The organism is Tessaracoccus sp. ZS01, from assembly GCF_022342445.1.
Taxonomy (GTDB): domain Bacteria; phylum Actinomycetota; class Actinomycetes; order Propionibacteriales; family Propionibacteriaceae; genus Arachnia.
The window spans coordinates 341,330-570,472 of record NZ_PQFE01000001.1; the positions used below are offsets into that span (position 1 = coordinate 341,330).

Below are 229,143 nucleotides of genomic sequence, written 5' to 3' on the forward strand. Positions count from 1 at the left end.
GCCCCGAGGCCCGGGCGGCCGAGTTGCTGGTGCGCGAGCGCGATGCAGCGCAGCGCCACCACCTCGTGGCGCGTGCGGCACCCCACCTCGTCGAGCTTGGCCAGCACCGTGGTGGCCATGCCGATCGAGGCGGCGGCCCCGCCCTCCGCGAGTTCGACGACGGCTGCCTCGGCCGCGACCGCCACAGCTCCCATCCCCATGGGGTGCCGGGCCGACAACTCCAACATCTCGTCGACGTTGACCCGCGCCTGTGCCACCCGGCCCAGGCGGACGAGGGGCTCCACCAGCCGCCCCAGCGCCGCGACCAGATCCTGGGGGTCCCCGTGGCCTCGGAGCTCGGCGACGCTCCGGAAGCCGAGGTCGACGGCGTGCTCAGTGTCACCTGCCGCGTCGGCGGCGGCCGCGGAGCAGCCCAGCGCCAGGGCGCGCAGCACCGGGTCGTGGCCGGCCGCCGTGGTCGCCTCCTGCGCGCACCGCGTCACCTCCTCCGGCCGGAGGGCGGCGGCGTGGAGGCACCCGACGCTGCACCAGCCCTCGACGACGAGCCGGCTGTGGTACCAGGGCGTGGTTTCCGCCGCACGGAGGGACGCCTCCAAGGCGTCGGGGTCGCCTTCACCGGTCAGGACCACCAACAGCCCCAGCGCGACCTGCAGGGCCACCCTGTCGTCGGGATGCGCGCTCTCCAGCGCACCATTCAGGACGCGGATGCCCTCGCGCACGCGGGCGGTGGCGAGCCAGAACGGTTCGAGCCACGGCAGCAGGACCCCCGGGTGCCCCGCCTCGCAGGAGAGCGTCACGGCCCGCAACACGGCGGACTGGTCGTCCAGGAGCGCCCGGACCGAGGGCTGCGACCCGTCCGGGGGCCGCACCAGGTCCGTCACGGCGTCGAGCAGCGCGTCCCGGGTGGGGCCGTCGGAGTCGCCGAGGGCCTGCGCCACCGGGGGCAGGACGAGGAAATGGTCCGAATCCGTGGGTCCGGTGACGAGGCCCGCGTCCACGAGTTCCATCAGCGCCTGGGGGCTGCGACTCAGCGAGTCGACGAGGTGCCCACTGACGAGTCCAGCCGCCTCGGCCATGGCGCGCAGCAGCATCCGCGCCTCCGGCGAGCAGCCGTTGGCCGCCCACTCGACGACGGCGGGGATGCTGCGCCGGGGATCGCGGTCCGTCGTCAGGGCTGCGAGCGCCTCAGGGGACCGGTGCAACTGCTCGACCAGCCGCGCGGGGGACGACACCCTGATCCGCGCGGCGAGGAGCTCGATCGCCAGCGGCAGGCCACCGCTCAGCCGGCACAATTCGCGGATGTCGGCCGCGGAATCTTCCATATCGATGCCGGGCCTGGCGCGGCGGCAATGCCGGACGAACAACTCCTCGGCTGCCGACGGGCCGCTGGGATCCGACGGGAGCGGGGGCACGACGATCGCCGCCTCCGGGCCGATGCCGACCGCCTGACGGGCGGTCACGAGCACCGTGGCCTCAGGCGCGGCAGACAGCAGGGCGAGCGCGAGATCTGCGAAACCGTCGAACTGCTCCGCGTTGTCGGCAACGAGGACGCACGGCCCGGCCCTCGCGATCGTCTGCGTCGGATCCCCGTCCCCGATCGGCAACTGGAGGGCTCGGCACCAGGATTCCAGCGCGTCCCTGGGCGTGGACACCTGCATGAACTCCGTCGTGGCCACCCGGCGGCCCGCCGCCTTCAGCCTGTCCACCACGGCGATGCAGAGGGCGGACTTGCCCACCCCTCCGAGGCCGTGGAGCGTCACGAGCCGGTGCGAGCCCACCGCCGAAAGCACGCGCTCGACGAGGTCGCCGCGCCCGACGAGGTCGGCCGTCGGCAGCGAGGCTCCCTGCAACGTCGGCGGAGTGACCGGGGACGGCAGCTTGTGGTTGAGGATGTCGCGCTGCAGCGCCGTGAGCTCGGGTGACGGCTCCACGCCGAGCTCGTCGAGCAGCGTGCGGCGGGCCTGGTGGAACGTCTCCAGTGCGGCACCGGGCTGGCCCGCGTGGTACTGGGCGGCCATCAGTCGAGACCAGGACGCCTCGTCGAGGGGATCGTCGGCCACCAGCGACCGCGCTTCCTCCACCGCGCGCTCCGCACGGCCGCTGCGGAAGAGGGCGATGACGTGGTCGCGGCGGGCGGCGACGTGCCGCTCGGCGATCGCCCGGCGGGTCTGCTCCAACCAGGCCGTCAGGTCCAGCCCCGCCAGCAGCGGGCCCGAGGCGAGCGTGAAGGCCCGTTCCAACACCTCCAGCGCCTGGTCCGGCGCGGCGCTACGGAGGAGGGACTGCGCGCGGGTGACGAGGGCTTCGAACATGGCCACGTCGACGTCGGAGATCCCGCAGGCCAGGGTGTAGGTGGCCCCGTCCCGGACGATGGGGAAACCGAGCGGTTCGACAACCTTGCGTAGCCCGGAGATATGGACCTGGAGGGCGTTGTGCACGCTGTCCGGGGGCTCGTCGCCCCAGAGTGCGGAGACCAGGTCTGGCACGGGGACCGGGCGGCCCGGCCTCAGGGCGAGCGCAGCCAGCAGGACCCGCTGCCGCGTGCCGCTCATCATCACAGGGCCGGCGCCGTCGGCACCCAGCACCCGGGCGGGGCCGAGAAGGCGAATCCGGCAAGCCTTCTCCATCGACACATGGTTGCACGCCCGAGGGGTTCCCAAAGCCCATCCGGTAAGGAAGTTTTAAGAATCCCTTAAGCCGCGGGACGAAGATATGGCTCAGGTCACCGTTGATTTCAGGGGGGACAACATGACGATCACGTCGGTAGGCGACATAGCGGCAAGGACCTTTGCCATCGACGCGGCCCGCGCGGGGGATGAGCGGGCGTTCGGGACGCTACTCGAGCCGCACCGTCACACGCTGTGGTCCGTCTGCCTGAGGATCACCAACGACCCGCGCGACGCGATGGATGCACTGGCGCACACGTTCGGCAATGCGAGGAGGGCGATCACTGACTACAGCGGGCTGGTGGCGTTCGGCCACTGGCTGAGCCTCGTGGCGGCGGGGACTTCTCGAGCCGTCGCCTGGCACCGGCAACGGAGCCCTGAGCCGCCCCGACAGGCGGCACTTCCGGTGCCCGTGTGCACGGATCCCGTCGAGCTGCGGCTGCGGGGGGTGCTGGAGTCTCTGCCTGTGGTCATCAGGGAGGCGTTGGTGCTGCGCGACATCTGTGGATTGACCTACGAGCAGATCGCGGTGCACCAGGTGGTGGGCATCCACACGGTCAAGGCCCGGCTGAGCAGGGGCGGCGGGATTCGACCGCTCCAGGGGGCGCCGGCTCTGGACCGTACCCGTTTCGACCAGTTGCTGCGCGCCGTGCTCGTGAGGCACCGGTTGGCAGTGGCGGGGGCGCTTCAGCCCAGCGTGTCGAGGTAGCCCAGGGGGACGCCGAGCAGGTGGGGGCGGTAGCGCGACTCGTAGGTCGCCTCGTAACCCGCCTTGTCGATCTCGTAGGCGGCCAGCAGGGACGCGTCGATGTCGTCCTGCCCGTAGCCGTGCAGGAAGGCGGACCGGGATTCGGTCAGCCAGGCGTCGTCGGCCCCGCCCGCCGCGGCGGCGTAGGCGAAGGAACGCAGCATGCCGGCGACGTCGCGCAACGGCGAATCCGGCAGGCGGCGCTCCTCGATCGACTTCAGGGGTTCACCCTCGAAGTCGACGTAGATCCACCGGCCCTCGCTGAGGAGGACCTGGCCGAGGTGGCAGTCGCCGTGCACGCGTTGCGTGGGCACCTGGTGGTCCGCGACCTGGGCGAACACGGCCTCGGCGGCGGGCTGATACGGCTCGACGGCGCCCACCTCTGCCACGACGGTGCGGAAACGCCGCCTGAAGTCGTCCGCCAGCCGGGTGCCGTCGGTGGTCGACATCGGGAAATGGGCCGCGAGGCGGTGGTGCACGGTGGCCAGCGCGACGCCCAGCGCCTCCGCGTGGCCGGCGAACCCACGGCCCTCGGAAGCGAATTCGCAGGCCAGCACGTAGCCGTCCTGCGGGGCCTTCAGCGCCTCCAGGAAAACGGCGTAGTCAGTGCCGTCGACCCGCCAAGAGCCATAGAGTTCGGCCACCACGCCGCTGCCGGCCAGCGCCCGGTGCACCTCCACATCCGCGTTGACGCCAGGCTCGAGGCGGCGGAACACCTTCGCCAGTAGCTGCGTGCCGTAGAAGATGCTCGTATTGGACTGCTCGCCCGTGTAGCGGTGGGCGGGTAGGCCCTCGGGCACGTCGCGCAGCCGTTCAAAGCCAGGGGCCTCGGTGCGGAGCAGGTCCAGCAGGACCGCGCCGTCGTCGCAGGCGTCAACGGGGTCCTCCCCGCCGCGGTACAGCAGCGGAATGAGGAAGCGTTCCCGGCGTCCGCCGTCGAACTCGACGACGAGCACCGCGGGCCGGAGACGGACCTCGGCGTCTTCCGAGGGGAGCCAATCGCCGTACTCGACGTCGACGGGGCGCCCCTCGCGCCCGGAGAACCACCGCTGCGTGAGCGCGAGGTTCCAGAGAGCGTCCGTGCCGGTCATTCGGCCGTCACATGGAAGATGTGGGCGGGCTTGCCGGGGTAGAGCCGGACGAAGGACTCCCGGCCCCACTGGTATTCCTCGCCGGTCAGCAGGTCGTGCACCTTGACCGTGGCGCGGTTCGGGAAGCCGAGCGCGTCGAAGTCGAGCATGACGGGCGACTCCACCGTGGCGTGCTGGTCCAGGGAGCACACGACCAGGATCACGTCGTCGGCATCGTGCTTGGAGTAGACGATGACCTGATCGTGCGCGGCATGGTGGAGGTGGATGTCGCGCAACTGCTGCAGCGAGGGGTGCTGCTCGCGGATCTCGTTGAGCCGGCCCAACAGGAGGTTGAGGTTGGGCTGCGAATTGTAGTCACGGGGCCGGTACTCGTACTTCTCCGAGTTGAGGTATTCCTCACGGCCTTCTGCCAGCGGCTCATGCTCGAAGAGTTCGAAGCCGGAGTAGACGCCCCAGGTGGGGGACATGGTGGCGGCCAGGATCGCGCGGATCGAGAAGGCGGCCGGGTTTCCCGACTGCAGGTAGAGCGGGTTGATGTCCGGGGTGTTGACGAAGAAGTTGGGCCGGTAGAAGGAGGCCATCTCCGACGACAGTTCGGTGAGGTACTCCTCGAGTTCCCACTTCGCGTTGCGCCAGGTGAAGTAGGTGTAGCTCTGGTGGAAGCCCACCTTCCCGAGCGCGGCCATCATCTGGGGCTTGGTGAACGCCTCTGCGAGGAAGATCACCTCGGGGTTCGTCTCGTAGACCCGGCTCATGAGCCAGTCCCAGAACTCGACGGGTTTGGTGTGCGGGTTGTCGACGCGGAAGATGCTCACGCCGCGGTCGATCCAGAACCGCACGATCCGCAGCACCTCGTGGTAGATGCCCACCGGGTCGAGGTCGAAGTTGACGGGGTAGATGTCCTGGTACTTCTTCGGGGGATTCTCGGCGTAGGCGATGGTGCCGTCCAGCCGGGTGGTGAACCATTCCGGGTGGTCCTGCACCCAGGGGTGGTCCGGCGAGGCCTGCAGCGCCAGGTCGAGCGCCACCTCGAGGCCCAACGAACGGGCCTTCGCGACGAACCTGTCGAAGTCCTCGAAGTCGCCGAGATCCGGGTGGATCGCGTCGTGCCCGCCGTCCGGGGAGCCGATCGCCCAAGGGGAACCGGGATCCTGCGGGCTGGGGTCCAGGGAGTTGTTCTTCCCCTTGCGGAAGGCGGTGCCGATGGGGTGGATGGGCGGCAGGTAGACCACGTGGAAGCCCATGGCGGCGGCAGCCTCCAGGCGCTCGTACGAGGAATCGAACGTGCCCGAGTGCCAGGTGCCGTGCTCGTCCACATGGGCGCCCTGCGAGCGGGGGAAGAACTCGTACCAGGACGAGTACAGCGCGCGTCGACGCTCGACCCGGATGGGGAAGTCAGGCGTGGGGGAGACCATGTCGCGAGGCCCGAAGCGGGCCATGGCCCGCTGGATGGGCCCGGAAGTGACCAGCTCGAGGATCTCCTCGATGTCCGTCTCCGGCGTGATCGTCTCGGCCGCGCCGCGCAGGAGGTGGGCGGCGCCGGCGACCCGCAGCTGGTCCGCGTGCTGGGCGGCCCGCTCTAGGAGGCCACGGCCCTCCATGCAGACCAGCTCGACGTCGACCCCGACCGGGAGCTTCTTCTCCGCGGCGTGGCGCCAGGTGCCCCAGGGATCTGACCAGCCCTCGATGCGGTAGGTCCAGTCTCCCTCCGCGGCCATGCGCACGTGCGCCTGCCAGATGTCGAGGCCCATCGGCTCGACCTGCTTCATGTCGACGCGGCGCTGGGTGCCGCCGGGGGAGGTGAGGATGACCGATGCGTTGACCGCGTCGTGGCCCTCACGGAAGACGGAGGCCTGGATCAGGATGCGTTCATGGACCACGGCCTTGACGGGGTAGGCCCCGCCCTCGATGACGGGAGTGACGCCGGTGACGGGGATGCGGCCGAAGCCTCCGTCTGTCCGGACGATGCGCTTGCTGATACGGGGCGAGATGTCCTCAGTCACGCCGCCAGCCTAGCTGTTGGACGTGCCGCCCGGAATGAGGTCGTACGACGAGGGCTCCGACTCGGCCTGGAGCGCGAGCAGTTCCTTGGAGGTGAGCGGCACTCTGACCCGCATGAGGGCGACGGTGCGACCGGGGATGTCGAATTCGCCGAGCGCGGGCAGCTCACCCTCCGGCAGTTCGCCGTCGTCGCCGGAATGCCAGATGACCTCGTAGGCGTGGCCCCAGGGCATGGTGGGCAACACGATGCGCTGCGGTTCCGGGTCCGAGTTGAACCAGGTGAGGAAGCCCTCGTGGTCGTTGGAGACATACATCCCCAGCAGGCGGCGGGCGCCGTCGTGCCAGGCGTCCTGGCTCATCTCGCCGTAGCGGCCGTCCATCCAGGTGAGGTCGACGCGCTGCAGGTTCTCGCCGTGCTGGTTGATGATCTCGGTGTGGTAGGCGTAATCAACCGGCCGGAACGCGCAGTGCCGCTGCCGGATGGCGATGAGGTCACGGATGCGGTCGCGCACGGCCTGCCATTCGGGGGCGATGTCCCAGTTCACCCAGGACGTGGGGGAGTCCTGGCAGTAGGCGTTGTTGTTGCCCTTCTGCGTGCGGCCGAATTCGTCTCCGGCCGTCAGCATGGGCGTGCCGGCGGCCAGCAGCTGGGTGGCCATCAAGTTGAGCACCTGGCGGCGACGCAGCGCGTTGATCTCGGGGTCAGGCGTCTCTCCCTCCCAGCCGTGGTTCCAGGAGCGGTTGTTGTCGCTGCCGTCGCGGTTGGCCTCGCCGTTGTCCAGGTTGTGCTTGACGTCGTAGCTGACCAGATCCAGCATCGTGAAGCCGTCGTGCGCGGTGACGAAGTTGATGCTCGCCTGGGGGTTGCGGCCGGGCTGGTCGAAGATGTCCGGCGAACCGGCCAGCCGGGTGGCCAGCTCCTGGACCCCGTGTACGGCGCCGCGCCAGTAGTCGCGCACGTGGTCGCGGAACCGGTCGTTCCACTCGTACCAGCCGGGACCGTACGCGCCCACCTGGTAGCCGTAGGGGCCGACGTCCCACGGTTCGGCGATCATCTTGATGCCGTCGAAGGTGGGGTCCGCCGCCACGAGTTGCTTGAAGGCGTGGTTCTGGTCGACGTGGTGCTGGGCGTCGCGGATCATGGTGGTGGCCAGATCGAAGCGGAAGCCGTCGACGCCCATCTCCGTGACCCAGTAGCGCATCGAATCCATCACCAGTTGCAGGGCCATGGGGTGGGCGGTGTTGACGGAATTGCCGGTGCCCGTGACGTCGTAGTCGTCGCGGCGGTCGTTGGTGAGGCGGTAGTACGCGTCGTGGTCGATGCCCCGCATGGACAGGGTGGGGCCCTGGTGGCCACCCTCTCCGGTGTGGTTGTAGACCACGTCGAGCAGCACCTCGATGTCGGCCTCGTGCAGAGCGGAGACCATGGCCTTGAACTGGGACACCTGGTCGCCGACGGTGCCGCGCGGCGCGTAGAAGGCGTGCGGGGCGAAGAAGCCGAGCGTGTTGTAGCCCCAGTAGTTGCGCAGGCCCTTGGCCACGATGAACGGCTCGGAGACGAAGTGGTGCAGCGGGAGGAACTCGACCGCGGTGACGCCCAGGTCCTTGAGGTAGGCGATGACCGCCGGGTCCGCCATGCCGAGGTAGGAACCGCGCAGGTGCTCCGGCACGCTGGGGTGCATCTTGGTGAAGCCCCGCAGGTGCGTCTCGTAGATGATCGTCTCCGACATCGGCCGGCGCTTCTCGATGGCCTTGGGTGGCGGGGTGTCGCGCACCACCACCGACAGCGGCACGGCTCCGAAGGAATCCCAGGTGGAGATGGTGAAGGGGTCGCCCGGCACGTGGTCGAGGATGGGGCCACGGAAGTCGACGCCGCCGCTGATGGCGCGGGCGTAGGGGTCCAGCAGGAGGCGGGCCGGATTGAAGCGGCTGCCCGCACTCGGGTCCCACGGGCCGTGCACCCGGTAGCCGTAAGCCTGGCCGGCGCCGATGCCCGGGATCTCGACGGTCCAGATCCCCTGGTCATCGGCAGCCATGTGGTGGTTGAACTGATGGTTGGTCTGATCCACCAGCACCAGCTCGACTGCCGTCGCGCGGGGTGCCCACAACCCGAAGCGAACTCCGGCGTCAGTGATGTGGGCTCCGAGGAAGCGGCTGTCAGGTGCCGGTTGGGGGATCATGCTGTCTTTCATCAGAGGATGGAACGGCGGTTCATTCTGCCACCGGGGCCGGGTTTGGGCTAATTGGTCTGCGCGCCGCGCCTCTAGGCTGAGGTTATGTCGGTCTACCTCGATCACGCCGCTTCGTCCCCCATGCGCGGGGACAGTATAACGGTGTTCACGGAGCTCGCTTCCCTCGTGGGGAACCCCTCCTCACTGCACCGGCCGGGCCAGCGGGCGCGCGCGATCCTGGAGGAGGCGCGCGAGGAACTGGCGGTGGCAGTGGGCGCCCATCCGACAGAGGTCGTCTTCACGTCGGGGGGTTCCGAGGCGGACAGCATCGCCGTGCTCGGGGGGTGGGCGAAGCGACGCGACGAGGGACGGGACCGATGCCTGGTGTCCGCCGTCGAGCATCCGGCCGTCCTGGGCGCCGTCCAGTGGGGCGCGGAAACCATCCCGGTCACGTCGGAGGGGTGGGTGGACGTCGCGGAGGCTGCACACTTGATCGACGAGCGGGCCGGCGTCGTCTCGGTGATGGCGGCCAACAATGAAACGGGGATCGTGCAGCCGGTCGACGACATCCGCGGCCTGGCCGAGCGGGTGGGCGCGTGGCTGCACGTGGACGCGGTGCAGGCGCTCGGGCACCTGCCCGTCGACTTCGCGGCCAGCGGCGCGGACCTGATGTCGCTGTCCGCCCACAAGATCGGCGGGCCGGTGGGCATCGGTGCGCTCCTCGCCAGGCGCGAGGTGGTGCCGCGGGCCACCGGCCTGGGCGGCGGCCAGGAGCGGGAGGTGCGCTCGGGGACGGTGCCGGTGATCCTGGCGGCGGCCTTCGCGCGGGCCGCGAGCACCGCCGTCGGGTCGCTGCCTGTGGAGGCTGGACGGCTGTGCGGCCTCAGCCGACGGATCGCAGCGGCGGCGGTTGGCGCCGGTGGCCGGCTCAACAGCCGTGACGACGGCGCACCGCACATCGTCAACGTGACCTTCGACGGCATCAGGGCCGACGACCTCCTGTTCCTGCTGGACCAGCGAGGTGTGCACGCCTCCGTCGGGTCTGCCTGCAGGGCCGGGGTGCACCAGCCCAGCGACGTGTTGCTGGCGATGGGCCGTACCCCCGACGAGGCGACCCAGTCGCTGCGGTTCTCGGTGGGCTGGTCGACGACGGATGCCGACATCGACGGCTTGTGCCAGGTGCTCCCTGAGGCGCTGCAGCAGGCGCGGGCGGCGTTCTAGGCCAGGACCAGGGCGCCGGCGAGCCCGATCGAGGTGATGATGCCGGTGGCGATGGTGGCAAGGATGAACGGCTTGCCGCCCACCTTCAGCATGGACTTCACGTGCACCCCCAGCCCGAGCGCGAACATCGCGGCGGCGAGGAGCAGCTTCTGCCCCACCGCGATCGCGCCCAGCGGGGGCCCCGGCAGGATGCCGACGGTGCGCACGAGCATGGCGATGACGAAGCCGGCGATGAACAGCGGCACGATCGGCGGCAGCGCGGAGGTGGCGTCGGCGGTCGCGCGGCGGCGGCGCCCCATGGCCAGCAGGGCGACCATGGGTGCGAGGCACAGGACGCGGGCCAGCTTCACCGTGACCGCCACGGGCAGCGCCTCTTGGCCGATCAGGCCGGCGGCGGCCACCACCTGCGCCACCTCGTGCGTCGAGGCGCCCACCCACATGCCGCCCGCCTGGGCGCCGAGGTTCAGGGCAGCCACCGCGAGGGGCAGCAGCGGGATCAGGAGGGTGCCGAACACCACCACCAGGGCGACGGCGGTGGCAGTGTCGTTCTCGTCGGCGTCGGTGACCGGCTCGACCCCCACCACGGCGGCGGCACCGCAGATCGAGAAGCCGGCGGCGATCAGGGTGCTCTGCGCCATGGACAACCCGAGCCGCCTGCCCAGGAGTCGCGTCGTGAAGAAGGTGACGCCGACGGCGGCCACCACCAGCAGGAGCGTGCCGGCGCCGAGCCCGAACACTTCGACGAGCGATACCTGGAAGCCCAGCAGCACGATGCCGATCCGCAGCACGCGCTTGCCCGCGACGGCGACACCCGGTGCCCATGAGGCCGGTTGCCCGGCGAGGTTCCGCCAGAGGACGCCGAGGATGATCGCCACCAGCAGCGGGCTGAGGGTGGGGACCACCTGGGCGATGGCGACGGCGAGCAGGGCTGCGGCGAAGGCTGCGGCGAGCCCTGGCAGGACGGAGGCGCTCGTTCTGGCGGCTGTTGCTGTGGTCACAGGAAGAGTGTGGGGAATGCCGGGCCGGGCGCGGTAACCCGCTTCGGACATGAGGGCATATGCTCCTGATATGTCTCTGCCCCATGAGCCCGGCGTCGCCGCCCTGCGCCTGTTGATTGCGGTCGCCGACGAGGGCGGTCTGGGTGCCGGTGCCCGGGCTGTGGGGATGGCCCAGTCGAACGCCAGCCGGACCCTGGCCGGCCTGGAGCAGCGGCTCGGGCTCACGCTGGTCACCCGGAGTGCCGCCGGTTCCACGTTGACCGCCGACGGGGAGCTCACCGTCGAATGGGCGCGCAGCGTGGTGGTGGCGATGGACCGCCTGCTGCAGGGGGTCGCCGCGCTGCAGTACGAGGGCCGCGACCTGGTGGTCTCCGCCAGCATGACGATCGCCGAGTACCTCGCGCCCAGTTGGCTGGCCGCCATGCGGCGCGACCATCCCGGGGTCGCGGCCAGCATGGTGATCCACAACTCGGCCGACGTGGTCGACGACGTGCGCCGCGGACGGGTGGGCCTCGGGTTCGTGGAGGGCCCGGAAGTGCCCGGCGACCTGCAGCGGGTCCGCGTCGGCACCGACCGGCTCGTCGTGGTGGTCGCTCCGGAGCATCCCTGGGGGGACAGGCGAGGGGGCGTCACCGTCGAGGAACTGGCCCTCACGGCACTGGTGGAACGGGAACGCGGCTCGGGCACCAGGTCGTTCCTGGATCAGGCGGTACCCGGCCGCCGGGCGGCCCCCCTCGTGGAGCTCCCGAGCAACGGCGCGGTGGTCGCTGCCGTGGCGGCCGGGCTGGGGCCCGCCGTCCTCTCCATCCACGCGGTCCTCAGCGGGTTGGTCGCCGGCAGGCTGTTGGCGGTGCCGATCGTCGGCGGCAACATCGAGCGTGACCTGCACGCCGTCTGGCTGGGGCCGTCCGAACCCACGGGCCCCGCCGCCCTTTTTCTGGCCACGGCGATGGGCGCCTAGACTTGGGTGCCGATCACCCAAGGAGGGCCATGCGGGTTCTGGTTGCCATGTCAGGCGGAGTGGACTCCGCCGTCGCCGCCGCGCGCCTCGTGGCCGAGGGCCACGATGTGACGGGCGTGCACCTGGCGCTCTCGAAGAACCCCGCGTCGTACCGCTCCGGAGCCCGCGGCTGTTGCTCGCTGGAGGACTCGCACGACGCCCGCCGCGTGGCCGACAAGCTGGACATCCCCTTCTACGTGTGGGACTTTGCTGAGGAGTTCCACGAGGCGGTCGTCGAGGACTTCATCGCCGAGTACCAGGCCGGCCGCACCCCCAACCCCTGTCTGCGGTGCAACGAGAAGATCAAGTTCGCCGCCGTGCTCGACAGGGGTGTTGCGCTGGGCTTCGACGCCGTCGCCACGGGGCATTACGCGGACCTGCAGCGCCACGACGACGGGTCGGTGTCACTGCACCGCGCTGCTGACGCCGCCAAAGACCAGTCCTACGTGCTGGGCATGTTGAACCAGGAGCAGTTGAGCCGCTGCCTGTTCCCGCTGCACGACGTGGAGAAGCCCGTGGTGCGCCAGGAGGCGGCCGCGCTCGGTTTCGGCGTGGCGAAGAAGCCCGACAGCCACGACATCTGTTTCATCGCCGACGGCGACACCCAGGGCTTCCTCTCGCGCTACCTCGACGACAGGCCGGGCCCGATCATCGACGCCGACGGGCAGGTGCTCGGCGAACACCAGGGCCACCACCGCTACACCGTCGGCCAGCGCAAGGGCCTCGACCTGCGCGTCCCCGCCCCCACGGGCGAACCACGCTACGTGCTGAGCATCGAGCCGGTGAGCAACACCGTCGTCGTGGGTGCCCGCGAGGATCTCGCGGTGCGTTCCCTGCGCGGCATCCGTCCCACCTGGACGGAGTCGCCCATCGAGGGTCGCTGGCGCGGTCACGCCCAGTACCGGGCGCACGGCATCCCGCAGGACGCCACGATCTCCCTTCTCGACGGCGACCTGGTGGTGGCGCTCGACGAGCCCGCCTCCGGAGTGGCCCCAGGCCAGACCGTCGTCGTCTACGACGGCAGCCGCGTGGTGGGCTCGGCCGTCATCGCCGAGGCGCGTTGATGCGGATCACCGCTGCCGGGTCGCTGCCCGGCACGGATTTCCGTGGCGCCCTCTCCTCGATGGCAGAGGCGCTGCCCGACGTGCTGCCGCTGCCGGAATTGCCCGCCAGGGGAGTGGCCTCGGCGATGATCGGGCGCACGCTGGGCCTCATCGGCGGGCTTGCGTTCGACCTGCAGCCCGCCGGGTGGCGGCTCACCCACCACCCGGACGCCGAACATCGGCGCGCGAGGGCACAGTGGCGCCACGACCTGGACGATGCGGAAGAACTCCTGCAGGGTTTCGCGGGCACCCTGAAGGTCGCCGTCACAGGGCCGTGGACGCTGGCCTCGTCTGTCGAGCGTCCCACCGGCGACCGGCTGCTGGCAGATCACGGGGCGCGTCGGGAGTTGGCTGAGGCCCTCGTCGAGGCGGTGGCCGTGCTCCGGGGTGAGTTCGGCCGGCGCCTGCCCGACGCGACCGTGCTGGTGCAGGTGGACGAACCGGCGCTCGGCGCCGTCGTCGGGGGCGACATCCCCACCGCTAGCGGTTTCAGCAGGCACCGGAGTGTCTCGGAGGCTGATGCGGTCGAGGCCCTGAAGCCCTTCGCCGACGGTGCCCTCCTGCACAACTGCGCGCCCGGCCGCTGGCTGGAACTGGCCCGGCGCGCCGGGTTCGCCGGGGCCGCCGTCGATTCCCGCCTGGCGGATCTGGATGAGTTGGCGCAGTGGGCCGACGAACGCCGCACCCTGGTGCTGGGCGTCGTCGACACTGGCCTGGGGCAACCGCAGGGGGTGGATGCCCTGGTGAACGAAGCCCTGCGCGTGCTCCGGGCGATCCAGGCAGAGGGCGGCGACCACCTGCTGCTCGGCACTGCCTGCGGGCTGGCCGGGTGGCGGCAGACGGACGTCGTGCCGCAGTTCGACGCCCTCGCCCGCGCTGCCTCCCTCACCGAGGAACTCCTCGGCCAGGGCTGAGGGGATGGGCAGTGCGCCGCCAGCGCCTAAGCTGGGCAGGTGCGCATGTTCTCCAACCTGAACCTCGACGGCCAGACGCCCACCCGGGTGCAGCCGGCCCGTGGCTCGTGGGGCGCCCGTGGCGTCCCCGGCACGCGGTGGAAGAAGTTCCAGCGCATCATCGTGCCGGTTATCACCTTGGCCATCGCCACCGGGCTGTTCTTCCTGGGGCGCATGTTCTACCTCATCCTCACCGGGGGATGACCCCCGCCGTCTACCCCTAAGATGGGGCAGGCCGCATCCTGCGGCACCGCACCAACCGAGGGAGTATCGACGTGGGTCTCACCGCCGACGACGTGGCCCGGCTGGGCGCTCTGGCCCGCATCCAGCTCACCGAGCAGGAGTGCGCGGAGCTTGCCCCCGAGCTGGACGTCATCCTGGAATCCGTCCGCAGCGTGTCGGAGGTCGCGGGCCCCGACGTGCCGACGGCAACCCACGCCCTCCCTGTCAGCAACGTGTTCCGCGACGACGTGGTCACCCCCGGCCTCACGCAGGAGCAGGCACTCTCCGGCGCGCCGGACCACGAGGACGGCCGCTTCCGCGTGCCCCAGATCCTGAGCGAGGACTGAGCCAGATGATCACGAAGTCCGCCGCTGAACTGGGCCGGCTGATGGCCGCCCGGGAACTGACCTCCGAGGAACTCACCCGCGCCTGCCTCGAGCAGATCGAGGCGCTCAACCCCGCCCTGAACGCGTTCCTGGCCGTCGACGCTGAGCACGCGCTCGAGCAGGCACGCGCCGTGGACCAACGCCGCGCAGCCGGCGAGGAACTGGGTCCACTGGCCGGCGTGCCCGTGGGGGTCAAGGACAACTACTGCACCACCGACTTCCCGACGACGTGCGGCTCCCGCATGCTCGAAGGCTGGGTGCCGCCCTACGACGCCACCGTCGTGGCTCGCCTGCGCGATGCCGGCCTGGTCATCATCGGCAAGACCAACATGGACGAATTCGCGATGGGCTCCTCGACGGAGACCTCCGCTTTCGGCCCCAGCCGCAACCCGTGGGACACCGACAGGGTGCCCGGCGGTTCCGGCGGCGGTTCGGCAGCGGCCGTCGCGGCGTTCATGGTGCCGTTGGCGATCGGCTCCGACACCGGCGGCTCGATCCGCCAGCCGGGTGCCGTCACCGGCACCGTCGGGGTGAAGGCCACCTACGGAGGCTCGTCGCGCTTCGGGCTGGTGGCCATGGCCTCCAGCCTCGACCAGCCCGGGCCCTGCGCCCGCACCGCCGAGGACGCGGCCCTGCTGCAGGAGATCATCAGCGGCCACGACCCGAAGGACTCCGCGTCGCTCGACCAGCCCGTACCCCAACTCGTGGCGGCGGCGCAGGCCACCGACCTCAAGGGCATGAAGGTGGGCATCGTCACCGAGTTCAGGGGCGACGGCTACGAGGAGGGCGTGCTCGAGCGCTTCCACGAGGCGGTGGAACTGCTGCGTCAGGCCGGGGCCGAGGTGGTCGAGGTGTCCTGCCCGGCATTCACCTACGCGCTGCCCGCGTACTACCTCATCCAGCCGGCGGAGCTCAGCTCGAACCTGGCCCGCTTCGACGGCATGCGCTACGGCCTGCGCGCCGGCGACGACGGCTCCCGCTCCGCGGAAGAGGTCATGAACCTCACCCGCGAGGCCGGCTTCGGCCGCGAGGGCAAGCGCCGCATCATCATCGGCACCTACGCACTCTCCGCGGGCTACTACGACGCCTACTACGGCTCGGCGCAGAAGGTCCGCTCGCTCATCCAGGCGGATTTCGACCGCGCCTTCGAGGTGGTCGACGTGCTGGTCTCGCCCACCACGCCCACCACCGCGTTCAAGGTGGGGGAACGGATGACAGACCCCATGAGCATGTACATGGCAGACCTCTGCACCATCCCGTCGAACATGGCGGGCAACGCCTCCGGCTCGTTCCCATCGGGCCTCAGCGACGGCCTGCCCACCGGCCTGCAGGTCATGGCCCCGCCCATGGAGGACGCCCGCGTCTACCGGGTCGGTGCAGTGCTGGAGCGGGCGCTGGAAGCGCAGTGGGGCGGCCCGATGTGGCGCGAAATGACTCAGCTCGAGGGATCGAAGGCGGTTTACTGATGACTGAACTGGTCGATTACGACGATCTCCTCACCCGGTATGAGCCTGCGCTGGGTCTCGAGACCCACGTCGAACTGAACACCAACACCAAGATGTTCTGCGGTTGCGCCAACGAATTCGGCGGCGACCCGAACACCCACGTGTGCCCCGTGTGCCTGGGCCTGCCCGGCTCGCTCCCGGTGATCAACGGCAAGGCCGTCGAGTCCGCCATCCGCATCGGTCTGGCCCTGAACTGCCAGATCGCCGAGTGGTGCCGCATGGCCCGGAAGAACTACTTCTACCCGGACATGACCAAGAACTTCCAGACCTCCCAGTACGACGAACCCATCGCCTTCGACGGCTGGGTCGAGGTCGAGGTCGACGGCGAGACCTACCGCGTTGAGATCGAGCGCGCGCACATGGAGGAGGACGCAGGCAAGGCGACGCACGTGGGCGGCTCCGGCCGCATCCAGGGGGCGGACTATTCGCTCATCGACTACAACCGTGCAGGCGTGCCCCTCATCGAGATCGTCACCCGGCCCATCCTGGGCGCCGGTGACAAGGCGCCCCAGGTGGCACGCGCCTACGTGGCGCAGCTGCGAGACCTGCTCAAGGCCCTCGGCGTGTCCGACGTGCGGATGGAGCAGGGCTCGCTGCGCTGCGACGCGAACGTGTCCATCGCCCCCGTCGGGAGCGACAAGCTCGGCACCCGCACCGAGACGAAGAACGTCAACTCCCTGCGCTCCATCGAGCGCGCGGTGCGCTACGAGATGACCCGGCAGGCTGCCATCCTCGACGCCGGTGGCTCGATCGTGCAGGAGACCCGCCACTGGCATGAGGCCGACGGCACCACCTCGGCCGGCCGCGTGAAGTCCGACGCGGAGGACTACCGCTACTTCGCGGAGCCGGACCTGATGCCGATCGCGCCGTCGCGCGCCTGGGTGGAGGAACTGCGCGCCACACTGCCGGAACCGCCGACGGAACACCGTCGCCGCCTCCAGGGCGAGTGGGGCTTCAACGACACCGACTTCAGCGGCATCGTCAACGCCGGTGCCCTGGCGCTGGTGGAGGACACCGTCGCCGCAGGTGCCTCGCCGGCCGCCGCCCGTAAGTGGTGGGTCTCAGACCTCTCCCGCAGGGCCAACGAAACCGGAATCGAGCTGGAGGACCTCGCCATCACTCCCGTTCAGGTGGCTGCGGTGCAGGCGCTGGTGGACGAGGGCAAGGTCAACGACCAGCTCGCCCGTCAGGTCATCGACGGGGTGCTCGCCGGCGAAGGGGAACCCGCCGTGGTCCTCGAGAAGCGTGGCCTCGCCGTCGTCTCCGATGAAGGCGCCCTGGGTGCCGCCGTCGACGAGGCGATCGCCGCCAACCCGGACATCGCCGAGCGTATCCGCGGCGGCAAGGTCCAGGCGGCCGGTGCGCTGATCGGTCAGATCATGAAGGCCATGCGCGGCCAGGCCGATGCAGCCAAGGTGCGCGAACTGATCCTCGCGAAGCTCACAACGGACTGATCGCGGTACGCCACGCGTCGATGGCGGCCGTCTCGCCCGTGAGCGTGACGTCGCCCTCGCGCTGGCTCAGGTGCAGGAGCAGTTCCGACGGCAGCCCGGCGAGGTGCACGGTGCGGTCCCCCTGACCGATCTGGTGTTCGTAGCCTGTGTCCGTGCGGGTCATGAGCAGCCGCCCGCCGAACCGCATCTGGGCACGCCTGGCCAGGACCTTCGCCAACGGCCACAGGTGCTCCTGCTCCTCGGCGGTGAGCGTCTGCGAGCGGCCGTTGGCCCGCAGGACATCCTCGTGGTGGATGAAGAACTCTGAGGAGTTCACCAGCTGATCCAGCGGCCGCATGATCCAGCCGGGCCTGCGGACGGCCTCCACCAGCGGCAGGAACCCGCGGCGGTGCAGCTCGAGGTTCTGGACCCGCTCGGTGTGGCCGGCGAAACGCTCGGAGCCGATGCCGGGCAGGGCGTCCAGGCGGTGTTCACGTACGTACAGGTGGGCGGCCAGGTCCTGGGTCTGCCAGCCCTCACACATGGTGGGGGCGAACGGCCCCAGTTCTTCGAGCAGGTCTGCAAGGGCGGCGCGCTGGCGGTGGACGAACTTCATGTGGGCAGTCTAGGAGGCGGTTCGCACAGGTGCGGCACAATGATGCTCATGCCGACTGTGACCTACAACTCCGACGGGCTGGTGCCCGCCATCGCCCAGGACGCAGAGACCCGCGAGGTCCTGATGATGGCCTGGATGAATGAGGAGGCGCTGCGCCGCACCCTCACCACCGGCAAGGCCACCTACTGGTCGAGGTCCAGGCAGGAATTCTGGGTCAAGGGGGAGACCTCCGGCCACCACCAGGCCATCGAGAGCGTGAGCGTCGACTGCGACGGCGACACCATCCTGCTCAGGGTGCGCCAGACCGGCGCCGCCTGCCACACCGGCAACCGCACCTGCTTCTTCACCCCTCTGACCGCTCAGGACACTGCCCAGTGATCGTCTCTCCCACGCTCGACGAGTTCGTCGAACTCGCCAACCATCGTCGCGTCATCAGCGTGCACGCCAAGCTGCTCGCAGACGACCTCACCCCCGTCGCGCTCTATCAGGCGCTGTGCGGCGCCCGGGAGGGAACGTTCCTGTTCGAATCCGCAGACGCTGGTGTCTGGTCGCGCTACTCCTTCGTGGGCGTGCGTTCCGCAGCCATGCTCACCGAGCGCGACGGCCAGGCGGCCTGGATCGGCCGCGAGCTGGTGGGCATCCCCGCCGACGGCGACCCGCTCGTCGTCCTCCGCGAAACCCTGGCGGAGCTGGCCACCCCGGCGACCCCCGGCCTGCCGCCGTTCCACGCGGGCATGGTGGGCTACCTGGGCTACGACGTGGTGCGCCGGCTCGAGAAGCTGCCCGAGACCACCGTCGACGAACTTGAACTGCCGGAGCTGGTCATGATGCTCAGCTCCGAACTGGCCGTGCTGGACCACCACCGCGGCGAACTCTGGCTCATCGCCAACGCCATCAACTACGACGGCACGCCGGAGGGCGCGGAGCGCGCCTACTACGACGCCGTGGCCGCCGTCGAGACCATGGCGGAGCAGGTGCGCCAGCCCCGCGTCGCGCTGGTGTGCCAGGAGGGTGAGCCCCGCACGCCCGAGGTCAATCGCCAGCGCACGCCGGAGGAGTTCCGCTCGATGGTGGACGAGGTCAAGGGCGAGATCCGTGCGGGCGAGGCCTTCCAGATCGTCGTGTCGCAGCGCTTCGACATCCCCACCACCGCCGATGCTTTCGAGGTGTACCGCGCGCTGCGCCTCACCAACCCCAGCCCTTACCTGTATCTGATGCGCCTGCCGGGCTTCGACATCGTCGGCTCCAGCCCGGAGGCACTCGTCACGGTGCAGGACGGCGTGGCCACCACGCGGCCAATCGCCGGTTCGCGGCCCCGGGGCCGGACACCGGAGGAGGACCGCCTGATGGCGGAGGAGCTGCTGGCGGACCCCAAGGAGAAGGCGGAGCACCTGATGCTCGTGGACCTGGGCCGCAACGACCTGGGTCGCATCTGCGAAGCCGGTTCGGTCACCGTCCACGAGTTCATGAACGTGCGCCGCTACAGCCACATCATGCACCTGGAGGCCGCGGTTTCCGGCCGGGTCGAGGCTGGCCGCACCGCCCTCGACGCGACGCTGGCCTGCTTCCCGGCCGGCACGTTGTCGGGCGCGCCCAAGGTGCGGGCCATGGAGATCATCGACCGGCTGGAGGTCTCGCGGCGGGGCCTGTACGGGGGAGTGGTGGGCTACTTCGACTTCGCCGGCAACTCGGACGTGGCCATCGCCATCCGTACCGCGGTGCTGGCCGACGGTGTCGCCTATGTCCAGGCCGGCGCCGGCGTCGTGGCGGATTCGGTACCGGAGACGGAGGACGCCGAGTGCTCCCACAAGGCGCGCGCCGTCATCGCGGCGATCGGGCGAGCAGAGGCCATGGCGACGGCATGACCGAGGTCATCTGGCCCATCCTCGGGGTGCTGGCCTCGGGCGCGCTGCTCTTCTGGTTCTGGAAGCCCCGGCGCCGCCCGAAAGTGCAGTCGCCGGAGCAGCCGGAGGACCTCTGGAAGGCGATGGACGACGGTGCCGACCCGACTGATAGAGGGTAGGCTCGGGGGCTGAACCCCCCTCGTTCAGAGAAAGGTCGCGCACATGGCACGTACCCCGAAGTACTACCACCACGGCCGGAGCCCTGCCGCCTGGACCGGATCGGTGCTGACCGCTGTCGGTTTCACCATCGCCTGCGTGGCCGCCATGCTGGGCCCGGCGTGGCTCTGGGTCATCGTCGGTGCAGCCGTGATTCTCGTCGGGGCACTGACCACCATGATCATGAAGGCCATGGGTCTGGGTCAGCCGTGACCGTCCTCGACGACATCATCGCCGGAGTCCGGCGAGACCTCGAGGAACGCAAGGCCCGCACCTCCATCGACGAGATCATTCGCGCCGCCCAGCAGGCAGCGCCGGCACTCGACCCGATGCCCCGCTTCCGCGCGCCGGAACTCGCCGTGATCTCCGAGGTCAAGCGCAAGTCGCCGTCCAAGGGCGACCTCGCCGTGATCACGGATCCCGCCGCGCTCGCCGCCTCCTACGAGGCGGGCGGCGCCGCTGCCATCTCCGTGCTCACGGAGAAGCACCGGTTCAACGGTTCGCTGGCAGATCTCGACGCCGTGCGTGAGCGCGTGCGCATCCCGGTGCTGCGCAAAGACTTCATGGTGGAGGAGTACCAGTTCCACGAGGCCCGCGCGCACGGTGCAGACCTGGTGCTGCTGATCGTCGCGTCGCTCACCGACGAGGAACTCACCCGCTTCCTGGGGCTGACCGCAGAGCTCGGCATGACCGCGCTGGTCGAAACCCACACCGCCGAGGAGGTGGACCGGGCGCTCGCCGTCGGGGCCGGCCTCATCGGCGTCAACAACCGGAACCTGAAGACCCTCGATGTCGACCTGGCCACCTTCGGCGGCCTGGCTGAACGCATCGGCGATGCCGCCGTGAAGGTGGCGGAGTCGGGGATCCTGTCCGCCGACGACGTCGCTCGCGTCGCGGCCGAGGGGGCCGACGTCATCCTCGTGGGCGAGGCGCTCGTCAAGCACGGCGACCCCACCCACGCCATCGGCGGCTTCATGGCCGCTGCAGAAAGGGCAATGCACTGATGAGCCTTCCCGATTCCCGGGGACACTTCGGCCGCTTCGGTGGCCGTTTCGTGCCCGAAGCACTCCAAGCGGCGCTGAACGAACTGATCGTCGCGTTCGACGAGGCCTGGGCGGACCCGACGTTCCACGCCGAACTGGCCAGGTTGCAGCGCGACTACGCCGGCCGGCCCACGCCGATCACGGTCGCCGACGAGTTCTCGAAGCACGCGGGCAACGCCCGCATCCTGCTCAAGCGCGAGGACCTGAACCACACCGGCGCCCACAAGATCAACAACGTCCTGGGGCAGGCGCTGCTGACCAAGCGCATGGGCAAGACCCGCGTGATCGCAGAGACGGGCGCAGGCCAGCACGGGGTGGCCACCGCCACCGCGGCGGCGCTGCTGGGGCTCGAGTGCCGCGTCTACATGGGTGAGGTGGACACGCAGCGCCAGGCGCTGAACGTGGCCCGCATGCAGCTGCTCGGTGCCGAGGTCTACGCGGTCGCGGCGGGCTCGCGCACGCTCAAGGACGCGATGAATGAGGCCATGCGCGACTGGGTGACGACGGTGGACCACACGCACTACCTCATCGGCACCGTCGGCGGTCCGCACCCGTTCCCGTACCTGGTGCGTGAACTGCAGCGCATCATCTCCGTCGAGGCACGCCAGCAGATGCTCGACGACCACGGCGGCCTGCCGGACTACGTGGCGGCCTGCGTCGGTGGCGGCTCCAACGCCATCGGCATGTTCTACGAGTTCATCGGCGACGAGGGCGTCGGCCTGTACGGCTTCGAGGCAGAGGGCGACGGCATCGAGACCGGACGTCACGCCGCAACCATCACCGCCGGCACCCCCGGAGTGCTGCATGGTGCACGCACCTTCCTGCTTCAGGACGGGGACGGGCAGACCATCGAGTCGCACTCGATCTCCGCAGGCCTCGACTACCCGGGTGTCGGCCCCGAGCACGCCCACCTGGCAGACACGGGCCGCGCCGTTTACCAGCCGGTCACCGACGCGGAGGCCATGGAAGCCTTCAAGTTGCTGACCCGCACGGAGGGCATCATCCCGGCCATCGAGTCGGCGCACGCCCTGGCCGGGGCGCTGCGGCTGGGCCGGCAGTTGGCGCAGCAGGATCCGTCCGCGACGCCGTCGATCCTCGTGTGCCTTTCCGGGCGCGGCGACAAGGATGTGGCCACCGCGTTCGAGTATTTCGGCCTGTCCGGTAAGCCGGATGTCACGGTGGGAGCGTTCGAATGAGCCAGTTCACAGACCCCAAACGCCTCGGTAAATCCGGTGCCACCGTCGCCCGTTGTCTCGATGAGGGACGCCCAGCGCTGGTGGGCTACTACCCGGTGGGCTACCCCACGGTGCCGGATTCGTTGTCGGTGGTGAAGGCCATCGTCGAGGGGACGCAGGGCCGTGGCGCCGACATCGTCGAGATCGGCATCCCGTACTCGGATCCGTTGATGGACGGGCTGGTCATCCAGCACGCCACCACCAAGGCCCGCGCGCGCGGCGTCCGCACCAGGGACGCCTTCCTCGCCGTCGAAGCCGTGGCATCGGCCGGCGCCACGCCGATGGTCATGACCTACTGGAACCTCGTTGAGGCCTATGGGGTGGACGCGTTCGCCCGGGACCTGTCGGCGGCCGGCGGAGCGGGCGTCATCACGCCGGACCTGCCGCCGGACGACTGCCCGGAGTGGTTCGAGGCCTCGGACGCGCACGACGTCGACAGGGTCTTCCTGATCGCCCCCTCATCCACCGACGAGCGGATCGCGCTCACCATGGAGTCCTGCCGCGGCTGGGTCTACGCGTCGTCCGTCATGGGCGTGACCGGCGTGCGGAGCCAGACCTCCGACGCAGCCCCGGTGATCGTCGAGCGCGCCCGCGCCGTTGATCCGTCGCTGCCCATCGGCATCGGCCTGGGCGTCAGCGATGGGGACCAGGCGGCCGAGATCGGCAGCTTCGCGGATCTGGTGATCGTCGGTTCGGCACTGGTGAAGTGCATGTCGTCGGACGGGCTGGACATGCACGGGGACCTGCAGAAGCTCCGGGCGCTGGCCGACGACCTGGCGGCGGGCGTCGAGCGGGCTCGCCGGTGATAGGACGGCGTCTCTTCCTCGGCGCCGGTGCCACTGCCCTGCTGGCCGCCTGTAGCCCCGGTGCGAACGGGCCTGCGGCCGAGATCGACGGGGCGGGCGAGTGGCACGGCACGCACCTGTCCGGCGGGGGCAACCCCGTTCCTGACGTGACCCTGACGGACCAGGACGGCAACCCGTTCAACCTGGCCACGGACGTCACCACCAAGGCCCTGGCCCTCTTCTTCGGGTACACCAACTGCCCCGACGTGTGCCCCGGCATCATGGCGGACATGGCCACGGCCAAGCGCCGGCTCCCGCCTGAGATAGTCGATGACATCACGCTCATCGTCGTGACGACGGACCCGGCCCGTGACACCCCCGAGGCGCTGAAGGAGTACCTGCGCCGGGTGGACGAGTCCTTCATCGGGCTCACCGGCAGCCTCGACCTGATCAAGCCTGCCGCGCTGAGCCTCGGCATCGACATCGCTGAGGGCAAGCAGTTGCCGTCCGGTGGCTATGAGGTGGATCACGGCAGCTACATCCTCGGCTTCGGCGAGGACCGCAAGCTGGCCGTCGTATGGAACGAGGTTCCGCCCGGCGAGATGCGCGAGGACTACGAACGCCTCATCGGGGGCTGACCCAGGAGATGCCGAGGAATCGGCGCAGGGCCTGGCCGCCGTCGTAGCTGATCGGCTCCTCCGGCCTGGTCAGCTGCTCCCGGGTGAGCTTGTAGCGCACCTCGGTGGCGGCCTCTCCCAAGCGGTTGACGCGGGCGCGATCGAACTCCCGGTAGCCGGTCTTCTGGCTCACCCTGTTCGATGCCGGGTTGTCGGCATAGGCCTCGGTGCGCATCTCGATGGCGCCCAGTTCGTCGAAGGCGAAGGCGCAGATCATCTGACGCATGCGGGTGCCGATGCCGCTGCCATGGAACTCCCGGCCCAGCCAGGACCCGGTGAAGCCCGTCCGGCGCACCGCGAAGTCGGCCGCCCGCAGGTCCTGGGCGCCCAGCACCCTGTCTCCCTGACGCGCCACCATGAGGAGCTCGAAACGCTCGGGGCGGGCGGCGCTCCAGCTCGAGAAGTAGAACTGCGTGGAGCTCAGCTCCCGCTGGTCCTTCGGGAGCAGCGCCCAGTCGGTGAGGAACGGGTAGCCGGAACCGTCCGGCACGATGCCGCGGCCCGCGACGGCGAGCAGCGCCGAGACGTCGTCGGGCGTCATCGCGCTGAGCGTGAGGTCACCGCAGCGGATGGACACACCCATGAAGGGGAAGATGTCTGACCAGGCCATGGTGGACAGGCTAGCGGCCGGGCCGGGTGGCTCACCTGGCGATGGCAGCGAAGGTGGCCGCGGTGAGGCGCGCCAGGTCAGCAGGGGCGAGTTCGACGTCGAGGCCGCGTCGTCCGCCGCTGACCAGCACCGTCGGCCTGTCCTGCATCGACGCGTCGAGCACCGTGGGCAGCGGCTTGCGCTGACCGATGGGGGAGATGCCCCCGACCACCATCCCGCTGGAGCGTTCGGCCGCGGGAGGAGCGGCCATGGTGAGGCGCTTGACCCCCAGGGCGCCCGCGAGCGCCTTCAGGTCCAGTTGCAGATGGACCGGGACCACTCCGACGGCGAGCCCCGCGCCGGTATCGACGAGCAGCGTCTTGAACACTTCCTCCGCAGGCCTGCCCAGCGCCTCCGCTGCTTCGAGACCGTAGGAGGGTGAGGCGGGATCGTGGTCGTAGGTGTGGATGGTGTAGGGCACTTTCGATTGGTCCAGGGCGCTGGTGGCGGGCGTGCCCGTGCCGCCGTGCTGCTTCTTGGCCATGGCACGAAGCCTAAGGGAGGTCGGCAGAGATAGTGGGGTGAGGGCCGCAGCAACCGACCTCGTCAACAAAGAACGGCCCCTCCAATGGAGCTTGGAAGGGCCGTTCAGCTTGTCAGAGCTTGTTTGCTCTAGCTCCCCGGACTGGACTCGAACCAGTAACCCTCTGATTAACAGTCAGATGCTCTGCCAATTGAGCTACCAGGGACCGGTGGTCAGTGGATGACCACGCGATGAAGAACGTTAGCAGATGATTCTGCCGGATGGCGAATCGGAGGTGCTGGGGGTAGCTTTAGCCAGTCGATTTTTCGTGACAGGAGCAGCCCATGTCCGCCGCCACGCTGGAGCGCCGCGTTCACCCCGTTGACCAGGTACCGCCGGTGCCCAAGCTGACCGTCCTCGGGCTGCAGCACGTCCTGGCCTTCTATGCCGGCGCCGTGATCGTCCCCATCGTGATCGCGGGCGCGCTGGACCTGTCCACCCAGGACCTCATCCACCTGATCAACGCCGACCTGTTCACGTGTGGCATCGCGACGATCATCCAGTCCGTCGGCTTCTGGAAGGTGGGCGTACGACTGCCCCTCATCCAGGGTGTGACGTTCACCGCAGTGTCGCCGATCATCGCCATCGGCCTGGCGGCAGGCGGTGGCAGGGAGGGCCTGCCGGAGATCTACGGCTCGATCATCGTCGCGGGTCTGGCCACGTTCTTCGTCGCCCCCTACTTCTCCAAGCTCATCCGCTTCTTCCCGCCGGTGGTCACCGGGACCCTCCTCACGGTGATGGGCGCGACGCTGATCGGTGTGGCGGCCAGCGACATCGTCCGCGGCGCCGGCGGCGAGAACGCCGCGGGTGCGGAACTGACGCGGAACCTTGCGTACGCGCTGGCGACGCTCGGCGTGATCGTGCTGATGCAGCGCTTCTTCAAGGGCTTCATGGCCACCGTCGCCGTCCTCATGGGACTGGTCCTGGGCACGGCCGTCGCCGTCATCCTGGGCGACACCTCATTCACCCACGTGGCCGACGCCTCCTGGGTGGGCGTGACCACCCCGTTCTGGTTCGGGATGCCCAAGTTCACCTTCGCCGCGATCGTGTCCATGCTGATCGTGATGGCCATCACGGCCGTCGAGACCACCGGCGACGTCTTCGCCACCGGTGAGGTGGTCGGCAAGCGCATCACTCCGAAGCACATTGCCGGGGCGCTGCGCGCTGACGGGCTCTCCACCGCCCTCGGCGGCGTGCTCAACTCCTTCCCCTACACGTGCTTCGCGCAGAACGTGGGCCTCGTCCGGCTCACGCGGGTCAAGTCACGTTGGGTGGTGGCCATGGCGGGCGCGTTCATGATCATCCTCGGGCTCCTTCCCAAGGCCGGCGCCATCGTCGCGGCGATCCCCGGACCGGTCCTGGGCGGCGCCTCCCTGGCCATGTTCGCCAACGTGGCCTTCGTCGGCATCCAGACGCTCGGCAAGGCCGACTTGCACGACAACCGCAACCAGGTCATCGTCTCCACGTCGCTGGCGCTGGCGATGCTCGTCACGCTGCAGCCCTCCATCGCCCAGGCGGTGCCCGGCTGGCTCCAGATCTTCTTCGGTTCCGGCGTCACCATCGGCGCCATCACCGCGATCATCCTCAACCTGCTGTTCTTCCACGTCGGTCGCCGTCGTGGGCCGGATGTGGCGACGTCGGGGCGGGACCCGCTCAACCTCGAACAGATCAACGCCATGGACGAGGACAGCTTCGTGGAGACCTTCCGCGCCCTCTACCCGGAGGAGACCTGGCCCATCCGCGCAGCCTTCCAGTCGCGGCCCTTCCACTCGACGGCCGAACTGCGGGCGGCTTTCCAGAACTCGCTGATGAGCGGCACCTCGGATGAGCAGCACACGCTGATCCACAGGTACCGCGACATCGCCGACCTGCTCCTCGACGAGGATCCCGGTCACACGCCGTCGGACATCGCCGCGTTCACCGAGACCGGGTCGCTGGCGGCCGACCGGATGGACGACCACGACCGCGAGAACCTCATGGCCGTGTCGCGCGCGTACCAGGACAAGTTCGGCTTCCCGCTCGTGGTGTCGCTGAACGCGACCACCACGCTCGACTCCGTGGTGGAGGAGAGCTGGGTGCGCGTGGAGGCCTCACCGGAACGCGAACTGCACAAGACCGTGGGCGAGGTGGCCAACATCGCCGACCGCCGCTTCGACGCCCTCGTGGCCGACGCGAACCCGATCCGCTCCGCCTGGTCACGCAAGTTCGAGGCGCTGAACTGACCCGCTTCAGCCGTCGGTGTTCTGGAGGTCACCCAGGAAATTGTCGGCCCAGTGCTCGATGGTGTTGCCGCGCACCTGCTTTTTGAGCGCCCGCATGCGGCGCTGGCGTTCCCGGGCCGGGTCCGTCGCCGCCTGCATGACGACCTCCTTCATCGCGTTGAGGTCGTACGGATTGACCAGGTAGGCCTGCTTGAGCTCCTGCGCCGCGCCGGCGAACTCGCTGAGGACCAAAGCGCCGTTGGTGTCGGGGCGGCATGCCACGTACTCCTTGGCCACCAAGTTCATGCCGTCGCGCAGCGGGGTGACGACCATGACGTCGGCGATGCGGTACATCGCCGCCATCGTCGTCCGCGGGAAGCCGGCGTGCAGATACGAGATGGCCGGGCGGCCGACCCCACCCACCTCCGAGTTGATCCGCCCCACCAGGAGGTCGATGTCGTCCCGCAGCCGCTTGTATTCCTCGACGCGCTCGCGCGACGGGGTGGCCACCTGGAGGAACACCGTGTCTGCCGGGTCGAGTTGGCCCTCCTCGAAGAGTTCGCCCATGGCGCGGATGCGCTGCCGCAGACCCTTCGTGTAGTCGAGCCGGTCCACGCCGAGGAAGATGCGCTTGGGATGTCCCAGTTCCTCCAGCAGGGCCTCGGATTCGGCGATGACCTCAGGCGTCTGGGCCAGGGCCTCGAAGCCCTCTGTGTCGATGGAGATCGGGTAGGCGCGGGCGGTGCACACGTGCGATCCCGAGACGCGCACCCGGTCGCGTTCCACACGGTGGGTGGTGCGCTGGCGCACGAGCCGCAGGAAGTTCTGGGCGCCGCCCGGCACCTGGAAGCCCACCAGGTCGGCACCGAGCAGACCCTCGAGGATCTCGCTGCGCCACGGCAGCTGCTGGAACAGTTCGGTGGGAGGGAACGGGATGTGGAGGAAGAAGCCGATCCGCAGATCCGGGCGCAGCTCGCGCAGCATCTTCGGCACCAGCTGGAGCTGGTAGTCCTGCACCCACACGGTGGCACCCTCGTCGGCCACCTCTGCGGTCGCCTCGGCGAAGCGACGGTTGACCGTGACGTAGGCGTCCCACCACTCGCGGTGGTACTCGGGGAAGGCGACGGTGTCGTGGTACAGCGGCCAGAGGGTGGCGTTGGAGAAGCCCTCGTAGTACTCCTCGTACTCCTCGGCGCTCAGCGGCACCGGCACGACGGAGTAGCCCTCGTGTTCGAACGGCGCGACGCTCTCACCTGATGCGCCGTGCCAGCCCACCCATGCGCCGCCCATGCGGCGCATCACGGGCTCGAGAGCGGTGACCAGGCCACCGGGTGAAGTGCGCCAGTCGACGCTCCCGTCATCTGCAGTGATGCGGTCGACGGGAAGCCGGTTGGCGACAACGACAAAGCGTGCGCGCTCGGACATTTTTCCTCCTAGGTCGTCTATCACCTTAGCGAGTGAGCTTGTCATGTGAGGTCGGACGACCTGAGAACGCAGGCATGGCATGGTAGGGGACATGAGCTGGAACGCAGTGACCAACCATGCCCAGGGCTTCCTTTCCGCGGCCGTGGCAGACCCGTCCCGGGTGCTGCTCGCCCTCGACTTCGACGGCACGCTGGCCCCCATCGTCGACGACCCGGAGGACTCCCGGATGCACGACGGCGCGGCCGGGGCCCTCGCCCGGCTCGGCGGCGTGCTCGGGCACGTGGCGATCATCACCGGGCGCGGGGTCGCGGTGGTGCGGCGCCTGGGTCGGCTGGCGGAGCGGGAAGGGCTGGGCAACCTGGTGGTCCTGGGCCAGTACGGCGCGGAGCGCTGGGATGCGGCCACGGGCGAGGAGACCGCGCCGTCGGTGCCGGAGAATGTCGCCGCTGCCCGCCCCGAGGTGGAGGAGATCATCGCAAGCTGCACCATCGACGGTGTGGTGCTGGAGGACAAAGGCCGCGCGCTCGGCGTCCACACGCGTCGCAGCACAGACCCCGACTTGGCGTTCCGGGCCTTGGAGCCGCAGTTGGCTGCGGTTGCCGAGCGCCACGGGCTGATCCTGGAGCCCGGCCGAAACGTCCTTGAGTTGCGCGCCTCGGCGATGACGAAGGGCGACGCGCTCCGGGCCCTCGTCGACGAGACCGGCGCCACCGTCGTGGCGATGTGCGGCGACGACCTGGGGGACCTGCCGGCCTTCGAACTGCTCCGGGAACTGCGCGACGGGGGCCTCATCACCTGCGCCGTCATCAGCGGGTCCGCGGAACAGCCGGCGATGGCGGCCCAGGCCGATGTACTCGCAGAGGGCCCCGACGGTGTCGCGGCCTGGCTGCGGGACCTGGCTGAAGCGCTGGCCTGACGGTGGGGCATGCGGGGCTTGAACCCGCGACGGGCGGATTATGAGTCCGCTGCTCTAACCGGCTGAGCTAATGCCCCTCGGGGAAGAAGGATACTCAGTTACGCCTGTCCCTGCCCAACGCGTGGGGTTCCGGCCGCGCCGTCCGGGGCAGGAACACCATGACCACCCGCCGCATCATGGCGGCGAACACGACCGCCCACACAGCCAGCGCGACGTACAGGAACACGGTGCCGATGGCCTCCACCAACGGCAGCCGGTCGACCCGACCCACGTTGATCGAAGCGACGGCGAACATGCCGACGGGGAAGACGATCGACCAGAAGGTGGGCACGTAGACCAGCGGCACCCGGTGCACGAAGTGCCGCCAGAAGCCGGCGCCGACCAGGATCGGGATGAGCCACAGGCAGAAGCTCCAGAAGATGGCGATGGTGCCGGCGATCAGCGTCCGGGTCGCGTCGACCATGGGCGTCGAATCCATGGCGACGATGTTGCTGCCCGCGACGACCGCGATCGCCATTGCGCCCATGGCCACCCAGTAGGGCGGCTCGAACTCGCGCGGCGTGATGCCGAAGTGGACGATGCGCAGGAGCACGAGGATGGAGATGCCCGCATACAGCGCCACACCGACCGACCAGGACAGCACGGCGAGAATCCCGATCCACGCCTGCCCGTTCGGGAAGAACGGCATGATGCGGGTCATGCCGATGGCCAGTGACTGGCTGGCGACCGCCCAGATGAACCAGGTTCCGTTGGTCCTGGCCAGGATGGGCTTCCCGTCGCGGGTCATCAACACCTGCCACGGCAACACGTACCCGAACACGAACCAGAGCACCGCGCCCAGGAAGATCAGCGGCAGCGCGATGGTGACATAACCGGCGGCCATGAGCCGGACGGCGAGCACGTCCGTGCCCGCGACCACGGTGAAGTAGGCGAACGCCATCTCGGGCCCGCGCAGGTCATGCAGCATCGCGGCCCGATGGGCGACGGCGCGCCACACGTAGAGCACCCAGAGCACGACATAGGAGATGGCGGCGATCACCAGCAGGGCCATCGACAGCGGCTCCACACCGATCTCGTGTAGGCCGATCGAGACGATGCCGGTCCCCATCACGAGCGCGAAGTAGCCAGGCGACAGGTGCTCGAGGGCCTCTGAGAAGGCGGAGGGCCGGCTCAGGCCCGGCGCTTCAGAGCTTCGGGTTGACACTCGGGCCGCCGGGGCCGGAGTCCCCGTCGCTGGGGACCTCCATGGAGGGCGAGTCGCTGTACGGCCCACCGTCGCTGCCCGGCGACGGGCTGGACGGCTCGCCGCTCTGCGGCTCTCCCGACTGGGGGGAGGCCGACGCCGGACTGGGCGAGCCCGACCCGTCACCGGAGCCCTCCGCCGGCGACGGGATGGGCGGGGGAGCGTCGACGGGGGGCTGGTTCTGGAAGGCGAGGATCGCCATCAGGAGAGCCAGGGCCGAGAGTAGCGCCATCACCAGGAACGACACGAGGATGGTGATCCAGGAGGCGCGGTCGCGACGACCTGGCCAGGCCAGCGGCCAGAGCCGGGTGGCGCCGTGGCCGGTCTTGTCGATCCAGTGCAACCGGTAGTCGGGGCCCGCCGGCTGGCTCAGCGGCGGCGCCATCGAGAGGTCGACGGCGCGCAGCACCCTGTCCGCCTCCTCGACGGCTGCGAGCGATCCGTCGAACGCCAGCGCAGCCCACGGCGCCAGGGGCAGCAGATGGGCCAGGTGCGGATCGTCGTCCTCGCTGCGGTACCGGACGGCGGTGCGGCCCTCGTCCTGGTCCTCGCCGCCGCGGGCGACGACGGTGTCGATGTGCATGGCGTTGATCTCACCGGAGAACCGGGCCCTGGCCGCGGCGTCGCGCGCCGCGCCCTCTGAGAGCAGGAGGAGCATGACGGAGTCGCCGCCGTCCTCGTGCGCGACGAAGGTGGTGCCCGCCGGGGTGGCGGTCAGCCTGGCGTCGAGCCAGAAGTCGCCCACCTTGGGCGGGTCTTCCTCCCGGAGTGGATGGTGCGCGGCGAGCACCATCTCTTCCTCCGCGCGTTCCTCGGGCGGAGGGGGAGGGGGACCCTGCACCGGGCCGGCGTCGTCGTGCTCGCTCATCGTGACCATCGAACCACATTCAGACAAGCAACAGCGTCGACGGCCGTGCCTGGTCTGCGTAGAGTTGGTGCTTCCCCCGGGGCGCTATCGTTGAGCGCGGATCCCCGTCCAGAAGGAGTCACGCGTGAGCGAGCCGACCGCAGTCACCCAGTTGCCCGAGACGGTCGCTGACGCGGCCAGGGTGCTGGGCCAGGCGATCAGTCAGGTGCAGCGGGTCATCGTCGGCCAGGAGCACATGGTGCAGCAGCTGATGGTCGCCCTGTTGGCCAAGGGGCACTGCCTCCTGGAGGGCGTGCCGGGCGTGGCCAAGACCCTCGCGGTGCGCTCGTTCGCCACCGTCGTGGGCGGCGACTTCGCCCGTGTGCAGTTCACGCCGGACCTGGTGCCGTCCGACATCGTCGGCACGCGCATCTATTCAGCCAAGGCGGAGAGCTTCGAGATCGAACTCGGCCCCGTCTTCGTCAACTTCGTCCTCGCCGACGAGATCAACCGCGCGCCGGCGAAGGTGCAGTCGGCGATGCTCGAGCTCATGGCCGAGAAGCAGGTCTCGATCGGCGGCGTCACCTACCCGGCCCCGAAGCCGTTCATCGTGATCGCCACTCAGAACCCCATCGAATCCGAGGGTGTCTACCCGCTGCCCGAAGCGCAGCGCGACCGCTTCCTGGTCAAGGTCGACGTGCCCTACCCGCGCGGCAATGAGGAACTCGAGATCCTGCGCCGGATGAGCGTCAGCCCACCCGTCGCGGAGCGAGTCCTCAACCCTGACCTGGTGCGTCATCTCCAGGACATGGCCTCCAACGTGTTCGTGCACAACCTCGTCGCCGAGTACATCGTGCGGCTGGTGCTGGCCTCACGTACCCCCGCAGATTTCAACATGCCGGACCTCGAGGGGGTCATCCAGATCGGTTGCTCGCCGCGCGCGACGCTGGGCCTGGTCGCCGCCGCCCGCGCGCTGGCCCTCATCAACGGTCGCGACTACGTGCTGCCCACCGACGTCCAGGCAGTGGCCAAGGACGTCATGGCCCACCGCATCGTGCTCGGCTTCGACGCCGTGGCGGACAACGTCAGCACCGCAGAGGTGGTGGACCGCATCCTCGCCATGGTGCCCGCGCCCACCCCGGTGTGGAACGAACAGCAGCGGCAGGCCAGCCACCAGGCGCACGCCCACCAGCCCGGCCGGAGCTGAGCCTTGGCGCAACCGGGCTTCACCTACGACGGCCCCCAGAAGGGGCCGTCACTGGCTGCCCCCAGCACTGAGGCCGCCGAATACTCGGTGCTGCGCGCGCCCACCGGCCCGACGGTGCCCCTGAACAAGTTGGCGCCCGAGGCAGCCCTGCGTCGTCTCGAACTCACGATCGTGCGCCGCCTCGAGGGGTTCCTCCAGGGCGACCACCTGGGTCTCCTCCCCGGGCCGGGCACCGACACCAACGACGCCCGGATCTACCATCCCGGGCAGGACGACGTGCGCAAGATGGACTGGGCCGTGACCGCCCGCACCACGGTGCCGCACGTGCGCGACACGATGGCGGACCGCGAGCTTGAGGTCTGGGCCCTGCTGGACGTCACGCCGTCGATGAACTGGGGCACCGAGGGGATCACCAAGCGCGACCTCGGCATCGCGGCGATCGCGACCATCGGGTTCCTCTCGCAGAAGATGGGCGACCGCTTCGGCGGGATGATGATGCTGCCGGACCAGGTCAAGCGGCTGCCCGCCCGCTCCGGCCGCACGGCGCTCTATGGGCTGCTGCGCAAGCTCCTCACGGAGCCGATCGTGCCGGACAACGCGCCGGGCACCATCGAGCTGGAGGACGGCATCGAGCAGCTCACCCGCTCGCAGCGACGTCGCGGCATGCGCGTGGTGGTCTCGGATTTCCTCACGCCGGGCGACTCCGAGCTCGACCCCAACGTGCCGCCCCCGTGGGAGCGCGCCATCCGCCGGCTGGCCGTGCGCAACCAGGTGCTCTGCATCGAGGTCATCGACAGGCACGAGTTGGAGTTCCCGGACGTGGGCGAAATGCTCATCCGTGACCCGGAGACCTCGTTCGCACGCTACGTCAACACCTCCGACGACGCGGCCAAGCGCCGCATGGACGCAGCCACGCGCGCCCAGCGCGAGCGCATCAAGATCGCGCTGCGCCGGGCCGGCGCCGGCCACATCCAGCTGCGCACCGATCGCGACTGGGTCACCGACATCGCCCGCTTCGTGCTGCACTACCGCAAGGTGGCAGGCATGCTCCACCAGCCCCCGCAGGGGGTGAGCAAGTGAGCTGGCTCTGGTCCTGGTTCCCGGAGTTCGCGAACCCGGGACGACTCTGGACCCTGGCGCTGCTGCCGGTGCTGGTCCTCGTGTACCTGATCCTGCTGCGGGTGAAGGGCCGGGTTGCGCTGCGCTTCACGAACACCGGCATGCTGGGCCGCGTCGTCGGCTCGCAGCGTCGGTGGACGCGGCACGTGTTCGTGGCCATGTCGCTGTGCTCCCTGGTGGCCCTCGGTCTGGCGTACGCCAACCCCCTGGGTACGGAGAAGGTGCCGCGCGAGCGCGCCACCGTCGTGATGATCGTCGACGTGTCTCTCTCCATGTCGGCTGAGGACGTGGAGCCGAACAGGCTGGACGCTGCCAAGCAGGCCGCCGTGGACTTCGTCCGCGACCTGCCGGACTCCTTCAATGTCGCCGTGGTGGCGATGTCGGGTCGGCCCACCATCGCCATCCCGCCGACGACGGACCGGGGCGCCACCGAGCGTGCCATCACCGCACTGGAACTGGCCGACGGCACCGCCATCGGCGACTCGATCACCACCGCCCTGCGCGCGGTGGACCTCGCCCCACCCGGCGGCGACGGCGAAGAGCCCGCCCCGGCCATGATCGTGATGCTGTCAGATGGCACCAACACCGAGGGCCCCACGCCTGACGAGCCGGCCAAGCGCGCCAAGAACGAGGAGATCCCGATCTTCACCATCGCGTACGGCACCCAGAACGGGTTCGTCGACATCGACGGCCAGCGCGAGAACGTCGCGCCGGACACGGCCACGCTCGAACAGATCGCAGACATCACCGGCGCCCGTGCCGTGGGCGCCGACGACAGGGAAGCGCTGGCCACGGCCTATCGCGACGTCGGTTCGGTCATCGGGTACGAGGACGTGGCCAAGCCCATCACCGCCACCTATGCGTTCATCGCGCTCGGCTTCGCCGTCGTGGCGGCGCTCGGCGCGGTCTTCATGGCCGCGAGGTGGCCGCGATGACGCCGTTGATGATGGAGTTCATGGCCCCGTACCGGTTGTGGGCGCTCGTGATCATCCCCCTGATCGCCGTCCTGTACGTGGTGCTGTCGGCCCGCACGTCCAAGCCGCGCCCGATGAGTTCCCGGCTCCGCTTCGTGGTGCCGAAGGACGCCGCCTGGAAGCGGCACGGCGCCGTGCTCCTCGGGCTGCTGTCGCTCGCCGCGTTGATCGTGGCCTGGGCGATCCCGAAGGACTATGTCGACAAGCCGCGCGACCGCGCCACCGTCGTGGTCTCCATCGACGTGTCCTGGTCCATGGAGGCGCAGGACGTCGAGCCGGACAGGCTGCAGGCGGCGCAGGATTCGGCCAAGGCCTTCGTGGATTCCCTGCCGGAACGCTTCAACGTGGCCCTCGTCTCGTTCGCGGGCACGGCAGACCTCATCGTGCCGCCCACCATTGACCGGGGCGTGGTGCAACGCGCCATCGACTCCCTGATGCTCGCGCCCTCCACGGCGGTGGGCGAGGGCGTCTACAAGAGCCTCGACGCGCTGAAGCTCGTGCCGCCGGACCCGTCGGATCCCGACGCGGTGGCCCCCGCCGCCGTCGTGCTGCTCTCCGACGGTGCCACCAACATCGGACGCAGTTCGGCCGGCGCCGCCGAGAAGGCCAAGGAACAGAACGTGCCGGTCTACACCATCGCGTTCGGCACCGACAACGGCTTCGTGGAGCAGGACGGGCAGCGTCAGCGCGTGGCCGTCGACCACTGGGAGCTCAGTGAGATCGCCAGGCTCTCGGGCGGCAAGAAGTACGCGGCCGAATCCGCCGGGCAGTTGGACGAGGTCTACGACGCCATCCGGCAGTCCGTCGGCACCGAGCGGGTGCCCGCAGAGGTGACCGACCGCTACGCCGGCCTCGCGATCATCTTCGCGGTGCTGGCGGCAATGGGTGTCATCTCGCTGGGAGCCAGGTGGCCGTGACCATCGCGGAGAACCTGCAGCGGATCCGCGCCGAGGTCGACGAGGCGGCGGTAGCCGCAGGCCGCGACCCGGCGTCGGTGCGGATCATGCCCGTGTCGAAGTACCACAGCGCGGACCAGATCCGCGAGGCGCACGCCGCCGGCTACACCCTGTTCGGGGAGAACCGGGTGCAGGAGATGGTGGGCAAGCACGCCGAGCTGGCAGACGAGGGCATCGGGTTCGCCATCATCGGGAACGTGCAGTCCAACAAGGCCAAGCCGGTGGCGGAGCTCGCCGCAGAACTCCAGTCGCTCGACTCGTTGAGCCTCGCGGAGAACCTCAACCGCCGCTGCGCCGCGCTCGGAAGGCGGCTCCCGGTGCTGGTGCAGGTCAACACCTCGGGGGAGGCGCAGAAGTCCGGCATCGCGCCTGAGGAGGCCGTCGGGTTCGCGCGGAAGGTGCAGCCCCTCGAGGCGCTGGACGTCCGCGGGCTGATGACGATGGCGGTCTTCAGCGACGACGACGCCGAGGTCGCCGCCTGCTTCCGCCGCCTCCTCGACGTGCAGGCCAGGATCCGCGACGCCCTGGGCGGTGGCTACGACGAACTCAGCATGGGCATGTCGGGCGACTTCAAGCTCGCCGTCGCCCACGGCTCGACGTGCGTGCGCATCGGCACGGCCATCTTCGGGCCGCGCTTGACGGCCTGAGCCGGGGGATCACCCCTCGGCCACGTCCTCGGTGAGGTCGAGCCCTGACGCGGTGCCGTCGTCCGGCACGAGCCTCAGTTGCGGCGCGGGGCGCGGCGCAGTGGAGGCACCGGCGTCGTTGTCCTTCCACTTGTCGGCCAACGCCACCATCCCGGCGGCCCTGTCGTTGATGACCTCCCGCTCGGCGGCGCTCGGCCGGTAGGACGGCAGCGGAGCCGTTGCGCCCGGCCCGGCCAACTCGCTGTACGGGGTGCCTCCGGAGGAGGTGTCGTGGTAGTTGCGCTCCAGCGCGACCAGCCATCGACCGAGCCCGCCCGCAGCCGTCCGGAACCGGATCCACCGGTGGTTGTCCCAGCCCTTGGCCGGCACGACGCCCGGCTGCGGCCCGGCGAAGGTGCGCACCAGCTTCTCGGCACCGAGCCGTCCCCGTTCGGCGAGGTCGGACACCACCCGGGGCGGCATCGACAGGTTCATGCCACCCTCGGACTCGTCGTGGTGCACGGTGACGATGCGGTCGCGGTAACCAGGCATCACCATCTGGGCCCCGTCCACCCATTCGCGGGCGGTGTGGACCATGAGCGCGCCGAAGGACAGCCACGCCCCCATCCCGGCGGTGGGCAGCGGGAACCAGGGCCTCTGCAGCCCGCCGACGTTGCTCGTCGGCAGGTAGCTGTTGTGCTCCTGCTCGGGTGACTTCTCGCGGCCCGGGGGGAACGGGCCCAGGTTGAAGGCGAACGTGGGGTGCCGCGGCAGCGGCGTGTCGAAGAAGTGGACGGGGAGGTTGGCGCAGAGACCCCCGTCGGTGAACCAGACGCTCGACGCGGTCCTCTGCTCGCGGGGAGCCTCCTGGTTCGCGGGCTCCGTGTAGTCCACGGCCCAGAGCCGTACCGCGGTGATCAGCACGGGGAAGCTCAGCGACATCCTGGTGGCGACGATCACGGGGAGGTCGTCCTCGGCCGGCCACGGCCGGAGATGCTCCTGGGCGACGGGGGTGACCCCCGGCGCGGGGTGCGCGACCATCCAGTCGACGACCTCAGCAGGAAAGAGGCCGCGGAACTCCTCCGGGTCGAAGAAGAACTCCCTGGTGCTCCAGGGCATCGCCATGGGCTGGTGTCTGGTGAGGTTCGTGGTCATCGTGCGGAGCGTCACCCCGGCGCGTCGCAGGTCGCCGAAGGTCACCGGGGGAGCGGCGGGGTCGCGGCCGGCCAACGACTGGATCTTGGCGTGCAGCCAGGGGGTGAGCGCGGCGCCCTGACCCGCGTCGTCACCGGGCATCCCGGTGCACATCCCGTAGCCGTCCGCGGCCACGCGCCCGAACCGTCGCAGCACCGCCCAGCCGACGGCGGCCGCCACACCGACGAGCAGGACGAGCACGCCACCGACGATCGCGGCCCCGGCGCCGACGCCGTCGCCCAGCCATCCCAGGGCGATGAGCACCAACCCGGGCAGCGCCCCCAGGATGGCCGCAGCGGGGAAGTGGCGCAGGAGCCCGCTGATGATGGCCCGCGTCTTGTTGCCGGTGGCCTCCGCAGCCCCGAAGAGGACGTGGAACAGCGGCGCGGCGGTGCGCGTCGGCTGGAAGAAGGTCGCCAACGTGGACCTTCCCCCCTGGCCTGGTTCCGCGAGCTCGGCGGGCATCCGGTCGAGCTCCTCGAAGCCGCCGGTGTGCCGCCCCAGCTCGGCGGCCGCTGCGGCCGCTGCGGCGATGGCGCCGGCGGAGGCGCCGCCCACCTGGCTCAGGCGGTAGGTGCGGGCGAGTTCAGCCACCGCGCGGGGATAGATCACGCCGCTGGTGATGCCGCCTTTCATCACGATGTCGCACGTGAGGCGGGGGTTCCCGTAGCCGTTGGTCATGGTGCTCCTGTCGTCACATGGTGAGTTGATGCTCGAAGAAGTCGTCGACCACTTCACGGCACATGGCCGCATACGGTGCGTCGTCGTTGGTGAACTGCCTGATGTCGCTGATCCGTCGGCGCAACTGTTCCACGAGGGCCTCGTCGTCCGGGTGACGTTGGACGTTTCGCTGGGCGTCCAGTGCGCTGCGCAGATGCGCCTGGAGCAGGTCCAGCCGTTCGCGCCGGGCACGACGGAGGCCGCGACGCTGCAGGGCGCAGACCTCGATGGTCGCGGCGCCCTTCCTGCTTCCCCGCCGTGGCCCGACCCAGCCGTCCTCGACGGTGCCGGTGCCCCAGGTGAACGTCAGGTGCCTCTCCGGAAAGTCGAGGTAGGGGTGCAGTACCAGCCGCTTCTCGCGGCGCTCCTCGCCGGGGGCGGTGGCACGGGTGGTCTCCGACGCGAGCGGGAACGCGTTGGCCTTCCCCACGGTGCGCGTTTCGGCACCGGGGAGTTCCTGCCTGCGGCCGCTGTTGCAGTCGGTGCACGACGGCAGCAGGTTGGTCCATTCGCTGGCGAGCCAGTAGTAGCCGGGCGGCACCAGGGTGCCGTTGATGGTGACGGCACCCTTGGGCCGGTAGTGCTCGATGGCCATCTGCTGGCTGGAGGCGTAGTAGGTCTCGCAATAGGCGCACTTCCCGAAGAACGCCTCGGTCAGCGTGGGCCTGATGTCATCGGCCTTGTAGGCGCGGAACCCGGTGGTCGCGTAGGGCGTCCTGCCGTCCCACCGCTGGTAATAGCTCAGAATCTTCTCGCGCTCCCGGAGCGTCTCCACGCTCGACGAACTCTTGGGCGGCTTCGGACGTTTGACCCGCCTCATCGCCAACTCCGGGGGAGGTGTTCATCCCAGAGCGCCGTCAGGCGGGCGGTGACCTCAGCCGTGGTGGGTGCCTCCGCGTCGCCGCTCTGGCGGCGGGAGGCGATGTAGTCGTCCGCCGAGGCCAGGAGCAGCCGCTCACGTTCGGTGGTGCCCAACTGCTCCAGGGCGTCGAGCCGGGAGCGGACGTGCTCGAGCCGCACCGCCTCCTCGTCGGTGGGCTTCGTCAGGGCCTTCAGCCTGTAGTACTGCTCCCACAGTTCCGCGACCTCGGGGTCATCGGTGCTGCCAAGGCCGAAATGTTCAGAGGTGAGCAACTGTTCGATGCTCATGCCGGTCACCGGCGGGAGGTCGGTCAGTGTGATGACGTCGCCGTCGTTGTTGCGCCGCACCACGACCACCTCCCCGTCGACGATGCCACGGAGGCAGAGGGGGTCGTGCGTGGTCACGACGAACTGCACGCGGGGCAGCAGGTCACGGAGAGCGCCGACGATGCGCAGTCGCCAGCGGGGGTGCAGGTGCGCGCCGATCTCGTCGAGCAGGACGATGCCCTCTGCCAGCGAGGCGTGGCTCCACAGCCGCAGGACGCTGCGGAGGATGTCGCAGGCCATTACCACCATGGACTGGTAGCCGTCGCTGAGGGAGGCGAGGTCGGAGATCGAGCTACCCTGCCGCAGGATGATCCGCCCATGCCGACGCTCCAGGCCGGATGACGGGTCCAGCGCGAGCATCCCGTGGATGCCACGGGAGACATCACCGAACGTCGCGTCGTCGAGGGTCAGGAGCCAGGCTGTGGGGTCCGTGAGGGGGAGCAGTGGGTCGAAGAGGTTGTCGACCCGCACCACCCGGTCGTCCGGGCCCGGTGGCGCTCCCCGCGGCAGGAGCCTCGTGGCGCCGTACCCCAACAGCAGGGCGGGGACGGGTTCGGGGCCGGTGAACTCCGTGTCACCTTTCGCCCAGGCGAGTTCGAGCGGTTCGGTGCGGCCGGAGAGGTAGACCTGCACCAAGCCCTTGCGCGCCCCGTGCCGCAGGTACGCTCGGGCGTCGATGCTCAGGGCGCGCCGCTGGTCGCCGCCCATCAGCGTGAGAGCGAGGGCGTGGAGCACCGAACTCTTCCCGGAACCGTTCTCGCCGAGCAGCACCGTCCAGGGCCCCCGGCCGCTGGTGGACCTGGAGAAGTCGAGGTCCAGGTCGCGGATGGGCCGGAAGTTCCTGATGACCACGCGCTCGATCCACTGCGCCGTTCCGAAGTACTGCTCCTGACCCGCGACGGCGGAGCTCAGGTCGTATCCCTGGCTCGGCGTCGGTGGCAACTCGGGGCCGACGGGCGGCGCTTCCGCCATCGCGAGCCGCATCGTGCTCCGGCCCGTCTGTCGACGCAGCGTGCGGAACGACTCGTCGTCGGCGTCCCACTCTCCTTCGCCCACCGCGTGCCTGGCGCGGACGAGCGCCTCTCGGTTGAGCGCCAGGAGGTCGATGGTGACCCGGCCCCGCTCCGTGAGGGGCTGCACGGTGCCGTCCGGTGCGTGCCGCAGATGCAGGACCGGATCGTCGAGGAGCGGATCCAGCAGGAGGGCTTCCTCGTCGACCAGTTCTTCGAACGTCGTGGCACGGGTCCCCACCACCGGGAAGCGGGTGCCGCGCATGCGGATGCAGTCCGGGCAGGCGGGGAACAGGTTCTCCCAGCTGTAGGCGAGCCAGCCGTAGGCAGCGAGGTCGGCCGAACCGTCCACACCGACGGCGCCCCATGCCGGGCGGTGCTGCGTGGTGGTCGCCGCATCGCTGCCGTGCGCCTCCACGGGCCGTTCGCAGTAGGCGCAGGTTCCCCGGGTCATCTCCAGGAGCGTGGCCAGGACCTCAGGGTCCCGCAGCACCTCGTGCAGTGGGGGCGCGCCGCCCGCCTGCTGCGCGACGACGGCGTCGTGCGTGCCGGCGAGCTCCTGCCTGACTGCCGCCAGGACGCGTGGTTCCTCCGGACGTTGCAGCATGTTCCCCCCTGCCCCTTGTGGGGATTATCCACGCCCCACGGGGAGAAGGGAAGGCATTGCCGAGCCGACAAGGACAGGGTCAGTCGAGGTTCTCGATCTCCAGCACCGGCACGTCGCTGCTGTGGCGCATGCCGAAGACCTGCTCCAGGAAGGAGACCTGAGCTTCGAGAGCCGCACGCCGCGCGGCCATGCCCCGGAAGCCGTGGCCCTCGCCGTCGAACATCACGAGCGCCAGCGGAAGGCCCTTGGCCCGCACGGCGTCGGCGAGCTGCTCCGCCTGGGCGGGCGGCACCACCTTGTCGTCGCGGCCCTGGAGCACCAGCATGGGGGTGCTCAGGTTGTCGAGGTGGTTGATGGGGGACCGTTCCTCGTAGCGGTCGCGGCCTTCCGGCCACGGGGCGATCAGGCCGTCGAGGTAGCGCGACTCCGCCTTGTGGGTGTCGGTGGCCAGCGTGGGCAGGTACCCGATGCCGTACCGGCTGACGCCCGCGGCGTAGACGTCGGTGGTGGTCAGCGAGCGCAGCGTCGTGAAGCCGCCGGCGCTGCCGCCGGTGATCGCGACGCGGGCGGGGTCTGCCAGCCCCTGGCCGGTGACCTCGCGGACGGCGGCGGCCACGTCGTCGACGTCGAGGTCGCCCCAGCGCCCGCGCAGGCGGTTGCGGTACTCCCGGCCGAACCCCGTGGAGCCGGAGTAGTTCACATCCAGCACCGCGAACCCGCGCGACACCCAGAACTGGGTGGCGGCGTTGTAGGAGGCGGTGGCCATCGACGTCGGGCCGCCATGTGTGAGCACGATCATGGGCGGGTTGGTGAGCTCGGGGCGGTACAGCCAGGAGTGCACCGGACCGGCCGGTCCCTCCGCCCAGATGGCGGAGGAGGCGGCCACGAACTCCTCCGCGATGCCCGAAGGCCCCGCGAGCGCGAGGTTGCCGCCACCGGAGCGCAACTCGACGAGCGTGGCAGGCCGGTCAGCCCATTCGGCCACGACATAGAGGCAGTCGCCGTACGCGGCGATGGATTCGATGTCGGTGGTGCCCACCAGCGGCTCGGTCACCTCGCCGGTCTCGACGTTCCAGAGGGCGAGAGTGCCCTTGCCGTCGATGTACTGGACCGTTGCCAGCGTGTTGTCGCGCGTGACGGCCGCGACGGGCCGGTTGAGCACCCAGGTGGGGCCGGCGCAGTCGCGGTCCACCCGCCACTCGTTGCCGTGGTGCACGCGCCAGTTCCAGAATCCGGACTCGTCGGTGACGTAGGCGCACGCCTCCAGTTCGGGGAGCCCGACGGGGTACTGGGCGGACACGCCGTCGCGGCCGTAGAGCAGGTCCGCGTCCCACCAGTCGCCGATGGGCGCCCGCCACACCTCCGCGGTGTCCCAGCTCATCGCCGGGTGGTTCCACTGGTACCAGGCGACGAAGTGCCCGGCCACCGTCGGCCCCGCGTAGAAGTCGGCACCCGTGGCGATGACCCGCCCGGCGTCCGGCTCGTCGTCGTCCAAGCTGAGGGTGACGATCTCGGTGCGGGGCTCGGGTTCAGCAGAGTGGTCCTCGCGTACGGCGAGGACGAAACCGTTGGCCACGCTGAGGTGCAGGCCCCCGTAGACGTACTGGGAATCCGCCAGCGTGAGGGGCCGCCGCGTGCCGTCGGCGTCGAGCAGCCAGACGCGGCGGGTGCGGTCGTCGCAGTAGACGAGGAGTTCACGGTTGGCCGAGTAGGCACCGCCGCCGTACTCCATGGTGCGGGAGCGGACGTTGGCCTCCGGGGTCAGATCCCTGACCGCGCCGTCGTGACTGCGCTGCCGCACGGTGACGCGGCCGTCCTCAGCGGCGATCGTGGCGAGCCACAGCACACCGTTCCTGGTGGCCTGCACCTGGGAGATGGCGTCCGGGTAGTTCAGTACGGATTCGAGGCTCGCACGCATGGGTCTTGTCTATCGCATTGCGTGTCGCTTGGAAACCTGGGCACAATGGGGGCACACCGCCTGGCTGGGCTCGATCGCAGGGGAAGGCAATCCAGCCCAACCAGGAGGTACAACCGAGATGAACGCTCGTCACACGGGTAGCCAGGCGCAGGGGATGATCCTCATTCATTCCGCGTCTGCCGCGCTGTGCCCGCACATCGAATGGGCCCTCGGGTCGGCGCTCGGCCGCCGCATTGAACTCTCCTGGACGCAGCAGCCTGCAGAGGCGGGCGCGCGTCGCTCCGAATACTCCTGGGCGGGCAACGTCGGCTCCAGCGCCGTGCTGTCGTCGACCCTGGCGCAGATCGGACACCTGCGCTTCGAGGTGACCGAGGAACCGACGGCGGGCTCGGACGGCCAGCGGTACTGCTTCACCCCCTCGCTCGGAGCCTTCACGGCCCAGGTGGGTGTGCACGGCGACATCCTCGTGCCCGAGGACCGCCTGCGCCACGCCCTAGCGAACGACGCCCTGGGTGGCGAACCGATCCACCACGCGCTCGACAGGCTGCTGGGCGTGCCGTGGGACGAGGAACTCGACGTGTTCCGCTACGCCGCCGAAGATTCCCCCGTGCGCTGGCTGCACCAGGTCGTCTGACCCTGGACAGCGAACAGTTCGGGCCTGTGCAGCATTCGCCGCACAGGCCCGAACTGGTTCAGCAGGAGGTCAGTCAGTGATGTTCTCGTTGCTCACCACGACGGCCACGTTGTGGCCGCCGAAGCCGAACGAGTTGTTCACGGCGGCGAGGTCACCCTCGGGCAGCGTGCGGTTCTCCGTGGCCACGTCGATCCCCAGATCGGGCTCGATGTTGTCGACGTTGATGGTGCCCGGCACGATGCGGTTCTTCAGCGACAGCACCGTGGCCAGGGTCTCGAGCGCGCCCGCGCCACCGAGGAGGTGGCCGGTCATCGACTTGGTGGAGTTCACCACGACATGGTCGACGTGGCTGCCCAGCGCCTTGCGGATCGAGCCCGCTTCCGTCACGTCGCCCTGAGGGGTCGAGGTGCCGTGGGCGTTGATGTGCACGATCTCGGCCGGCGTCAGGCCGGCTTCCTGGAGGCCACGGGCCATGGCGAGGGACTGGCCGTAGCCGTCCGGGTCCGGCTGCACCAGGTCGTGGCCGTCGGCGGACATGCCCGCACCGCGCACGGTGCCGTAGATCTTCGCCCCACGGGCCTTGGCCGCATCGAGGCGCTCCAGCACCATGATGGCGGCACCTTCGGCGAGCACGAACCCGTCGCGGTCCACGTCCCAGGGACGCGACGCGCGCGTGGGCTCGTCGTTGCGGCGCGAGAGCGCCTGCATCTTGGCGAACGCTCCCAGCGGCAGCGGATGGATCACGGCCTCGCCGCCGCCCACCACGACGATGTCGGCCCGGCCCAGGCGGAGCATGTCCATGCCCCAGGCGATCGCCTCGTTGGACGACGCGCAGGCGGACACAGGGGTGTGGATGCCGGCGCGGGCGCCGAGCTTCAGGCCGAGGTTGGCGGCCGGGGCGTTGGCCATCAGCATGGGGATGGTGAAGGGGGACACGCCGCGCAGACCCTTGTCGCGCATGCCGTCCCAGTTGCCGAGCAGCGACTGGAGACCGCCGATGCCGGTGGCGCAGACGACGCCCAACCGGTCGCGGTCCACCGGGTTGTCCTCGCCCAGACCGAAGCCGGCGTCGGCCCAGGCCGCGAGGCCGGCGACGAGGACGAGCTGCGTGGAGCGGTCGAGTTTGCGGGCCTCAACCCGCTCGATGACCTCGCTCGGGTCGACGGCGACCTTGGCGGCGATGCGGGAGGGGAGGTCCTGCGCCCATTCCTCATCGAGGGCGGTGACGCCCGACCGGCCTGCCAGGAGGCCTTCCCAGGTGCTGGCGACGTCGCCGCCCAGCGGCGTGGTGGCGCCGATGCCGGTGATCACAATCGCGTCGGACATGTTTCTCCTCAGAGGCGTGGGATGAGTTGGGGTGAGAGGGGAGCGGGGTCCGCGCCGGCGTCTCATGGGACACCCGGCACCCGGTTGGTGGACCCCGTGAGAAACCGGGAACCGGCCTCTCACGGGGTTCTACGTCGTCAGTTGGCGCCGCGCTCGATGTAGGCGACAGCGTCACCCACGGTCTTGAGGTTCTTGGCGTCCTCGTCGGGGATCTCCATGTCGAACTTGTCCTGGAGGTCGTTGATGATCTCGAGCATCGAGAGGGAGTCGACACCGAGGTCGTCGACGAACGACTTGTCCTGGGTCACGTCCTCGACTGCGTTGCCGTTGATGTCGTTGACGACCTCGGCGATACCGGCGCGGATCTCTTCAGTGCTGGCCATGATGGCTCCTTACTTTCTGGTGGGGGGAATGGGTTGAGTGTAGGGGTCAGGGCAGGATGACGGTCTGGCCTGCGAACACGAGGCCCGCGCCGAAACCGATGATCAGAGCGCTGTCCCCACTCTTGGCCTGCCCGGACTCGAGCAGTGCCTCCATCGCCAGCGGAACCGAAGCCGCAGACGAATTGCCCATGCGGATGATGTCGCGGCCGACCACGACGTCCTCGGGCAGCTTGAGGTGACGCAACATCGAATCGGTGATCCGGTTGTTGGCCTGGTGGGGGATGAAGCAGTCGAGCTCTTCGGGCGTCAGGCCCGAGGCTTCGAGGGTCTCCACGGCCTTCTCGACGATGGAGCCGGTGGCCCACTTGAAGACCTCACGGCCGTCCATGTGGATGTGGGGGGTGGTGCCGGCCTCGAGGGTGCGCCAGTCGTCGATCTCGATGACGTCGTGCGCTTCGGGCTTCGAGCCCCAGACGGTGGGGCCGATGGCCGGTTCGTCCGAGGGGCCGATGACCACGGCGCCCGCGCCGTCGGAGAAGAGGAACGCGGTGGAGCGGTCGTCGATGTCGGTGTAGCGCGAGAGCACCTCGACGCCCAGCACGAGGACATGCTTGGCAGTGCCTGCCCGGACCAGGCCTTCGGCGACACCGACGCCGTAGCAGAAGCCGGCGCACGCAGCGGAGATGTCGAAGGCTGCGGGGGCGGTCATGCCCAACTTCGCGGCCAGGATCGCAGCCAGCGAGGGGGTCTGCATGAAATGGGAAACCGTCGACACGATGATGGCGTCGATGTCGGCGGGCTGGAGCCCGGCGCGCTCGATGGCCTTGGCTGCGGCCTCCACGCCCAGCGTCTCGGCGTCCTCACCGTCGGCGGCCCAGCGACGCTCGGTCATGCCGGTGCGCTGCTGGATCCACTCCGGGGTGGAGTCGATCATCGTGCACATTTCTTCGTTGGTCACGACGCGGCTGCCACGTGCGCCGCCCACTGCCAGGATTCGCGCGTACTGCGCGCCGGTTGCGGTCTTCAGTGCCACTGGGTCACTCCGATTCGGTGTGGTTCTGGACGAAGCTGCGGGCCTCGTCGAGTTGGTCTGGGGTATTGAGGTTGAACAGTTCGACGCCCTTGAGGTTGCGCTTGGCGATGCCTGTGAGGGTGCCGGCAGGGGTGAGTTCGAGCAGCCCGGTGACGCCGCGCCCGGCCATGGCCTCCATGCAGAGGTCCCAGCGCACGGGGTTGGCCACCTGGTTGACCATCCGCTGCAGCGCGTCGGCGCCCGAGCCGACGACGGCCCCGTCCCGGTTCGACAGCAGGGCTGTCACGGGCTCGCCGGGCGTCACGCCCGCGGCCACTGAGGTGAGGTGGGCGACGGCGGGCTCCATGTGCACGGTGTGGAAGGCGCCCGCCACGCTCAGGGGGAACAACCGGGCCCGCTTCGGGGCGTTGGCGGCGAGTTCCTCGAGTTGTTCGACGGTGCCCGCGGCCACGATCTGGCCGGAACCGTTGTTGTTCGCGGGGGTGAGGCCCGCGGCCTCGATGGCGGCCAGCACCTCGTCGCGGTCGCCGCCGATGACGGCGGTCATGGAGGTGGGCCGCGCGGCGGAGGCCTCCGCCATGGCCCTGCCCCGCTCGCGCACCAGCACGAGAGCGTCCTCGTCGGTGATGGCACCGGCCAGCGCCATGGCGGCCAGTTCGCCGACGGAGTGCCCGGCGAGCATGCCCACCGTGGCCGCGTCGTCGCCGAGCAGCGCCCGGCCGCTCAGCAGCGCCGAGGCCACCAGGAGGGGCTGGGCGATGGCGGTGTCGCGGATGGTGTCGGCGTCGGCCTCTGTCCCGTAGTGGGCGAGGTCGATGCCGCTCACCTCGGACAGCCGCGCCAACTGCTCAGCGAGCGCGGGGTCGGCAATCCAGGGGGCGAGGAATCCGGGGGTCTGGGCACCCTGTCCGGGCGCGACGATCACAAGCACATGACCAACCCTGCCTGCTCGCCGTCCGGGAGGCGGGATCGAATGTCACGAAAATCCCCCTGCCGCCGTTGTCACTTCCCGACAACACCATGTCGGCCCGCACGCGCGGTGGCGAGGGGAAGCGTTGTCGGTAGCGGTGAATTGCGCGGCGGTGATTCAGCCGTGGAGGCGGCCGAGGGTGATGGCCAGCCGCAGCACGTAGGCCTCGCGCGGATCCGCAGGGTTGTAGCCGGTCACGTCCTGGATGCGCTTGAGGCGGTACCGCACGGTGTTGGGGTGCACGAAGAGCGCACGGGCCGTGGCTTCCATCGATGAGCCGCAGTCGAGGAACCCGACGCACGTCTCGAGGAGTTCCTTGCTGGCCGCCAGCGACGGGTAGATCTCGCCGGACAGGATGCGGCGGGCGTGGCCGTCGCCGGCCAGCGCACGCTCGGGGAGCAGGTCCTCGGACAGCAGAGTGGTGGGGCCCTCCGGCCAGGCCTTGGCGGCGCGGTACCCGGAGGCTGCTGCGCGGGCCGACTTGGGCGCACCGGCGAGGTTGTCGACGGTGGGGCCGACGACGACGGGGCCAGGCGCGAAATGCTCCTGCAACTGGCTGATCCGCTCGCAGGCCTCCACCGGGTCGCTGACCCGGTCGCCGCCGAAGATGCATACGAGGCGGTCGCCCTGCGGCGCGGCCAGCACTTCCAGCGAGAGCTTCGCCGCGGCGCGACGCAGGCCGTCGAGCACGTCGGTCTCCGGCGCGCCACCGATGGCGACGGCGACCTTCGAATCCGTGTCCCAGCCCAGCGTCGAGGCGCGCGACATGACGGATTCGTCGGTCTCGGCCCGCACGACGGCGTCGACGATGGTGGCCTCGATGCGGGAATCCCAGGCGCCGCGGGCCTCGGCGGCGCGCGCGTAGATGGCGGCGGCCGCGAAGGCGATCTCCCGCGAGTAGTGCACGATGCCGAACTGGAGCGGCTGGCGGTCACCGCGGGGGAGGAGGTGCTGGATCTGCTCCTCCACCACCTCCGTCGTGGTGCGGACGAGGTCCACCGTCTGCTGCAGCGAGATGCGTCGGGCCATGGCGCGGGGTGCGGCGTCGAAGACGGATTCGGGCACGAAGGGTTCGCCCGAGAACCACGTCACGAACCCGTCGATGCCGGAGCGGGCGAGGACACCGATCCAGGAGCGCGACTCCGCGTCCAGCTGTCCGAACCACTCGTGGCGTGCCACCAGGGCGGTCAGTGTCGCCGTGTTCATCTCGGACGTGGCGCCGGCGAGCCGTTTCAGCAACCCTGAGCGTGCACGTGCAGACGAGATGAGCGCAGGGGCGGTGCCGGGACGGGGATCCATCCGGCCAGCCTAGTGGTGTCGCTAGGGTGGTCCCCGTGAGTCACGAGGTATTGGTCATCGGCATGGGGCCCGGCGGTTTCGGCCAGCTGACGCTGGACGCCGTCGAGGCGATGAACCGCGTCGATGCCTTCGTGGTGGCGGATCACCGGGAGGACCGCTCGGATCTGGTCTGGCGCCGCAGCGAACTGATCCGCCGGCACGTGCGGCACGCGCACCGCATCATCACGGTGCTCGACCCCGCCCACCAGTACCCCGACGACGACCTCGACGCCGCACGGCTGGCCACCTACGTGCAGATCCTCAGCGGCCTGCCGGACGGCACGGTCGTCGGCTTCCTCGCCTGGGGGGACCCGGCGCTGTACGACTCGATCCTGCGCGTGATCGACGCGCTGCGCGCCTCCATGTCGCTGCAGGTGAAGGTCATCCCGGGGGTGAGCGCCCTCCAGGTGCTCGCCGCGGCCCACCAACTGGCGCTGCACGGTGCGCCCGTGCACCTCACCACCGGTGAGCGCCTGCTGGCCGAATACCGCCCGGACCTGGGTGACGTCGTGGTGTTCGAGGACCCGGCGCTGGCCTGCCGTGGACTCGTCGCGGAGTTCCCGGACCTGGAGATCTACTGGGGGGCCTACCTCGGTTCGGATGACGAAGTGCTCGCCAACGGGCCATTGGCGAAGGTCATCGACGAGATCTCGGCGCTGCGCGCCCAACTCCAGCAGCATCACGGGTGGGTGCACGACACCTACCTACTCCGCCTGCCTGCCTGAAGACGCTGCGCGACACGACGGTGAATTCGCCCCCGGGCGGGCCCGCAGGTTGCTAGCTTGTCTCCGTCAACGGTGAAAGCGCACACGGAGGGACCCACCATGGATCGTCTGCAGGAGATTCTGGACGCCGTCGCGGGGTTCGTATGGGGACCCTGGCTCCTCATCCCGTTGCTGCTGCTCACCGGCCTCTGGCTGACGATCAAGCTGCGCGGCATCCAGTTCCGCACGCTGGGCTCCGCCCTGCGGCTCGCGCTGCTGGAGCGGCACGACAAGGACGCCGAGGACGGCGACATCTCGCAATACCAGGCGCTCACCACGGCGCTGGCCGCCACGGTCGGCGTCGGCAACATCGTGGGCGTCGCCACGGCCATCGCGATCGGCGGCCCCGGCGCCCTGTTCTGGATGTGGGTCACCGGCCTGGTCGGGATGGCGTCGAAGTACTCCGAAGCGTTCCTCGCGGTGCGCTTCCGCACGGTCGACGCTAAGGGCGAGTCGTCCGGCGGCCCGCAGTACTACCTCAAGAAGGCGCTGCCCGGTGGCTGGGGTGTGGCGCTCAGCATCGTCTTCGCCGTCTTCGCGGTGCTGGCCAGCTTCGGCATCGGCAACATGACCCAGGGCAACGCGGTCGCCGCCAACCTGCACGACGCGTTCGGCGTGCCCGTCACCATCTCCGCCATCGTGATGGCGGTCCTCGTGGGGCTCGTGATCCTCGGCGGCATCCGTGTCATCGGCACCGTCACAGCGGCGCTGGTCCCGGTCATGATCGTGTTCTACGTACTCGGGGCGCTCTACATCCTGGTGGTGAACTTCGCGGAGCTCCCCACCGCGCTCGGCCTCATCTTCGGGCAGGCGTTCACCGGCAGCGGTATCGCCGGCGGAACGTTCGGCTCGTTGATGCTGGCGGTCCAGATGGGTGTGGCCCGCGGCATCTTCTCCAACGAGTCCGGCATGGGATCGGCGGCCATCGCCGCGGCCGCGGCCAAGACCACGCACCCGGTGCGCCAGGGCCTCGTCTCGATGACCCAGACCTTCATCGACACGCTCATCGTCGTGTCCTGCACCGGCCTGGTCCTGGTCACCACCGGTGTGTGGGACGCCGACGCGAGCCCCGCCGTCCTCACCTCCATGGCCTTCAGCCACGGGCTACCCGGCCAGTGGGGCGGCTACGTCGTGGCCATCGGCGTGATCCTGTTCGCGTTCTCCACCATCATCGGCTGGTCCTACTACGGCGACCGCTGCGTGGAGCGCCTCTTCGGGGCGAGGATGACGATCGTCTACCGCATCGCGTTCACCGTCGTGGTCTACATCGGCGCCACCGTCCCGCTGGGCATCGTCTGGTCGTTCTCCGACATCATGAACGGCCTCATGGCGCTGCCGAACCTCATCGGCCTCCTCGTCCTCTCGGGCCTGATCGCCCGGGAGACGGCCCACTATCTGAAGCACGACCCCAAGTTGCGGGCCACGAAGGCCGACGTGGACGCCTTCATGGGAGACCAGGTCAAAGCCTGAGGCGTCGCCGCACTAGGCTGTGCGCCCATGAACGAAACGAGCACCGGCCACGTCACACTGCTCGGCGGTGGCCCTGGCGATCCTGACCTCATCACCGTCGCCGGGTTGAAAGCCCTCCAACGTGCCGATGTGATCGTCTACGACCGCCTCGTCCCGCTACAACTGCTCGATGAGGCCAAGGCCGGCGCCGAACTCATCGAGGTGGGAAAGGTGCCGCGCGGGCCGTTCACGCCGCAGGAGCGGATCAACGAGATCCTGATCGAACAGGCCTCCGCGGGGCGCGACGTGGTGCGGTTCAAGGGAGGCGACTCCTTCGTGTTCGGCCGCGGGGGAGAGGAGTGGCTGGCGCTCCAGGAGGCCGGTATCACCGTCTCGATCATCCCCGGCATCTCCTCGTCCATCGCCGCCGCGGAACTGGCCGGCATCCCCGTGACCCACCGCGGCGTCGCAACCGGCTTCACCGTCGTGGCGGGCCACGTCGGCCCGAATGACGAACGCAACGACGTGGCGTGGGACAAGCTCGCCACGGCGGGCAACACCATCGTCATCCTCATGGGGGTGAAGAACCTGCCGGAGATCACCGCCACCCTCATCGCGGCCGGCCTGCCCGCGGACACGCCCGCCGCCGTGGTGGCCGATGCGGGCCTGCCCACCATGCAGGTGGTGCGCGGCGATGCGACCGGCATTGCGGCGCTCGCCGCGGAGGCGGGCATCCGGCCCCCGGCCGTCACCGTGCTCGGTAGCGTCGCGGGCCTCGGCATCGGGGTGTGAGCGGGATGGAACTGCGCGGCGACCTCCACACCCACACCACCTGGTCCGACGGCGGGGCCGGCCTCGCGGAGATGACCGCAGTCGCGGAGGCGCTGGGCCATGAGTATCTGGCCATCACGGACCATTCGCCGCGCCTCAAGGTGGCCCGTGGGCTGAGCCGCGAGCGCCTGCTGGCCCAGTGGGACGAGATCGACGAGATCCAGGAGCAGCGCGAGATCCGGATCCTCAAGGGCATCGAGGTCGACGTGCTCTCTGACGGCGCCCTGGACCAGGGGCCGGACCTCCTCGCCCGGCTGGACGTGGTCGTCGCCTCCGTCCACTCCAGGCTCGACGACGACGAAGCCACGATGACCAGGCGCATGATCGCCGCCGTCGCCAACCCGCACACCACCGTGCTGGGCCACTGCACCGGCCGGAAACGCCGCTCCGACGGTTCCTGGCGGGGCGAGTCACGCTTCGACGCCGACCTGGTGTTCGCCGCCTGCGAAATGTTCGGCGTCGCCATCGAGATCAACTCGCGGCCGGACCGGGCCGATCCCCGACTCGAACTACTGGAGCTCGCCAACGACATCGGCTGCCTGTTCGCCATCAGTACCGACGCGCACGCGCCGGACCAGTTGGGCTACCTGCCCCTGGGGGCCACCCGGGCAACCGAAGCCGGCATCCACCCGGACCGCATCATCACGACCTGGCCTGCGGAGGAACTCCTGAGGCACTCCAACCGGCACCGTTGACGTCGGTCGGCAGCGGCAGGGTCAACCGGTGGATAGGGTGAATATCACAACCGCCGCTGCGCGGTAATGTTGAGCCATCGCGCCTCTGGCGCTTGACCTGCCGACATCGAGAGGAATACTTCGTGAGTCAGAACGAGGCCGGACCCATTCTCAATGGGCTGCCCACCAATCTGCCCGATATCGACCCCGCGGAGACCGCCGAATGGCTGGAGTCCCTCGACGGTGTGATCGACGCGGGCGGCCGCAACCGCGCCCGCTACGTGATGCTGAAGCTGTTGGAACGCGCGCGTGAGCGCCACATCGGCGTGCCGTCGTTGACCGGTACGGATTACGTCAACACCATCCCCGCCAGCCGCGAGCCCGCCTTCCCCGGCGACGAGAAGCTCGAGCGCGGCATCCGTCGTCTGCTCCGCTGGAACGCAGCCATCATGGTGCACCGCGCCCAGCGCCCGGGCGTGGGCGTCGGCGGCCACATCGCCTCCTACGCCTCGTCCGCCACCCTCTACGAAGTGGGCTTCAACCACTTCTTCCGCGGCAAGGACCACCCCGGCGGCGGCGACCAGATCTTCTTCCAGGGTCACGCATCGCCGGGCATGTACGCCCGCGCGTTCCTGGAGGGCCGTCTCGACGAGGACGACCTCGACGGCTTCCGCCAGGAGAAGAGCCACTTCGTCGACGGCGACCTGCGCGCCCTCCCCAGCTACCCTCACCCGCACCAGCTGCCGGACTTCTGGGAGTTCCCGACGGTGTCGATGGGCATCGGGCCCATCAACGCCATCTACCAGGCGCAGTTCAACCGCTACCTGCACAACCGCGGCATCAAGGACACCTCGGACCAGCGGGTCTGGGCGTTCCTCGGCGACGGCGAGATGGACGAGCCCGAATCGCGTGGCGCCCTCCAGATCGCTGCCAACGAGGAGCTCGACAACCTCACGTTCGTGGTCAACTGCAACCTGCAGCGACTCGACGGCCCGGTGCGCGGCAACGGCAAGATCGTCCAGGAACTCGAGGCCTTCTTCCGCGGCGCCGGCTGGAACGTCATCAAACTCGTGTGGGGCCGCGGCTGGGACCCGCTGCTGGCCAACGACTCCGAGGGTGCGCTCGTCAACCTGATGAACGCCACCACCGACGGTGACTTCCAGACCTTCAAGGCCAACGACGGAGCCTACGTCCGCAAGCACTTCTTCGAGCGTGACCCGCGCACCGCGGCCATGGTCAAGGACTGGAGCGACGACGAGATCTGGCGCCTCTCGCGCGGTGGCCACGATTACACCAAGGTGTATTCCGCCTACAAGGCCGCCACCGAGTTCACCGGGGCACCGACGGTCATCCTCGCCCACACCATCAAGGGCTACTTCCTCGGCAAGCACTTCGCCGGCCGCAACGCGACGCACCAGATGAAGAAGCTCGCGCTCGACGACCTCAAGGGCTTCCGCGACCGCGTCGACGCCCCCATCACCGACGCGCAGCTCGAGGAGGACCCGTACCGTCCTCCGTACCTGCACCCCGGTCAGGACGACCCGCGCATCCAGTACCTCCAGGCCCGCCGTCGGGAACTGGGCGGGTACCTGCCCGAGCGTCGTGGCGACCGCAAGTTCATTTCGCTGCCGCCGGACAAGAGCTACGAATCGTCCCGCAAGGGTTCCGGCAACCAGCAGGTGGCCACCACCATGGCGTTCGTCCGTCTGCTGAAGGACCTCATGCGCGACAAGGAGTTCGCTCCCCGCGTTGTCCCGATCATTCCTGACGAGGCGCGCACCTTCGGCATGGACGCGTTCTTCCCGACCATCAAGATCTACAACCCACACGGCCAGAACTACACGCCCGTCGACAACGAGCTGTTCCTGAGCTACCGCGAGGCCAAGAACGGCCAGATCCTGCACACGGGCATCAACGAGGCCGGCTCGGTCGCCGCCTTCACCGCCGCAGGGTCGTCCTACTCGACCCACGGCGAGCCCATGGTCCCGATCTACGTCTTCTACTCGATGTTCGGTTTCCAGCGCACCGGCGATGCCATCTGGGCAGCCGCTGACCAGTTGGCGCGCGGCTTCATGATCGGCGCCACCGCCGGGCGCACCACGCTGACCGGCGAGGGCACCCAGCACATGGACGGTCACTCGCCGGTCCTGGCCTCCACCAACACCTCGGTGGTCAGCTACGACCCGGCCTACGGCTACGAGATCGCCCACATCGTCAAGGACGGCCTGCGTCGCATGTACGGCGAGCAGCCGGAAGACGTCATGTACTATCTCACGGTGTACAACGAGCCCCTCGTGCAGCCCGCCGAGCCTGAGGGGGTCGAGGTGGAGGGCATCCTCCGCGGTATGTACCTCCTCAAGCCCGGCGACTTCGACGGCGTGGGCGAAGACGCACGTCGCGCTCAGATCCTCGCCTCGGGCGTCGGCGTGCCGTGGGCCCTCGAGGCCCAGCAACTCCTCAAAAAGGACTACGGGATCGTCGCCGACGTCTGGTCGGTCACCTCCTGGGGTGAGCTGCGTCGCGAGGGCCTCGAGTCCGAGGCGAAGAAGTTCACGGAACCGTTCGCCGAGCACGAGAAGATCTGGGTCGAGCAGAAGCTCGAAGGCCGCCCCGGCCCCGTCGTGGCGGTCAGCGACTACATGCGCGCCGTGCCGGATCAGATCCGCCAGTGGGTACCGGGCAGCTACACCACGCTCGGAGCCGACGGGTTCGGGTTCTCCGACACGCGCGCGGCCGCCCGTCGTTTCTTCCACATCGACGGCCCGTCGGTCGCCGTGGCCGTCCTGCAGCAGCTCGCCCACCAGGGCGACATCCCGCAGGAATGGGCGAGCGAGGCGTACGACAAGTACCGCCTGGACGACGTCACCGCGGGCACCTCCGGCAACGCCGGTGGCGACTCCTGAGGTTGCCTGAGTAGCCGCAGAAAGGCGGGGCCGGTCGATCAGACCGGTCCCGCCTTTGCATCGCAACTGAGCCCCAAGTGAAATCCCGCGCCGCATCTGGCAGGCTTGGGGCGTGGATATCGCACAAGACAAGGACCCCACGCACGAAGGGATGGCTGGAGCAGACCTACTCGGGCTCGAACCCGGGATGGTCGTTCAGGAACTCGGCTGGGACGAGGACGTCGACGCCGACCTGCGTGACGACATCATGGACACCATTGATGCGGAGATGGTCGAAGACCCCCTCGAGGCAGTGGACGTCGCCATCCTGTGGTGGCGCGACGAGGACGGAGACGTGGCTGACGGCCTCGTCGACGCCATGACGGACCTCGGCGACGAGGGCTACATCTGGTTGCTCACCCCCAAGGTCGGACGCTCCGGCTTCATCGACGCGGCCTCCGTGGCCGAAGGAGTCACCATCGCCGGGCTCTCCCTCACCCGTACGGCGAACGTCGCATCTGATTGGCAGGCCACCAAGGTCGTGCGCCCCAAGGGCGGACGTCGATGACGGCCCGCATCGGCGTCATGACATCTGGCGGCGATGCGCAGGGCATGAATGCCGCAGTCCGCGCCATTGTGCGGGCGGGCATCCACGAAGAAGCTGAAGTCTTCGCGATCAAGGAGGGCTGGCAGGGCGCCATCGCAGGTGGCGCCCACATCACCCAGATGAGCTGGAGCGACGTCTCCGGCATCCTCCCGAAGGGCGGCACCGTCATCGGCACCGCCCGCTCCGTGGAGTTCAAGACCCGCGAGGGCCAGTTGAAGGCCGTCGAGAACCTGATCGAGCGGGGCATCGACAGGCTCATCGTCATCGGCGGCGACGGGTCGCTGACCGGCAGCCGGGCGCTGTGCCTGGCGTGGCCCGAATACATCGAGGAGTTGCGGGCCGCCGGGCGCATCAGCGCCGAACAGGCGATGTCCCACCCACGGTTGCGGATCGCCGGCCTCGTCGGCTCGATCGACAACGACATGGTGGGCACCGACATGACGATCGGTACCGATTCCGCGATGCACCGCATCACGGAGGCGATCGACGCCATCAGTTCCACCGCGGAGTCGCACCGTCGCACCTTCGTCGTGGAAGTGATGGGCAGGCACTGCGGCTACCTGGCGCTCATGACCGCCATCGCCGGCGGCGCCGATTACACGTTCCTCCCAGAATCCCCGCCGCGTGCCGGGTGGGAGGACCGGATGACGGAGGTATTGGCCCGGGGCCGCGAAGCCGGCCGGCGCGACTCGATCATCGTCGTCGCCGAGGGCGCCGCAGACCGTGACGGTGTACGGATCACCGCGGAACGCGTCCAGGAAGTGCTGCGCGAGCGCACCGGCGAGGAGGCCCGCATCACCATCCTGGGCCACGTCCAGCGCGGCGGCACGCCGTCAGCGTACGACCGCTGGATGGCCACCGCGTGTGGCGTCGAGGCGGTCCGCCAGGTACTGCTGGCCGACGAGGACACCGAGCCGGTGCTCGTCGGCGTGCACCGTGACAGGGTGATCGCCGTCCCGCTGCTCAAGGCGGTGGAGGACACGCACCGGATCGGGGCGTTCATCGAGGCCGGGGAGTACGACTCCGCGGTCCGTTCCCGCGGCGTCGGGTTCACCACGATGATCGAGATCTACCGGGTGCTGACAGAGGCCCGGCCCACCGTCGAGATGGCGCCTGACGCCAAGCGCATCGCGATCATGCACGCCGGCGCGCTCGCACCGGGAATGAACCAGCTGGCCAGGGTGGCGGTCCGCTCCGGCCTGGACCGTGGCTACCACATGCTCGCCGTCCAGGGCGGGGTCCCGGGCCTGGTCGGCGGCGACCTGCACGAGGTGTACTGGCACGACGTGGAGGGCATGGCCAACACCGGTGGCGCCGCCTTCGGAACGCGCCGCTACGTACCCACAGAGACGGACCTGTACGCCATGGCCCGTTCCCTGGAGGAGTTCCGCGTCGACGCCCTGCTGGTCATGGGCGGTTTCCACGCCTACGCCACCGTCGACATGATGGAACGCGAACGCAAGCGCTATCCCGCGTTCAACATCCCCATTGCGCTGTTGCCGGCCAGCATCGACAACAACCTGCCCTCCTGGCCCATGGCGGTGGGCGCCGACACCGCGCTCAACACTGTCGTCGACTCCATCGACATGGTGCGCATGTCGGCATCCGCCAGCAAGCGCGCGTTCGTCGTCGAGACGATGGGCCGGGGTTGTGGCTTCCTGCCCCTCGTGGGCGGCATCGCCGGGGGCGCTGAGAAGGCGTACCTGCCCGAAACGGGCCTGACGCTGGAGCAGCTGGCCACCGACGTGGAGGCGCTCGTCGACGCGTTCGAGTCCGGACGCTCGTTCTACCTCGCCGTGATGGGCGAGGAAGCCAGCGAGCACTACACCTCAGATGTCGTGGCTCGGCTCTTCGAGGCCGAAGGCAAGGGGCTCTACTCCGTGCGGCAGGCGGTCATCGGGCACGTGCAGCAGGGCGGTAGCCCGACGCCGTTCGACAGGATCAACGCCACGCGGCTGGCCTATACAGCGGTGTCCAACGTCGACGAGCAACTCAGGGCCGGCCAGGCGAACTATGTCGCGGCGTCGAGCTCGGCCCCGGGGCTGTTGGCCCCGCTGCGCACCGTGACCGATGGGATGGACTGGGACGCTCAGCGCCCGCGGGAGCAGTGGTGGATGGCTTTGCGGCCGGTCTTCGACCAGCTCAGCCGTCGGCCTGGCCAGGAGTGAGCGCGCACTGATTCACCGAGATCCCGAAGCTCTCAGCGGCCGCACACTCCATGGTGACCAGCTGCGAGAGCGCGGGCGAATCCTCCGGGACGGTGGAGGGGATGGTGTCGCGGAACACGAGCGTGGTGCCGTCGTCGAGTTGCAACATGGTGAACTCCACCCGGTTGGGCACCCCGTCGCTGGCGCGGGTGCCGGTGAAGTTGCAGGAGACGCCCTGGCCCTGGCCGGTCAGGGGGACGGTGACCGGTAGGCCCTCGGCGACGCCGGTGAACAGCTGCCGGTGGTCGCTGATGAGCTCCAGGCAGGCCTCGTCGAGCGCTCCGGTGACATTGGTGAGGCTGACGGCCTGGATCCGCACGTCGGTGGCCAGTTCACGGATGCGGACGAGCCGCCGCTCGTCCTGCACCACTTCGTCCGCGTAGAGCTGCCAGCCGGGGGGCATGTCGAGGACCGTGCCGTTGAGTTCGAGCCGGACGCCCCCTGGGGTCGACGACACCGGGCTGGGCTCCTCCTCCGGCCCCGTCGGCAGTTGGGGGCTCTCCGCCGGTGCGGGGGCGGCCGTGGTCGTGTCAGCGGCCGGTGTGGGGCTGGGCTCGCCCTCAGCGGGTGTCTGTGGGGCTTCGTTGGGCGCCACCGAAGGTTCCTCCGACGGCGTGGCGCTGGGGGTGCGCTGCTCGGAGTTCTGCGTGACCGGGGCGGGCACGGCGGTGGTACCGCCGTCGCCACGCTCGCCGAAGACGAGCCACAGCACGCCGACGACCGCGGCGATCACCAGCGGGAGGATGGCGACGGTGAACCACGCCCGTCGCGTGTCGCCGTCGCGGCCGTCATCCTGGGGCGCGATCCCGCGGCGGGGGCTGCCCGGCCTGGGGGACGGCCGCGGGGGCGGCGATGGTTGCTGTGGTGGTGCGGGGACCGCCTCTTCGGGAGGAAGGCCACGACGTCCATACGGGTTGGCCATGCCACCTCCTCAAGTCCAGCGCGGGCTCCAATGTACTTCGTTGACCGCGTCCGTCGGACAACTGGCCCACTCCAACTGGTGGGAACTGGATCTGGACTGGGCCAGCTCCGGAGCGCGACGATTGCCACCATGACCGAAAACCTGACCACCGAAGACCGCGCCGTCGTCAACAAGGGCCTCGCCGAAATGCTGAAGGGCGGCGTCATCATGGATGTCGTCACCCCGGAGCAGGCGCGCATCGCGGAAGACGCCGGCGCCGTCGCCGTCATGGCGCTGGAGCGCGTACCCGCCGACATCCGCGCGCAGGGGGGCGTGGCCCGTATGAGCGACCCGGACCTCATCTCCGGCATCATCGACGCCGTGTCCATCCCCGTGATGGCCAAGGCCCGCATCGGGCACTTCGTGGAGGCCCAGGTGCTGCAGAGCCTCGGTGTCGACTACATCGACGAGTCAGAGGTGCTCTCGCCGGCTGACTACGTGCACCACATCGACAAGTCGCGCTTCGCCGTGCCGTTCGTCTGTGGCGCCACCAACCTGGGGGAGGCGCTGCGTCGGATCACCGAGGGTGCCTCGATGATCCGTAGCAAGGGCGAGGCCGGCACCGGCGACGTCTCTGAGGCCATGAAGCACCTGCGCACCATCAAGGGCCAGATCCGGGAGCTCGGCGCCAAGTCCGAGGATGAGCTGTTCGTCGCCGCCAAGGAACTGGCAGCACCGTTCGAGCTGGTCCGCAGCGTGGCGCGCGCCGGCAAGCTGCCCGTCGTGCTGTTCGTCGCCGGTGGGGTGGCCACTCCGGCGGACGCCGCCATGATGATGCAGCTGGGCGCCGACGGTGTGTTCGTCGGCTCCGGCATCTTCAAGTCCGGCAACCCTGAGAAGCGGGCCCAGGCCATCGTCGCCGCCACGGCGAACTTCGACGATCCCGCGGCCATCGCGGAAGCCTCCCGGGGGCTGGGTGAGGCCATGGTCGGCATCAACGTTTCCGACCTCGCCGCGCCGCACCGCCTCGCGGAGCGCGGCTGGTGATCGTCGGTGTCGTCGCCCTTCAAGGCGCAGTGCGGGAGCACGTCGAGCTGATCGAACGGCTCGGCGCCTCCGCCGTGCGCGTGCGCACGCTGTCGGATCTGGACACCGTCGGGGCGCTGGTCCTGCCCGGGGGAGAGTCGACAGCCATGGCGCGGCTGGCCCGTCCCTCGGGGCTGCTCAGCGCCATCAGGCGACGCGTCGACGACGGCCTGCCCGTCCTCGGAACGTGCGCCGGACTGATCCTCCTGGCGGACCGGGTGGCAGATCCCGAAGCCCTGGCAGGGTTGCCGACGGTGGGTGGCCTGGACGTGACGGTCCGACGCAACGCCTACGGTGCCCAACTTGCCTCAGGCGTGGCGGACCTGGATCTCCGGGGCGGTGCCACGGCGCGCGGGGTGTTCATCCGCGCGCCGCGCATCGAGGAGACCGGGCCCGACGTTGAGGTGGTCGCCGCCAGGGACGGCGAGCCGGTCGCGGTGCGTCAAGGCACCATCATCGCCGCGACCTATCACCCGGAACTGGCGGGGGACACCTTCCTCCACGCCCTGCTCCTCGGCGCGATGGCCACCCCGAGCAGCCACAGGACGGCCAATGAGGTCACCACGAGGTCGAGCGGACCGGCCAGCCACGAGGCCGGGGTGGTCCCCCTGCGCACGGGGAGGCTCTCCACCCCGTAGGCGGCGCCCGGGCCGGTCTCCCGTGATGTCACCCGGCCATAGGGGTCGATCACCCCTGAGACGCCACTGGTGGTGACCACCAGCACCTCGCGCCTCAACTCAGCCGCCCGGGCCCGCGTGATCGCGAACTGCTGCTCGATCTGGGCCGTGCCCTGGTACATCGCGTTGCTGCTCTGCACCACGAGGAGATCTGCGCCGGCCAGGTCGTGGGCCACGTCGTCGAACGCGACGTCGAAGCACACGAGCACCCCCAGGGTCACCGTCGTGCCGTCCGCAAGGCGGACGTCCAGCAGCCCTGGTTCCGCCCCCGCCACGGACTGCCTACCGACGTAGCGGAGGTCGGGGATGAGGGGGAGGAGCACGTCGCGGAAGGGGATCCATTCACCGAACGGGACGATGGACCGCTTGACGTAGGTGGGGCCGACCTCCCCGTCGGGGGTCGTCCAGAGGCTCGCGGTGCGCCGCTGGTCGGCGCCCGGCCCGTCGAGGATCGCGCCCACGAGGATGGGCTTCCCGACGGTGGCGAGCGCGGTCTCGACCAGCCTGCCGGTCTCGGGGTCAGTGCCCGGATCGAGGTCGGTGGAGTTCTCGGGCCACACGATGAAATCCGGCCGGCTCTCGCTGCCTGCCGCGATCGCGGCGGCGAGGTCCGTCGTGGCCTCGACATGGTTGCTCGTGGTGCTCCTCAGCGGACCCAACCCGTACACGCCACCCCCAGGGGCGCCGCCCTGCACCCAACCGACCTCGGCAATGCGATCGGCGGGTGCCGGTGGCACCGCGCCGCCCAGTGCCGCCGCAGTCGCGACGAGCGCGACTCCCACCACGACGGGGACGAGGCGGCGCCAGGATCGTCCGACCACGAGCCAGGCGGCGAGGTTGGCGAGCAGAGCGGCGGCAAGGCTCGTTCCCGCGACGCCGACGACGGGGAGCAGACCCGCCAGTGGCGAGTCGATCATCGCGTAGCCCAGCCGCAGCCAGCCGAAGCCGCCGAACGGGAAGTGGGCGGCCCCATACTCCACGGCGAGCCAAGCGCCCGAGGCGAGCAGCGGCCACCACCGGCTGCGGTTGGCGACGTGGAGCAGGGCGCCGAGGCCGCTGTACCAGGAGGCCGTGAGCAGGACGAGCCCGACGGCGGCCGCGTCGCTGATGACGGACATCCAGGCGAGGGCCGGTCCGGCCAGGCCGAACCCGAAAGCGGATCCCACCACCATGGCCTGCGGGAAGGTGCGGGCCCGACGCACCGTGACACCGAGCACGAACACTCCCAGGATGGACAGCGGCCACCACCCGAGCGGCTCAAAGCCTGCTCCGGTGGTGACTCCCGCCACCCCCGCGATGGCGGCGAGGAGGGCGGCCCGGCCTGGGAATCTCCGCGTCATCAGGTGATGTCTTCTGGTCCCGTTTGGTAGACGTCGGGCACGCCGTCGCGGTCCGCGTCCCTCTGGTCGCGGGCCTGGATCCTCTTGTACCGGCCGTTGCGCACGCTGAGAAGGATAGAGGCCAGAATCGCGGCGATGACGGAGGCGCCGAGGACGGCCACCTTGGCGGTGTCGTGTTCGACGGTGCCCGCCTCGAAACTCAGCTCCGCGACCAACAGGGACACGGTGAAACCGATGCCGGCCAGCAACCCCACCCCGATCAGGTCGGTCCATCGGAGCGCCGGGTCCAGGTTGGTCCGCGTGGCCCGCGTGATGAGCCAGGTCGTCGTCACGATGCCGATGGGCTTGCCCAACACCAGGGCGGCCGCAACTCCGAGCGTCAGCGGGTGCATGGCGGCCTCCCTGATGCCGTCCCAGCCGCCGAGCGCCACCCCTGCCGAGAAGAACGCGAACACGGGCACCGCGAAGCCTGCGGACAGGGGGCGGAAGCGGTGTTCGAACTCCTCGGCGAGGCCGGCGCGCGATTGCACCTCGGGCGGTGCGCTGCTGCGGTGCAGCACCGGGATGGTGAAGCCGAGCAGGACGCCGGCGATGGTCGCGTGGATGCCGGAGGCATGCATCAGTGCCCAGGCGACGGCTCCGATGGGCAGCAGGACGAACCAGGCAGCGGCTGGTCGCAGCCCGAAGAACCCCCGGTAGCGCTGCGCGACCAACCCGTAGACAGCGATGGCGAGCAGCGCGAGCAGCAGCGGCACGAAGTGGACGCTGTCGGTGTAGAAGATCGCGATGATGCTGATGGCCAGGAGGTCGTCGACCACTGCGAGCGTCAGGAGGAAGATCCGCAGGGCAGAGGGCAGGTGCGATCCGATGATCGCCAGCACCGCCACAGCGAACGCGATGTCCGTTGCCGTGGGGATGGCCCAACCGTGGTGGAGCCCCGGATAAGGACGCACGATCGCCGCGTAGATGAGTGCCGGCACAACCACGCCGCCGACAGCCGCCGCGATCGGCACCATGGCCGTACGGACGCTGCGCAGGTCGCCGGCCACGAACTCGCGTTTCAACTCGAGCCCGACCAGGAAGAAGAAGATGGCCAGCAGCCCGTCGGCGGCCCACGCGCCGATGCTGAGGCGCAGGTGCCAGGGTTCGTAGCCGATCTCCAAGTCACGCAGCGCGAAGTAATACTCCGCGGCGGGCGAGTTGGCCCAGATGATGGCAAGGGCGGCGCCTGCAACGAGCAGGATGCCGCCGACGGTCTCCTTGCGGAGGACCGCGCCGATGCGCAGCGCCTCGGTGAAGGAGCCGTAACGGGGGAAGAAGCGTCGGGTGTTGTCCATGGGGGTGTCTCTCGGTCGGATCGCCAGGAAAGCATCGCCCGACCGGCCCGCAAGGGGCGATCGGGACTAGGGGGCGGCCACTTGAGTCACGCCGGAGAGCATGGGTCCCCAGGACGAGACATAGCCGTTCGTGCCGGAATGCCGCATCGTCCACCGGGTGATGGAGAAGTCTGTGGCATTCATCGCTCAACCTCGTCTCGGTGTCGGGGATGGTGGGCGCAGAGGGACTCGAACCCCCGACTCCCTGCTTGTAAGGCAGGTGCTCTAACCAACTGAGCTATGCGCCCGAAACGCCGAACGGCGACCCCTATTGTGACAGGCGATCGCGTTCGGCGCACACCGGGTTCACGACGCGCAGAACGCGAGGTGCTTGGTGACCAGGTCCTGCGGGGCGCCGTTGTCGCGGGCCCACTGGCAGATCTGCCAGTTCGCGCTGCTGCGCACGGCCAGCCGCCAGGTGCTGCCGGAGAGCCGGTAGAACGCGGTGGACATGAAGCGGTAGCCGTCGGGCAACACCACGGGGAAGTCCACGGCCGCCCAGGTGGCGTTCTGTGCAGACTTCGTGCAGCCCTGCAGCACGGTGGTGGGGATCTTCACATCGGCCCGCAGCTGGGCCTGGGAGACCACGCACGGCACCGGGGTGACGTGCACGATGTTGTTGAACACATACTTGTTGACCGTCTGGTACTGCCCGGTGGAGCCCTTCTCGATCACGGTGGCCATGAGCTGGGAGCGGCAGCCCCCGGAACCCGTCCAGGCGGTGTCGCACTCGGTGCGCCACCGTCGGCCGTTGACCGTGTGGTCGCCGGGGGTGACCAGTGGGTTCATGAAGGACCACGAGGCCCGCGGGCTGGATTTGTAGGTGAGGTTGTTGAACACCCATCCCCGCTGCTCGACGTAGCGGCTCCCGCTGAACGTCACGGTCGTGGCCTGGATCTCCGTGCGGCACCGCTCGACGGTGGTGGAGTACATGGAGCAGTCCGTGCGCCACAGGCGGCCGTTGACGTTGTGCGTCCCCTCCGTCGTGTACACGTCGACGTCGGCCGCGGCGGGAGTGGGAACCACGACGCCCAGCAACGCGACGACGGCGGCCACCAGAATGGTGCCGAGGCGCCGCATCACTTCGCCGGCTTCGCGAGTTCGTCGAGCATCTCGAGTTCCTCGTAGGGCAGACCGGTGAACTGGTCGACGAGCGGGTACTCGTAGGCCTCGTCGATGACGCTCTCGATGCTCATGGTGCTCGTGCCCACCCTGGAAGTGGTGGTGGTGGGCTTGGGCACCGTGTGGTGCACGGAGGGCGCCATGGGCGCCCAGCGCTGGGCGTACTCGAGCAGGTACCCGTGCTGCGGGAAGGCGCGGTAGAGCGCCATCAGTTCACCGACGTGGGTCTCGTGGTAGCCGAGGTGGATGTTGCGGCCGGTGAACCGCTCCGGGATCACGATGTCGACGCGCTCCGCAGTCAGGTCGACCGTGGCGAAATCCTGCCAGCGACCGTTGTAGTGGGCCTGGACCGTGGCCCTGCCCGAACCAGTCAGCGACAGGATGTTCTCCGGCGTGCGGTAGACCTTCAGGTCGTAGGCGGGCTTCAGGGACGAGCCGATGGTCTGCTGCGAGCTGAGCTGCACGTCGTCGAGGAGGAAGACGGTGTCGTCGCGGTTGTAGGGGCTCACCATGAACTGCACCCGCAGATTGCAGCCGGCCTTGGGGGCGTTGAAGCCGAAGGTGTAGTCGGCCCACTGCCCGCTGCCGCGCAGCACGTTCTCGTAGTGGAGCTTCACGTCCGCGCCGCACTGCTCGTACAGCGCGATGCGACCTGAGGCCCCGGCCTTGCCGCTGGGGTAGGAGATGGAGGCGCGCATGGTCAGCGTCATGGGCTTGCCGGCGACGTCCTGCAGCCAGCTCGAGGGAATGCCCTTGTCCGGGTTCTCGGCCCAACCGAACTCCAGGCCCTGCCAGGCGTTGCCGCCCGAGCGGATGCGGTAGTAGCCGCCCGTGGGCCCTGAGTAGGTGGAACTTCCGAGCCTTGTCCAGCCCTCGGGCATGCCGTCCTTCACCGTGGCGAAGGTGCCGTTGACGAGGTAGGCGTCGCGGTCCCAGGTGTCCGAGGTGCGGGGGAGCGTGACCGCCTTGTTATTCAGGGCGGCGGAGGTCACCTTCAACGTCGACGGGCCATTGACCCGCAGCGGTGCGGCGGGATAGCCCCGCACGGCGTCGTAACTGGTCAGCGTGCCGCCGTCGATGTCCACCTCGTGCACGTTGAGCATGGGCTCCAACGTGCTGAGGGCCTCGTCGACGAGGGCCTTGATCTCAGCCGGCTGGCTGACGGGGGTGCGGCCGGCGGACTGCTCGGCGACCATGCGCCGGTGCCACAGGTTGAGCCCGATGAGGGCCTCCAAATGGCCGTTGAGCACGGTGGTGGGCAGCGGCTGGCCGTTCTTGGTGGTGGGGTATTCCTCGAACCAGAGGAAACCGTGCTCGGTGTCGCGGTTGAGGATGCCGCCGGGTTCCGACACCGGCACCTCGAAGCTGCGGAACGTCTCCGCGCCGCGGGTGAGCCACGAGCGGTCACCGGTCAGGTCGGTCAGCAGGGTGAACGTGGTGAGGACGCCACCCTGCGCGAGGCCGGAATGCCACGGCGCCGTCAGGTCGTCCGTGGTGGGGTTGGCGCTGAAGCGGAACATGTACGGGAACCAGCGCACGATCTCACCGGCGGCGTTCCTGGTGGTTTCCGATCCGTTCATGAGGTGACCCGCAGCGAGCAGCGCCAGGCACTTCTGGTCCTCGCGCGCCTTGGCCGTCGTCGCGTCGTTGCTGGCTCTGGAGGTGTTCCTGATGAAGTTGCTGATCGAGGTCGGGTTGTACATGTCGACGGGGGTGTAGGGCGCCTTGATGACGTAGGGGCGACCCGTGTCCGTAAGCGCGAAACCGGCCGGCAGCGGGGCGGCGTTGCAGAAGGTGGGCTTGGGCGGCACGGTCGGCGGGGGCGCGACGCTGAAGCGCACGATGTTGTTGAACACCCATTGGTTGGACTGCTCGTAGGTGCGCGGGGTCATGGTCTTGACCCCGTAGACGGTGGTCAGGATGTAGCTGCGGCACGCGTTGTTGCCGGTCTGTGCGGTGTCGCACTCCGTGCGCCACTGCCGCCCGTCGATGACGTAGTCGCCGGCTTCCCCGAGCGGGTTGCCCTTCCAATTGGAGCGGGGGCTGGGCTTGTACGTGAGGTTGTTGAAGGCCCAGTCGGTGACCTCCACGAACTGGCCGGCCTCGACCTTCACCACCGTCGCCTTGATCTCGGCTCGGCAGCGGTCAACCGTCGAGGAGTAGGGCTCGCAGCTGGTGCGCCATTCGCGTCCGTTGAGGAGGTGGATGCCGGGCGTGGTGTAGACATCCACCTCTGCGGCCGCCTCGGTCTGTGGCAGTGCCACGATGCCCAACGTCGCCGTCAGCAACGCCGCAAGTCCTGCGCCGATCCGTTTCATCAAGTCTCGTCCTTCATCGTGTTGTCACTGTCAGGCCGTCGGCTGCGACAATAACCGCTGGTCAGGGGCGTGCCCAAACATTGCCTCCAGTCTTACCTGAGCTTGGGCCGGCTCCCGGCAAACACGCTGGACAGCGCGAAACCAGCGCCGCGGGGTAGAATGATCGATTGTGGCTAATGATGATCTCTCCTCCCGCCTTGCCGACCTCGGCCATTCCCTCGATTCCATCGAGGCCGTCGCGGACCTTGACAAGGTCCGCGCCGAGATCGCCGAACTCGAGGAGCAGGTGGCGGCCCCAGACCTCTGGGACAACCAGGAGAACGCACAGCGGGTGACCAGCCAGCTCTCCGCGAAGCAGGGCGAGGTGGACCGGCTCGTCGGTCTCCGCTCGCGTCTCGACGACGCGGAACTGATGCTCGAGTTGGCCGAGGCGGAGGACGACGCCGACACCACCGCAGAGGTCCTCCGCGAACTGGACAAGCTCGGCAAGGACATCGAGGCCCTCGAGGTCCGCACCCTGCTCTCTGGAGACTACGACCCGCGTGACGCCCTGATCACCATCCGTGCCGAGGCCGGTGGCGTCGACGCCGCAGACTTCGCCGAGATGCTCATGCGGATGTACCTGCGCTGGGCGGATCGCCACGGGTACCCCACCGAGATCTACGACACGTCCTACGCCGAGGAGGCGGGGCTCAAGTCGGCCACCTTCGCCATCAAGGCGCCCTTCGCCTACGGCACGCTGTCGGTCGAACAGGGCACCCACCGGCTCGTGCGCATCTCACCCTTCGACAACCAGGGCCGCCGCCAGACCTCCTTCGCCGGCGTAGAGGTGCTCCCCGTCACGGAGGAGACCGACTCGATCGACATTCCCGAGGCGGATCTGCGCATCGACGTCTTCCGCTCGTCGGGCCCCGGTGGGCAGTCGGTCAACACCACGGACTCCGCCGTCCGCATCACGCACCTCCCCACGGGGATCGTCGTGAGCTGCCAGAACGAGAAGTCGCAGCTGCAGAACAAGGCCGCCGCGTTGCGGGTCCTCCAGTCACGCCTCCTGGAGCGGGTGCGTCAGGAGCGCGAGAAGGAGATGAACGCGCTCAAGGGCGACGGCGGCAACTCCTGGGGTGCGCAGATGCGTTCCTACGTCATGAACCCGTACCAGATGGTCAAGGACCTGCGCACGGAGCACGAAGTGGGCAACCCGGAGGCAGTCTTCGACGGCGACATCGACGGCTTCATCGACGCCGGCATCCGCTGGCGCAAGCAGGCCGAGACGGGCGCCTGACCCACGGCGTGTCGCTGGGCAGTGGGGAGCCCAGCTCACCTAGACTCGTTCGCGCTGAGAGTTTCTCAGCTTCTTCCCCAACCGCCGGAGTGCCCCTGTGATCACGTTCGAGGACGTCACGAAGTTCTATCCAGGACAGCAACGTGCTGCCCTGAGGAACGTCAACCTCGAGATCGCCCGGGGAGAGTTCGTTTTCCTCGTCGGGCAGTCGGGTTCGGGCAAGTCGACCTTCCTGCGACTCATCCTCCGCGAGTACCGCCCGACGAAGGGCACCCTGTACGTCGCGGGGAAGAACCTCAGCACGCTCGCACAGTGGAAGGTCCCCGGGCTCCGTCGCCAGATCGGCACGGTCTTCCAGGACTTCCGGCTGCTCCCCGGCAAGACCGTCTATGAAAACGTGGCGTTCGCGCTGCAGGTCATCGGGCGCCCCGGCCGGGAGATCCGCCGCGTCGTCCCGGACACCCTCGAGATGGTCGGCCTCGCCGGCAAGGAGGACCGGCCCTGCGAGGAACTCTCCGGTGGCGAGCAGCAGCGCGTCGCCATCGCCCGCGCCTTTGTGAACCGCCCGAAGATCCTCATCGCCGACGAACCCACGGGCAACCTCGATCCCGAAACCTCGGTGGGCATCATGAAACTGCTCGATCGGATCAACCGAGTCGACACCACCGTCATCATGGCCACCCACGATTCGTCCATCGTCGACCAGATGCGTCGCCGGGTCCTGGAACTGCGCGACGGGGAACTCGTCCGCGACCAGGCCAAGGGCATCTACGGCTCGGCGTAGGGGAGAGTTCACACATCATGCGGCATTCACTTCGCGAAACCTGGTCCGGTCTCAAGCGCAACATCGCCATGACGATCGCGGTTGTCGTCACCATGTCCGTCTCACTGGCACTCCTCGGGGCGGGCCTCCTGACGTCGATGGAAGTCGACCTCACCAAGCGCACCCTCTACGACAAGATCACCGTCCAGGTGTTCCTCTGCACCCCGGACACCCAGGGCGGCCGCTGCGAGCCCGGCAAGGGCGCCACCGACGCGCAGCGCGACTCCATCCAGCAGACGCTGGAGGCCAACCCGGAGGTTTCCGAGGTGGTCTACGAGTCCAAGGAAGTGGCGCTGGCTGAGTTCCAGCGCGTCTTCAGGGACTCGCCGGCCGTCAACTCGCGCACCGTGGAGGACATGCAGGACTCCTTCCGCGTCAAGCTCAGCAACCCGGAGAACTATGCCGGCGTGTCCAGCGAGGCCCGCGGCCTCCAGGGCGTGCAGGCGGTGCAGGACCAGAACTCCATCCTGGAGCCCATCTTCAAGTGGTTCGGCGCCCTGCAGTGGGCCACGATCACCATGAGTCTGCTGCTCCTGCTGGCGGCTGCGTTGCAGATCGTCAACACCATCCGCATGGCCGCGTTCTCGCGGCGGCGCGAGATGGGCATCATGCGCCTGGTCGGCGCGTCGAACATCTACATCCTCCTGCCGTTCCTCCTGGAGGCGCTGGTCGCCGCCCTCATCGGTGTCGTCATCGCCGCGGCAACCCTCACGCTGGGGTACTGGTTCATCATCGACCAGAACGCCAGAACCTCAATCGCCGCTTTACCCTGGATTGGCTGGGGAGAGCTGGCGGCTGCCATTGTGTCCATTGCAGCGGTAGGTGTTGGCCTCGCCATCATCCCGACGCTGCTCGCAACCAGAAGATATCTGCGTATCTGATAAGGAGACGAGCGTGAACCGGGACCTTCCCCCCCAGCCCGCAGTTCGCACATGGATCTCAGGTCTGTCCCGTGGCATCGTCGCCGGCGTGCTGGCCGTCCTCCTGGGATTCGCGAGTTGGTCACCAGCCCAGGCTGATGATCTGACCGACCGCAAGGCCGACCTCCAACGCGAGATCGCGCGCCAGGCATCCGTCATCGACGACGCTGAAGCCGCGCGGGACTCCGCCGTCGAGGACGCGCGGGTGGCCCGCGCACAGCTGGCCGACGCAGGCGCCAAGTTGGCCAAGGCCGAGGCAGAACTCCGCGCCGCGGAGGATCTCGACGAGCAGCGCGCCGACGAGCTCGCCACCGCCGAACAGGAACTGGACGTCGCCACCGAGAAGCTCGAAGTGGCCAATCATGAACTCGACCAGGCCAAGGCCGACGTCGCAGCGGCCCAGGCTGCCCTCGAGTCGGTCAACCGCCGGCTCAACGAAGAGATCCTGGTCACCACCCAGCACAGCACCGGCCTGGTCAACCTCGCACTGATCTTCACCGACGTCAACGCGTCGAACCTCAACCAGCGTGCGCAACTGGCCCAGAACCTCATGACCTCCTCGGCGGTGCAACTCGACGAGCTGGAGATGCGCCGCCTTTCCCTCGAGGACGCGGAATCGCGCGCCGATGCTGCCCAGCAGGCTGCCGACGAGGCCCGCCAGGTCGCCGACGCCGCCCGCGATGTCGCCGACGAGGCCCGGCAGGCCGCCGCTCGTCAGCTCGATGAGAAGCAGTCGGTGCAGGAGCAGGCCGAGGCGCTGCGGGCCCAGGTCGCCGACCTGGTGGTCGCAAGGGACAAGGCCGAAGAGAGCGCCCGTCAGCAGGTCGTTGCCGAGGAGACGCGTCAGCGTGAACTCGTGGCCGAGAACGCCGACGTCGAGAAGCGCATCCAGCAGCGGATCGAAGCTCAGAAGAAGGCAGCTGCAGAGAAGGCAGCTGCAGAGAAGGCTGCTCGCGAGAAGGCTGCCCGCGACAAGGCGGCCCGTGACGCTGCCGCACAGACAGCCGCAGCCAAGGCGGCGGCCGCCAAGAAGCCGGCCCCCAAACCGCAGGCCGCGGCAGCCGTTTCAGCGCCGAAGAAGTCATCCAGTTCCTCTCGCAACAATTCCGTCTTCATCCGCCCCGTCGAGGGTCGCCTGACCTCCAGGTACGGCATGCGCCTGCATCCCGTGCTGGGCTACCGCAAGCTGCACGATGGCACCGACTTCGGCGCGGCGTGCGGCGCCCCCCTCCGTGCGCCCGCGGACGGCGTCGTGACGGAGCGCTACTTCAACCGTGGTTACGGGAACCGCCTGATGATCGACCACGGCTATGTCCGCGGGTCCTATGTCACGACCGGCTTCAACCACGCCACCAACTACATCGTGGGCGTGGGCACCCGGGTGAAGCAGGGCCAGGTCATCGGCTACGTCGGATCCACGGGCTACTCCACCGGTTGCCACCTGCACCTCATGGTGTGGCAGAACGGCCGGGTCGTGGACCCGCTGTCCGGCTGGTTCAACTGAGGCGTGGTTTAATTACCGGATGCCCAGGGAGACCGGAAAGAAGCTCGTCGCACAGAACAGGAAGGCCAGGCACGATTACCACATCGGTGACGTGTTCGAGGCCGGCCTTGTTCTGACGGGTACCGAGGTCAAGACGCTGCGCGCCGGCCGCGCCACCATCGCGGAGGCGTACGCCACCGTCGATGAGCAGGGCGAGGCCTGGCTGATCAACGCCAACATCCCGGAGTACGAGTTCGGTACCTGGCGCAACCATTCGGCCCGGCGTACCCGGAAACTGCTGTTGCACCGCAAGGAGATCGAGAAACTCTCCCGCGCCACCGACGACTCCGGCCGCACGCTCATCCCGTTGTCCCTGTACTTCAAGGACGGCTACGCGAAGGTCGAGATCGCCGTCGCCACCGGTAAGAAGGATTGGGACAAGCGCCACGCCATCGCCGAGCGCGATGCCCAGCGCGAGATGCAGCGGGCCCTGGCGCACCGCAACAAGTACAACAACCGCTGAGACCCTCACCCGGGCCCGTCCAGGGTCGTTTTCAGGGTGCTTCCCGGTACTGCCGAGGCGACCCTCCGACGACAATGGATACATGAGCGAGTACCAGCAGTTCCCCGGAGTGACCGACCAGCAGCGAGACCGTGCAGTGGACCACCTGCAGGCCTGCTACGCGGACCGCTCCATCGATGAGGCGGAACTGGATCGGCGTCTGGACCTCGCGTTGAACGCCCGCGACCGCGTGGAGTTGAACCGGTCCCTGGTGGGACTGGCCCGCATCGCTCCCGCTGTGCTCACCAGGCCGAGGCCCGGTCAGCCCGCCCCCGCAGAGAACCTCGGAGCGGGCCTGACCCAGCTGTCCGGGCTCTTCACCTGGTTCCTCGGTCCGGTCGTCGTCAAGGCTGTGGCCACGCCGGGTAGCCGGGTCTGGTGGGAGGCGAGCCGGGCCCTGAGTCTGCAAGTGACGGCTGCTGCCGTGGCCGCAGCAGCGTTCCTGTTGGGGATTGTGTTCGGGGCTGAGGGCTTCATGTTCCTGGCGTGGCTGGCCTGGTTCGGCGGCACGATCTGGGCGTCCGTCCGTGCGTTCAACGGACAGTCCGGCACCGGCCGGCTCGAGCCGTTCCTGCTCGCCAGGACGCGGCGGCCGAAGCAGGCGATTCGCTGACATGCGCTAGAATGGTGTGAACAACTCAACAGGGGGTGACTGGTTTCGACTCGGGACGGTAGTCCCAGGAGAAGCGGGCCGAGGATCCACGTTTATCTCGTAAACGCTGCGTGGAAACCAATAAGTGCCAACAACAACAGCACTGACTTCGCTCTCGCTGCCTGATCAGCGACCGAAGGGTCAGCCCGGACGAGCCTTCGGTCCGGTACCTGGCCTCATTTAGAAGGCTTGCTGAGTAGCTTGCGTATCAGGGGCTACTCGGGACTTAACTGATGCTGGGTCTGTCTGCGACTTGCCGACGAAGAGTGCAGGGACCGAGAAAACGACAATGTCGGCTGCGCCCGGAGAAGTCCTGGAACATCTCTTGAGGACGCGGGTTCAATTCCCGCCACCTCCACCCCTGTGCCTCGTGCCCACCCGCTGACCAGCGGGTGGGCACGAGGTTTTTTGCCGCCCTTGTCACGCGGGCCCATTAGGGTGGTGGGCATGCATACCGGTGCGATCGCCGTGGGTCAGTTGCTCGTCGCCACCCAGCCTGGGCGCGGCGGCTACTTCGACCGCGCGGTCGTCCTCATCGTCGAACACCACCTTGAAGGCACCGTAGGCGTCTGCCTCAACCTAGTGTCTGACATGCCGCCGGAGGCCGCCGCAGCCCACTTCGCTCCGCTTCTCAGCCCGCCCGGGGTGCTCTTCGAAGGCGGTCCGGTCAACAGTGAGGTGGTGCTGGCCCTGGGCAAGCCGGCCGCCGCAGGTGGGGAGCCGCCCGGCTGGGAACGACTGGCCGGCGATGTGGGGCTGGTGGACCTCCGTTTCCCGAGTGAACTGCTCGAATCCTCCTTCGTCGGTCTGCGGCTCTTCGTCGGTCTCTCCTCGTGGTCTCCCGGGCAACTCGAGGGGGAGTTGATCCGCGGCTCCTGGTTCCGCACGGAGGTGCGTGCAGACGACGTGTTCGGCAACCCGGACGGTCTCTGGCGACGCGTGCTGCGGCGCATGGGCGGCCTCCCCGGAAGATGGTCCACCTGGACGGAAGAACCCGCACTGAACTGACCTTTGCGGGTCACAGAGGTGACCCCTCCGCATGTAAGACTTCGGGGGTATGCCGCTACCGAGGAGGGCCGTTCGTGACCGACGACGACTTCGACGACGAGATCCTGGCTCCTCCAGCAGACGTTGTCGCTGAGGCAGCCGCCGTCGCCGACGACTCGCACGAGTGGCACCCCTCGCACGGTTTCGCGGATGCCCGGCTCGCGGTGCGGATCTGGATCGACGAGGGTGTCCGGCAACTCACGAAGGTGCACGTCTCACCGCGTTGGCGCGAGATCCTCGGGCCCAACCGCACACTTGAGGACGCCTTCGAAGAGGCCTTCTTCGCCGCTTCGGTACGGTCCGCCGGTGCTTCTGATCCGCTGGACTTCAGCGCCCTGCCGGAGCCAACCCCGGATCCGGAGTCGCCCCTCACCTGGAATGACTTCGACGCCGTGCAGGAGCGCATCGTTGCGTTGAGCGAGCGGCAGGCAGCGCTCAGGGAGAAGCCTGACCACGAGATCAGGTGGGCGGACATCGACGGTGAGAAGACGGTGGCCCAGCGTGGTCCCGTCTCCGTGTCGCTCACCTGGTCGGGACTGACCGAGGCCGTCCGGTTCGACCGGAGCTGGTTGCGCACCGCCACCCCCGACCACATCTCCGCCGCCGTCCTGCAGACGGCGCGCAGTGCGTACGCGAACTACCACCCGCCCCACTTCGTGCCCGGCGAACACGACGAACTGGCCCGCGAGTTCTTCCAGGCACAACGAGACCTGCTCACCATCATGGCGAAGGGAACCCGATGACGGACCACCACGAGGGCGACGAAGTGCGCTTCGATTCACCCCAACTGCACGCCCGGATCGACGGCTCCCTGGCGCCGGATCCCTGGGGCGCGCTGGACGAGGACGGATACGCCGTTCCCGGCGAAGTCACGGGTGCTGAGACGGACGAGAACCGCGAGGAGCGCCGTCGGAGGAAGGCCGCCGCGATGGCACTGCGCGGTTCCGGCACGCGTGGACGGAAGGGTGGCGGGGCGGGAGCGATGCCTCCTGCGATGATGCCGCCAAACGCCACCGTGGGTGGCGTGGGCGCCGCCCCGGGTGGAGCCGGCGCCATGCAGCCCATGATGTCGGCCGGCTCCGGCGCCGCGGGTGGTGGCATGCCCACCATGCTGCAGGGGGCACAGGCGGGCAGGCTCGCCGGCCCGTCGCTGTTCGGCCCGTCGGGTTCCGGTGCGTCCGGGGGGATGTTCGGCCCTGGCGGTGTCCCGGTGCCCGGTGGCGGCCTGATGGCGGCCGGTACAGAGGACGCCCTGGACGCAGAACAGCTCCGGGAGGCCCTCCGCCGCAGCGGTCTGGACCAGTTGGTCTCGCTGGACGGTGACGGTCGCATCATCGAGGACCCGCTCGTCGACACCGACGGCGACGGCGTCCCGGACACCCCACTGAGCAAGGTCCGCCAGCGGGATGGCAGGAACACCGCTCCCACAGCAGCCGTCCAGGTCACCAGCCTGCAGCCGGTCTACCAACAGGGTCCCGGCGCCGGTCTGCAGCCGGGCGGCGGCTCCTACGCCCCGGGCACCACGGCACCCGGCACGACTGCTCCAGGCACGACGCTGCCCGGTACCACCGGGCCGGGGGGGCACCCAGACCCCGTCGACCGGTTACTACCAGGGCGGTCCGGTGGCCGCAGGTGGGGAGACCAGCGGTTCGGAGACTGACACCAGCACCAGCTCGCCGGACTCGCAGACTGGCGGCGGTTTCGAGTACGACGGCGGAAACCAGACGGGCGTACGTCCCCAGGACGGCACCACGTACACCTCGACGAGCCCCACCTACACCAGCTCGGGCAGCCAGTCGGGCACCCGCCCCTCTGGCAGCACCTCCTTCACGCAGCCCACCTCCTCGTACAGCTCCACCGGTGGCACGGACTACTCGGTGAACACCGATCTACTGCGCAGGGAATCCACCAACTGGAGCGACCTCGCGGACCGGTCGAAGCCCATGCAGGACACGATCATGTCCACGCCGGAGCCCGGAGCCATGTTCGGCGTGATGACAGAGGCGGTGCCGCCCTACCGAACCGCAGTGGAGAGCAGCGTGCAGGCAGCCTCAGACGCTGGGCTCGAGGCCGAAGCGCAGGCGATGGCGCTGGACGCCGCCTCCGAGAACTACGACCAGAACGAAACGCAGGCCACTGACAGCCTCGGAGGGATGAACTCGTGAGCAGCCCACGCTATGACGCGATCAGCAACTCGTTGACCTCCGCGCGCAGCCTCGCCTGGACGGCGATGCGCAACGACGTCGTGGAGAACTTCCTCGTCCTCAGTCGCCTCGAGAACCTGGGCCAGACCATCCGGGCGCCCTGGATCGCCGCGGAGGCGGTGGGTCTCTGGATCCGCATCAACTCCCGGTTGACGGCCATCAGCGCCCACCACGCCTGGCTGGGTGCGAGCAGGCGTTCCCCTGACCTCCTCGGTGAGGCGGCGGGGCAGTGGAGCAACGTCGTGCAGCAGCAGGAACAGATCGTGGCAACGGTCCGGGCGAACAAGGGCCGGATCCAGAACAGCGAATGGACCGGCGACGGGCAGGACAGCCACGTGGCGGACGTGACGCGCAAGGAGCGCAAGGAACTGGCCTTCGCCGAGAGCGTCGAGCGCATCGTCACGGGCTGCAACCAGGCCAGGATGGTGACCAACATGCTGCTGGAGCGGGCGGTGACCGTGTGCGCCACCACAGAGCTGCAGTGCGCCGTCGCCAGGACAGGGCCATCAGCCACGTCGCCCCGCCCCCGCAACTGGCGGATGCGTAAAGTTGAGGCCACTCTGGGCCAGCTGGAAACCCGCTACGCTGCGTTGCACCGCGGTGATGGGTGGAAAGACGCTTCGCGCAGGATCGCGACCATTTTCGACGAGAACGCCGAGACGTTGCGGATGCTCCACACCATGCCGGGAGGCCCGCTGCGGATGACTGCAGTGTGACGTCTCCGGCCCCTCGCTACCATTGACGGCAGAGCAAGGAGGCTGGGGTGACCGAGGCCAAGGGCAAAGCCCGCATACTGGTGGTGGACGATGACGCGGCGCTCTCAGAGATGCTGCAGATCGTCCTGCGCCAGGAGGGGTTCGAGACCGTCCGGTGCGGGACGGGCAACGAGGCGTTGCAGGAGTTCCGGCAGTCCCGTCCTGACCTCGTCCTTCTCGACCTGATGCTGCCGGGGCGCGACGGGGTCTCCGTGTGCCGCGACATCCGCGCCGAATCCGGCGTACCGATCGTGATGCTGACCGCCAAGTCGGACACCTCGGACGTGGTGGCCGGGCTCGAGGCTGGGGCCGACGACTACGTCGCCAAACCCTTCAAGGCCAAGGAACTGATCGCCCGGATCCGCACGCGCCTGCGCCGCACCAGCGGGGAAGTGGGCTCGGACATCCTGACCATCGGTGACCTGGCGATCTCGGTCTCGTCCCACCTCGTGAAGCGGGGTGAGGAGCACCTGCCCCTCACCCCACTGGAGTTCGAACTGTTGCTGGCGCTGGCACGCCGCCCGGCCCACGTCTTCACCCGCGAGGCCCTGCTCGACGAGGTGTGGGGCTATCGCAACTCGGCAGACACCCGCCTGGTCAACGTGCATGTGCAGCGGCTGCGGGCCAAGATCGAGAAGGACCCGGAACACCCCGAAATCGTGATCACGGTCCGCGGCATTGGATACCGCGCCGGTGAAACGCAGAACTGACAGCACCCGGGCCCGTCCCGCGCGAGGGCTCAAGGCACTGTGGTGGGGCTCCCTGCCGTTGCGGGTGCTGATCTCGACGCTCGGCCTCTCGATGGTGCTCATGACGCTGGCCGGGGTCGTCCTGATGCGTCAGGCCACGGCGGGGGTCGTCGAGACGAAGCGACAGGCGGCGCTGAACGAGGCGTCTGGCGTCTACGCGTTCATGCAGGAGCAGTTGCGCACGCCAGAGGCGCGCGGCGCGGCCATCCATGAGTCGCTCAGCCGGCTGGCGGACCTCGCCGACGCTCAGGCGGCGCAATACCGGGTGGTGATCCAGGGGCCGGTCTCCAGCCTCACCTCCACAGGTATCCGCGCGGAGTCGGTACCGCTCGGGTTGCGTGACCGGGTGGAGCAGGACCAGGGCATGTTCATCACCCCGACGCGGGTGGTCTTCACCGACCCCACCATGCAGCCGGAGCCCGGCTGGGCCATCGGTGCCGCGCTGATCGGCGAGACCGGGGAGCGCTACCCGGTGTTCTACATCTTTCCCATGACCACCGAGCTGCAGACCCTGAGCGCCCTGCAGGGAGCCGTCATCGCGGCCGGCGTGGCGCTGGTGGCAGCACTCGGTCTGATCTCCTACCTCGTCACGGTGCAGGTGGTGAGGCCGGTGCGTAAGGCCAGCACCACCGCGCTGCAACTGGCCTCCGGCCAGCTGGGGGAGCGCATGCTGGTGCGTGGTACCGACGACCTGGCACTGCTGGCCACCTCCATGAACCGGATGGCCGCTGAGCTCCAGCAGCGGATCCGTGAGCTGGAGACGCTGTCCACGCTGCAGCAACGCTTCGTCAGCGACGTGTCCCACGAGCTGCGCACCCCGATGACCACCATCAAGATGGCCGCGGATGTGCTGCACGATGCGCGTAGCAACTTCGACCCCATCACTGCGCGTTCGGCGGAACTGATGAGCCTCGAGATCGACCGGTTCGACCTCATGCTGGCGGATCTCCTGGAGATCTCGCGGTTCGATGCGGGTGCGGCAGTCCTGGCCCTCGACGAGACCGACGTCGCGTCGCTGGTCGCCGCAGAGGTGGCAGGCAGCCGGTCGATGGCCGGGGCCCTGGGCGTCGAGCTCCGGTTCGAACAGGTGGACCAGGACACCACCGCCGAGGTCGACACACGTCGGGTCAGGCGGATCCTGCGCAACCTGATCACCAATGCCATCGAGCACAGCGAGGGCAGGCCGGTGGTGATCAGGGTGGCTTCGGACCACGACGCGGTGGCGGTGACGGTGCGCGACTACGGCGTCGGTTTCAAGGCGGAGGACGCGGCCCGCGTCTTCGACCGCTTCTGGCGCGCAGATCCCAGCCGCACCCGGCTGGTGGGTGGCACGGGATTGGGGCTTGCGATCGCGATGGAGGACGCCCGGTTGCACCGCGGGTGGTTGACGGCCTGGGGCCGGCCGGGGCGCGGTGCCCAATTCCGGTTGACGCTGCCGCGGGAGTCGGGGCACGAGCTGACCAGCTCGCCGCTGGCGGTCGTGCCGGCCGATGACAAGGAGGTGAGCGCATGAGACGCGCTGTGGCCGCTCTGACGGCGCTCCTCCTGTCGCTGACCGGTTGCACCACCATTGCGACGTCCGGGCCCGTCGAACAGGTGCCTCTGGCCGCGCAGCCGCGGGGCATCGACATCGCCCCGGAGCCGCCGAGCGCGGACATGACGCCCGTGCGTCTCGTCGAGGGCTTCCTCCAGGCCATGGCAGACCCCGACGGCGAGTACGCCATCGCCCGGCAGTACCTCACGAGCGAGGCCGCGTCGGGCTGGGCCCCCGTCGATGCGATCGTGTTCGATGGCGAAGTCACCGGCGGGATCGATGCCGCAGTGGCCACCGGCACGGCCATCGGACACCTGGACGAGACCCATCGCTACACCGCGCACACCGAACCGTTCGTGCATGATTTCGGGCTAGTCGAGCAGGAGGGCCAGTGGCGGATCAGCGCACCGCCGGCCGGGCTCCTGCTGACCCGCTACAACTTCGAGCGCTACTACTCGCGCGTGACGCTCTACTTCATGAGCCGCGTCGGAGCGCACGTGGTGCCAGACCCCATCCACCTGCCCGAATCGCTCCTCACCCCCAGCAACGTGCTGCAGGCCCTGTTCCAGGGGCCGGCTGAGGAGATCAGCCGCTCGGTCATCGACGCGCTGCCGCGGGGGGTCAGGCTCGGGGACGGCGGCGCCACCATCGACCAGAGCGGCGTGGTGACCGTGGACCTCGCCCGGCTGCCCGTGGTCCTGGGAGACGACGACCTGCGCCGGCTGGGCGCCCAGCTGCTGTGGACGCTCACGTCCATCCCGCGCGTCACGGGCATGATCGTCACGAGGGAGGGCGGCCGGACGGTACCCATCCCGGGCGCTTCGGCCAATGGCGTGCTCGAACTGGCCACGCAACAGGGCTACCAGGTGCTGTCCCGCGCGGCGGCCACGGACCTGTTCGGCGTGCGTCGCTCACGAGTGGGTCGCATCACCGGCCAAGACGAATTCGAGATCATGCCGGAGATCGGCTTCCGGGTGGCGGACGTGGCTGTCTCCGTCGACGGGGGCAGCATGGCCGTCATCAACGAGGACCGCACCGAATTGTCCACAGGTGGGCTGGGTGGCCCCGTCTCGAAGGTGGACCTCCCGCTGAGCAACCTGCGCTCTCCTCAGTTCGTGCTGGGCACGCTGTGGCTCCTGGGCGACGACATGGGCGGGACCCCCCGCATGGCCATCATCGACCGTGAGGGCCAGGCGCAACTGGTCAGCGCGGAGGTGGGAGTGGGCCGGATCAGAGACTTCTCCGTGTCTCCCTCCCGCGCACGGGTCCTGATCGTGGCAGACGTCGGAGGGGTGCCGACGCTCGGCGTCGCTTCCCTCCTGGGGGCCAACCCGGTCACCGCCACCCAGTGGCGGCCGTTGGAGATCGTCGCGCCGGCCGGTGATGCACTGACGGACCCGGTGGCGCCCACGTGGCAGGCGGAGACCTCCCTGGCGGTGGCCGCCACCAGCGCGGGGGTGCGCTCGATCTTCACCGCGCAGCTGGACGGCTCGGTGGTGCAGGACCTGGGCGCGATCACCGGCGGAATCGTTGACATCGCGTCGAACGTGCGGCTGGGGGGCGGACCCATCGCGGTCACGACCGACCTGGACGTGACCTGGCGCTACGAGGCACGCACCCGGTGGACCCGCCTGGCGGACGAGGTGACCGCGGTGGCCTATCCGGGCTGATCTGTGGACAACGGTGGAGCGGCCCCCGCGTTGGCCACAGTGGGGGTGTGCTGACCTTCTTCCACGCCGCCGCTGACCTGCTCCTCGGAGCATCGTGCCCCGGCTGCCAGGCCCCGGGTTGGGGGTTGTGTTCCGGTTGCCGCGGACTGCTCTCGGACCCGCCGGAACTGATCGAACGCGGGCTCGACGTGCCGCTGGTGGCGGCATGCCAGTACCGCCCTGTGCTCGAACACGTGATTCCCCGGTACAAGGATGATGGCGCCCTGCACCTGGGCGCGGCGCTGGGTGACCTCCTGGCCCGGGCCGTGGCGGGGCTCGATCCCCCGTCTCACGCGGTCCTGGTGCCCGTGCCGTCGCGACCCTCGGCAGTGCGGGAACGGGGATTCGACCATGCACGGCGGCTCGCCGCCCGGGCCGCCGGGCGCTGTGGGCTGCCATGGAGGCCGCTGCTGTCGCGGTCACGCTCGGGGGAGGACCAGTCAGGGTTGGGGAAGCTCCAGCGCAGCAGCAACCTGGCGCACTCTATGGTGGCGCTGGCAGACGGGGCGCCGGCCGTCGTGGTCGACGACGTCGCCACCTCGGGTGCCTCGCTCCGGGAATCGGTCCGCGCGCTGCGGGCGGCGGGCGTACCGGTGTGGGGAGGCGCCGTGATCGCCCAGGCGGAGAAACTTCCGGGACACACCCCCAAACGCGTGACGCACCCTTGAGGGTGAGGGTAGCGTTGGTCCATGGACACGCCGCAGGCCCAGCTCGCTGGGCGACCTGCGGCGTTGTGCATACCGACCGGGATCCCTCCCTGTCGTGTAGCAAGTCGTCAGTGGGCATAAGCCCTGATAGACGGAGGATAAAATGGACATCGTCGTCACAGGTCGTCAATGCACGATCAGCCCCGAAGTCAAGGAGCTCGTCAGCGAGCGCTTGGCCACCATTGAACGGTTGCGTGACCGGGTCATTCGGGTTGAAGTCGAATTCCAGGCATCCGAGGGGACGAAGAATCCGTCCGACGCGACCACGGTCCAGTTGACTCTGCGGAGCAGGGGACCCGTGATCCGTGCCGAAGCCAATGCCGAAGACAAGACCGCTGCATTTGAGATCGCCCTCGACCGACTGAAGTCCCAGCTTCGTCGGGCGGCAGACCGGCGCAAGACCCACCGTGGCCTGCGCGCCGGCGCCGTTCCCGAGTTCGCTCCCGCACCGGAGCCGACCGAGGAGAAGGAGCAGGGCGTGCCCGTCACGAACGTCGCCGGGCTCGTGGTGACCGGCGACGGCCCGCTCGTCGTGCGCGAGAAGGTCTTCGAAACTGCGCCCCTGACGTTGGCGCAGGCGCTGGATGAGATGGAACTGGTCGGCCACGACTTCTTCCTGTACCAGGATGCGGAATCCGGCCGTCCCTCTGTGGTCTACCGCCGCAAGGCCTACAACTACGGCGTGATCCAGCTCGATGTGAGCTGAGCCCCACGGCCCCACAGCGCTCGCCCCGACCGAAAAGTCGGGGCGAGCGCTGTTCTGCGCCCCTTGGCGAGTGGGGTTAGGATGGCTGGCGGTAGTCGGCACCGGCCCGGCACGCAACGCGACACGAAGGATGCGCCCCGTGGGAATCATGGACTTTCTGAGCGGCCTCGGCTCGGGAGCACAGCTCCGAAAGCTGCGGAAGGTGGCCGACCAGGTCAATTCCATCGAAGAAGAGTTCCAGGCGATGTCAGACGCAGAGCTTCGCGAAGAGACGCAGAAGTTCCGTGAGCGGATCGCGGACGGGGAGTCCCTGGACCGCATCATGCCGGAAGCCTTCGCCGCCGTCCGCGAGGCGTCGGTCCGCGTGTTCGACAAGCGTCACTTCGACGTGCAGCTCATGGGCGGCGCGGCCCTCCACTGGGGAAACATCGCCGAGATGAAGACCGGTGAGGGCAAGACCCTCGTCGGCACCCTCCCGTCCTATCTGAATGCACTCAGCGGCAAGGGTGTGCACGTCGTCACCACGAACGACTACCTCGCCAAGTACCAGTCTGAGCAGATGGGCCGCCTCCACCACTTCCTCGGCATGGAGGTGGGCGCCATCCTGACGTCGATGACCCCCGAACAGCGCCGTGCCGCCTACAACTGCGACATCACCTACGGCACGAACAACGAGTTCGGCTTCGACTACCTCCGCGACAACATGGCCCTGCGCAAGGCCGACATGGTTCAGCGCGGCCACCACTACGCGGTCGTGGATGAGGTCGACTCCATCCTGATCGACGAGGCCCGCACGCCGCTGATCATCTCCGGCCCCGCGGAGGACAACCACGAGTGGTACCCGGTCTTCGCCAAGATGGCCCTGACGCTGCGCCGCGACGTGGACTACGAGGTGGACGAGAAGAAGCGCACCATCGCCGTGCTGGCCCCGGGCATCGAGAAGGTCGAGGACCGTCTCGGTATCGAGAACCTCTACGAGTCGGCCAACACCCCGCTGATCTCCTACCTGAACAACTCCATCAAGGCCAAGGAACTGTTCAAGCGCGACAAGGACTACGTCCTCGCGGGCGACGAGGTCCTCATCGTCGACGAGCACACCGGCCGCACGCTGGCCGGCCGTCGCTACAACGAGGGTCTGCACCAGGCGCTGGAGGCGAAGGAGGGCGTCAAGATCAAGGACGAGTACCAGACGCTGGCCACCATCACGCTGCAGAACTACTTCCGCATGTACGAGAAGCTGGCCGGCATGACCGGTACCGCGAAGACGGAAGAGGGCGAGTTCCAGAAGATCTACGGTCTGGGCGTCATCCCCATCCCGACCAACCGGCCCATGGTACGCGTCGACCAGGCGGATCTGATCTACCGTACGCAGGAGGCCAAGTACGAGGCCATCGTCCGCGACATCGCGGAGCGGCACGCCAAGGGCCAGCCTGTTCTCATCGGTACGGCCTCCGTCGAGAAGTCCGAGGTGCTCTCGGCGCTGCTGAAGAAGGCCAACGTCCCGCACAAGGTCCTCAACGCCAAGCACCATGAGAGCGAAGCCGCCATCGTCGCGGAGGCCGGCCGCAAGGGTGCGGTCACGGTCTCGACGAACATGGCCGGCCGAGGCACCGACATCATGCTGGGCGGCAACCCCGAGTTCCTCGCGGACCTCCAGCTGCGCAAGGAGGGCCTGGACCCCCAGGAGACGCCCGAGGAGTACGAAGCCCGATGGAACGAGACGCTCAAGGCGCTCGAGGACCAGGTGAAGGTGGAGCACGAAGAGGTCGTTGAGCTCGGCGGTCTGTACGTCGTCGGCTCAGAGCGTCACGAGTCCCGGCGCATCGACAACCAGCTGCGTGGCCGTTCCGGTCGCCAGGGCGACCCGGGCGAATCGCGGTTCTACCTGTCGCTCAGTGACGACCTCATGCGCCTGTTCCGTCCCGAACTGCTCGAGCGCGCGCTGCTCATGATGAAGGTCCCCGACGACGTGCCGATCGACATGAAGTCGGTGTCGAAGTCGATCGAGGGCGCGCAGAAGCAGGTCGAGGGTCAGAACTTCGAAATGCGCAAGAACGTCCTCAAATACGACGACGTGATGAACCGCCAGCGCCACGCCATCTACGGCGACCGCCGCCAGGTGCTGGACGGCGCCGACGTCTCAGCCCAGCTGAAGGCCGCCACCGAGCGCGTCGTCAGCGACGTGGTGCGTCAGCACACCGTCGGCATCCCGGAGGACTGGGACATCGAGACGATGTTCACCGAACTCAAGACGCTGTACCCGGTGACCATCGACATGGACGACATCGCCGACGACCTGCCCGAGCAGGGCGAACTGGTCGAGATGTTCCTCGAGGACGCGGACGCCGCCTACAAGAAGCGCGAGGAGCAGTTGGGTGAGGACACCATGCGCGAGTTGGAGCGCCAGGTCCTCCTGACGGTCCTCGACCGCAAGTGGCGTGAGCACCTCTACGAGATGGACTACCTCCGCGAGGGCATCGGCCTGCGTGCAATGGCACAGCGCGACCCGCTGGTCGAGTACCAGCGCGAGGGTGGCGACATGTTCAACGCCATGATGGACGCCTTCATGGAAGAGGTCGTGGGGTACCTGTTCAACCTCGAGGTGGCTGCGCCGGCGGCCGAGCCCCAGTTGAACGTGGGGCTGGTCACCGACGGCGACGGGTCTGCGGTCGGTGTCGATTCCCTCACCGAGAGCCTGCCCTCCAAGACGGCCCACAAGGTCAAGACCCCGAAGATCCAGGTCCCGGCTGAGGAACCCCAGCAGGAACTCCCGGCCGCACTGGCCAGGGGCCTTGAGCGCAAGAGCGACAGGAACCTCTCCTACTCTGCGCCGGACGAGACCGGTGAGGCCACGCGCACCGGGGTGACCGTGACGAAGTCGGAGCCGAAGGTGGGCCGCAACCAGCCCTGCCCCTGCGGTTCCGGCAAGAAGTACAAGGTCTGCCACGGCAGGCCCGCCGGAGCGGTCTGAGGCATCCTCAGGCCGCCATCATGGCGGCTGGGCGCAGCACGGCGAGTTCCGTGCAGACCCACCGGTCCCGGTGCACGTCCAGGCGGATCGCGCAGCTGATGACGCGCGAGGCACAGAGGAGTGACACCGTCGCCTCCACCGCGCGGGGCGTGGGCATCTGGGTCTTGAGCGGGCCGATGGCCATCCGGCGGAAGAGCCCCGCGTCGGCGTAGGAAGCCAGCCGGATGAACGACGTGGCGGACAGCAACGGCCGCACCTGATGGAGGGCTCTCCGGCCTGCCATCGCTTCGAGGAGCACGTGGATCAGGCGGACGGCCTGGGGCGGTGTCTGCTGGGCGGCGGGGGACGGACGCAGGGGCGTGATGCTGGAGGAGTTCATGCCGGAGACGCTAGATGGCGGCCCTCTCCCGGGTCACGCCTTTCAGTGCAACGGACAACACCGCACTGGCAACGGACAACACCCGGCTGGATCCGGACAACACCTCGGGCCCGTCGGACAACACCCTGTGAAGCTCAGCCGCCGAACATCAGCAGCAGTCCGCCCACCGTGAAGACCACCATCATGGTGAGCAGGGGCAGGTGGATCCTCAGTTGGGCCGGGGCGCTCCGCAACGCGATGTCGTGCGTCACCAGCACGCCGAGCGCGTGCCCGCCGACGATGAGCAGCACCTGCGCCACGGCGATGAACGTCGGGTACATGAACAACGCAGTGTCCGGTGCGGCTTCGATGGTGCCGAAGAGGTTCCAGCCACGGCCCAACGGGTCACTGAACCGGATGAGGGTGCGCTGGCCCTCGAGGTAGAGCATGGTGCCGTAGTGCGAGAGCGCATAGCCCACCACCAGCGGGACGAGCCCGGGAGCGAGCGCATCCATCGAGAGCCCCCGGTACGGCCGGGTACCCAGCCAGAACAGCCCGTAGATGAGCGTTACGGCGGCCAGGAGCGCCAGCGTGCTGACAGGCCAGAGCCATCCGTCCAGCTCCTGGGTGCCGCGGACCCAGAGGCCGGTGTTGGAGAGTGCGTCGAAAAGGGTGCCGCCCAGCAGCACGGAGGCCAAGAGCGCCAAGTGCCGGGGGGCGCGCCAGGACGCAAGATTCCGCACCGGATTGGTCCAGAGGATGACGCCGCGCGCGTTGCGGGCCCACGGCGACATGTGGGCGACCGTCGTCGCATAGGCCTCGAAGGGTTCTGCCTGCTGGATCCAGCGCTGGCCCCGCAGCAGCACGCCTGCAGTGACCCAGACGAGCCATCCGACGGCGAACCAGCGGAGCACGGGCACCGTCGCGCCACCGGGCTGGACCAGTTCGAGGTAGAGGAAGGCCAACAGCGCGAGGGCCGCGGGAAGAACCGATGCCGCGGACTGGAAGGGCGCCGGGGCCGTGGCACCCCTGAAGCGGAGGAGGAGCCGCAGCGGGTTCGTGCGACGGTGGACCTGGCCGAGCAGCAGCGCCAGCGGGACCAACCCCACCCACACCATGACGTAGACGAAGCCCAACACGGGGTTGTCGATGCGGTCGACGCCGAAGAACAGGGCCGCGGCCATCAGCATCCAGACGAGGGCGACGACCACCCTGAGCGTGCGGGAGACGACGGGGGAGTCGACGAGTCGGGTGAGTCGGGGCAGTTCGCGCCCCTGCTGTTCCTGGAACCGGGGCCGCTTCCACGCAAAGATGGCGACCCAGAACGTGATGATCAGCACGACGGCCCCGCCGGCCACGACCAGACCGAACGGGAGGGGCAGGTCTGAGCGTGAGGCGATCCCGTGCAGCGGGATCACGACACCACCACGTCTGCCCAGATGCTGTCGGTGGTGTGCGACTCCAGTTCGTAGCTGCCTGCCATGTCGGCGGTGAACGTCCACTCGATGGTCTGTCCCGGCTCCGTGAACTCCTCCAGTTCATAGCCGTGCAGGTGGGCGTGGTCCGCGATGGCCGTCGTGATGCGCATCGTGACCTCAGCGCCGAGCGCCACCTCGATGCGTCGGGTGGCGGCGGGAGGGTCCGTGATCTCCAGCTCGATGGTCTGCGGGGGAGCGGAGGGCGCGCCGCAGGCGACCAGCGTGACGGCGGTGAGGAACGCGACGACGAGGCGTGACAAGAGCTTCATGGCACCTCGAACCTACCCCGAAATCCGGGGCCCGCGCAGCAGACCCCTCCGCTGTGTCACAGTGCGGGACTAGGGTGGGGTCCGTGAAGCGTCAACTGGTGTTCATCCCCATCGCGTCGGACGAGCTCGGCATGCTCCTGGGCGAGCCCGCCGTCGAGAACCGGACGGCCTACACCGTCACGCCGGAACTGTTGGCGGAGCTGGAGTACGGTGATGATGAGTCCGAAGCGGCCGAACACGCCGCCATGGTTCTCGCGTCGGTGGCGGGTCTGGCGCAGCACGGGGAGCGCACCATCGTCGTGGCAGAGGTCGATGAGGCGGCGGTGCTGCCCGGCGAGGACACGGCCAACGGTCAGGTCATGCTTGCCCAGTGCCCGGCACGCGCCATGATCGCCTGGTTCTCCGAGGAACCGGGGGTGGACGTGGCTGACGCCGCAGCCATCTCCAAGGGGCTCACCATCGATCAGGCATGGGGACAGCCGCAGGTGCAGGAACTCCTCGAGAACCACGAACTACTCTGGAATGACAAGGTCGAATACCAGGGAGGTAGCTGACATGCCACGCTCAATCTGGAAAGGCTCGGTGTCTTTCGGGCTGGTCTCCATCCCTGTGAAGCTCTACGGGGCCACGGAGGACAAGGATGTCAGCTTCCGGCAGGTGCATTCCACCGACGGGGGCCGCATCCGCTACCAGCGCGTCTGTGAGAAGTGCGGCGAGGTGGTCCAGTTCGCGGACATCGCCAAGGGCTATGAGGCCGCAGACGGGCGCCTCGCCATCTTGACGGATGAGGATTTCGAGAACCTCCCGCTGAGCACGCTCAGGAGCGTCGACGTGGTGCAGTTCGTGGACGAGCACGAGGTTGATCCCACGTTCTTCCAGCGCACGTACTTCCTCGAGGCTGAGGCAGCCGGGCAGAAACCCTACGTGCTGCTGCGCGAGGCGCTCGCCAAGGAGAACAAGGTCGCCGTGGTCAAGGTCGCGTTGCGCAGCCGGGAATCGCTGGCGCTCATCCGCGCACAGGGCGACCTGCTGCTGATGCACACCATGTACTGGCCGGATGAACTGCGCAACGGCGAGTTCGCCGCGCCGTCGCAGGAGGTCAAGATCTCGGATGCGGAGATCGAGATGGCCAAGCTCCTCATCGCGCAGTTGGAGGGGGAGTTCGACCCGGAGGCGTACACAGATTCCTATCGCGCCGCGCTTCTCGAGGTCGTCGAGGCGAAGCTTGCGGGCGCTGAGGTGCCGGAGCAGACGGACCGGTCTGCACCGACGGGCGACGTCATCGACCTGATGTCTGCGCTCAAGGCCTCAGTCGAGGCTGCGAAGAAGCGGCGCGAGGAGGCTGCAGCCAGCAAGGCCGGCTGAGGCCGCCGTCTCACGTCAGCGGCTGAGCCAATCAGCCGCGCGGCGCTCCAGACCGGCGAAGGCGTCACGGATGTACGGCTCGACCTGCGCCTCGACCTTCTTGCCCACCAGGGGGATCTTCACCTTCAGGTCACCCGTATAGCGGCCCTGCGTGGTGCCGTCACCCTGGGGGAGCATCTCGGCGTCGGCCGTCACGTCCACGGGCATTCCGGGGACGTCCACGTCCACGGTGCCGCGGACGCTGCCGTCTGCAGCCACGTCGCCGAAGCGGAACACCTGCTTGAGCTTCATGGAGGAACCGATGAACTTGGCGATGGAGGCGGGGACCGGCAGCGACATGATCAGCGTCGTCGCGTCCGGGGTGATGTCCACGCTGTGCTCGGTGGCACCGGCGTGCACAGCGACATCGGCGATGAAGTCCTCATTGCGGAGGAGACCGACGACGCGCTCGGGGTCTGCGGCATAAGTGTGGGTGTAGTCCAGATCCATGACCCCAGACTACTTGCCCGTGAGACTTATCCACGGCCAGCCAAAAGCGGGTTCGCCAGTCCCTAGGATGAGGGCCATGAGAATCGACCTGCACACTCATTCGCGCGTCTCGGACGGCACCGACACGCCGACAACGCTGGTGATGAAGGCGTTCCAGGCGGGGCTCGACGCCATCGCGCTGACAGACCACGACACGTTCGGCGGAGTTCTCGAGGCGCAGGAGGCGGGCAAGCGCATCGGCTTGAAGGTCCTGTGCGGGATCGAGATGTCCACGGAGGTGGAGGGTCGCGCGGTGCACCTGCTGGGGTACGGCTGCGACATCTACGACCGTGACCTGGGCGAGGAACTGGCGCGGATCCGGCACGGCCGCAGCCACCGCCTGCCCATGATGATCGAGAAGCTGAACGCCGCAGGTCTGGAACTGACCATCGACGACGTCAACCGGGTGGCGATGGGCGCGCCGGCCATCGGCCGTCCCCACGTGGCGGATGCGATGGTGGCCAAGGGATACATCGCGGACCGCGACGAGGCCTTCAAGGTGTGGCTCGACGAGGACCGGCCCGGCTACGTCAAGCGGTATGCGGCGTCGCTCGAGCGGGCGATCGAACTGATCCACGGCGCCAAGGGTGTCGCCGTCATCGCCCATCCGTGGGCGCGCAAGGGACGCGAGGTCATCGACGCGCCCTACCTGGAGCAGCTCGTGCGGGACTACGGGTTGGAGGGCATCGAGGTGGACCACCCGGACCACGACGACGACGCCCGCTCACTCCTGTTCGAGATGGGCGGCCGCCTCGGGCTGCTACGCACGGGGTCGAGCGATTACCACGGCCTGGGCAAGAAGAACAACCCACTCGGCGCCAACCTGACGCGGAAGTCCGGCTTCCGCGACCTGCTCGCCAGGATCAGGCGCAGGGGCGGCCAGATCGTCTGACCCGGCACGGTTGGCTAAGCTTGGGCCACACCCACTCACCCCAGGCAGGTTAACCCTATGTCCACCGAAGAGATCTCCCTCGACATCGACGCGTCGCTCGCACGTTCAACCGCGCGTAGCAAGGAGATCGAAGCGGCCCTCGCCAAGGATCCGTCGCAGTTCCGCATCCTCACCGGCGACCGCCCCACCGGGCACCTGCATATCGGCCACTTCTTCGGTTCGCTGCAGAACCGCGTCCGGCTGGCGCAGCAGGGCGTGGAGACCTTTGTCATCATCGCCGACTACCAGGTGATCACGGACCGCGACGGCGTGGGCCCCCTACGTGAGCGGGTCTACTCGTTGCTCACTGACTACCTGGCCATCGGCCTCGACCCGGCCGACGTGACGATCTTCACCCACTCGTCGGTGCCCGCCCTCAACCAGCTGATGCTGCCCTTCCTCTCGGTCGTGACCGACGCTGAACTGCGTCGCAATCCCACCGTGAAGTCTGAACTCGACGACACGGGCGAGCGCCCCATGTCCGGGCTCATGCTCACGTACCCGGTGCACCAGGCGGCAGACATCCTCTTCTGCCGGGCCAACCTGGTGCCCGTGGGCAAGGACCAACTGCCGCACATCGAGCAGGCGCGCGTGATCGCCCGTCGCTTCGATGAGCGGTACGGCCGGGCGGACGCGTCGAGGCCGGTGTTCCCGGAGCCGGAGGCGTTGCTCTCGAAATCCGGCACCGTGCTCGGCCTGGACGGCACGAAGATGTCGAAGTCCAAGGGCAACACGATCGAGCTGCGGATGAGCGCCGACGAGACCGCCAAGCTGCTGAAGCGCGCCGTCACGGACTCGGACCGCCACATCACCTATGATCCGGCGAACCGTCCTGAGGTGTCCAACCTGGTGAACCTCGCGGCGCTGTGCCTCGGTAGGGAGCCGGAGGACGTTGCGGCCGAGGTCGGCGACGGTGGTGGCGGCGGGCTCAAGAAGCTCGTCACGGAAGCGGTCAACGAGTATTTCGCCCCCATCCGTGCCCGTCGGGCCGAGCTCGAGGCAGACCCCGGCCACCTTGAGTCAGTGCTGGCCGCTGGCAATGCGCGCGCCAACGCAATCGCCGACCAGACCCTCGATGAGGTCCGGTCGGCGATGCAGATGTCCTACTGAGGTGAAGCTCAGCTCTCGGGCTTGACCTCAACCCCGGCGCGGGTGCGGCGGCGACGACGCCGGGGCTTGCGCTCCGCCGCGGGCTGGGCGGCCGGCTGGTCGCCCTCCGCCTCCGTCGCCCGGTGGCGACGACGGCGCGGGGCGCCGGCCTCGGCTGCGGTGCGCTGGCTGGCCCGACGTTCGCCGGTGCCGCGGAGGCTGGTCTCAGCCCGCTCCTTGGCCGCGATGGTGCCGGGCACGCGGCCCTTGGTGCCCTCGGGGATGTCGAGGTCCGTGTAGAAGTGCGGTGATGACGAGTAGGTCTCTGCCGGCTCCGCGAGCTCGAGGTCCAGCATCTGGGCGATCATCTTCCAGCGGTGCAGATCCTGCCAGTCCACGAGGGTCACGGACACGCCGTTGTTGCCCGCGCGGCCGGTACGCCCGATGCGGTGCACGTAGGTGGCGTCCGTGTCGGGGCATTCGTAGTTCACGACGTGGCTCACGTCCGGGATGTCGATACCGCGGGCCGCGACGTCGGTGGCCACCAGCACCTGGATGGTGCCGGAGCGGAACTTCTTCAACGCGCGCTCGCGGGCCTGTTGGTTGAGGTCGCCGTGGATGGAAGCGGCGGCGAAGCCGCGATCGACAAGCTCATCGGTGAGTCGCTGCGCGGCACGCTTGGTGCGGCAGAAGACCATCACCTTCGTGGTCTCGCGGCCCTGGAGCAGGCGGGCGACCATTTCCGGCTTGTCGAGGTCGTGGGCCTGGTACACGAACTGCTCGATGTCCGGGACGGTCATCTTTGCGTCGTGGCCCTCGGCGCGGATGTTGATGGGCTTGTTCAGCGTGGCGCGGGCCAGCGCCAGGATGGGCGCCGGCATGGTCGCGGAGAACAGCAGGGTCTGGCGGTTCTTGGGCGTCTTGCGCAGGAGCCGCTCGATGTCGGGCAGGAAGCCCAGGTCGAGCATCTCGTCGGCCTCGTCGAGGACGAGTACCTGCACGTGGCTCAGGTCGAGGGCCCCGCGGTCTGCGAGGTCCAGGAGGCGGCCAGGGGTGCCGACGGCGATGTCGATGCCCGTGGCGAGCGTGCCGAGTTGCTCGTCGTAGCTGGTGCCGCCGTAGATGGTGAGGACGCGCATCTTGAGATGCTTGCCCGCCATGTCCATGTCACGGCCGACCTGCAGCGCGAGTTCACGGGTGGGGCACACGACGAGGGCGCGGGGCTTGCCGTGCGCGGGTTTCTCGCCGTCCGACAGGGTCACCATGCGGTGCAGCAGGCTGACGCCGAAGGCGAGGGTCTTGCCGGTGCCGGTGCGGGCCTGGCCGATCACATCGGCGCCCTGCAGGGCGAGCGGGATGGCGAGCGTCTGGATGGCGAAGGGATGGACGATGCCCGTCTCTGCCAACGCCGAGGTAATGGATTCGTGGATGCCGAGGTCAGCGAAGGTGTCGCTGCCTGCAATCTCGTTGTCGCTCAGGGTACTGACCTTTTCGAGTGAGCTCACGGCGCGGGAGCCGCGACCGGAGACGGGCAGAGTGCGCCCGCGAGGGCCCACTCTACCGCAGCCGGTGTCTCAGACCGCTCCGAAGCCTACGGTTCGCGTGCTGGCGCTGCCGATGTCGATGTAGCCGACGCGTGAGGCGGGGATGACGACCCGGCGGCCCTTCACGTCCGTCAGTTCCAGGAGCCCTGAGTTCTCCATCGCTTCCCGCAACTGCGCAATGACCTCGTCGGACGAGGAAGTGGTGTCGATGCTGACTTCGCGGGCGACGTCGGTGATGCCGATCTTGATCTCCATGCGGCCAACTCTAGCGGCGCCGCCAAGGGCCAGGCGTCACTGCTCGATGCGTGCGACCACCACGGTGATGTTGTCCTTGCCACCCTGATCGTTGGCCCACGCGACGAGGGACTCGGCCAGCGCGGGAGGGTTCGGGTAGCGGCTGACGCAGGCGCTGAACAGCGCCGACATGTCCTCCGGGGAGCTCGCGTAGTTCCACAGCCCGTCGGTACAGAGCATGAGCCAGCCGTTGCTCTGGGGCTGGAGGGTGACGACCGACGGCGTGACGTTGGTGGCTTGGCGACCCAGCCACTTGGTGATGGCGTGCGCCTGGTTGGACTGCTCGGCGTCGTCGCGCGACATGCCCAGCATGATGCGCGCCTGCGCCATGGAGTCGTCGACCGAGAGGAGGTCTGTTGAGCCGTCGTCGCTGAACCAGTAGGCACGGGAGTCGCCGATGTTGCCGACGGCGATCATGCCGGGCAGGATCGCGGCGGCGATGAGCGTGCACGCCGAAGGGTCTTCAGCCGCGGCGAGCACCTCGTCGTTGGCGACCGCGAAGGCCTGGACGAAGGCCACGTTGGCCGGCGTCCCGGCGTTCAGGGCGGTGATCAGCGTCTCGACCGTCGCCTCCGTGGCCACCAACGAGGCCAGTTCGGAACCGTGGGCGGTGGTGACACCGTCGGCGATGGCGAGCACCGCCTCCGAGCGGGGTTCTGTCCGGACCGCCAGGCACATGGCGTCCTGGTTGGAGCGGTGCCGCCGGCCGGTGTCGCTGCACCCGGCCACCCAGGGGGCGGGCTCACGCACGTAATGTGCGCGCTCGGAGCGGGGCTGCGGTGTCGACTGGTCCGTCATGGACACCATCCTGTCAGGCGAGGGGGCCGGGCAGCGCCGGGCTCGTGGCGGTCGGCAGCGTGGGGTGCCAGAGGTCGCCTAGATTCTGCACCCGCTCCAGCATGGCGGTGGGATGTGTCCGGACCGGCGTGTCGGGGCCCAGGGCCGCCACCTCTTCCCACGTGAGGGGGGTCGCCACCGAGGGGACCTCCAGGCCGCGGACGGAGTAGGCGACCACCGTGTTGCGGGCCGCGAGGTTCTGGGCGAAGTCGACGAAGACCAACCCGGCCCGGGCGTTCTTGGCCATGGTCGCCACGAAGCGCTTCGGATGTCGCTGGGCGAGGTGCCGGGCCAACGACTGGGCGAACTGGTACACCTCTGAGGCGGGGGTGGGCGCGATGGGCACAGTCAGCTGGAGTCCCTTGTTCCCGGAGCTCTTGGGGTGCGACTCCAGCCCGACCTCAGCCAGCGTCGTGGCGGCGATGATGGCGCCCTTGGCGATCTCGTCCGGCGTGACGCCGGGGCCGGGGTCGAGATCGACCACCAGCGAGGTCGCCCGCGGCTCGTCCTCGCCGTCGATGACGATGCCGTCCTCGTGGGCAGTGGCTTCCGTGGTGCGCCACTGCGGGGTGTGCAGCTCGATCGACGCGATGTTCGCCAACCAGGCCAGATCCGCCCGCTGGGTGGCGGTCACGTAGCTGACCGTGCCGGCGCTGGTGGCCACGTCGACGGTCTGGACGAAGTCCGGGGTGCCGGCGGGTGCGTTCTTCTCGTAGAACGAATCGCCGGTGGTGCCGTCGGGGAAGCGCACCCGGGTCAGGGCCCGGTCCCGCAGGTGCGGGAGGAGCACCTCGGAGATCTCGACGTAGTAGTTGATCAGTTCGCCCTTGGTGAACCCGCTGGGGAACAACGGCTTGTGCAGATTGCTCAGGTTCAGCGTCAACCCGTCGATCTCGGTGGTGATCCGCTCGTTCATGCCCGGCCTCCTGATCCCAGCATGACATGGGCCGGTGTGAATTTGTCGCACCAGGATGGTTGCATGGTGCCCATGAGTTTCCGAGTGGTGCCGCCCCGCCATGTCGTCATGCCGGCACTCACGGCCGAGCAGGCGGAGTTGGCGGCGCCCGCCAACGGCGTCACGGTCGTGCTCGGTGGCCCCGGTTCGGGCAAGACCACACTCATCACCGAGGCTGCTGCGGCCAGGGTCGCGGCGGGTTCCCCCCTGGAGCGACTGATCGTGCTGGCCCACTCGCGAGCCGCAGCGCAGACGCTCCGCCGTGACATCACCCGCAGGCTCGACAGGGCACAGACCGAGGCGCACGTCACCACCATCCACGGTCTGTCGCTCGGCCTGCTGCGCCGGTTCCGGCCCCACGAGGACAGCCCGTGGCGCCTGCTGCGGGCGCCGGAGCAGGAGGCCCGGATCCGTGAACTCCTGGAGGGGATGGGCCCGGATGCGTGGCCGGAGGAGTTCAGGGCCGCGGTCGGCACCCGGGCGTTCGCCCGCCAACTGCGGGAGGTGCTGGCACGGGCGCGCCAGCTGTCACTCGATGCCGAATCCATCGCTGGCATGGCGACGGCGGGTGGGGACGAACTGTTCCGGGCCGCAGCCGTCTTCATCGAGGAATACCTCACCGTCGCGGATTTCGCAGGCACGCTGGATTACGCCGAACTCGTCTACCGCACGCGGCTGCTGCTCACGGAGCAGTCGGTCGCTGGGGGAGTGCGTGCCGCGTTCGACGCCGTCCTCGTCGATGACGCGCACGAGTCGGACCATGCACAGGTCGGTCTCGTCGGAGACCTCGCGCGGTTGGGCCTGCCGGTGCTGGCGGTGGGGGATCCGCACTCACGGATCGGTGGTTACCGCGGCGCCAGCCCCACCGCAATGGCTGACCTGGCGGCCCTTCCAGGTGCCCGCCGGGCGCAGCTGACGGGCGGCTTCCGGAGCCGGGCCGTGCTGGCGGAGTCGCTGGAGGTCCTGCGGCAACGCCTAGATCAGCGCCTGGCCTCACCGCCCCTCGGAGCCGTGCTCGGCGGCGGCGAGGTCACGGTGTCGGTCTACGACAACGAATCCGCGGAACTGGCGCAGGTCGCCGCGCAGTTGAGGTCCGCCGTGGCGCAGGACGGTCTGTCCTGGGCAGACCTGGTGGTGGTGACCCGGGCCGGGCGCGCGCAACTGAGCGCCGTGGCCAAGGAGCTCGTCAGGTTGGGCGTCCCCGTCGATGTCTCCGGTGACGAGATCGCGCTGGCCGAACAACCGGCCGTTTCCGTGTTGCTGCTCGCCCTGCGGATCTGCGCCGACGGTGGCGCTCCGGAGGCGGACGAGACCCGCCTGCTGTTGTCTTCGCCGCTCTGCGGCCTCGACGGCGTGGGCCAGCGACGGCTGGGTCGCGCGCTCCTCGCCCGGCATCGGACGGAGGGGACGTCGGCGGTGCTCCTCAGCCGGTCTCTCTCCGAGCCGTCGCTGCTGGAGGGGATCGACCTCCCAGAAGCGGCCCAGGCCGCTGCTCTGGCCGGGTTGCTGACCGAGGGGACGGCGCTGGCGGAGCGGGGCGCAGAGGTACAGGAGGTGCTGTGGCACCTGTGGTCGGCCACCGGGTGGCCGGAGCAGTTGCGGGAGCGCGCTCTGCGGGGGTCCCGCCGGGCGGACGCGGATCTGGACGCCATGGTCGAGTTGTTCGAACAGGCCTCGCGCGCAGATGACCTGCGCGGTGCCGCCGGTGCGCGCACCTTCATCGCCGAGTTGTCCGGTCAGGAGATCCCGGCAGACACCGGCCGCGAACTCGACATCGGCGGCCGGGGCGTCCGGGTGGTAACGGCACACCGCACGCGTGGCCTCGAGTGGGAACGCGTCTGGGTGATCGGCGTCCAGGAGGGGCTGTGGCCCCGCCTCACCCGGGCCGGGCTGCTCGTAGACCCGGATCGCCTCGGCCCCGACGGCCTCGCCGCCCCGGGGCAGGCATCACACCTGTCCTCTGAGCGGCAACTGTTCTACGTCGCCTGTAGCCGTGCCCGCGCCGGTCTGCACGTCTCGGCGGTGCAGGGCGTCGACGGGGAGGGCGGGCGCCCCTCCCGGTTCCTCGGTGAGCTCGGAGCGGAGGCCCACCGCGTCAACGGTCGGCCGGGCCAACTCCTGTCCGCTTCGGCTTTGGTGGGGGAACTGCGGCGGGTCATGACAGATGACACAGCGGCACCGGGGCTCCGGCGCGCCGCGGCGCTGCGGCTCGCGGCCATGGCCACGGTGCAGAACCCCGACGGTGCGTCGGCCTTCCCGGGAGCCTCGCCCGGCACCTGGTGGGGGATGCGCGACACCAGCGGGACGGCGCACGAACACCGTGGCCCCATCCACCTCAACGGGTCCTCGCTGGCGCAGTTGCTCAGTTGCCCGCGCATGTGGTTCCTCTCGAGACGCGCTCAGGCGGAGCCGTCCCGCCAGTCCCGCGCCTCGGTGGGCGACGTGGTCCACGTCGTGGCCAAGCATGCCGCCACCGAGGGGTTCACCGCCGCACAGATGCACGCCAGGCTGGACGAGGTCTGGGAGAAGATCCCGTTCGAGACCGAGTGGCTGTCCGCCACTGAACGCTCGGAGATCTTTGCCGCAGTGGAGCGCTTCGCGAACTACCAGACCACCAACCCGCACGAGCTCCTGGCCGTCGAGAAGTCCTTCGAAGTGGGGCTGGACGTGGCAGGGGAACGGGTGGTGCTCAGGGGCACCGTCGACAGGCTCGAGCGCACCGCCGACGGCAGGCTCCGCGTCGTGGACCTCAAGACGGCCAGGAAGGTGCAGCGGCCACCGGAGGTGGTGGACAACCCGCAGCTCGGCATATACCAGTTGGCGGCAAGCCTGGGCGCCTTCAACGACGTTGCGGGCCAGAGTGCCGGCGTCGCACCGCCCGCCCTGATGTTCCTGCGTGGCGGCGAAACGCTCCCGTCGATGGTGGAACAGCCATCCATCGACGACGTGCCGGCCATCGAGGGGGAGGAACTCACAGTGGGGCCCACCTGGGTGCATGACAGGATCGCCAGCGCCGTGGACATCCTCCGGAGTGGCCGGTTCGAGGCGGCCGAGTGCACCGCATGTCGCTACTGCCCGTTCAAGGCTTCGTGCCCGGCACTCGCCGCGCCGGGGAAGACAGGCCACCGATGACCATCCACCCCATCCGTTCCCGGCTGTTCACAGATCCTCAGCAACTCTGTGACGCGCTGGACATTCCGTTCTCGGACGAGCAGCTGGCGTGCATCACCGCGCCGCTCGAGCCGGCTGTGATCATCGCCGGCGCAGGCAGTGGGAAGACCACCGTCATGGCCGCGCGGGTGGTCTGGTTGGTGGGCACCGGTCAGGTCCGTCCGGAACAGGTGTTGGGACTCACCTTCACCCGCAAGGCGGCGGCAGAGTTGGCCGGCAGGGTGGCTGATGCGCTTGCGCGCGCCAGGGTGCTGACCGGCGCGGAGGGCGAGGGCGCCGAACTGGTGATGACCTACGATTCCTTCGCCGCCCGCCTGGTGAGCGAGTTCGGCCTGCGCATCGGCATCGACAAGGACCCGGTCATGATCACCGGCGCCAGCCGGTTCCGCCTCGCCACGAGGGTGGTGGCGGATGCGCCGGGGCCCTTCCGGAGCATCAGCCGCCTCAGCCACCACTCCATCCCGGAACGGGTGCTCTCCCTGGACGCGGAGATGGCCTCCCACCTGGTGACCCCCCGCCAGATCCTCGAGCAGTCGGCCCGGAGTGAGACGGCCTTCCTCGACGCGCCCCTCTTCCGGGGGAAGGTCATGCGCGACGTGGCCAAGGCGCTGGACGCAACGGAGGAGCGTCGCGAACTCCTCTCGCTGGTCATGCGCTACCAGGAACTCAAGCGCCGCCTCGGCGTCGTCGAATTCGCGGACCAGCTGCGCGAATCAGTCCGGCTGGTCACAGAGGTCCCGGATGTGGGCCGCGAACTGCGCCACCGGTTCCGGGTGGTGCTCCTCGACGAGTACCAGGACACGTCCTCCGCCCAGGCCGAACTGCTGCGCCGCCTTTTCACGGGGCCGGTGAACTCGGATGCCATGGGCTTCCCCGTCACCGCCGTCGGAGACCCCTACCAGGCCATCTACGGATGGCGGGGCGCCGCCTCCGGCAACATCCTCGAGTTCCCCTACCAGTTCCGTCGCTCAGACGGTGCCCCCGCCGAACGCCAGACGCTCAGCATCAACCGGCGTAGCGGTCACCGCATCCTGGAGGTGGGCAACTCGCTGGCTTCAGGGCTGCATGCTGCTCCTGGCGAGGAGGGCGTTTCGCTCGTGGCCCCCCAGGGGGCGCCAGCCGGCGCCGTGGCGGCGGCCATGTTCGACACCTTCCGCGACGAGGTCGACTGGCTGGCGGAGACTGTCATCTCGCAGCATGACGGTGGCCGGTCCTGGAAGGACCAGGCCGTCCTGGTCAGGCGTAACGCGGCGCTCGCCCCCATCTTCGAGGCGTTGCGTGACCGCGACGTGCCCGTCGAGATCGTCGGCCTCGGGGGGCTGTTGGGCCTTCCGGAAGTGGCCCCCATCGTTGCCACGCTGCGCGTGCTGGACGACGTGACCGCCAATCCGGAGGTTGCCATGCTCCTCACGGGGCCGCGGTGGAACCTCGGGCTGACCGACATGGAGGTGCTGGGGGCGCGGGCACGGGAACTGGCAACGCAATCCGCCATCGGCACCCCGGAGAGCGACGACCTCATCAGGGCCGTCACGCAGGCAGACCCGGGCGAGGTGGTGTGCCTCCTCGACGCGGTGGCAGACCCCGGGGACGCGCCGCTGAGCGCGGAGGGCCGCCGGCGGCTCGGCCGCTTCCACCACGAGATCACCGCCCTCCGCCGGCATGCCTCCGAGCCGGTGGCAGACCTCGTCACCAGGGTGATCGCCACCCTCGGGTTGGAGGCCGAACTCATCGCCACCGGCGCCGACACCACCCAGGTCGCCAGGTTCGTCGCAGAGGTGGCCAGCTACGTCGACGTGGATGGCGACGGCAGCCTCACCGGCCTGATCGCCTACCTCGACGCCGAATCCGAACAAGGCGAAGGCCTCATGCAGGCCGTGCCCAGCGAGGAGGATTCGGTCAAGCTCATGACGGTGCACCGCGCCAAGGGCCTGGAGTGGGACACGGTGTTCCTGCCCAGCCTCGTGGACAAGGTCTTCCCGTCGGAGTCGAGGTCCGGAGTGTGGCCCCAGCGGGCCGATGTGCTGCCGGGGCCGCTGCGGGGCGACGCGGGCTCGATTCCGCAACTGGGGGAGCACACCAAGAAGGGCATCGACGCGTACCGCGACGCGCTGAAGGACGAACACCGCCTCTCGGAGGACCGGCTCGCGTACGTCGCCGCCACCCGCGCCAAACGCCTGCTGCTGGCCTCGGCCCACCTCTGGACGCCCGGCAACATCCGTCCCCGGGCAGAGTCCCCGTACTTCACCGTGATCCGCGAACTCTGCGAGGCGGCCGGCACGTACCTCGACAACGCCACCCGCTCCTCGGATACCAACCCCATCCCGGCAGAGCCGGTCCGGGCCGTCTGGCCCGTCGAACTCGACGAGGACGGCATCGCGCGGCGCGCGGCAGCCGCTGAGCTCATCACCCGAGCCACCGAACTGGCCGATGCCACCGAACAGGACCAGTTGAGATGGACGTGGGAGTCGGGTGTCATAGCAGACGAGGACGCCGCCACTGTCGCCGCCTGGGACGAGAGCATCAGGCACCTCACCGAACTGGCCCAACGCCGCGGAGACCGCTCGGTGGCGCTGCCGGACGGGCTGTCGGCCACCGCGCTGATCGCCCTTCAGACAGACCAGAGCGCGTTCGCGGCCGGACTGCTGCGGCGCATGCCCCGCAGACCTTCGACGGCCGCCCGCGTGGGCTCCAGGTTCCATGAATGGCTCCAGGAACGCTTCCTCCTCCCCGCCTCGTTGGAGGAACTGGAGGCGCAACCCACGGCGGCCACGGCGGAACTGACCAGGCTCATCGAAGCATTTGAGGCCGGTCAGTTCGCGCACCGGATGCCGATGGGCGTGGAGGTGCCGTTCCTCATGCGCCGGGGCCCGCACGTGCTGCGCGGTCGCATCGACGCTGTCTACGCCTGGCCCCGGGACGGACTCGAGTACCTCGTCGTGGACTGGAAGACCTCCAACCAGGCAGCAGATCCCCTCCAGCTCGCGGTGTACCGGCAGGCCTGGGCGGAGGCCCGTGGAGTGGATCCGGCCGCAGTGGGTGCGGCGTTCTACCATGTGCTGACGGACCAGTTGAGGTTCGTGGAGGCCCCCGTCGGCCTCGTCGACCGGGCCCTGGAGGTTGCTGAAGCATGAGCAGGTGGCTGGATCGCTCCCCGCTGGACCGGCTGCCCATCGGGCGCGGTGCAGCAGAGGTGGAAGCGCTGTGGCGGGGTGCCGTGGTCGTCGAGGTGGACGCCGAGGGCACGATCGCGTCGGAACAGGGACGCCCACGCCCGCTGCGGTCGCCGGGGGCGAGGCAGCCCGAGGACATCCTGTTGGGCATCGTCGAGGGTGTGGCGTGGTTCGCCCGCGGCGTCGACGCTGTCTCTGGCGAGGCCATGAGCTGGCGCGACACCCAGCCGGATTCGCTTGACCCGTTGGCCACCGGCGTCGCGCTCGCCCGGTGGCACGCCGGGCAGCCGCCGTGCGAGAACTGCGGTTCGGCCACCAGGCCGGATCAGGCCGGTGCCCGGCGCATCTGCACCGGCTGCGGAACACTCCAGTTCCCCCGCATCGACCCGTGCGTCATCGTGGCGGTCACAGATCCCGACGACAGGCTGCTGCTGGCCAGGCAGGCGCAGTGGGCGCGCGGACGCATCTCGGTCATCGCAGGGTTCATCGAAGCGGGCGAGTCTGTTGAACAGGCGGTGCACCGCGAGGTGCACGAAGAGGTGGGGGCGCGGCTGACGTCCCTGACGTACTTCGGTTCCGAGCCGTGGCCCATGCCTCGTTCACTGATGCTCGGGTTCCAGGCCCGTGCCGAAGATGCGCAGATAACAGTGGACGGCGACGAGATCTCTGAGGGTGCGTATTACACCCGGTCAGATCTCGCCGCCGCCTTGGCTGCGGGTGAGGTGATCCTCCCTGCCGGGGCCTCGCTTGCGCGGGCCCTCATTCAGCGCTGGCTCAGTTCTGGTTGAGCCTGCTGGTTTCGTCCTGGATCCGGGTGGCCACCTCAAGGAGCTTCTCCTTGTGGGCAGCGGCGTGGTGGGCGCAGAAGAGCAGCTCACCGCCGGACTGGAGGAATACGCGCAGGTAGGCCTGGGCGCCGCAGCGATCGCAGCGATCGACAGCGGTCAGGGTGGGATCCGTTGCGAGTTCGGTCATCATGGCCTCCTGCCTTATCTTTCTTACCTTCTCATGTATCAACGTACCTGGGGGGCGGAATGTTCCCTGGGCGCCGCGCCCGCGTTTCACTGACACGGTCCGTCGGTGCGCACGGGTACCCTGTCTGGGTGCAGACCCCGAAGACCCCACCGCTGTCCCGTGACTACGAGGCGAAGAACCTTCTCGTCCTCGAAGGGCTCGAGGCCGTGCGCAAGCGGCCTGCCATGTACATCGGCTCGACGGACACCCGCGGTCTCATGCACTGCCTCTGGGAGATCATCGACAACGCCGTGGACGAGGCCCTGGCCGGCTTCGGCGAGGAGATCGAGGTGATGCTGGGCGCCGACGGTTCCGTCAGCGTGCACGACCACGCCCGCGGTGTGCCGGTGGACAAGGAACCCCGCACCGGGCTCAGCGGCGTCGAGGTGGTCTTCACCAAGCTGCATGCGGGCGGTAAGTTCGGCAACTCGTCCTACACGGCCACCGGCGGCCTGCACGGCGTCGGCGCCTCCGTCGTCAACGCGCTGTCGTCGCGCCTCGATGTCCAGGTGGACCGCGACGGCAGCACCTGGGAGATGAGCTTCCGCCGTGGCGTACCCGGCGTCTTCGACGGCGAAGGTCCTGAGGCGAACTTCACCCCCGCCAGCGGCATCCGCAAGATCAAGAAGGTTGCCAAGGCCAAGTCGGGCACCCGCGTGCGGTACTGGCCGGACAGGCAGATCTTCCTCGCAGACGCCGAATTGTCCCTCCGCCACCTCCATGACCGCGCGCGTCAGACGTCCTTCCTGGTGCCCGGCCTCAAGATCGAGGTCACGGATGCGCGCGCCGGTGAGCCCGCCGTCGAAACGTTCCTGCACGTGGGCGGGATCACCGAATTCGCTGATTTCCTGGCGCCGGACGCCGCGCTCACCGAGATCATCCGGCTGGAGGGCAGGGACTCCTTCGTGGAGACTGTGCCCATGCTCGACGACAGTGGCGCGATGACCCCCACCGACGTGGAACGCGACCTCGACGTGAACATCGCGCTGCGCTGGGGCACCGGCTACGACACGGTGCTGAAGTCGTTCGTGAACATCATCGCCACCCCGAAGGGCGGCACCCACGTGCAGGGCTTCGAGCGGGGCCTCACCCGTGCGCTGGTCAAGTCCTATGAGGGCACCCGCGGGCTCCTGAAGGCCGGCGAGGAAGTGGTCAAGGAAGACTGCGTCGAAGGCATGACCGCCGTCGTGACGGTGCGTCTGGCCGAGCCGCAGTTCGAGGGCCAGACCAAGGAGGTGCTGGGCACCCCCGCCGTCAACCGGCTGGTGGCGCGCGTCGTGGAGTCGGAGATGGGCAAGTTCCTCACCTCCCCCAAGACGCGACAGATGGCACGCACCTTGCAGGAGAAGGTTGTCTCGGCCGCGCGCACGCGCGTGCAGGCACGTGCGCACCGGGAGACCCAACGCCGCAAGAACGCCCTCGAATCCTCGACGCTGCCGCCCAAGCTGAAGGACTGTCGCTCCACCGCGGTGGACAGCACCGAACTGTTCATCGTGGAGGGCGACTCTGCACTGGGCACCGCGAACGTGGCCCGCAATTCGGAGTTCCAGGCGCTGCTGCCCATCCGGGGCAAGATCCTCAACGTGCAGAAGGCCTCCATCGGCGACATGCTGAAGAACGCCGAGTGCGCCTCGATCATCCAGGTGGTGGGCGCCGGGTCCGGCCGCTCCTTCGACGTGGATTCGGCCCGCTACGGCAAGATCATCTTCATGGCGGACGCGGATTCCGACGGCGCCCACATCCGCTGCCTGCTCGCCACCCTCTTCTTCCGTTACATGCGCCCCCTCGTGGAGGCCGGCCGCGTGTTCTCAGCCGTTCCACCGCTGCACCGGTTCGAGCTGATCAACCCCAAGAAGGGCTACGACAAGTACATCTACACGTACTCAGATGCCGAGTACCAGCGCAAGTCGCTCGAACTCACCAAGCGGGGACAGAAGTTCAAGGAGCCGCAGCGCTACAAGGGCCTCGGTGAGATGGACGCGGACCAGCTGGCAGACACCACGATGAGCCCGAAGCACCGGATGCTGCGCAGGCTCACCGTCGACGATGCGGAAGCTGCCGAGCGCGTCTTCGAGGTCCTCATGGGCAACGAAGTGGCTCCTCGTAAAGAGTTCATCATCGAGGGTGCTTACGCCCTTGAAGCGGATCGCATCGACGCCTGACGCTGGTTCCCGCCTGCTGAGCCGGCGTCAGTCAGCGACGAGGACGACGGAGAGGTGGCGCGGGCCGTGGACGCCCTCGACCCGGCTCAACTCGATGTCGCTCGTCGCTGAGCCGCCGCTCAACCACGTGACCGGGCGACGCTCGCGGATCGCCGGAGCCAGCCGGGCGATGCCCTCGGGAACGTCGCTCACCACCTGGTACTCGTGCACCACGCAGATGTGGCGGTCCGGAAGCAGTGTCAGGGCGCGGCGGCCCTGACCCTCGCCGTGGTCGAGGGCGATCGTGCCCGAATCAGCCATGCCGACCGCCGCCGTCGTCACCACCGCGTCGATGGCGTTCAGCTCGGCGTGGGTCAACTGCGGGTCGTCGCGGTGCAGCGCGAAGCCGGCATGTCGGAGCGCTGCGATCCACGCCTCGGGGAACCCCGCCGGCACCACGATGCTCTTCGTGTCCAACGCTTCCAGGGCTTCGACGATCATGGCCGCCGCCCCGTCGGGGGCGCAGCGGCGGACCGCGGCCTTGTAGTCCTCGACCTTCTCGACGAAGTCCGCGATCACGTCCTTGGTGCCCAGGGGGCGGCCGTAGACCCAGTCGACGGGCACGTCGACCATCGGATCCGTTTCGGTGACGTCCTGGGTGGCTCGGCGGATGCGTTGCAACACCTCTTCGCGTGCGCTCATTGTTCGTCTCCTTCGTGCTCGTCCTTCCACCACTGGCGGAAGGTCTGCGTGGGTGGGGCTTCGGCGTCGCGGGCCTGCAGCCAGCGCGAGGCCAGCGGGATGGGCATGGGGCCGAGCCACTTGCCGCGGAAAATGCGGCCGGCGAAGCGGCTGCCGAGTTGGACCGACGCCAGGTTCCGGCCGTCCTTCATCACCCAGCCGGCGCCCTTCATCAGCAGTTGCTCACCGGTGGGGTGCTTGGCCGTCTTGTGTTCGACGGCCTTGTGGCGCAGGTGCACCAGGATGTCGGTGAACGGGATCCGCACCGGGCACACCTCGTTGCAGGCGCCGCACAGCGTCGAGGCGAACGGCAGCGCGCGCGTGTTCGCGTCGTCCATGCCGCGCAGTTGCGGGCCGAGGATGGCGCCGATGGGGCCGGGGTACGGCGACCCGTAGGCGTGGCCGCCCACCCGCTCGTACACGGGGCAGATGTTGAGGCAGGCGGAGCAGCGGATGCAGCGCAGCGCAGCGCGGCCCTCGGGATCGGCCAGGACGTCGGTGCGTCCGTTGTCGAGCAGCACCACGTGGAGGTCCTGCGGGCCTTCGCCGGGCGTCACGCCCGTCCACATCGAGGTGTACGGGTTCATGCGCTCGCCGGTGGAGGAGCGGGGGAGCAACTTGAGGAAGACCTCCAGGTCCTCCAGCGTCGGGAGCACCTTCTCGATGCCGACGACGGAGACCAGCGTCTCGGGGAGGGTCAGGCACATGCGGCCGTTGCCCTCGGATTCGACGATGACGAGCGTGCCGGTGTCGGCCACGATGAAGTTGCCGCCGGAGACAGCCATCTTCGCGCGCAGGAATTTCTCGCGCAGGTGCAGGCGGGCGGCCTCGGCGAGTTCGGCCGGGTCGTCGGAGATGGGCTCGGGGGCGGGCCTACCGTAGCGGCCCATCTCCTCCTTGAAGATCTCGCGCACCTCGGAGCGGTTGCGGTGGATGGCGGGCACGAGGATGTGGCTGGGCAGGTCATGGCCCAACTGCACGATGAGTTCGGCCAGGTCCGTCTCCCAGGCGGCGATGCCCTCGGCCTCGAGGTGCTCGTTGAGGTCGATCTCCTGGGTGACCATCGACTTGATCTTGACCACCTCGTCGACGCCCTTGGCCTTGGCGATGTCCGTGACGATGCGGTTGGCGTCGGCCGCGTCACGTGCCCAGTGCACGGTGATGCCGGCTGCTGTCATGGCCTCCTCGGCCTGCAGGAGGTAGCGCTCGAGGTGGCGTGCCACGCGGTCCTTGATCTGGGCCGCCGCGGTGCGCAGCTCCTCCCATTCGGGCACCTCCGAGGCGCGGACGATGCGCTTGGCGCGGATGGTCGACGTCGCGTGGGTGAGGTTCTTGCGTTGCTCCGCGTTCTGCAGACTCGCCTTCGCTGCCTGCGGGAACTCGGGGATGCCCAGCCACGAGCCGGGCTCAGGGGTGCGGCGGTTCATCGCGCGTCCTCCTCGGTGGCGGCCAGGATCTCGGCCAGGTGGATGGTCTTGACGCCGGAGCGGCCGCGGTGCAGCACGCCGCCGATGTTCATCAGGCACGCGTGGTCTCCGGCCACGAGGTACTCGGCGCCGGTGGTGCGCACATGGCGGGCCTTGTCGGAGGCCATGGCGATGGACACGTCAGGGTTCTTGAGGGAGAAGGTGCCGCCGAAGCCGCAGCACTCCTCGGCCTTCGGCAGGTCGATCAGGTCGATGCCGCGCACGTCCCTCAACAGCCTCAGGGGGCGGTCGCCCACCTTGGCGACCCGCACCGAATGGCAGGTGGGGTGGTAGGTCACGCGGTGCGGGAAGTAGGCGCCCACGTCGGTGACGCCGAGCACGTCGACGATGAACTCGCTCAGCTCGTAGGTGCGGGCCGCCGTCGCCGTCGCGTCGCGTTCGAGGCCGGCATCGCCGGCGTGGCGGGCGAGCATGGGGTGCTGCTCCCGCACGGAACCGACGCAGGAACCGGAGGGGGCGACGATGTAGTCATAGTCCCCGAATGAGCGCACGTAGTTGCGCACGGTGGGCACCGCCTCGTCCCAGTAGCCGGTGTTGGTCATGATCTGCCCACAGCAGGTCTGGCGTTCCGGGTACGAGACGCGGCACCCGAGGCGCTCGAGGAGTCGCACTGTGGCGATGGGCACCGACGGTTTCATGGTGTCGGTGATGCACGTAGCGAACAACGCGACGTGGGGGTTGACGTTCATGGCAGTGGCCTTTCGGGGATCAGGGGAGCAGCCAGGAGAGCACGGGGGTGGACATGAGCCCGGAGAGCAGGCACAGCAGGGCGAGCAGCACGAAGCTCCATCCGATGATGCGGCGCAGGATCGTGGACTCGGCGCCGGCGATGCCGATGGCGGTGGCGGCGATCGTCAGCGACTGCGGCGAGATCATCTTGCCCACCACGCCGCCGGCCGCATTGGAGCCGACGAGCAGCGCGCGCATCGATTCGGTGCCGAGGTGCGAGCCTGGGCCGATCTCGGCGCCCACTCCGGATTGGAGGCTGGAGAACAGGATGTTGGCCGACGTGTCGGAGCCGGTCACGTAGGTGCCGATCCAGCCGAGGACCGGGGCCACGTAGGGGTAGAGGGCGCCGGCGCCCGCGAAGAAGAGGCCGAGCGCCAGGGTCTGGCCCGAGTCGCCCATCACGTAGGCCAGCGCCACGACGCTGCCGATGGTGAGCATCGCGAAGCGCAGCTTCTTCGCGTTGGTCCACAGCACGCCGAAGATCTCTCCGATGCCCATCCGGTAGATGAGGCCGGTGACGATGGCCACGAAGGCGAGCAGGATGCCCGGCGTCGACGCCCAGGCGAGCGTGTAGGACTGGTGGGCGGCCGGGTTGCCGGCGACGTCCAGCAGCCCGCCCAGGCCGGGCCAGGCGAACTTCACGTCGGTGGCGGCCAGCGCGGCCTTCACCGGCGGCAGCGCCGCGACTCCGAACACCACGATGACGAGCAGGTAGGGCACCAGTGCCATCATGATCCGGCCTCCGGTCAGTGCCTCGCCCGAGGTGCGGCGGGCATCGACCGGTGCGTCCTTCTCGACGGCGGGGTCGATCTTGATGCCGATCCGTTGGGCCGCCTCCGCGCCACCCCTCGGGTGCCACACCTTGAGGAAGGCGATGGCCACGATGACGCTGCTCACGGCGGCGAACACCTCGGTGAGGTTGTAGAGGGGCGTGGCGGACACGATCCACTTGGCGATGCCGAAGGTGACGCCGACGACCAGGCCGAAGGGCCAGCCTTCACGTAGGCCGCGCTTTCCGTCCATCACCGCGAGGAGCAGGAAGGGCACCACGAGGCACAGCAGTGCGGTCAGCCGGCCGGTGATGGGGGAGATGGCCAGCACGTCGTCGAACCCGCCCGTCTTGGCGGCCATCAGCACCGGAAGGCCGACGGCGCCGAACGCGACGGGGACGGTGTTGGCGAGCAGCGCGATGAGCGCAGAGCGCAGGGGCGAGAAGCCGATCGCGATCAGCATGGCCGCGGTGATGGCGACGGGGGCGCCGAAGCCGGCGAGGGCCTCGAGGAGGCCGCCGAAGCTGAACGCAATGAGGAGGCCCAGGACCCGGGGGTCATCCGAGATGAGGAAGAAGGTGCGCCGCAGGTCATCGAAGCGGCCGGAGGCCACCGTCACCTCGTACATCCAGATGGCGGTCAGCAGGATCCAGATGATGGGGAACAGCCCGTAGACGAAGCCGTGCACGCTGGTGGCCAGCGCGGTGGTCAGCGGCATGCCGAAGGCAGTGACGGCGACCAGCACGGCCGTCGCCCAGGAGAAGGGGCCGGCGAGATGGGCCTTCCAGCGCAGCGCGCCGAGGGTGATGAGCATCGCGATCACCGGGACGGCCGCCACGAGCGCGGACAGCCACTGGGCGCCCAGGGGGTTAGTGACCGGTTGGAAGGTTTCCAGCAACATCGGTGAACTCCGTCGTTCATATGGTCTGACCATTACTAATGGTCAGACCATAAGCTCTGGAGACGCGGCTGTCAACTGGATGGGACACAATGGGGTGCTATGACCACCGGCGGCTTTGAGAACGCGCTCGACTACCTGACGGGCGAGATCCTCGCCGGGCGCTTCGGAGCCGGTGACAGGCTGCCCAACGAGCGCGAGCTCTCCAGCCAGCTCGGGGCAAGCCGCAGCGCGGTCCGTGAGGCCATCAAGGTGCTGCAGGCCCAGGGCGTGCTGAGCTCGGCCACCGGGCGGGCCGGAGGCACCACCGTCGGGACGGGGCAGGGCGTCGCCTTCGGCCGCATGCTGAAACTGCACGTCGCGCTGGAGGCAGTCTCCTTCGCCGAGATCACCGAGACACGCGTGGTGCTGGAGCGCGCCGCCGCGCTGGCTGCCGTGGGCCAGCCGATGGGAGAGGTGAGGCGCCTCGCCGAGGAGATGGTCACCGTGACCCGGCCCGCCGCGTTCAACGACCTGGACACCGCGTTCCACGTCGCCATCGCCGCGGCCGGCGAGAACCGGCTCATCCGCGACATGACCATCGCGATCCGCGAGGCGGTGGCTGAGAGGATCCTCAGCGCTGAAGAGCGCCTGGCGCACTGGGAGGAACTACGCGCCAGGCTGGTCCAAGAACACGTACACATCGTCGACGCCCTGGAAACCGGCGACGGGGAGCGCGCCGCCCAACTGAGCGAGGAGCACGTGCGCAACGCGCTCGCCGCGCTCAGCTAGACAGCAGCCCCCGAGGTGGCGAGCAGCGAGCTAGAGGACCTGGGTCAGAAGGCCGGTGTCGACGTCGTAGATGAAGCCGCCGACCTCGGCGTGACCCTTGATCAGCGGGTGGTTGGCGATCATGTCCACGTCCGAGCGGAGCCGCGAAGCCTGATCAGGGTTGGCCCCGAACGAGAGCCAGGACGTATCCGTGCCGGTCTTGGCGGAGATGACCCTGCGGAGATCCTCATCGGTGCCGGAAGCCATGGCGCAGCGGGTGTGCGGCACCACCATGATGCGGTCCACCTGGAGGAGCTGGACGCTCAGCACGCAGCCGGTGACCACCGACGTGGTGACCCGTCCCCCGGGGGAGCGCAGGATCTTCGCGTCGCCGATCCGCAACCCGACCATGTCGAGTGGCTCGATGCGCGAATCCATGCAGGTCACGATGCAGACGCCCGCCTTGGCGATGCCGTCGAAGTAACCATCGGTGAAATCCGCTGCGTAGGCTTTGTTGGCCGCCATCAGGTCGTCAAAGTCGCTCATGCGAGGTGCATCCCTTCGTCGCGGAAATGTTACTCCCCGAAGAGGGTGTCGCCGGTTTCTGTCCGGGGAGCGACGCCCGCATCACGGCCCGCCAGCATCGTCACCGGCTGGGACAGCGGAGTGCCGGAGCCGTCGCGTCGTCCATGTTCGCGGGGCAGTTCGACCGGCGAACCGCTGGAGGCCGCGGCGACCACTGGGCGTGGGCCGATGGCCGCGATGAGGAGGGTGTCCTCGCCCTTCAGGAAGCGGTGCGCGCGCACGCCGCCCGTGGCCCGGCCCTTGGCCGGGAACTCGGACAACGCCGTGACCTTCGCCAGGCCGGTCTCGGTACCGGGCAGCGAGGTCGACGAGCCGGAGATGGTGACCACGTCGTCCGTGGCGGGGTCGACCGCGCCGAACCAGACGGCGGTGGCGCCGGCCGACAGCTTCATGCCGGCCATCCCGCCACCGGTGCGGCCCTGGGGCCTGACGATGGACGCCGGGAAATGGAGCAGCTGGGCGTCGGTACTGAGGAAGGCCAGATGCTTCGACTCGTCGTGCAGCTCGACGGCGCCGACCACCTCGTCGCCGTCCTTGAGGGCGATGACCTCCCACGAGTCGCGGACCAGCAGATCCGGGCGGACCCGCTTCACGATGCCCTGACGGGTACCGAGGGCCAGCCCCGGAGACTCGGTATCGAAGGTGGTCAGGCCCAGCGCTCGCTCACCGGGCTCGAGGGGCCACAGTTCGTGGGCGAGGCTGCCGCCCTGGAGGCTGGTTCCCGAAGCCGTCAGCGGGACGGTGGGCAACTCGATGGCGCGGCAGCGGAGGACGCGGCCGCGGTTGGTCAACACCCCGAATTCGCCGTGGGCACTCGTCTTCACCCTGGCGATGACCACGTCGTGCGCGGCCCGGCCCTCGGTGGGGAGCGGGCCGAAGTCACTGGTGCGCGCCACCAGCCCCGTGCCGCTCAGGAGCACCCAGCAGGGATGGTCCGGCACCTCGAGGGGCGCGGCCTTCACCGTGGTGGGCACGCCGGAGGAGGCCAGCAGGATGGTGCGACGCGGGGTGCCGAACTCCTTGGCCATCGCCGCGAGCTCGGTGCTGACGAGACGGCGCAGCACCGCCGGGTCCTCGATGATCTCGCGCAGGCCGGCGATGGTGGTGGCCAGTTCGTCGGCCTCCTTCTCCAGCTCGATGGTCGAGAACCGGGTGAGGCGCCGCAGCTGCATGTCGAGGATGTAGGTGGCCTGCAGATCGTCCAGGTCGAAGGCGCCCATGAGGCGTTCCTTGGCCTGGGCGCCGTCGTCGGAGGAACGGATGATGGCGATCACGTCGTCGATATCGGCGATGGCGATGATGAGACCGCGCACCAGATGCATGCGTTCTTCGGCCTTGGTGAGCCGGTGGTTCGTGCGGCGCAGGGTGACGTCGAGGCGGTGGTCGAGGTAGACCTCCAGCATCTCCTTCAGCGTGAGCGTGCGCGGCTGGCCTTCGACGAGCGCCACCGCATTGATGGCGAAGGTGTCCTCGAGCTTGGTGGCCTTGAAGAGCTGCTCGAGCAGGGCCTCGGGGTTGATGCCGTTCTTCACCTCGATGACCAGGCGGGTGCCGTGGGCGAGGTCCGTGAGGTCCTTGACGTCCGCGATGCCGGTGAGCTTCTTGTCCTGGACGCCCTTCTTGATCTGCTCGATGATGCGCTCGGGCCCGATCATGTAGGGCAGTTCGGTCACCACGATGCCCATGCGCCGGGGGCTGACCTTCTCGATGCGGGTGGTGGCGCGCAGCTTGAGGGAACCGCGGCCGGTGGCGTAGGCGTCGCGGATACCGTCGAGCCCGACGATCTTGCCGCCCGTGGGGAAATCCGGGCCGGGGATGTGGCGCATCAGCTCGTCGAGTTCGATGCCCGGGTTCTTCAGGAGTTGCTGGAGGCCGGCGATCACTTCGACGAGGTTGTGCGGCGCGATGTTGGTGGCCATGCCCACCGCGATGCCCGCGGCGCCGTTGACCAGCAGGTTGGGGAACGCGGCCGGCAGGACGACGGGCTCGGTCTCCTTGCCGTCGTAATTGGGTTTGAAGTCGACGGTGTTCTCGTCGATACCCCGGGTCATGGCCTGCGCGGGCAGCGCCATCCGGCATTCGGTGTAGCGCATGGCGGCCGGGCCGGCGTCGAGGGAGCCGAAGTTGCCGTGCCCGTCGATCAGGGGGAGGCGGACGGACCACGTCTGGCCCATGCGCACCAGCGCGTCGTAGATGGCGGTGTCGCCGTGGGGGTGCAGGAGGCCCATGACCTGGCCCACGACACGGGCGCACTTGACGTGGCTGACGTTGGGTCGGACCCCCATCTGGTCCATCGAGTAGAGGATGCGGCGCTGGACGGGCTTGAGTCCGTCGCGGGCGTCCGGCAGTGCCCTGGAGTAGATGACCGAGTAGGCGTATTCCAGGAAGCTGGTCTCCATCTCCTGGGTGACGTCGACGTCGAGGATGTGTTCTTCCTCATTGAGTTCGTCGTCGATCGTCCGCTTGGTCATCGGGCGCTCTCCTCAGGTTGTGGGACTACAGCAACCTGGAGAGCTTATCGCCCAAACCGTCGCCGTCAGGCGCACGCACCTCCGGCGCCGTGTCGGGTTCCCACCTTTCGTCGCTCTGCGGCACCTCCATGGGAAGGCCGTGGGCCAACGTGTGCTCGCCGGGCGTCAGTTGGCGGATGGCGCGGGCGCGGACATGCTCGGGCTGGAGGCTGGCGAACTCGGCGTACAGGTCCGGGTCGTGCTGGCCGTCGTCGCCGACGAGGACCCAGCGGATGTTGGGGAGGTCACGGGCCAGTTCGCGCAGGCAGCGACGCTTGTGGTCCGGGCCGCTGCGGAACCAGCCGGTGTTGGTGGGGCCCCAGTCCGTCAGCAGCATCGCGCCCTGCGGGATCCCGTGCCGCGCGATGAACCGCTTGATCATCGGGAACGTGTTCCAGGCCCCCGTCGAGATGAAGATGATGGGTGCGCCGGGGTGCTGGGCGAGCAGTTGCTGGTACAGCCGCGCCATCCCGGGGACGGCCTGGCGGGCCTGTTCCGTCAGCACGAACGAGTTCCAGGCGGCGAGCATTGGCCGGGGGAGCGAGGTGCTGAGGATGGTGTCGTCGATGTCGCTGACGATGCCGAAGTCCACGTCGTCGCCGATCACCTGGATGCTGGCCAGCGCGGAGGCGCCACCCTCGCCCTCGAGGGTCACCGAGTGCCAGCCCGGCGCCAGCCCTGGGTTCCGGACGCGCACGTCGATGAAGCCGCCTCTGTCTGCCTGGACGGGGATACGGACGTCGCCGATCACCACCGACACGATGGCGTTGACCTTGGCGGCGGCCATGAAGTTGCGCCAGCCGCGGCGGTAGATGAGGGCAGAGGCTGCCTGCACGATGCCCAGCGTGTCGGACGGGCGCAGCACGACCCGGGCGAGGATGCGTAACTGCTCGCTGGTGCCGTAGCCGGTGTAGGAGATGATCGACTCCTGCCAGCCCCTGCGGCCGAGCGCGCTGTTCAACAGCGAGTTGAGTCGGTCTTCCATGCGGGCTGCGATGAAGGGGCGAGAGGCCATGAACCAAACCTATCCGGCTCCGTGACAGAATGGCCCGGTGACCGCCGACAACCAGACTCTCCCCACCGGCCTCATTGACGAGATCGCCGAATGCGGGTTCTATCCCAGCCTCGTTGCCGAGACGGTGCTGATGGGATTGCAGGGTCGACCGGTGCTGCACTACCTCGTGCAGCACGAGGCCACCTTCGCGGGGCACGAACTGCACCGGCACATGACGGTGCTGGTCCTCACGGAGCAGCAGTTGCAGATCTGTCACATCGACGAGGGTGAGGGCGGCCGCGCAGAGGCGCTCGCCACCTCTGAGGTGGTCGCGCTGCGGGCCATCGATTCCGTCGTGGTGACGCGGGCCATGGCCAATCCAGAGACGCGCTCCGGGCTGAACGAAGCCTGGCTGACGATCGTCTGGGGCGCCGCTCGCCGGCTCGACCTGGGCCCGGCCACGTGTGAGGACCCCACCTGCGAGGCGGACCACGGCTACACGGGTGTGCTGCAGCCCGACGACATCACCGTGCGCATGAGCCCCGCGGCGGACGGTGAGAACGCCAAGCGACTCGTGGATTTCGGCGCCGCCCTCCAGCTGGTGGTCGCCTGATGTTCACGTTCGTGGATCCTCGCTACGGGGACCTGTCGCTCGCCAACCTCCTGCCCAGCGTCGTGGCTCGGCTCGATGGTGAGATCCCCCTGATCGAGATCCCCGAGGCCCGGCAGTACGTCGTGCTGCTGATCGACGGGCTCGGCTGGCACCAGCTCAGGGAGCACGCCGCGCACGCGGAGACCATGGCCGGCCTCCTGGACCGCGGCCACCGGCTCACCTGTTCCGTCCCGTCCACCACCGCCACGTCGCTGACGTCGCTGGGGTGCGGCGCCACGCCTGGTGAGCACGGGGTGATGGGCTACAGCTTCTACGAGCCGACGGTGGGCCGGGTCATCAATTCGCTCACCTGGGAGGGCGGCCCCGACGACATCGAGGGCTTCGCTCAGAAGCCCACCGTGTTCCAGCGCCTGGCCTCCCAGGGGCGGCCCAGCGCGGCCGTGACGCTGGAGCGGTTCGCCGGCAGCGCACTCACCAGGGTCGCTTTTGCGGGTACCCGGCTGTTCCCGGTGGCCAATGAGGGCGATGTGGACGAGATCACCGGCCACGTGACGGAGGCGCTGCGCGAATCGGACGTCGTCTACCTCTATGAACGGCTCCTCGACTCGGACGGCCACTCCCACGGGACGGGCAGCTGGCAGTGGCTCGACCGGTTGGCCGTCATCGACGACTACGTCGCCCACCTCGTGGAGACCCTGCCGCCGTCGGTGTGTCTGCTCATCACCGGTGACCACGGCATGCTGAACGTCCCTGAGGACACCCGCGTCATCGTCGAGGATGAACCGCGGCTCGCCGGCTACTCGCACCTGGGCGGCGAGCCCCGATTCCGCCACGTCTACGGTGAGGACCCCCGGGCCCTGGCCTGGGCCTGGGAATCGGTGTTCGGTGAGCGGGCGCTGGTGCTCCGCCGTGAAGAGGCCATCGAGGCGGGCTGGTTCGGACCCAACGTGTCCAACATGAGCTCCGCGCGCATCGGGGACGTCGTGGCGGCGATGACCGGTACCTGGGCGGCGATGACGTACGCCACGCCGGGCGAGTTCTCCCTGGTGGGCATGCACGGCTCCCTCACCGCGGCCGAGATGGAGGTCCCCCTGCTGATGCACGGGGGTGGCCGGTGAGCCTGCGCATCGCGATCCTGATCGACGATTTCTTCCCCGCCTCGGGGGGCATCTCCAGGTCCGTACAGACGCAACTGGAGGAGCTCACCCGCCTCGGTCACGACGTCACCCTCATCGCGCCGGACCGGCACCTGGTGCCGCCACCCGGGGTACGGACCATCGCCTGCCCCGTGCTGTACAAGGAGGGCCTGCCCTCGCACCTGAGTGTGCTGCAGCCGACGGAGCGTCGGGCCCGCAGGATCTCCGCGAGGGCCGCGTTCGACGTCGTGCACTCCCAGACGGAGCGGGGCGCGGTGGTGCTGGCCGCCCGCCTGGCGCGCCTGCAGAACATCCCGCACGTGCACACCTTCCATGCCAACATCGCCGGCACCCACAGCACGCTGCCGGTGAAGGCCGTGTTCGGGTCGCTCGGCTACGAGGTGCTGGTCACCCGCGCGCTGGCGCTGGCCTCCAAACGGCCGCCGCGCTTCACTTCGGCGTTGCCGCCCCGCACTGCGGAGCCGGACAACAACGGCTTCTTCACGCGGATGGATTGGCGCTCCCTGGGGTGGATCGCGGCCCACGTCGATCGTGTGACCAGTCCCGCCCAGTACATGCTGGACAACATCGAGGCCGCCGTCGCGCAGCCCATCGCTGGCCGGGAGATCCGCAACGCGTCGGCCGACACCTTCGTCGGCGTCGAGGCCACGCGCAGGACCGACAGGAGCGCAGTGCGCTTCCTGAGCATCGGCAGACTCGCCAAGGAGAAACGCCTCGACGTGGCCATCCGGGCCTTCAACCGGGCCGGGATCCCCGGCGCCGAACTGGTCATTGTCGGCGACGGCGACCAGCGCGCCCGTCTGGAGACCCTCGCCGGGCCGGGCGTGCGGTTCCTCGGGGCGCTCTCCGAGCGCGAGGCCGTGGCCGAGCAGTACCTGATGGCGGACGCGATGGTGCTCAGTTCGTACCGTTTCGACGTACAGCCCATGGTCATCCTCGAGGCCGGCGCCGCTGAGCTGCCGGTGCTGTATTGCGACGACCGGCTGACCGCTGGACTGAGTCCTGCCACCAGCCGCCTGGTGGCCCCGGACATGCAGGCGCTGGCCGTCGGGCTACGGGAGATGGCGGAACCCGGCCGGCTTGCAGCGTTGCGCCGGGGATACCGCGAGGTGGACGTGCGGTTGCGGCCATCGGACATGGCCGACGCCTACGTCGAGGTGTACGAAGAAGCGATCAGGATGCCGAGGAGACATGGCTGAACTTGTGTTCCACAGCGGACCGATGGACTGTGGCAAGTCCACGATGGCCCTGCAACTGGACCACGTCCATTCCACCCATGGACGGCGGGGACGGGTCTTCAGTTCTCAGGACCGGGCGGGGCAGGGCGTGATCACCTCCAGACTGGGGCTGAGCGCCCGCGCCATCGAGGTCTCAGCGGAGTTCGACTTCTGGCGCTACGTCATCACCGAACTGACCAGCGGCCGCATCGTCGACTACCTGGTGTGTGACGAGGTCCAGTTCTACACGGCGGAACAGATCGACCAGTTGGGGCGGATCGTCGACGAACTCCAACTCGACGTCTACGCGTTCGGGATCCTCGCCGATTTCCGCACGGAGCTGTTCCCGGGCTCCAAACGATTGGTGGAGCTGGCAGACAGGCTCGAGATGCTGTCGCTGGGGCCGCTGTGCTGGTGCGGCGCCCGCGGAACGCACAACGCGCGCACCGTCGACGGGTTGATGGTCACCGAGGGTTCGCAGGTCGTGGTGGGTGACACCGCGGCGGGCGAAGAGGTGCGCTACGAGGTGCTGTGCCGCATGCACCACCGTCGGCGGATGACGGCGACGAGGGCTCGGGCGACGCTGTCTCCGGATCCGTTGCCTTTCGACGACAGTGCCCTGTGACAAGCCACTGACCCCGCTGCGCAAACGCGCACTCGCCCTTCGCAATACGGCGTCCGCGGTTCCCAATGCCCCGAAGGGTCGGGGAGGATCGCAGGAAAACCGTGCCACAGTTCCGTGGCGCGCCTAGCGAGATAAGGGTGCGAAGATGCACGTGCGAAGAAAGTCCAGGAGCCTGGCGGCCCTGGTGTCCGCGTTGGCTGTCGCCTTCAGCGGAGTCGCCGCCATGGTGGCGCCGACGATGGCGTCGGCCGAGGACATCGGAACCAACGTCGCGTTGACCTCCAACGGTGCCGTCGTCAGTGCCTCTGGCAATGAGACGACCACCTGGGTCGCGGAGAACGCGACAGACGGAGATATGAACTCCCGGTGGTCCTCGAACCACTCCGACCAGGCCTGGCTCCAGGTGAAGCTGGCCCAGCCCACGGTCGTCGACCACGTCAACATCTACTGGGAAGCCGCCTGCGCCGCGCAGTACAAACTGCAGGTGTCGAATGACGGGACCATCTGGAGCGACGCTACCGCGTCGATCCGGCCCACGTGCCCGGCAGCCGGCACGGCGGGGCTGGACAAGCAGACCCTCAACGCCGCCACCACCGGCGAGACATGGAGCTATGTGCGCATGCAGGCCGAGGACCGTACGCCCATCGGAGGCTCGAAGTGGGGCGTGTCGCTCTACGAGTTCGAGGTCTGGAACGGCGCCGAGCCCACCCCGCCGGCCCCACCGTCAGGCGCAGTGAACCTGGTTCCGTTGCCGGTCAAGGTGACTGAGGACGAGGGCCAGCCCTTCACGCTCGACGCGAACACCCGGATCGTCGCCTCCGGCGAGGCAGCCCCCATCGCCGAACTGCTCGCCGCGCAACTGCGGGCGGCCACTGGCTATGCACTGCCCATCGTGGCTGCTGCAGACAGCAACGCGATCGAGTTCGTGGTGGACCCCGCGCTGGTTCCCGTCGTTGCTACCCCGAGCACGGATGAGCCCTACAAGCTGGTGACGGCCGAGGGCCGCGCCACGATCACCGCCAAGGCCAAGCACGGACTCTGGAACGGCGCTCAGACCTTCCTCCAACTGCTGCCGCCGATGATCTACTCGCCCGACACCGTCTACACCGAATGGACCGCGCCCGCTGTCACGGTTGAGGACGCCCCCCGCTACGTGCACCGCGGCACCCAGATCGACGTCGCCCGGTCCTTCATCGAGGTCGACGACCTGAAGAACATCATCGACACCCTGGCATCGGTGAAGATCTCGCGCATCCACCTGCACCTGGCAGACGACCAGGGCTGGCGCATCGAGATCACCAACGACGGCCGCGCTGAGGGTGACGAGATCGACTACACCCGGCTGCACAAGATCGGCGGGAATCTGTCGATGGCCGAGACCGAGTCCGGTAAGCACTTCGGCTACCAGCAGGAGATCGGCCGCAACGGCTACTACACGCAGGACCAGTACCGCGACATCGTGGCCTACGCCGCCGCCCGCCAGATCACGATCGTGCCCGAGATCGACGTGCCGGGCCACACGGGTGCCATGCTGCACTCCCTGCCGGAGCTGAACAGCACGGGCAGCCGGCCGTTCGCCACCGCCTACGGCAACACCGTCGAGCAGAACAACGGCAACGTGGGCGAGTCCACCCTGGACGTGAACAACCCCCAGACCTGGACGGCCCTGGAACACATCTTCGGCCAGTTGGCTGAGATGACCCCCGGCCCCTACATCCACGTCGGTGGCGACGAGACCCACGCCACCCCGCATGCCGACTACCAGGCGTTCGTACGTCAGGTCATCACCATCATCCGCGGCCTGAACAAGAGCGCCATCGGCTGGAACGAGTTCGCCGACGCTGGCCTCTCCGAGGGCGACGTCGTCCAGTACTGGACGGGTGGCACCCAGCGCACCTACGAGGCGATCCAGGCGGGCGCCAAGGTGGTCGTGTCCGCGTCCAACCGCGCCTACCTGGACATGAAGTACTCGAGCAAGACCCCCATCGGCCTCACCTGGGCCGGCATCGGCGATCTTGACCACTACTACACCTGGAACCCGCTGACGGTCGTCGAGCCCCCGGCGGGGTCAAATCTGCCTGCCGTGACCGAGGACGACCTCCTCGGCATGGAGGGACCGATGTGGTCCGAGACCATCCGTCGTGGCTCGCAGAACGAGTTCATGATGTTCCCGCGCGCCATGTCCCACGCGGAGGTCGGCTGGACCCCGCAGGCGCAGCGCAACGTGACGGAGTTCATGAAGCGGATGGAGCCCATGGGCGCCAGGCTGCTGGCCAAGGACTCCAACTTCTACGACAGCCCCAAGGTTGCGTGGGACGTTGCAGCCGCGGGTGTGGACGCCAAGGCAGCCCCGGGCACCGCAATGCTCGTGGAGCCTGCCACCATCGCAGCCCCGGGAACCAAGGTCTCGGCTGACGGCACGTCGATCCAGGTCGACACCGTCGACGACGCCGACGGCCGCAGCAATTCGGAGCTCACCGCCCCGCTGACCGCCACCGTCGACTTCGGTGACGGCTCGCCAGTGGTGGACGCCACCTTCACGCCGGTCCAGGAGCGCACCCCGGTGCACTCAGGCTCGCGCTATCTGGTGGGCGCCGAGCACGCCTACGCCGCCGAAGGCTCCTTCGACGCGACGGTGACCTTCTCCGATGGCCGCATCGTGACCGGCAAGGTGGCTGTCGAGACGGGGTACACCGCGCCCGTCGCCTGGGCACCGGACGTGTGCGTCGCCCCGACGGTGAGCGTTGAGAATGCCACCGTCAAGGACAACACCCGTATCGTCGCGGATCTGGCCGGCTTCACGCCGAACAGCCTCGCCACGATCCAGTTCAGCCAGGACCCCATCGAGGTCGCCGGCGCCAACGACACGAAGTCCGAGGATCCGTCGATCCAGGGTCGCTTCTGGATCAGTGACGACGGCAGCGCCCACCTGACGATGCCGGTGGTGTACCGCACGCTCGCCGGTCAGTACCTGCTGCGCGTGACCGATGTCGACGGGCGTTTCTCGGAGCAGGTCATCACTGTTGACTCGCCGTGGGCGCCGCTCACCGGGGAACTCATCACCGGCGCGACGGCCACCGCCTCGTCGCAGGCCCTGAACGAGCCTGCCCCGAATGGCAGGCCGGCCGCTCTGGTCGACGGTGTCCGCAACACGTTCTGGCACTCCTCGTGGGACCCGAACGACCCGATGCCGCACACCGTCAACGTCGATCTGGGCAAGGTCTACGACCTTGACTGGCTCACCTGGGTGCCGCGTCAGGACAGCAACAACGGGCAGGTGTCGAACTACACGATCGCCTACAGCGACGACAACGTGACCTGGTCGGAGCCGATGGCCAAGACGCTGCCCGCGGGCAGGGCCGCCACGGACATCGACCTCGATGTGTCGGCGCGTTATGTGCGCATCGTGATCACGGAGAACCACTCCACGACGGATCCGCACGCCACCATCGGCGAACTGGAGTTCCGCTCCGTGTCGACCGAGCCCCCGGTGGTCGTCACCCCGGTGCCGGAGACCTGGGCCCCGCCCGTCCCCTGCGGACCTGACGTCACTGACCCGGTGGTCGAGGCCATCGGCGCCCAGAGCGGCACCGTGGGCACTGCGCTGTCGATCCAGGTGCGGGCCACGGACGAGCGTCCGGGAACCCTCACCTACGCCGCCACCGGGCTGCCGGCCGGCGTGACCATCGACGCGGCCACCGGGTTGATCGCCGGTACGCCGTCGGCGTCGGGTGTGTTCACCGTCGTGGTGACCGTCACGGATGAGGCCTCCAACGCGGCAACGGCCAGCTTCACGCTGACCGTTGCCAAGAAGGCCACGCCGAAGCCGTCACCCAAACCGACGGCCACGTCGACGCAGACGCCCACGACGGCTCCACCGGCCTCGGACAAGTACGTCCCGACGGTGCCCTACACGCTGCCGGGCAAGCACGAGTTCAACGGTCGTCAGTGGTTCACGGAATGTGAGTCCTACTCGCAGACGGAGCGTTGCCGCACCGAGATCTGGGCCACGGTGGTCAAGGTCGAGGACGGTAAGTTCGCCCGCGAGTCGGGGTGGGCGTTCAACAACCTGACCTACCTGCCGTACATGACGCGTCAGGCGTGGAAGGGCAATCCGCTGGGTGATCTCGAGTCGACCACCAAGGGCCTGTTCACCTCTGCCGGTCGGCAGTGGAAGACGGAATGTGACACCCCGGCCACGGGTAGGGGCGCGTGCCGCTCCTACACGATGACGACGGTGTACGCGGCCACGGCGAAGCCTGCGGGTGGGTACGCCTTCTCGCAGAACAACGAGTGGGTCTTCAACAACATCGTGATGTTCGGAGGGCCCGAGAAGCGAGGCTGATCCTGACCTGGGCCGCGCGTTCGGCGCGCGGCCCAGGTGGTCAGCTGACCAGTAGCTGAAGCGAAACCCCCGGGCTTCCAAGCAGAACTGCTTGAAGCCCGGGGGTTCTTTCGTGCTGTGCTGCCCTGCCTGTTACTTGGTGGGGCCGCCGAACATGATCTCGTCCCAGCTGGGCACCTTCGCCCGACGGCGACGGCGGCTAGGCTTCTGCTGCTCGTCCTCAGCCTCGACGAGGGCGTCCTGGGTGGGTTCCGCCACCTCGGTCACCGGCTCGTCCTCGATCACCGTCGTGACCTCATCCTGCGGTGCCTCCTCGGCCGGGTTCTCGGGGGCCGTGAGGTCTCCAGCGGGTTCATCCACGGCGGGATCCTCGTCGGTCTGCACCTCGGGTACGGCCACAGGGGCCTCCTCCTGCACAGGGTCCAGAATGCCGGTGTAGATGCGCACCGAGTCTTCGCTGATGCCGCTCAACATGTCATACAGGCTGTCGAGTTCGGAGGTGTCCTCGTTGCCGTCGTGCATCAACTCCGACGACGGCACCTCGTCGCCGGGGTGCGTCACGGGTTGCGTGGCCCGCACCAGGGCGAGTTCATCGTGGAAGTCGATGGTGTTCTCCTCCTCGGGGGGAGCGTCGCCCCGCGCCTCCTCGCCGATCATCCAGCGGGCGTCGGAGTTGTGGGCCACCGAGAAGCGACCCTTGGGGTCGAACACGAACTCGGCCACCCTTGACTCGGCCTCCACCTCTGAGGCGAGGCGGGCGACGATGCGCCACTTGAGGTCTGGCTGGCGCCATGCGTCCCACGTGACGTCGTCGGCGTCGATGCTGCGCGTGCGGAGCCTCGTGGCGATGAGTTCGCCGAGACGCCTGTGCGTGCCGGACTCGCCCCGACGGCGCACGGTGGACACCTGGGCCGTCTGGGCGACATGTTCGCGTTCGGCGAGCACGGGGCCGGCGAATGCGTCGATGCGCTCGGCCGGCATTCCGCTCTCCGCAACCAGGTCCTCGATGGAGGCACCCGCACGGACACGGGTCTGGATCTCCCGTGGGGTCAGAGAGTGGTCCATTGGGCTCCTCGTACGGCTGGCGACTGTCTGAGACAACTTACCAGCGTACGCCCTCGTCGCGCGGTAGGCAGAGCGCTGGGAGGGCACATTCCCAGACACAGGTGCCGAGCGGGTATCCCACATTTTGGCGGGATGTGGTACACATAGCGCGATCGCGGCAACGAAAGGACATACACGGATGGCAACGGACTACGACGCTCCCCGCAAGACCGACGAGGAGATGAGCGAGGATTCGCTTGAGGAGTTGAAGTCGCGTCGCGCTGACAAGAACTCAGGCAAGGTTGACGAGGACGAGGTCGAGGCGGCCGAATCCTTCGAGCTGCCGGGAGCTGACCTCTCCCATGAAGAACTGACCGTGCGCGTCCTGCCGCGGCAGGCGAACGAGTTCACGTGTGCTTCATGCTTCCTCGTGAAGGCCCGCCCGCAGCTCGCGGAGGAACGCAACGGCCAGTACTACTGCGTCGACTGCGTCTGACAGCTGGATCAGGTGAGGCGTGAGCGCAGCTTGCCCGGACCGTTGTGGCTGTAATTGGCCATCCAGCGGCGATGCACGTAGCGGTTCATGACGAGCTGCGCCACTCCCACCCCCAGGCCGCTGGCGGCTGCCCAGATGAGGCCGTTGACCAGCGGGGCCTCCGGATCATTGGGGTCCGGCGGCGGCTCACCGGTGGCGGCCTCCCAGACCTTCGTGATGGTCTTCTGCACCACCATCGTCGTGACGGCACCTGCAGCTCCCGCGTAGAGCTTCCACATGATCTTCTCGGTCATTGCCATGAAGGTTCCTTTCGACGGCACCAGATCCATGCCCATTATGCCCACGGGTTAAGGTGACTGTCGTGAGCTATTCCGAACGCCTGCACATCCCCTGGTGGTGGATCGTGATCGGCCTCCTGTTCGTGGCAAGTATCGCCGTCGCCGTGCTCGCCTACCTCGAACTGTGGTTGGCCATCAGCGTCATCGCGTTGACCCTCGTGGGCGTCGGGCTGGGCCTTGTCGCCTACAGCGCCACCCGCCTGAGCGTCGACGGCGAAGCCTTCACCGCGGGGCGCAACAGGCTCGAGCGGGACTACATCGGCGAGGTGACCGCGCTCGAGGGTGAGGCGGCCCGCCAGGCGCTCGGCCCCGGCGCCGACAACCGCGAGTTCCTCTTCACCAGGCCCTTCATCGACGGCCTGGTGCGGGTGGAGTTGGCGGATCCGGCAGACCCGCACTCGCGGTGGCTCGTCAGCACCCGGCGCCCCGCCGAACTCGCCGCAGCGCTCAGCGAGATTGCGCGATGAACATCAACACCGTCGCTGCCGACGGGCACCTCCCCAGCTACGCGCACCCGGGCGACGCCGGCGCTGATCTCCGCACGACGGAGGACGCGGTGTTGGCGCCGGGGGAGCGCCGCCTCGTGGGCACCGGCGTGTCGGTGGCCATCCCCGACGGTCACGTCGGTCTGGTCACGCCCCGCTCAGGGCTCGCGGCGCGGACCGGGCTGAGCATCGTCAACTCACCCGGTGTCATCGACGCCGGCTACCGCGGTGAGATCAAGGTGTGCTTGATCAACCTCGACCCGCACGACCCCATCCGGCTCAGCGCCGGGGACCGGATCGCGCAGCTGCTGATCATGCCTTTTGTGACGGCCTCCTTCACACCCGTGGACGATCTCGATGAGACTTCGCGCGGGATCGGTGGGTATGGTTCAACTGGTGGTTTCACCACACCCTGAGATCAGAAGGAAGACCTGTGATTTTCGGACGCAAGAAGCGCCCCGCTGAGGCCGAACAGAACCGGCCGGCCACTGACGTCGTGGACGAGCGCATCGCGGAAGAAGCGGAAGACCGCCCGGCAGAAGCCGAGGCGCAGCCCGAAGTGACGCCGATCGAGGAGCAGGCGGCCCTGTGGGACGCCGAATTCGACCGTGACTGGGGCCCCTTCGACATCGAAGAGGTGGACCTCGAGGCCGACGCCGACGAGGTGCAGCGCCTGGATCTCGGCACGCTCGTGCTCACGCCCTTCGAAGGCATGTCCCTGCAGCTGCAGGTCAACAAGGACACCAACACCGTGCAGTCCCTGCTCGTGGGCGACGGGAACCAGTCGGCCCTCGAGGTGGCGGTCTTCGCCGGCCCGGGAAAGTCGTCGATGGTGCCCGAGATCCGCTCCGAGATCATCCGCGCCACCCAGCAACAGAAGGGGCGCATCGAACTGGTCGAGGGTCCCTTCGGAGCTGAGGTCCGCCGGTCGCTGCCCATGACAGACCCCAACGGCAATCCAGCCATGCACGTGTCGCGCACCTGGTTGGTGCCCGGCCCCGGCTGGGTGCTCCGGGGAGTTCTCCTCGGCAAGGCCACGTTCGAGCCCAACAACGAAGACGTCCAGGTGGCGCTGCGCGAGTTCTTCAGCGCCCTCGTCGTCCGTCGCGGCACCGCGCCGGCAGCACCTGGCAGCCTGCTCCCCATGACGGTGCCGCAGCAGGCCCAGCAGCAGGCGGCGCAGGAGGACTGAGAAATGACTCGTACGTCGCTCCGGGAGCGGCTGCGGCGCTGGGTGACCCCGATCGAGGAGTTGGAGGCCACTGAGCTGATCCAGCGCGCCGAGGACAGCGGGGCACAGCAACTGGCACGGTGCGAGCCGCGCAGTCGAGTGACGCTCCGCGGCGAGATCGTCTCTATCACCTCTGATGCCGAGAACGGTTGGCTGCAGGCGGAGGTCAACGACGGCTCCGGCACCGTCCGGTTGATCTGGATGGGCCGCAGCCGGCTCGAATGCCTGATGCCGGGGCGCCACATCCGCGTTGCCGGCAGGCTCGCCGACGAGGACGGAAATCCGGTGATCTACAACCCGGATTTCGAGATCATCCCCTAGCTCTCCTCGGGCTCTGATTCCGGGTCGAAGAGCTCGGCCAGGTCAGGCTCGGATTCCTGGGTGACCAGGAACAGCAGCTCGTCGCTCGCCTCGAACGCACGGTCGCGTTCGGGGGTCAGCGGGGCGCCGTCGCGGATGATGGCCACCAGCACCGCGTCGCCCGGCAGTTGGATGTCGCGGATGCGGTGGCCGATGAAGCGTGAACCCACGGGAAGCCGGATCTCCGAGAGATGCGTCGTGGACTTCGTGAAGGTCAGCAGCCGAACGAGGTCGCCCGTGGACACAGCCTCCTCGACGAGGGCCGACATCAGGCGGGGCGTCGAGACGGAGACGTCGACGCCCCACTGGTCGTCGAACATCCACTCGTTGCCCGGGTGGTTGACCCGGCCAACGGTTCGGGGCACGCCGAATTCGGTCTTGGCGAGCAGGGAGTGGACGAGGTTGGCCTTGTCGTCACCCGTGGCCGCGATGGCCACGTCGTAGCGGTCCAACTCCGCTTCCTCGAGCGAACTGAGCTCGCAGGCGTCAGCTTCGAGCCAGGTGGCGCCAGGGACGGCACCGCGGTGAATGGCGGAGCGGTCCTTCTCGATCAGAAGGACCTGGTGGCCGTTGGCGATCAGTTCACGGGCGATGGAGCGGCCGACGTTGCCTGCTCCCGCGATGGCGACGCGCATCTCGTCCTCCTAGTTCCGGCCGGGGGCGTTGGCGAAGAGCGTCTCGAGTTCATCGACCCGCTCGGTGTAGCAGGCGACGAAGATGAGGTCGCCGTCCTGATAGATCGTGTCGCGGTCCGGGACCAGCCCGCGTCCCACCCGCAGGAGGAACGGGATGGGGGCGTCTGCGGCAGCTGACAGTTCGCTGACCCGGCGGCCCACCCAGCCGTTGTGGACGTGGATCTGCATGAGGCGGGCGTCGCCGGTGGGGTCTGACCACACCGGCTGGCTCCCTGCGGGGAGCAGCCTGCGGAGCATCTGGGTCACGGTCCACTTGACCGTCGCGACGGTGGGGATGCCCAACCGCTCGAACACCTCGGCGCGGCCCTGGTCGTAGATGCGGGCCACCACGTTGCTGACGTGGTAGTTCTCGCGCACCACGCGTGCCGAGAGGATGTTGGAGTTGTCGCCGGAGCTGACCGCGGCGAAGGCGTCTGCGCGGCGGATACCGGCGGCCTCCAGCACCTCGCGGTCGAACCCGATGCCCTCCACTGTGATTCCCTTGAAGTCGTTGCCCAGCCGGCGGAACGCCTCAGGGTTCTGGTCGATGACCCCCACGCTGTGGCCCCGCTTCTCGAGACCCGTGGCGAGCATGGCCCCCACGCGGCCGCAGCCCATGATGACGATATGCACCCTTGTCTCCTCCGACGGTCGGGATGAGCACCCGTGTGTTCAGAACATAGCACCAGGGTGCGCCGATGACATTTGGGGGGAACAGGTCTACGTTGAGCGTTGTGAACGTGATCTCGGCGCTCAAGCGCATGGTGGTGGGACGACGTCTGGCCAACGCCCAGATGGGCGAGACGCTGCTGCCGAAACGCATCGCGCTGCCCGTGTTCGCCTCCGACGCGCTGAGCTCCGTGGCGTATGCGCCCGACGAGATCCTCATCACGCTGTCCCTGGCGGGCATGGCGGGTTTCCTCTTCTCCTGGGAGATCGGCCTGCTGGTCGCCATCGTCGTGGCGGTGGTGGTCGCGTCGTACCGGCAGACCGTCCACGCCTATCCCAGCGGCGGCGGAGACTATGAAGTGGCGCGCGAGAACCTCGGCCGGCACGCCGCGCTGACGGTCGCGTCGGCCCTCATGGTGGATTACGTGCTGACCGTCGCTGTGTCGGTCTCCGCCGGCGTGATCAACGCCAAGGCCATGGCGCCGTTCCTGGAGGGCTACGAAGCCTGGACGGCGGTGGGCGTGATCGCGTTCCTCACCCTGGTGAACCTGCGCGGCGTGCGCGAGTCCGGCAGCGCGTTCGCGGTCCCGACCTACGTCTTCATGGTCTCCATGCTGTCGATGATCGCCATCGGTCTCCTGCGCATCTTCGTCCTGGGCCACGACCTCAAGTCGGAGACCGCAGACCTGATCGTCGTGCGGCCCGACGGCGCGGCCGACCTGGCCGGCTGGGCCCTGATCGCCATCCTCGCCCGCGCCTTCTCCTCGGGGTGCGCGGCGCTGACCGGCGTGGAGGCCATCAGTAACGGGGTGCCGGCGTTCCGGCCGCCCAAGAGCCGCAACGCCGCCACGGTGCTGGCGCTGCTGGGCCTCATGGCCATCACCATGCTGGTGGGCATCATCTCGCTGGCCAACCTCACCAAGGTGCACCTCATCGACGAGCTGACCGGCACCCACTACGTCGACGCCGCGGGCAACACCATCCATAGCGCCGCCACCACGGTGACGGGGCAGTTGGCCCGTGTGGTGTTCATGGACTGGTTCCAGCCGGGCTTCTACATCATGATCACTGCCACGATGTTGATCCTGTTCCTCGCGGCCAACACCGCCTTCAACGGGTTCCCCTCCCTGGCGTCGATCCTGGCGAAGGACGGGTACCTCCCACGGCAGCTGCACTCGCGCGGTGACCGGCTGGCGTACTCCAACGGCATCGTGATGCTGTCGCTGGGCGCCATCGCCCTGGTGCTGGCCTTCAACGCCTCCGTGACGGCCCTCATCCAGCTGTACGTCGTCGGGGTGTTCATCTCCTTCACCGTGGGGCAGATCGGGATGGTGCGGCACTGGACCACCGCGCTGCGCACGGAGCACGACCCCGCCGAGCGCCGCCAGATGGTGCGCAGCCGGGTGATCAACTTCATCGGTGCCTCCCTCACCGGGATCGTGCTGCTCGTGGTGCTGGTCTCGAAGTTCACCCACGGCGCGTACCTCGCCCTCGTGGCGATGGGCGCCATGTTCCTCGTCATGCTCGCCATCTCGAACCACTACAAGGCGGTGTCGAGGGAACTGGCCCTCACGCCGGAATCTGATCGCGCCCTCCCCAGCCGGGTGCGCGGGGTCATCCTGGTGCAGCGGGTCAACCTGCCCACGGTCAAGGCCATTGCGTTCGCACGCGCCACGCGACCCACGACGCTCACCGCGGTGACCGTCGCCATCGACGACGACGAGGTGGAGCAGATCCTCGACGAATGGGAGGACGAAGACTTCGGCGTTCCGCTCAAGGTGATCGCGTCTCCCTACCGCGAGATCACGGGCCCCTTCATCCGCTACGTCAGCGAGCTTCGCTCGGAGAACCCGCGCGACGTCGTCAGCGTCTACATCCCCGAGTACGTCGTCGGACACTGGTGGGAACAGCTGCTGCACAACCAGACGGCGCTGCTCATCCGCACCAGGTTGCACTTCATGCAGGGTGTCATGGTGACGTCGGTGCCCTACCAGTTGCGCAGTTCAGGCAGGCGCCGCGACCTCACCCGTCGCGCGTCGCAACCAAGGATCGGTAGATGATGACTGAGGTCATGTTGGAGCGCGTGGCGCACGGTGGCTACATCGTCGGGCGGCTCGACGGCAAGGTTGTCTTCGTCACCGGCGGGTTGCCCGGAGAGCGGGTCCGGCTGGAGATCACGGACCGCGGCAGCAAGTTCGACCGCGGCCGCGTGACGGAGGTGCTCGACGCGGCGCCCGGGCGCGTGGTCCCGCCCTGCCCCATCGCAGGCAGGTGCGGTGGCTGCGACTGGCAGCACGCCGATGCCGACACGCAGCTCGCCCTCAAGACAGCGGTGGTGGCCGAGCAGCTCGAGCGGCTCGCCGGGCTCACCTGGGACGGCGAAGTCGAGGCGGTGCCCGGAGGTCTGCTCGACTGGCGCACCCGCGTTCGCTACGCCGTCGACGACGACGGCTCGGTCGGCCTCCGGGCCCGGCGCTCGCACGACATCGTGCCGCTGCCGGACCAGGGTTGCCTCATCGCCGCCCCCGGGTCCACCGTGGAGGAGCTGCAGGCGTTCGCAGATCCCGGCGTCGACCTGGAGGTGACCGTGGCGGACCGGAGCGTGACGTTGATCAGCGGTCGTCGCCTCAAGGGACCGGATCCCGTGCAGCAGAAGGTGCTCGGACGGACGTACACCGTCGCCGCCGGCGGATTCTGGCAGGTACACCCGGCCGCCGCCGAAACCCTGAGCCGAGCCGTGCTGGACGGGCTGCGTCCCGAGCCGGGGGAGCGGGCCATGGACCTCTACTGCGGCGTCGGCCTGTTCGCCGGTGCCTTGGCCGACGCCGGTTGCCTGGTGCTGGGGGTCGAGGCCGGCCGTGGGGCGGTTGAACTGGCCAGGCGCAACGTACCAGAGGGCGAGTTCTACGCACTGCCCGTCGAGCGCGCCGACCGGCAGTTGCCGGAGTGGGCGGACCTGATCGTGCTGGACCCACCGCGCAAGGGCGCGGGAGCCGGCGTGGTTCGGGCGGTGGCGGCCCGGCGCCCACGGGCCATCGCCTACGTCGCGTGCGACCCGGCTGCGCTGGCGCGCGACCTGAAGACGTTCGCCGCCGAAGGCTATGAGCCTGTCTCCATCCGGGGCTTCGACCTGTTCCCGATGACGCACCACATTGAATGCGTCGCGATCCTCCACCCAGCCTCTTAGGCGGCGGCCGACCCCCTAGGATGAGCGGAAGATGGCGACGCCGCCGCGCGCCCGGAGCTTGTGCGGTATCTTGATATCAAGATAATCTGGCGTCAGCCAAGTAAAGGAGAAGGATGAGCGTCAACAGTTTCGGGGCGAAGTCGAGCCTCGACGTCAACGGCACCTCGTACGAGATCTTCCGGCTCGACTCCGTGCCGGGCTCCGAGAAGTTGCCTTTCAGCCTCAAGGTCCTCCTGGAGAACCTGTTGCGCACCGAAGATGGTGCCAACATCACCAAGGAGGACATCGAGTTCCTGGGGAACTGGGACCCGACTGCGGAACCCGACCACGAGATCCAGTTCACGCCGGCGCGCGTGATCATGCAGGACTTCACCGGCGTACCCTGCGTCGTCGACCTGGCCACCATGCGCGAGGCCGTCGTCGCCCTCGGCGGTGACGCCTCCAAGGTCAACCCGCTGTCGCCGGCCGAGATGGTCATCGACCACTCCGTGATCGCCGACGTCTTCGGCACGCCCACCGCGTTCCAGCAGAACACCGACATCGAATACCAGCGCAACCGCGAGCGTTACCAGTTCCTCCGCTGGGGCCAGACCGCGTTCGACAACTTCAAGGTGGTCCCGCCCGGCACCGGCATCGTGCACCAGGTCAACATCGAGCACCTGGCCCGCGTCGTCTTCCCCCGCAGCATCGACGGTGTGGTGCAGGCCTATCCCGACACCTGTGTGGGCACGGATTCGCACACCACCATGGTCAACGGCCTCGGCGTCGTCGGCTGGGGTGTGGGCGGCATCGAGGCCGAGGCGGCCATGCTGGGCCAGCCCGTCTCCATGCTCATCCCGCGCGTCGTCGGCTTCAAGCTGACCGGCAGGCTGAGCGAAGGCACCACCGCCACCGACCTCGTGCTGACCATCACGGAGATGCTGCGAGAGCACAAGGTGGTCGGCAAGTTCGTCGAGTTCTACGGCGACGGCGTGGCCGAGGTCCCGCTGGCCAACCGCGCCACCATCGGCAACATGAGCCCCGAATACGGCTCGACCATCGCCGTGTTCCCGATCGACGCGAAGACCACCGACTACCTGCGCCTGACCGGCCGTGATGAGGAGCAGATCGCCCTCGTCGAGACCTATGCCAAGGCCCAGGGCCTGTGGCACGACCCCTCGATCGAGCCCGTCTACTCCGAGTACATCGAACTGGACCTCTCCACCGTCGTCCCGTCCATCGCCGGGCCCCGTCGCCCCCAGGACCGCATCAGGCTGGACCAGTCGAAGACCGCGTTCCATCAGGAACTGGTCGCCTACGTGGGCGAGCCGGAGGCCGACTACAACGGCTACGACAGGGCCGTGAACTCCACGATGGACGCCTCGGACCCCACCGAGCCCACTCCTGGCGAGACGGACAACTCGCCCGCGCCGCACGGCGCAGGGAACGGCGCCTCGCCTGACCGTGTGGTCAAGAAGGTGCCCGTCACGCTGGCGGACGGCTCGAGCTTCGATCTCGATCACGGCGCGGTCACCATCGCGTCGATCACCTCGTGCACGAACACCTCGAACCCGAGCGTGATGATCGGTGCCGCCCTGGTGGCCAAGAAGGCCGTCGAGAAGGGCCTCACCCGCAAGCCGTGGGTCAAGACTTCGCTGGCGCCGGGCTCACAGGTGGTCACGGACTACTACGAGAAGGCCGGCCTCACGCAGTATCTCGACGCCATCGGGTTCAACCTCGTCGGCTACGGCTGCGTCACCTGCATCGGCAACTCCGGTCCGCTCATCACCGAGGTCTCCGAGGCCATCAACGAGCACGACCTCGCCGTCTCGGCGGTGCTCTCGGGCAACCGCAACTTCGAGGGTCGCATCAACCCGGACGTGAAGATGAACTACCTGGCCAGCCCCATGCTGGTCATCGTCTACGCGCTCGCCGGCACGATGGATATCGACCTCTTCTCGGAGCCGCTCGGCCAGGACCAGGACGGCAATGACGTGTTCATGGCCGACATCTGGCCCACCCAGGCGGAGATCGAAGAGGTCGTCGCCGGGTCGATCAGCGCGGAGATGTTCTCCTCGCGCTACGCCGACGTGTTCAGCGGCGACGACCGCTGGCGCTCGCTGCCCACCCCTGACGGCGACACGTTCGAGTGGGAGGACGACTCCACCTACGTCCGCAAGCCCCCGTACTTCGAGGGCATGCCGGCCGACCCGGCGCCCGTCGAGGACGTCTCCGGCGCCCGGGTCCTGCTGAAGCTGGGCGACTCGGTCACCACGGACCACATCTCCCCGGCCGGCTCCATCAAGGCAGACTCGCCCGCCGGCGAGTACCTGACGGCCAATGGGGTCGAGCGTCGTGACTTCAACTCGTACGGTTCCCGTCGCGGCAACCACGAAGTGATGATCCGCGGCACGTTCGCCAACATCCGGCTGCGCAACCAGATCGCACCCGGCACCGAGGGCGGCTTCACGCGTGACTTCACCCAGGCCGACGGCCCCGTCACCGCCGTCTACGACGCTGCCGTCAACTACGCCGAGCAGGGCACCCCGCTCGTCGTGCTGACGGGCAAGGAGTACGGCTCCGGTTCCTCGCGTGACTGGGCGGCCAAGGGCACCGCGCTGCTGGGCGTCAAGGTCGTCATCGCCGAGAGCTACGAGCGCATCCATCGCTCCAACCTCATCGGCATGGGCGTCCTCCCGCTGCAGTTCCCGGCCGGCGAGAGCGCCGATTCCCTGGGCCTGACCGGCGAGGAGACCCTCTCCTTCGAAGGCATCTCCGAGCTCAACAACAACGTGACGCCGAAGACCGTCAAGGTCACTGCGGTGAGCCCCGACGGCAAGGAGACCGTGTTCGAGGCTCTCGTCCGCATCGACACGCCGGGGGAGCGCAGCTACTTCCAGCACGGTGGCATCCTGCAGTACGTGCTGCGTAATCTGGCCAACGCCTGATCTGAGCGCAGACGAACCGGGCCGGTCCCCTTTCGGGAGCCGGCCCGGTTCTTGTGTCGTTAACGGTCGACCCCCAGTTCCTGCGCCATGGCGACCGCCTCGCGGGAACCGCCAGGGCCGAAGTCGATTTCCCCTCAGCCGGGACAGCAGACGCGGGGCGGCCTGCCCTGCGTGCCGGGAGGGTTTGAACATCGTCATCCGACCGACATCTGCAGTTCACGTCGCCGTGGGCGTCGCGTCATCTGGTCAGGTTCTGCTTGGAGGGACCGATTGGAGGGTCATATGTTCGCATCGATGAAGCGTTTCGTGTTGGTCGGCGCTGTCGCAGCGTTGATCGTTGGCTTGTTCACTGGCCCCGCGAAGGGGAGCACGGAGGGGACGCCGGAGATCCGGAGCTGAACCTCTGACCTCGCGGAAAGGTGAGGTCGATTGGAGCAGGCGCTCGATTTTGTCCGGGCCTTGAGCTTCAATAGAAGGTATGTTCGATGAAGATGAAGTCATCCGCGTGTACGTGCCGCCGGGCTGGCCCGGAGCCGTGCGCCCACCGGGGTCCAGCGGCTGGCTGAAGACGGCGGAATCTTTCCTGCTCGACTCCTGCCCGTCGGAATACCGGGGGTACCAGGTGCTGCGCCGTCACCCTGTCGTGCTGGCACGGATGGCGCGGGAGTTCGTCGCGGCCCAACTGGTGGCGACGCGCAGCGGTCTGGCGGGGGTACGCACCTCGTTGTCGGGTGTGGTGGACACCGCAACGGTGGATCAGGCTGCGGTCGTCCTGCAGCAGGAGGAGGCCCGGCTGGTCCGGGTGGCCAGGGGAGTGGAGCTCGTCGAACAGGCACTCCGGGACGTGCGTTTCGTCCCCCGGCTGTGACCTCCGCCCGCACGTTGGCCCGGCCCATTGGTTCTTAGGGCCTACTATTGACGGCATGTCTCTGTTGGATTCGGTGCACAGCCCCCATGACCTGCGGGCGCTGTCCAGGAAACAACTGGTGCAGTTGGCTGACGAGATCAGGCGCTTCCTGATCACGAAGGTCAGCCGCACCGGTGGCCACCTGGGCCCGAACCTCGGCGTCGTCGAATTGACCATGGCCATCCACAAGGTCTTCGATTCGCCGTCAGATCCCATCATTTTCGACACCGGTCACCAGAGCTACGTCCACAAGATCCTCACCGGCCGGGCCCCTCTCTTCGACACCCTCCGCCAGCAGGAGGGCATCTCCGGGTACCCGGAACCTGACGAATCGGAACATGACTGGGTGCGCAACTCGCACGCCTCATCGGCCCTCTCGTGGGCCGAGGGCCTGGCCAAGGGGTTCCGCATCAAGGGGGAGGATCGCACCGTTGTGGCGGTCGTCGGCGACGGAGCGCTGACCGGCGGCATGGCCTGGGAAGCCCTCAACAACATCGCTGACGCCGGCGACCTGCGTCTCGTGGTGATCGTCAACGACAACGGTCGCTCCTACACACCCACCGTCGGAGGGCTGGCCAACCACCTGGCCGGCCTCCGCACGGACCACCGCTACGAGAAGACGCTGAGCGTCATCAAGCGCGGCGTGAACCGCATCCCCGTGTTCGGGCGGCCGGTCTATGACCTCATGCACGGTTTCAAGACCGGCGTGAAGGACGTCCTGGCGCCCCAGACGATGTTCTCGGACATCGGCATCAAGTACACCGGCCCCATCGACGGCCACGACATCACGGCCCTCACCAACCACCTTGAACAGGCACGCCAGTTCGGTGGCCCGGTGATCGTGCACTGCGTGACGCGCAAGGGCCGGGGCTTCCAGGCCGCCGAGGAGCACGAGGAGGACCGCTTCCACGCGGTCGGCAAGATCAACGAGTTCACCGGAGAGCCGCTGTCGGCGACGGTGCAGGCCACCTGGACGGACGCGTTCGCCGAAGCCATCGTGCAGCTCGGTCAGCGACGCCCAGACCTGGTGGCCATCACCGGGGCCATGCTCAACCCCACCGGGCTGGGTCGGTTCGCAGCGGCGTTCCCGGACCGGATCTTCGACGTCGGTATCGCCGAACAGCACGCAGTGGTCTCCGCGGCCGGCCTGGCGCGCGCCGGTCTGCATCCGGTGGTCGCCCTCTACGCCACGTTCCTGAACCGGGCCTTCGACCAGGTGCTCATGGACGCGGCGCTCCACAAGGCCGGCATCACACTGGTGCTGGACAGGGCCGGGGTGACCGGCACGGACGGGCCCAGCCACAACGGCATGTGGGACATGACGCTCCTGGGCATCGTGCCGCACCTCCAACTGGCCGCACCGCGCGACCAGACCCGCCTGGTGGCAGCGCTGGACCATGCCGTGGAGGTCGACGATGCGGTCACCGTCGTGCGGTACTCGAAGGAACGCCTGCCGGACGAAATGCCGGAGATCGCCCACGTGGGTGCGGGGATCAACCGCGTCGACGTGCTGGTCCGGCCCGAAGAGGCGAAGGTCCTCATCGTGGGCTACGGGCAGTTCGTGGGAGCTGCGTTGGATCTCGCCGAACGCCTCGATGACCAGGGCGTGTCCGCCGCAGTCGTGGACCCGCTGTGGGCCCTGCCGGTGAGCCCAGACCTCGTGTCGCTGGCCAGCGGCTACGACCTCGTGGTCACCTTGGAGGACAACCTCGTCGACGGTGGCGTCGGCCAGCGGCTCGGGGCACAGTTGGCGATGGAGGATGCACCGGTGAAGGTGCGCAACTTCGGCATCCCCAAGGAATTCCTGAAGCACGGCTCACGCGACGAAGTGCTGGAGCGCATCGGGCTCACCGCCGCCGCCACGGCGCTGTCGGTGCTGGGTGACCTGCTCTCCACCGAGATGGCCGACGTCACCGTCGAGGACGCTCAGGCCTGACCGAGCGCCTCCGCGATGGCGGGGGCCAGGAAGTCGGCCTGCCACGGCCGGGCGCCCAGCTCCAGGAGCACCTCTCGCTTCACCTCTGAATGACGGTAGAGCGCCTCCTGCAGCACCGCGGGCGGTGCGATCAGGCTGGGCTGGAGCCCCCCCAGGTCGCAGGCCAATTCGTCGACGGCGGGCCGCACCGCTGCCCAGCGCAACGCTGCCTCAGGATTCGCCTTGTCCCAGGACCTGGGGTGCGGCACGCCGGGGGTGTGCAGGTGTTTGGCCGGGTACTGTTCGGGCGGCAGGTGCCGCACACGTTCGAGTGCGGCCAGCCAGTGCCGGACGTAGCGCTGCCCCGGCTGGGAGCTGAAGCCAGGGAGGTTCTGGACCTGCGCCGCGCTCGGTACCGTGTCGCGGGCCAGGGCGGCGACCGCCAACACTGCCGAATCATGGAGGATCCAGCCTGGCGGCCTGTCGCGGCGCCTGGCAACCTCGTCCCGCGCCAGCCACAGTTCGCGGGCCACGGCGTACTGCATCGGCGTCCTGAGGGTGGTGAGGCCGCTGAGGCGCCGCCAGGGGTCCTCGCGGGGCTTCGGCGGCGTACTGAAACGCGCCAGCATGTCGTCGTTCTCCTGCGCGGACCATTCTTCCCGCCCCGCCAACACCAGGTGGGTGGCCAACACCTTAGACAGTTCGAGGAGGTAGTCCACGTCGAGTGCGGCGTAGATCAACCAGGATTCGGGCAGCGGTCGCCGCGACCAGTTGTCGGCGGAGTGCGCCTTGCGGAGTTTGATCCCGAGCTCGGCCTCGAGGAGGGCTCCGAGCGATGCACCGGGTTTTGCCAGGAGACGCGCAGCGAGTTCGGTGTCGAAGATCCGCGGCGGGATGATGTTGATCTCCTGCATGCAGGGCAGGTCCTGGGTGGCGGCGTGGACGATCCAGGTGGCGGTGCCGCACGCGTCGACGAGTGAGCTGAGGTCAGCCAGTTCCCCGTCCTGCTCAAAGGCGATCGGATCGATCAGCCACGTCCCCGAGCCTTCACGGCGGATCTGGAGCAGGTAGGCCTTCGCCCAGTACCGGTGGCCGTGCGCACGCTCCGTGTCAAAGGCCACCGGCCCTCTGCCGGCGCGCAGGGCAGTGAGGCACTCCGCCAGGAGTTGAGGGGTGTCGACGACGGGCTTGAGGGGCTCGCGGCTGCTGTTCACATATGTCATAGGTTGCGGCCCACCGGCAGGGTGGCCACGCCCGGCGGCAGGGGAGGTTGCCCGGCCACCTGTCCGAGCAGATCCTGCCAGGCCGCGAGATGGGGCGTGAGGGAGTGTGCGCCGTCGAGTTGGGGAGTCCAGGAGGAGCGCAGTTCGACGTCGGCCCTGTCCGGTTCCTGAACCATCTCGCCGAACCCTCGACCGTACGAGGCGGTCACCGTGCCGGCCAGTGCCGAGGCGTCGCAGCCGTGGCTCTCCAGCGCTTCGGTGAACCATGACCACGCCACTTCAGGGAGAAGAGGGTCTGTGACCATGTCCAGGTCCACCTCGGCGCGGACGTAGGTCACGAGGCGGAAGGTGCCGGCCCATGCGTCGTTGCCCGCGGGATCGTGGAGCAGGATCAGGCGCCCGGTTGCCAAGGGCTCGTCGTCGTCCAGCAGTTCGGCGGCGATGGCCACCGAGTAGGGCGCGATGCGCTGCGGAGAGCCGATCTCGTCCGCGGTGATGCCGGAACGCCAGTTCATGGCCGTCAACTCCCGGAGAGCGCGGCGGAACGGCTCTGGAGTGATGCTGGTGACATTCGCGGGCACGTCGCCACTCTAAGCGCGGCGCCACGCTTTTCGGTGGTGGCGCGCCGAGAAGCCCTGCTCAGGAACGGCGCAGGTTCAGGGACACGGAATTGATGCAGAAGCGCAGGTCGGTGGGCGTCCCGTAACCCTCGCCCTCGAAGACGTGGCCCAGATGACCGTCACAGTTGCTGCACCGCACCTCGACGCGGGGGCGGCCGGGCAGCGACCTGTCCTCGATGTAGCGGACGCGTTCCTCCGCCAGTGGGGCGAAGAAGCTGGGCCAGCCGCAGTTGGAGTGGAACTTCTCATTGCTGCGAAACAGTTCCGCGCCGCAGCCCCGGCATTCGTAGACACCCTCGTCCTCGGTGTCGGTGTATGCGCCGGTGAACGGTCGCTCCGTGCCGGCCTCCCGAAGGACGTGGTACTCCATCTTGCTGAGCTGCTCGCGCCATTCGGTATCCGGTTTGATCAGCTTCGGGACGTACTGGTCAGTCATGAAGACGATGATAATCGCCATCGCAAGCTGATCAGTCCTCCTCGCCCTCCAGGACCTCCGCGGACAACTGGGTGGGGGTGCCGTCGAGCAGCTCCATCGCGCCGAACGCATAGCGGGCGAGGATGAGCTGCCTCAGATGGGGAGTGGGGCCGATGGGCGAGGTCACGGCGATGGCCCCGGCGCGCAACGCCGCATGGGCGTGGGCCTGGTAGTCCGGCGTGGGGGCCAGGAAGACGCCTCCGACGGCGATGTGACGGCGCCCCTGTCCGCGCAGGGCGGCGACCGCGGAGGCGGTGGCCCTGCCGCTGCCCTCGTCGACCGCCAACTGGACCGGGATGCGGTGGTGGGCCGACCATTGGCGGGCGCGACGGGCCAGCAACGACGAGCCACGGACGTCGCCGCCGGCAGGTGCCGCGAGGATGAGTCCGTCGATCTCGAGGGCGCCGCCCCGGTGCAACGCTTCCCTGACCCGTTCGTCGAGGATGTTCAGCAGTTCGCTGGCCGGGCCCACGGGGCGACTGACTGCCAAGTGGATGTCTGGAGAACGCTGGAAGGTGTCGAGCACGGGGGCGTGATCTGCTGCGGAAACGAGGTCCAGGGGGATCAGCACCGCCTCTGCCACCTCGTCCGCGACGAGTTGGCCCACCACGTCTTCGAGCCGCGGCTCGGGGCCGCCGATGCGGCCGAGAAAGACCCGGAGGTCCCTGCGCGCACTGCGGAGGTCCTCGAGGATGGCCTCAAGGGAGGAGTTCACAGCTTCGTCGTCGGGGCCGTCGGCCACGAGTACGATCGCGGGTGCTGTCATCGCCTCATTCCTCCGGGCCCTCGGTGGGCAAAACCAGCGTCGGAAAGCCCCACTAGAGTGGGCGATGGCGGTTTCGAACCGCCGACCTCTTCGGTGTGAACGAAGCGCGCTACCACTGCGCCAATCGCCCTAGCGAAGAAAAACTCTAGCGGATCGGAAACCAGAATGCGAACTGAGGTCCTGGAGGTCCCCACAACCATGGGAAATGCGCGGGCTCACGTGTCCTATCCGGCAGGCGCCGCGGGCCTCATGGTGCTCGGGCACGGGGCCGGCGGGGGAGTGGAGACCGCAGATCTCAGGGCCGCACTGAAGGCGGGTCTGGAGGCGGGCTGCGTGGTGGCGCTGGTGGAGCAGCCCTACAGGGTCGCCGGTCGCAGGGTGCCGCCGCCCATCGCCAACGCCGAGCGGGCGTGGGTGCAGGTGGTCGGGCAGCTCCGGGCGCAGGTGCCCGGCGGCGTCCTGGTCGTGGGTGGTCGCTCGTTCGGGGCGCGGGTGGCGTGCCGGTCCGCGGCTGAGGTGGGTGCTTCGGCGGTGCTGTGCCTCGCTTTCCCGCTCGTGTCGCCCAAGGGCGCGGACCGGGGCCCCGAGTTGTACTCCGTGTCGGCGCCGGTGCTCGTCGTCCAAGGCAGGAAAGACCCGTTCGGGCTCCCGGAGGAGGGTGCGACGAGGCGCGTCGTCCTCGTGGACGGGACGCACACCCTGAGCCGGGAGCCGGAGCGGGTGGAGCAGGCGATCGCGGACTGGCTGGGTGAATGGGTCAGCGCCTGATCGCGCTGAGGAACCGGCGATTTGCACTTTGCTGAATCCGTGGACTAATGTTCTCTACGCGCCGAACGCGGCAAACCGGAAGGGGAGCAGCGGTAGCGCAAGGCGGACGTAGCTCAGTTGGTAGAGCATCACCTTGCCAAGGTGAGGGTCGCGAGTTCGAATCTCGTCGTCCGCTCGGAGATCAAGGTCTCTCCCAGACCCACAAGGGGAGGGTAACCCTCCACCCGGTGGAGTGGCCGAGAGGCGAGGCAACGGACTGCAAATCCGTGTACACGGGTTCAAATCCCGTCTCCACCTCGGGCGGTTGGCGCAGTGGTAGCGCGCTTCCCTGACACGGAAGAGGTCGCTGGTTCAAACCCAGTACCGCCCACCAGAAGACACCCGGCCATGCCGGGTGTCTTTTCTATTTTGGGGCTGATGCTCCACACTCAACATCGTGGTGTTCGGGGACGACCCTTCCCGGAAATGGGTCGCTAGGGTTTCCCATTGGCTCCGCGGGCTTGATCCCCGTCGACCTCACGACTGATTCGGAGCGCGTCGTGTGGGACCTGGACGTCATCTCCACGGGGCGACGCGTCAGTGAACTGAGGCGGTAGCGCTCAGTCGTCGATGACGGGTCGACGGTCCTGGAGGCGCAGCAGACGGAGGCTGCGGAGGCTCAGCGCGACCTTCCGAAGGGCCTTGCGCCCGTCGACCGCTGAATCCTGGTACTCGAAGACGGGCAACCGCCAGCGGAACTTGATGGCCAGCATCCGCAGGGCGAAACCGACGGCCAGGGTGACGGCCACCGCCGCATTGTGGGCGACCCCCACCTCCAACAGACCCATGAAGAGCAGCGCGGCGATGACGGACACGGAGGCGTACAACTCCTCACGGAACACCAACGGGATCCGGTCACAGAAGAGATCCCGCATGATGCCGCCCGCCACGCCGGTCACCACGGCACCGACGACCGCGATGATGATGCCCAGTTCCATGTCGAGGGCCACCTGCGCTCCGAGGATGGAGAAGACCACCAGCCCGAGACCATCGAGTGCGAGGAACAGTTGCCGGAAGTACTTCATGATCCCGGCGATAGAGATGGTGATGACGGCTGCGAGCACGACGAGCAACACGTACTCGGGATCGCGGACCCACGTGAGCGGATAGTGCCCGAACAGGACGTCGCGGATTGATCCGCCACCGAGCGCAGTGACCAGCGCGACCATGATGACGCCGAAGAGGTCCATGCGTTCCCTGCCGGCGGCCAGGGCCCCGGTCATTCCCTCCGCAGTGATGCCGATCGCCCAGAGAATTGTGAGCACGTATCTCCTCTCATGCAAGGACAATGATGCAGGACGTGGCGCGGTGGACAGAAAATGACCTGCCCCGGAGGCGGCGCCAGCCCGGCCAGCGCCTAGGGTGGCTGCGTGCATGTGCCAGACCACTTCAGCCTTCCCGAGGACCGCCTGCAGCAACTGCTCGCCGAGGTGCGTCCTGGCAATCTCGTGACCGTCCATGAAGACGGACCGCTGTCGACCTTCGTCCCCATGCACTGCGAATCCCGCGGCGGATCCCGCGTGCTGGTCACCCACCTGGTGCGCAACAACCCCCAGGCCCGGACCCCGATCACCGGCCGTGGGATGGCCATCTTGGACATCGCCGACGCGTACGTCTCGCCCCACTGGTACGCCACCAACCAGGAACTGCCCAACGTCCCGACCTGGGATTACCTGACGATCCATGCCTGGGGCTCCGTCCGTATCGACCCGAGTCCCGACGCAGCGCTTCGCGCCGCAAGCGCCCTGACCGAGCGTATGGAGGGGCCCGAAGTGCTCGACGCCGTCGGGGCGGAGAAGTTGGGCCTCATGGCGCGCGCCATCGTCGGCGTCGAACTCGAGATCGACCGGATCGAGGCGAAGGCCAAGATGAGCCAGAACCGCCATCCCGACGACATCCGCAGCCTCATCCAGCACTTCGAGCAGCACGGTCCCGCAGAGGTGGCCGGCTACCTCCGCGAGGTGAGCCTCCCACATGCCGAGCGCCGCTTCGGCACTATCGAACGGCTCCGGACCCGCGCTTTCCCCGCTGAGGTCCTAGAGACGCCGTAGGTATTCCCTGTCGCCCAGCAGTTCCAGCCGGCGCCATAGGAGGCTGCCGGGGACCGCTTGGCTCGTGTGAGCCCGCACCGCCATCATCTGGACGTCCCTGGTGACGGGGAGCGAATGGTGGAGGTCACCTTTCGGGTAGCCGACCAGGTCGGTCCCGAACTCCTCGTTGACGGCGTCGGCGACCCCCTCGGGAAGCGCCCACCCGAGGATCTGTACACCGTCCTCCCTGGCCACGGTGACGGCGGCCTCCGTGGCCGCCCTGTGATCCGGATGACCGGTGACGCCCTCCAGCGGGTCAAAGGTCAGCAGGAGATCGGGATGGAACTCCGCCACGCTCATCCTGACGCGTGCGGCGAGGATGGCTGGATCCTCCGCGGCCAGCCCGCCGTCGGGGTAGTCGCACAGCTCGAAGGCTGCGACGCCCAGTGCCTGACACGCCGTACTGAGTTCGAGTTCGCGCTGGGCGCTCAGCTCAGGGTTGGCCCCCAGGGTGGAGGCCTCGCCCTTCGTGAGGCACAGCACCTGAACCCGAGCCCCATCTGAGACGTAGTGGTCGATGACGGCGCCGAGGCCGAAGGATTCGTCATCCGGATGCGCGATGACGGCCAACACTCTCTGAGCGGAAGGAACGTGGTTCATGATCCGAGGCTAGCCATCCGGATGCGCCCAGATCCCCTGATGTGCCAAGAAAGCATGACCGAGGACGCGTCGAGGAGCCGACGCGGCTGGCGCTTCAGATCCTGGGGCCGCGGGTCTGGCGCTGACCGGCGGATCGCCCAACCCCGCGTAGAGTCGGGCCGTGCCCCGCCCCGTCGTCCTGGTTTTGATCGCGATCGCTTCCGTCCAGTTCGGGGCGGCGATCGCCAAGTCCATCTTCGACTCGGCCCATCCCGTCACCCTCGCGTTCCTGCGGGCCCTCATCGGCGCGGTCATCTTCCTCGCCTTCTCCCGGCCGCAGGTCACCGGACGCAGCGGTGGCGACTGGCTGGTCGTCGTCGCCTACGGCCTGTGCCTCTCGGGGATGAACATGCTGATCTACCTCAGCTTCCAGCGCATCCCCATCGGGCTGGCCGTCACGCTCGAATTCGTCGGCCCACTGGCCCTGGCCGTGCTCGGTTCACGCAGGTGGCTGGACATCCTCTGGGTCTCGCTCGCGGCGACCGGCGTGGTGCTGCTGGGCGCGGGGCCCACCGTCGTTGACCCACTCGGCATGGTGTTCGCCCTGGCTGCCGGCGCCCTCTGGGCGGGCTACATCGCGTTGGCGGGCCCCGTGGGCAGGCGATGGGAGGGCATGAGTGGGCTCACCGTCGGCAGCCTCATCGGCGCCGCGGCCCTGATCGTTCCGGGCACCCTGCTGGCCGACGGCGCGTTCGGCGACCTCAGGGTGCTCGGTGTCATGGCCGCCGTAGCGCTGCTCAGCACCGTGATCCCGTATGCCATGGAACTGCAGGCCAGGCGATCCCTGAAGGCCGCGTCGTTCTCGATCCTCATGAGCCTCGAGCCCGCTGCGGCCGCACTCTTCGCCTGGATGGTGCTGGGGGAGTGGCTGCGTTGGCCCGAATGGGTGGCGATGGCCTGCGTCATTGTCGCCTCCATCGGCGCGATCAGGACGGCGCGGCAGTGATGGGACCCAACTACCACGGTTGAGCTCCACGCGGCACAATGGGGGCGTCAGACCAACCGACCACACCACAAGGAGTGCCCCATGAGTGGAGTCATCACCGTCCACCGCAACGACCAGGCGGAACAGATGGAGCTGACTACCACGACCACGGGGCTCGATCTCTTCGGTGAGGACCGCACGGTCGTCGCCATGCGCGTCGCCGGGGAACTCCTGGACCTCCAGCGCGAACTGGCCGACGGCGACGTTGTCGAGCCGGTCGCCATCGACAGCCCGGAGGGCCTCTCGATCCTGCGCCACTCGTGCGGCCACGTCACCGCGCAGGCGCTGCAGGACCTGCATGCCGACGCGCGGCTGGGTATCGGCCCGCCCATCACGGACGGCTTCTACTACGACTTCCAGGTGGACCCGCTGACCCCTGAAGATCTCAAGTCCATCGAGAAGAAGATGGGCCAGATCATCAAGGCACGCCAGCGTTTCGTGCGCCGCGTCGTGACAGACGAAGAGGCCCGCGCGGAGCTGGCTGACGAGCCGTTCAAGCTCGAACTCATCTCCGCAAAGTCCAGCGCTTCGGATGACGACGGCTCCTCCGTCGAGGTCGGCGCCGGCGAACTCACCATCTACGACAACCTCAACCGCGACGGCTCGGTGGCGTGGAAGGACCTCTGCAGGGGCCCCCACATCCCGCACACCGGTTACCTCGGCAACGGCTGGGCACTCACCCGCACCTCCGCCGCCTACTGGCGCGGGGACCAGCGCAACGCCGGCCTCCAGCGCGTGTACGGCACCGCGTGGCCGTCGAAGGACGAACTGCAGGCCTACAAGACGCGGCTGGACGAGGCCGCCAAGCGCGACCACCGCAAGCTCGGCACCGAACTCGACCTGTTCAGCTTCCACGAGATGGTGGGCTCGGGCCTCCCGCTGTTCCACCCCCGCGGCGGGGTGATCAAGCGCGAAATGGAAGATTACGTGCGCACCCGCCACATCCAGGAGGGCTTCGACTACGTCGGCACGCCACACATCGCCAAGGAGGAACTCTTCTACACCTCCGGCCACCTGCCGTACTACGCCGATGGCATGTTCCCCCCCATCCTGGAGGACGCCGAGCGCGACGAGCAGGGCAACGTCGTCAAGGGTGGCCAGGCGTACCGCCTCAAGGCCATGAACTGCCCCATGCACAACCTGATCTTCTCGTCGCGTGGCCGTTCCTACCGTGACCTGCCCTTGCGCTTCTTCGAGTTCGGCACCGTGTACCGCGACGAGGCCTCGGGCGTGGTGCAGGGACTGACCCGCGTGCGCTCCATCACGCAGGACGACTCGCACAGCTACTGCACCAAGGAACAGGCGCCGGACGAGGTGCGCCACCTGCTGCGCTTCGTCTTGTCGCTGCTGAACGATTTCGGGCTCACCGACGTTGCGCTGGAGGTCTCCACCCGCGACGAGGACGGCAAGAAGAAGGACAAGTTCATCGGTTCCGACGAGCAGTGGGCAGAGGCGACCGAGATCCTCGAAGGCATCGCCCGCGACTCCGGCCTGCCCGTGGTCGCAGACCCCGGCGGTGCCGCCTACTACGGCCCGAAGATCTCCATCCAGGCGAAGGACGCGATCGGTCGCACCTGGCAGATGTCGACCATCCAGTACGACTTCAACCAGCCGGAGCGCTTCAACCTGCACTACACGGCCTCGGACGGCTCGCACCAGCAGCCGGTGATGATCCACTCGGCGAAGTTCGGCTCCATCGAGCGGTTCATGGGCGTGCTCATCGAGCACTACGCCGGCGCGTTCCCCGCCTGGCTCTCGCCGGTCCAGGTCACCGCGATCCCGGTGGCCTCCGAGTTCGACGAGTACCTCGGCGGCGTCGTCGCTCAGCTCCAGGCGAAGGGCGTGCGGGTGGACTTCGACACCTCCGACGACCGGTTCGGCAAGAAGATCCGCAACGCCACCCAGGGCAAGGCCCCGTTCATCCTGATCGCCGGCGGCGAGGACCGCGACGGCGGCACGGTGTCGTTCCGGTTCCGTGACGGGTCGCAGCGCAACGCCGTGAGTGTCGACGACGCGGTGACCACCATCGTCGACTTCATCGGGTCGCGCTCCAACGAGTCGCCCACCGCCGGCGAGTGACCATGGACGACATTGAGGCGTCCGGCACGCTGCCCGGTGTGCCGGACGCGTTCCAGCGCCTGTGGACCCCGCACCGCATGGTCTACATCGAGGGGGAGGGCAAACCCACGGGCGGTCACGACTGCCCCTTCTGCACCTCACCCAAGCGCACGGACGACGACGGGTTGGTCGTCGCCCGCGGCGAGCATGCCTACGTGGTGATGAACCTGTTCCCGTACTCGCCCGGGCATCTGCTGGTGTGCCCCTACCGGCACGTCGCCGACTACACGGACCTGACGCCTGAGGAGACCCGCGAGGTTTCCGAGTTGACACAGCGGGCGATGCGCGTGGTGCGGTCCGTCTCGAAGCCCCACGGCTTCAACATCGGCATGAACCAGGGCGACGTGGCGGGGGCGGGCATCGCCATGCACCTGCACCAGCACATCGTCCCGCGCTGGAAGGGCGACATGAACTTCATGCCCGTCATCGCCCAGACCAAGGCCGTGCCACAACTCCTCGGCGACGCCCGCAGGCTGCTGGCCGAGGCCTGGCACCGCTGACGTGGACCTCAGCTCAGCTGTCTGGGCGGTGGGCCGACGGGTGCCCCGGCGGCTCGGCGACGCCTTCGCGCGCTTTGCCGCGCCACTCGTCTCGCTGAAGCGGCTGCCGGCCGTCGACGCGTGGGCGGATTCGGTGGAGCACGCAACCGGCGCCAGGCCGACGAGCGGGCAACGCCTTCGGCTGCTGACCAACTGGATCCGCAACAACCTGTGGTCACTGAGCCTCGCGGGGTGGAGCGACGAGGAGATCCTCCGGGTCGTGTCGATCGACGACGACCACCTGGCCAGGCTGCGGGATTCGGTGGCAGGTCCGGGGCTCGTCGTGGCGCTGCCCCACATGGGTTCCTGGGACTTCGCCGGTGCCTGGGCGGCCAGGGCCGGGCTCAAGGTGGTCAGTGTCGCCGAACGCCTGCCCAACGGGGTCTACGAGCGTTTCGCCGAGGCCCGCGCCGGCATGGGCATGATCATCTACCCCGTCGACCAGCCGGATGTGATGCGTCTGCTGGCCGAGGACGTGAAGGCCGGCAGGCTGGTGTGCCTGCTGGCTGACCGTGACCTCTCCTCCCGGGGCCTCAAGGTGCCGTGGCCGGGGGCCGACGCGCTCGTGGGCGTGCCCGCGGGTCCGGCGCTCCTCGCGCGGCGCACGGGGGCCGATCTCCGGGTCACCACCACGTATTTCGACGGTGACCGGCTCAGGCTGGAAGTCTCGGAACCCATCGGGGGCGACAGCGCCGAGGAACTGATGACGGGTGCCGTGGAGGTCTTCGCCGATGCCGTGCGGCGACACCCGGAGAGCTGGCTGATGCTGCGCAAGGTGTTCGTGTGAGCCTCCGCGTCGCGCTCGTGTGCCCGTACTCGCTGGACCAGCCGGGCGGCGTCGCGACGCACGTGCTGGGGCTCGCGGCCTGGCTCAGGAGCCGTGGCCACCGGGCCTTCGTGGTGGCACCGGGCACGGGGCCGTCGAGCGACGACGTGCACCTGCTGGGGAGGGCGGTGAGCCTGCCGTTCAACGGCGCAGTGGCGCACCTGGGGGTGCTGCCCGATCAGGCGATGGAGACACGCGCAGCGATCGACGGCGCCGATCTGGTCCACGTCCACGAGCCGCTGACGCCGGGAGTCGCCTACGCGGCGGCGCGGTCGGCTCGGGACAGGCTCGTGGTGACCCACCACGCCCACTTCCGGCCCGGCCTCCTCGCGGTTCCGCTCCGGCTCCGCGCGGCACTGCTGCCGCCCCGCCAGAGCGTCGCGGTGTCGGAAGCGGCCGCAGAGACGGCGCGCATCGTCACGGGCGCGGCTCCCGTCGTCGTGCCCAACGCGGTGGAGGTGCCGGCCGGGCCGCCGGCGGCGAAGCAGGGCGACGTGGTGCTGTTCCTCGGCCGGCTCGACGAACCGCGGAAGGGGTACCCCACCTTCGCGGCACTGGCCGGTCTGGTTCCCGAGGCGACCTTTGTGGCCATCGGCCCCGGCGCCGGGGGAGCGCCGCAGGTCCGCGAACTCGGCGCCCTCAGCGACGAGGAACGCAACCGTTGGTTGGCCGAGGCTCGCGTGCTCGTGGCCCCCAACCGCTTCGGGGAGTCCTTCGGCATCATCCTGATCGAGGCGTTGGCCCGGGGCTGCGCGGTGGTCGCCAGCGACCTGCCCGCCTTCCGGGCCGTCGTCGATGACGACGCGGTGGCGTCCTTCTTCCCGCCCGACGACCTGGCCGCGGCGTCGGCGCAGCTGCGCGCGCGCCTCGCCTCCCCGGCGGACCCTGTCTTGGCCTGGCAGTCCGCGAGGCGCTTCTCCTGGGATGTGGTCGGCCCCCAGATCGAGGACGTCTACTCCAGTGCCCTCGCAGGCAGGTAGGCGACGCGGCAAAACCCGCGGGCCTGTCTGCGCGATGGCCTAGGCTGGCAATGTGCAAGCATCGCTGGTTCCTCCTCAGGAGTTCGACACTGACGCGGTGCTCACCCTGCCCAACGTGCTGAGTTTCATCCGGCTCCTCGGCGTCCCGCTGTTCACTTGGCTCATCATCTCCGGGCAGGATGTCGCGGCCGTCACGCTGCTCGCCGCGTTCGGTGCCACAGACTGGTTCGACGGCTTCCTCGCCCGCCGCCTCAAGCAGCGCAGCCCGCTCGGGGCCAAGCTCGACCCCGTCGCAGACCGGCTGTACATCCTCGCCGCCCTGGTGGCGCTGTTGGTGCGCGACATCGTGCCCGTCTACTTCGTGGTCGTGCTCGTGGCCCGCGACGTGATGTTGGCGCTCCTGGTGCCGGTGCTCAAGCGCCACGGCCTGGTTGCGCTGCCCGTGAACTGGGTGGGGAAGGCCGGCACCATGCTGCTGCTCCTCGCCTTCCCGCTGATCCTGCTGGGGGCAGGCTCGTCCCTGGGCTGGGATTGGGCGCACTGGACGGGGTGGAGCTTCGGCTGGGCCGGCGCCGTCGCGTACTGGGCCGCGGGTTCGTTGTATGTGCGCGAGACGATTCTGCTCGGGCGGGAGGCCCGGTGAGGCGTCGCCCCGATGCCAGCATGAGCCTGCTCACAGACCTGCAGGCAGAGGCGCTGGAGCCGGAGTACCGCAGCACCACCGCCCCCCGGAACCGGCCGGCACGCCTGGCCGTGGTGGTGGCCCTCGTGGTGATCCTGCTCACCGTCGCCGTCCTCCAGACCACCCGCAGCACAGGCAGCGCGGCCGAGCAGCGCCAGGAACTGCTCGACCGAGTGGCCGGCGCGCGGGAGCGGCAGGCCGTCCTCGGCGACACCGCCTCGGAGCTCGAGGACGAGGTTCGCCAACTAGGCGCCGAAGCCCTCGGAGACCCCGCTGAACGGGACCTCCTCCTGCTCCTGGACAGGCTCTCCGGCGCCTCGTCCGTCACGGGCCCCGGCATCATCGTGACCGTGGACGACGCAGATGACGCCACCTCCGCTCAGGGCATGGTGCTCGACGGCGACCTCACCCGCCTCGTCAACGGCCTGCGGCAGGCTGGGGCGGAGGCCATCAGCGTCAACGGCCGGCGGCTCAGTGTGCTCACCCCCATCCGCAGCGCCGGTGCCGCAATCACGGTTGACTACGTGTCCCTCAGCCCGCCGTACCGGCTGGAGGTCATCGGCAATCCTGATACGCTCCAGGCCAGATTCAACGAAACCACCGGGGCAGCGTGGTGGCACCTCATCGTGCAGAACTACGGGCTGTCCATGACCATCACCCAGGCCGACGACGACCTCACCCTTCCGGCTGACCCCGGCATGACGGTGCGCTACGCGAAACAGAAGTAGGGGACATTCCATGTACGCGATTCTCGGACTCATCGCCGGCGTGGTGCTCGGCGTCGTCCTCCAGCCCACGCTGCCGCCGGTGCTCGCCCCCTACCTGCCCATCGCGATCGTCGCGGCCTTCGACGCCATCCTGGGCGCCACCCGGGCCTATCTCGAGGGCATCTTCTCAGACCGCGTGTTCCTCGTTTCCTTCCTGTCGAACGTCGTGATCGCAGGCCTCATCGTGTTTGTCGGCGACCAGATCGGCGTAGGGTCCCAGCTCTCCACCGGCGTGGTGGTCGTCCTCGGGATCCGCATCTTCACGAATGCCGCAGCCATCCGGAGGGCGGTCCTGCATGCCTGAGCCCGTGGAAGAGGTGCCGGTGGACGAGGCGCGGGAGCCGCGTCGGGCCGCCGCTAAGACCCAGCGCAGTCTCCTGCGCGACTTCTTCCGGCCCAGCCGTGGCCAGTTCGTCGTCGGGCTCGCGCTGTTCCTGACCGCGCTGATCGTCGTGTTGACGCTGCGCTCGCAGGCCACCCAGCCGGAGTTCGCCAACGTCCGGCAGGCAGACCTCATCCAACTCCTGGACAACGTCACCGGTGAGACCCGCCGCCTCGAGGAACAGGTGCGGGAACTGGAGCGCTCGCGCACGGAACTGCTGAGCGGCGCAGACCGCGACCAGGCGGCGCGCGAGGAGGCCGCGCGGCGTCTCGAGCAGGCCCGCATCATCGCCGGCACGGTCCCTGCAGTAGGTCCCGGCATCCGCATCGAGATCCAGGACCCGGGCGAGCGCGTCACAGCCGAACTGCTGCTCAACGCCGTCGAGGAGCTGCGCGACGCCGGTGCTGAGGTGATCGAGCTGAACGACGCCGTCCGGCTGGTGATGAATTCCTACTTCTCTGCGGACGAGACCGGGGCGGTGACGGCCGACGGCGTTGCCCTGGCTGAGCCCTACGTCATCGATGCGATCGGCGACCCGGCCACCCTGGAGGCCGGCGCACGGTTCCGTGGCGGCCTGGTGAGTGAGATCGAGGGGGAACGGGTCGGCGGCAGGGTCACGATCGAGCAACTGGAGGCCGTCGACATCTCCTCCGTGGTGGAAATTGCGGAGCCGCAGTTCGCGCGCCCCCGTTAACAGGCTTGCCCACGGGTGATAAGTTTCCTCACGTAGCCTTTCAAATGGCCTGGACAGGGGAATGAGCCCACCCCGCTGAGACGAGGAAGTGACTCCGATGAAGTGCCGCACTTGTGGATCTGAGAGCCCGGTCGAGGCAAGGTTCTGCAGCAATTGCGGCGCCTCGCTGACTGACCCCACCGGTGACACCACCACGATGTTCCCGGTCACGGCTGAGGAACCCACTGAATCCGTACAGCTGACAGACCAGGAGCGGGAAGCGGCCAAGACCCTGGCCGCCGGCAACGCCCTGCTGATCGTCAACCGTGGCCCGGGCAACTCGAACCGGTTCCTCATCGACTCGGACATCACCAATGTCGGCCGCCACCCGGAATCGGACATCTTCCTCGACGACATCACCGTCTCAAGGCACCACGCGAAGTTCGTCCGCAGCGGCGGCAAGCTGTACCTGGAGGACCTGGGGAGCCTCAACGGCACCTACGTCAACCGCACGCTCTTGGACGGGCGCACCGTGCTGCGCGAAGGTGACGAGATCCAGATCGGAAAGTACCGGGCCACGATCTCGCTGAGTGAGCCCGGACTGGGCTGATGTCGGGAGCGGCGCGGACCATCGGCGTCGTACTGGAGATGATCCGTCCCGAGTTCCCTGACATCTCCGTATCCAAGCTGAGGTACCTCGAAACAGAGGGACTGATTTCACCGGACAGGCAACAGCCGTCCGGCTATCGCAGATTCTCCCAACAGGACGTGGACAGGCTGCTGTACGTGTTGCGTGCGCAGCGTGACCGCTACCTACCGCTGAAGGTGATCCGTGAGGAACTGGAGGCCATCGACCGCGGTGAAGAGCCGCCGGACCACGATGCCCACCCGGTGGAGGAGTCGTCGGAACCGAGGCAGCGGCGGACCCCCAGCACGGGGGTCGGGCTCATGGCCCGGCGCCAGGTGCTCGCGGAGTCCGGCCTCGGCGAGGCCGCGCTGATCCAGCTGGAGCGGCTGCGCATCATCCAGCCCCGGCGCGGTTCCCAGCTGTACGGCCCAGAGGCTGTGGCGCTGGCCCGCTCCGCCAAGAAGCTCGCAGACTACGGGGTCGACCTCCGCCAGATGCGGGTGTTGCAGCAGGCAGCCGCGATGGAGGCCGCCCTCGTCGAGCAGATCCTCGAGCAGTACCGGCGCAGGCAGGGCCCGCCGCCTGAGGTGGTGCGCGACCTCTACAGATCAGTGCTCCAGGCACACGCCGCGCTGCTTCACGGGCAGATTCACTGAGCTAATGTGTGTCCATGATCGGCCTTGAAGTGCTCGGCATCCGGATCATTTCTCCGGAGGACCCGCCCGTGCTGCTGTTGCAGGAGGAGGGGGGTACCCGCTGCCTGCCTGTCTGGATCGGCGCGCCTGAGGCGGCGGCCATCGCTGTTGCCATGGAGGGCCAGCAGCCGGAGCGGCCCATGACGCATGATCTGCTCGGCGCCGTCCTCCAACTCCTGGAACCTGGCGAGGGCATCGTCGTGATCGAGTCGGTCGACGACGGGGTGTACCAGGCCTCGCTGCATGCCGGCGGCCACGAGATCGACGCTCGGCCCAGCGACCTGGTGGCAGTGGCCGTCCGGCTCGGCTGGCGCATCGAGTGTCCGCGAGCCCTGATGGACCGGGTGGGCGTCGAGGTGGACACCGCGCCCACAGACGAGGTGGAGGCCTTCCGGGCGTTCCTGGACCGAGTCACCCCTGAGGATTTCGAGGACGACGGGAACCCCGAGCACTGAACCTACGACGCGCAACCCTCAAGCTGAGGTCGAACCACATCAGTGCAAATATCACCGGTGTTGGGCGTGTCGTTGACCCGCGGCCGGAGCGACGGTTAGCGTCATAAGAGTCGTCGGTGATCCACCACCGGCGCGGTGAGCAAAGCGAGGAATCGTGACCAAGAAGGCAGCGCTGCAGGAAGTGCTCTTTGACGGCGATTTCGCCCCTGTGCCCAGCGACACGGGCTACCGGGGCCCCATCGCGCACCGCGTCGCCGGCATCACCTATCGGCAGCTGGACTACTGGGCCCGCACCGGGCTCGTCGTCCCCTCCATCCGTAACGCCGAGGGCTCCGGCACCCAGCGCCTCTACTCCTTCCGCGACATCCTGCTCCTGCGCGTGGTGAAGCGGTTCCTGGACGTGGGCATCTCCCTGCAGCAGATCCGGTTGGCCATCGAGCACCTGCGTGAGCGCGGCGTCGACGACCTGACGGAACTCACCCTCGTGTCAGACGGCTTCAGCGTCTACGAAGTGACGTCCGCGAACGAGCTCTTCGACCTGTCCCGCGGCGGCCAGGGCATGTTCATGATCTCCGTCAGTAGCGTCTGGCGCGAGCTCGAGGGCACCCTCGCCGAACTGCCCGGGGAGCGAATCTCCGACGCGCCCACCGAGGATCATCCGGCGGACGAGCTGGCCATGCGCCGCCGTACCAGGGCCGTCTGAGCACCTGCCTGACCCAAAGGGTCTGCCCGTAGCAACCGCTTCCCGGTAGTGTCCTTCGTGTGAAGGACTGGATTGAGAAGATCACCAGCAAGCCCGTCGTCGCCCATGCCATGGCGGCCAACGAGCGCTACGGCAAGCGGATGGGTCCACAGTTCGCCGGCGCCGTGACCTACTTCACCGTGCTGTCCATGGTGCCCATCCTCATGTTCGCCTTCGCCATGTTGGGCCTCACGCTCACTGTGCTGCGCCCAGATCTCCTGGAACAGGTCCAGAACGCCATCACCGCACAGCTCGGTGACGAGGGCGTCGGCAAGGACATCGGGGAGTTCATCACAGAGACGCTCTCCGGCTGGCGCGGCATCTTCGGAATCGGCCTGCTGACCGCCGCCTACTCGGGAACCAACTGGGTGGGCAACCTCAAGCGCGCCGTGCGCGTCATGTGGGCTGACAAGTTCTCCGACGCCACGGTCAAGTCCAACTTCTTCGTCGAGCTGCTCATCAATCTGGCGATCTTCGTCGGCCTGCTCATCGCCATGGGCGTCGGCGTGGGCGTGTCCCAGGTGGGCCACGGGCTCAGCCAACAGGTCATCGGCTGGCTGGGCTGGGAGGACGTCCCGGGGATCGGCATCCTGTGGCGACTCATCACCGTCGGGCTGACGTTCGTGGTGAGCTGGCTGCTGATGGCGTTCCTGTTCATCGTGATGCCGCGCAGGGCGGCGCGGCCCCGCGCCTGGCTCATCGGCACGCTGATCGGCGCCACGCTGCTGACCATCCTGCAGTCGGTGGCTGGGCTCATCATGGGTGTCTTCGGCGGCAACGCGGCTGTCGGGGTGTTCGGTCCCATCATCGTGATGATGCTGGTGTTCAACCTCTTGGCCACCATCATCCTGATGACCGCCGCGTGGGTGGGCACCGATCACGTCTGGCAGGCCGAGAACGCCCGCAAGTACGCAGATGAGCATTCCGGGCTGGCCAACGAGATCGACATCGACACCGACGTCGAGCCGGTCCTCTCCGCGCGACGGGCCAGCCAGCGCTGGGCGGCCACCAAACCCCTCGACGATCTCCGCGGCGCCGCAGCTGCGCTTCCGGAACCGGACCCGGACACCTACGTCCGCCAGGACGTCGCGGCCCGCGGGATGAAGGCCAACCTGGGGATCGGGTACGGCGTCGGCGCCGCCACCGGCCTGGGCATCGGCGCGCTGCTCGTCGGCCTCGTGCGCTTCGTGTTGCGCCGCTGAGAACCAGAAACCGGCCGCCCTGACGGGCGGCCGGTCTGTGCCCTCAGCGTCCGTTCAGGACGAGTGGGCGGGTATGGATGTGCTCAGTGGGCCTGGGCCGGAGCGGGGAACTCCTGGCCGATGGCTCCCAGCATCTCCTTGTACCAGTCCTGGTTGATGTCGAAGGCCTTGCCGCCCTTGATGCGGTCGAACGCGATGGCGGAGAGCACGTCGCCGTTCTCCTCGTCGTGGCCGATGACGCCGGGCTCGCCGGCGAGGGCCTTGTCCACCGCCAGATCCGTGCACTGCTTGATGAGCGCCAGGTCTGCGTCGTTGGCAGCGGCGGAGCGGCTGAAGTAGCCGGACTTCTGGATCAGCACCTTCTCGGCGTTGAGCTTCTTGGCGAACTGGTCGGCGAACCAGGCGCCGGGGTTCACGTCGTTGAGGCGGACGTGGCCGAAGGGGTCCCGCGGCACCTCTTCGCCGGCCGCTTCCATCTCGGCGACGATCGAGTCGAGGCCGGCACCTTCAGACAGGAAGATGGTCACGTTGCCGACCTCATCCATGATCTTGTTGAGGCGCTCAGACTCCTTGGCGATGTTGATCTCGCCCTCCGGCACGTACACGCCGTGCACGTCCCACGCGTCCTTCGAGAGGCCGATCTCGGGCAGCCACTCCTGCTCGTTCAGCCATTCGCGGTACTTCTGCGCGGTGGCGGCGGTCAGCCAACCGCAGTGGCGGCCCATGACCTCGTGCACGATCAGCATGCGCGAGCCGGAGTTGTGTTCAGCCACGACGTTCTGCGCGAAGATCGAGCCCTGCTCGGCCGCGGTCCAGGCACCCAGCGACTGACGGATCGGGATGACGTCGTTGTCGATGGTCTTGGGCAGGCCCACGACCGTCAGGCCGTAGTCGTGCTCGGCCAGGTAGGCGGCCAGGTCTGCGGCGGTGGTGTTGGTGTCGTCGCCACCGATGGTGTGCAGCACCTCCACGCCGTCGGCGACGAGGCGGTCAGCGGCCACCTGGAGCGGGTTGGCGCCCTCTTCGACAAGGCCGCGCTTGACGAGGTCCTTGGCGTTGGTCAGCTTGACGCGGGAGTTGCCGACGGGGGAGCCGCCGAACTTGTGCAGGAGAGCGGCGTTCTTGCGGACGGTGTCGTCGACGACAAGGAAGTCGCCTTGGAGGAGGCCCTGGTACCCGTGGCGGTAGGCAATGATGTCAACCTCCGGCGCGACCTCGGTGTAGCGCTCGATGAGTCCGCCGATCGCCGAGGAAAGGCAGGGAGCGAAGCCGCCGGCCGTGAGGATGGCTACCTTCTTGACCATGAGTGTCCTTTCATGTGTGGTGCGACGCGTAGCGCGTCACAGGCCAGCCTATTGCACCGTCGAATGAGGCTCCTCATGGGGGCCTTATCCACAGGCCGTTCGCGGACCCGGAACGTGACCCCTCCCGTTGGCAGGATGGCGGCATGGGGCGACATCGAGACGAGCGTGGGCTGAGCAACTCCGTGCAGGCCGCCCTGCTGTTACCTGTTGGTCTCGGCCTGTTCCTCGCCCTGCTCCAGTGGGCGATGGTGTCGTGGGCGGAGGGCAGCGCCATCGCCGCAGCGCAGCAGGGCGCCTCCGTCGCAGCAGTGGAGGGCGCGACGGCGGGGGAGGGGCGAGCCGCCGCCCTGCAGGCCGCCTCCAACGGCTCCCTGACTGGTATTGCTGCGGAGGTCACCCGCGGCGCCCGGCTGACCACGGCCACGGTGACCGGACGGGCGGTCGTCGTGGTGTGGCCACGGGACATCAGCCGGACGGTCGTCGTGACGACGGAGCGGGTGACGCAGTCGTGATCCGTGGGGAGCGGGGCCTCGCGGTCTCGGTCGAGGCCGCCGTCGTGCTGCCTGCGCTGGTGCTGTTCATCGGCCTGCTGCTGACGCTGGCGCGGGGGGTGCTGGCGGAACAGCACGTCGGCGCCGCCGCGGCTGCCGGAGCGAGGGCAGCATCGTTGGAGCGGAGCGTGCCCGCCGCCCAGCGGGAGGCCCGCTCCGCCGTCGAACGGGCTCTGCTGCAGCGCAACGTGGCGTGCCGGCACACGGCTGTGGACACCGACGCGTCCGGGGTCGCGAGGGCGCTCGGGAGCCAGGCGTCGGTCCTGGTGTCCATCACCTGCGCCGTCGAGTTGGCCGACATCTCGCTGCCGTTCATCCCGGGCACGATTTCGGTGACAGCTGAACGTGCTTCCCCGGTCGACCCGCTCCGGGGCAAGTAGCATCAGAGACATGGCAGCTCAGCAACGACGCATTGGACAGTTCTCCGTTTCACCCATCGGCCTGGGCGGAATGCCGGCCTCGTTCGAGGGCGCACCGCGCGACAGGGGGATCGCGATGGTCCACGCAGCCCTGGACGCCGGGATCACCCTGATCGACACGGCCGACATCTACGCACCGTCGTGGGACAAGATGGGCCACAACGAGCAGCTCATCGCCGAGGCCCTGCGCACCTACAGCGGCGACACCTCGGAGGTGGTGGTCGCGACGAAGGCCGGGATCACCCGCGCCGAGGGAGAGAAGTGGGGCCGCAACGGCTCCGCCGACTATCTGCGCAGCCGGCTCGAAGCGTCGCTCGAGAACCTCGGCGTCAGCCGGCTCGACCTCTACTACCTCCACCGGCCGGACCGCAGCATCACGTACGCCGCCGAGGTGGAGGCCTTCGCCCAGTTCAAGCGCGAGGGCCTGGTGGCGGAGGTGGGCATCTCCAACGCCAATGTCGAGGAGATCGCCATCGCCCTCGAAGTGCTGGGCGACGGTGGGCTCGCCGCCGTCCAGAACGAGTTCTCGCCTCGCTTCAACCACACAAGCAAGCAGGAACTCGACTACTGCTCCGCCCGCGACATCGCCTTCCTGCCGTTCTCGCCCCTGGGTGGCACGGGCGGACCTGCCGCGAAGGTGGGCGAGAACTACCCGGTCCTCGCGGAGACGGGCGAGGCACACGGCGTGAGCCCCCAGCAGGCCCTACTGGCCTGGATGCTGGCGCTCGACGAGCACCTCATCCCCATCCCCGGCTCCTCACGGCCGGAGACCATCGCGGATTCGGCAGCCGCCATGGACCTTGCGCTGACAGGCGATGAAGTTGCCAGGATCAGCCATGAACTCCTGGCCCGTGGGTAGCCTGGATCAATGGCTCAGTACTTCGATGTGCATCCTGACAACCCCCAGCCGCGCACTCTCGCGCAGGCTGCCCGGATCCTGGCCGACGGTGGGCTGATCGTCTACCCCACGGACTCCTGTTTCGCGCTCGGATGCGCCCTCGGCAACGCGGAGGGCATCGAGCGCATCAGGCGCATCCGCAACCTGGATGACAAGCACCACTTCACGCTCGTCGTCGACGAGTTCGCCAAGCTGGGTGAGTACGTGCAGATGGACAACCGGGTGTTCCGGGCCGTGAAGGCGGCCACGCCCGGGCCGTACACGTTCATCCTGCAGGCCACCCGGGAAGTGCCCAAGATGATGATGCATCCCAAGAAGCGCACCGTCGGCGTCCGCATCCCCGATCATCGCACCACGCTGGATCTGCTGGCCACCTACGGTGCGCCCCTCTTGTCCTCGACCCTCCTGCTGCCCGGCCATGAGGAGGCGCAGACCGACGGGTGGGCGATCAAGGAACTGCTGGACCACCAGGTGGAAGCGGTGATCGACAGCGGTGACTGCGGCGTCGAACCCACCACGGTGATCGACATGACCGGCGATGTGCCGGAGGTCGCCCGGGTGGGCGCCGGAGACCCGGCGCCGTTCGAGGAGTAAGGCCTCAGGTCAGGAAGCGGATGGTGGCGGGGTAGCGGTAGGTCCGGCCCTGGCGGTAGGCGGCGGTGCCCTGCAGCGCGCCGAGGATCGCCAGCACGAAGTATCCCGCCGCGATGAACCAGCCGATCACCGGGATGAACGCCAACAGAGACGCCAGCGAGCGGGTGATGGCGAAGTTGAGGATTTCCTTGACGTGCTCGTCCTGCAACGGGTGCTTCCCCTTGTCCACCACGAAGAAGATCAGGGCAGGCACGATTCCGAACAGAGCTGAGAGCCAGTAGTTGAGGAGCATGTTCTGCTCCAGCTGGGCCGGTAGCCGGGCCGGGAGGTAGCCCTGTCTGGGCACCAGGGGATAGGCCATCGGCGGCTCGTAGAGATCATGCGCACCCGGGGTGTCGCCGCGGTACCCGCGGGGAGGCGAGTAGGTGGCGTTCGGGGTCCTCGGCGGAGCCGGTGGTGGCGTCCGACCGAAGCTGCGCAGGAACGCCTCATCGGCCTGGGGTGACGGGGTCGCCGGGGGCCGGGTGTAAGGGTCGTAGGATTCGTCCGAATCATACTGATTCTGGCTCACGATGCCTCCTCATGGACGACCAGACCAGCGTAACCCCGCACCCTCCGTCAGGTTGGGGCGGGATCTCCGAACAGCAAGAGACTGCTCCCGGCCGACCGTCGGCCCCGCGCGAGGAGGGGGAGCGCGAGGCCGGCCACGGAGGTCCTGAGGTGATCCCTTTCAGCGGCGCCCGCCACCCAGCAGGTCTCCCAGAATCTGCCCGAGCACACCGCCACCGAGGCCGCCGCCGCTGGGCTGGTTGGTCTGCTGCGTTTGCGGGAGCGGGTTTTCGTCCTCGTCCGGGAACGGCATGGTGGGTGCACCGGGGGTGTTCGTCGGCGCGGGTGCCCGGAACTGCGGATCGGTCTGCGGGGTCGACGGCGGGGGAGCCTGCTCGCCTCGGCCGCCGCCCAACACCTGACCGAGGATGTCGCCGAGACCGCCACCGCCACGTCCTGTGGGTGTCGCTTCCGGCTGGCCCTGGCGCTCGTCACGGCCCATGAACTTGCCGGCGAGCCAGGACATGACGATGGGGGCGAGGATCGGGATGAGCTTCTGGATGAGGCCGCTGCCGCCGCCCAGCCCGCCGAGCTGATTCACTACCGCCTCTTCGTTGCGACCGAAGATGTTGTGGCTGATCTTGGCGCCCTCAGCGGTGTCCACCTGCGAGAGATTGACGCCACCGCGCAGCAACGCGGGATCGTGGTCCTGCAGCGCCCGGGCCAGGGATGCCTCGCCGGCGGGGTCCTGCGCGTTCGCACCGAGGCCCATGAGGAGGGCCGGCAGGGCGTTGCGCACGGCGTTCTCCACCTCGGCGCGCGGTTCTCCCACCTGGTGCGCGATCTGATCCATGGGGAGGTCGTCGAGGATCTCTTCGTAGTTGAACATGTCAGTGCTCCTTCTCTGTTCGGCACGCTGGGGGTGCAGATGCCCCACGCTACCCAAGGGCACGGGCCGTCAAGGGGAAAGCGGCGAAGCAGCGTCGCCAGACGAAGGCGCCCGGCGTCCTCGCTGTGGCGTTGAGCCTCCACCGAGGGCGCCGGGCGCCATTTCACATCAGCCGACCTCCACGGCGGGTAGCGTGGCGACGAAAGCCGCTTGAAGCACGCTGGTCCCAGCCGAATCCGCGGTGGCGTCAAACACCAGGGCGGGCCGGAAGAGACCGGTGGCGACATCCGCTTCGGTCACCGTGTACTTCGCGGTCGTGCACGCCTGCGTCGCACCGGCTGCGAGGTTGGAGTAACGACAGTTCGGAGTGCCTGTGGTCAATCCCCCGGCGAGATTGCTGGAGCGCGGGAAGGCTGTGAGCGCCGACCCCGTGTTGTTGCGGTACGTGACGCGGAACGTCAGCACATTCCCGACGGTGGGCGTGGCGATGTTGTCGGTGCGAGCCATCGTGACCGTGAGGGACCCAGGCGCTCGGCCGAAGATCTGCAACTCCCGAGCCGCGACGTAGGTGTTGGCGGGAGCCCCATATGTGCTGAGGATCTGCAGCCGCACGAACTTGGCCTGCCCCTGCAGGGAGACCAGCTTGGTGTTGGCATCATTGGCCCAGGTGCCCGTGGCCACCTCCACCAGGGAGGATGCGTCGTTGCCGATCAGCACCCGGTATTGACCAGGTCGGCCGTTGGCTGCGCCGGAACCGCCCCCGGTGTGCGGGGTGAGCACCAGCGAGCTCAACTCGATAGGCGCCGCTCCCAGAGACACGTCGATGTTGTAGGGGAGTGTCACGGCCGTGTTCCACGGCGAGTGGAACGCGGTCGTGAGATCACCGTCGAAGAGATGTGAGCTCTCTTGCCCCGGTTGGGATGCCAGCGCACTGGTCAACGTCAGTTGGGCGGCCGACACGGTGGCGGGCCGAGTGAGTCCGTCGAGAAGCGCGCCGTAGCTGCCGAGCAGCGCGGTGCGTTGGTTGGCGTCGGCCACCTGGTTGATCGCGTTGCGCAGCTGGGAGGCGACGACGTCGAGTCGCGTGCCGGGCTTCGCGTCGGCGGTGTCGCGGAGGTCGCTCAAGGCAACCCCGAGCGCGGCGGCAAACTCCGCTTGGACATTGCCCGTGCCGCCCACCTTGATCAAGCCGTGGTCGGTGACCTGATACTGCGTGGTCATCGCCGTCGCGTTGAGGCTCGGCTTGGCCGCGCCCGTGTTGGCGTCGGTCTCAGTCAGCCTGTTGTGTTCGCGGTGCTTGATGGTGACGATGTTTCCAGCAGCGGCCGGGACCGTGGTGGAGCGAGCCATGCCGCTGCGGCCGGCGTTGCCGATGAAGCTGCGGTCGAACAGCGTGGTCGTGCCGGATGTCACCGTGATGCGGGCGTATTCGTCCGTGAAGTACGAGTGGGGTGCCCCGAGCCCATCGTTGACGGTGAAGGTGGCGGTGGCGGGGTCGTGCACGACATTGGCGAAGTTGCCGTCGCCCAGTCCCAGCAGGCTGAGCTGCGTCGCGTTGACGGCGCTGCGCGCTGCCGTTGCCGGGTACGCGACAGACGCAACGGTGTTACCGCCTTGGCTCACCTTGACGCTCTGACGCTGGGGGACCGTCCCGGTGGCGGAGTCCTGCGGGAATCGCAGGGTGTAGGTGCCGATCGGCAGTTGTCCGAAGTCAGCCACACCATTGACGAACGCCGCCTGGCCGACAAGCCGGGAACCGGCCCAGAGCGTGGCGCTACGGCCCTTGATCCGGTTCGGGTCGCCGATGCTCGCCTGGGCCTTGAGGCTACCTGCGTAGCTCAGCGTCTGGAGGTCGAGGGTGGAGACGAGCTGGCCTGGGGAGGCCAGCCCCAACGTGTTCGCCGCTGCCGTCGCCATCGCGTAGTCGGTGAAGTAATCGCCCAGAGGCAGGACCGACGGCAGTTGCGCGTGGTCACGAATCGCTGTCTCGACCCTAGGGCTGACCGGGAGTCCGAACTGGGCCAACCAGGGGAGGAGGTCATAGCCCTGCTTGGCTCCCCAGTGCTCCGCGATCAGGTCGGTGCGGCTCGGCCATCCGGTGAAGGAGGGGTTTGCGCGCAACTCGCGGAGGGAGCGGTTGAAGCCGCTGAATCCGTCTGCGCCGGTGAGTTCCGCGATTCGCGCCAGCACGTCGAGACGGAGCCGCACGTTGATGGCGCCGAAGTTCTGGCCGTTGGTGCTACGGCGTGCGTCGTCCAACACCTTCTGGTCTGCCGCGCGGCCGCTGTTGTACAGCCAGTTACTCGTATGGCCGAGCACGTGCGCCTGGTATTGGTAGGCGTACACGTTGTTCCACACCTCGCCCAACTGCATGTCCAGGGGACCGTTCGACCCGGTCATCATGCCGTCGTAGCCGTGGCCGACTTCATGGAGAATCAGCCACGAGCCGGGGCCCTGCAGGTAATAGCTCACCGAGTTGTTGTTCGTGCCGATGGCGTTGTTGGGACCGTAGTAGGCAAGGCCCGGGCCGTTGATGTCCGGGCGGATGAAGTACGCCTGCGGGAGGTCGTGGTGCACGGGGTTGCTGTGCGCGTCGTCGATGCCGAGCCAACCGTTGTAGGTGCCGAGCAGGTGGCGGTAGCTCTGGATGACGTGATTCAGGTCGGTGTAGTCCGACCACGAGAGGTCCTGCATCTTGGGCAGATCCACGCGGGGGATCAGCATCGTGAACGCCTGGTCAACGATGAGCGCGAAGGGCGAGGTGCCGCCGGCCCACTGCTGGACGAAGGTCGCTTGAGAGTTGTTGAGTCGGAACTCGGGCATGACGTGCTCGGTCCCCGTCGCGACGCGGTATTCAATCTGCGGCGCGGTGGCCCATTGCTTCGAGCGTGCGAAGACGGCGCTGTCCTTCTTGGCCGTGAGCGGCAGCCACGTTCCGTCCACGGGCAAGGTCAGTTGGACGTCCTGCTGGTGATCGTCTGTGGTGAGCGCGATGGTGACGTCGCCCACACCGTTGGTGACGCGTGCTTCGACGACGGCACCGGAACTCACGGAGATGCCGAGCGATTCGCGCATCATTCCGCGGCCGCGGTTGGTGCCCACCTGGGTGATGACGTTGTTGCCGGCTGGGAGGGGAGCCAGAGTGCGGGTATGGGTGACGGCGGCCTCGGCGTTCGCCGTGCTGCTGATGGCGAACGTGATCGCCATGGCCCATGCCAGCAGTACTGCTGGCACGGTTCTCGCTAATCGAACTGAATGTGACAAGGAATCTCCAACACCAGTCGCGGTGTGACGGCGGCAGCTGCTCCCGTCCGACGTTGGCCGGGTTGTGCCGTACCGCGAAAGTAGACGGAGCGAACGGTCACGTCCGAGAGCTTTTCTCCTTGTGCTCACGTTGAGTGATCGGACGACGATGATGGGGGGTCGTACCGGGCGGTCGTTCCGTGTAGTGACATAATGTTGCTTATCGGTCATACGGTTGGGCTGCCGCCTGCACGAGATGCCGGGGCCGTCGGACCGCCCAAGGAGTTGCGTGAGAAGATGATGTGAAACTGAGGAGTTTCCATGCAGATTCTGGCGCCATGTGCCGGCCATGTGATCGCGATGCGCGACGTAGATGACCCTGTCTTCAGTGAGCAGATCGTCGGTCCCGGTGTGGGAATTGAGCCGCTGGCCGGTCCCGCGCAGATCCTTGCTCCTGCCGACGGACGGCTGCTGAAGGTCGACCCCCATGCGTTCATCCTGATGGTCGACGACAGCGTCGGCATCCTCGTGCACATCGGGATCAACACCGTGCAACTCCAAGGCGACGGCTTCGAGGTGCTCGCATCCAGAGGCGACTCCGTCAGCGCGGGCACGCCCATTGTCGCCTGGAACCCGGATGACATCGATCAGCCAGGAGTCTCCACGACGGTGGTCGTCGCCGTCATGGACCACGCACCGGATTCGGTGACGGGCGCGGCGGTCGGGGCCGACGTGGCTGTCGGCGATCCTCTGTTCACCGTCTGATCCACCGTCACCAGCAGCAGTAGCCGCCGTCGACCAACAGATCTGCACCAGTGATGTAGCTTGCGGCAGGGCTGAGCAGGAACAAGACGGGCAGGGCGATCTCGCGGGGTTCGGCCAGTCGTCCCATGGGCGTGGAGTCACGCCATATTGGCAGGAGGTCGCCTACGCGCTCCGGAGAGTTCATCGGTGTGGCGGTGTAGCCGGGGCTGACCACGTTGACCCTGATCCCGTTGCGCACCCACTCGACGGCCAACGACTTCGACAGGTGCACCACCCCGGCCTTCGCCGTGTTGTACGCGGCCTGATCGTGGTCCCGATTCGCTATGGTGGCGGAGATCGAGGCGATGTTGACGATCGCGCCGCGCCCGTTGGCGATCATCGCCCGGCCTTCTGCCTGGCAACACCAGAACAGCCCGTCCAGGTTGGTCCCTTGGACAGAGCGCCAGAACTCGGGCGTGATGTCCAGGGCCGGTGTGGGCCCTGCGATGCCGGCGTTGTTGACCGCGAGCGTGAGCGGCCCGAGTTTCGCCTCGATCTCCGCGACTGCCTGGGCTGCTCGATCCGGATCACGCACATCCCAGGCCACCGCCAGCGCCACTCCCCCAGCGGCCTCGATCAACGCGACCGTCTCCGCAAGGGACTCCTCCTGACGCGCCGTCACCGCGACTCGGGCACCGGCCTCCGCCAGAGCGACGGCGACCGCTTGGCCGATCCCCTTCGACGACCCGGTGACGACGGCCACCTCACCGTCGACGCGAAATCCCGGCGATCCAGTCATCTCCCGACCCTCCCTCATGATGCCTCGAGCCTAGCCCGGCCCAGCCGGAGAAAGGCGAAACCCCACGGCACCGGGGTGGCGTGGGGTTTCGCTGCAGCCTGAGCGCTCTCAGAAGTTGATCATCTGACCCGCGATGCCGTGGGCCGCCTCCTTCATGGCCTCCGACAGGGTGGGGTGCGCGTGGATGTTGTGGGCAATCTCCTCGGCAGTGAGGTCGTACGCCTGGGCCAGGGTGAGCTCCGGGAGCAGTTCCGTGACATCGGGGCCGATCATGTGGGCGCCGAGGATCTCTCCATAGGTGGCGTCCGCGACGATCTTGACGAAGCCGGTGGCGTCGCCCAGGCCCCAGGCCTTGCCGTTGGCGGCGAAGGGGAACTTGGCGACCTTGACGTCATAGCCCTTGTCCTTGGCCTGCTGCTCCGAGTAGCCGAAGGAGGCGATCTGCGGCTGGCAGTAGGTGGCGCGCGGGATCATCTCGTAGTTGATCGGGTGCGGGTGCTCGCCGGCGATCTGCTCGGCGGCGACGATGCCCTGGGCCTCGGCGGCGTGGGCGAGCATCATCTTGGCGGTGCAGTCACCGATGGCGTAGATGTGCGGCACGTTGGTGGTCATGAAGTCGTCGATGGCGATGGCGCCGCGCTCGGTGAGCTCGACGCCGGTCTTCTCGAGGCCGTAGCCCTCTGTGCGGGGGGCGAACCCGATCGCGGAGAGGAAGCGGTCAGCCTCCAGCACCTGCTGGTCGCCGCCCTTGGCCGGGCTGACCGTCACGCGCACGCCGGAGCCGGTGTCCTCGATGCCCTCGACCTTGGTGGAGGTCAGCACCTTGATCCCGAGCTTCTTGTAGGCCTTGGCCAGTTCCGCGGAGATCTCCGCGTCCTCCGTCGGGACCATGCGATCCAGGTATTCGACGATGGTGACATCGACGCCGTACTGGCTCAGCACGTAGGCGAACTCGGTGCCGATGGCTCCGGAACCACCGACGATGATCGAGCCGGGCAGCGAGTCTGCGAGGATCTGCTCCTCGTAGGTCACGACGTTCGCGGAGAGCTGGGTGCCGGGCAGCAGGCGGGTGACGGCACCCGCGGCGATGATGCAGTTCTTGAAGGAGACGGTCTGCTTCTCCCCGCCGTCCTTCTCGACCTCGATGGTGTTGGCGTCCGTGAAGGTGCCCCAGCCGTCGATCTCGGTGATCTTGTTCTTCTTCATCAGGAAGTGGATGCCCTTGGTCATCCGCTCCGAGACCGCGCGGCTGCGCGAGAACGCCTTGCCGTAGTTGAACGTGACCTGGCCCTCGATGCCGTAAACATCTGCCTCGTGGTTGAAGATGTGCGCCAGCTCAGCGTTGCGCAGCAGCGACTTCGTCGGGATGCATCCGACGTTGAGGCAGACCCCGCCCCAGTATCGCTTCTCGATGATGCCGACCTTCAGGCCGAGCTGGGCGGCGCGGATGGCGGCGACATAACCACCTGGTCCAGCGCCGAGGACAACGACGTCGAATTCAGAGCTCATGGGTGCCACTCTAGTGCTCTTTGATCTCCTCGTGACACCAAACCATCCTCGCGATACCCCGATTATCTCATCGATGAGATAACCTGTGTTGATGAGTGCAGCTACTAGTGAGTCCATCGGCCGGATGATCCGCGACGCCAGATCGTCGCGGGGCTGGTCCCAGCAGAAGCTGGCTGACGAACTGGGCACCGTCCAGAGCGCCGTACACCGCATCGAGAACGGGCAGCAGAACCTCTCGCTGAGCATGATCGGACGCCTCGCGGAAGCCCTGGAGATGCCACTGATCCAGACCGTGACCGAGGGCACGGTCAACTTCGAGATCGAGGGCGGCCACAAGCTGTCTGGCGAGATCGACGTGCGCACCTCCAAGAACGCAGCGATGGCCATCCTCTGCGCCAGCCTCCTCAACCACGGACGCACGGTGTTGCGGGGCATCGCGCGCATCGAGGAGGTGGACAGGATCTCCGAGGTGCTGACCTCGATCGGCCTTGAGCTGACCTGGATCGGCGACAACGACCTTGAGATCAAGCGGCCCGCCCAGCTCACCCCTGAGACCATCGATTCCCGCGCCGCCCGCCGCACCCGCTCCATCCTGATGCTGCTCGGGCCGCTGATGCACGAGTTCGACGAGTTCCGCCTCCCCTTCTCCGGGGGCTGCGACCTCGGGGCGCGCACCGTGCACCCCCACCTGTCGGCGCTCGGCCGGATGGGGCTCACCGTCGAGGCGACGGAAGGGCACTACCACGCCACCATCGGCGACAGGACAGAGGAGCACCGCAGCATCACGCTCATCGAGCGCGGCGACACCGTGACGGAGAACGCCATCATGGCGGCCGCCCGAACTCCCGGCGTCACCACGCTGCGCAACGCCTCCGGCAACTACATGGTGCAGGACCTCTGCTTCTACCTGCAGATGCTGGGCGTGCCTATCGACGGCATCGGCACCACCACGCTGACCATCACCGGTGTGGACCGCATCGAGGCCGACGTCGAGTATCACATCTCCGAAGACCCCATCGAGGCCATGAGCCTGCTCACCGCCGGCATCGTGACCCGCTCCGAGATCACCGTGCGCCGCTGCCCCATCGAGTTCCTCGAGGTGGAGTTCGCCGTTCTGGGCGAGATGGGTCAGGTTCTCCAGCGCTCTGCCGAGTACCGCAGCCGCAACGGTCAGACCCGCCTCGTCGACGTCACGGTCATCCCGTCAGACCTGACGGCGCCGTTGGACAAGATCCACCCCATGCCGTTCCCCGGCCTCAACATCGACAACCTGCCGTTCTTCGCGGTCATCTGTGCCACGGCCTCCGGGCAGAGCGTCATCTACGACTGGGTCTACGACAACCGGGCGATCCACTTGAAGAAGCTCTCCGAGTTCGGCGCGAACATCCAGTTGATGGATGCCCACCGCCTGCTGATCATCGGTCCGACGCGGTGGCGCGGCCGTCGTATCGAGTCACCGCCGGCGCTGCGCCCCGCCGTCTGCCTCCTGCTCGCGGCGCTCGCGGCCCGTGGCACCACCACCCTGATGGACGTCTACGTCATCAACCGCGGCTACGAGGACCTTCCCCAACGCCTCAACAAGCTGGGCGCCAACATCAACACGTTCTGGGGCGAGCCGGCCCAGGCCTGAGAGGGTTCAGAGGCGGGTGGCCATGAAGACGAACCGGGGGTCCACCAGGTCGTTCTGTGCGGCCACGAGGCGCAGTTCCGCGTGGTCTGCCGCCGCCGTCGCCTCCAGCACCGAGTAGACGACCGACGCCGTCTGTCCCAGCGCATCGCCCGAATCCTGCGTCTTCAGCCACTTCGCCAGGAACACGGCGGTGGTGAGGTCCCCGGAACCGGTGAAGGTGCGGTCGATGACCGGGGTGGTGACTTCCCAGGCGCCCGAATCGTCGACGGCCACCATCCGCATCACATCGGCCGAGGCGTCGGCCCCGACGACAGAGGTGACCACCACTACCCGCGGCCCCCTCGCCCGCAATTCCTGCGCGGCCTCGATGACGCCGGCCATCGACGTGGTCCGCCGCCCGGTCAGGAACTCCAGCTCGAACAGGTTCGGCGTCATGATGTCCACGGCCCCGACGACGTGATCGCGCCAGAACTCGGGGATGCCCGGGCGGGCGTAGAAGCCGCGACCGACGTCGCCCATCACCGGATCAGCGCAGAAGAGCGCCTCGGGGTTCTGCTCCTTGATGAGGGCACCGGCATCCAGGATCACCTTGCCGACCTCGGGCGCCCCCATGTACCCGCACAGCAGCGCGTCGACCCTTCCCAGGACTCCCCTGTCGTTGATGCCCTGGACGACCTCCCACACGTCGCCCGCCGGGATCAGCGGACCCCTCCAACTGCCGTAACCGGTGTGGTTGGAGAAGTTCACCGTGTGGACCGGCCAGACGTCGACACCCAGGCGCTGGAGCGGAAAAACCGCCGAGGAGTTCCCTGCATGGCCGTAGGCGACGGCTGACTGGATGGACAGGACTGTGGTCATTGGCCCATTTTGACATCCCTGGGCCTCCGTAACCATTTGGGCACGACTGGCGGTCAATCGCATCAGCCGGTGGCGAAACCCGTGGTCACCCCATACGATGATCGATTATGGCGGCGGTGTATCCCGACTACCTTTCCCCCGAGTTCGTGGCGATGGCTCATCGAGGCGGGTCGTTCATGACCGCCAATCACGGGATCGAGAACACCACACGGGCCTTCGCCAACGCCGTGGCGCTGGGTTTCCGCTACCTCGAAACCGACGTGCACACCACGAGCGACGGGCACCTCGTGGCCTTCCACGACGTGAGCCTCGGCCGCGTCACAGATGTCGCCGGTTCACTGCGCGACCTCACGCTGGCGGAACTGAGCGAACTGCGCGTCGGCGACCGCGAGCCCATCCCGACACTCGATGAGTTGTTCGAGACGTTCCCGGACATCAACTTCAACATCGACATCAAGTCCGTCACCGCCGTTGACCCGCTGGTGCGCACCATCGTCAAACACAACGCGGAACGACGCGTGTGCGTCGGTTCGTTCGCCCGGACCCGCATCCGGCGTTTCCGCAGTCTCCTCCCGCAGGTGCCCACGGCGGTTTCGCCGACGGGGGTCGCGGCCCTCACCATGGGGGCCATCTCGCCCGGCGGCGAGGTGTACCAGGTGCCGCTCCAGCATCCGATCGGGCCGGTGACGGTCGACATCGTCACCCCGAAGAACATCGAGCGCATCCACACCGCCGGCCGGAAGATCCACGTCTGGACCGTGGACGACCCCACCACCATGCACCGCCTCATCGACTGGGGCGTCGACGGCCTCGTCACAGACCGGCCGGACTTGCTCAAAGACGTCCTCCGTGCACGGGGGATGTGGTCTACTCAATAGGGAACCTTTCCGGTTCCCGGTTCGTTGACATTGGCAGACGAAGGAGGGAAGAAGATGGCTGATCGTGCATTGCGTGGCGTCGGTCTCGGCTCGAAGACTTTTGAAGACGAGCAGGGCATCGAATTCGCAGAACGTCAGAACCTTGGATTCGACTGTCCAAAGGGACACCACTTCGAAGTGACCTTCGCCGCAGAGGCCGAACTCCCCACCCAATGGGAGTGCAAGCAGTGTGGCCTCATGGCCGTACGCTCCGACGGCGTCGTGGGCGAAGAGAAGGTCGAGAAGCCCGTGCGTACCCACTGGGACATGCTGCGGGAACGTCGCTCGATCCCCGAGCTGGAAGACATCCTCGAGGAGCAGCTGGCCAAGCTGCGCGAGTCTGACAGGCTCTACTAGAACTAAACCGACTCTTCATCGTCGAGGTCGCCGCGGATCACGTTTCCGTCGGCGGCCTCGTCGGTTTTCCTCGTGATGCCGGGGATGAGGGTGTCGGTGGCGGGGCCCTCCGTGGTGGCCTCCCCCTTGATGACGGTGGGCGCCACGATCGACGTGGGCTTCAGCACCCGCGCCGCCCACCAGGTGATGGCTGAGCGGACGAACGGCCGGGTAAAGGGCAACAGGAGCAACAGACCCAGCACGTCAGTCAGGAGCCCCGGCACCGTCAGGAGGATGCCACCCGCCAGCACCAGGCTGGCGTCAGCCATCCGTCCGGTGGGCAACTGGCCGGAGCGAATGGCCTCGGACAGCGCCGTCCAGGCCTTCCGCCACTCCCGCTGCATCAGGTAGAAACCCAGGAACGTGGTGCCCACCATGAGGACGAGCGTCCACCAGCCGATCTCGCCGGCGACCCAGATGATGGCAGCAACTTCTGCCACCACGAAGAGCAGCAGCGCGATGGCGGTGACGCTGAGCGCCACAGCGCCGCGTCGGCCAGCCATTCTAACGGTCCTTGTTGCGTCCGCGCCCGAGCAGGCCCGACGCGGTGCGGCCGAGTTGGCCGAGCCGGTGGTCGATGCCCCAGAGGGTGGTGCGGATGAGTGCTTCGACGACGATGCTGCGGTTCATCTTGGAGTCGCCGAATTCGCGCTCCACGAACTCGATGGGAACCTCGACCACCTTGAAACCATGCTTGATGGCCCGCCACACCAGATCGATCTGGAAGCAGTAGCCAGCCGACGCCACTTCGTTGAGGTTCATGCCGCGCAATGTTGTGGCGCGGTAGGCGTTGAAGCCACCCGTGGCATCCTTGACCGGGATGCCGAGCATCAGCCTGGTCCAGAGCGAACCGCCCTTGGAGATGAGCACGCGGGACGCCGGCCAGTTGACGATCGAGCCACCGCGCACCCAGCGCGAGCCCTTCACCATGTCTGCACCGTCATTGATGGCCTGCAGGAGGCGTGGCAGTTCTTCGGGCTGGTGTGAGCCGTCCGCGTCATGGGACACGAGGACGCCGTAGCCGCGCTCCAGCCCCCACTCGAAGCCGGCGAGATAGGCGGCCCCCAGGCCCTGCTTGCCTGTGCGGTGCATCACGTGGACGTTCTCGTCGCTGCCTGCCAGCCTGTCGGCGATCTCGCCGGTGCCGTCCGGCGAGTTGTCGTCCGCGATGAGGATGTGCGCGTGCGGCACGGCCTTGCGCAGCCGGTTCGTGATGCTCTCGATGTTCTGCGACTCGTTGTACGTCGGGATGATCACGAGCACCCGGTCGAGCGCGTCAGTGCTGGTCATGTGGCTGTCCTTGGGGTGAGTTGTTCCGGGCAATGCTACCGGCCTCCGGTCCACGGCGACGGTAGGTGTAGGCCAGAGCCGCCAATGTGACGATGAGCGCGGCCCAGGCCGGCGCGGAGCCCAGCCGGACCGGGAGGCTGATGCTGTAGCGCAGCGGGACGGTCACGATGCGGTTGGCCGCCTCGAACTCCGAGGTGAGGCCCTGCACCCGCCCCCGCGTGTCGACGAGGCCGGTGAGCGAGTTGAGCGTGGAGACGACCACCTCGCGGCCGGTCTCCATGGCCCGGACGCGGTTGATGACCAGCTGCTGGGCGGGCTGGAAGGTGCCACCGTAGGTGTTGGTGTTCGACTGGGAGACGATGATCTCTCCCCCGCCCCGCACCGCGTCGTAGCTGGTGTCGTCGTAGGCGAGTTCGAAGCAGATGATGGTGCCCACCTGGAGGTGCGGGTTCCCTGCGATGGGGGCGTCGACGACTCCCGGCCCCTCCCCCGGGACCGACTGGCGGCCGATCTGGCGCAGGATGGGCAACCTCGGCAGCAGCACGTCGCGGAACGGGATCCATTCGCCGAAGGGCACGAGATCGCGCTTGTGGTAGATGTCGCCGGGCCCGTCCAGCGGGTCCCACCAGAGGCTGGACGTCTGGCGCGTGTCCGGCTCGGGGCCGTTCATCACGGCGCCCACGAAGATCGGTACCTCGGCCAGCAGCGCGGCCACCTCCACCATGCGGCGGGTCTCCGGATCCAGGATGGGGTCGACGTCCGTGGCGTTCTCCGGCCACAGCACGAAGTCCAGCGTGGGCCAGTCGCCGGTGCGGGCCTCAGCCAGCGCGAACACGGTTTCGCTCAGCGCGTTGTTGGTGACGGAGCGCGCGTACGTCCCCGTCCCGTGTTCCTGCCGGTTCACGTTCGGCTGCACGACGGCGATGCTGACGGTCGTCTCGGGATCAGCGTGCGGGGTCAGGTTGAGCAGGCCGCCGACCACGAAGATGGCCAGGGCGCCTGCCAGCACCCGGACCCGGCGCTTCCTGTCCAGCGCCGCGAAGAGCAGCGAGTTGGCCACCAGGGCCACCAGATAGGACACCCCCGTGACGCCGACGAAACCCAGCCACCCGGACATCGGCTGGTCCACGACGGTGAACCCCAGCCTGGTCCAGGAGAAGCCTCCGAACGGGATCTTGCCCGACGCGAACTCCATGGCCACCCAGGCGGCGGGCACCAGCAGCGGCCAGAACCGCAACCGCACCAGCCGCGACACCACCAGTGCGAGCAGCGCCCACCACAGCGACAGGAAGGCGACGAGGGCCACACCCACCCAGATGCCCAGCACCGAGACCCACGAGACCGTGAGGACGTTCATGGCCAGACCGATCAGGTAGCCGTAGCCGAAGGCCGTCCCCGGGCGGCGCGCGGCCATGAACCAGGTGAACAGCGCCAGGCCGGCGATCGTGGCTGGCCACACGCCCATGGGCGCCTGGCCGGCGCCGATCAGCAGGCCGATGCAGACGGCCACCAATGCTGAGACGCCGACGGGCAGGGCGGGTCGCGAGATCACGCGGGAAGCCTACCCCCAGTCACCCATTCCCCCGGTGTGCCACCATGGCCGGGTGAGCACCCTGATGATCTTCGACACTTCATATCTGTACTTCCGGGCGTTCTTCGGCGTCCCGGCCACCTTTCGCGCGCCGGACGGGCGCCCCGTCAATGCCGTACGGGGCACGCTCGACTTCATCTCCCGCCTGATGCAGCAGTACTCCCCCGACGAGATCGCCTGCGCCTGGGACATCAGCTGGCGGCCCGACTGGCGGGTGGAGCTCATCCCGTCGTACAAGGCCCACCGCGTCGTCGAGGTGGCGGGCTCGGAGATCGAACAGGTCGACGACGACCTCACCATCCAGGTGCCCCTGATCCGAGCGGCCCTCGAGGCCACCGGCATCCCCATCATCGGCGCGGAGGACCACGAGGCCGACGACGTGCTGGCCACGCTCGCCCGCCGGCACCAGGGCACCACGCTGGTGGTCACCGGCGACCGCGACCTGTTTCAGCTCGTCGACCCGCAGACCTCCGTCGTCTACGTGGCACGCGGCGTGGCCAAGCACGAACTGGTGACACCGGAGGTGCTCGCCCAGAAGTATGGGCTCTCCGCCGACCGTTATGTCGACTTTGCGGTGTTGCGCGGCGATCCCTCCGACGGCCTTCCCGGGGTCAAGGGCATCGGCGACAAGAGCGCGGCCTCCCTGGTCAACGCCTATCCCAGCCTGGAGGCCATGGTGGAAGCAGCCGTCGAGCCGGGGTCGGGGATGTCGCCGTCCATGCGGTCCAAGCTCCTGGCCGACGTCGAGTACCTGGTGAAGGCCCGTGAGGTGGTCACCTGCGTCGACACCCTCGAGCTGCCGGGTCTCCAGAGGGGTGCCCTCAACGCCGAGCGGGCAGCTGAACTGAGCGAGGAACTGGCTCTCGGTGGCTCGATGGAGCGATTGGTGAAGGTGTTGTCGCCCCAGGGCTAACGGCGGGCGTGCAACAGGTAGAGCGAAGAACTGGCCGCCCAGTTCGCCGCCAGGTTCCCCAGCTTGTGGGGGTGGCCCTCGGCGTCGAGCGGGATCCGACGGTCGATGACCATGCCCAGCTTGCTGAAGAGCGGTTCGAGATCCGTCAGCGACGTGTGGTGCACGTTGGGCGTGTCGTACCACTTGAAGGGGAGGTCCTTCGACATGGGCATCCGGCCCCGCATGAGCCGGAGCCGGTTGCGCCAATGCGCGAAGTTGGGCATGGTGACGATCGAATGGAGCGCGATGCGGCCCATCTCGGTGAGGACGGCGCGGGGCCTGTGCACCGTCTGGAGGGTGCGCGACAGCACCACGAAGTCGTAGGAGTCTGAGGCGAACTCCCCCAACTGGGTGTCCAGGTCCAGTTCGATCACGTCGACGCCGCGGCGCAGGCAGTTGAGCACCCGGTCTGGGGCGACATCGACGCCGGTACCGGTGCAACCCTTGGCGTGCAGCATGGCCAGCAGATCGCCGTTGCCGCAGCCGAGGTCCAACACCCGGCTCCCCTCCGGGATCAGGGACGTGATGATGGCCAGGTCAGGCCTGAAGAGGCTGGAGGTCACGAGGTCTCCTCTGCTGCCCTGTCCAGGAACGCCCGCACCGTCGCGTGGTAGTCGGGCAGTTCGAGCAGGAACGAGTCGTGGCCCCAGGTGGATTCGATCTCCCGGAACGAGGTGGGGATCCGCGCGCCCTCGAGATGCCTCACGATGCGACGGGTGTGGGCGGTCGAGAACCGCCAGTCGCTGGTGAAACTGATCAACAGGAACTTCACCGGATCCGCAACCAGCCGGTCGAGGGCCGAAGGATCCGCGAAGGCGTCGAAGTAGTCCATCACCCGCGTGAGATACAGGTAGCTCAGCGCATCGAAGCGGCTGAGGAACCGCTCGCCCTGGTACTCCAGGTAGCTCTCGACGGCGAAGTCGATGCCGAAGTTCGGCGACAGCTCACCGCGTTGGGCGTTGCGTCCGAACTTCTCCTGGAACGCCTCCTCCGAGAGGTAGGTGATGTGTGCCAACATGCGCGCCACGGACAGGCCGAGGTCCGGCGCGCTGCCCCGCGAGAGGAACGCGCCGTCGTGGAAGTGCGGATCTCGCATGATCGCCTGCCGTCCCACTGCGGAGAAGGCGATGTTCTGCGCGGTGAGCCGCGAGGATGCGGCGAAGATCATGGCCCGTGAGAGGTCCTCGGGGTGGTCGAGGGCCCACTGCAACACCTGCATGCCGCCGAGGGAGCCGCCGACGACGGCCGCGAACTTCGCGATGCCCAGATGACGGGCGAGCCCCCGGTGCACCTCCACGAAGTCACCCATGTCGAGCAGCGGGAAGTCCAGCCCGTACGGTTCGCCGGTGGCCGGGTTGATCGACGCGGGACCGGTGGTGCCCTGGCAGCCGCCCAGCATGTTGGAACACACCACGAACCACTGGTTCGTGTCGATCGCCCTGCCCGGGCCGATGAGGTTGTCCCACCAGCCCGGTCTGCTGTCGCCCTCGTGGAAGCCGGCGGCATGGGCATCGCCCGTCAACGCGTGGCAGATGTAGATGGCGTTGCTGCGCTGGGCGTTCAGTCTGCCGTAGGTCTCGTAGGCGACATCCACGAAGGGCAACGTGGTGCCGCTGCGGGTGGCGAAGCCGTCGTCGAAGAGGCGGGCCGAGTGGGTCTCGACCAGTCCGACGCTGCCAGGGGAAGTCACCGGCCCATTCTTACAGGAACCGGCGACCCACTGCGAGGTGTGGTCACTGTGCCTGGTGGTCGCCGACCCTTCCCGGCGACACAGGGAGCCGCTAGCCTGACGAAGACCACCCAGTTGAGGAGGACCGATGTCTGAAGATCGCCGCCCTGACCCCGCTTCGGAGTCCGTGCCCCTGGTCGACCCCCAGGCCGACGAGGTCGAGGAGATGGACGAGGAACACGCCCATTCCGCCGACGGTGCGATCCCGGAGGACAGCGTCGAGGAGACGCGTGTCCACCAGGAGAACGCACCGCGCGAACGGGTGGGCAACGAAGGCGTCTAGATCTGGTCCAGCGCCTGCGTGAGGTCGGCGATGATGTCGTCGATGTGCTCGATCCCCACCGAGAGTCGCACCATCTCAGCTGGCACGCCCGCCGCGGCCAGTTCCTCGTCGCTCAACTGCGAGTGGGTGGTGGAGGCGTTGTGGATCACGAGCGACTTGGCGTCGCCGATGTTGGCCAGGTGACTGAACAACTCAAGTGATTCGACGAACTGCTGCCCTGCCGCCCGCCCGCCGGAGATGCCGAAGGAGACCAGGCCGCCGAAACCGCCCTTGAGGATGCGCAGCGCGACCTCGTGGGTGGGGCTCGACTCCAGACCCGGGTAGTTCACCCAATCCACCTTGGGGTGCTCCTCCAGGAAGCGCGCCACCTTGAGGGCGTTCTCGCTGTGGCGTTCCATCCGCAGGTGGAGCGTCTCGACGCCCTGCAGGACGAGGAACGAGTTGAACGGCGAGATGGTTGCGCCGGTATTGCGCATGAGGACGGTGCGCGCCCTGATGATGTAGGCGAGGTTGCCCACGGCCTCCGTCCAGACCACCCCGTGGTAGGCGGCGTCCGGGCCGGTGAGCCCCGGAAAACGCTCCGCGTGCGCGTTCCAGTCGAAGTTCCCGGAGTCGATGAGGACCCCGCCCAGCGAGGTGCCGTGGCCTCCGAGGTACTTGGTGAGGGAGTGCACGGCCACGTCGACGCCGTGGTCGAACACGCGGGTCAGGTGCGGCGTCGGGACGGTGTTGTCGACGATGAACGGCAGGCCCAGCTCGTGGGCGGCGGCCGACCAGGCGTCGAGGTCGATGACGTTGAGGGCGGGGTTGCCCACGGTTTCGCCGAAGACAAGCTTGGTCTTCTCGTCGACGTGCTGCGCCAGCTCTTCCGGCTTGGCCGGGTCCACGAAGCGCGCCTCGATGCCGAACTGGGCCAGCGTGTGCGCGAAGAGGGCGAAGGTGCCGCCGTAGAGCGTGGAGAGGGCGACGATGTTGTCGCCCGAGTAGGTCAGGTTGAGCACCGCGTACGTCACTGCCGAGGCACCGGACGCCGTGACCAGTGACCCGACGCCACCCTCGAGGGCCGTGAGTCGCTGCTCGAGCACGTCGCTGGTGGGATTCATCAGCCGCGAGTAGATGTTGCCCGGCTTCCGCAGCGCGAACAGGTCTGCGGCATGCTCGGCGTCGTCGAAGACGAAGCTGGTGGTCTGGTAGATCGGGACGGCGCGGGAGTTGGTGGTGGGATCAGGGGTTTCCTGGCCGGCATGAACGGCCAAGGTTTCCGGGCGGTAGCTCATGGGTGTTCCTTCAGTCGAGGGTGTGAGCGTGAACTTACTGCCCTCTCCTCCGGCGGCGAAGGCATCCCAGTTCGCGGTCAGCGGACAGCGGCCGGTCTCCCGGAGTGGATCGCTCACTGGCAGTGAGCGGACCGCTCCTCGCCTCCGCCTCCGGCCCGCGTGGTGAAGCGGATCTCACCCAGGATCGGACCTCGTTTTGCGAAAATGGCGTGTCCCGGGGCCAGGAGAGAGACGATGGCGCCATCCGGTGAACACCGGTCGGTTCTCTCCGATGCGAAGGATGTTTCAATGACGAAACACAGACCATTCCTCGGGATCCTCGCCGCCGTCGCCCTGATGTTGGGCCTGGCTGCGGGCGTGGCCCCTCAGGCGGCCGCTGAGGATCCGCCCCTGTCCCTCGAGTTGACGAGCGCCCCGGAGACGCTGGTCGGCGGCGAGGACGCGACCATGACCTTTTCCATCGACGCACTGTCTTCCCTTGCCGTCCTGACGGTGGACGTGAGCACCGGTTGGCAGGTCTCCCCCAGCCGACAGTTGGTCGCTCCGGGAGAGACCAGCAAGTCGGTCACCCTGCGCGCGCCCATCAGCGGAGAGGGTGCCACTGTCACGGTTGGCCTCTACGCGGCCTCCGGCGACTACGCAGCGATGGCGACATACATCCCGTTGGCTCCTGCGCTCGCACCGCTCGACATAGCGGGGGTGGTGGCCTGGGACTCCGCTGAACCCGCCGAAGGCGGAACCATCCCCGGCAATGGCCTGGTGACTGCGGCGATCGACGGCGATGTCAGCACCTTCTGGCACACCCAATGGCAACCGGATGACAGTCCCCACCCCCACTTCATCGTGCTTGACCTGGGATCGGTCCAGACCGTCCACTCCTTCGTCTATGTACCGCGCGGCTACTCGACCTGCGAATACCCGAACAATGCGACCGCCTGCAACGGGCAGATCGTTGACTTCGAGCTCCATGCCGGAGCCGGCACCTTCGGCGAGCGCACCGTAGCCGAACTCCAGGGCTACTCATTCGCCCAGCCGGAGGATGCGACTTACTCGCTCATCAAGGCCGATTCCTTCTCGAGCGCAGACACCGCGCCGAAGACGGTCACGTTCGACGAACCCGTCACGACACGCTATCTCAAGCTCGTGTCGCTCAGTGCCGTCCCCGACAACGCCAACGGCGCCGAGGACTACCCCGGCGGGCAACCCTGGGCGCACGCAGCGGAGTTGGAAGTCATCGGCGCACTCACCGGGTCGTCGCCAGAACTGCCAGACGTCGCGCCCACGCCGCGCGTCGTCGTCGCTCCGGCGGCGGCCTCGGCCGGAACGTCCGTGAATGTGAGTGGCGGTGGCTTCGAGGCAGAGGCATCGGTCACCGTCACGCTGGGCGGCGAACCCGTCGCGTTCGGCATGGTTGATCTGAGCGGCCTCTTCTTCACCAGCATGGTGCTGCCTGAGGACCTGCCGCTGGGAGCGGTGACGCTCACCGCCTCAGACGGTGCCAACTCGGCGTCGACGGCCGTCACTGTCGTGGACACGACGGTACCCGCCATCCAGGCCGTCGCGGCGACCTCCGGCAGGGTGGGCACCGCACTCTCCATCGCGGTGAAGGCCACCGACGACTCACTGCCGCTGACGTACTCCGCCGCGGGGCTTCCCCCTGGTGTGCGGATCAATGCGGCCACCGGGGTGATCTCCGGCACGCCCACCGTCGACGGGGTGTTCAACGTGACCGTCACCGTCCGGGATGCCCAGGAGAATGAGGCCACGGTGTCCTTCAAGGTCACGGTGGCGAAGAAGGCCGCTCCCACCCCGAGCCCCACCCCGACCCAGCCGGCGAAGTTCGTCCGCACGGCGCCGTACACCCTTGAGGGCAAGCACCTGCTCAACGGCCGCAACTGGACGACCACCTGCGAGCCGTATTCGCAGACGGAGCGGTGCCGCACCGAGATCTGGGCCACCGTGGTCAAGATGGAGGACGGGCAGTTCGTCCGCGAGTCGGGTTGGGCCTTCAACAACCTCACCTACCTGCCGTACATGACCCGTCAGGCGTGGAAGGGCAACCCCTTGGGTGATCTCGGCTCGACCACGAACGGTGTGTTCACCTCCGGTGGGCGTCAGTGGCGCACCGAGTGTGACACCGCCGCGACGGGCAGGGGCGCGTGCCGCTCCTACACGTGGACGACGGTGTACGCGGCGACGCCTAAGGCTTCGGGCGGCTACGCCTTCAGCCAGTCGAACGAGTGGGTGTTCAACAACATCGTGATGTTCGGAGCCCCCAGTTGGAGGTAACCCTGCGATGAGGTGTCGGAGCCCCCGGAGGACTTGTCCTCCGGGGGCTCGTCGCGAAATGAGCACTCACTCTTGTCATATCCGGTGAAATTGGGCCGGCTGCTTGCAGATGAACGGCCGGTGCCGTGACGATGGGGGAACAAAACCGGTTTATCAACCGGTTCGCGTCGACGAAAGAGGATGTCGTTCAATGACGAAACGCAGACCGTTCCTCGGGGTTCTGGCCGCCACCGCGCTCATCGCGGGCATGGCGGTCACCGCGGTGGCTCCACCAGCCGCCGCTGCAGACCCCGTCCAGGCCGCCCCGAACGGGTCCCCGGCTTCCATCCCGGGACTTTCGGACTGGACGCCGGGCACCGGCTCGTTCCAGTTCGCATCCGACACTACGGTCGTGGCTGGCGCCGGCGCTGAGGCTGAGGCCGCCAAGATCGCCGTAGACCTGAGCACAGCACTCGACACTGACGTGGTCACGACGACCGGCAGTGCCGGCACCGGCGACGTCGCACTGACCCTGGATGCCTCGCAGACCGATCTCGGCGATGAAGGTTACCGGATCGAGGTGGGCGAAAGCATCGCCATCACCGCCGCCACCGAGGCCGGTCTGTTCTACGGCGGGCAGACGGCCGTCCAATGGGCCGTGCTGGCCGGCACCACGTCGGCCATTCCGGCCGGAAGCAGCGTGGACATCCCGGCCTACCCCATCCGCTCGGTCGGCATCTGCGCATGCATCGTCAACATCTCCATGGAGAAGTTCGAGCAGGTCATCAAGGAGATGGCCTACTACAAGATGAACGAACTGTGGATCGAGCTCAAGGTTGAGTCCGAGGCCTACCCCGAGGCCACCTTCTGGTCGTACTACACCAACGAGCAGGCGGCCCACTTGGCCGAGTTCGCTGCGCAGCACCACGTAGAGCTGGTCCCCGAGGTCAACTCCCCAGGACACATGGGCCCGTGGCTGCAGAACCTCCCCCACCTCCAGCTCGTCAACGCCAGCGGCGTGCGTCAGCCGACGCAGCTCGACATCTCGAAGCCCGAAGCCCTCGACGTGGTCAAGAACCTCGCCTCCGAGTACATCGAGAAGTTCGGTCTGGACTGGTATCACATGGGCGCTGACGAGTACCTCCTCGGCTCCGGCTCGTTCCAGAACTATCCGCAGATCATCGCGGCTGCCCGGGAGAAGTTCGGTCCCACTGCGACGGAAAGCGACCTCGTCGTCTGGTTCATCAACCAGATCAACGCACACGTCAAGGCTGAGGGCGCGAACCTGCGCATCTGGAACGACGGCATCCCCGCCCAGGACAACCTCGTCACCCTCGACAAGGACGTCATGGTTGAATACTGGTACTCCTACGGACGCACCATGGAAAAGACGCTGAGCGACGGAAACGACATCGTCAATACCGACAGCAGCCTCTACTTCACCCGCAACGGCGCATGGGGCTCCGCCGAGGCGCGCTGGAACCAGAGTTGGACCCCCCATATCTACAACGGTCGCGCCATCGACGACTCAGCGACCACGGGCAAGATTCTGGGCGGCAAGATGGTGCTGTGGCCGGACAACGGTCCCGGCACCACCGAAAACGCCCTCTTCGCCCAAATCCACGAGACCCTGCGTTACCTCGCTCAGGCCACGTGGAGCACCGATCGGCCGGCCGCCACCTACGCGGCGTTCAAGCAGCTCGGACAGGAGCTGGGCGACGGCCCCAACACCCTGTCCGTCGACTACGCACCCCTGATCCCCGGGGACTACGCGGTTCGTGTCGGCGCCGCGTCCCTGACAGCTGGTTCCGCCGTGACCATGACCGACGCGTCCTCGACGTGGAACTTCACCTCCACCGCGGACGGCTACTACAAGATCGCCCAGGGTGATCAATGCCTCGCGATGGCCGAGGGCGACTCGCTCAACCTGAAGGCTCCTAACACCTTCGGGCAAGTGCCCACCCTGACCACCTGTACCTCGACGCCACGTGAAGCGGGCAACCTGCAGAAGTGGTGGATCCGCCAGGTCGACGGTGGTTTCACGATCGCCAACGCGATTTCCAACATGCCGCTCGTGGTGGACGGCGCCGAGGTCGCGCAGCAGGATCCCAACCACAGCGAGGCCACCGTCTTCGCCCTGGTTGGCGACGGCGTCGCCACCACGGCTGGGTCGCTCGGCCGAGTGCTCGCAGGTGTCACCGCACGCGTGCCCGTCACGATCCGCAACCTTGAGGCCGCAGCGGTCGGCAACGTCGTTGTCACCCCCGTCGTGCCTGAGGGCTGGCTGGTCGACATCGAGGAGGCTCAGGTGGGCGACCTCGCCGCTCAGGGCGAGCGTGACCTGACCTTCCGCATCACCCCGAACGCCGGCCCCTCCGGCGCCGAGGTGTTGGAGTTCGTGACCTCGTGGACCGACAGCAGCGGTGAGGAGCGGCAACGCACCACCAGCGTGCCGCTCAACTTCTCGTGCACGGCCAACGTCACGTCGCCCAGCGAGGTGGTGCGGGTCTCGAGTGAGCAGAATGACTCTTCTGAGCGAGCGCCTGCTGTCAATGTCATCGACGGCAACGGCAACACGTTCTGGCACACGCAGTGGAACGGCGTCGAACCCGCCCATCCGCATCAGCTGGTCGTCGGCATGGCGAACGCAGCAGACATCTGCGCGGTGACGCTCACCCCCCGCCAGGGCGTCTCATCCGGGGCGGTCAACGGCCAGATCAAGGGATTCGAGATCTACGCCACCAACGACCGCGCCGTCGCCACCACGACCACTGGCACTCCCGGCGCGGTGCCCGCAGGTTGGACGAAGGTTGCGGAGGGTGAGCTGCCCGCCGGCCAGTCGCCGCAGTGGATCCCCTTCACCGAAATGGTTCGGGCCCAGTACCTCCTGCTGGTGTCGAAGTCGGCGCAGAACCCGGCCCATCCTTGGACGACGCTGGGTGAATTCTCGGTCGATGTCGCAGGCGCGGACACCAACGCGCCGGTCGTCATGGTGGACTCCGCCAGCGTGGAGAGCGGCAAGCCCCTGTCGCTGGCGGTCAGGGTCGCGGACGCCTCTGCGGTCACCTTCGCCGCCACCGGGCTGCCGACCGGGCTCCAGATCGATGGCGACGGCCTCATTTCAGGTACGACGACCACCGCCGCAGGTGCGTATCCCGTCCAGGTCACCGTGACTGACGCTCAGGGTCTGAGCACCACGGTGGAGCTGACGCTCACGGTCACCCCGAAGGCGTCTCCTTCGCCGTCACCGTCACCCTCCGCGTCGCCGTCACCTTCACCGACACCGACCCGGCCCTCCCCCCGGCCGACACGGACGGCAACGCCGCCCGGCGGCAAGTTCATCCGCACGGCCCCGTACACGCTGCCGGGCGCACATACGTTCAACGGTCGTCAGTGGAACACGTCGTGTGAGCCGTACTCACAGACGGAGCGTTGCCGCACGGAGATCTGGGCGACAGTGGTGAAGATGGAAAACGGCCAGTTCGTGCGGGAGTCGGGTTGGGCGTTCAACAACCTGACCTACCTGCCGTACATGACCCGTGAGTCGTGGAAGGGCAACCCCCTGGGTGATCCGAGCTCGACCACTGCTGGCGTGTTCACCTCTGGTGGGCGTCAGTGGAAGACCGAGTGCGACACGGCCGCCACCGGTCGGGGCGCGTGCCGTTCCTACACGATGACGACGGTGTACGCCGCAACTGCGAAGCAGTCGGGCGGCTACGCCTTCTCGCAGAGCAATGACTGGGTGTTCAACAACATCGTGATGTTCGGTTCGCCCGCGCAGCTGTAACGGCCAGTCTCTCCCGAGAGTTGGGCCCCCGGTCGTTTCCTCGGCCGGGGGCCTCCTCATGCCGTCCACTCCCCTCAGCTGTGGGTGGGGTCGGCCTCCGCCAGAAGAACGCGCGCCAGGTCATCGGGGCGGCTGGCCTGCGGCCAGTGGCCGGATTCCAACTCCACGTACGAAAGGTGCCGGACCTTGGGCAGCTCCGACACGGGCGCGAAGCCCTGCGAAATCCAGTCGCGCACATCGGCCTCCGAGAACTCCGGGCACACCATGACGACGGGCACGTCGTAGCGCTTCGGGTTGCCCAGCGACTGCGTGCCGAGGGCATAATCGGCAGGGGCCGGAGACATGTGGCCCTCGAGCCAGGCCCGGTCCCCCTCGCTGAGGTCGGCGATGTCCGGGCCGTCGAATGGTTGCCAGCCGGGGAAGGGCAGGACGCCGTCGTCGTTGGTCTCGAAGCCGTCCAACAGCATCATGCCGTCCGGGATGGGGAAACCTCCCAGCAACAGCACCCTGGCCGTGCGGCCAGGCCGGCGATCAGCTGCGGCCCAGGCGGCGGCGCACGCGGCTGAGTGACCGACGAGCATGGCGGGACCGCTGGCGCTGTCGATCTCCGTGACGATGGCCGCGACGAGGTCGGCGTAGGTGACGTGGCGGGGGTCCGCACCATCGTGGCCTGGCGGTGTGATGGTGCTCACGCGGTGACCGGCCTTCAGCAGGGCGGGGGTGACGCGCTCCCACGAGGAGCCGTCCAGCCAGAGTCCGGGAATGAGAATGATGTCCATGGGGAGCTCCATCGGGTTCGGTGACCTGCTAGCTCCAGCCTAAGGTGCTGGCACCATGGTCGACATGGTCAAGGTGAAGGTCATCCGGGGAGATATCACGCAACAGGACGTCGACGCGGTGGTCAACGCCGCCAACAACCGCATGCGGGGCGGTGGCGGGGTCGACGGTGCGATTCACCGCGCGGGCGGCCCGGCGGTCCTCGAGGAATGCATCACACGGTTTCCGCACGGCCTGGCCACGGGCGACGCCGGCTGGACCACCGCTGGCGACATGCCGGCCCGCTGGGTGATCCACACCGTCGGTCCCAACTACGCCGCGGGCGAGCGCGACCGGGGGTTGTTGGTCTCCTGTTATCAGCGCTCGCTGGAGGTGGCCGAGGAACTGGGAGCCCGGAGTGTCGCCTTTCCGTTGATCAGCGCGGGCATCTACGGCTGGCCCAAGGATGATGCGATCGCGGCCGCCGTCGAGTCCGTCAACGGGGCTGACACCGCCGTCGGAGAGGTTCGGTTGGTGGCCTTCGACGAGGCCACCTTCGCGCAGCTCGAGCGGGCAGTCGCGGAGGCTCAGTAGCTCTCGGACTCGAGGATCCGCCAGACCTCGGCCTGGACGCCTGAGTACTCCAGGGTGGAGGAACTCGGGTCCCACAGCAGCTTCATCTGCGCCTCGTCCGGAGTCCGGTTGCCCTTCCGACCGTTGCAGAGCGAGCACGCCGCCACCAGGTTGCCCCACGTCCATCCGCCGCCGCGGGACGCAGGGTGCACGTGATCGACGGTGAGCGCATGCCCGCCGCAGTATGCACACGTCCACCCGTCGCGGCGCAGGATCTCCAGCCGGGTGGCGCGCTGGTGCAGTTCAGGCCTCTTGCGCCACGGAATGTCGATCCAGTAATTGAGCCGCACGATGATGGGCCAGGACATGTCGACGGTCCCGCCTGCGGAACGGACGCGTTTGGTGGGATGCACCTTGAAGGGAGAGTAGGTGCCCTCCAGGATGCCGATCACGGCCGAGGTCCATTCCACCTCCCCCTTGACGTCGTAGTCGAGCCCCACGACGAAGGCCGTGCGGAAGTGTTCATCGAGCTGGCAGGCGGCGATGTAGCGGTGCGGCTGATGCCTCAGACGAAGTCCCATGCGACACGGTTCCTTTCATGTGGGTTGCAGGTGGAATGAAAAGAGGCCCCAGGGACAGGAATCCCTCGGGGCCTCGGATGCACGGCGCGCACGCCTCGCACATCGCTCACGATCGTATCGCCTCTCGGCCGGCCGCTATCCCCGGGTGCGCGCTGTGGCGCCGGTGACGGGCGTGCACGGTGTGGATCATTCGGGGCGACCTCTCCTGTGAGTGTGCAGCACAAAAATAACAGCCTCTACCCCATTCCCGGTCGTCTTCGGCGCAGGAATCATGCACCCGTAGCCACAAATTCACCTGATCGTCACCCTCGAAGGAGATGTCCGACGCCGCTCGGTTCTGGTCCGTCGGGGTGAGGTGCTTCCGCCGAGCAGCGATTAGCGTCGGTTGGAAGGAGAAATCCCCCTGAGTGAAAGGTGACCATCATGGCCGACAAGACCCTGGACAACCTGTTCTTCGACACGCTCCGCGACATGTACTACGCCGAGCGCCACATCGCCAAGACGCTGCCGAAGCTGGCCGACAGCGCCGTTTCGGACAAGTTGACCGAGGCCTTCCTGACCCACCAGAAGGAGACCGAGCAGCAGATCGCCCGGCTGGAAAAGGTCTTCAAGATGATCGACCGGCAGCCCACGTCCAAGCGCTGCGAGGCGATTGACGGTCTCATCGCCGAGGGCGACGGAATCATGGAGGATTTCAAGGAGAGCCCGGCCCTCGATGCTGGCCTCATCTCGTCGGCCCAGGCCGTCGAGCACTATGAGATCGCCCGATACGGCACCCTCCGTCGCTGGGCCTCGATGCTCGGGCTGAACGACGGCGCGTCGCTCCTCAGCGAGTCGCTCGACGAGGAGTCGCGCACCGACGAGCTCCTCACCAAGTTGGCCGAGGGCGAGGCCAACGCCCGCGCTAAGAGCGGGAAGAGCTGATCCACCTCTGGTCATCGGCCATGGGGCACCCGCGAGACGGGCGCCCCATGGCCGTTGCGCATGCCCGAAACGATGAGCAGGGCGGGCAGTGGCGGCCAGGGTGAGTGCCGCGACCATGCTCATCGCCACCAGGCCCGAACGCACGCAGGGGTTGGGCAACTGCTAGCGTTCGACAAACCGGATCGCAGTGCGGCGCCTCCGAGTGGACGAGCGGTATAGGGGTTGTCGGATGAAGGATCGGCTACGCGAGGGCGTCAAGGTCACCGTCTGGATCGCGCTGGGGGTCGCGGTCGCCTTTGTCGGAGTCCAGGTGTGGAACAGCTACACGCAATCGGCGCTGGACACCCGATCTGAAGTCCTCAGCAGCCAGGTCATCAACGCCATCTCCCGGGAGGAACAGGTGTCACTCCTGAGCCTGGGTATCCAGGGCATCGCTGAGAAGAACGAGCGTCGGACCATCTTCGGGATCGATGTACCCGGCAGTGAGCGGGCGCTGTGCCTGCAGTACAACTTCAACGCCAAACTCGGTATCGACGGCGGCGACGTCCGGATCGAGAAGACCAGCGAGGACAGTTTCACCGTCTCCATTCCGGAGTTCATCTTCATCGGTCACAACGATGCGAACTTCAAGCTGGTGACCGAGAATAGCGGTGTGCTGAGCTGGGTCACCCCGGAGATCGACGCGGTGGAGATGACGAACCAGATCCTCAACGACGAGGCGCAGAGCCAGTACATCGACGCCAACGAGGACCTCCTCAGGGACCAGGCCGAGGCTTTCTACGAGGGGATCATCACGGCCATCGACCCGTCGTTGGAGGTCGAGTTCGAGTACGCCTCCGGCCGCTAGGTCACGGCGGATCGCCTGCCCTGACCGATCTGCGCTGTTAGCGTGGAGGCCAGAGCAACTCGGCGCGTCCACAGCCGGTGACTCCCGGCGCGCGCCGGAAGGAGGACGACATGTTGACCATCGAAGCCATGCTCGACACCTACCCCCAGGAACTCGCGAGCGTCGACGGGGAGAAGTTGGTTGAGTGCATCCGGGCCTGTCTTGAGTGCAGTCAGACGTGCGCGGCCTGCGCTGACGCCTGCCTGGCCGAGGACATGGTGGCCGAACTCAGGCAGTGCATCCGGACGAACCTGGACTGTGCCGACATCTGCGCGACGACAGCGGCGGTCCTGTCCCGCCAGACGGCCCGCAACACCGAGGTGATCCGAGCCCTGCTCGACGCCTGTGAAGCGGTCTGCCGGGCCTGCGCTGACGAGTGCGAGAAGCACGCCTCGATGCACGAGCACTGCCGCGTCTGCGCGGAGTCGTGCCGTCGCTGCGAACAGGCCTGCTCGGACCTCCTCGCCACCCTCTGATCCCTCTCTGCCACGCCCCCCCCCGGACAGCGTCTGCTGTTCGAGGGCGTGCGTGCGCTCTGGCTCTGGCGCCCTCATCCCGACGTCGACGGGTTGCCGCTGCGGCGGGCGACCCGGAAGAGCTTCACGCCCACCCAGGCGAACCAGATCGGCAACAGGAGGCCGTAGACGAGGTATGCGGAGCCGATCATGGGGCGCAGGGCCTCGCTGAGGACACCTATCGCGCCGGCTGCCATGCCGACGACGGACAAGGCCCGGCCCCGCTGCCCCTGCCACATCACGACGGACAACACCAGGATCGCGCCGGCGGTCAGGATGCCCGCCCAGGACACGGCGTTCGTCGCGGCGATCAACGCCTCTGCCGCCGCCACCAGCGCGGCCTGCTCGCCTTGATCCGCGCCGGCGTAGGCGTCGCTCAGCACGACCATGCCCCCATGCAGGGACTGCGGGCTGCTGCCCAAGGCCAACGCGATGGTCTCCGACACGATCCCGAGGAGGCCGCCGATCAGAGCCAGGGTCTTGTTGACGGTGGACAGCGCGACGCCCAATGCGGCGAACACCAGGAGCGCAGGCACCGCCAAGCCGACGAAAGACACCAGCTCGACCAGATAGACGGCCTTGTGCTCGGCGATGTACTCCAGAAGAGGCCGCCCCTGGCTGGGCGGCAAGGGCGCCACGAAGACGAGGACGATGGGGACCAGCACCAACACCACGAACAGCAGTGCCGCGTAACCGCCGATGCTGTACAGGGGGCGCCAGGACAGGTCGACGCTGGCTGTCCCGGAGGGTGGGGTCGGCTTCTCAATTGCCCCTGTCAGGAGGGTTTTTTCAAGCGCAGTTTCCGCTGGCGCGGACGACGGTCTGGGTCTTTCCATGGTGGACTCCCGTATGAGGGCGACATTGCCCTTCACTCCACATTCTAGAACTCGGGTGAGCCTCCGAAGCAAGGGGCGGCAGGTGCCAACTCGGCATCGACGCGGTCGCCGTTGGCCCCCTCCGTGGCTAGCCTCAGGGGATGTCGAACGTCACGCACACGGCGCTCAACCGCTCCGTCACCACCCCCGCACTGTTCGCGTTCATCCTCGGGGACGTCCTCGGAGCAGGGGTCTACGTTCTCGTCGGCGTCATCGCGGCCGCTTCCGGCGGGGCGGTCTGGGTGCCGCTCCTGGTTGCGCTGGTCATGGCGTTGCTGACCGCCGGATCCTACGCCGAGCTGGCCACCAAGTACCCTCGGGCGGGCGGATCTTCCCACTACGCGAACCGGGCTTTCGGCCCGTTCGCGGGCTTCCTCATCGGCTACTGCATGCTCGCGGCGGGGATCGTCTCGGTCGGTGCACTGGCGCTGGGCTTCGCCGGAGACTATCTCGGCGAGTTCCTGACCCTGCCGGTGCCCGTGACCGTCATCGTGTTCCTTGGGCTGCTCGCCGCCCTGAACGCGTTCGGCATCAAGGAGTCCCTGTTCGCCAACATCATCGCCACCATCATCGAGGTGGGCGGCCTGGTGCTGGTGGTTGTCCTGGGATTCATGGTCATCGCCCGCGGTGATGCGGACCCGTCGAGACTCACTCAGCTCGGCACCACCGAGAACGGCCCGCTCGCTGCTGTTCTCGCAGGAACCGTGCTGGCGTACTACTCGTACGTGGGTTTCGAGACCTCAGTCAACGTCGCCGAGGAGACCAAGGACCCCGCGCGCTCCTACCCGCGCGCACTGTTCGGGGCGTTGCTGGTGGCGGGCCTCGTGTACGTGGGCGTCGGCGTCGCCGCCAGTGCGATCGTGCCCACCGACCGGCTCGCGGCATCGACCGGTCCTCTGCTGGAGGTGGTGCGCGCTGCAGGCGGGGTGCCTCCGGTGCTGTTCTCTGTGATCGCCCTGGTCGCCGTCGCGAACGGCGCGTTGTTGACCGGCATCATGGGCTCGCGGCTGGCCTACGGCATGAGCCGCGACAGGTTGTTGCCGTCGTTCCTGTCGAAGGTGCTTCCCGGCCGGAAGACGCCGTGGCTCGCCATCGTCGTCACCACAGGCTTGTCGGTGGTGTTGGCGCTGCTCGGTTCCATCGAGGTGCTGGCCTCGACGCTGGTGTTGTTGTTGCTGGTGGTGTTCACCGCCGTCAACGCGGCCGTCCTGGTGCTGCGCAAGGACGCGGTGGCGCACAAGCACTACCGCGTGCCGCGCGTGCTGCCAGTCCTGGGCATAGCCAGTTGCGTCCTGCTCGCCACACAGGTGGAGGGAGAGACATGGTTGTTCGGCCTCCCCATGCTCGCCCTCGGTGGGCTGCTGGCCCTCTTCGCGCGGAGGAACGTGCGTGCGACCGCTCGTGCCGAGGCCTGACAGCCCCTCACGCGTGGCTCCGCACGGCAGCTAAGCCTGCTGCCGCAACTTCCAGAAGCTGTCCTTACGGACGATGAGCCCCTCGTCGTCGAACGTCCAGAGGTCACAACCCCGCACCTCGATGCGCTCACCCGACACGGTTGTGCCCGTGATCGTCCATTCGGAGGCGCCCCGATGGCCGGCGACGAAATGGCTGCCGCCGGTGTACCGCACATCAGGAATGCCTTCGAAGCGGGCTGCGAGGCCGCGCCGGACCTCGTCGCGTCCGACGAACCGACTCCCCCAGGGATCCTCTCCACGGGGCGACTCGAAGACGCAGTCCTCTGCGAAGTGGCCCATGATGGCGTCGAGATCGTGCCTGTTGAACGCGTCGAGAACCTCATGCAACGCCGCCACCTGTGACTCGTGGGACACGGCGCCTCCCTACTTCCATGTGATCGCCTGAGTCGCGATCTGTTTCTTCAAGGGTCCGCCGCTACCAGCCATTGCGCCACACCGCGTGATCCGCGGATCGCGCGGGGCAATCCGACGCGAATCATGTGGTCGCAGTACCGTTGGACGGTGCCCGCACGCCACAAGTTCTTAGCCGCACGACGGTCGGCGGCCAACCGAGCACGCTATGCGAAGAGACGACAGCGCAGGCTGGACCGCGTCGACAACGACCTCACTCCCGCCCAGTGGGCCGATCTCGTCGACGCCTGGGGAGGCTGTGCCTATTGCGGACAGCACGGAGTGCCGCTGCAGCGAGACTGCATCCACCCGATCTCACGCGGTGGCCGCTATACGCTCGACAACGTGGTCCCGGCGTGCGGATCCTGCAACGCGAGCAAACACAACAGTGAAGTGACGAGTTGGCTCAGGCGGAAGAAGTACGACGAGCGCACATTCCTGCTCCGGCTCGCAACGATCCGCGTCGCGCTCCTTGCCGAACCCACGCCCGTACCGCCGCCTTCAGAAATGCCGGAGTAGTACTTTCGCACGGGCTCTGACCACACCGCGGGCGGGGCCTTACCGGGGTGGGCGCACCTTGGCGGGCTCAGGTCCAACGGTGGCCGATCGCGCCTGTCCTCTTCACACGCCCGGCGTGCTTGGCCCTGTGAGCAACAGGCACGTAAAAGGGCCTTGTCCACCGGATTTCCGGTCTGACAAGGCCCTTTGCTGGTCGGGCTGACAGGATTTGAACCTGCGACCCCTTGACCCCCAGTCAAGTGCGCTACCAAGCTGCGCTACAGCCCGCCCGCTGCCGTGAGGCAACTCGGATAGCTTAGCGCCTCTCGCCGCGGTGCGCACATCGAGGCCGACCCGTACCGGAAATGCGCCGACTGGTTGACCAATTCCCCGGCGCGACATACGGGGCGGGGTATAGAATCGTGAGCATTCCTACTCATGGAGGTCTCAATGAAGAGGCTGCTCATCCTCGGTGGGGGCACCGCGGGCACGATGGTGGCCAACAAGCTGCGCGCCGTCCATCCGCCAGAGGAGCTCGCCATCACGGTGATCGACCGCGACAACGATCACCACTACCAGCCGGGCTACCTGTTCCTGCCGTTCGGCATCTACACCCCGGACAAGATCGTGGAGCCGCGCCGCCGGTACCTGCCACGCGACGTGGATCTCGTCCTCGGCGAGATCGACCACATTGCCATCGACAGCAGGACTGTGCTCCTCGCCGACGGTCGCGAACTGCCGTGGGACACCCTCGTCATCGCCACGGGCGTTCAGCCGAGACCGGACCTCACGCCCGGGGCGGACAGCCCTGACGTCCACCACTTCTACGATCTGCCCGCCTCCATCGCCCTGCGCGACGCCATGCGGGATTTCAGAGGCGGCCGCCTCGTCATCCACCTCACCGACATGCCCATCAAGTGCCCCGTCGCGCCGCTCGAGTTCACCTTCCTGGCCGACGGCTTCTTCCGGGACCGGAAGTCGCGACACAAGGTGGAGATCGTCTACGTGACCCCGCTCGACGGGGCGTTCACCAAGCCGGTCGCCTCCAGGGAGCTTGGGTCGATGTTCGCCGAACGCGACATCGCGTTGGAGACGGACTTCGCCGTCGAACGCGTCGACACCGACGCGAAGGAACTGGTCTCCTACGACGACCGGCGGATCCCCTACGACCTGTTGGTGTCCATCCCCCTGAATCTCGGCCCGGAGTACATCTCGCGTTCAGGCCTGGGGGACGAGCTCAACCTCGTGCCCTGCGACCAGCAGACCATGCGGGCGGATGCCCATCCGGACATCTTCGTGCTGGGCGACGGCGGCACCCTGCCGACATCGAAGGCCGGGTCGGTCGCGCATTTCTCGGTCTACGTGTTCATGGACAACTGGCCGCACTACCTGAAGGGCGAGCCCCTCCCCCACTCTTTCGACGGTCACGCGAACTGTTTCATCGAGACGGGCCACGGCAGGGGCATGTTGCTGGACTTCAACTACCAGACGCAGCCCTACACCGGCACCTTCCCCCTCCCGGTGGTCGGGCCGATGCGGCTGCTCGGCGAGTCGCGCTCGAACCACCTGGCCAAGCTCGCCTTCAGATGGGTCTACTGGCAGCTGCTCCTCAAGGGCCGGCCGCTGCCGTTCACCACGGACATGATGCTGCTCGGCAAGCGCCTCGAAGGCGACTCCGCCGGGCTCACCCTCACTCAGTGGGCACGCAAGAAGCTGCCCCTCGGCACCCGGAGTTGAAGGAGAATCCCGTGCCACGCACACGCATCGACGGCGGCCGCGTCATTGACGTCAACGACGAGGGCTTCCTCACAGACTACGAACAGTGGGACGACGACCTCGCCCGCGTCCTGGCAGGGTACGCCGGCCTCGACGCACTGACCGACGACCACTGGAAGGTGCTGCGCTTCCTGCGCAGCGACTACCCGGAGCGGCAGGAGACGGCGACCCTGCGCCGCACGTCGGTGGTCGGTGGCTTCGACATGAAGGAGTTGTTCCGTCTCTTCCCCGGCAAGCCGGCCAAGAAGATGTCCTATATCGCCGGGCTCCCCAAGCCCAAGGGCTGCGTCTAGAAAGGCCGTGCCATGACCGAGATCCTCGACCACCCCATCATCCCCGACTTCGGCCCGGCGACCGCCCGGCCCCCGTCGTCCAACGATTCGACGGAGGGCAAGGCACGGCTGAAGCCGTCGGACTTCGCTGCCCCCGCCGTCGGGACCGAGCCCGCGGGGCAGCCCCGCAAGATGTGCTTCATCGCCTCCAAGGGCAACCTGGACATGGCCTACCCCGCGCTCATCATGGCCAACGCGGCGTTGGGCGAAGGCATCGAGACCCACATCTTCTTCACGTTCTGGGGCTTCGACCTGGTGACCGAACGCACGATGGACAACCTGAAGTTCACCATGCTCGGCAACACCGCCATGCACCTGCCGATGGCGCCGTCGATGCCGGTGTGGTCCGGCATGGGCGCCATCCCCGGAATGACGCGGATGGCGACCAAGATGATGACCAAACAACTCGATGACCTGGAGATTCCAGGGGTGCGCGAGTTCCTCGACATCATCGTGGCGGCCGGAGGTCACCTGTGGGGCTGCAAACTCAGCTTCGACATGAACGGCCTGGCCATGTCCGACCTCTATGAAGGGGTGGAGGACGTGATCTCCGCCTCCGACTTCGTCGAACTCAGCGCTGGAGGTCAGATCATCTTCGTCTGAACCACGCCGGTGCGCAGTTCGTCGTCGATCCAGGTCAGCGCCTCGGACAGTTCCTTGACGTGATGGCGCTGCTGGGTGGCGCCCATCAGCACCGAGGTGCGTCGCTGGCTGTTGTTCATGCCCTGGATGACGTAGATGACGTGACGTCGGCGCAATCGCCGCAGCGCGGTGTCGAGCGCCACGGCGCCGGACGCGTCGAGGATGCGCATCTGGTGACAGCGGATGATCACCGCCGCGGTGCGGTCCCCCAGGTCGTTGACCTCGTCGATGAATCGCTGCGCGTTGCCGTAGAACAGCGCGCCGTCGACCCGGAAGATGGCGACGGCATCGCGCAGGTGCTCCTGCTCCGCGTTCCAGTCCACGACGCCCTCCATCGTGGTGGTGGGCAGGTTCTGCCGGGCCACCACGGAGTAGGTGGCCATGTGCCGCAGGCTCATCACGGCAGCCATCAGGAGCCCCAGCAGCACGGCGGCCACCAGGTCCAGCAGGACGGTGGCGGCGAAGGTGAGCAGGAACGTGTTGCGATCCGCCCTGGTGACGGTGAGCATCGTGCGGCCCAGGCGCAGGTTGATCATGCGCCCGGCGGTCACCAGGAGCACGCCGCCCAGCGCGGCCATCGGCACGGTCGCCACGATGGGCGCCAACAGCAACATGACGGCCAGCAGCATCACGGCGTGCGTCACCGACGACAGCCGGGTACGGGCCCCGGATCGGACGTTGACGGCGGTCCGGGCGATGGCGCCCGTGGCGGGCAGGCCACCGAAGAGCCCCGACGCGATGTTGGCCAGGCCCTGGCCCATCAGCTCGCGGTCCGGGTTCGTCGGAGAGAGGTCCGGGCGCATCCCGTCGGCGACCCTGGCGGACAGCAGCGACTCGAGCGCGGCCAGCGCCGCGATGGCGAGCGCCGGCCCGGCCAGGTCCTGCAGCATCCCCATGGTGAAGTCCGGCACGCGCGGTGAGGGCAGGCCGGTGGGCAGCGCCCCGATGGAGTCCACCGTGATGGGCATCAGCACGACGGCGACTGTGGCGATGATGATCGAGATGAGCGCGAGTGGCCATTTCGGCACGTAACGCAGGCCCACCAGGTGCAGGGCGATGACCGCCACCGCCACCGCCAGGGGCTGCCAGGCGTGGCTCCAATCGGCCTGCTGGATGGTCTGCCAACCGGCGACCAGGGTGGATTCCGACGTGCCGCGTGGGGCGTCGAGGATGAGCGGCAGCTGCTGAAGGGCGATGATCACGCCGATGCCCATCGTGAACCCCTCCACCACAGGGAAGGGGATGAACTCCACGGATCTGCCGACCGCAGTGATGGCCATGGCCACCACGATGATGCCACCCATGATGGCGAGCAGGGGGATCACGCCGAGGCCGTACTTGGCGATGACCGGAAGCAGTACTACGGTCATGGCGCCGGTGGGGCCGGAGACCTGCAGGTGGGAACCGCCGAACACGGCAGCGACGATGCCCGCGACGATGGCGGTGACGAGGCCGGCCGCGGCACCCGCCCCCGAGGCGACACCGAAGCCCAGAGCGAGCGGAAGAGCCACGACACCGACGGTGATGCCGGCCACCAGGTCCTTCAGCCAGGAGTGCTTCAACCCCCCATAGTCCGCTGGCCCCGGCCAGAGGTTCCTCAGGTTGATGAAGTGTTCGCCCGCCAGCACTCGGTAGCGGCGTATCTGTTCCCTCGGCGTCAGGCGCTGAGTTTCAATCCGGAAATCCCGGTTTCCCATGTGGTAATCGCCTCCAGAGCGAAGCGTACTCCCCCCACCCCCGGGATCCGATCTCGCCTCCGCTTGGTGTCAGACGCGGTCCTTGCGCTTCTCACGAGCGCGGATCTGCACCTGGACGGGCGATCCCTCGAAGCCGAAGTCCTCGCGGAGGCGACGCTCGATGTAGCGCACGTAGGTCTCGTCCATCTTGCCGCTGGTGAACAGCGCGAAGGTGGGCGGGCAGTTCTGCGCCTGGGTGCCGAACAGGATGCGCGGCTGCTTGCCGCTGCGCACGGGGTGCGGGTGGGCGGCCGAGAGCCGGCCGAGGAAGGCGTTGAGCTTGCCGGTGGAGATGCGCGACTCCCAGCCTGCGGCGGCCGTTTCGATGGCCTTGCCGAGCTTGTCGACGTTGCGGCCGGTCAGCGCGGAGATGTTCACCGTCGGTGCCCACTTCCACGCCTGCAGGTCGCGATCCACCTCGCGTTCCAGATAGTAGCGACGCTCCTCATCGGTGAGGTCCCACTTGTTGAAGGCGATGACCAGGGCGCGGCCGGATTCCTCGATGTTGCTGAGGATCCGCAGGTCCTGGTCTGACACCGGCTCCGAGGCGTCGACCACCATGATGCACACCTCGGCGCGTTCGATGGCGGCCTGGGTGCGCAGCGAGGCGTAGTACTCGTGGCCGGAGGCCTCCTTGACCCGCTTGCGGATGCCTGCGGTGTCGATGAGGCGGTACACCTGCCCGCTGATCTCGACGAGCTCGTCGACGGGGTCCACGGTGGTGCCGGACACGTCCGACACCACGACCCGCTTCTCCCCCGCCATCTTGTTCAGCAGCGAGGACTTGCCCACGTTCGGCTTGCCGACGATGGCGATCCGGCGGGGCCCGCCGATCTCCTCGTAGGTCTCGCGCGGGGCCTCAGGGATGGCGTCCAGCAGTGCGTCGAGCATGTCACCCGAGCCGCGACCGTGCAGGGCGGAGACCGGGAACGGCTCGCCCAGACCCAGGTTCCACATGCTGGCGGCCATGACCTCGTGACGCTGGTCGTCGACCTTGTTCGCGGCGAGCACGACAGGCTTCTGGGAGCGGCGCAGCACGCGGACCACCGCTTCGTCCTCATCCGTGGTGCCGACGGTGGCGTCGACGACGAAGAGCACCGCGTCTGCCAGCGAGATGGCCATCTCCGCCTGCTCCGCGATGGCGGCGGCCATTCCCGTCGCGTCGGAGATCCAACCGCCGGTGTCGACCAGCACGAACTCACGTCCGTTCCAGTTGGCGTCGTACGAGACGCGGTCACGCGTGACGCCAGGCTGGTCCTGGACCACGGCTTCCCGGCGACCGAGGATACGGTTGACCAGCGTCGACTTGCCGACGTTGGGTCGGCCGACAACGGCCACGATGGGCTTGACGGTCTCGGTCACGGGAGCCTCCTGAAGAGAGTGGGCAGCGCCCCAGCCTAGTCGAATCAGCTGGGCGGTGTGAGCGCGACGATTGCGTCGACGACTTCCGAGGGTGTCAGGAAGGTCGAATCGATGACCGTCACGCCCGCTGCGGCGTCGGTGAAGTTCGACACCGTGGAGTCGTCGCGGTCACGGCGGAGTACCTGGTCGGTCACCTCGGCGGCGGTGGCCCTGCCCTCCACCTCGGCGGCGCGCCTGGCGACCCGTGCGGAGGGATCCGCCACCAGCAGCACCCGAACGTCCGCGTCAGGCGCCACGACCGTGGTGATGTCGCGGCCCTCGACGACGATGCGCCGGTCGTGCTGGGCGATGACGGTGCGCATCAGTTCCGTGAGCAGCCGGCGCACCTCGAGGTTGGTGGCGACCGTCGAGACGGCGGCGGAGATCCGCGGCTCGCGGATCTCGTCGGTGACGTCGTGACCGTTGATGTGGAACGTCGGCGACTCCGGGGTGGTTCCGCACACCAGCGCGGCGTCGGCGACGAGCCGGGCCACCTCGTCGACGTCGGCCCCCTCGGGATAGCGACGCAGGTACTCGGTGGTCGCCGCCCGGTACATGGCGCCGGTGTCGAGGTACCCCAGGCCCAGCCTTCGGGCCAGCAGTTTGGCGGTGGTGGACTTGCCGGAGCCACTGGGCCCGTCGATGGCGATCAGCAGGGACATCAGGCACTTCCTCGGTTGGATGACCACGCACCCCAGCCGCGCTCCAGCAGGGTGGCGCGGAGCTTCTCGGCCACCTCGCTTTCGACGGAGATCTGCAGGTAGCCGACCTCGCGGACCGGGTCGTGGGTGATTTCGAAATCCTCGACGTTGAAACCCAGCTCGCCGATATCGGTGAACAGGCGGCCCAGGGCGCGCGGTTCATCGGGGATCTCGACGGTGACCTTGAGCAGGTCGAGGGGGTTCTGGCCGTGCTTGCCGAGCAGTGAATGGGCGCCGGTGCGCCCAATGGCCAGGAAGCGCTCCAGGTCTTCCGGGTGGTCCAGCACGCTGATGAGGTGCGCCAGGTCCGTGGCGACCTCCTCCAGTTCGTGGCGGACGGCGTCGGCGTTGGAGACGATGATCTGGCGCCACAGGGACGGGTCTGAACCGGCGATCCGGGTGACGTCGCGGATTCCCTGGCCGGCGAGGCGCAGGTTGTCGGTGGGCACCTCACGGAGGTGGCTCGCGGTGAGGATGCTCATCAGGTGCGGCACATGGCTGACCTGCGCCACGGCCTCGTCGTGCAGGTCGACCGGCATGGTGACCACGCGGGCCCCCACCTCCTGGGCGAGCTTCTCGATGCGGGCCACGTCCTCCGGCAGGTTCCCGTCCTGGGGGGTGACCACCCAGGTGCGGTCCTTGAAGAGGTCGGCCGATGCGGTGAGCGGCCCGGTGAACTGCGAGCCGGCCATGGGGTGCGAGCCGACGTAGCGGCGGTGCTCCGGCGCCAGCTTCACCACCGCCTCGAGGATGGGGGCCTTGACCGAGCCGACGTCGGTGATCACCGCGTGCGGGAACTTCTCGAGGGTCTCAGCGACGAGGCTGGGGATCACCTCCGGCGGGGTGGCGACCACCACGATGTCGGGGTTGTCGGTGGCCTCATCCGAGATACGGCCGGCGCCTAGCCCCGCGGCCACCAGCGAATGGGCGGCGACGATGTCCCAGAGGATCACGTCGTAGCCGGCGCGCGTGAGGGCCAGCCCGAGCGAGGAGCCCACCAGGCCGGCGCCCAGGATCAGTACTGATTCAACCACGGGCCACCTCGTCCCGGCTGAGGCGGCGGAAGGTGCGGCGGCGGCCCGCACCGCGCTCCAGCACCGCGACCTCGAGCTGGTCCGAGTGCAGCGCGTTGCCGGCCAGAGTGACGGCGTCGCCCAACGGTGCGTCGGGGGTGAAACCGGCCCGCACCACCTCGGCGACCCGTTCGGCGTCACCGCCGATGACCGCGAGTTCCTGCTCGTCGGTGATCACGCCGTCGTAGCTGATCCGGTACAGCACGTCGCCGGTGGGCTCCTCCCCCAGCTCCGCGACGATCAGCTCCACCTCGTAGGGCTTCTCGCCGCCGGAGGCGAACGCGCCACCCAGCAGCTGCGAGTAGGCGCCGGCCAGGCTGCGGCCCGTCACGTCACGGCGGTCATAGGAGTAGCCCCGCAGATCCGCGTGCCGGATCCCGGCGATCCGCAGCGTCTCGAACTCGTTGTACCGGCCGACCGCTGCGAAACCGATGCGGTCGTAGATCTCGGCGACCTTGTTCAACGTCGTCGAGTGGTTCTCCGCCACCATCGCGATCCCACCGGCATAGCGCAGAACCACGACGGCGCGCCCCCGTGCGATGCCCTTGCGGGCGAACTCCGCCCTGTCCATCATCTGCTGCTCGGGACTGACATAGAACGGCAGGCTCACAGCGCGTACCCCCTCGGGCCGTCGGGACGCGCGGTGCGTGCCGCGACGATGGTGTGGGCGAGTTCCCGCACGCCCTCTTCGGACCACCGGGCGACACCGGCGGCCGAGGCCCGCAGCACGAGCGGGAAGATGCCGCGCGTGAGGTCGAGGCCGGAGGTGGCGGAGTCGTCGTCCGCCGCGTCGTACAGCGACTGCAGCAGCGCCGCGACGGCCGAATGCTCGTCGGCGTCCGGGTCGTGCAGCTTCTTCAACGCCCCGCGGGCGAAGGCGGCGCCTGATCCGACGGAGCAGTACTGGTGCTCCTCGTAGCGGCCACCGGTGGCGTCGTAGGAGAACATCCGGCCGCGCATCGCACGCTCGTCCCAGCCGACGAACAGGGGCAGTACCACCATGCCCTGCATCGCCTGGGGGAGGTTGGCCCGCAGCATGGAGCTGAGCCGGTTCGCCTTGCCGTCGAAGCTCAGCTGCGTACCCTCGACCTTCTCGAAGTGCTCCAACTCCACCTGGAACAACCGCACGAGTTCGACGGCCAGCCCAGCCACGCCTGCCACCCCGATGATCGACAGGTCATCGGCACCGAAGACCTTCTCGATGTCGCGCATGGCGATCGCGGTGCCCATGGTGGCGCGCCTGTCGCCCGCCATCACCACTCCGTCGCGGTAGCGGGCCGCCACGATCGTGGTGCCGTGCACGGCAGGCATGGCGGCACCGCCGGCGGCGGGGAGGGTCTCCGGCGCCACCTGCCTCAGGTACTCCATGAAGGAGGGGCTGTCCATCATCACCCTTCTATAGTGGCTGGCATGAAGCGAGTCGTGCCAATCATTGTCGATCTGGTCTGCGTACTGGTGTTCGCCGTCGTCGGGCGGGCCTCCCACGGCTTGGACCTGTTCGGCGTCCTCGCCACAGCTTGGCCGTTCCTGCTGGCCTGCCTCATCGCCTGGGCTGCGGTGGCGATGACCAAGGTGCCCTTCGCCGGTTGGCGGGAGGGGCTCATCGTGTGGAGCGTGACGCTCGTCGTGGGCATGGTACTGCGCGTCGTCTCGGGCGACACCGCGGCCTGGGCGTTCGTCCTGGTGGCCGCGCTATTCCTGGCCGTCACCCTCATGGGTTGGCGCTTCGTCTGGAGACTGAGCCGCCACCGGAGCGCCCGCACCGCCTAGGTCTGCGGGGATGTTCGCCGGACGGGGCCCCGTGTAGTCGGGGCCGTAGGCACCGGGGGCCGGCCGACGGCTGCGCATGGGCGCCTGCTGACCCGGCGCCAGTCGTCGGGAGATCGCGAGGAACCCCGTGTGGCTCGACGTGCCGTGCCCTGGCCGGATGGCCAGACCCTCGGCGTGCCAGTCACGCACGGTCGTCTCGGTGAGCTGCGGCTCGGTGAAACCGCCGTGGGCGCGCAGGGTGTCGGCCACGCGTCCCAGTTGGGTGGCCGTGGCCACGTAACACACCAGCACGCCGCCGGGGACGAGACGCTCCCCCACTGCCTCGATGCACTCCCAGGGGGCGAGCATGTCGAGGATGGCCCGGTCGATCTCGTCGTCCGTGATGGCCTCGACGAGGTCGCCGACGGTCACCCGCCAGCCGGGGTGCTCCCCGCCGATGAAGTTGCGCACGTTGTTCTGGGCGACGTCGGCGAACTGCTCGCGCCGCTCGTAGGAGTGCAGGGTGCCCTCGGGGCCGATGGCCCGCAGCAGCGCCAGCGACAGCGCACCGGAGCCGACGCCGGCCTCCAGCACGCGCGCGCCGGGGAAGATGTCGCCCCACATGACGATCTGGGCGGCTTCCTTGGGGTAGATGACCGCCGCGTCGCGCGGCATGGCCACCATGTAGTCGTGGAGCAGCGGCCGCAGCGCCAGGTACTGCATGCCGCCAGCCGACTTGACGACGACGCCCTCGGGCCCGCCGATCAGCTCGTCGTGGTGCACCGCGCCCTTGGTGGTGTGCCACGTCGCCCCCTCCTTGAGGAGGATCGACTTGCGGCGGCCCTTGTTGTCGGTGAGCGTCACGCGCTCGCCGGGCTGCAGGGGTCCTCTGTGCACTCCCGACAGGTTCATGCCAGTTCCTTCCGTGCCCGCCATACGTCGACGAGCGTCTCCCAGGTGATGCCGTCGAGCCCTTCGCCGATGTGCATGCGGCGGTGCTGCTCGAGCGGCACAGAAGGCACAGCGTAGACGACGGCGCCCGAGGCGAGCGCGGACAGGGTGCCCGGCACGGAATCCTCCAGGATCACGACGTCCTTCGGCGACACGCCCAGGCGCTCCATGGCAAGGAGGTATCCCTCCGGGTGCGGCTTGGTCCTCTCCACGTCGTCGGAGGTGACGACGAAGGAGACGTGCTCGGGCAGCCGGTCGCGGGCCGCATCGAGGACGGACCCGCTGCTGGCGGTGACGATCGCGCAGGGGACGCCCAACGCCGCCAGCTCCACGAGCAGTTCGCGCGAGCCGGGCAGGTACGGGAGGTCGCGCTGACGGAGGTGATCGGCCACCCGCTGCAGGAGCGTCTCCAGCAGGCCGTCGATGTCGTCTGAGCCGATGGCTTCGGCGATCGTCGCGGCGGAGAGCCGCGCGTCCTGGCCGGTCATCGACTCCCACTGCTCGGTGGTGAACGTCACCCCGTGCTCGGCGAGCATCTGACGCTCGATCTCCTGCCACACGGGCTCGGTGTTGACCAGCGTCCCGTCGAAGTCCCAGAGGACGGCCTTCGGTTCAGCCTGCATTGAAGTACTTCGCTTCCGGGTGGTGCACGACGATGGCATCGGTCGACTGCTCAGGGTGCAACTGCAGTTCCTCGCTCAGCTCGACGCCGATCCGCTCCGGCTCCAGCAGTGCCACGAGCTTGGCGCGGTCCTCCAGATCCGGGCAGGCCGGGTAGCCGAAGGAGTAGCGCGAGCCGCGGTAGCCCTGCTTGCGGATGGCCTCCTCGATGTCGGAGGTGGCGCCGAAGCCCAGGTCCTGGCGGATCCGGTCGTGCCAGTGCTCCGCGAGAGCCTCCGTCAGCTGCACTGAGAGGCCGTGGAGCTCCATGTAGTCGCGGTACGAGTTGGCCTCGAAGAGCTTCGCCGTGCCCTTGGCCACCTCGGAGCCCATCGTGACCAGCTGCATGGCCAACACGTCCGGGCCGCGCTCAGCGGCCTCGTCGGCGTCGCGGAAGTAGTCCGCCAGGCACAGGCGGCGGTCACGGCGCTGGCGCGGGAACGTGAACCTCGTGACCTCCTTCTGCGGGTCCTCGGGGCTGCCGACGATCAGCGACTCCCCTTCCGAGTGCACCGGGAAGTAGCCGTACACCACGCCGAAGTTGGCGAGGTTCTCCGTCTTGATCCGGTCCATCCAGCCGCGCAGGCGCGGCATGGCCTCGGTCTCGACGATCTCCTCGAAGGACGGGCCTCCCCTGCTGCCCTTCAGGCCCCACTGGCCCATGAACGTGGCGCGGTGGTCGAGCCATGCGGCGACCTCGGCCAGCGCGATGCCCTTGACCACGCGCGTGCCCCAGAACGGCGGGGTGGGCACGTCGACGTCGCGGGCGACGTCGGAGCGGGTGCCCGGCTCGATCGGCACCTCCTCCACCTCCACCTTGGCATAGCGACGCTTCTTGGGCTCGGGCAGCTTCGCGCCCGGCACCCCCTGCTTCACGGCCATCACTGCGTCCATCAGCGCGAGACCCTCGAACGCGTCCTTCGCGTAGCGCACCTGGCCCTCGAAGATGTCGCCCAGGTCGTGTTCCACGAAGGTTCGGGTGAGCGCGGCGCCGCCGAGCAGCACCGGGTACTTCCCCGCGAGGCCCAGCCGGTTGAGTTCGCCCAGGTTGTCCTTCATCACCAGCGTCGACTTCACGAGGAGCCCGGACATGCCGATGGCATCGGCACTGTGCTTCTCGGCGGCGTCGATGATGGCCTGGATGGGCTGCTTGATGCCGATGTTGATGACGGTGTAGCCGTTGTTGCTGACGATGATGTCGACGAGGTTCTTGCCGATGTCGTGCACGTCGCCACGGACGGTGGCGAGCACGAGGGTGCCCTTGCCTGTGTCGCTCTCCGACTTCTCCATGTGCGGCTCGAGGTGCGCCACGGCCAGCTTCATGGTCTCCGCGGACTGGAGCACGAACGGCAGCTGCATCTGGCCGGAGCCGAACAGCTCGCCCACCGTCTTCATGCCGGCGAGCAGGTCCTGGTTGATGATGTCGAGCGCCGGCTTGTCCCTGAGGGCCTCGTCGAGGTCTGCGGTGAGGCCCTTGGCCTCGCCGTCGATGATGCGGCGCTGGAGGCGCTCCTCGAGGGGCAGCGCGGCCAGTTCTGCGGCGCGAGAGGCGCGGGCGGAGGCCGCGGTGACGCCCTCGAACAGGTCCAGGTACTTCGAGAGCGGGTCGTAGCCCTCGGAGCGGCGGTCGTAGACCATGTCGAGGGCGACCTGGCGCTGTTCCTCCGGAATGCGGTCCATCGGGAGGATCTTTGCGCTGTGCACGATGGCTGAGTCGAGGCCTGCCTGCACGCACTCGTGCAGGAACACGGAGTTCAGCACGATGCGGGCAGCCGGGTTCAGGCCGAACGAGACGTTCGACACGCCCAGCGTGGTGCGCACGCCCGGGTACAGGCGCTTGAGCTCACGGATGGCCTCGATGGTCTCGATCGCGTCGCGGCGCGTCTCCTCCTGACCGGTGGCGATGGGGAACGTGAGGCAGTCGACGAGGATGTCGCCCACGTCCATGCCCCAGTTCTTCGTGAGGTCCTCGATGAGGCGTGACGCGACGCGCACCTTCCATTCGGCTGTGCGGGCCTGGCCCTCCTCGTCGATGGTCAGCGCGACGACGGCGGTGCCATGCTCCTTCACCAGCGGCATGATCCGCCCGAAGCGTGACGTGGGGCCGTCACCGTCCTCGTAGTTGACCGAGTTGATGATCACGCGGCCCGCCAGGTGCTCCAGGCCCGCGAGCAGGACCTCCGGCTCCGTGGAGTCGAGCACGATCGGGAGCGTGACCGCAGTGGAGAGGCGGGAGGCGAGTTGCTTCATGTCGGCCACGCCGTCGCGGCCGACGTAGTCGATGCAGAGATCGAGCACGTGCGCCCCGTCGCGGGCCTGGGACTTGGCGATCTCGACGCACTCATCCCAGTTCTCCGCCAGCATCGCGTCACGGAAGGCCTTGGACCCGTTGGCGTTGGTGCGCTCGCCGATGTTGAGGTAGCTGGCGTCCTGTTCGAACGGCACCTCGATGTAGAGCGAGCTGGCCGAGTTCTGCGGCTGGGGGTCGCGCGGGGCGACCTCACGGCCGCTGTAGCGCTCAGCGAGGAGACGGATGTGCTCGGGCGTGGTGCCGCAGCAACCGCCGATGACCGCAAGCCCGAACTCGTCCAGGTAGGTGCCCAGGGCGTCGGCGAGGCCATCGGGGCCCAGCGGGTAGCGGGCACCGTCGGCCGTCAGTTCCGGGAGACCGGCGTTGGGCATGGTGCCGACGGCGATCTTGGCGTTGCGGGCGAGGTGACGCAGGTGCTCGCTCATCTCGGCGGGACCGGTGGCGCAGTTGAGGCCGATGCAGTCCACTCCCAGCGCCTCCAGCGCCGTGAGCGCGGCGCCGATCTCGGAGCCCAGCAGCATGGTGCCGGTGGTCTCGACGGTGACGTTGACGAGGATGGGCAGGTCGACGCCCGCCTCCGCCGCGGCCCGCTGCGAGCCGATGATGGCGGCCTTGGCCTGGAGGAGGTCCTGGCAGGTCTCGATCTGCACCGCGTCGATGCCGCCGCGGATCATGGCGGCCACCTGACGCTGGTAGGCGTCGCGGATGGCGGCGAACTGGACGTGCCCGAGCGTGGGCAGCTTGGTGCCGGGGCCCATGGAGCCCAGGACGAAGCGGGGCTTGTCGGTGAACTCGTCTGCCACGCCGCGGGCGATCCGCGCGGAGGCCTCAGCAAGTTCGTCGAGGCGCTCGACGATGTCGTACTCAGCAAGCGCAGCCAGGTTGGTGCCGAAGGAGTTGGTCTCAACGGCGTCTGCGCCGGCTTCGAAGTAGGCGCGGTGGACGGAGGCCACGATGTCGGGCCTGGTCACGTTGAGGATCTCGTTGCAGCCCTCGAGCCCCTGGAAGTCGTCGTCGACACTGAGGTCACCGAACGACTGCAGCATGGTGCCCATCGCCCCATCGGCAACAAGCACACGACGATTCAACAGGTCTCTCAGATCAATAGCCACCGGGCAAGGCTAGCCGCACCCGGTAGGCTGGACGAATGCAGTTCGCGCCTTTGGACGGTCTCCGAGACCCCGCAGTGGTGATCGGGTTCTCCGGTTGGAACGACGCCGGCAATGCGGCCAGCGATCTGCTGCGCCATCTGATGGACTCCTATCCCGGCACTGACGCGGGCATCATCGACGACGAGCGCTACTGGGATTACCAGCAGACGCGGCCCATGCTGCACCGCACCGCGGACGGCGCCTGGGTGGAGTGGCCTGCGCTCCGGTTGCGCGCCGTGCATCACCCGGACCGCGACATCATCGTCGTCCTGGGCCCGGAACCGAACCTCCTGTGGCGGCAGTTCTCCATGGACCTGGTGGACCGGATCAAGAAGATCGACCCGGAGATCGTCGTCTTCCTCGGCGCCATGCTGAGCGACACGCCGCACACGCGTCCGCTTCCCGTGGGGGTCTACACCAGTGATCCCGCGGTTGAGCGGAAGTACAACATGGACGCCAACGACTACACCGGACCAACGGGCATGATCGGCGTGGCCGGGCAGTTGATGTTGCACGAGCGGATCCCAGCGGCTTCGCTGTGGGTGTCCGTCCCGCACTACGTGTCGTCGCCGCCCAACCCGAAGGCGCAGGACGCGTTGCTCACGGAGCTGGAGGGGATCCTGCACGTCAAGATCCAGCACGCGGAACTCCCCGCCGAGGCGGATAAGTGGACGCTGGCGGTGGACCAGTTGAGCGCGCAGGACCCGGACATCGCTGAGTACATCGGCCAGCTCGAGGAGGCCCGCGACACCGAAGAGGTGGAGGGCGCCACGGGCGACACGATCGCGGCGGAGTTGGAGAAGTTCCTGCGCCGCCGTCAGGGCGACGACCAGCCGAACGGCAACTGACCCCTGGCGCTGAGGATCCTGCGGATTTCAGTGCCTAGTGCTGGCAGGCCCCCGCGGCGAGGTTGCGCAGCTGGTTGACCATCGCGTCGGGGTCGGCCGCGTTGTAGACCGCGGAGCCCGCCACGAAGGTGTCGGCGCCGGCCTCCGCGCAGCGCTCGATCGTCTCCACGCTCACGCCGCCGTCGACCTGGATCCAGATGGGCCGGTCCCCCAGCAGCTCGCGGGTGCGACGCACCTTCGGCAACACCAGGTCCAGGAACTTCTGGCCGCCGAAGCCCGGCTCGACGGTCATCAGGAGCACCATGTCGACCTCGTCGAGCATGTCCGCGTACGAGTCGATGGGGGTGGCTGGCTTCAGGCCGATGGAGGCGCGGGAACCCAGCCGGCGCAGCTCGCGGGCCAGCCGGATGGGTGCGTGGGCGGCCTCCACGTGGAAGGTCACTGACTCGGCTCCCGCCTCGGCGTAGGCGGGTGCCCAACGGTCCGGGTCCTGGATCATCAGGTGGATGTCGAGCATCTTGTCCGTGGTCCTGCGGATGGACTCCACCACGGGCAACCCGATGCTCAGGTTCGGCACGAAATGGTTGTCCATGACGTCGACATGGATGGCGTCGGCGCTGCCGATCCGCCCGATCTCCGTGGCGAGGTTGGCAAAATCGGCGTTGAGAATGCTCGGGGTGATACGCATGACAGCACCCTATCGAGTGGCGGAAGAACGATCTCGGCGGGAGGTCGGCAGCGGACCGGTCAGGAACCCACGCGCAGCAGCGCGAGGTACATCGCGTCTGTGCCATGGCGCTGAGGCCACAACTGCACATCGTCTCCCAGCGCGCTCTCAGGCACGTCGGGCAGCGCGTCCGCAGCGTGCAGCCGGGCGACCTCGGGGTGCTCAGCAAGCACGTCGTCGACCACCTCGACCGTCTCCGCGCGGTGCGGCGAGCACGTCACGTAGGCCACCACTCCCCCGGGCACCGTCGACGCGATGGCCTGACGGAGCAGGTCGCGCTGCAGGCCGCCCAGCGCCGTGACGTCCTCCGGACGCCGGCGCCACCGCGACTCCGGGCGACGACGCAACGCGCCCAATCCGCTGCACGGCACGTCCACCATGACCTTCGAGAACTGGCGACCCCAGGCCGGGCGGGTGCCGTCAGCCGTGATCGTCACTGCGCCGTCCGGGTAGGCGGACAGGGCCTGCTGCACCAGCCGAGCGCGGTGCTCCTGCGACTCCGATGCGACCAACCAGGTGCCCTCCTCGCGCGCCAGGCCGGTGAGCAGGGCCGCCTTGCCGCCCGGGCCGGCGCACATGTCCAGCCACGGGCCGGCCGGCGCCTCCGTGCGGGCCAGCGCCCACGCAACGAGCTGGGAACCCTCGTCCTGCACGCCGACGCGACCCTCGCGCACCGCCGCCTGCTCGGCCGGGGCGCCGTCGGTGGTGGCGCCGAAGGGCGAGAACCGGGTGGGGGTGGCACCGGACAGGTCGGCGATGGTGGCCAGGCCCGGGCGCACGACGAGGGTGGGATGCGGCGGCTCGTTGTTCGCTGCGAGCGCACGCGGCAGCTCATCCGGAGTGAGCAGATCCGCGTAGGCGTCGACGATCCAGCGCGGATGGTGGCTACGGATGGCGAGTTCGTCCAGTGGACCGGCCTTCTTGGACAGCTGGTCGAGCCACCCGTCCAGGTCCTTGGCCGAGATCTTGCGCATGATGGCATTCACGAGCCCCGTGACCCGCTGGCCGACGGTGGCGCGGGCCAGGTCGACCGTCGAGGTGACCGCCGCGTACTTCTTCATCTTCATGCCCAGCAACTGGTGGGCGCCGAGCCGCAGCACGTCGACGACGGCGGGCTGGAGCGTGTTCAGCGCCCGCCCTGCGGCGGCCTCGATGACGCGGTCGTAGGTGCCCATCAAGCGGCACGTGCCCGAGACGAGTTCCGTGACGAGACCGGCGTCGCGGGTCTCCAGCCCGGCCGTGGCCAGCCGCTTGGCGAGCGCCAGGTTGGCGTAGGCGTCCTCGCCGGTGATCTGCCGCAGCACATCGAATGCCACCTTGCGGGGGTTCATGTCAGAGCCTTCCCTGCCACGCCGGAGCGGGCCCAGTCGATGGCGGGCATCCGGCGTTTTCCGGGGGCCTGCACCTCGAGGAGTTCGAGCGTGCCCTCCCCGGTGCCGACGAAGACCTGCCGCTTGGTTGCTTCGAGGTCGCCCGGCGCCAGGCCATGGTCTTCGGCGACCGACGCCCGGTAGATCTTGAACCGCTGCCCGTCGAGTTCGCACCAGGCTCCCGGGTCCGGCGAGCACCCCATGATGACGTTCCTCAGTTCCTTCGCCGGCCGCGCCCAGACGATGCGGGCCTCGTCGACGGTGATCTTGGCCGCGACGGTGAGCCCCTCGGTGGGCTGCGGCGTGGGCCGCTCGCCTGCCGCCACCATGTCGATGGCCCGGACGAGCTGGTCCGCGCCGCTCTCCGCGAGCGCCGCGAGGAGCTCACCCGCGGTGGCGTCGGGCATGGGACGCGATTCCATCAGGTACACGTCGCCCGCATCCAGTTCCCGCACGATCTGGAAACACGCGGTGCCGATCTCCTCGTCGCCCGCCATGATCGCGCGTTGGACAGGCGCCGCCCCGCGCCACCTGGGCAACAGGGAGAAGTGCAGGTTGACCCAGCCGTGGGCCGGGATGTCGAGCGCGGACTGCGGCAGGAGTGCGCCGTAGGCCACCACCGGGCACACGTCGACGGCGAGTTCCCGCAGGCGGGCCTGGAAATCCGCATCGCGCGGATGCGCCGGCTTCAGCACCTCGATCCCCAGTTCCTCCGCCCGCACGGCCACCGGCGACGGCGTCAGTCTGCGGCCACGGCCGGCAGGCGCATCCGGCCGGGTGACGACGGCCACCACCTCGTGCTGCGACGCGACCAGGGCGTTGAGCGAGGGAACGGCGACCTCGGGGGTGCCGGCGAACACGAGCCTCATCTGTCCTCCAGGGATTCGGGATCGACGTGAATACTGAGCTGGCCCTTTTCCTTGCGGGCGGAGCGGATGGCGGCGGCGCTCTTGACCCGCCGTGTCAGTTCGCGGGCGTCCTGGACGGGGGTGCGCAGCAGCGCAGCCCAGCGTTCAGGGCCCACCTCTGTGGGGCCGAGGATATCCACACCGGCCCAATCGTCGTTGTCGAGGAACTCACGCACCGCATCCGCGTCGCCCACGATCCGCGCCATCTTGACGGCCGGGGTCAGCCCAGCCTCGGCCCTGTCGGCGAGCTCCCTGGTGGCGAACCCGGCGAGATCCGCCCGCAGCATGGCCTGCACCGTGGGATGGGTCGCTGAGCCGACCAGCAGGACGGAGCCCCCGTCGAGGGGACGGCGCGCCAGCGCCGCGGCGTTGGACCACCGGCGCAGGGCCTCCTCCGCAGCCCGGAGGCTGATCCGGGACAGCGTGACCTCGGTGTCGAGGATCAGCACGCCCGCATAGCCCGACGGGGCGCTGGGCTCGGAGCCGGGCGTGGCAACCACGATGGCGGGTTCGTCGGGGATCTCGTCACGGATGTTCTTGGCCGAGCTGTTGACGGCGAGGGCCCCGGGGAAGGCGCGCGCCAACTCCTCCGCGGTGCGCGCGGCACCGGCCAGCGGCGTGCGGAGGCGCGACGTGTGGCAGTGCGGGCACGTCCACCGCGTGGGCTTGAATCCACACAGCGAGCATTCGGGCTCATCCCGGCGACGGGCCCGCATGGGGCCGCTGCACTTCGCGCACACGGCACGGTTGCCGCACCGCTGGCACGCGAGGGACGCCGAGTGGCCGGTCATCGGCACCTGCACGAGCACGGGGCCCTGCGGCAGGTGGTCGCGGAGGAAGCGGAAGGCCAACGAAGGGATGCGTAGGCGGGCAGCGGTGGGATCGTGCTCGCGCTCGACCTCCCCGACGGCCCGCACCGGCGCGACGATCCGCCGGGCCTCGGTGGGGGTGAGGCTGAGTTCGGCCAGCCAGCCGCGCTCGACGAGCGCCTGCGCGTCCACGCTGCGCGAGTACCCCGCCAGCATGAGGGCCGCGTTCTGGCGCGCCGACCGCAGGATGGCCACCGCGCGGGCATGGGGGTACGGGGCGCGGAGTTCCTCATGGGCGTCATGGCCGTCGTCGACGACCACCACCAGGCCCAGATCCTGCAGCGGCGCGAAGACGGCGCTGCGAGTACCCAGCATGATGCGAGCCTGCCCACGCGCGGCGGCGAGATAGGCGCGGTACCGGGCCGAGCGGCCGGCCTCCGAGGCCAGCGCGCCCACGGCACCGTGCCCGAACACGGCCCGGAACCGGGCCACGGCAGGGGTGAGCTCGCGCACCGTGGGGAAGACGACGACGGCGGAGCGGCCGGAACGCAGCGTGGCGTCCACGGCCTCGATCACCCCGCCGAGCAGGTCGCCCGCTCCCCCATGGACGGCGGCCGCCTGCCACACCAGGCGGGGCGAGCGGCCCTCCCCCAGCGCGTCGAGCAACGACTGACCGGCAGGGTACGACGGCAGCACCGAGGCCCGCTCCAGGGGTTTGGGGTCCGGCCATTCGCGTTGCGGGGCCTTCTCTGTGGCGGCGTGCCGGGGCGCAATGGCCAGCCGGGCGACATCAGACCAGACCCCCGCGTAGTGGTCTGCCACTCCCCGGATCAGTTCGTACACCTCAGGGGTGGCGATGGGTTCCGAGGAGACGACCTTGCTGAGGCGCGCGAGCGAGGCGACCTCAGAGGTGTCGGCGATCTCGATGAGCCACCCGTCGCGCTGGGTTCCGGCGAACGGCACCTTCACCCGGGCGCCGACGGTGGCCACCTCGACCAGTTGGTCTGGAATCTCGTAATCGAACAGCCGGTCCAGGTGGGCCAGAGCCATGTCGACGGCGACCCGCGCCACCCGGCCCGTCACGTCATCCCTTGACAGCAGCCGCCAGTGCGTCGACCCGGTCTGTGCGCTCCCAGGTGGCCGACGGGATGTTGCGACCGAAGTGGCCGTAGACCGTCACGTCCGAATAGATGGGCCGCAGCAGATCGAGGTCGCGGATGATGGCTCCGGGTCGCAGGTCGAACGTGGCCAGCACCGCATTGCGGATCTGCTCCTCAGGCACCGCGTTGGTGCCGAAGGTGTCCAGATAGAAGCCCACGGGGTGCGCCTTGCCGATGGCGTAGGCCACCTGCACCTCACAGCGCTCAGCCAGGCCGGCCGCAACCACATTCTTGGCGACCCACCGTGTGGCGTACGCCGCGGAGCGGTCCACCTTCGAGGGGTCCTTGCCGGAGAACGCGCCGCCGCCGTGGCGGGCCATGCCGCCGTAGGTGTCGACGATGATCTTGCGGCCGGTGACACCCGCGTCGCCCATGGGGCCGCCGATGACGAACTTGCCGGTGGGGTTGATGAACACCCGCTCAGGCATGCCGAAGCCGTAGCGCTCCAGGACGGGGCCGATCACTTCGCGGCGCAGGTCCTTGTGGATGTGCGGCTGCGTGACCTCTGCGCTGTGCTGCGTGCTCACCACGACGGTGTCGATGCCCTCGGGACGCCCGTCGTCGCCGTAGCGGACGGTGACCTGCGTCTTGCCGTCCGGGCGGAGGTACTCGAGCGTGCCGTCCTTGCGTACCGCCGTCAGCTGCTCGGCCAACCGGTGCGCCAGGTCCACCGGCAGCGGCATGAGCGCCTCGGTCTCGTTGCAGGCGAATCCGAACATGAGCCCCTGGTCGCCGGCGCCCTGGGCGCTGGCGATGTCGCCGTCCGCGTCGACCCGTCGCTCATAGGCGTCGTCGACGCCCTGGGCGATGTCCGGGGACTGGGCGCCGATGGCGACGGTCACGCCACAGGAGGCGCCGTCGAAGCCCTTGCTGGACGAGTCGTAACCGATCTCGAGGATGCGCTTGCGGGCGAGGTTGGCGACATCGACGTAGCCGGTGGTGGAAACCTCACCGGCCACCACCACCAGGCCGGTGGTCACGAGGGTCTCGACAGCGACCCGCGACTCCTTGTCCTGGGCGAGGAGGCCGTCGAGCACGGCGTCGGAAATGGAATCAGCGATCTTGTCCGGATGGCCTTCGGTGACCGATTCCGAGGTGAACAGACGGCTCACGGCAGAGCACTCCTAGCGCGGCAACAAGCCGCATAGTGGAAGAAGGGGTTGTTGTGGCGGCGATAAGCCGCCCCCTTGGGTGCGTCAGGAAGACGCGACTTCGGTGTCCGCGAAGGGATCAACGAAGGAGAACGCGGGATCCGCAGCCGCGGCGGCGGCAGCAGCTGCCTCTTCGGCCTCGGGATCGATCTGGGTGTACTGCAGGAGGCCTTCGCTCATCTCGCGCAGCGCGATGGACAGCGGCTTCTCCTCAGGAGCAGCGGAGACCAGCGGGCCGACGTTCTCGAGCAGGCCCTCGCCCAGCTGCGAGAAGTAGGCGTTGATCTGCCGAGCGCGCTTCGACGCGAACAGCACAAGCCGGTACTTCGAGTCGACGTTCTTCAGCAGGTCGTCGATCGGCGGGTTGGTGATGCCTTCGGGCACGGTGTTCAAGGTGATCCTTTCACGTTGTGATCACAGAGACAGGTCACAAGCTCATTAACCTTACCAAAGCGGCGACCGTTTCATCGAGCGTGACATTGACGATCACGTGATCGGCCTCGTCGACCTGCGCCAGTTCGATCTTCGCCGTGTCCAGGCGGCGGGCCATCGTCTCCTCGTTCTCCGTGCCGCGGCCCCGGAGCCGGCTCACCAGCTCCTCCCACGACGGAGGGCTGAGGAAGATCAGCCGGGCTTCCGGCAGGTTCTGCTTCACCTGACGCGCTCCCTGCAGGTCGATCTCCAGGATCACGGGGCGTCCGGCCGCGACGGAGGCGAGCACGGGCTGACGGGGGGTCCCGTAGTAGTTGCCGTGGACCTCGGCCCATTCCAGCAACTCCCCCTGCGCGATCAGGTCCCTGAACTCGTCGATGCTGACGAAGTGGTAGCTCTTGCCCTCCACCTCACCGGGACGCGCTGCGCGGGTGGTCATGGACACGGAATAGAAAGGTTCTGGGTGGAGCGACCGCAGCTTTGCACAGACGGTGCCCTTGCCAACGGCGCTCGGGCCGGAGATCACCCACACGGGAGAAGAAGTCACCCGCCTGAGCTTACCGCCGCCTCACTTGAAGAGTTCAGTGAGGCGGACCACCTGGTGGCGGCCCAGCCCGCGGATGCGACGGTTGGGGGCGATCTGGAGGTTCTCCATGATCTCGCCAGCCCGGGTCACACCCACGCGTGGCATGGAGCGCAACAGATCCACCACCTTGATGCGCGACAGGGTCTCGTCGTCCACCGCCTTGTTCAGTGCATCGGTGAAGGAGAGGTCGCCGTTCTTGACCTGCTCCTTGAGGTTCGCGCGGGCTCGACGTGCCTCTGTGGCAGCCGCCCTGGCCGCTTCAAGCTGCGCGCTGCTCAACTGAGGAATTGCCATCGGGGTTCCCTTCAATCCTTCATAGACAGCACCGGCAACGGTGAACAGGTGCTCCCCAAAAGATACCGCCTCTGGCCCCAAAAGTTCAGCCCTAGGGGTGGTTTTTGCCATCAGTTCAGCAGGGACGCAATCTCCGACTGCAGCGTGGTGGTCTTCTCCCGTAGCTTGTCGTGCCCCGAACCGATCACTCCCCGGCTCGTGGTGGGCAACACGTGCTTCAGGCTTTGCCCGAACAATTCCGCTATTCCCGCGACGGTACCGCCCTGGGCGCCGAGACCCGGCACGAGGATGGACGCGTTGAAGTTGCTCAGATCGCACCCGGAGTCGCCGTGCGTGCCGCCCACCACGAGACCCACAGCGTGATCCGCGGAGGGGTTGAGCGCCGCGATGGTGTCCACCACGTGTTGGGCGACGGTGACGCCCCCGGTGGTGGCCAGCTGCACCGCCGCACCCTCAGGGTTGGACGTGCGGGCCAGCACGTAGAGGCCCTGGCCACCGGCCACCGCCGCGTCGATCGCCGGCTGCAGCGAGCCGACCCCGAGGTACGGCGACAGGGTGATGGCGTCTGCGCGGGTGGGTGCGTCGTCGCCCAGGAACGCGGTGGCGTAGCCGCCCATCGAGGAGCCGATGTCGCCGCGCTTGACGTCGAGGATGCTCAGCGCGCCGGCTTCGCTGATGTCCTCGAGCACCCGCTCCAGGACGGCGACGCCCTTGGAGCCGAAGGCCTCGAAGAAGGCGGACTGCGGCTTGAAGACGGCCACGATGTCGCCGATCCCCTCGACGATGCCCCGGGCGCAGCGTTCGAGCCCGTCGACGCTGTGGGGCAGGCCCCAGGCCGCCAGCACGGACGGCATCGGGTCGATGCCGACGCACAGGCGACCACGCGAAGCTGTGGCGGCGGTCAGTTTCTCGGCGTAGGTCATGACGCCTTCCTGTATTCCTGGATCCCGCGCACCAGCGCAGGGCCCTCGTAGATGAATCCGGTGTAGAGCTGTAGCAGCGCCGCGCCCGCGTCGAACATCCGACTGCCGTCAGCGGGGCTCATGATGCCGCCCACCCCCATCAGGGGCAGGTGCGTGGACGCCGCCAGGTGCTCGACGAATGCCAGTGCCCTCGCGGTCAACGGCCGGCCGCTCAGCCCACCCGCCTCGCGGGCCAGATGCTGGTCCGGAGGGGTGAGCCCGTGGCGCGACAGCGTGGTGTTGGTGGCGATGATGCCGGACACCGCCGAATGGTTGAGCACCGCGAGGGTCTCCGCCAGATCTGCGCCCTCGAGATCTGGGGCCAGCTTCACGAACACCGGCACGGGCCGGTGGCGGTTGAGACTCGCAGCCTCGTCCGTGAGCGCACCCAGCAGTTCTGCCAGCTGGTGCGCGGCCTGCAGGCTGCGCAGGCCGGGCGTGTTGGGGCTGGAGACGTTGACGGCGACATAGTCGGCGAAGGGCGCGAGCAGTCGCAGCGACGTGAGGTAGTCCGCCGTCGCGTCCTCCAGGGCTGTCACCTTGGACTTGCCGATGGAGATGCCCAGCGGGATGCCGACGGCGCAGTTGCCCCGTGCGATGCCCTTCGCGCGCAGCGTGGTGGCGAGGGCGGCCGCTCCCCTGTTGTTGAAGCCCATGCGGTTGACGATGCCCTCGGACCGGACGGCGCGGAACACCCGGGGCTTGGGATTGCCCGGCTGCGCCAGCGCGGTGACCGTGCCGAGTTCGGCGAAGCCGAAACCGAAACGTGCCCAGGCCTGGGCCGCGACCCCGTCCTTGTCGAGGCCTGCGGCCAGACCCACCCGGTTGGGGAAGCGGATGCCCGCCACCGTCACCGGGTCTGCCACGCGGCCCCGGGCACCGCCCGGGACCTTGGCCAACACGTCGATCATGGCCTCGTGCACCCGCTCGGGGTCTCCCCCGGCGGAGCGGAACAGGCCGGCCCGGAGACCGTGGTATCCCGTCCGGAGCCCGCGGGTGACGAGGCCGCTCATCAGGCCTGTGCCCATTCCTGCAGCGACCTCACGCCCACCTCGCCGCGCTGGAGCGCCTCGATCCCCTGCGTGGCCGCGGCCAGGCCGGGCACCGTCGTGATCGAAGGCACGTCGGCCAGCACTGCGGCGGTGCGGATGAGGTAGCCGTCCTCGCGGGTGCTGGCACCCGACGCGGAGCCCTCCGGCGTGTTGAAGATCAGGTCGATCTCGCCGGACTTGATCATCTCGACGATGGACTTGGACTCCTCGCCCTCCTTCAACTCGGAGAGCTTGAGTACCACTTCAGCGGCCACGCCGTTGCGGCGCAGCACTGAGGCGGTGCCGGCAGTGGCGAGGACGCGGAAGCCCAGGTCGACGAGGCGCTTGATGGGCCAGATGGCGTGGCGCTTGTCGCGGTCCGCGATGGAGACGAACAGCGTGCCCCCGGTGGGCAACGGGCCGCCGCCGGCGTCCTGCGACTTGGCGAAGGCGGTGCCGAAGTTGTCCGACAGGCCCATCACCTCACCGGTGGAGCGCATCTCCGGCCCGAGCAGCGTGTCGACGAACGCGCCGGCGGTCGTGCGGAACCGGTTGAACGGCATCACGGCCTCCTTGACCGCGACCGGCGCGTTGGGACGCGGCGTCGAGCCGTCGCCCTCGGCGCGCAGCATGCCGCTGGCGCGCAGGTCTGCGATGCTGCGGCCCATCATGATCAGCGCCGCAGCCTTGGCCAGCGAGGTGTTCGTGGCCTTGGACACGAACGGCACCGTGCGGGAGGCGCGCGGGTTGGCCTCGAGCACGTAGAGCGTGTCGCTGTGCACGGCGTACTGGATGTTGAGCAGGCCGAGCACGCCCACGCCCTGCGCGATGGCCAGCGTGGAGGTGCGGATCTCCTCGATGACGGCGTCACCCAAGGTGATGGGTGGCAGTGCGCACGCGGAGTCGCCGGAGTGGATGCCGGCCTCCTCGATGTGCTCCATGACGCCGCCGATGTACAACTCGTTGCCGTCGAACAGTGCGTCGACGTCGATCTCCACGGCGTCGTCCAGGAAGCGGTCGACGAGCACCGGCTGGTCCTCGCTCACCTCCGTGGCCTTGGCGATGTAGGTCTCGAGGGCTTCGTCGTTGTAGACGATCTGCATGCCGCGCCCACCCAGCACGTAGCTGGGGCGCACGAGCACCGGGTAGCCGATCTCCGCGGCGATGGCCTTGGCCTCATCCGCGGTGACGGCCATGCCGTGCTTGGGCGCGGGGAGGCCAGCGCGGGCGAGCACCCGCCCGAAGGCGCCGCGCTCCTCGGCCAGGTTGATGGCCTCAGGCGAAGTGCCGACGATGGGCACGCCCGCGTCCTTGAGGATCTGGGCGAGCTTCAGCGGTGTCTGGCCGCCCAGCTGGCAGATGACGCCGGCGACGGGGCCGGCCTGCAGCTCGGCGTGGTAGATCTCGAGCACGTCCTCCGCGGTGAGCGGCTCGAAGTAGAGCCGGTCCGAGGTGTCGTAGTCGGTGGAGACGGTCTCGGGGTTGCAGTTGACCATCACGGTTTCGTACCCGGCCTCGCGCAGCGCCATGGTGGCGTGCACGCAGGAGTAGTCGAACTCGATGCCCTGGCCGATGCGGTTGGGGCCGGAGCCCAGGATGAGCACGGCCTCCTTGGTGCGGGTGGGCACCTCCGTCTCCTCGTCATAGGTCGAGTAGAGGTACGGCGTGCTGGCCTCGAACTCCGCGGCGCAGGTGTCCACCGCCTTGTACACCGGGCGGATGCCCAGCGCGTGCCGGACGCCCCGCACCACGTCGGTGGTGAGGTTGCGCAGCTGGGCGATCTGGGCATCGCTCAGCCCGTGGCGCTTGGCCTTCCGGAGCAGTTCCGGGGTCAGCTGGTCCGTGTCGCGCACCTGGCGGGCCACGTCGAGGAGGATCTCGAGCTGGTCAAGGAACCAGGGGTCGATCTTGGTGGCCTCGAAGACCTGTTCGACGCTCGCCCCGGCGCGCAGGGCCTTCATGACCACCTGGAGCCGGCCGTCGAAGGGTCGCGACGCGGTCTCGAGAAGTTCCTCGACGCTCTCGTCGATGGGCATGTTGAACTCGAAGGGGGCCTTCGGGTCCTCCATGGAACGCAGGGCCTTGCCCAGCGCCTCGGTGAAGTTGCGGCCGATGCCCATCGCCTCGCCCACAGACTTCATGTGGGTGGTCAGGTACGGGTCCGCCGCGGGGAACTTCTCGAAGGCGAACCGCGGGATCTTGACGATCACGTAGTCCAGCGTGGGCTCGAAGCTCGCCGGAGTCACCTTCGTGATGTCGTTGGGGATCTCGTCGAGCGTGTAGCCCACGGCGACCTTGGCGGCGATCTTCGCGATCGGGAAGCCCGTGGCCTTGGAGGCCAGCGCCGACGAGCGCGACACCCGCGGGTTCATCTCGATGACTATCATGCGGCCGTCGTCCGGGTTGACGGCGAACTGGATGTTGCAGCCTCCGGTGTCGACACCGACGGCGCGGATGACGCCGATGGCGACGTCGCGCATGCGCTGGAACTCGCGGTCCGTCAGCGTCATGGCGGGCGCCACCGTGATGGAGTCGCCGGTGTGGACGCCCATGGGGTCGAAGTTCTCGATGGAGCAGATGATGACGACGTTGTCCGCCTTGTCACGCATCACCTCCAGCTCGTACTCCTTCCAGCCGAGGATGGATTCCTCGATGAGGACCTCCGTGGAGGGCGAGGCTGCCAGGCCGGCGCCGGCGATGTTGCGCAGTTCTGCCTCATCGTGCGCAAAGCCGGAGCCCACGCCACCCATGGTGAACGACGGGCGCACGACGACCGGGTACCCCAGGTTCTCAGCGGCCGCGACGACCTCCGCCATGGTGTGGCAGATGTGCGACTTGGCCACCTCCGGCGGCCCGCCGGGGATGTCCAGGCCGAGGCAGATCTTCTTGAACTGCTCGCGGTCCTCACCGCGCTGGATGGCGTCGATGGACGCGCCGATCAGTTCCACGCCGTACTTCTCGAGCACACCGTTGTCGTGCAGGGCGACGGCGGCGTTGAGCGCCGTCTGGCCGCCGAGGGTGGCGAGCACCGCGTCGGGGCGTTCCTTCGCGATGACCCGCTCGACGAACTCAGGCGTGATGGGCTCGACGTAGGTGGCGTCCGCGAAGTCCGGGTCCGTCATGATCGTGGCCGGGTTCGAGTTGACCAGGACCACGCGGTAGCCCTCTTCGCGGAGGACGCGGCAGGCCTGGGTGCCGGAGTAGTCGAATTCGCAGGCCTGACCGATCACGATGGGGCCCGAGCCGATCACCAGGATCGACGAGATGTCTGTGCGACGCGGCATCAGGCGTCCTTTCCGGCCGAGATGACCGACACGAACCGGTCGAAGAGGTAGTTGGCGTCGTGGGGGCCGGCGGCGGCCTCCGGGTGGAACTGCACGGAGAAGGCCACGAGGTCCCCGTCGCGACGGAGTTCGAGACCCTCGACGACGTCGTCGTTGAGGCACTTGTGGCTGACGCTCACCTGGCCGAACTCGGTGTCGACGGTTCCCTCCAGGGGCGCGTCGACGGCGAAGCCGTGGTTGTGCGACGTGACCTCGATGCGGCCCGTCGTGCGGTCGACCACCGGCTGGTTGATGCCGCGGTGGCCGAACTTGAGCTTGTAGGTGTCGAAGCCGAGCGCGCGGCCGAAGAGCTGGTTGCCGAAGCAGATGCCGAAGAACGGCACCTTGGCCTCCAGCACCTCGCGCAGCAGCGCCGTCGGGGCTTCAGCCGTCGACGGGTCGCCGGGCCCGTTGCTGAAGAACACGCCGTCCGGTGCGTAGCTCATCACCTCGTCGAAGGTGGCGTGGGCGGGCACCACGTGCACGTCCAGGCCGCGGGCGGCCAGCTGCGTGGGAGTCATCGACTTGATGCCGAGGTCCACCGCGACGATCGAGTACAACGTGTCGCCCTTGGCCTCCACCGTGTACGGCATCTGGGTGGTCACGTCCCCGATGAGGTCCTGACCCGCCATCATCGGCTGGTCCAGCACGCGGGCGAGCAGTTCGTCCACGTTGTCGGTCTCCGTGGAGATGCCCACGCGCATGGCGCCGCGGTCACGGATGTGGCGGGTGAGGGCACGGGTGTCGATATCGCAGATCCCGACGATCCCCTGCTCACGCAGTTCGTCGTCGAGGCTCCTAACGGAGCGCCAATTGGAGGGACGGGGCGCGGGGTCGCGCACGATGTAACCGGCGACCCAGATGCGGCCGGATTCGCCATCCTCGTCGTTCCACCCAGTGTTGCCGATGTGGGGGGCGGTGGCCAGCACCACCTGCCCGCGGTAGCTGGGGTCTGTCAGGGTCTCCTGATATCCGGACATGCCGGTGGAGAACACCAGCTCGCCGAACGTCTCGCCATTGGCGCCGAAAGATCGGCCACGAAACACGCGCCCATCCTCCAAGACCAACAATGCGGGAACGGGACTCATGCGTTACCTCTTTCGGAGATCAGTTCGTGTTTGGCTTCGCGCCGGCGGCCTTGGCCAATAGGCCATTGAGGAACGCCGGTGATTCATCGGTGGACAGATCTCCCGCGAGGCGGACCGCCTCGGAGATGACTGCGCCTGGAGGGGTGTCGGTGTAGTCGAGCTCGAAGATCGCCATGCGGGCGAGGTTGCGGTCGACTGACGGCATGCGGTCCAGCGGCCACGCCGCGGAGGCGGCAGCGGAGATCCGGTCGTCGATCTCGTCGAGGTGCTCAGCCACACCGAAGACGATTTCGCGCGTCAGTTCGCGGACGACGCCGCCCGACAGCGTGCGCTGCTCGGTGAAGGTCTCGCTCAGAGAGTCGCCGCGCTGCTCCGCCATGAAGAGGATGTCGAGAGCAGCTTTGCGGGCCTTGGTCTGCGCGCTGTAGTGGGAGGGGCGCTCAGACATCTAGCTGGAAACGCGTCCGAGGTAGGAGCCGTCGCGGGTGTCGACCTTGACCTTCTCACCGTTGGTGATGAAGAGGGGCACCTGGATCTGCTTGCCGGTCTCCAACGTGGCGGGCTTGGTGCCACCGGTGGAGCGGTCGCCCTGCAGGCCCGGCTCGGTGTAGGTGACGATGAGTTCCACGGAGGTGGGCAGTTCGATGAACAGTGGAGCGCCCTCGTGGGTGGCCACAAACGCGTTGGTGTTCTCGAGCAGGTAGTCCTTGGCGTCGCCGACGGTCTCCGCGGGGACGTGGAGCTGGTCGAAGGTGGCGATGTCCATGAACACGTAGTCGTCGCCGTCCATGTAGAGGTACTGCATCTCCGAGCGGTCCACCGTCGCGGTCTCGACCTTGGTGTCGGCGTTGAAGGTGCGATCGACGATCTTGCCGCTCAGCACGTGCTTCAGCTTGGACCGCACGACCGTGTTCCCCTTGCCGGGCTTGTGGTGCTGGAACCACTGCACCTGCCACAGCTGGCCATCGAGATCGAGGACCATTCCGTTCTTCAAATCGTTGGTCGAGACCATGTCTGTTCTCCTCAGTGGATCGGGGGCTGCGGCCAACGGAGCATTCTACGGGATCGGGCGCCAACTCAGAAAAATCCGTCCACACTCCGTGTCGCGCAGGGCCCTCAGGCACCCGCCTCCTCGCGGAGAATGGCGACGACGGCGTCGCGCGTCAGGTCGAAATGGCTGCGACCCTGCGCGTCGAGGGAACGCCGGCCGTAGTAACCCGCGGGACCGTCGTGGCCCATCGGGCCGATCGTGTGGAAGCTGACGCGACCCTCCCGCTTGGCCCGGTTCCACGTCGACAGGGGCGAGGTGGGCCAGCGTCCGGGGAAGGCGACGGTGCCCAGATGATGGGTGTGGTCGCGGGTGCCGGTGAGGTGCCAGAGGTGCCGCATCCTGTCCAGGCCGGGGTCGTCGCCGAAGATGCCCCCGATGCTGATCAGCGAGACGGGCACCTTGAGCGCGTGCAGGAACCACCCGGCGCCCAGTGCCATCTGCACACCGCCCGAGAGACCCATCAAGGTGACGGGCGTGCCGCTGCCGGGCCGGTATCCGTGACGCTGCAGGGCGCGCCACAGCTCCTGCGCCAGCCCGATGTTGAACGTGGGTCCGTACCGTGGGTCTGCGGAGACCAGCACCTGGGCGATGTTGCGGATGTTGATGATGTTGTGGATGGGGTTCCAGTGCCAGTGCTCACGGGTCCAGCCGAGCACCTTCCACAGGCCCATCGTGGTCCGGTGCAGCAGCCCCCGGTTGTCGACGGCGTACGGGAACACCTCGGAGATGATGCAGGCGCCCGGCACCTCTTCGGCGACCGCGGCCAGCCAGGCGTCCTCGCGGTCCGAGAGAGTGTCGCCGCTCAGCACGGCCACCCCGGACAGGTAGACGACGAACGCCGTTGGCCCGATGCCGGCGGCCTGGGGTGGGGGGCGCATGGGGTCGAAGGTGGCGGCGATCTCCGCCTGACCCTTGTCGGCCCACCAGCGCAGCGACTCCAGCGGCGACAGCAGCACGAACGCCGCCACCATGAGCGCCGCCCCGCCCAGGACCCAGCTGATCACGCCTGCGCCTCCCGCCGAGTCCGGTCCAGCACCGGCATGGCAGGCATCCCGGCGAGGATGTCACGGGAGGTCACGACGGTGGGCCGGCCGGTTGCGAGCGTCCAGACCCTGGAGCCCACCCAGTTGACCGGGCGCTGCAGGAGCCGCGACAGCAGTTGCATCACGAACCAGCCCGAGAGGGAGAACCCCAGCGCCCACCAGCGCCCGATGTCGAAGACCTCGGCCAGGCCGAACCAGAGGATGAGGAAACTCCAGCCCTGCAGGACGCGGCCGAAGAACATGCCGAAGTGCGGCATGGCCTGGATGAAGGCGAAAGCCAGTGGCGCCACCGACAGCAGGCCCACGAGGACCAGCGGCATCAGCGGCGCGGCGCGGCGCAGCCCCAGCGAGGTGACGCCCCAGGTAACGGCCGCCTGGATGATGTGGAGGGTGGCCAACGACACGATGTTCAGCAACAGCGTGCTGACCAGGCGCAGCCCGTGGATGCGGTTGAGCAGCAGGATGGCGGTGTGGCCGAGCATCGTGGAGGCGCCCGCGATCAGGGCCACTCCGAGGGCCGCCCAGAGGCCCACCTGTGCGAGGTGGCTGCTGTCCAGCCGCAGGGCCGCTCCCAGCGCTTGCCACACCTCTGACATGTGAAAGAGCTTACGGCAGCGGATCGGCGGCCTCCCAGGGCCACCCGATGGGAGGGAGACGAACTTCCGGGTACCAGGGGATGAACTTCCTCTAAACGATCCGCAGGGGTGAGCAAATCCTTGACAACATCCCTCTAGGGTGAGGGCCACTGTCGCCTCAATTCCGCGGCGACGTCGTTTCTTCACTAGGAGTCCGATCCATGCGCAAGCACCTCACCGTGCTGGCTGCGACAGCGGCATTGCTCGCCGCATCATTCGTCGCTGCGCCGGCACAGGCGGTACCAGCAGATCACCTCGTCATCAACGAGGTCTACGCCCGCGGCGGTAGCGCCAACCAGCCGTTCAACAAGAAGTTCGTCGAGCTGTACAACCCGACCGCCCAGGCCATCGACCTGACGGGCTGGAAGCTCGGCTACAGCTCGGCCACCACTGCCGGCGTCGGCAGTACCTGTGGTCTCTCGGGCACAGTCGCCCCCGGCGGGTTCTTCGTCGTGGGCACGGGCACCAACAACGCCACCGTCGGTGCAGACGTCTCGGTACAGCTCGACTGCGGCATCAACCCCAGCGGCACCAACGGTGCGATCACCCTCCTGAACGGCGACGTCGAGATCGACATTGTTGGTTACGGCACGGCGGTCCGCAACGAGACCGCCGCGGCCATCTACACCGGTGGAAACTCCACCCCGGGATCGATCACCCGCACCGGCGCATCCGACACTGACAACAACGCCGAGGACTTCGATTTCACCGAGACACCCACCCCGGGTTCGGACTCCTCCATCACAGGCGGCGGGACCCCCACCCCCACGCCGACGGAGACCACAACGGTCCCGACGGAGCCCACCGTGACCCCGATCGCTGAGATCCAGGGCCCGGGCGCGGCCACTCCCCTGTCCGGCCAGACCGTGACCACCACTGGCGTCGTCACGGCGGCGTATCCCACCGGCAACTTCCGCGGTGCCTACATCCAGACCCCGGGCTCCGGTGGGGCGCCCAAGGCACCCGGCGATGCTTCTGATGGCATCTTCGTCTTCGGCGACGCCGCAGCCAACGCCACCATCGGCGAGTGCTACACCGTGACGGGAACCGCCGGTGAGCACTTCACCCTGACCCAGCTCGCGAACGCCACGCTCACGCCCGCTGCCGACTGCGCCGCGGTCACCCCCACCGCGCTGACCACCTTCCCCGGCACCGACGCCGCGAAGGAAGCCTACGAAGGCATGCTCGTGCTGCCCACCGGCGGCTACACCATCACCAACAACTATGACCTGAACCGCTACGGCCAGATCGGCCTCGCGTACGGTGACGAGCCGCTGTTCACCGCCACCGACGTGGTCCGTCCCGGTCCTGAGGCCCTCGCCTACGAAGCCGAGAACCGCACGAAGCTGATCACGCTCGACGACGGCTCCAGCTGGGACTACACCAACAACGCCGCCGCCAAGAACTCGCCGTTGCCGTACCTGAGCGCGGCCACGCCCATGCGCACCGGCTCCCCGGTGACGTTCACGGAGCCGGTCATCCTCGACTACCGCTTCCAGTGGAACTTCCAGCCCACCAGCCAGGTCACGGGCGCAGAGGTCTCCTTCATCACCAGCGTCAACGACCGCCCGGCCGACGCGCCCGTGGTGGGGGGCGACATCCAGCTCGCTTCGTTCAACGTGCTGAACTACTTCGACGACCTCGGCGTCAACGAGGCCAACTGCAAGTACTACAGCGACCGCGAGGGCAACCCCGTGGGCGCCAACAACTGCCAGGTGCGCGGTGCCTACTCCGAATCGGCGTTCGCCGATCAGGAGGCCAAGATCGTCGCGGCCATCAACAAGCTGGACGCCGATGTCGTCGGCCTCCAGGAGATCGAGAACAGCGCCGCCATCACCTACCTGGCGGGCCAGCCCCGCGACAAGGCGCTCGCCACCCTGGTGGCCGCGCTCAACGCAGCCGGCGGCAATTGGGCGTTCGCGCCCAGCCCGACGGTGGCAACCCCGAATGAGGACGTCATCCGCACGGCCTTCATCTACAACCCGGACACCGTCCAGCTCGTCGGCCCGTCCTACATCCTGCTCGACCCGGCGTTCGCTGACGCGCGCAACCCGCTGGCCCAGGAGTTCCAGGCCAAGGGCAGCACCACCACGTTCGTCGCGATCGTGAACCATTTCAAGTCGAAGGGTTCCGGTGAAGACGACGGCACCGGCCAGGGCAACGCCAACCCCTCCCGCGAGGCTCAGGCCAAGGCCCTCAGCACCTGGGCGAACACCTTCGAGGCTTTCGCCGACAAGCCCGTGTTCCTGATGGGCGACTTCAACGCGTACACGATGGAGACCCCGGTCCAGTTCATCGAGGACGCCGGCTTCACCAACCTGACCCAGGGTGGCGTGGCCGAGGACGCGACCTACCAGTTCAGCGGCCGCCTCGGCTCGTTGGACCACGTGTTCGCCAATGACGCGGCCCTGGCCCTCGTCACCGATGCGGCGGTCTGGAACATCAACGGCGACGAGTCGATCGCGTTCCAGTACTCGCGCCGCAACTACAACATCACCGATTTCCACGCCGTCGACGAGTTCGCGTCGTCGGACCACGACCCTGTCGTGGTGGGCATCAAGGCACCACAGCCGGACGTCACCTCTCCGATGATCTCCGAGATTGCACACCAGAAGCTGACGGTGGGCAGGCACTTCTCACTGCAGGTACAGGCCACCGACGATTCGGCCGACCTGACCTACAGCGTGCTCGGCAACCCCGCCTGGCTGACGATCGACGCGGACGGAACCCTCAGCGGAACACCGACCGGCCCCCGGTCGTACAAGGTGACGATCCGCGTCTCGGATCCGGCCGGCAACACGAGCAGCGACACTGTCCTGCTACAGGTCAAGCCCAAGACGGCGGCCCAGCCGCCTGTCCGCAAGCGGTAACCACACATAAACATCGGGCCCCGGCAACGCTGTGCGTTGCCGGGGTCCTTGTGCATGTCGGCCTCGTCAGCAGAGTTCGCGGTAGGCGGCTTCCATGGCCGCCTCATCCGGCGCGTCGATGATGACGGGCTTGCCGAACTCCGTGATGCCGACGATCCGCAGGATGTTGCCGCGGGCCTTCTTGTCGAGGCTCATGATCGCGCGCAGGTCCTCCCACGCCGACTGCTCGTAGCGCAGCGGCAGGCCCAATCCGCCGAGGAGGTCGTCGTGCATGGCGACCGACTCGTGGTCGAGCCCCAGCAACTGCCGCGACACCCGCGAACACCAGGCCAGGCCGACGGCGATCGCATCGCCGTGGCGCCACGTGTAGCGCGCGTGCGCCTCGATGGCGTGCCCCAGCGTGTGGCCGTAGTTGAGCGCCTCACGCCCCACGTCGGCGCCTTTTGACGTCGCCTCGCGGAAATCTGCGGCCACCACCGTCGCCTTCACCTGGACGGCGCGGGTGACGAGTTCGGCGAACCGGTCGCTGCGCACGTCTGCGGCATCCGCCAGGTCCTCCCGCGCCAGGTCCAGGATGCGGGTGTCGGCGATGAAGCCGCACTTCAGCACCTCCGCCATGCCGGAGCGCACGTCGCGGTCCGGGAGGCTGTCGAGCAGTGCGAGGTCACAGATCACGCCCACCGGTTCGTAGAACGCGCCCACCAGGTTCTTGCCGGCGTCGAGGTTGATGCCCGTCTTGCCGCCCACCGCCGCGTCGACCATCGCGAGCACCGACGTGGGGATGCTGATGTAGGGCACCCCGCGCAGCCAGGACGCGGCCACGAAGCCGGCCAGGTCTGTGGCGGTGCCGCCGCCGATCCCGATCACCAGGTCACTGCGCGTGAAACCGGCCTCGGCGAGGGCGTTCCAGCAGCGGCTGAGCACCTCAACGGTCTTGGCGGCCTCGGCATCCGGCACCGGCAGCAACAGGACGCGTTGCTCGAGCATCCCGGCCACCTGCGCGGCGATCGCCGAGAGCGGTTCGGGATGGATGATGGCCACCCTCGTCGCGTCGCCCACCATGCCGGGCAACTGGGCGAGCGCGTCCCTGTCGATGTGGACCTCGTAGGGGCCGAGGGCGGATTCCACGCGAACGCTCATTCTTCCGCTCCTCCTTGAGCACCACGTTCAGCGGCAAGGTCGTCGGCGACCTCGGAACTGCCGTGACCATCAGTCTCCACGATCTGGGTGGCCAGCGCTTCATAAACTGGATTTCGCTCCCGCAGCAGCTCGATGAGGCGGCCGCGCACATTGCCCAGCAGCATGGGGCGTGCCTTGTTCATGCCGACTCTGCGCGTGGCCTGCCCGATGGACACCTTCAGCCAGATCACCTCGTGGCCGCCGTCGCGCAGCGCCTGCTGGATGGCCTCGTTCATCACGGCGCCACCGCCGAGCGACACCACCTCATACGCCTCGAGCAACTCCAGGGTGGCCTCCTGCTCGAGGGCACGGAAGTACGCCTCGCCCTCGTCGGCGAAGATCTCCGCGACGGGCTTGCCCTCAACCTCTTCGATGCGCTGGTCCACGTCGACGAAGGTCTTGCCCAGCTTCCGGGCGAGCCTCTTGCCGACGGTGGACTTGCCTGCGCCGGGGGCGCCGACCAGAACGATGCTCATCGGCCGATCTCCAGGCCGCGGGCGGCCACGTCTGCCAGGTAGGACTCGTAGTTGCGGCGGGTCTCCCCTACGGAGTCGCCGCCGAACTTCTCCAGCGCCACCTCCGCCAGCACGAGCGCCACCATGGCCTCAGCCACGACGCCGGCTGCCGGCACGGCACACACGTCTGAGCGCTGGTGGTGGGCCGCGGCGGCCTCACCCGTGGTGGTGTCGATGGTGCGCAGCGCGCGCGGGACGGTGGCGATGGGCTTCATCGCGGCGCGGACGCGCAGCACCTCTCCGGTGGACATGCCGCCCTCGGTGCCGCCCGAGCGGTGCGAGGCGCGGCGGATAACCCCGTCGGTGGGCAGGATCTCGTCGTGGGCCAGCGAGCCACGGGTCCGGGCGAGGGCGAAGCCGTCACCCACCTCGACTCCCTTGATGGCCTGGATGCCCATCAGCGCGCCGGCAAGCTTCGCATCGAGGCGCCGGTCTCCCTGCGCGTGTGAACCGAGGCCAGGGGGCAGCCCCCAGGCCAGCACCTCGACGACGCCGCCCATGGTGTCGCCCTCCTTCTGGCAGGCCTCCACCTCGGCCTGCATCGCGACGGAGGCCTCAGCGTCGAAGCACCGCACCGGGTCCTCGTCGATGGCGGCCAGGTCCGCGATGGTGGGGAGGTCTTCGCGGCCGGCCCGCACGGGGCCCAGTTCCACCACGTGGCTCAGCACGGTGATGCCGAAGGCCTGTTCGAGGAACGCCTGCGCGATGGTGCCCAGCGCGACGCGGGCGGCGGTCTCCCGGGCGGAGGCGCGTTCGAGCAGCGGGCGGGCCTCGTCGAAGTCGTACTTCTGCATGCCGGCCAGATCTGCGTGACCGGGGCGGGGGCGCGTGAGCTTGGCGTTGCGGGCCAACTCAGCCAGCTCGGCCTCGTCCACGTGACCCGGCGCCATCACCTTCTGCCACTTCGGCCACTCGGTGTTGCCGATCATGATGGCGATGGGCGAACCGATCGTCTCGCCGTGGCGGAAGCCGCCCAGCAGGGTGAGTTCATCGGCCTCGAACTTCATCCGCGCCCCGCGGCCGACGCCCAGGCGTCGACGGGCGAGGTTCCGGGCGATCTCTTCGACACCCACTCGTACATGGGCCGGGATGCCTTCCATGGTGGCGATGAGCGCTTGGCCATGGGATTCACCGGCAGTCAGGTATCGAAGCATGAGGGTCATTGTGTCAGAGAAGGGAGCGCCTCTTGAGTTCCCGACCGGCTGCCGAACGGCAGTCCTCGAACGTCACACGGTGCCCGGTGAGCAGGAAGAACTGGTCCACCGCCTGACCGGCCAGGAGGTCAAGGCCGTTGAGCGAGAACCGGCCGGCTTCCCGGGCCGCGAGCCCGAGCGGCGTCGGCCAGGGGTCGTAGACCGCATCGAAGACGACCGTGGCCTCCGCGGCCAGTTTCGTCGCGTGCTCGGCCGTGGCCGGGGCCGGGATGGTGCTGGCCACGAGGTCGACGGGCCCGACGCTCTCCCCCAGCAGGCTGACCTCGGCGTGCAGCCCGAGGGTACGGGCCAGCTCCAGGATCGGCGCCGCCCGCTCCGGCCTCCTGGCCAGCACGATGATCTCCCTGGTCTTGAGCCCCGCGAGGGCGAGCACCAGCGACCGCGCCGTGGCGCCGTTGCCGAGGATGGCCGCCGTGCGGGGCGTCCCCAGGCGGTGCGCCCGCCACGCCCGGACGAAGCCGGGCACGTCGGTGTTGTAGACCTTGGGCTGAGCCCCGAAGACGAGGGTGTTGCCGCCGCCCACCAGCCGGGTGGGTTCGTCGGCCTCCCCGTAGGCCAGCACTGCCTCCTTGTGCGGGGCGGTGACGCTGAGACCGGCCCAGGCCGGGTCGTCGAGGCGGGACCGCACGAAGCCGTCGAGTTCCGCGGGCGTGACGGTGACGGCGTCGTAGCGCCACACGAGGCCGTTGGCCCGGTAGCCGGCACGGTGGATGGCCGGCGACAACGAATGTTCGGCCGGGTCGCCGATGACGGCGGCCCGGTAGCGCCCTCCGGCGCTCATCCGCTGCAGCGGCCGGTGTTGGCCTGGCACCAGGCCTGGAACTCGGCCTGGTTGGCCTGGTGCTCCTCCAGGGTGGCGGCGAACTTCGTCTCGCCGGTGTCCAGGTTGACCGTCACGAAGAAGAGCGCGTCGGTGTCTGCCGGGTTGAGCGCGGCGAGGAGGGCAGATTCGCCGGGGTTGCTGATGGGGCCCGGCGGGTAGCCCTTGTGCACATAGGTGTTGTATGGCGACGGGTTCTGGCGTTCCTCGGCCGTGGTGGTGACCGTGTCCCACCTCTGCACTGCGTAGTGGACGGTGGAGTCCATCTGCAGCGGCATGCCGGCGTTGATGCGGTTGTAGATCACGCGCGCCACCATCGGCTGGTCCTTGGCGCTGCTGACCT

At 68.3% G+C, this 229,143-nt stretch carries 212 protein-coding genes, 8 tRNA genes, 1 other RNA gene and 1 pseudogene (2 of these 222 only partly in view); 119 read left to right on the plus strand and 103 right to left on the minus strand.

Annotated features, from left to right (window positions below):
* Positions 1–2,627 carry the 5' portion of a BTAD domain-containing putative transcriptional regulator gene (locus C3E87_RS01675; protein WP_083665310.1) on the minus strand. It extends 193 nt beyond the left edge of the window, so the window shows 2,627 of its 2,820 coding nt (coding positions 1–2,627); its start codon is at positions 2,625–2,627; the stop codon falls past the left edge of the window.
* Between the two features lie 121 nt (positions 2,628–2,748).
* On the opposite strand from C3E87_RS01675, the gene C3E87_RS01680 reads away from it, so the two are divergent.
* Positions 2,749–3,375 (plus strand): RNA polymerase sigma factor, encoded by a 627-nt coding sequence (locus tag C3E87_RS01680; protein WP_158069023.1) that lies wholly within the window; start codon positions 2,749–2,751, stop codon positions 3,373–3,375.
* Here the strand turns inward: C3E87_RS01680 and C3E87_RS01685 are convergent.
* Genes C3E87_RS01685 through glgX form a run of 3 tightly spaced genes read right to left on the minus strand, consistent with a single transcriptional unit; the run spans position 3,354 to position 8,698 of the window.
* A complete protein-coding gene (locus tag C3E87_RS01685) occupies positions 3,354–4,505 on the minus strand; it encodes a phosphotransferase (protein ID WP_076058570.1) in 1,152 nt (383 codons plus the stop codon). The two genes, C3E87_RS01680 and C3E87_RS01685, sit on opposite strands and share 22 nt — an antisense overlap.
* The gene (locus tag C3E87_RS01690) at positions 4,502–6,508 is read right to left on the minus strand and encodes an alpha-1,4-glucan--maltose-1-phosphate maltosyltransferase (protein ID WP_083665311.1); all 2,007 of its coding nucleotides are present in this window, start codon (positions 6,506–6,508) and stop codon (positions 4,502–4,504) included. The genes C3E87_RS01685 and C3E87_RS01690 overlap by 4 nt, the downstream gene beginning before the upstream one ends.
* A 9-nt stretch (positions 6,509–6,517) precedes the next feature.
* Positions 6,518–8,698 carry a glycogen debranching protein GlgX gene (gene glgX, locus C3E87_RS01695; RefSeq protein ID WP_076058572.1) on the minus strand — a complete coding sequence of 727 codons (2,181 nt, stop codon included), beginning with the start codon at positions 8,696–8,698 and terminating at the stop codon, positions 6,518–6,520.
* 84 nt (positions 8,699–8,782) lie between these two features.
* Here glgX and C3E87_RS01700 point away from each other — a divergent pair, with 84 nt between their 5' ends.
* On the plus strand, positions 8,783–9,898 hold the full coding sequence (locus C3E87_RS01700; protein WP_076058574.1) for a cysteine desulfurase family protein: 1,116 nt from the start codon (positions 8,783–8,785) through the stop codon (positions 9,896–9,898).
* Here the strand turns inward: C3E87_RS01700 and C3E87_RS01705 are convergent.
* On the minus strand, positions 9,895–10,896 hold the full coding sequence (locus C3E87_RS01705; RefSeq protein WP_198928173.1) for a YeiH family protein: 1,002 nt from the start codon (positions 10,894–10,896) through the stop codon (positions 9,895–9,897). The two genes, C3E87_RS01700 and C3E87_RS01705, sit on opposite strands and share 4 nt — an antisense overlap.
* Positions 10,897–10,966: 70 nt before the next feature.
* Here C3E87_RS01705 and C3E87_RS01710 point away from each other — a divergent pair, with 70 nt between their 5' ends.
* The 7 genes from C3E87_RS01710 to gatB all read left to right on the plus strand — a co-directional run bounded on the left by C3E87_RS01710 (position 10,967) and on the right by gatB (position 17,519).
* Positions 10,967–11,857, plus strand: a complete 891-nt coding sequence (locus C3E87_RS01710; RefSeq protein WP_083665312.1) for a LysR family transcriptional regulator — start codon at positions 10,967–10,969, stop codon at positions 11,855–11,857.
* A gap of 29 nt (positions 11,858–11,886) precedes the next feature.
* The gene (mnmA, locus tag C3E87_RS01715; protein ID WP_076058580.1) at positions 11,887–12,960 is read left to right on the plus strand and encodes a tRNA 2-thiouridine(34) synthase MnmA; all 1,074 of its coding nucleotides are present in this window, start codon (positions 11,887–11,889) and stop codon (positions 12,958–12,960) included.
* Positions 12,960–13,913, plus strand: coding sequence for a uroporphyrinogen decarboxylase family protein (locus C3E87_RS01720; RefSeq protein ID WP_076058582.1), 954 nt, complete (start codon positions 12,960–12,962; stop codon positions 13,911–13,913). Before mnmA ends, C3E87_RS01720 begins: the two co-directional genes overlap by 1 nt.
* A 39-nt stretch (positions 13,914–13,952) precedes the next feature.
* On the plus strand, positions 13,953–14,156 hold the full coding sequence (locus tag C3E87_RS01725) for a hypothetical protein (protein WP_143570844.1): 204 nt from the start codon (positions 13,953–13,955) through the stop codon (positions 14,154–14,156).
* A gap of 71 nt (positions 14,157–14,227) precedes the next feature.
* Positions 14,228–14,521 carry an Asp-tRNA(Asn)/Glu-tRNA(Gln) amidotransferase subunit GatC gene (gene gatC, locus C3E87_RS01730; protein WP_076058586.1) on the plus strand — a complete coding sequence of 98 codons (294 nt, stop codon included), beginning with the start codon at positions 14,228–14,230 and terminating at the stop codon, positions 14,519–14,521.
* A complete protein-coding gene (gene gatA, locus C3E87_RS01735; protein WP_198928188.1) occupies positions 14,518–16,026 on the plus strand; it encodes an Asp-tRNA(Asn)/Glu-tRNA(Gln) amidotransferase subunit GatA in 1,509 nt (502 codons plus the stop codon). Before gatC ends, gatA begins: the two co-directional genes overlap by 4 nt.
* Positions 16,023–17,519 (plus strand): Asp-tRNA(Asn)/Glu-tRNA(Gln) amidotransferase subunit GatB, encoded by a 1,497-nt coding sequence (gene gatB / locus C3E87_RS01740; protein WP_198928189.1) that lies wholly within the window; start codon positions 16,023–16,025, stop codon positions 17,517–17,519. The genes gatA and gatB overlap by 4 nt, the downstream gene beginning before the upstream one ends.
* Here the strand turns inward: gatB and C3E87_RS01745 are convergent.
* Positions 17,506–18,114 (minus strand): TIGR03085 family metal-binding protein, encoded by a 609-nt coding sequence (locus C3E87_RS01745; RefSeq protein WP_076058592.1) that lies wholly within the window; start codon positions 18,112–18,114, stop codon positions 17,506–17,508. The genes gatB and C3E87_RS01745 overlap by 14 nt on opposite strands.
* Before the next feature lie 48 nt (positions 18,115–18,162).
* On the opposite strand from C3E87_RS01745, the gene hisI reads away from it, so the two are divergent.
* Genes hisI through C3E87_RS01785 form a run of 8 tightly spaced genes read left to right on the plus strand, consistent with a single transcriptional unit; the run spans position 18,163 to position 23,875 of the window.
* Positions 18,163–18,492 carry a phosphoribosyl-AMP cyclohydrolase gene (gene hisI / locus C3E87_RS01750; RefSeq protein ID WP_369819247.1) on the plus strand — a complete coding sequence of 110 codons (330 nt, stop codon included), beginning with the start codon at positions 18,163–18,165 and terminating at the stop codon, positions 18,490–18,492.
* Positions 18,489–19,979, plus strand: a complete 1,491-nt coding sequence (locus tag C3E87_RS01755; RefSeq protein WP_233120663.1) for an anthranilate synthase component I — start codon at positions 18,489–18,491, stop codon at positions 19,977–19,979. Before hisI ends, C3E87_RS01755 begins: the two co-directional genes overlap by 4 nt.
* A complete protein-coding gene (locus C3E87_RS01760; protein WP_158069024.1) occupies positions 19,976–20,137 on the plus strand; it encodes a hypothetical protein in 162 nt (53 codons plus the stop codon). The genes C3E87_RS01755 and C3E87_RS01760 overlap by 4 nt, the downstream gene beginning before the upstream one ends.
* A gap of 43 nt (positions 20,138–20,180) precedes the next feature.
* Complete coding sequence (locus C3E87_RS01765) at positions 20,181–20,387, plus strand: HGxxPAAW family protein (protein ID WP_076058596.1); 207 nt, start codon at positions 20,181–20,183, stop codon at positions 20,385–20,387.
* Positions 20,384–21,178: an indole-3-glycerol phosphate synthase TrpC gene (gene trpC / locus C3E87_RS01770; protein WP_076058599.1), complete on the plus strand. Its 795-nt coding sequence runs from the start codon at positions 20,384–20,386 to the stop codon at positions 21,176–21,178. Before C3E87_RS01765 ends, trpC begins: the two co-directional genes overlap by 4 nt.
* Positions 21,178–22,413 carry a tryptophan synthase subunit beta gene (gene trpB, locus C3E87_RS01775; protein ID WP_076058601.1) on the plus strand — a complete coding sequence of 412 codons (1,236 nt, stop codon included), beginning with the start codon at positions 21,178–21,180 and terminating at the stop codon, positions 22,411–22,413. The genes trpC and trpB overlap by 1 nt, the downstream gene beginning before the upstream one ends.
* The gene (gene trpA, locus C3E87_RS01780; protein WP_076058603.1) at positions 22,410–23,258 is read left to right on the plus strand and encodes a tryptophan synthase subunit alpha; all 849 of its coding nucleotides are present in this window, start codon (positions 22,410–22,412) and stop codon (positions 23,256–23,258) included. The genes trpB and trpA overlap by 4 nt, the downstream gene beginning before the upstream one ends.
* The gene (locus C3E87_RS01785) at positions 23,255–23,875 is read left to right on the plus strand and encodes an SCO family protein (RefSeq protein ID WP_158069025.1); all 621 of its coding nucleotides are present in this window, start codon (positions 23,255–23,257) and stop codon (positions 23,873–23,875) included. Before trpA ends, C3E87_RS01785 begins: the two co-directional genes overlap by 4 nt.
* On the opposite strand, the gene C3E87_RS01790 is transcribed toward C3E87_RS01785, so the two are convergent.
* From C3E87_RS01790 to C3E87_RS01800, 3 genes are all read right to left on the minus strand, one after another.
* On the minus strand, positions 23,862–24,524 hold the full coding sequence (locus tag C3E87_RS01790; protein ID WP_076058605.1) for a GNAT family N-acetyltransferase: 663 nt from the start codon (positions 24,522–24,524) through the stop codon (positions 23,862–23,864). The genes C3E87_RS01785 and C3E87_RS01790 overlap by 14 nt on opposite strands.
* A gap of 31 nt (positions 24,525–24,555) precedes the next feature.
* The gene (gene ybaK / locus C3E87_RS01795; RefSeq protein ID WP_076058608.1) at positions 24,556–25,047 is read right to left on the minus strand and encodes a Cys-tRNA(Pro) deacylase; all 492 of its coding nucleotides are present in this window, start codon (positions 25,045–25,047) and stop codon (positions 24,556–24,558) included.
* Positions 25,048–25,179: 132 nt separating this feature from the next.
* A tRNA-Asn gene (locus tag C3E87_RS01800) sits at positions 25,180–25,252 on the minus strand.
* Positions 25,253–25,370: 118 nt separating this feature from the next.
* On the opposite strand from C3E87_RS01800, the gene C3E87_RS01805 reads away from it, so the two are divergent.
* Complete coding sequence (locus C3E87_RS01805) at positions 25,371–27,308, plus strand: solute carrier family 23 protein (protein WP_076058611.1); 1,938 nt, start codon at positions 25,371–25,373, stop codon at positions 27,306–27,308.
* Positions 27,309–27,314: 6 nt separating this feature from the next.
* Here the strand turns inward: C3E87_RS01805 and C3E87_RS01810 are convergent, their stop codons facing one another.
* A complete protein-coding gene (locus C3E87_RS01810; RefSeq protein ID WP_076058613.1) occupies positions 27,315–28,712 on the minus strand; it encodes a trehalose-6-phosphate synthase in 1,398 nt (465 codons plus the stop codon).
* A 91-nt stretch (positions 28,713–28,803) separates the two neighbouring features.
* Here C3E87_RS01810 and otsB point away from each other — a divergent pair, with 91 nt between their 5' ends.
* The gene (otsB, locus tag C3E87_RS01815; RefSeq protein WP_083665314.1) at positions 28,804–29,628 is read left to right on the plus strand and encodes a trehalose-phosphatase; all 825 of its coding nucleotides are present in this window, start codon (positions 28,804–28,806) and stop codon (positions 29,626–29,628) included.
* A 3-nt stretch (positions 29,629–29,631) separates the two neighbouring features.
* Here otsB and C3E87_RS01820 read toward each other — a convergent pair.
* From C3E87_RS01820 to C3E87_RS01830, 3 genes are all read right to left on the minus strand, one after another.
* Positions 29,632–29,705, minus strand: a tRNA-Ile gene (locus C3E87_RS01820).
* Positions 29,706–29,722: 17 nt separating this feature from the next.
* Positions 29,723–30,832 carry a tellurite resistance/C4-dicarboxylate transporter family protein gene (locus C3E87_RS01825; protein WP_198928174.1) on the minus strand — a complete coding sequence of 370 codons (1,110 nt, stop codon included), beginning with the start codon at positions 30,830–30,832 and terminating at the stop codon, positions 29,723–29,725.
* Entirely contained in the window at positions 30,813–31,739 is a 927-nt protein-coding gene (locus C3E87_RS01830; protein ID WP_143570845.1) for a hypothetical protein, read from the minus strand. The genes C3E87_RS01825 and C3E87_RS01830 overlap by 20 nt, the downstream gene beginning before the upstream one ends.
* A gap of 124 nt (positions 31,740–31,863) precedes the next feature.
* On the opposite strand from C3E87_RS01830, the gene C3E87_RS01835 reads away from it, so the two are divergent.
* The 5 genes from C3E87_RS01835 (at position 31,864) to C3E87_RS01855 (ending at position 36,621) form a co-directional block, all read left to right on the plus strand.
* Positions 31,864–32,925: a MoxR family ATPase gene (locus tag C3E87_RS01835; protein WP_076058619.1), complete on the plus strand. Its 1,062-nt coding sequence runs from the start codon at positions 31,864–31,866 to the stop codon at positions 32,923–32,925.
* Between the two features lie 90 nt (positions 32,926–33,015).
* Complete coding sequence (locus C3E87_RS01840) at positions 33,016–34,005, plus strand: DUF58 domain-containing protein (protein WP_369819252.1); 990 nt, start codon at positions 33,016–33,018, stop codon at positions 34,003–34,005.
* Positions 34,002–34,979, plus strand: coding sequence for a VWA domain-containing protein (locus tag C3E87_RS01845; RefSeq protein ID WP_076058622.1), 978 nt, complete (start codon positions 34,002–34,004; stop codon positions 34,977–34,979). Before C3E87_RS01840 ends, C3E87_RS01845 begins: the two co-directional genes overlap by 4 nt.
* Positions 34,967–35,935: a VWA domain-containing protein gene (locus tag C3E87_RS01850; protein ID WP_076058625.1), complete on the plus strand. Its 969-nt coding sequence runs from the start codon at positions 34,967–34,969 to the stop codon at positions 35,933–35,935. The genes C3E87_RS01845 and C3E87_RS01850 overlap by 13 nt, the downstream gene beginning before the upstream one ends.
* Positions 35,932–36,621 (plus strand): YggS family pyridoxal phosphate-dependent enzyme, encoded by a 690-nt coding sequence (locus tag C3E87_RS01855; protein ID WP_076059453.1) that lies wholly within the window; start codon positions 35,932–35,934, stop codon positions 36,619–36,621. Before C3E87_RS01850 ends, C3E87_RS01855 begins: the two co-directional genes overlap by 4 nt.
* 9 nt (positions 36,622–36,630) lie before the next feature.
* On the opposite strand, the gene C3E87_RS01860 is transcribed toward C3E87_RS01855, so the two are convergent.
* From C3E87_RS01860 to C3E87_RS01875, 4 genes are all read right to left on the minus strand, one after another.
* Positions 36,631–38,475, minus strand: coding sequence for a patatin-like phospholipase family protein (locus C3E87_RS01860; RefSeq protein WP_076058627.1), 1,845 nt, complete (start codon positions 38,473–38,475; stop codon positions 36,631–36,633).
* A 13-nt stretch (positions 38,476–38,488) separates the two neighbouring features.
* Entirely contained in the window at positions 38,489–39,334 is an 846-nt protein-coding gene (locus tag C3E87_RS01865; protein ID WP_143570847.1) for a hypothetical protein, read from the minus strand.
* Positions 39,331–41,319, minus strand: coding sequence for an AAA family ATPase (locus tag C3E87_RS01870; protein ID WP_076058632.1), 1,989 nt, complete (start codon positions 41,317–41,319; stop codon positions 39,331–39,333). The genes C3E87_RS01865 and C3E87_RS01870 overlap by 4 nt, the downstream gene beginning before the upstream one ends.
* 79 nt (positions 41,320–41,398) lie before the next feature.
* The gene (locus C3E87_RS01875; protein WP_076058635.1) at positions 41,399–43,237 is read right to left on the minus strand and encodes a S9 family peptidase; all 1,839 of its coding nucleotides are present in this window, start codon (positions 43,235–43,237) and stop codon (positions 41,399–41,401) included.
* Positions 43,238–43,391: 154 nt separating this feature from the next.
* On the opposite strand from C3E87_RS01875, the gene C3E87_RS01880 reads away from it, so the two are divergent.
* Entirely contained in the window at positions 43,392–43,871 is a 480-nt protein-coding gene (locus C3E87_RS01880) for a DUF3145 domain-containing protein (RefSeq protein ID WP_143570848.1), read from the plus strand.
* 69 nt (positions 43,872–43,940) lie between these two features.
* On the opposite strand, the gene C3E87_RS01885 is transcribed toward C3E87_RS01880, so the two are convergent.
* The 5 genes from C3E87_RS01885 to C3E87_RS01905 all read right to left on the minus strand — a co-directional run bounded on the left by C3E87_RS01885 (position 43,941) and on the right by C3E87_RS01905 (position 48,789).
* On the minus strand, positions 43,941–45,197 hold the full coding sequence (locus C3E87_RS01885; RefSeq protein WP_076058638.1) for a beta-ketoacyl synthase: 1,257 nt from the start codon (positions 45,195–45,197) through the stop codon (positions 43,941–43,943).
* 137 nt (positions 45,198–45,334) lie between these two features.
* The gene (locus tag C3E87_RS01890) at positions 45,335–45,580 is read right to left on the minus strand and encodes an acyl carrier protein (protein ID WP_143570849.1); all 246 of its coding nucleotides are present in this window, start codon (positions 45,578–45,580) and stop codon (positions 45,335–45,337) included.
* Positions 45,581–45,626: 46 nt separating this feature from the next.
* Positions 45,627–46,613, minus strand: a complete 987-nt coding sequence (locus C3E87_RS01895; RefSeq protein ID WP_076058642.1) for a beta-ketoacyl-ACP synthase III — start codon at positions 46,611–46,613, stop codon at positions 45,627–45,629.
* 4 nt (positions 46,614–46,617) lie between these two features.
* Positions 46,618–47,544 carry an ACP S-malonyltransferase gene (locus tag C3E87_RS01900; protein WP_076058644.1) on the minus strand — a complete coding sequence of 309 codons (927 nt, stop codon included), beginning with the start codon at positions 47,542–47,544 and terminating at the stop codon, positions 46,618–46,620.
* A 156-nt stretch (positions 47,545–47,700) separates the two neighbouring features.
* A complete protein-coding gene (locus C3E87_RS01905) occupies positions 47,701–48,789 on the minus strand; it encodes a CdaR family transcriptional regulator (RefSeq protein ID WP_233120681.1) in 1,089 nt (362 codons plus the stop codon).
* A gap of 128 nt (positions 48,790–48,917) precedes the next feature.
* Here C3E87_RS01905 and cobF point away from each other — a divergent pair, with 128 nt between their 5' ends.
* The 7 genes from cobF to C3E87_RS01940 all read left to right on the plus strand — a co-directional run bounded on the left by cobF (position 48,918) and on the right by C3E87_RS01940 (position 58,296).
* Complete coding sequence (gene cobF / locus C3E87_RS01910; RefSeq protein WP_076058650.1) at positions 48,918–49,646, plus strand: precorrin-6A synthase (deacetylating); 729 nt, start codon at positions 48,918–48,920, stop codon at positions 49,644–49,646.
* A gap of 99 nt (positions 49,647–49,745) precedes the next feature.
* Positions 49,746–51,155: a sodium:alanine symporter family protein gene (locus C3E87_RS01915; protein ID WP_076058653.1), complete on the plus strand. Its 1,410-nt coding sequence runs from the start codon at positions 49,746–49,748 to the stop codon at positions 51,153–51,155.
* Positions 51,156–51,182: 27 nt separating this feature from the next.
* On the plus strand, positions 51,183–51,926 hold the full coding sequence (gene cobA, locus C3E87_RS01920; protein ID WP_076058656.1) for a uroporphyrinogen-III C-methyltransferase: 744 nt from the start codon (positions 51,183–51,185) through the stop codon (positions 51,924–51,926).
* A gap of 5 nt (positions 51,927–51,931) precedes the next feature.
* Positions 51,932–52,660 (plus strand): PHP domain-containing protein, encoded by a 729-nt coding sequence (locus C3E87_RS01925; protein WP_076058658.1) that lies wholly within the window; start codon positions 51,932–51,934, stop codon positions 52,658–52,660.
* Between the two features lie 122 nt (positions 52,661–52,782).
* On the plus strand, positions 52,783–55,542 hold the full coding sequence (gene aceE / locus C3E87_RS01930) for a pyruvate dehydrogenase (acetyl-transferring), homodimeric type (RefSeq protein ID WP_083665316.1): 2,760 nt from the start codon (positions 52,783–52,785) through the stop codon (positions 55,540–55,542).
* Between the two features lie 151 nt (positions 55,543–55,693).
* On the plus strand, positions 55,694–56,089 hold the full coding sequence (locus C3E87_RS01935; protein ID WP_076058662.1) for a DUF3052 domain-containing protein: 396 nt from the start codon (positions 55,694–55,696) through the stop codon (positions 56,087–56,089).
* Positions 56,086–58,296, plus strand: a complete 2,211-nt coding sequence (locus C3E87_RS01940; RefSeq protein ID WP_076058665.1) for a 6-phosphofructokinase — start codon at positions 56,086–56,088, stop codon at positions 58,294–58,296. Before C3E87_RS01935 ends, C3E87_RS01940 begins: the two co-directional genes overlap by 4 nt.
* Here C3E87_RS01940 and C3E87_RS01945 read toward each other — a convergent pair.
* A complete protein-coding gene (locus C3E87_RS01945) occupies positions 58,271–59,257 on the minus strand; it encodes a hypothetical protein (RefSeq protein WP_143570850.1) in 987 nt (328 codons plus the stop codon). The genes C3E87_RS01940 and C3E87_RS01945 overlap by 26 nt on opposite strands.
* 129 nt (positions 59,258–59,386) lie before the next feature.
* Here C3E87_RS01945 and pdxS point away from each other — a divergent pair, with 129 nt between their 5' ends.
* Together pdxS and pdxT are read left to right on the plus strand one after the other, a co-directional pair.
* On the plus strand, positions 59,387–60,283 hold the full coding sequence (gene pdxS / locus C3E87_RS01950) for a pyridoxal 5'-phosphate synthase lyase subunit PdxS (protein ID WP_076058670.1): 897 nt from the start codon (positions 59,387–59,389) through the stop codon (positions 60,281–60,283).
* 29 nt (positions 60,284–60,312) lie between these two features.
* Positions 60,313–60,774 (plus strand): annotated as a pseudogene (gene pdxT / locus C3E87_RS01955) (pyridoxal 5'-phosphate synthase glutaminase subunit PdxT); the annotation flags it as partial.
* A gap of 17 nt (positions 60,775–60,791) precedes the next feature.
* On the opposite strand, the gene lnt (C3E87_RS01960) reads toward pdxT, so the two are convergent.
* From lnt (C3E87_RS01960) to C3E87_RS01980, 5 genes are all read right to left on the minus strand, one after another.
* Complete coding sequence (gene lnt, locus C3E87_RS01960) at positions 60,792–62,339, minus strand: apolipoprotein N-acyltransferase (protein WP_076058673.1); 1,548 nt, start codon at positions 62,337–62,339, stop codon at positions 60,792–60,794.
* Positions 62,339–63,676, minus strand: a complete 1,338-nt coding sequence (gene nhaA / locus C3E87_RS01965; protein ID WP_076058675.1) for a Na+/H+ antiporter NhaA — start codon at positions 63,674–63,676, stop codon at positions 62,339–62,341. Before nhaA ends, lnt (C3E87_RS01960) begins: the two co-directional genes overlap by 1 nt.
* 210 nt (positions 63,677–63,886) lie before the next feature.
* A tRNA-Val gene (locus tag C3E87_RS01970) sits at positions 63,887–63,963 on the minus strand.
* Positions 63,964–64,021: 58 nt separating this feature from the next.
* Positions 64,022–64,798, minus strand: a complete 777-nt coding sequence (locus tag C3E87_RS01975) for a hypothetical protein (protein WP_143570852.1) — start codon at positions 64,796–64,798, stop codon at positions 64,022–64,024.
* Complete coding sequence (locus C3E87_RS01980; RefSeq protein ID WP_076058680.1) at positions 64,795–67,155, minus strand: D-glucuronyl C5-epimerase family protein; 2,361 nt, start codon at positions 67,153–67,155, stop codon at positions 64,795–64,797. The genes C3E87_RS01975 and C3E87_RS01980 overlap by 4 nt, the downstream gene beginning before the upstream one ends.
* A 169-nt stretch (positions 67,156–67,324) precedes the next feature.
* On the opposite strand from C3E87_RS01980, the gene prfB reads away from it, so the two are divergent.
* The 18 genes from prfB (at position 67,325) to secA (ending at position 85,259) form a co-directional block, all read left to right on the plus strand.
* The gene (gene prfB, locus C3E87_RS01985; RefSeq protein WP_076058682.1) at positions 67,325–68,437 is read left to right on the plus strand and encodes a peptide chain release factor 2; all 1,113 of its coding nucleotides are present in this window, start codon (positions 67,325–67,327) and stop codon (positions 68,435–68,437) included.
* A 97-nt stretch (positions 68,438–68,534) separates the two neighbouring features.
* A complete protein-coding gene (ftsE, locus tag C3E87_RS01990) occupies positions 68,535–69,221 on the plus strand; it encodes a cell division ATP-binding protein FtsE (RefSeq protein WP_076058684.1) in 687 nt (228 codons plus the stop codon).
* 17 nt (positions 69,222–69,238) lie between these two features.
* Entirely contained in the window at positions 69,239–70,141 is a 903-nt protein-coding gene (ftsX, locus tag C3E87_RS01995; RefSeq protein ID WP_233120664.1) for a permease-like cell division protein FtsX, read from the plus strand.
* Positions 70,142–70,154: 13 nt separating this feature from the next.
* Positions 70,155–71,684: a M23 family metallopeptidase gene (locus C3E87_RS14800; RefSeq protein ID WP_076058686.1), complete on the plus strand. Its 1,530-nt coding sequence runs from the start codon at positions 70,155–70,157 to the stop codon at positions 71,682–71,684.
* Between the two features lie 19 nt (positions 71,685–71,703).
* The gene (gene smpB / locus C3E87_RS02005; protein ID WP_076058688.1) at positions 71,704–72,186 is read left to right on the plus strand and encodes an SsrA-binding protein SmpB; all 483 of its coding nucleotides are present in this window, start codon (positions 71,704–71,706) and stop codon (positions 72,184–72,186) included.
* 82 nt (positions 72,187–72,268) lie between these two features.
* Complete coding sequence (locus C3E87_RS02010; protein ID WP_076058690.1) at positions 72,269–72,838, plus strand: DUF1707 domain-containing protein; 570 nt, start codon at positions 72,269–72,271, stop codon at positions 72,836–72,838.
* 31 nt (positions 72,839–72,869) lie between these two features.
* Positions 72,870–73,238: a transfer-messenger RNA gene (gene ssrA / locus C3E87_RS02015) on the plus strand.
* A gap of 86 nt (positions 73,239–73,324) precedes the next feature.
* Positions 73,325–73,885, plus strand: a complete 561-nt coding sequence (locus tag C3E87_RS02020) for a YqgE/AlgH family protein (RefSeq protein WP_083665318.1) — start codon at positions 73,325–73,327, stop codon at positions 73,883–73,885.
* 74 nt (positions 73,886–73,959) lie between these two features.
* Positions 73,960–74,667 carry a hypothetical protein gene (locus C3E87_RS02025; protein WP_076058694.1) on the plus strand — a complete coding sequence of 236 codons (708 nt, stop codon included), beginning with the start codon at positions 73,960–73,962 and terminating at the stop codon, positions 74,665–74,667.
* Positions 74,664–75,584, plus strand: coding sequence for a hypothetical protein (locus C3E87_RS02030; protein ID WP_076058696.1), 921 nt, complete (start codon positions 74,664–74,666; stop codon positions 75,582–75,584). Before C3E87_RS02025 ends, C3E87_RS02030 begins: the two co-directional genes overlap by 4 nt.
* A complete protein-coding gene (locus C3E87_RS02035) occupies positions 75,547–76,089 on the plus strand; it encodes a hypothetical protein (RefSeq protein ID WP_076058698.1) in 543 nt (180 codons plus the stop codon). The genes C3E87_RS02030 and C3E87_RS02035 overlap by 38 nt, the downstream gene beginning before the upstream one ends.
* Positions 76,086–76,844, plus strand: coding sequence for a hypothetical protein (locus C3E87_RS02040; RefSeq protein ID WP_076058700.1), 759 nt, complete (start codon positions 76,086–76,088; stop codon positions 76,842–76,844). Before C3E87_RS02035 ends, C3E87_RS02040 begins: the two co-directional genes overlap by 4 nt.
* 47 nt (positions 76,845–76,891) lie before the next feature.
* Positions 76,892–77,593 carry an MtrAB system response regulator MtrA gene (gene mtrA, locus C3E87_RS02045; protein ID WP_076058703.1) on the plus strand — a complete coding sequence of 234 codons (702 nt, stop codon included), beginning with the start codon at positions 76,892–76,894 and terminating at the stop codon, positions 77,591–77,593.
* Between the two features lie 52 nt (positions 77,594–77,645).
* Positions 77,646–79,145: an MtrAB system histidine kinase MtrB gene (gene mtrB / locus C3E87_RS02050; protein WP_255698017.1), complete on the plus strand. Its 1,500-nt coding sequence runs from the start codon at positions 77,646–77,648 to the stop codon at positions 79,143–79,145.
* Positions 79,142–80,836 carry a GerMN domain-containing protein gene (locus C3E87_RS02055; RefSeq protein ID WP_083665319.1) on the plus strand — a complete coding sequence of 565 codons (1,695 nt, stop codon included), beginning with the start codon at positions 79,142–79,144 and terminating at the stop codon, positions 80,834–80,836. The genes mtrB and C3E87_RS02055 overlap by 4 nt, the downstream gene beginning before the upstream one ends.
* A 47-nt stretch (positions 80,837–80,883) precedes the next feature.
* Positions 80,884–81,543, plus strand: coding sequence for a ComF family protein (locus C3E87_RS02060; RefSeq protein ID WP_083665320.1), 660 nt, complete (start codon positions 80,884–80,886; stop codon positions 81,541–81,543).
* Positions 81,544–81,685: 142 nt separating this feature from the next.
* Positions 81,686–82,288, plus strand: a complete 603-nt coding sequence (hpf, locus tag C3E87_RS02065; RefSeq protein ID WP_076058707.1) for a ribosome hibernation-promoting factor, HPF/YfiA family — start codon at positions 81,686–81,688, stop codon at positions 82,286–82,288.
* A gap of 148 nt (positions 82,289–82,436) precedes the next feature.
* Positions 82,437–85,259: a preprotein translocase subunit SecA gene (gene secA, locus C3E87_RS02070; protein WP_076059464.1), complete on the plus strand. Its 2,823-nt coding sequence runs from the start codon at positions 82,437–82,439 to the stop codon at positions 85,257–85,259.
* A gap of 7 nt (positions 85,260–85,266) precedes the next feature.
* Here the strand turns inward: secA and C3E87_RS02075 are convergent, their stop codons facing one another.
* The 3 genes from C3E87_RS02075 to C3E87_RS02085 all read right to left on the minus strand — a co-directional run bounded on the left by C3E87_RS02075 (position 85,267) and on the right by C3E87_RS02085 (position 87,364).
* A complete protein-coding gene (locus C3E87_RS02075; RefSeq protein WP_076058709.1) occupies positions 85,267–85,638 on the minus strand; it encodes an Rv3235 family protein in 372 nt (123 codons plus the stop codon).
* A gap of 134 nt (positions 85,639–85,772) precedes the next feature.
* Positions 85,773–87,035, minus strand: a complete 1,263-nt coding sequence (locus C3E87_RS02080; protein ID WP_083665321.1) for a hypothetical protein — start codon at positions 87,033–87,035, stop codon at positions 85,773–85,775.
* Positions 87,032–87,364, minus strand: coding sequence for a hypothetical protein (locus tag C3E87_RS02085; protein WP_076058711.1), 333 nt, complete (start codon positions 87,362–87,364; stop codon positions 87,032–87,034). Before C3E87_RS02085 ends, C3E87_RS02080 begins: the two co-directional genes overlap by 4 nt.
* 83 nt (positions 87,365–87,447) lie before the next feature.
* Here C3E87_RS02085 and C3E87_RS02090 point away from each other — a divergent pair, with 83 nt between their 5' ends.
* Together C3E87_RS02090 and C3E87_RS02095 are read left to right on the plus strand one after the other, a co-directional pair.
* Positions 87,448–87,918 carry a hypothetical protein gene (locus C3E87_RS02090; RefSeq protein ID WP_083665322.1) on the plus strand — a complete coding sequence of 157 codons (471 nt, stop codon included), beginning with the start codon at positions 87,448–87,450 and terminating at the stop codon, positions 87,916–87,918.
* A 1-nt stretch (position 87,919) separates the two neighbouring features.
* The gene (locus tag C3E87_RS02095) at positions 87,920–88,729 is read left to right on the plus strand and encodes a Ku protein (protein WP_076058713.1); all 810 of its coding nucleotides are present in this window, start codon (positions 87,920–87,922) and stop codon (positions 88,727–88,729) included.
* Between the two features lie 15 nt (positions 88,730–88,744).
* Here C3E87_RS02095 and C3E87_RS02100 read toward each other — a convergent pair whose 3' ends face one another.
* The gene (locus C3E87_RS02100; RefSeq protein WP_076058715.1) at positions 88,745–89,218 is read right to left on the minus strand and encodes a DUF2505 domain-containing protein; all 474 of its coding nucleotides are present in this window, start codon (positions 89,216–89,218) and stop codon (positions 88,745–88,747) included.
* Positions 89,219–89,294: 76 nt separating this feature from the next.
* Here C3E87_RS02100 and C3E87_RS02105 point away from each other — a divergent pair, with 76 nt between their 5' ends.
* Positions 89,295–90,149 carry a PHP domain-containing protein gene (locus C3E87_RS02105; RefSeq protein WP_076058717.1) on the plus strand — a complete coding sequence of 285 codons (855 nt, stop codon included), beginning with the start codon at positions 89,295–89,297 and terminating at the stop codon, positions 90,147–90,149.
* A gap of 57 nt (positions 90,150–90,206) precedes the next feature.
* On the plus strand, positions 90,207–91,298 hold the full coding sequence (gene trpS, locus C3E87_RS02110) for a tryptophan--tRNA ligase (RefSeq protein ID WP_076058720.1): 1,092 nt from the start codon (positions 90,207–90,209) through the stop codon (positions 91,296–91,298).
* An 8-nt stretch (positions 91,299–91,306) separates the two neighbouring features.
* On the opposite strand, the gene C3E87_RS02115 is transcribed toward trpS, so the two are convergent.
* The 4 genes from C3E87_RS02115 to ligD form a co-directional block, all read right to left on the minus strand.
* Positions 91,307–92,782, minus strand: coding sequence for a DEAD/DEAH box helicase (locus C3E87_RS02115; protein ID WP_076059471.1), 1,476 nt, complete (start codon positions 92,780–92,782; stop codon positions 91,307–91,309).
* 69 nt (positions 92,783–92,851) lie between these two features.
* Positions 92,852–93,076 (minus strand): DUF3107 domain-containing protein, encoded by a 225-nt coding sequence (locus C3E87_RS02120; RefSeq protein WP_076058722.1) that lies wholly within the window; start codon positions 93,074–93,076, stop codon positions 92,852–92,854.
* Between the two features lie 36 nt (positions 93,077–93,112).
* Positions 93,113–93,913: a PP2C family serine/threonine-protein phosphatase gene (locus C3E87_RS02125; RefSeq protein ID WP_076058724.1), complete on the minus strand. Its 801-nt coding sequence runs from the start codon at positions 93,911–93,913 to the stop codon at positions 93,113–93,115.
* 13 nt (positions 93,914–93,926) lie between these two features.
* Complete coding sequence (gene ligD / locus C3E87_RS02130) at positions 93,927–94,868, minus strand: non-homologous end-joining DNA ligase (protein WP_076058726.1); 942 nt, start codon at positions 94,866–94,868, stop codon at positions 93,927–93,929.
* Between the two features lie 72 nt (positions 94,869–94,940).
* On the opposite strand from ligD, the gene C3E87_RS02135 reads away from it, so the two are divergent.
* From C3E87_RS02135 to nudC, 3 genes are read left to right on the plus strand one after another with little or no spacing between them, the layout of a single operon-like run.
* A complete protein-coding gene (locus C3E87_RS02135) occupies positions 94,941–98,039 on the plus strand; it encodes an ATP-dependent DNA helicase (RefSeq protein WP_158069026.1) in 3,099 nt (1,032 codons plus the stop codon).
* On the plus strand, positions 98,036–101,209 hold the full coding sequence (locus C3E87_RS02140) for an ATP-dependent DNA helicase (protein WP_076058732.1): 3,174 nt from the start codon (positions 98,036–98,038) through the stop codon (positions 101,207–101,209). Before C3E87_RS02135 ends, C3E87_RS02140 begins: the two co-directional genes overlap by 4 nt.
* Positions 101,206–102,036 (plus strand): NAD(+) diphosphatase, encoded by an 831-nt coding sequence (gene nudC, locus C3E87_RS02145; protein WP_083665326.1) that lies wholly within the window; start codon positions 101,206–101,208, stop codon positions 102,034–102,036. Before C3E87_RS02140 ends, nudC begins: the two co-directional genes overlap by 4 nt.
* Here the strand turns inward: nudC and C3E87_RS02150 are convergent.
* Positions 102,023–102,223 carry a hypothetical protein gene (locus tag C3E87_RS02150; RefSeq protein WP_143570855.1) on the minus strand — a complete coding sequence of 67 codons (201 nt, stop codon included), beginning with the start codon at positions 102,221–102,223 and terminating at the stop codon, positions 102,023–102,025. The genes nudC and C3E87_RS02150 overlap by 14 nt on opposite strands.
* Before the next feature lie 59 nt (positions 102,224–102,282).
* On the opposite strand from C3E87_RS02150, the gene C3E87_RS02155 reads away from it, so the two are divergent.
* On the plus strand, positions 102,283–104,424 hold the full coding sequence (locus C3E87_RS02155; RefSeq protein ID WP_083665327.1) for a DNA topoisomerase IV subunit B: 2,142 nt from the start codon (positions 102,283–102,285) through the stop codon (positions 104,422–104,424).
* Positions 104,425–104,451: 27 nt separating this feature from the next.
* On the opposite strand, the gene C3E87_RS02160 is transcribed toward C3E87_RS02155, so the two are convergent.
* The 4 genes from C3E87_RS02160 to C3E87_RS02175 are packed head-to-tail and all read right to left on the minus strand — an operon-like array spanning position 104,452 to position 109,031.
* Entirely contained in the window at positions 104,452–105,105 is a 654-nt protein-coding gene (locus C3E87_RS02160; RefSeq protein WP_076058736.1) for an LUD domain-containing protein, read from the minus strand.
* Positions 105,102–106,571 carry a LutB/LldF family L-lactate oxidation iron-sulfur protein gene (locus C3E87_RS02165; protein ID WP_076058739.1) on the minus strand — a complete coding sequence of 490 codons (1,470 nt, stop codon included), beginning with the start codon at positions 106,569–106,571 and terminating at the stop codon, positions 105,102–105,104. The genes C3E87_RS02160 and C3E87_RS02165 overlap by 4 nt, the downstream gene beginning before the upstream one ends.
* Positions 106,568–107,320 (minus strand): (Fe-S)-binding protein, encoded by a 753-nt coding sequence (locus C3E87_RS02170; protein ID WP_076058741.1) that lies wholly within the window; start codon positions 107,318–107,320, stop codon positions 106,568–106,570. Before C3E87_RS02170 ends, C3E87_RS02165 begins: the two co-directional genes overlap by 4 nt.
* Before the next feature lie 19 nt (positions 107,321–107,339).
* The gene (locus C3E87_RS02175) at positions 107,340–109,031 is read right to left on the minus strand and encodes an L-lactate permease (protein WP_076058743.1); all 1,692 of its coding nucleotides are present in this window, start codon (positions 109,029–109,031) and stop codon (positions 107,340–107,342) included.
* A gap of 99 nt (positions 109,032–109,130) precedes the next feature.
* On the opposite strand from C3E87_RS02175, the gene C3E87_RS02180 reads away from it, so the two are divergent.
* Positions 109,131–109,799, plus strand: a complete 669-nt coding sequence (locus tag C3E87_RS02180; RefSeq protein WP_076058746.1) for a FadR/GntR family transcriptional regulator — start codon at positions 109,131–109,133, stop codon at positions 109,797–109,799.
* 30 nt (positions 109,800–109,829) lie between these two features.
* Here C3E87_RS02180 and C3E87_RS02185 read toward each other — a convergent pair whose 3' ends face one another.
* From C3E87_RS02185 to C3E87_RS02195, 3 genes are read right to left on the minus strand one after another with little or no spacing between them, the layout of a single operon-like run.
* Entirely contained in the window at positions 109,830–110,324 is a 495-nt protein-coding gene (locus C3E87_RS02185) for a carbonic anhydrase (RefSeq protein ID WP_076058748.1), read from the minus strand.
* A gap of 29 nt (positions 110,325–110,353) precedes the next feature.
* Complete coding sequence (locus tag C3E87_RS02190) at positions 110,354–112,834, minus strand: DNA topoisomerase (ATP-hydrolyzing) subunit A (protein ID WP_076058750.1); 2,481 nt, start codon at positions 112,832–112,834, stop codon at positions 110,354–110,356.
* 25 nt (positions 112,835–112,859) lie between these two features.
* Positions 112,860–113,888 carry an App1 family protein gene (locus tag C3E87_RS02195; protein ID WP_076058752.1) on the minus strand — a complete coding sequence of 343 codons (1,029 nt, stop codon included), beginning with the start codon at positions 113,886–113,888 and terminating at the stop codon, positions 112,860–112,862.
* Positions 113,889–113,925: 37 nt separating this feature from the next.
* Between C3E87_RS02195 and C3E87_RS02200 the strand changes: the two genes are divergently transcribed.
* From C3E87_RS02200 to C3E87_RS02220, 5 genes are all read left to right on the plus strand, one after another.
* A complete protein-coding gene (locus C3E87_RS02200) occupies positions 113,926–114,480 on the plus strand; it encodes a DUF5998 family protein (protein WP_076058754.1) in 555 nt (184 codons plus the stop codon).
* A complete protein-coding gene (locus tag C3E87_RS02205) occupies positions 114,480–115,598 on the plus strand; it encodes an alkaline phosphatase family protein (RefSeq protein ID WP_076058756.1) in 1,119 nt (372 codons plus the stop codon). Before C3E87_RS02200 ends, C3E87_RS02205 begins: the two co-directional genes overlap by 1 nt.
* Complete coding sequence (locus tag C3E87_RS02210; RefSeq protein WP_076058758.1) at positions 115,595–116,836, plus strand: glycosyltransferase; 1,242 nt, start codon at positions 115,595–115,597, stop codon at positions 116,834–116,836. The genes C3E87_RS02205 and C3E87_RS02210 overlap by 4 nt, the downstream gene beginning before the upstream one ends.
* Positions 116,829–117,479, plus strand: a complete 651-nt coding sequence (locus C3E87_RS02215) for a thymidine kinase (RefSeq protein WP_076058760.1) — start codon at positions 116,829–116,831, stop codon at positions 117,477–117,479. Before C3E87_RS02210 ends, C3E87_RS02215 begins: the two co-directional genes overlap by 8 nt.
* Before the next feature lie 145 nt (positions 117,480–117,624).
* The gene (locus C3E87_RS02220) at positions 117,625–121,824 is read left to right on the plus strand and encodes a family 20 glycosylhydrolase (RefSeq protein WP_083665328.1); all 4,200 of its coding nucleotides are present in this window, start codon (positions 117,625–117,627) and stop codon (positions 121,822–121,824) included.
* 132 nt (positions 121,825–121,956) lie between these two features.
* Here C3E87_RS02220 and sepH read toward each other — a convergent pair whose 3' ends face one another.
* A complete protein-coding gene (gene sepH / locus C3E87_RS02225) occupies positions 121,957–123,012 on the minus strand; it encodes a septation protein SepH (RefSeq protein WP_083665329.1) in 1,056 nt (351 codons plus the stop codon).
* A gap of 55 nt (positions 123,013–123,067) precedes the next feature.
* Between sepH and C3E87_RS02230 the strand changes: the two genes are divergently transcribed.
* Complete coding sequence (locus C3E87_RS02230) at positions 123,068–123,364, plus strand: DUF4193 domain-containing protein (RefSeq protein ID WP_076058767.1); 297 nt, start codon at positions 123,068–123,070, stop codon at positions 123,362–123,364.
* A gap of 8 nt (positions 123,365–123,372) precedes the next feature.
* On the opposite strand, the gene C3E87_RS02235 is transcribed toward C3E87_RS02230, so the two are convergent.
* Positions 123,373–123,663 carry a DUF4235 domain-containing protein gene (locus C3E87_RS02235; RefSeq protein WP_083665330.1) on the minus strand — a complete coding sequence of 97 codons (291 nt, stop codon included), beginning with the start codon at positions 123,661–123,663 and terminating at the stop codon, positions 123,373–123,375.
* Between the two features lie 62 nt (positions 123,664–123,725).
* On the opposite strand from C3E87_RS02235, the gene C3E87_RS02240 reads away from it, so the two are divergent.
* Genes C3E87_RS02240 through C3E87_RS02255 form a run of 4 tightly spaced genes read left to right on the plus strand, consistent with a single transcriptional unit; the run spans position 123,726 to position 125,739 of the window.
* A complete protein-coding gene (locus C3E87_RS02240) occupies positions 123,726–124,169 on the plus strand; it encodes a DUF3093 domain-containing protein (protein WP_158069027.1) in 444 nt (147 codons plus the stop codon).
* Positions 124,166–124,603, plus strand: coding sequence for a dUTP diphosphatase (gene dut / locus C3E87_RS02245; RefSeq protein ID WP_076058773.1), 438 nt, complete (start codon positions 124,166–124,168; stop codon positions 124,601–124,603). Before C3E87_RS02240 ends, dut begins: the two co-directional genes overlap by 4 nt.
* A 17-nt stretch (positions 124,604–124,620) precedes the next feature.
* Positions 124,621–125,379 carry a DUF3710 domain-containing protein gene (locus C3E87_RS02250; RefSeq protein ID WP_158069028.1) on the plus strand — a complete coding sequence of 253 codons (759 nt, stop codon included), beginning with the start codon at positions 124,621–124,623 and terminating at the stop codon, positions 125,377–125,379.
* Between the two features lie 3 nt (positions 125,380–125,382).
* Entirely contained in the window at positions 125,383–125,739 is a 357-nt protein-coding gene (locus C3E87_RS02255) for an OB-fold nucleic acid binding domain-containing protein (RefSeq protein WP_083665331.1), read from the plus strand.
* Here C3E87_RS02255 and C3E87_RS02260 read toward each other — a convergent pair.
* A complete protein-coding gene (locus tag C3E87_RS02260) occupies positions 125,736–126,413 on the minus strand; it encodes a TrkA family potassium uptake protein (RefSeq protein ID WP_076058776.1) in 678 nt (225 codons plus the stop codon). The genes C3E87_RS02255 and C3E87_RS02260 overlap by 4 nt on opposite strands.
* A gap of 9 nt (positions 126,414–126,422) precedes the next feature.
* The gene (locus C3E87_RS02265) at positions 126,423–127,070 is read right to left on the minus strand and encodes a TrkA family potassium uptake protein (protein ID WP_076059482.1); all 648 of its coding nucleotides are present in this window, start codon (positions 127,068–127,070) and stop codon (positions 126,423–126,425) included.
* A 116-nt stretch (positions 127,071–127,186) separates the two neighbouring features.
* Here C3E87_RS02265 and C3E87_RS02270 point away from each other — a divergent pair, with 116 nt between their 5' ends.
* From C3E87_RS02270 to dxs, 5 genes are all read left to right on the plus strand, one after another.
* Positions 127,187–129,181 (plus strand): APC family permease, encoded by a 1,995-nt coding sequence (locus C3E87_RS02270; protein ID WP_076058778.1) that lies wholly within the window; start codon positions 127,187–127,189, stop codon positions 129,179–129,181.
* Positions 129,178–130,308: a class I SAM-dependent RNA methyltransferase gene (locus C3E87_RS02275; RefSeq protein ID WP_076058781.1), complete on the plus strand. Its 1,131-nt coding sequence runs from the start codon at positions 129,178–129,180 to the stop codon at positions 130,306–130,308. The genes C3E87_RS02270 and C3E87_RS02275 overlap by 4 nt, the downstream gene beginning before the upstream one ends.
* A 113-nt stretch (positions 130,309–130,421) precedes the next feature.
* Entirely contained in the window at positions 130,422–133,235 is a 2,814-nt protein-coding gene (locus C3E87_RS02280; RefSeq protein WP_076058783.1) for an aconitate hydratase, read from the plus strand.
* A gap of 478 nt (positions 133,236–133,713) precedes the next feature.
* Positions 133,714–134,103: a hypothetical protein gene (locus tag C3E87_RS02285; RefSeq protein ID WP_076058785.1), complete on the plus strand. Its 390-nt coding sequence runs from the start codon at positions 133,714–133,716 to the stop codon at positions 134,101–134,103.
* Between the two features lie 55 nt (positions 134,104–134,158).
* Positions 134,159–136,078 (plus strand): 1-deoxy-D-xylulose-5-phosphate synthase, encoded by a 1,920-nt coding sequence (gene dxs / locus C3E87_RS02290; RefSeq protein ID WP_076058788.1) that lies wholly within the window; start codon positions 134,159–134,161, stop codon positions 136,076–136,078.
* On the opposite strand, the gene C3E87_RS02295 is transcribed toward dxs, so the two are convergent.
* From C3E87_RS02295 to C3E87_RS02315, 5 genes are all read right to left on the minus strand, one after another.
* Positions 136,069–137,280, minus strand: coding sequence for an HRDC domain-containing protein (locus tag C3E87_RS02295; protein WP_076058791.1), 1,212 nt, complete (start codon positions 137,278–137,280; stop codon positions 136,069–136,071). The genes dxs and C3E87_RS02295 overlap by 10 nt on opposite strands.
* Positions 137,277–137,861 (minus strand): DUF3000 domain-containing protein, encoded by a 585-nt coding sequence (locus C3E87_RS02300; RefSeq protein WP_076058793.1) that lies wholly within the window; start codon positions 137,859–137,861, stop codon positions 137,277–137,279. The genes C3E87_RS02295 and C3E87_RS02300 overlap by 4 nt, the downstream gene beginning before the upstream one ends.
* A gap of 58 nt (positions 137,862–137,919) precedes the next feature.
* Positions 137,920–138,336: a peptide-methionine (R)-S-oxide reductase MsrB gene (msrB, locus tag C3E87_RS02305; RefSeq protein ID WP_076059484.1), complete on the minus strand. Its 417-nt coding sequence runs from the start codon at positions 138,334–138,336 to the stop codon at positions 137,920–137,922.
* Between the two features lie 31 nt (positions 138,337–138,367).
* The gene (locus tag C3E87_RS02310; RefSeq protein WP_076058795.1) at positions 138,368–139,141 is read right to left on the minus strand and encodes a sirohydrochlorin chelatase; all 774 of its coding nucleotides are present in this window, start codon (positions 139,139–139,141) and stop codon (positions 138,368–138,370) included.
* Positions 139,142–139,199: 58 nt separating this feature from the next.
* Positions 139,200–139,271: transfer RNA gene (locus tag C3E87_RS02315), tRNA-Val, on the minus strand.
* Positions 139,272–139,360: 89 nt separating this feature from the next.
* On the opposite strand from C3E87_RS02315, the gene C3E87_RS02320 reads away from it, so the two are divergent.
* The 4 genes from C3E87_RS02320 (at position 139,361) to C3E87_RS02335 (ending at position 140,282) form a co-directional block, all read left to right on the plus strand.
* Positions 139,361–139,909 (plus strand): alpha/beta family hydrolase, encoded by a 549-nt coding sequence (locus C3E87_RS02320; RefSeq protein ID WP_198928176.1) that lies wholly within the window; start codon positions 139,361–139,363, stop codon positions 139,907–139,909.
* Between the two features lie 102 nt (positions 139,910–140,011).
* Positions 140,012–140,084 (plus strand) — tRNA-Gly (locus tag C3E87_RS02325).
* A 51-nt stretch (positions 140,085–140,135) separates the two neighbouring features.
* Positions 140,136–140,206, plus strand: a tRNA-Cys gene (locus tag C3E87_RS02330).
* A 1-nt stretch (position 140,207) separates the two neighbouring features.
* Positions 140,208–140,282: transfer RNA gene (locus tag C3E87_RS02335), tRNA-Val, on the plus strand.
* Between the two features lie 226 nt (positions 140,283–140,508).
* On the opposite strand, the gene C3E87_RS02340 is transcribed toward C3E87_RS02335, so the two are convergent.
* On the minus strand, positions 140,509–141,213 hold the full coding sequence (locus C3E87_RS02340) for a trimeric intracellular cation channel family protein (RefSeq protein ID WP_198928177.1): 705 nt from the start codon (positions 141,211–141,213) through the stop codon (positions 140,509–140,511).
* A gap of 105 nt (positions 141,214–141,318) precedes the next feature.
* Between C3E87_RS02340 and C3E87_RS02345 the strand changes: the two genes are divergently transcribed.
* Complete coding sequence (locus C3E87_RS02345) at positions 141,319–141,999, plus strand: FMN-binding negative transcriptional regulator (protein ID WP_076058800.1); 681 nt, start codon at positions 141,319–141,321, stop codon at positions 141,997–141,999.
* Here C3E87_RS02345 and C3E87_RS02350 read toward each other — a convergent pair.
* Positions 141,985–142,638 carry a PIG-L deacetylase family protein gene (locus C3E87_RS02350; protein ID WP_076058802.1) on the minus strand — a complete coding sequence of 218 codons (654 nt, stop codon included), beginning with the start codon at positions 142,636–142,638 and terminating at the stop codon, positions 141,985–141,987. The two genes, C3E87_RS02345 and C3E87_RS02350, sit on opposite strands and share 15 nt — an antisense overlap.
* A 160-nt stretch (positions 142,639–142,798) precedes the next feature.
* Here C3E87_RS02350 and C3E87_RS02355 point away from each other — a divergent pair, with 160 nt between their 5' ends.
* The 14 genes from C3E87_RS02355 to C3E87_RS02420 all read left to right on the plus strand — a co-directional run bounded on the left by C3E87_RS02355 (position 142,799) and on the right by C3E87_RS02420 (position 154,351).
* On the plus strand, positions 142,799–143,623 hold the full coding sequence (locus C3E87_RS02355; protein WP_076058805.1) for a DMT family transporter: 825 nt from the start codon (positions 142,799–142,801) through the stop codon (positions 143,621–143,623).
* An 81-nt stretch (positions 143,624–143,704) separates the two neighbouring features.
* Positions 143,705–145,741 (plus strand): threonine--tRNA ligase, encoded by a 2,037-nt coding sequence (gene thrS, locus C3E87_RS02360; protein ID WP_083665334.1) that lies wholly within the window; start codon positions 143,705–143,707, stop codon positions 145,739–145,741.
* Entirely contained in the window at positions 145,738–146,280 is a 543-nt protein-coding gene (locus C3E87_RS02365) for an HIT domain-containing protein (protein ID WP_198928178.1), read from the plus strand. Before thrS ends, C3E87_RS02365 begins: the two co-directional genes overlap by 4 nt.
* Before the next feature lies 1 nt (position 146,281).
* Positions 146,282–147,106, plus strand: a complete 825-nt coding sequence (locus C3E87_RS02370; RefSeq protein ID WP_076058810.1) for a hypothetical protein — start codon at positions 146,282–146,284, stop codon at positions 147,104–147,106.
* A complete protein-coding gene (locus C3E87_RS02375) occupies positions 147,103–148,125 on the plus strand; it encodes a glycosyltransferase family 4 protein (RefSeq protein WP_076058812.1) in 1,023 nt (340 codons plus the stop codon). Before C3E87_RS02370 ends, C3E87_RS02375 begins: the two co-directional genes overlap by 4 nt.
* Before the next feature lie 52 nt (positions 148,126–148,177).
* Positions 148,178–148,768 (plus strand): CDP-alcohol phosphatidyltransferase family protein, encoded by a 591-nt coding sequence (locus C3E87_RS02380; RefSeq protein WP_083665335.1) that lies wholly within the window; start codon positions 148,178–148,180, stop codon positions 148,766–148,768.
* Between the two features lie 20 nt (positions 148,769–148,788).
* Entirely contained in the window at positions 148,789–149,535 is a 747-nt protein-coding gene (locus C3E87_RS02385; protein WP_076058814.1) for a DUF881 domain-containing protein, read from the plus strand.
* 10 nt (positions 149,536–149,545) lie between these two features.
* Entirely contained in the window at positions 149,546–149,878 is a 333-nt protein-coding gene (locus tag C3E87_RS02390; RefSeq protein WP_076058817.1) for a small basic family protein, read from the plus strand.
* Positions 149,871–150,650: a DUF881 domain-containing protein gene (locus C3E87_RS02395; RefSeq protein WP_158069030.1), complete on the plus strand. Its 780-nt coding sequence runs from the start codon at positions 149,871–149,873 to the stop codon at positions 150,648–150,650. The genes C3E87_RS02390 and C3E87_RS02395 overlap by 8 nt, the downstream gene beginning before the upstream one ends.
* A 97-nt stretch (positions 150,651–150,747) precedes the next feature.
* Positions 150,748–151,239 carry an FHA domain-containing protein gene (locus C3E87_RS14805; RefSeq protein ID WP_076058819.1) on the plus strand — a complete coding sequence of 164 codons (492 nt, stop codon included), beginning with the start codon at positions 150,748–150,750 and terminating at the stop codon, positions 151,237–151,239.
* Positions 151,239–151,913: a MerR family transcriptional regulator gene (locus C3E87_RS02405; protein ID WP_076058821.1), complete on the plus strand. Its 675-nt coding sequence runs from the start codon at positions 151,239–151,241 to the stop codon at positions 151,911–151,913. Before C3E87_RS14805 ends, C3E87_RS02405 begins: the two co-directional genes overlap by 1 nt.
* A gap of 14 nt (positions 151,914–151,927) precedes the next feature.
* Entirely contained in the window at positions 151,928–152,407 is a 480-nt protein-coding gene (locus C3E87_RS02410) for a bifunctional nuclease family protein (protein WP_076058823.1), read from the plus strand.
* A gap of 154 nt (positions 152,408–152,561) precedes the next feature.
* Positions 152,562–153,110, plus strand: a complete 549-nt coding sequence (locus tag C3E87_RS02415; RefSeq protein ID WP_304442047.1) for a MerR family transcriptional regulator — start codon at positions 152,562–152,564, stop codon at positions 153,108–153,110.
* A 59-nt stretch (positions 153,111–153,169) separates the two neighbouring features.
* Entirely contained in the window at positions 153,170–154,351 is a 1,182-nt protein-coding gene (locus tag C3E87_RS02420) for a YihY/virulence factor BrkB family protein (RefSeq protein WP_076058828.1), read from the plus strand.
* Between the two features lie 83 nt (positions 154,352–154,434).
* On the opposite strand, the gene C3E87_RS02425 is transcribed toward C3E87_RS02420, so the two are convergent.
* On the minus strand, positions 154,435–155,655 hold the full coding sequence (locus tag C3E87_RS02425) for a pyrophosphate--fructose-6-phosphate 1-phosphotransferase (protein ID WP_076058830.1): 1,221 nt from the start codon (positions 155,653–155,655) through the stop codon (positions 154,435–154,437).
* Between the two features lie 143 nt (positions 155,656–155,798).
* Here C3E87_RS02425 and C3E87_RS02430 point away from each other — a divergent pair, with 143 nt between their 5' ends.
* Genes C3E87_RS02430 through C3E87_RS02445 form a run of 4 tightly spaced genes read left to right on the plus strand, consistent with a single transcriptional unit; the run spans position 155,799 to position 158,117 of the window.
* Entirely contained in the window at positions 155,799–156,167 is a 369-nt protein-coding gene (locus C3E87_RS02430) for a TadE/TadG family type IV pilus assembly protein (protein ID WP_076058832.1), read from the plus strand.
* The gene (locus C3E87_RS02435) at positions 156,164–156,586 is read left to right on the plus strand and encodes a TadE/TadG family type IV pilus assembly protein (RefSeq protein ID WP_076058834.1); all 423 of its coding nucleotides are present in this window, start codon (positions 156,164–156,166) and stop codon (positions 156,584–156,586) included. The genes C3E87_RS02430 and C3E87_RS02435 overlap by 4 nt, the downstream gene beginning before the upstream one ends.
* 10 nt (positions 156,587–156,596) lie before the next feature.
* On the plus strand, positions 156,597–157,484 hold the full coding sequence (locus tag C3E87_RS02440; protein WP_076058836.1) for an aldo/keto reductase: 888 nt from the start codon (positions 156,597–156,599) through the stop codon (positions 157,482–157,484).
* Positions 157,485–157,493: 9 nt separating this feature from the next.
* Positions 157,494–158,117, plus strand: coding sequence for an L-threonylcarbamoyladenylate synthase (locus C3E87_RS02445; RefSeq protein WP_076058839.1), 624 nt, complete (start codon positions 157,494–157,496; stop codon positions 158,115–158,117).
* Positions 158,118–158,121: 4 nt separating this feature from the next.
* On the opposite strand, the gene C3E87_RS14810 is transcribed toward C3E87_RS02445, so the two are convergent.
* The 3 genes from C3E87_RS14810 to C3E87_RS14815 all read right to left on the minus strand — a co-directional run bounded on the left by C3E87_RS14810 (position 158,122) and on the right by C3E87_RS14815 (position 162,789).
* Positions 158,122–158,688 carry a DUF4870 domain-containing protein gene (locus tag C3E87_RS14810; protein ID WP_143570858.1) on the minus strand — a complete coding sequence of 189 codons (567 nt, stop codon included), beginning with the start codon at positions 158,686–158,688 and terminating at the stop codon, positions 158,122–158,124.
* A 159-nt stretch (positions 158,689–158,847) separates the two neighbouring features.
* Positions 158,848–159,555: a DUF937 domain-containing protein gene (locus C3E87_RS02455; RefSeq protein ID WP_076058843.1), complete on the minus strand. Its 708-nt coding sequence runs from the start codon at positions 159,553–159,555 to the stop codon at positions 158,848–158,850.
* Between the two features lie 168 nt (positions 159,556–159,723).
* Complete coding sequence (locus tag C3E87_RS14815) at positions 159,724–162,789, minus strand: putative mucin/carbohydrate-binding domain-containing protein (protein WP_158069031.1); 3,066 nt, start codon at positions 162,787–162,789, stop codon at positions 159,724–159,726.
* Between the two features lie 330 nt (positions 162,790–163,119).
* Between C3E87_RS14815 and C3E87_RS02465 the strand changes: the two genes are divergently transcribed.
* Positions 163,120–163,563 (plus strand): PTS glucose transporter subunit IIA, encoded by a 444-nt coding sequence (locus C3E87_RS02465; RefSeq protein ID WP_076058848.1) that lies wholly within the window; start codon positions 163,120–163,122, stop codon positions 163,561–163,563.
* 7 nt (positions 163,564–163,570) lie between these two features.
* Here the strand turns inward: C3E87_RS02465 and C3E87_RS02470 are convergent, their stop codons facing one another.
* On the minus strand, positions 163,571–164,341 hold the full coding sequence (locus tag C3E87_RS02470) for an SDR family oxidoreductase (protein WP_076058851.1): 771 nt from the start codon (positions 164,339–164,341) through the stop codon (positions 163,571–163,573).
* A gap of 108 nt (positions 164,342–164,449) precedes the next feature.
* Positions 164,450–165,850: a dihydrolipoyl dehydrogenase gene (lpdA, locus tag C3E87_RS02475; protein ID WP_076058853.1), complete on the minus strand. Its 1,401-nt coding sequence runs from the start codon at positions 165,848–165,850 to the stop codon at positions 164,450–164,452.
* Positions 165,851–165,941: 91 nt separating this feature from the next.
* Here lpdA and C3E87_RS02480 point away from each other — a divergent pair, with 91 nt between their 5' ends.
* The gene (locus tag C3E87_RS02480) at positions 165,942–167,480 is read left to right on the plus strand and encodes a UDP-N-acetylglucosamine 1-carboxyvinyltransferase (RefSeq protein ID WP_076059495.1); all 1,539 of its coding nucleotides are present in this window, start codon (positions 165,942–165,944) and stop codon (positions 167,478–167,480) included.
* A gap of 6 nt (positions 167,481–167,486) precedes the next feature.
* On the opposite strand, the gene pdxY is transcribed toward C3E87_RS02480, so the two are convergent.
* Complete coding sequence (gene pdxY / locus C3E87_RS02485; RefSeq protein WP_076058855.1) at positions 167,487–168,338, minus strand: pyridoxal kinase PdxY; 852 nt, start codon at positions 168,336–168,338, stop codon at positions 167,487–167,489.
* Between the two features lie 152 nt (positions 168,339–168,490).
* On the opposite strand from pdxY, the gene C3E87_RS02490 reads away from it, so the two are divergent.
* Entirely contained in the window at positions 168,491–169,216 is a 726-nt protein-coding gene (locus tag C3E87_RS02490) for a glycerophosphodiester phosphodiesterase (RefSeq protein ID WP_255698030.1), read from the plus strand.
* A gap of 54 nt (positions 169,217–169,270) precedes the next feature.
* Entirely contained in the window at positions 169,271–169,612 is a 342-nt protein-coding gene (locus C3E87_RS02495; protein WP_076058860.1) for an RNA polymerase-binding protein RbpA, read from the plus strand.
* Between the two features lie 2 nt (positions 169,613–169,614).
* Here C3E87_RS02495 and C3E87_RS02500 read toward each other — a convergent pair whose 3' ends face one another.
* From C3E87_RS02500 to lnt (C3E87_RS02510), 3 genes are read right to left on the minus strand one after another with little or no spacing between them, the layout of a single operon-like run.
* Positions 169,615–170,154 (minus strand): FxsA family protein, encoded by a 540-nt coding sequence (locus C3E87_RS02500; RefSeq protein ID WP_083665338.1) that lies wholly within the window; start codon positions 170,152–170,154, stop codon positions 169,615–169,617.
* Position 170,155: 1 nt separating this feature from the next.
* Positions 170,156–170,941, minus strand: coding sequence for a polyprenol monophosphomannose synthase (locus C3E87_RS02505; RefSeq protein ID WP_076058864.1), 786 nt, complete (start codon positions 170,939–170,941; stop codon positions 170,156–170,158).
* Entirely contained in the window at positions 170,928–172,493 is a 1,566-nt protein-coding gene (gene lnt, locus C3E87_RS02510) for an apolipoprotein N-acyltransferase (RefSeq protein ID WP_076058867.1), read from the minus strand. The genes C3E87_RS02505 and lnt (C3E87_RS02510) overlap by 14 nt, the downstream gene beginning before the upstream one ends.
* A gap of 52 nt (positions 172,494–172,545) precedes the next feature.
* Here lnt (C3E87_RS02510) and C3E87_RS02515 point away from each other — a divergent pair, with 52 nt between their 5' ends.
* Positions 172,546–173,445: a 5'-3' exonuclease gene (locus C3E87_RS02515; RefSeq protein WP_233120667.1), complete on the plus strand. Its 900-nt coding sequence runs from the start codon at positions 172,546–172,548 to the stop codon at positions 173,443–173,445.
* Here the strand turns inward: C3E87_RS02515 and metW are convergent.
* Entirely contained in the window at positions 173,442–174,047 is a 606-nt protein-coding gene (gene metW / locus C3E87_RS02520) for a methionine biosynthesis protein MetW (RefSeq protein WP_076058869.1), read from the minus strand. The two genes, C3E87_RS02515 and metW, sit on opposite strands and share 4 nt — an antisense overlap.
* Positions 174,044–175,174, minus strand: coding sequence for a homoserine O-acetyltransferase (locus C3E87_RS02525; protein WP_076058872.1), 1,131 nt, complete (start codon positions 175,172–175,174; stop codon positions 174,044–174,046). The genes metW and C3E87_RS02525 overlap by 4 nt, the downstream gene beginning before the upstream one ends.
* A 127-nt stretch (positions 175,175–175,301) precedes the next feature.
* Between C3E87_RS02525 and C3E87_RS02530 the strand changes: the two genes are divergently transcribed.
* A complete protein-coding gene (locus C3E87_RS02530; RefSeq protein WP_076058874.1) occupies positions 175,302–175,496 on the plus strand; it encodes a hypothetical protein in 195 nt (64 codons plus the stop codon).
* Here the strand turns inward: C3E87_RS02530 and C3E87_RS02535 are convergent.
* Positions 175,493–176,773, minus strand: a complete 1,281-nt coding sequence (locus C3E87_RS02535; protein ID WP_076058877.1) for an O-acetylhomoserine aminocarboxypropyltransferase/cysteine synthase family protein — start codon at positions 176,771–176,773, stop codon at positions 175,493–175,495. The genes C3E87_RS02530 and C3E87_RS02535 overlap by 4 nt on opposite strands.
* Positions 176,774–177,061: 288 nt before the next feature.
* Here C3E87_RS02535 and C3E87_RS02540 point away from each other — a divergent pair, with 288 nt between their 5' ends.
* Together C3E87_RS02540 and C3E87_RS02545 are read left to right on the plus strand one after the other, a co-directional pair.
* Positions 177,062–179,062, plus strand: coding sequence for a putative Ig domain-containing protein (locus C3E87_RS02540; protein WP_076058879.1), 2,001 nt, complete (start codon positions 177,062–177,064; stop codon positions 179,060–179,062).
* 190 nt (positions 179,063–179,252) lie between these two features.
* Positions 179,253–182,828 carry a family 20 glycosylhydrolase gene (locus C3E87_RS02545; protein WP_076058882.1) on the plus strand — a complete coding sequence of 1,192 codons (3,576 nt, stop codon included), beginning with the start codon at positions 179,253–179,255 and terminating at the stop codon, positions 182,826–182,828.
* 74 nt (positions 182,829–182,902) lie between these two features.
* Here the strand turns inward: C3E87_RS02545 and C3E87_RS02550 are convergent, their stop codons facing one another.
* A complete protein-coding gene (locus tag C3E87_RS02550; RefSeq protein ID WP_076058884.1) occupies positions 182,903–183,607 on the minus strand; it encodes an alpha/beta fold hydrolase in 705 nt (234 codons plus the stop codon).
* A gap of 64 nt (positions 183,608–183,671) precedes the next feature.
* On the opposite strand from C3E87_RS02550, the gene C3E87_RS02555 reads away from it, so the two are divergent.
* On the plus strand, positions 183,672–184,178 hold the full coding sequence (locus tag C3E87_RS02555) for an O-acetyl-ADP-ribose deacetylase (RefSeq protein ID WP_076059500.1): 507 nt from the start codon (positions 183,672–183,674) through the stop codon (positions 184,176–184,178).
* Here C3E87_RS02555 and C3E87_RS02560 read toward each other — a convergent pair.
* Positions 184,172–184,738: an HNH endonuclease gene (locus C3E87_RS02560; RefSeq protein WP_076058886.1), complete on the minus strand. Its 567-nt coding sequence runs from the start codon at positions 184,736–184,738 to the stop codon at positions 184,172–184,174. The two genes, C3E87_RS02555 and C3E87_RS02560, sit on opposite strands and share 7 nt — an antisense overlap.
* A 423-nt stretch (positions 184,739–185,161) precedes the next feature.
* On the opposite strand from C3E87_RS02560, the gene C3E87_RS02565 reads away from it, so the two are divergent.
* The 3 genes from C3E87_RS02565 (at position 185,162) to C3E87_RS02575 (ending at position 187,024) form a co-directional block, all read left to right on the plus strand.
* Positions 185,162–185,662: a ferritin-like domain-containing protein gene (locus C3E87_RS02565; RefSeq protein ID WP_076059502.1), complete on the plus strand. Its 501-nt coding sequence runs from the start codon at positions 185,162–185,164 to the stop codon at positions 185,660–185,662.
* 229 nt (positions 185,663–185,891) lie between these two features.
* Positions 185,892–186,509 carry a hypothetical protein gene (locus tag C3E87_RS02570; protein ID WP_076058888.1) on the plus strand — a complete coding sequence of 206 codons (618 nt, stop codon included), beginning with the start codon at positions 185,892–185,894 and terminating at the stop codon, positions 186,507–186,509.
* A gap of 110 nt (positions 186,510–186,619) precedes the next feature.
* On the plus strand, positions 186,620–187,024 hold the full coding sequence (locus tag C3E87_RS02575) for a four-helix bundle copper-binding protein (protein WP_233120668.1): 405 nt from the start codon (positions 186,620–186,622) through the stop codon (positions 187,022–187,024).
* 74 nt (positions 187,025–187,098) lie between these two features.
* Here C3E87_RS02575 and C3E87_RS02580 read toward each other — a convergent pair whose 3' ends face one another.
* Positions 187,099–187,899 (minus strand): hypothetical protein, encoded by an 801-nt coding sequence (locus tag C3E87_RS02580; protein WP_143570860.1) that lies wholly within the window; start codon positions 187,897–187,899, stop codon positions 187,099–187,101.
* A gap of 140 nt (positions 187,900–188,039) precedes the next feature.
* Between C3E87_RS02580 and C3E87_RS02585 the strand changes: the two genes are divergently transcribed.
* Positions 188,040–189,353 carry an APC family permease gene (locus C3E87_RS02585; protein WP_076058894.1) on the plus strand — a complete coding sequence of 438 codons (1,314 nt, stop codon included), beginning with the start codon at positions 188,040–188,042 and terminating at the stop codon, positions 189,351–189,353.
* Positions 189,354–189,383: 30 nt separating this feature from the next.
* Here C3E87_RS02585 and C3E87_RS02590 read toward each other — a convergent pair whose 3' ends face one another.
* Positions 189,384–189,767 carry a nuclear transport factor 2 family protein gene (locus C3E87_RS02590; RefSeq protein WP_143570861.1) on the minus strand — a complete coding sequence of 128 codons (384 nt, stop codon included), beginning with the start codon at positions 189,765–189,767 and terminating at the stop codon, positions 189,384–189,386.
* Positions 189,768–189,914: 147 nt separating this feature from the next.
* Between C3E87_RS02590 and C3E87_RS02595 the strand changes: the two genes are divergently transcribed.
* Entirely contained in the window at positions 189,915–190,322 is a 408-nt protein-coding gene (locus C3E87_RS02595) for an HNH endonuclease (RefSeq protein WP_076059509.1), read from the plus strand.
* A gap of 190 nt (positions 190,323–190,512) precedes the next feature.
* Here C3E87_RS02595 and C3E87_RS02600 read toward each other — a convergent pair.
* Positions 190,513–190,589: transfer RNA gene (locus C3E87_RS02600), tRNA-Pro, on the minus strand.
* A 162-nt stretch (positions 190,590–190,751) separates the two neighbouring features.
* Between C3E87_RS02600 and C3E87_RS02605 the strand changes: the two genes are divergently transcribed.
* The 3 genes from C3E87_RS02605 to C3E87_RS02615 are packed head-to-tail and all read left to right on the plus strand — an operon-like array spanning position 190,752 to position 193,012.
* Positions 190,752–192,038, plus strand: a complete 1,287-nt coding sequence (locus C3E87_RS02605; protein WP_076058896.1) for an NAD(P)/FAD-dependent oxidoreductase — start codon at positions 190,752–190,754, stop codon at positions 192,036–192,038.
* Positions 192,039–192,049: 11 nt separating this feature from the next.
* Positions 192,050–192,370, plus strand: coding sequence for a TusE/DsrC/DsvC family sulfur relay protein (locus tag C3E87_RS02610; RefSeq protein ID WP_076058898.1), 321 nt, complete (start codon positions 192,050–192,052; stop codon positions 192,368–192,370).
* A 12-nt stretch (positions 192,371–192,382) separates the two neighbouring features.
* Positions 192,383–193,012 carry a DsrE/DsrF/DrsH-like family protein gene (locus C3E87_RS02615; protein ID WP_083665342.1) on the plus strand — a complete coding sequence of 210 codons (630 nt, stop codon included), beginning with the start codon at positions 192,383–192,385 and terminating at the stop codon, positions 193,010–193,012.
* Here the strand turns inward: C3E87_RS02615 and C3E87_RS02620 are convergent.
* From C3E87_RS02620 to prcB, 6 genes are all read right to left on the minus strand, one after another.
* Positions 192,994–194,613, minus strand: a complete 1,620-nt coding sequence (locus C3E87_RS02620; protein WP_158069032.1) for a SulP family inorganic anion transporter — start codon at positions 194,611–194,613, stop codon at positions 192,994–192,996. The two genes, C3E87_RS02615 and C3E87_RS02620, sit on opposite strands and share 19 nt — an antisense overlap.
* 204 nt (positions 194,614–194,817) lie before the next feature.
* A complete protein-coding gene (gene der / locus C3E87_RS02625; protein WP_076058903.1) occupies positions 194,818–196,149 on the minus strand; it encodes a ribosome biogenesis GTPase Der in 1,332 nt (443 codons plus the stop codon).
* 44 nt (positions 196,150–196,193) lie between these two features.
* Positions 196,194–196,850, minus strand: a complete 657-nt coding sequence (gene cmk, locus C3E87_RS02630) for a (d)CMP kinase (RefSeq protein WP_076058906.1) — start codon at positions 196,848–196,850, stop codon at positions 196,194–196,196.
* Positions 196,850–197,923: a prephenate dehydrogenase gene (locus C3E87_RS02635; protein WP_076058908.1), complete on the minus strand. Its 1,074-nt coding sequence runs from the start codon at positions 197,921–197,923 to the stop codon at positions 196,850–196,852. Before C3E87_RS02635 ends, cmk begins: the two co-directional genes overlap by 1 nt.
* Positions 197,916–198,572, minus strand: coding sequence for a proteasome subunit alpha (gene prcA / locus C3E87_RS02640; RefSeq protein ID WP_076058911.1), 657 nt, complete (start codon positions 198,570–198,572; stop codon positions 197,916–197,918). Before prcA ends, C3E87_RS02635 begins: the two co-directional genes overlap by 8 nt.
* Positions 198,569–199,351, minus strand: coding sequence for a proteasome subunit beta (gene prcB, locus C3E87_RS02645; RefSeq protein ID WP_076058914.1), 783 nt, complete (start codon positions 199,349–199,351; stop codon positions 198,569–198,571). Before prcB ends, prcA begins: the two co-directional genes overlap by 4 nt.
* 21 nt (positions 199,352–199,372) lie before the next feature.
* Here prcB and C3E87_RS02650 point away from each other — a divergent pair, with 21 nt between their 5' ends.
* Positions 199,373–199,732 (plus strand): DUF3054 domain-containing protein, encoded by a 360-nt coding sequence (locus C3E87_RS02650; RefSeq protein WP_076059513.1) that lies wholly within the window; start codon positions 199,373–199,375, stop codon positions 199,730–199,732.
* On the opposite strand, the gene C3E87_RS02655 is transcribed toward C3E87_RS02650, so the two are convergent.
* The 3 genes from C3E87_RS02655 to metH are packed head-to-tail and all read right to left on the minus strand — an operon-like array spanning position 199,655 to position 204,739.
* Positions 199,655–200,623, minus strand: coding sequence for a tRNA (adenine-N1)-methyltransferase (locus tag C3E87_RS02655; RefSeq protein ID WP_198928179.1), 969 nt, complete (start codon positions 200,621–200,623; stop codon positions 199,655–199,657). The genes C3E87_RS02650 and C3E87_RS02655 overlap by 78 nt on opposite strands.
* A complete protein-coding gene (locus C3E87_RS02660) occupies positions 200,620–201,285 on the minus strand; it encodes an HAD family phosphatase (RefSeq protein ID WP_076058916.1) in 666 nt (221 codons plus the stop codon). Before C3E87_RS02660 ends, C3E87_RS02655 begins: the two co-directional genes overlap by 4 nt.
* A complete protein-coding gene (gene metH / locus C3E87_RS02665; protein WP_076059516.1) occupies positions 201,275–204,739 on the minus strand; it encodes a methionine synthase in 3,465 nt (1,154 codons plus the stop codon). Before metH ends, C3E87_RS02660 begins: the two co-directional genes overlap by 11 nt.
* A 41-nt stretch (positions 204,740–204,780) precedes the next feature.
* On the opposite strand from metH, the gene C3E87_RS02670 reads away from it, so the two are divergent.
* On the plus strand, positions 204,781–205,632 hold the full coding sequence (locus C3E87_RS02670) for a proteasome assembly chaperone family protein (protein ID WP_076058919.1): 852 nt from the start codon (positions 204,781–204,783) through the stop codon (positions 205,630–205,632).
* Between the two features lie 34 nt (positions 205,633–205,666).
* On the opposite strand, the gene rpe is transcribed toward C3E87_RS02670, so the two are convergent.
* The 16 genes from rpe to C3E87_RS02750 form a co-directional block, all read right to left on the minus strand.
* A complete protein-coding gene (rpe, locus tag C3E87_RS02675; protein ID WP_076058922.1) occupies positions 205,667–206,320 on the minus strand; it encodes a ribulose-phosphate 3-epimerase in 654 nt (217 codons plus the stop codon).
* A 59-nt stretch (positions 206,321–206,379) separates the two neighbouring features.
* Positions 206,380–207,690 carry an RsmB/NOP family class I SAM-dependent RNA methyltransferase gene (locus C3E87_RS02680; RefSeq protein ID WP_076058924.1) on the minus strand — a complete coding sequence of 437 codons (1,311 nt, stop codon included), beginning with the start codon at positions 207,688–207,690 and terminating at the stop codon, positions 206,380–206,382.
* The gene (fmt, locus tag C3E87_RS02685; protein ID WP_076058927.1) at positions 207,687–208,598 is read right to left on the minus strand and encodes a methionyl-tRNA formyltransferase; all 912 of its coding nucleotides are present in this window, start codon (positions 208,596–208,598) and stop codon (positions 207,687–207,689) included. Before fmt ends, C3E87_RS02680 begins: the two co-directional genes overlap by 4 nt.
* Positions 208,595–210,529 carry a hypothetical protein gene (locus C3E87_RS02690; RefSeq protein WP_083665344.1) on the minus strand — a complete coding sequence of 645 codons (1,935 nt, stop codon included), beginning with the start codon at positions 210,527–210,529 and terminating at the stop codon, positions 208,595–208,597. The genes fmt and C3E87_RS02690 overlap by 4 nt, the downstream gene beginning before the upstream one ends.
* A 1-nt stretch (position 210,530) precedes the next feature.
* A complete protein-coding gene (gene metK / locus C3E87_RS02695; RefSeq protein WP_076058929.1) occupies positions 210,531–211,718 on the minus strand; it encodes a methionine adenosyltransferase in 1,188 nt (395 codons plus the stop codon).
* A gap of 84 nt (positions 211,719–211,802) precedes the next feature.
* Entirely contained in the window at positions 211,803–212,150 is a 348-nt protein-coding gene (rpoZ, locus tag C3E87_RS02700) for a DNA-directed RNA polymerase subunit omega (protein ID WP_076058931.1), read from the minus strand.
* Positions 212,151–212,184: 34 nt separating this feature from the next.
* Positions 212,185–212,736: a guanylate kinase gene (gmk, locus tag C3E87_RS02705; RefSeq protein WP_198928180.1), complete on the minus strand. Its 552-nt coding sequence runs from the start codon at positions 212,734–212,736 to the stop codon at positions 212,185–212,187.
* Between the two features lie 21 nt (positions 212,737–212,757).
* Positions 212,758–213,069: an integration host factor, actinobacterial type gene (gene mihF, locus C3E87_RS02710; protein ID WP_076058934.1), complete on the minus strand. Its 312-nt coding sequence runs from the start codon at positions 213,067–213,069 to the stop codon at positions 212,758–212,760.
* A 110-nt stretch (positions 213,070–213,179) separates the two neighbouring features.
* On the minus strand, positions 213,180–213,992 hold the full coding sequence (gene pyrF / locus C3E87_RS02715) for an orotidine-5'-phosphate decarboxylase (RefSeq protein WP_076058936.1): 813 nt from the start codon (positions 213,990–213,992) through the stop codon (positions 213,180–213,182).
* The gene (locus C3E87_RS02720; protein WP_238974196.1) at positions 213,989–215,059 is read right to left on the minus strand and encodes a quinone-dependent dihydroorotate dehydrogenase; all 1,071 of its coding nucleotides are present in this window, start codon (positions 215,057–215,059) and stop codon (positions 213,989–213,991) included. Before C3E87_RS02720 ends, pyrF begins: the two co-directional genes overlap by 4 nt.
* Positions 215,044–218,346: a carbamoyl-phosphate synthase large subunit gene (gene carB, locus C3E87_RS02725; RefSeq protein WP_076058941.1), complete on the minus strand. Its 3,303-nt coding sequence runs from the start codon at positions 218,344–218,346 to the stop codon at positions 215,044–215,046. The genes C3E87_RS02720 and carB overlap by 16 nt, the downstream gene beginning before the upstream one ends.
* Entirely contained in the window at positions 218,346–219,473 is a 1,128-nt protein-coding gene (gene carA / locus C3E87_RS02730) for a glutamine-hydrolyzing carbamoyl-phosphate synthase small subunit (RefSeq protein ID WP_076058944.1), read from the minus strand. The genes carB and carA overlap by 1 nt, the downstream gene beginning before the upstream one ends.
* A gap of 19 nt (positions 219,474–219,492) precedes the next feature.
* A complete protein-coding gene (gene nusB, locus C3E87_RS02735) occupies positions 219,493–219,921 on the minus strand; it encodes a transcription antitermination factor NusB (RefSeq protein WP_076058947.1) in 429 nt (142 codons plus the stop codon).
* The gene (gene efp, locus C3E87_RS02740) at positions 219,922–220,485 is read right to left on the minus strand and encodes an elongation factor P (RefSeq protein ID WP_076058949.1); all 564 of its coding nucleotides are present in this window, start codon (positions 220,483–220,485) and stop codon (positions 219,922–219,924) included.
* Positions 220,486–220,589: 104 nt separating this feature from the next.
* Positions 220,590–221,528 carry a hypothetical protein gene (locus C3E87_RS02745; RefSeq protein ID WP_076058951.1) on the minus strand — a complete coding sequence of 313 codons (939 nt, stop codon included), beginning with the start codon at positions 221,526–221,528 and terminating at the stop codon, positions 220,590–220,592.
* Positions 221,525–222,163 carry a hypothetical protein gene (locus tag C3E87_RS02750; RefSeq protein WP_076058954.1) on the minus strand — a complete coding sequence of 213 codons (639 nt, stop codon included), beginning with the start codon at positions 222,161–222,163 and terminating at the stop codon, positions 221,525–221,527. Before C3E87_RS02750 ends, C3E87_RS02745 begins: the two co-directional genes overlap by 4 nt.
* A 200-nt stretch (positions 222,164–222,363) precedes the next feature.
* Between C3E87_RS02750 and C3E87_RS02755 the strand changes: the two genes are divergently transcribed.
* Positions 222,364–225,072 carry an ExeM/NucH family extracellular endonuclease gene (locus tag C3E87_RS02755; RefSeq protein WP_076058956.1) on the plus strand — a complete coding sequence of 903 codons (2,709 nt, stop codon included), beginning with the start codon at positions 222,364–222,366 and terminating at the stop codon, positions 225,070–225,072.
* A 66-nt stretch (positions 225,073–225,138) separates the two neighbouring features.
* Here C3E87_RS02755 and aroB read toward each other — a convergent pair whose 3' ends face one another.
* The 5 genes in view from aroB to mltG are tightly spaced (at most 13 nt apart) and all read right to left on the minus strand, a layout consistent with a single transcriptional unit that may run on beyond the window.
* Entirely contained in the window at positions 225,139–226,212 is a 1,074-nt protein-coding gene (aroB, locus tag C3E87_RS02760; protein WP_076058958.1) for a 3-dehydroquinate synthase, read from the minus strand.
* A complete protein-coding gene (locus C3E87_RS02765; protein WP_076058960.1) occupies positions 226,209–226,727 on the minus strand; it encodes a shikimate kinase in 519 nt (172 codons plus the stop codon). The genes aroB and C3E87_RS02765 overlap by 4 nt, the downstream gene beginning before the upstream one ends.
* Positions 226,724–227,920, minus strand: coding sequence for a chorismate synthase (gene aroC, locus C3E87_RS02770; protein WP_076059523.1), 1,197 nt, complete (start codon positions 227,918–227,920; stop codon positions 226,724–226,726). Before aroC ends, C3E87_RS02765 begins: the two co-directional genes overlap by 4 nt.
* Positions 227,921–227,933: 13 nt before the next feature.
* Entirely contained in the window at positions 227,934–228,761 is an 828-nt protein-coding gene (locus C3E87_RS02775; RefSeq protein WP_076059525.1) for a shikimate dehydrogenase, read from the minus strand.
* A protein-coding gene (mltG, locus tag C3E87_RS02780; protein ID WP_083665345.1) for an endolytic transglycosylase MltG crosses the window boundary here: on the minus strand, positions 228,758–229,143 show its 3' portion. The gene runs 748 nt beyond the window's last position; 386 of the gene's 1,134 nt are visible here — the last part of the coding sequence; its start codon lies beyond the right edge, outside the window; it ends in the stop codon at positions 228,758–228,760. Before mltG ends, C3E87_RS02775 begins: the two co-directional genes overlap by 4 nt.

Bases quoted from the DNA above. Each gene is read 5' to 3' on its own strand.
- C3E87_RS02095 (WP_076058713.1), top strand. From the start codon at position 87,920: ATGCCACGCTCAATCTGGAAAGGCTCGGTGTCTTTCGGGCTGGTCTCC.
- ftsX (WP_233120664.1), top strand. From the start codon at position 69,239: ATGCGGCATTCACTTCGCGAAACCTGGTCCGGTCTCAAGCGCAACATC.
- hisI (WP_369819247.1), top strand. From the start codon at position 18,163: ATGCCGACTGTGACCTACAACTCCGACGGGCTGGTGCCCGCCATCGCC.
- C3E87_RS02775 (WP_076059525.1), bottom strand. From the start codon at position 228,761: ATGAGCGCCGGAGGGCGCTACCGGGCCGCCGTCATCGGCGACCCGGCC.
- C3E87_RS02390 (WP_076058817.1), top strand. From the start codon at position 149,546: ATGTACGCGATTCTCGGACTCATCGCCGGCGTGGTGCTCGGCGTCGTC.
- nhaA (WP_076058675.1), bottom strand. From the start codon at position 63,676: ATGGACAACACCCGACGCTTCTTCCCCCGTTACGGCTCCTTCACCGAG.
- C3E87_RS02215 (WP_076058760.1), top strand. From the start codon at position 116,829: ATGGCTGAACTTGTGTTCCACAGCGGACCGATGGACTGTGGCAAGTCC.
- C3E87_RS02445 (WP_076058839.1), top strand. From the start codon at position 157,494: ATGGCTCAGTACTTCGATGTGCATCCTGACAACCCCCAGCCGCGCACT.
- C3E87_RS01805 (WP_076058611.1), top strand. From the start codon at position 25,371: ATGTCCGCCGCCACGCTGGAGCGCCGCGTTCACCCCGTTGACCAGGTA.
- C3E87_RS02650 (WP_076059513.1), top strand. From the start codon at position 199,373: ATGAAGCGAGTCGTGCCAATCATTGTCGATCTGGTCTGCGTACTGGTG.
- C3E87_RS02565 (WP_076059502.1), top strand. From the start codon at position 185,162: ATGGCCGACAAGACCCTGGACAACCTGTTCTTCGACACGCTCCGCGAC.
- cmk (WP_076058906.1), bottom strand. From the start codon at position 196,850: ATGTCCCTGCTGATCGCCATCGACGGGCCCAGTGGCTCCGGCAAGTCC.
- C3E87_RS02260 (WP_076058776.1), bottom strand. From the start codon at position 126,413: ATGCGCGTCGCCATCGCGGGAGCAGGCAACGTCGGCCGCTCCATCGCC.
- C3E87_RS02765 (WP_076058960.1), bottom strand. From the start codon at position 226,727: ATGAGCATCGTTCTGGTCGGCGCCCCCGGCGCAGGCAAGTCCACCGTC.
- hpf (WP_076058707.1), top strand. From the start codon at position 81,686: ATGGACATCGTCGTCACAGGTCGTCAATGCACGATCAGCCCCGAAGTC.
- C3E87_RS02655 (WP_198928179.1), bottom strand. From the start codon at position 200,623: ATGAACCTGTCGGGAGTGCACAGAGGACCCCTGCAGCCCGGCGAGCGC.
- trpB (WP_076058601.1), top strand. From the start codon at position 21,178: ATGAGCCTTCCCGATTCCCGGGGACACTTCGGCCGCTTCGGTGGCCGT.
- C3E87_RS01720 (WP_076058582.1), top strand. From the start codon at position 12,960: ATGCGGATCACCGCTGCCGGGTCGCTGCCCGGCACGGATTTCCGTGGC.
- C3E87_RS02170 (WP_076058741.1), bottom strand. From the start codon at position 107,320: ATGAACGTCAACCCCCACGTCGCGTTGTTCGCTACGTGCATCACCGAC.
- mnmA (WP_076058580.1), top strand. From the start codon at position 11,887: ATGCGGGTTCTGGTTGCCATGTCAGGCGGAGTGGACTCCGCCGTCGCC.
- C3E87_RS02560 (WP_076058886.1), bottom strand. From the start codon at position 184,738: ATGGGACTTCGTCTGAGGCATCAGCCGCACCGCTACATCGCCGCCTGC.
- trpS (WP_076058720.1), top strand. From the start codon at position 90,207: ATGTCCACCGAAGAGATCTCCCTCGACATCGACGCGTCGCTCGCACGT.
- C3E87_RS01880 (WP_143570848.1), top strand. From the start codon at position 43,392: ATGATCCTCATTCATTCCGCGTCTGCCGCGCTGTGCCCGCACATCGAA.
- C3E87_RS01680 (WP_158069023.1), top strand. From the start codon at position 2,749: ATGACGATCACGTCGGTAGGCGACATAGCGGCAAGGACCTTTGCCATC.
- C3E87_RS02500 (WP_083665338.1), bottom strand. From the start codon at position 170,154: ATGGCTGGCCGACGCGGCGCTGTGGCGCTCAGCGTCACCGCCATCGCG.
- C3E87_RS02530 (WP_076058874.1), top strand. From the start codon at position 175,302: ATGTCTGAAGATCGCCGCCCTGACCCCGCTTCGGAGTCCGTGCCCCTG.
- C3E87_RS01760 (WP_158069024.1), top strand. From the start codon at position 19,976: ATGACCGAGGTCATCTGGCCCATCCTCGGGGTGCTGGCCTCGGGCGCG.
- otsB (WP_083665314.1), top strand. From the start codon at position 28,804: ATGAGCTGGAACGCAGTGACCAACCATGCCCAGGGCTTCCTTTCCGCG.
- C3E87_RS01830 (WP_143570845.1), bottom strand. From the start codon at position 31,739: ATGAGCGAGCACGACGACGCCGGCCCGGTGCAGGGTCCCCCTCCCCCT.
- trpA (WP_076058603.1), top strand. From the start codon at position 22,410: ATGAGCCAGTTCACAGACCCCAAACGCCTCGGTAAATCCGGTGCCACC.
- sepH (WP_083665329.1), bottom strand. From the start codon at position 123,012: ATGTGGGATACCCGCTCGGCACCTGTGTCTGGGAATGTGCCCTCCCAG.
- C3E87_RS01945 (WP_143570850.1), bottom strand. From the start codon at position 59,257: ATGGCCAACCCGTATGGACGTCGTGGCCTTCCTCCCGAAGAGGCGGTC.
- C3E87_RS02280 (WP_076058783.1), top strand. From the start codon at position 130,422: ATGAGCGTCAACAGTTTCGGGGCGAAGTCGAGCCTCGACGTCAACGGC.
- C3E87_RS01700 (WP_076058574.1), top strand. From the start codon at position 8,783: ATGTCGGTCTACCTCGATCACGCCGCTTCGTCCCCCATGCGCGGGGAC.
- C3E87_RS01790 (WP_076058605.1), bottom strand. From the start codon at position 24,524: ATGGCCTGGTCAGACATCTTCCCCTTCATGGGTGTGTCCATCCGCTGC.
- C3E87_RS02395 (WP_158069030.1), top strand. From the start codon at position 149,871: ATGCCTGAGCCCGTGGAAGAGGTGCCGGTGGACGAGGCGCGGGAGCCG.
- C3E87_RS02010 (WP_076058690.1), top strand. From the start codon at position 72,269: ATGAGCGAGTACCAGCAGTTCCCCGGAGTGACCGACCAGCAGCGAGAC.
- aroB (WP_076058958.1), bottom strand. From the start codon at position 226,212: ATGAGCGTTCGCGTGGAATCCGCCCTCGGCCCCTACGAGGTCCACATC.
- C3E87_RS02265 (WP_076059482.1), bottom strand. From the start codon at position 127,070: ATGGGCTGCGGCCGCGTGGGGGCCATGCTCGCCACGGGTCTCGAGAAG.
- C3E87_RS02185 (WP_076058748.1), bottom strand. From the start codon at position 110,324: ATGAGCGACTTTGACGACCTGATGGCGGCCAACAAAGCCTACGCAGCG.
- C3E87_RS02310 (WP_076058795.1), bottom strand. From the start codon at position 139,141: ATGACAGCACCCGCGATCGTACTCGTGGCCGACGGCCCCGACGACGAA.
- C3E87_RS02505 (WP_076058864.1), bottom strand. From the start codon at position 170,941: ATGACCAGCACTGACGCGCTCGACCGGGTGCTCGTGATCATCCCGACG.
- glgX (WP_076058572.1), bottom strand. From the start codon at position 8,698: ATGAAAGACAGCATGATCCCCCAACCGGCACCTGACAGCCGCTTCCTC.
- C3E87_RS02605 (WP_076058896.1), top strand. From the start codon at position 190,752: ATGAAGAGGCTGCTCATCCTCGGTGGGGGCACCGCGGGCACGATGGTG.
- C3E87_RS01885 (WP_076058638.1), bottom strand. From the start codon at position 45,197: ATGTCCGACGCGATTGTGATCACCGGCATCGGCGCCACCACGCCGCTG.
- pdxY (WP_076058855.1), bottom strand. From the start codon at position 168,338: ATGACCACAGTCCTGTCCATCCAGTCAGCCGTCGCCTACGGCCATGCA.
- C3E87_RS02575 (WP_233120668.1), top strand. From the start codon at position 186,620: ATGTTGACCATCGAAGCCATGCTCGACACCTACCCCCAGGAACTCGCG.
- carA (WP_076058944.1), bottom strand. From the start codon at position 219,473: ATGAGTCCCGTTCCCGCATTGTTGGTCTTGGAGGATGGGCGCGTGTTT.
- C3E87_RS02160 (WP_076058736.1), bottom strand. From the start codon at position 105,105: ATGAGCGCACGCGAAGAGGTGTTGCAACGCATCCGCCGAGCCACCCAG.
- dxs (WP_076058788.1), top strand. From the start codon at position 134,159: ATGTCTCTGTTGGATTCGGTGCACAGCCCCCATGACCTGCGGGCGCTG.
- C3E87_RS02425 (WP_076058830.1), bottom strand. From the start codon at position 155,655: ATGGTCAAGAAGGTAGCCATCCTCACGGCCGGCGGCTTCGCTCCCTGC.
- C3E87_RS01745 (WP_076058592.1), bottom strand. From the start codon at position 18,114: ATGAAGTTCGTCCACCGCCAGCGCGCCGCCCTTGCAGACCTGCTCGAA.
- secA (WP_076059464.1), top strand. From the start codon at position 82,437: ATGGACTTTCTGAGCGGCCTCGGCTCGGGAGCACAGCTCCGAAAGCTG.
- pdxS (WP_076058670.1), top strand. From the start codon at position 59,387: ATGACCGAAAACCTGACCACCGAAGACCGCGCCGTCGTCAACAAGGGC.
- C3E87_RS01810 (WP_076058613.1), bottom strand. From the start codon at position 28,712: ATGTCCGAGCGCGCACGCTTTGTCGTTGTCGCCAACCGGCTTCCCGTC.
- C3E87_RS01860 (WP_076058627.1), bottom strand. From the start codon at position 38,475: ATGACCAACGGCTACGGGAACCCCCGCCTCACGTGCGACATCGTGATG.
- C3E87_RS02150 (WP_143570855.1), bottom strand. From the start codon at position 102,223: ATGACCGAACTCGCAACGGATCCCACCCTGACCGCTGTCGATCGCTGC.
- C3E87_RS01905 (WP_233120681.1), bottom strand. From the start codon at position 48,789: ATGAACACGGCGACACTGACCGCCCTGGTGGCACGCCACGAGTGGTTC.
- nusB (WP_076058947.1), bottom strand. From the start codon at position 219,921: ATGTCTGAGCGCCCCTCCCACTACAGCGCGCAGACCAAGGCCCGCAAA.
- C3E87_RS01685 (WP_076058570.1), bottom strand. From the start codon at position 4,505: ATGACCGGCACGGACGCTCTCTGGAACCTCGCGCTCACGCAGCGGTGG.
- C3E87_RS02580 (WP_143570860.1), bottom strand. From the start codon at position 187,899: ATGGAAAGACCCAGACCGTCGTCCGCGCCAGCGGAAACTGCGCTTGAA.
- C3E87_RS02405 (WP_076058821.1), top strand. From the start codon at position 151,239: ATGTCGGGAGCGGCGCGGACCATCGGCGTCGTACTGGAGATGATCCGT.
- C3E87_RS02055 (WP_083665319.1), top strand. From the start codon at position 79,142: ATGAGACGCGCTGTGGCCGCTCTGACGGCGCTCCTCCTGTCGCTGACC.
- C3E87_RS02430 (WP_076058832.1), top strand. From the start codon at position 155,799: ATGGGGCGACATCGAGACGAGCGTGGGCTGAGCAACTCCGTGCAGGCC.
- C3E87_RS02120 (WP_076058722.1), bottom strand. From the start codon at position 93,076: ATGGAGATCAAGATCGGCATCACCGACGTCGCCCGCGAAGTCAGCATC.
- ybaK (WP_076058608.1), bottom strand. From the start codon at position 25,047: ATGGCCAAGAAGCAGCACGGCGGCACGGGCACGCCCGCCACCAGCGCC.
- C3E87_RS02465 (WP_076058848.1), top strand. From the start codon at position 163,120: ATGCAGATTCTGGCGCCATGTGCCGGCCATGTGATCGCGATGCGCGAC.
- smpB (WP_076058688.1), top strand. From the start codon at position 71,704: ATGCCCAGGGAGACCGGAAAGAAGCTCGTCGCACAGAACAGGAAGGCC.
- C3E87_RS02615 (WP_083665342.1), top strand. From the start codon at position 192,383: ATGACCGAGATCCTCGACCACCCCATCATCCCCGACTTCGGCCCGGCG.
- C3E87_RS02385 (WP_076058814.1), top strand. From the start codon at position 148,789: ATGAGCCTGCTCACAGACCTGCAGGCAGAGGCGCTGGAGCCGGAGTAC.
- C3E87_RS02180 (WP_076058746.1), top strand. From the start codon at position 109,131: ATGACCACCGGCGGCTTTGAGAACGCGCTCGACTACCTGACGGGCGAG.
- C3E87_RS01890 (WP_143570849.1), bottom strand. From the start codon at position 45,580: ATGGCCAGCACTGAAGAGATCCGCGCCGGTATCGCCGAGGTCGTCAAC.
- C3E87_RS02295 (WP_076058791.1), bottom strand. From the start codon at position 137,280: ATGACATATGTGAACAGCAGCCGCGAGCCCCTCAAGCCCGTCGTCGAC.
- C3E87_RS02105 (WP_076058717.1), top strand. From the start codon at position 89,295: ATGAGAATCGACCTGCACACTCATTCGCGCGTCTCGGACGGCACCGAC.
- C3E87_RS02470 (WP_076058851.1), bottom strand. From the start codon at position 164,341: ATGACTGGATCGCCGGGATTTCGCGTCGACGGTGAGGTGGCCGTCGTC.
- lpdA (WP_076058853.1), bottom strand. From the start codon at position 165,850: ATGAGCTCTGAATTCGACGTCGTTGTCCTCGGCGCTGGACCAGGTGGT.
- nudC (WP_083665326.1), top strand. From the start codon at position 101,206: ATGAGCAGGTGGCTGGATCGCTCCCCGCTGGACCGGCTGCCCATCGGG.
- C3E87_RS02440 (WP_076058836.1), top strand. From the start codon at position 156,597: ATGGCAGCTCAGCAACGACGCATTGGACAGTTCTCCGTTTCACCCATC.
- C3E87_RS02075 (WP_076058709.1), bottom strand. From the start codon at position 85,638: ATGAACTCCTCCAGCATCACGCCCCTGCGTCCGTCCCCCGCCGCCCAG.
- C3E87_RS01710 (WP_083665312.1), top strand. From the start codon at position 10,967: ATGTCTCTGCCCCATGAGCCCGGCGTCGCCGCCCTGCGCCTGTTGATT.
- C3E87_RS01980 (WP_076058680.1), bottom strand. From the start codon at position 67,155: ATGAAACGGATCGGCGCAGGACTTGCGGCGTTGCTGACGGCGACGTTG.
- thrS (WP_083665334.1), top strand. From the start codon at position 143,705: ATGAGTGGAGTCATCACCGTCCACCGCAACGACCAGGCGGAACAGATG.
- C3E87_RS02545 (WP_076058882.1), top strand. From the start codon at position 179,253: ATGACGAAACGCAGACCGTTCCTCGGGGTTCTGGCCGCCACCGCGCTC.
- rpe (WP_076058922.1), bottom strand. From the start codon at position 206,320: ATGCGTATCACCCCGAGCATTCTCAACGCCGATTTTGCCAACCTCGCC.
- C3E87_RS02490 (WP_255698030.1), top strand. From the start codon at position 168,491: ATGGCTCATCGAGGCGGGTCGTTCATGACCGCCAATCACGGGATCGAG.
- C3E87_RS01865 (WP_143570847.1), bottom strand. From the start codon at position 39,334: ATGAGGCGGGTCAAACGTCCGAAGCCGCCCAAGAGTTCGTCGAGCGTG.
- C3E87_RS02205 (WP_076058756.1), top strand. From the start codon at position 114,480: ATGTTCACGTTCGTGGATCCTCGCTACGGGGACCTGTCGCTCGCCAAC.
- C3E87_RS02480 (WP_076059495.1), top strand. From the start codon at position 165,942: ATGAGTGCAGCTACTAGTGAGTCCATCGGCCGGATGATCCGCGACGCC.
- C3E87_RS02220 (WP_083665328.1), top strand. From the start codon at position 117,625: ATGCACGTGCGAAGAAAGTCCAGGAGCCTGGCGGCCCTGGTGTCCGCG.
- C3E87_RS02100 (WP_076058715.1), bottom strand. From the start codon at position 89,218: ATGGATCTGGACTACACCCACACTTATGCCGCAGACCCCGAGCGCGTC.
- C3E87_RS14805 (WP_076058819.1), top strand. From the start codon at position 150,748: ATGAAGTGCCGCACTTGTGGATCTGAGAGCCCGGTCGAGGCAAGGTTC.
- fmt (WP_076058927.1), bottom strand. From the start codon at position 208,598: ATGAGGCTCGTGTTCGCCGGCACCCCCGAGGTCGCCGTTCCCTCGCTC.
- C3E87_RS02155 (WP_083665327.1), top strand. From the start codon at position 102,283: ATGTTCCCTGGGCGCCGCGCCCGCGTTTCACTGACACGGTCCGTCGGT.
- C3E87_RS02020 (WP_083665318.1), top strand. From the start codon at position 73,325: ATGCATACCGGTGCGATCGCCGTGGGTCAGTTGCTCGTCGCCACCCAG.
- C3E87_RS02410 (WP_076058823.1), top strand. From the start codon at position 151,928: ATGATCGGCCTTGAAGTGCTCGGCATCCGGATCATTTCTCCGGAGGAC.
- C3E87_RS02125 (WP_076058724.1), bottom strand. From the start codon at position 93,913: ATGACGGACCAGTCGACACCGCAGCCCCGCTCCGAGCGCGCACATTAC.
- C3E87_RS02195 (WP_076058752.1), bottom strand. From the start codon at position 113,888: ATGGCCTCTCGCCCCTTCATCGCAGCCCGCATGGAAGACCGACTCAAC.
- dut (WP_076058773.1), top strand. From the start codon at position 124,166: ATGAACATCAACACCGTCGCTGCCGACGGGCACCTCCCCAGCTACGCG.
- C3E87_RS02585 (WP_076058894.1), top strand. From the start codon at position 188,040: ATGTCGAACGTCACGCACACGGCGCTCAACCGCTCCGTCACCACCCCC.
- C3E87_RS02670 (WP_076058919.1), top strand. From the start codon at position 204,781: ATGCAGTTCGCGCCTTTGGACGGTCTCCGAGACCCCGCAGTGGTGATC.
- C3E87_RS01940 (WP_076058665.1), top strand. From the start codon at position 56,086: ATGACGGCCCGCATCGGCGTCATGACATCTGGCGGCGATGCGCAGGGC.
- C3E87_RS01935 (WP_076058662.1), top strand. From the start codon at position 55,694: ATGGCTGGAGCAGACCTACTCGGGCTCGAACCCGGGATGGTCGTTCAG.
- C3E87_RS02085 (WP_076058711.1), bottom strand. From the start codon at position 87,364: ATGAAGCTCTTGTCACGCCTCGTCGTCGCGTTCCTCACCGCCGTCACG.
- C3E87_RS02750 (WP_076058954.1), bottom strand. From the start codon at position 222,163: ATGTCAGAGGTGTGGCAAGCGCTGGGAGCGGCCCTGCGGCTGGACAGC.
- C3E87_RS02540 (WP_076058879.1), top strand. From the start codon at position 177,062: ATGACGAAACACAGACCATTCCTCGGGATCCTCGCCGCCGTCGCCCTG.
- C3E87_RS02535 (WP_076058877.1), bottom strand. From the start codon at position 176,773: ATGAGCTACCGCCCGGAAACCTTGGCCGTTCATGCCGGCCAGGAAACC.
- C3E87_RS01870 (WP_076058632.1), bottom strand. From the start codon at position 41,319: ATGCTGCAACGTCCGGAGGAACCACGCGTCCTGGCGGCAGTCAGGCAG.
- C3E87_RS02550 (WP_076058884.1), bottom strand. From the start codon at position 183,607: ATGGACATCATTCTCATTCCCGGACTCTGGCTGGACGGCTCCTCGTGG.
- cobA (WP_076058656.1), top strand. From the start codon at position 51,183: ATGAACGAAACGAGCACCGGCCACGTCACACTGCTCGGCGGTGGCCCT.
- carB (WP_076058941.1), bottom strand. From the start codon at position 218,346: ATGCCGCGTCGCACAGACATCTCGTCGATCCTGGTGATCGGCTCGGGC.
- C3E87_RS01765 (WP_076058596.1), top strand. From the start codon at position 20,181: ATGGCACGTACCCCGAAGTACTACCACCACGGCCGGAGCCCTGCCGCC.
- C3E87_RS02350 (WP_076058802.1), bottom strand. From the start codon at position 142,638: ATGAACCACGTTCCTTCCGCTCAGAGAGTGTTGGCCGTCATCGCGCAT.
- C3E87_RS02555 (WP_076059500.1), top strand. From the start codon at position 183,672: ATGGTCAAGGTGAAGGTCATCCGGGGAGATATCACGCAACAGGACGTC.
- C3E87_RS02230 (WP_076058767.1), top strand. From the start codon at position 123,068: ATGGCAACGGACTACGACGCTCCCCGCAAGACCGACGAGGAGATGAGC.
- C3E87_RS02255 (WP_083665331.1), top strand. From the start codon at position 125,383: ATGACTCGTACGTCGCTCCGGGAGCGGCTGCGGCGCTGGGTGACCCCG.
- C3E87_RS02030 (WP_076058696.1), top strand. From the start codon at position 74,664: ATGACGGACCACCACGAGGGCGACGAAGTGCGCTTCGATTCACCCCAA.
- C3E87_RS01875 (WP_076058635.1), bottom strand. From the start codon at position 43,237: ATGCGTGCGAGCCTCGAATCCGTACTGAACTACCCGGACGCCATCTCC.
- C3E87_RS02495 (WP_076058860.1), top strand. From the start codon at position 169,271: ATGGCTGATCGTGCATTGCGTGGCGTCGGTCTCGGCTCGAAGACTTTT.
- C3E87_RS02455 (WP_076058843.1), bottom strand. From the start codon at position 159,555: ATGTTCAACTACGAAGAGATCCTCGACGACCTCCCCATGGATCAGATC.
- C3E87_RS02140 (WP_076058732.1), top strand. From the start codon at position 98,036: ATGACCATCCACCCCATCCGTTCCCGGCTGTTCACAGATCCTCAGCAA.
- C3E87_RS02660 (WP_076058916.1), bottom strand. From the start codon at position 201,285: ATGCAGGCTGAACCGAAGGCCGTCCTCTGGGACTTCGACGGGACGCTG.
- aroC (WP_076059523.1), bottom strand. From the start codon at position 227,920: ATGCTTCGATACCTGACTGCCGGTGAATCCCATGGCCAAGCGCTCATC.
- efp (WP_076058949.1), bottom strand. From the start codon at position 220,485: ATGGTCTCGACCAACGATTTGAAGAACGGAATGGTCCTCGATCTCGAT.
- C3E87_RS02190 (WP_076058750.1), bottom strand. From the start codon at position 112,834: ATGACCAAGCGGACGATCGACGACGAACTCAATGAGGAAGAACACATC.
- msrB (WP_076059484.1), bottom strand. From the start codon at position 138,336: ATGACTGACCAGTACGTCCCGAAGCTGATCAAACCGGATACCGAATGG.
- C3E87_RS02165 (WP_076058739.1), bottom strand. From the start codon at position 106,571: ATGAACCGCCGCACCCCTGAGCCCGGCTCGTGGCTGGGCATCCCCGAG.
- C3E87_RS02755 (WP_076058956.1), top strand. From the start codon at position 222,364: ATGCGCAAGCACCTCACCGTGCTGGCTGCGACAGCGGCATTGCTCGCC.
- C3E87_RS02275 (WP_076058781.1), top strand. From the start codon at position 129,178: ATGATGACTGAGGTCATGTTGGAGCGCGTGGCGCACGGTGGCTACATC.
- mihF (WP_076058934.1), bottom strand. From the start codon at position 213,069: ATGGCAATTCCTCAGTTGAGCAGCGCGCAGCTTGAAGCGGCCAGGGCG.
- ligD (WP_076058726.1), bottom strand. From the start codon at position 94,868: ATGAACGAGCGGATCACCACCGAGATCGACGGGTTGACGCTGAACCTG.
- C3E87_RS01925 (WP_076058658.1), top strand. From the start codon at position 51,932: ATGGAACTGCGCGGCGACCTCCACACCCACACCACCTGGTCCGACGGC.
- C3E87_RS02235 (WP_083665330.1), bottom strand. From the start codon at position 123,663: ATGGCAATGACCGAGAAGATCATGTGGAAGCTCTACGCGGGAGCTGCA.
- C3E87_RS02680 (WP_076058924.1), bottom strand. From the start codon at position 207,690: ATGAACCCCCGCAAGGTGGCATTCGATGTGCTGCGGCAGATCACCGGC.
- prcB (WP_076058914.1), bottom strand. From the start codon at position 199,351: ATGATGGACAGCCCCTCCTTCATGGAGTACCTGAGGCAGGTGGCGCCG.
- C3E87_RS02570 (WP_076058888.1), top strand. From the start codon at position 185,892: ATGAAGGATCGGCTACGCGAGGGCGTCAAGGTCACCGTCTGGATCGCG.
- C3E87_RS02135 (WP_158069026.1), top strand. From the start codon at position 94,941: ATGAGTTTCCGAGTGGTGCCGCCCCGCCATGTCGTCATGCCGGCACTC.
- C3E87_RS02175 (WP_076058743.1), bottom strand. From the start codon at position 109,031: ATGTTGCTGGAAACCTTCCAACCGGTCACTAACCCCCTGGGCGCCCAG.
- pyrF (WP_076058936.1), bottom strand. From the start codon at position 213,992: ATGACCTACGCCGAGAAACTGACCGCCGCCACAGCTTCGCGTGGTCGC.
- C3E87_RS02285 (WP_076058785.1), top strand. From the start codon at position 133,714: ATGTTCGATGAAGATGAAGTCATCCGCGTGTACGTGCCGCCGGGCTGG.
- C3E87_RS02720 (WP_238974196.1), bottom strand. From the start codon at position 215,059: ATGGGCACAGGCCTGATGAGCGGCCTCGTCACCCGCGGGCTCCGGACG.
- C3E87_RS01915 (WP_076058653.1), top strand. From the start codon at position 49,746: ATGGATCGTCTGCAGGAGATTCTGGACGCCGTCGCGGGGTTCGTATGG.
- lnt (WP_076058673.1), bottom strand. From the start codon at position 62,339: ATGACGCGGAGATTCCCAGGCCGGGCCGCCCTCCTCGCCGCCATCGCG.